General features: G+C 67.6%; 225 protein-coding genes (2 of these 225 running past the window's edge). 95 read left to right on the top strand and 130 right to left on the bottom strand.

The genetic code is table 11. The annotated features are described in order from the left end of the window. The 3 genes in view from RIB98_15305 to RIB98_15295 are tightly spaced (at most 44 nt apart) and all read right to left on the bottom strand, a layout consistent with a single transcriptional unit that may run on beyond the window. Positions 1-100: the beginning of a VOC family protein gene (locus RIB98_15305; GenBank protein MEQ8842351.1), read on the bottom strand. 452 nt of this gene lie to the left of the window's left edge; the window shows 100 of its 552 coding nt (coding positions 1-100); the start codon lies at positions 98-100; its stop codon lies off the left edge, out of view. A gap of 44 nt (positions 101-144) precedes the next feature. Beyond that, entirely contained in the window at positions 145-462 is a 318-nt protein-coding gene (locus RIB98_15300; protein MEQ8842350.1) for a hypothetical protein, read from the bottom strand. Beyond that, positions 459-1,100, bottom strand: a complete 642-nt coding sequence (locus RIB98_15295; GenBank protein ID MEQ8842349.1) for a hypothetical protein — start codon at positions 1,098-1,100, stop codon at positions 459-461. The genes RIB98_15300 and RIB98_15295 overlap by 4 nt, the downstream gene beginning before the upstream one ends. 204 nt (positions 1,101-1,304) lie before the next feature. Here RIB98_15295 and RIB98_15290 point away from each other — a divergent pair, with 204 nt between their 5' ends. The 9 genes from RIB98_15290 to RIB98_15250 are packed head-to-tail and all read left to right on the top strand — an operon-like array spanning position 1,305 to position 10,045. Further along, positions 1,305-2,852 (top strand): AMP-binding protein, encoded by a 1,548-nt coding sequence (locus RIB98_15290; protein ID MEQ8842348.1) that lies wholly within the window; start codon positions 1,305-1,307, stop codon positions 2,850-2,852. Next, the gene (locus RIB98_15285) at positions 2,849-3,382 is read left to right on the top strand and encodes a VOC family protein (GenBank protein ID MEQ8842347.1); all 534 of its coding nucleotides are present in this window, start codon (positions 2,849-2,851) and stop codon (positions 3,380-3,382) included. The genes RIB98_15290 and RIB98_15285 overlap by 4 nt, the downstream gene beginning before the upstream one ends. Further along, positions 3,375-4,322, top strand: a complete 948-nt coding sequence (locus RIB98_15280) for a cyclase family protein (protein ID MEQ8842346.1) — start codon at positions 3,375-3,377, stop codon at positions 4,320-4,322. Before RIB98_15285 ends, RIB98_15280 begins: the two co-directional genes overlap by 8 nt. A gap of 1 nt (position 4,323) precedes the next feature. Beyond that, positions 4,324-5,523 (top strand): LLM class flavin-dependent oxidoreductase, encoded by a 1,200-nt coding sequence (locus RIB98_15275; protein ID MEQ8842345.1) that lies wholly within the window; start codon positions 4,324-4,326, stop codon positions 5,521-5,523. Beyond that, positions 5,520-6,308, top strand: a complete 789-nt coding sequence (locus tag RIB98_15270) for an SDR family oxidoreductase (protein ID MEQ8842344.1) — start codon at positions 5,520-5,522, stop codon at positions 6,306-6,308. The genes RIB98_15275 and RIB98_15270 overlap by 4 nt, the downstream gene beginning before the upstream one ends. Further along, positions 6,305-7,264, top strand: coding sequence for an LLM class flavin-dependent oxidoreductase (locus tag RIB98_15265; GenBank protein ID MEQ8842343.1), 960 nt, complete (start codon positions 6,305-6,307; stop codon positions 7,262-7,264). The genes RIB98_15270 and RIB98_15265 overlap by 4 nt, the downstream gene beginning before the upstream one ends. 52 nt (positions 7,265-7,316) lie before the next feature. Then, positions 7,317-7,736 (top strand): nuclear transport factor 2 family protein, encoded by a 420-nt coding sequence (locus RIB98_15260; GenBank protein ID MEQ8842342.1) that lies wholly within the window; start codon positions 7,317-7,319, stop codon positions 7,734-7,736. Then, on the top strand, positions 7,733-8,899 hold the full coding sequence (locus RIB98_15255; GenBank protein MEQ8842341.1) for a serine hydrolase domain-containing protein: 1,167 nt from the start codon (positions 7,733-7,735) through the stop codon (positions 8,897-8,899). Before RIB98_15260 ends, RIB98_15255 begins: the two co-directional genes overlap by 4 nt. 60 nt (positions 8,900-8,959) lie before the next feature. Continuing rightward, the gene (locus RIB98_15250; protein MEQ8842340.1) at positions 8,960-10,045 is read left to right on the top strand and encodes a hypothetical protein; all 1,086 of its coding nucleotides are present in this window, start codon (positions 8,960-8,962) and stop codon (positions 10,043-10,045) included. A 10-nt stretch (positions 10,046-10,055) separates the two neighbouring features. Here RIB98_15250 and RIB98_15245 read toward each other — a convergent pair whose 3' ends face one another. The 8 genes from RIB98_15245 to RIB98_15210 form a co-directional block, all read right to left on the bottom strand. Next, on the bottom strand, positions 10,056-11,438 hold the full coding sequence (locus tag RIB98_15245) for an S-layer homology domain-containing protein (GenBank protein ID MEQ8842339.1): 1,383 nt from the start codon (positions 11,436-11,438) through the stop codon (positions 10,056-10,058). 105 nt (positions 11,439-11,543) lie between these two features. After that, positions 11,544-12,332 carry an SDR family NAD(P)-dependent oxidoreductase gene (locus RIB98_15240; GenBank protein ID MEQ8842338.1) on the bottom strand — a complete coding sequence of 263 codons (789 nt, stop codon included), beginning with the start codon at positions 12,330-12,332 and terminating at the stop codon, positions 11,544-11,546. A 25-nt stretch (positions 12,333-12,357) separates the two neighbouring features. Next, positions 12,358-12,897, bottom strand: a complete 540-nt coding sequence (locus tag RIB98_15235) for a cupin domain-containing protein (GenBank protein MEQ8842337.1) — start codon at positions 12,895-12,897, stop codon at positions 12,358-12,360. Positions 12,898-12,969: 72 nt separating this feature from the next. Beyond that, entirely contained in the window at positions 12,970-13,260 is a 291-nt protein-coding gene (locus RIB98_15230) for a hypothetical protein (protein ID MEQ8842336.1), read from the bottom strand. Between the two features lie 132 nt (positions 13,261-13,392). Beyond that, on the bottom strand, positions 13,393-14,394 hold the full coding sequence (locus RIB98_15225; protein ID MEQ8842335.1) for a glycine betaine ABC transporter substrate-binding protein: 1,002 nt from the start codon (positions 14,392-14,394) through the stop codon (positions 13,393-13,395). 24 nt (positions 14,395-14,418) lie between these two features. After that, entirely contained in the window at positions 14,419-15,171 is a 753-nt protein-coding gene (locus RIB98_15220; protein MEQ8842334.1) for an ABC transporter permease subunit, read from the bottom strand. Next, a complete protein-coding gene (locus RIB98_15215) occupies positions 15,144-15,818 on the bottom strand; it encodes an ABC transporter permease (protein MEQ8842333.1) in 675 nt (224 codons plus the stop codon). Before RIB98_15215 ends, RIB98_15220 begins: the two co-directional genes overlap by 28 nt. Then, positions 15,815-16,930, bottom strand: coding sequence for a betaine/proline/choline family ABC transporter ATP-binding protein (locus tag RIB98_15210; GenBank protein MEQ8842332.1), 1,116 nt, complete (start codon positions 16,928-16,930; stop codon positions 15,815-15,817). Before RIB98_15210 ends, RIB98_15215 begins: the two co-directional genes overlap by 4 nt. Positions 16,931-17,130: 200 nt before the next feature. Between RIB98_15210 and RIB98_15205 the strand changes: the two genes are divergently transcribed. The 3 genes from RIB98_15205 (at position 17,131) to RIB98_15195 (ending at position 19,412) form a co-directional block, all read left to right on the top strand. Beyond that, entirely contained in the window at positions 17,131-17,847 is a 717-nt protein-coding gene (locus RIB98_15205) for a hypothetical protein (protein MEQ8842331.1), read from the top strand. Between the two features lie 186 nt (positions 17,848-18,033). Continuing rightward, positions 18,034-18,657, top strand: a complete 624-nt coding sequence (locus RIB98_15200; GenBank protein ID MEQ8842330.1) for a TetR/AcrR family transcriptional regulator — start codon at positions 18,034-18,036, stop codon at positions 18,655-18,657. Next, positions 18,654-19,412, top strand: a complete 759-nt coding sequence (locus tag RIB98_15195; protein ID MEQ8842329.1) for a maleylpyruvate isomerase family mycothiol-dependent enzyme — start codon at positions 18,654-18,656, stop codon at positions 19,410-19,412. Before RIB98_15200 ends, RIB98_15195 begins: the two co-directional genes overlap by 4 nt. A gap of 243 nt (positions 19,413-19,655) precedes the next feature. Here RIB98_15195 and RIB98_15190 read toward each other — a convergent pair whose 3' ends face one another. Both RIB98_15190 and RIB98_15185 read right to left on the bottom strand, forming a co-directional pair. Next, positions 19,656-20,552 (bottom strand): alpha/beta fold hydrolase, encoded by an 897-nt coding sequence (locus tag RIB98_15190; protein MEQ8842328.1) that lies wholly within the window; start codon positions 20,550-20,552, stop codon positions 19,656-19,658. Continuing rightward, the gene (locus RIB98_15185; protein MEQ8842327.1) at positions 20,549-21,070 is read right to left on the bottom strand and encodes a hypothetical protein; all 522 of its coding nucleotides are present in this window, start codon (positions 21,068-21,070) and stop codon (positions 20,549-20,551) included. The genes RIB98_15190 and RIB98_15185 overlap by 4 nt, the downstream gene beginning before the upstream one ends. Before the next feature lie 248 nt (positions 21,071-21,318). Here RIB98_15185 and RIB98_15180 point away from each other — a divergent pair, with 248 nt between their 5' ends. Both RIB98_15180 and RIB98_15175 read left to right on the top strand, forming a co-directional pair. Then, positions 21,319-22,077: a PASTA domain-containing protein gene (locus RIB98_15180; GenBank protein MEQ8842326.1), complete on the top strand. Its 759-nt coding sequence runs from the start codon at positions 21,319-21,321 to the stop codon at positions 22,075-22,077. A gap of 46 nt (positions 22,078-22,123) precedes the next feature. Beyond that, the gene (locus tag RIB98_15175) at positions 22,124-23,047 is read left to right on the top strand and encodes a hypothetical protein (GenBank protein ID MEQ8842325.1); all 924 of its coding nucleotides are present in this window, start codon (positions 22,124-22,126) and stop codon (positions 23,045-23,047) included. Positions 23,048-23,122: 75 nt separating this feature from the next. Here the strand turns inward: RIB98_15175 and RIB98_15170 are convergent, their stop codons facing one another. From RIB98_15170 to RIB98_15150, 5 genes are all read right to left on the bottom strand, one after another. Next, the gene (locus tag RIB98_15170; protein ID MEQ8842324.1) at positions 23,123-23,575 is read right to left on the bottom strand and encodes a hypothetical protein; all 453 of its coding nucleotides are present in this window, start codon (positions 23,573-23,575) and stop codon (positions 23,123-23,125) included. 1 nt (position 23,576) lies between these two features. Next, on the bottom strand, positions 23,577-23,945 hold the full coding sequence (locus tag RIB98_15165) for a LapA family protein (GenBank protein ID MEQ8842323.1): 369 nt from the start codon (positions 23,943-23,945) through the stop codon (positions 23,577-23,579). After that, positions 23,930-24,376 carry a PGPGW domain-containing protein gene (locus tag RIB98_15160; GenBank protein MEQ8842322.1) on the bottom strand — a complete coding sequence of 149 codons (447 nt, stop codon included), beginning with the start codon at positions 24,374-24,376 and terminating at the stop codon, positions 23,930-23,932. The genes RIB98_15165 and RIB98_15160 overlap by 16 nt, the downstream gene beginning before the upstream one ends. Before the next feature lie 351 nt (positions 24,377-24,727). Continuing rightward, positions 24,728-25,072 (bottom strand): hypothetical protein, encoded by a 345-nt coding sequence (locus RIB98_15155; protein MEQ8842321.1) that lies wholly within the window; start codon positions 25,070-25,072, stop codon positions 24,728-24,730. A gap of 22 nt (positions 25,073-25,094) precedes the next feature. Next, complete coding sequence (locus RIB98_15150) at positions 25,095-26,183, bottom strand: hypothetical protein (protein MEQ8842320.1); 1,089 nt, start codon at positions 26,181-26,183, stop codon at positions 25,095-25,097. 195 nt (positions 26,184-26,378) lie between these two features. Here RIB98_15150 and RIB98_15145 point away from each other — a divergent pair, with 195 nt between their 5' ends. The 3 genes from RIB98_15145 (at position 26,379) to RIB98_15135 (ending at position 29,020) form a co-directional block, all read left to right on the top strand. After that, positions 26,379-27,515 (top strand): SRPBCC family protein, encoded by a 1,137-nt coding sequence (locus tag RIB98_15145; protein ID MEQ8842319.1) that lies wholly within the window; start codon positions 26,379-26,381, stop codon positions 27,513-27,515. A gap of 79 nt (positions 27,516-27,594) precedes the next feature. After that, entirely contained in the window at positions 27,595-28,479 is an 885-nt protein-coding gene (locus tag RIB98_15140; protein MEQ8842318.1) for a discoidin domain-containing protein, read from the top strand. 202 nt (positions 28,480-28,681) lie between these two features. Beyond that, positions 28,682-29,020 carry a DoxX family protein gene (locus tag RIB98_15135; protein ID MEQ8842317.1) on the top strand — a complete coding sequence of 113 codons (339 nt, stop codon included), beginning with the start codon at positions 28,682-28,684 and terminating at the stop codon, positions 29,018-29,020. On the opposite strand, the gene RIB98_15130 is transcribed toward RIB98_15135, so the two are convergent. Continuing rightward, complete coding sequence (locus tag RIB98_15130) at positions 29,010-29,408, bottom strand: DoxX family protein (protein MEQ8842316.1); 399 nt, start codon at positions 29,406-29,408, stop codon at positions 29,010-29,012. The two genes, RIB98_15135 and RIB98_15130, sit on opposite strands and share 11 nt — an antisense overlap. Beyond that, positions 29,405-29,728, bottom strand: a complete 324-nt coding sequence (locus tag RIB98_15125) for a hypothetical protein (GenBank protein ID MEQ8842315.1) — start codon at positions 29,726-29,728, stop codon at positions 29,405-29,407. The genes RIB98_15130 and RIB98_15125 overlap by 4 nt, the downstream gene beginning before the upstream one ends. Before the next feature lie 136 nt (positions 29,729-29,864). Here RIB98_15125 and RIB98_15120 point away from each other — a divergent pair, with 136 nt between their 5' ends. Continuing rightward, positions 29,865-30,599 (top strand): hypothetical protein, encoded by a 735-nt coding sequence (locus tag RIB98_15120; protein MEQ8842314.1) that lies wholly within the window; start codon positions 29,865-29,867, stop codon positions 30,597-30,599. A gap of 39 nt (positions 30,600-30,638) precedes the next feature. Here RIB98_15120 and RIB98_15115 read toward each other — a convergent pair whose 3' ends face one another. Both RIB98_15115 and RIB98_15110 read right to left on the bottom strand, forming a co-directional pair. Then, entirely contained in the window at positions 30,639-31,196 is a 558-nt protein-coding gene (locus tag RIB98_15115; GenBank protein ID MEQ8842313.1) for a hypothetical protein, read from the bottom strand. Positions 31,197-31,264: 68 nt separating this feature from the next. Next, complete coding sequence (locus RIB98_15110) at positions 31,265-32,392, bottom strand: hypothetical protein (GenBank protein ID MEQ8842312.1); 1,128 nt, start codon at positions 32,390-32,392, stop codon at positions 31,265-31,267. 95 nt (positions 32,393-32,487) lie between these two features. Between RIB98_15110 and RIB98_15105 the strand changes: the two genes are divergently transcribed. Then, positions 32,488-33,402, top strand: a complete 915-nt coding sequence (locus RIB98_15105; protein ID MEQ8842311.1) for a TIGR03564 family F420-dependent LLM class oxidoreductase — start codon at positions 32,488-32,490, stop codon at positions 33,400-33,402. Positions 33,403-33,423: 21 nt separating this feature from the next. Here the strand turns inward: RIB98_15105 and RIB98_15100 are convergent, their stop codons facing one another. After that, positions 33,424-33,810, bottom strand: a complete 387-nt coding sequence (locus RIB98_15100; protein ID MEQ8842310.1) for a VOC family protein — start codon at positions 33,808-33,810, stop codon at positions 33,424-33,426. 189 nt (positions 33,811-33,999) lie between these two features. Between RIB98_15100 and RIB98_15095 the strand changes: the two genes are divergently transcribed. The 6 genes from RIB98_15095 (at position 34,000) to RIB98_15070 (ending at position 38,309) form a co-directional block, all read left to right on the top strand. Next, complete coding sequence (locus RIB98_15095) at positions 34,000-34,794, top strand: DUF4397 domain-containing protein (protein ID MEQ8842309.1); 795 nt, start codon at positions 34,000-34,002, stop codon at positions 34,792-34,794. 7 nt (positions 34,795-34,801) lie between these two features. Further along, a complete protein-coding gene (locus RIB98_15090; protein ID MEQ8842308.1) occupies positions 34,802-35,503 on the top strand; it encodes a class F sortase in 702 nt (233 codons plus the stop codon). 76 nt (positions 35,504-35,579) lie between these two features. Further along, positions 35,580-35,792, top strand: coding sequence for a hypothetical protein (locus RIB98_15085; protein ID MEQ8842307.1), 213 nt, complete (start codon positions 35,580-35,582; stop codon positions 35,790-35,792). A gap of 265 nt (positions 35,793-36,057) precedes the next feature. Then, on the top strand, positions 36,058-36,312 hold the full coding sequence (locus tag RIB98_15080; GenBank protein MEQ8842306.1) for a type II toxin-antitoxin system prevent-host-death family antitoxin: 255 nt from the start codon (positions 36,058-36,060) through the stop codon (positions 36,310-36,312). Further along, on the top strand, positions 36,309-36,695 hold the full coding sequence (locus RIB98_15075) for a type II toxin-antitoxin system VapC family toxin (GenBank protein MEQ8842305.1): 387 nt from the start codon (positions 36,309-36,311) through the stop codon (positions 36,693-36,695). Before RIB98_15080 ends, RIB98_15075 begins: the two co-directional genes overlap by 4 nt. A 279-nt stretch (positions 36,696-36,974) precedes the next feature. After that, positions 36,975-38,309, top strand: coding sequence for an MBL fold metallo-hydrolase (locus RIB98_15070; protein MEQ8842304.1), 1,335 nt, complete (start codon positions 36,975-36,977; stop codon positions 38,307-38,309). Here the strand turns inward: RIB98_15070 and RIB98_15065 are convergent. The 3 genes from RIB98_15065 to RIB98_15055 form a co-directional block, all read right to left on the bottom strand. Further along, positions 38,290-38,577: a hypothetical protein gene (locus RIB98_15065; protein MEQ8842303.1), complete on the bottom strand. Its 288-nt coding sequence runs from the start codon at positions 38,575-38,577 to the stop codon at positions 38,290-38,292. The genes RIB98_15070 and RIB98_15065 overlap by 20 nt on opposite strands. Before the next feature lie 98 nt (positions 38,578-38,675). Then, positions 38,676-39,122, bottom strand: a complete 447-nt coding sequence (locus tag RIB98_15060; protein ID MEQ8842302.1) for a PGPGW domain-containing protein — start codon at positions 39,120-39,122, stop codon at positions 38,676-38,678. After that, the gene (locus tag RIB98_15055; protein ID MEQ8842301.1) at positions 39,119-39,271 is read right to left on the bottom strand and encodes a hypothetical protein; all 153 of its coding nucleotides are present in this window, start codon (positions 39,269-39,271) and stop codon (positions 39,119-39,121) included. Before RIB98_15055 ends, RIB98_15060 begins: the two co-directional genes overlap by 4 nt. A 126-nt stretch (positions 39,272-39,397) precedes the next feature. Between RIB98_15055 and RIB98_15050 the strand changes: the two genes are divergently transcribed. The 3 genes from RIB98_15050 (at position 39,398) to RIB98_15040 (ending at position 42,521) form a co-directional block, all read left to right on the top strand. After that, positions 39,398-40,711, top strand: coding sequence for a hypothetical protein (locus RIB98_15050; GenBank protein ID MEQ8842300.1), 1,314 nt, complete (start codon positions 39,398-39,400; stop codon positions 40,709-40,711). Between the two features lie 77 nt (positions 40,712-40,788). Beyond that, positions 40,789-41,442 carry a hypothetical protein gene (locus tag RIB98_15045; protein MEQ8842299.1) on the top strand — a complete coding sequence of 218 codons (654 nt, stop codon included), beginning with the start codon at positions 40,789-40,791 and terminating at the stop codon, positions 41,440-41,442. A gap of 179 nt (positions 41,443-41,621) precedes the next feature. Beyond that, on the top strand, positions 41,622-42,521 hold the full coding sequence (locus RIB98_15040) for an amidohydrolase family protein (protein ID MEQ8842298.1): 900 nt from the start codon (positions 41,622-41,624) through the stop codon (positions 42,519-42,521). 45 nt (positions 42,522-42,566) lie between these two features. Here the strand turns inward: RIB98_15040 and RIB98_15035 are convergent, their stop codons facing one another. From RIB98_15035 to RIB98_14995, 9 genes are all read right to left on the bottom strand, one after another. Next, positions 42,567-43,697 carry a hypothetical protein gene (locus RIB98_15035; protein MEQ8842297.1) on the bottom strand — a complete coding sequence of 377 codons (1,131 nt, stop codon included), beginning with the start codon at positions 43,695-43,697 and terminating at the stop codon, positions 42,567-42,569. A 58-nt stretch (positions 43,698-43,755) separates the two neighbouring features. Continuing rightward, the gene (locus RIB98_15030; GenBank protein MEQ8842296.1) at positions 43,756-44,082 is read right to left on the bottom strand and encodes a type II toxin-antitoxin system PemK/MazF family toxin; all 327 of its coding nucleotides are present in this window, start codon (positions 44,080-44,082) and stop codon (positions 43,756-43,758) included. Then, positions 44,079-44,318, bottom strand: coding sequence for an antitoxin MazE5 (locus RIB98_15025; GenBank protein MEQ8842295.1), 240 nt, complete (start codon positions 44,316-44,318; stop codon positions 44,079-44,081). The genes RIB98_15030 and RIB98_15025 overlap by 4 nt, the downstream gene beginning before the upstream one ends. A gap of 521 nt (positions 44,319-44,839) precedes the next feature. Next, positions 44,840-45,385: a hypothetical protein gene (locus RIB98_15020; GenBank protein ID MEQ8842294.1), complete on the bottom strand. Its 546-nt coding sequence runs from the start codon at positions 45,383-45,385 to the stop codon at positions 44,840-44,842. Beyond that, positions 45,367-45,612: a hypothetical protein gene (locus RIB98_15015; protein ID MEQ8842293.1), complete on the bottom strand. Its 246-nt coding sequence runs from the start codon at positions 45,610-45,612 to the stop codon at positions 45,367-45,369. Before RIB98_15015 ends, RIB98_15020 begins: the two co-directional genes overlap by 19 nt. Before the next feature lie 115 nt (positions 45,613-45,727). Next, a complete protein-coding gene (locus tag RIB98_15010; GenBank protein MEQ8842292.1) occupies positions 45,728-46,687 on the bottom strand; it encodes a metallophosphoesterase in 960 nt (319 codons plus the stop codon). Positions 46,688-46,701: 14 nt separating this feature from the next. Further along, complete coding sequence (locus RIB98_15005) at positions 46,702-47,187, bottom strand: hypothetical protein (protein MEQ8842291.1); 486 nt, start codon at positions 47,185-47,187, stop codon at positions 46,702-46,704. Continuing rightward, entirely contained in the window at positions 47,184-47,969 is a 786-nt protein-coding gene (locus RIB98_15000; protein ID MEQ8842290.1) for a hypothetical protein, read from the bottom strand. The genes RIB98_15005 and RIB98_15000 overlap by 4 nt, the downstream gene beginning before the upstream one ends. 134 nt (positions 47,970-48,103) lie before the next feature. Continuing rightward, on the bottom strand, positions 48,104-49,867 hold the full coding sequence (locus RIB98_14995) for an ADP-ribosylglycohydrolase family protein (protein ID MEQ8842289.1): 1,764 nt from the start codon (positions 49,865-49,867) through the stop codon (positions 48,104-48,106). A gap of 174 nt (positions 49,868-50,041) precedes the next feature. On the opposite strand from RIB98_14995, the gene RIB98_14990 reads away from it, so the two are divergent. Then, positions 50,042-50,764: an NUDIX domain-containing protein gene (locus tag RIB98_14990; protein MEQ8842288.1), complete on the top strand. Its 723-nt coding sequence runs from the start codon at positions 50,042-50,044 to the stop codon at positions 50,762-50,764. Positions 50,765-50,777: 13 nt separating this feature from the next. Here RIB98_14990 and RIB98_14985 read toward each other — a convergent pair whose 3' ends face one another. Then, on the bottom strand, positions 50,778-51,110 hold the full coding sequence (locus tag RIB98_14985; GenBank protein ID MEQ8842287.1) for a hypothetical protein: 333 nt from the start codon (positions 51,108-51,110) through the stop codon (positions 50,778-50,780). Between the two features lie 244 nt (positions 51,111-51,354). Between RIB98_14985 and RIB98_14980 the strand changes: the two genes are divergently transcribed. Together RIB98_14980 and RIB98_14975 are read left to right on the top strand one after the other, a co-directional pair. Further along, the gene (locus tag RIB98_14980) at positions 51,355-52,578 is read left to right on the top strand and encodes a PcfJ domain-containing protein (protein ID MEQ8842286.1); all 1,224 of its coding nucleotides are present in this window, start codon (positions 51,355-51,357) and stop codon (positions 52,576-52,578) included. Between the two features lie 165 nt (positions 52,579-52,743). Continuing rightward, positions 52,744-53,379: a GNAT family N-acetyltransferase gene (locus tag RIB98_14975; GenBank protein ID MEQ8842285.1), complete on the top strand. Its 636-nt coding sequence runs from the start codon at positions 52,744-52,746 to the stop codon at positions 53,377-53,379. Between the two features lie 169 nt (positions 53,380-53,548). Here the strand turns inward: RIB98_14975 and RIB98_14970 are convergent, their stop codons facing one another. The 6 genes from RIB98_14970 to RIB98_14945 all read right to left on the bottom strand — a co-directional run bounded on the left by RIB98_14970 (position 53,549) and on the right by RIB98_14945 (position 56,663). After that, entirely contained in the window at positions 53,549-54,097 is a 549-nt protein-coding gene (locus RIB98_14970; protein MEQ8842284.1) for a hypothetical protein, read from the bottom strand. Continuing rightward, a complete protein-coding gene (locus RIB98_14965) occupies positions 54,079-54,324 on the bottom strand; it encodes a hypothetical protein (GenBank protein MEQ8842283.1) in 246 nt (81 codons plus the stop codon). Before RIB98_14965 ends, RIB98_14970 begins: the two co-directional genes overlap by 19 nt. Before the next feature lie 235 nt (positions 54,325-54,559). Next, entirely contained in the window at positions 54,560-54,889 is a 330-nt protein-coding gene (locus tag RIB98_14960) for a hypothetical protein (GenBank protein ID MEQ8842282.1), read from the bottom strand. 39 nt (positions 54,890-54,928) lie between these two features. Further along, complete coding sequence (locus RIB98_14955; GenBank protein MEQ8842281.1) at positions 54,929-55,135, bottom strand: hypothetical protein; 207 nt, start codon at positions 55,133-55,135, stop codon at positions 54,929-54,931. A gap of 166 nt (positions 55,136-55,301) precedes the next feature. Continuing rightward, complete coding sequence (locus RIB98_14950) at positions 55,302-56,009, bottom strand: endonuclease/exonuclease/phosphatase family protein (protein MEQ8842280.1); 708 nt, start codon at positions 56,007-56,009, stop codon at positions 55,302-55,304. Between the two features lie 318 nt (positions 56,010-56,327). Then, positions 56,328-56,663, bottom strand: coding sequence for a hypothetical protein (locus RIB98_14945; protein ID MEQ8842279.1), 336 nt, complete (start codon positions 56,661-56,663; stop codon positions 56,328-56,330). A gap of 103 nt (positions 56,664-56,766) precedes the next feature. On the opposite strand from RIB98_14945, the gene RIB98_14940 reads away from it, so the two are divergent. Then, positions 56,767-57,252, top strand: a complete 486-nt coding sequence (locus RIB98_14940; protein MEQ8842278.1) for a hypothetical protein — start codon at positions 56,767-56,769, stop codon at positions 57,250-57,252. 28 nt (positions 57,253-57,280) lie between these two features. Here RIB98_14940 and RIB98_14935 read toward each other — a convergent pair whose 3' ends face one another. Further along, positions 57,281-57,877, bottom strand: a complete 597-nt coding sequence (locus RIB98_14935; protein ID MEQ8842277.1) for a hypothetical protein — start codon at positions 57,875-57,877, stop codon at positions 57,281-57,283. 330 nt (positions 57,878-58,207) lie between these two features. Between RIB98_14935 and RIB98_14930 the strand changes: the two genes are divergently transcribed. The 3 genes from RIB98_14930 to RIB98_14920 all read left to right on the top strand — a co-directional run bounded on the left by RIB98_14930 (position 58,208) and on the right by RIB98_14920 (position 63,031). Then, positions 58,208-58,873, top strand: coding sequence for a hypothetical protein (locus tag RIB98_14930; GenBank protein MEQ8842276.1), 666 nt, complete (start codon positions 58,208-58,210; stop codon positions 58,871-58,873). A gap of 135 nt (positions 58,874-59,008) precedes the next feature. Then, positions 59,009-60,154 carry a hypothetical protein gene (locus RIB98_14925; GenBank protein ID MEQ8842275.1) on the top strand — a complete coding sequence of 382 codons (1,146 nt, stop codon included), beginning with the start codon at positions 59,009-59,011 and terminating at the stop codon, positions 60,152-60,154. A gap of 267 nt (positions 60,155-60,421) precedes the next feature. Then, positions 60,422-63,031 (top strand): hypothetical protein, encoded by a 2,610-nt coding sequence (locus RIB98_14920; GenBank protein ID MEQ8842274.1) that lies wholly within the window; start codon positions 60,422-60,424, stop codon positions 63,029-63,031. A 14-nt stretch (positions 63,032-63,045) separates the two neighbouring features. Here the strand turns inward: RIB98_14920 and RIB98_14915 are convergent, their stop codons facing one another. The 4 genes from RIB98_14915 to RIB98_14900 form a co-directional block, all read right to left on the bottom strand. Further along, positions 63,046-64,533 (bottom strand): PD-(D/E)XK motif protein, encoded by a 1,488-nt coding sequence (locus tag RIB98_14915; protein MEQ8842273.1) that lies wholly within the window; start codon positions 64,531-64,533, stop codon positions 63,046-63,048. After that, positions 64,517-67,258, bottom strand: a complete 2,742-nt coding sequence (locus RIB98_14910; GenBank protein MEQ8842272.1) for a Z1 domain-containing protein — start codon at positions 67,256-67,258, stop codon at positions 64,517-64,519. The genes RIB98_14915 and RIB98_14910 overlap by 17 nt, the downstream gene beginning before the upstream one ends. A gap of 78 nt (positions 67,259-67,336) precedes the next feature. Further along, positions 67,337-68,800 carry an ATP-binding protein gene (locus RIB98_14905; GenBank protein ID MEQ8842271.1) on the bottom strand — a complete coding sequence of 488 codons (1,464 nt, stop codon included), beginning with the start codon at positions 68,798-68,800 and terminating at the stop codon, positions 67,337-67,339. Continuing rightward, complete coding sequence (locus RIB98_14900) at positions 68,797-70,791, bottom strand: AIPR family protein (GenBank protein MEQ8842270.1); 1,995 nt, start codon at positions 70,789-70,791, stop codon at positions 68,797-68,799. The genes RIB98_14905 and RIB98_14900 overlap by 4 nt, the downstream gene beginning before the upstream one ends. Positions 70,792-70,963: 172 nt before the next feature. On the opposite strand from RIB98_14900, the gene vsr reads away from it, so the two are divergent. Both vsr and RIB98_14890 read left to right on the top strand, forming a co-directional pair. Next, entirely contained in the window at positions 70,964-71,377 is a 414-nt protein-coding gene (gene vsr, locus RIB98_14895; GenBank protein ID MEQ8842269.1) for a DNA mismatch endonuclease Vsr, read from the top strand. A 110-nt stretch (positions 71,378-71,487) separates the two neighbouring features. Further along, positions 71,488-72,762 carry an ATP-binding protein gene (locus tag RIB98_14890; GenBank protein ID MEQ8842268.1) on the top strand — a complete coding sequence of 425 codons (1,275 nt, stop codon included), beginning with the start codon at positions 71,488-71,490 and terminating at the stop codon, positions 72,760-72,762. On the opposite strand, the gene dcm is transcribed toward RIB98_14890, so the two are convergent. Beyond that, positions 72,743-74,605: a DNA (cytosine-5-)-methyltransferase gene (gene dcm / locus RIB98_14885; GenBank protein ID MEQ8842267.1), complete on the bottom strand. Its 1,863-nt coding sequence runs from the start codon at positions 74,603-74,605 to the stop codon at positions 72,743-72,745. The two genes, RIB98_14890 and dcm, sit on opposite strands and share 20 nt — an antisense overlap. Positions 74,606-75,031: 426 nt before the next feature. On the opposite strand from dcm, the gene RIB98_14880 reads away from it, so the two are divergent. Beyond that, positions 75,032-75,316 carry a transposase gene (locus RIB98_14880; protein ID MEQ8842266.1) on the top strand — a complete coding sequence of 95 codons (285 nt, stop codon included), beginning with the start codon at positions 75,032-75,034 and terminating at the stop codon, positions 75,314-75,316. Then, positions 75,313-76,188: an IS3 family transposase gene (locus tag RIB98_14875; protein ID MEQ8842265.1), complete on the top strand. Its 876-nt coding sequence runs from the start codon at positions 75,313-75,315 to the stop codon at positions 76,186-76,188. Before RIB98_14880 ends, RIB98_14875 begins: the two co-directional genes overlap by 4 nt. A gap of 209 nt (positions 76,189-76,397) precedes the next feature. On the opposite strand, the gene RIB98_14870 is transcribed toward RIB98_14875, so the two are convergent. Further along, complete coding sequence (locus RIB98_14870) at positions 76,398-77,633, bottom strand: IS256 family transposase (protein ID MEQ8842264.1); 1,236 nt, start codon at positions 77,631-77,633, stop codon at positions 76,398-76,400. A 48-nt stretch (positions 77,634-77,681) separates the two neighbouring features. Here RIB98_14870 and RIB98_14865 point away from each other — a divergent pair, with 48 nt between their 5' ends. After that, the gene (locus RIB98_14865) at positions 77,682-77,924 is read left to right on the top strand and encodes a pentapeptide repeat-containing protein (protein ID MEQ8842263.1); all 243 of its coding nucleotides are present in this window, start codon (positions 77,682-77,684) and stop codon (positions 77,922-77,924) included. Positions 77,925-78,328: 404 nt separating this feature from the next. Here the strand turns inward: RIB98_14865 and RIB98_14860 are convergent, their stop codons facing one another. From RIB98_14860 to RIB98_14850, 3 genes are all read right to left on the bottom strand, one after another. Continuing rightward, a complete protein-coding gene (locus RIB98_14860) occupies positions 78,329-79,465 on the bottom strand; it encodes a hypothetical protein (protein MEQ8842262.1) in 1,137 nt (378 codons plus the stop codon). A 247-nt stretch (positions 79,466-79,712) separates the two neighbouring features. Beyond that, the gene (locus RIB98_14855; protein ID MEQ8842261.1) at positions 79,713-81,920 is read right to left on the bottom strand and encodes a hypothetical protein; all 2,208 of its coding nucleotides are present in this window, start codon (positions 81,918-81,920) and stop codon (positions 79,713-79,715) included. Beyond that, the gene (locus RIB98_14850; protein MEQ8842260.1) at positions 81,917-82,156 is read right to left on the bottom strand and encodes a hypothetical protein; all 240 of its coding nucleotides are present in this window, start codon (positions 82,154-82,156) and stop codon (positions 81,917-81,919) included. The genes RIB98_14855 and RIB98_14850 overlap by 4 nt, the downstream gene beginning before the upstream one ends. Positions 82,157-82,962: 806 nt before the next feature. Here RIB98_14850 and RIB98_14845 point away from each other — a divergent pair. Further along, positions 82,963-85,545, top strand: a complete 2,583-nt coding sequence (locus RIB98_14845) for a S8/S53 family peptidase (GenBank protein MEQ8842259.1) — start codon at positions 82,963-82,965, stop codon at positions 85,543-85,545. A gap of 391 nt (positions 85,546-85,936) precedes the next feature. After that, the gene (locus RIB98_14840) at positions 85,937-86,800 is read left to right on the top strand and encodes a hypothetical protein (protein MEQ8842258.1); all 864 of its coding nucleotides are present in this window, start codon (positions 85,937-85,939) and stop codon (positions 86,798-86,800) included. Positions 86,801-87,118: 318 nt separating this feature from the next. Here the strand turns inward: RIB98_14840 and RIB98_14835 are convergent, their stop codons facing one another. Continuing rightward, positions 87,119-87,658, bottom strand: a complete 540-nt coding sequence (locus RIB98_14835) for a hypothetical protein (protein ID MEQ8842257.1) — start codon at positions 87,656-87,658, stop codon at positions 87,119-87,121. A gap of 281 nt (positions 87,659-87,939) precedes the next feature. On the opposite strand from RIB98_14835, the gene RIB98_14830 reads away from it, so the two are divergent. After that, complete coding sequence (locus RIB98_14830) at positions 87,940-88,431, top strand: hypothetical protein (protein ID MEQ8842256.1); 492 nt, start codon at positions 87,940-87,942, stop codon at positions 88,429-88,431. Between the two features lie 127 nt (positions 88,432-88,558). Here the strand turns inward: RIB98_14830 and RIB98_14825 are convergent, their stop codons facing one another. The 11 genes from RIB98_14825 to RIB98_14775 form a co-directional block, all read right to left on the bottom strand. Next, complete coding sequence (locus RIB98_14825; GenBank protein ID MEQ8842255.1) at positions 88,559-90,163, bottom strand: Mov34/MPN/PAD-1 family protein; 1,605 nt, start codon at positions 90,161-90,163, stop codon at positions 88,559-88,561. Continuing rightward, positions 90,160-91,320 (bottom strand): ThiF family adenylyltransferase, encoded by a 1,161-nt coding sequence (locus tag RIB98_14820; protein ID MEQ8842254.1) that lies wholly within the window; start codon positions 91,318-91,320, stop codon positions 90,160-90,162. Before RIB98_14820 ends, RIB98_14825 begins: the two co-directional genes overlap by 4 nt. Further along, positions 91,317-91,586 carry an EsaB/YukD family protein gene (locus RIB98_14815; GenBank protein ID MEQ8842253.1) on the bottom strand — a complete coding sequence of 90 codons (270 nt, stop codon included), beginning with the start codon at positions 91,584-91,586 and terminating at the stop codon, positions 91,317-91,319. Before RIB98_14815 ends, RIB98_14820 begins: the two co-directional genes overlap by 4 nt. Positions 91,587-91,647: 61 nt before the next feature. Next, a complete protein-coding gene (locus RIB98_14810) occupies positions 91,648-92,748 on the bottom strand; it encodes an FHA domain-containing protein (protein MEQ8842252.1) in 1,101 nt (366 codons plus the stop codon). A gap of 97 nt (positions 92,749-92,845) precedes the next feature. Further along, positions 92,846-93,445, bottom strand: a complete 600-nt coding sequence (locus RIB98_14805) for a hypothetical protein (GenBank protein MEQ8842251.1) — start codon at positions 93,443-93,445, stop codon at positions 92,846-92,848. Positions 93,446-93,712: 267 nt separating this feature from the next. Next, positions 93,713-93,895 (bottom strand): hypothetical protein, encoded by a 183-nt coding sequence (locus tag RIB98_14800; protein MEQ8842250.1) that lies wholly within the window; start codon positions 93,893-93,895, stop codon positions 93,713-93,715. A 200-nt stretch (positions 93,896-94,095) separates the two neighbouring features. Beyond that, the gene (locus RIB98_14795; protein MEQ8842249.1) at positions 94,096-94,218 is read right to left on the bottom strand and encodes a hypothetical protein; all 123 of its coding nucleotides are present in this window, start codon (positions 94,216-94,218) and stop codon (positions 94,096-94,098) included. Positions 94,219-94,238: 20 nt separating this feature from the next. Further along, positions 94,239-94,628 (bottom strand): Calx-beta domain-containing protein, encoded by a 390-nt coding sequence (locus RIB98_14790; GenBank protein MEQ8842248.1) that lies wholly within the window; start codon positions 94,626-94,628, stop codon positions 94,239-94,241. 992 nt (positions 94,629-95,620) lie between these two features. Continuing rightward, entirely contained in the window at positions 95,621-97,216 is a 1,596-nt protein-coding gene (locus RIB98_14785) for a hypothetical protein (protein MEQ8842247.1), read from the bottom strand. A gap of 244 nt (positions 97,217-97,460) precedes the next feature. Further along, positions 97,461-98,390, bottom strand: a complete 930-nt coding sequence (locus tag RIB98_14780) for a peptidoglycan DD-metalloendopeptidase family protein (GenBank protein ID MEQ8842246.1) — start codon at positions 98,388-98,390, stop codon at positions 97,461-97,463. Next, on the bottom strand, positions 98,345-99,037 hold the full coding sequence (locus tag RIB98_14775) for an SH3 domain-containing protein (GenBank protein MEQ8842245.1): 693 nt from the start codon (positions 99,035-99,037) through the stop codon (positions 98,345-98,347). Before RIB98_14775 ends, RIB98_14780 begins: the two co-directional genes overlap by 46 nt. 656 nt (positions 99,038-99,693) lie before the next feature. On the opposite strand from RIB98_14775, the gene RIB98_14770 reads away from it, so the two are divergent. Beyond that, positions 99,694-101,769, top strand: coding sequence for a hypothetical protein (locus RIB98_14770; GenBank protein ID MEQ8842244.1), 2,076 nt, complete (start codon positions 99,694-99,696; stop codon positions 101,767-101,769). Here RIB98_14770 and RIB98_14765 read toward each other — a convergent pair. Together RIB98_14765 and RIB98_14760 are read right to left on the bottom strand one after the other, a co-directional pair. After that, on the bottom strand, positions 101,707-102,171 hold the full coding sequence (locus tag RIB98_14765; GenBank protein MEQ8842243.1) for a hypothetical protein: 465 nt from the start codon (positions 102,169-102,171) through the stop codon (positions 101,707-101,709). The genes RIB98_14770 and RIB98_14765 overlap by 63 nt on opposite strands. Positions 102,172-102,224: 53 nt before the next feature. After that, entirely contained in the window at positions 102,225-102,362 is a 138-nt protein-coding gene (locus RIB98_14760; protein MEQ8842242.1) for a hypothetical protein, read from the bottom strand. 568 nt (positions 102,363-102,930) lie between these two features. Between RIB98_14760 and RIB98_14755 the strand changes: the two genes are divergently transcribed. The 3 genes from RIB98_14755 to RIB98_14745 all read left to right on the top strand — a co-directional run bounded on the left by RIB98_14755 (position 102,931) and on the right by RIB98_14745 (position 104,211). Continuing rightward, the gene (locus RIB98_14755; protein MEQ8842241.1) at positions 102,931-103,167 is read left to right on the top strand and encodes a hypothetical protein; all 237 of its coding nucleotides are present in this window, start codon (positions 102,931-102,933) and stop codon (positions 103,165-103,167) included. Then, positions 103,164-103,733: a hypothetical protein gene (locus RIB98_14750; GenBank protein MEQ8842240.1), complete on the top strand. Its 570-nt coding sequence runs from the start codon at positions 103,164-103,166 to the stop codon at positions 103,731-103,733. The genes RIB98_14755 and RIB98_14750 overlap by 4 nt, the downstream gene beginning before the upstream one ends. Positions 103,734-103,806: 73 nt before the next feature. After that, positions 103,807-104,211 carry a hypothetical protein gene (locus RIB98_14745; protein ID MEQ8842239.1) on the top strand — a complete coding sequence of 135 codons (405 nt, stop codon included), beginning with the start codon at positions 103,807-103,809 and terminating at the stop codon, positions 104,209-104,211. Positions 104,212-104,295: 84 nt separating this feature from the next. Here RIB98_14745 and RIB98_14740 read toward each other — a convergent pair whose 3' ends face one another. Then, a complete protein-coding gene (locus RIB98_14740) occupies positions 104,296-104,634 on the bottom strand; it encodes a nucleotidyl transferase AbiEii/AbiGii toxin family protein (GenBank protein ID MEQ8842238.1) in 339 nt (112 codons plus the stop codon). A 923-nt stretch (positions 104,635-105,557) separates the two neighbouring features. Here RIB98_14740 and RIB98_14735 point away from each other — a divergent pair. Then, positions 105,558-106,775, top strand: a complete 1,218-nt coding sequence (locus RIB98_14735) for a Fic family protein (GenBank protein ID MEQ8842237.1) — start codon at positions 105,558-105,560, stop codon at positions 106,773-106,775. Positions 106,776-106,865: 90 nt separating this feature from the next. On the opposite strand, the gene RIB98_14730 is transcribed toward RIB98_14735, so the two are convergent. From RIB98_14730 to RIB98_14715, 4 genes are all read right to left on the bottom strand, one after another. Then, positions 106,866-107,153, bottom strand: coding sequence for a hypothetical protein (locus RIB98_14730; protein ID MEQ8842236.1), 288 nt, complete (start codon positions 107,151-107,153; stop codon positions 106,866-106,868). Beyond that, positions 107,150-107,338: a hypothetical protein gene (locus tag RIB98_14725; GenBank protein MEQ8842235.1), complete on the bottom strand. Its 189-nt coding sequence runs from the start codon at positions 107,336-107,338 to the stop codon at positions 107,150-107,152. Before RIB98_14725 ends, RIB98_14730 begins: the two co-directional genes overlap by 4 nt. 278 nt (positions 107,339-107,616) lie before the next feature. Continuing rightward, positions 107,617-108,012, bottom strand: a complete 396-nt coding sequence (locus RIB98_14720) for a PIN domain nuclease (GenBank protein MEQ8842234.1) — start codon at positions 108,010-108,012, stop codon at positions 107,617-107,619. After that, positions 108,009-108,203 (bottom strand): type II toxin-antitoxin system VapB family antitoxin, encoded by a 195-nt coding sequence (locus tag RIB98_14715; GenBank protein ID MEQ8842233.1) that lies wholly within the window; start codon positions 108,201-108,203, stop codon positions 108,009-108,011. Before RIB98_14715 ends, RIB98_14720 begins: the two co-directional genes overlap by 4 nt. A 139-nt stretch (positions 108,204-108,342) precedes the next feature. Between RIB98_14715 and RIB98_14710 the strand changes: the two genes are divergently transcribed. Continuing rightward, positions 108,343-108,873, top strand: a complete 531-nt coding sequence (locus RIB98_14710) for a hypothetical protein (GenBank protein ID MEQ8842232.1) — start codon at positions 108,343-108,345, stop codon at positions 108,871-108,873. 632 nt (positions 108,874-109,505) lie between these two features. Here the strand turns inward: RIB98_14710 and RIB98_14705 are convergent. Further along, complete coding sequence (locus RIB98_14705; protein MEQ8842231.1) at positions 109,506-110,534, bottom strand: potassium channel family protein; 1,029 nt, start codon at positions 110,532-110,534, stop codon at positions 109,506-109,508. A gap of 119 nt (positions 110,535-110,653) precedes the next feature. On the opposite strand from RIB98_14705, the gene RIB98_14700 reads away from it, so the two are divergent. The 4 genes from RIB98_14700 (at position 110,654) to RIB98_14685 (ending at position 113,667) form a co-directional block, all read left to right on the top strand. After that, on the top strand, positions 110,654-111,067 hold the full coding sequence (locus RIB98_14700) for a hypothetical protein (GenBank protein ID MEQ8842230.1): 414 nt from the start codon (positions 110,654-110,656) through the stop codon (positions 111,065-111,067). A 98-nt stretch (positions 111,068-111,165) separates the two neighbouring features. After that, entirely contained in the window at positions 111,166-112,362 is a 1,197-nt protein-coding gene (locus tag RIB98_14695) for an FAD-binding domain-containing protein (GenBank protein ID MEQ8842229.1), read from the top strand. Then, entirely contained in the window at positions 112,359-112,754 is a 396-nt protein-coding gene (locus RIB98_14690; protein MEQ8842228.1) for a DUF2256 and DUF3253 domain-containing protein, read from the top strand. The genes RIB98_14695 and RIB98_14690 overlap by 4 nt, the downstream gene beginning before the upstream one ends. A gap of 478 nt (positions 112,755-113,232) precedes the next feature. Then, positions 113,233-113,667: a hypothetical protein gene (locus RIB98_14685; GenBank protein ID MEQ8842227.1), complete on the top strand. Its 435-nt coding sequence runs from the start codon at positions 113,233-113,235 to the stop codon at positions 113,665-113,667. 147 nt (positions 113,668-113,814) lie between these two features. Here the strand turns inward: RIB98_14685 and RIB98_14680 are convergent, their stop codons facing one another. Beyond that, positions 113,815-113,949, bottom strand: a complete 135-nt coding sequence (locus tag RIB98_14680; GenBank protein MEQ8842226.1) for a hypothetical protein — start codon at positions 113,947-113,949, stop codon at positions 113,815-113,817. Further along, positions 113,950-114,225 (bottom strand): GlsB/YeaQ/YmgE family stress response membrane protein, encoded by a 276-nt coding sequence (locus tag RIB98_14675; GenBank protein MEQ8842225.1) that lies wholly within the window; start codon positions 114,223-114,225, stop codon positions 113,950-113,952. 149 nt (positions 114,226-114,374) lie between these two features. Here RIB98_14675 and RIB98_14670 point away from each other — a divergent pair, with 149 nt between their 5' ends. The 4 genes from RIB98_14670 (at position 114,375) to RIB98_14655 (ending at position 121,120) form a co-directional block, all read left to right on the top strand. Further along, positions 114,375-115,613: a saccharopine dehydrogenase NADP-binding domain-containing protein gene (locus RIB98_14670; protein MEQ8842224.1), complete on the top strand. Its 1,239-nt coding sequence runs from the start codon at positions 114,375-114,377 to the stop codon at positions 115,611-115,613. Positions 115,614-115,680: 67 nt separating this feature from the next. Beyond that, on the top strand, positions 115,681-116,325 hold the full coding sequence (locus RIB98_14665) for a TetR/AcrR family transcriptional regulator (GenBank protein ID MEQ8842223.1): 645 nt from the start codon (positions 115,681-115,683) through the stop codon (positions 116,323-116,325). Beyond that, positions 116,322-118,781 (top strand): PEP/pyruvate-binding domain-containing protein, encoded by a 2,460-nt coding sequence (locus tag RIB98_14660; protein ID MEQ8842222.1) that lies wholly within the window; start codon positions 116,322-116,324, stop codon positions 118,779-118,781. Before RIB98_14665 ends, RIB98_14660 begins: the two co-directional genes overlap by 4 nt. A 161-nt stretch (positions 118,782-118,942) precedes the next feature. Continuing rightward, positions 118,943-121,120, top strand: a complete 2,178-nt coding sequence (locus RIB98_14655; protein ID MEQ8842221.1) for a S8 family serine peptidase — start codon at positions 118,943-118,945, stop codon at positions 121,118-121,120. A gap of 38 nt (positions 121,121-121,158) precedes the next feature. Here the strand turns inward: RIB98_14655 and heR are convergent, their stop codons facing one another. The 5 genes from heR to RIB98_14630 form a co-directional block, all read right to left on the bottom strand. Next, positions 121,159-121,953 carry a heliorhodopsin HeR gene (gene heR, locus RIB98_14650; GenBank protein MEQ8842220.1) on the bottom strand — a complete coding sequence of 265 codons (795 nt, stop codon included), beginning with the start codon at positions 121,951-121,953 and terminating at the stop codon, positions 121,159-121,161. Positions 121,954-122,036: 83 nt separating this feature from the next. Further along, on the bottom strand, positions 122,037-122,966 hold the full coding sequence (locus tag RIB98_14645) for an aldo/keto reductase (GenBank protein MEQ8842219.1): 930 nt from the start codon (positions 122,964-122,966) through the stop codon (positions 122,037-122,039). 60 nt (positions 122,967-123,026) lie between these two features. Next, on the bottom strand, positions 123,027-124,403 hold the full coding sequence (locus RIB98_14640) for an oxygenase MpaB family protein (GenBank protein MEQ8842218.1): 1,377 nt from the start codon (positions 124,401-124,403) through the stop codon (positions 123,027-123,029). A 27-nt stretch (positions 124,404-124,430) separates the two neighbouring features. Beyond that, complete coding sequence (locus tag RIB98_14635; GenBank protein ID MEQ8842217.1) at positions 124,431-129,296, bottom strand: NAD-glutamate dehydrogenase; 4,866 nt, start codon at positions 129,294-129,296, stop codon at positions 124,431-124,433. A 90-nt stretch (positions 129,297-129,386) separates the two neighbouring features. After that, the gene (locus RIB98_14630; GenBank protein MEQ8842216.1) at positions 129,387-130,784 is read right to left on the bottom strand and encodes a M20/M25/M40 family metallo-hydrolase; all 1,398 of its coding nucleotides are present in this window, start codon (positions 130,782-130,784) and stop codon (positions 129,387-129,389) included. A gap of 77 nt (positions 130,785-130,861) precedes the next feature. Here RIB98_14630 and RIB98_14625 point away from each other — a divergent pair, with 77 nt between their 5' ends. Both RIB98_14625 and RIB98_14620 read left to right on the top strand, forming a co-directional pair. Beyond that, positions 130,862-131,023: a hypothetical protein gene (locus RIB98_14625; protein MEQ8842215.1), complete on the top strand. Its 162-nt coding sequence runs from the start codon at positions 130,862-130,864 to the stop codon at positions 131,021-131,023. A 90-nt stretch (positions 131,024-131,113) separates the two neighbouring features. Further along, complete coding sequence (locus tag RIB98_14620) at positions 131,114-131,386, top strand: DUF4404 family protein (GenBank protein MEQ8842214.1); 273 nt, start codon at positions 131,114-131,116, stop codon at positions 131,384-131,386. Positions 131,387-131,484: 98 nt separating this feature from the next. Here the strand turns inward: RIB98_14620 and RIB98_14615 are convergent, their stop codons facing one another. Further along, the gene (locus tag RIB98_14615; protein MEQ8842213.1) at positions 131,485-131,934 is read right to left on the bottom strand and encodes a nitroreductase family deazaflavin-dependent oxidoreductase; all 450 of its coding nucleotides are present in this window, start codon (positions 131,932-131,934) and stop codon (positions 131,485-131,487) included. Beyond that, positions 131,931-133,028, bottom strand: a complete 1,098-nt coding sequence (locus RIB98_14610) for an adenylate/guanylate cyclase domain-containing protein (protein MEQ8842212.1) — start codon at positions 133,026-133,028, stop codon at positions 131,931-131,933. The genes RIB98_14615 and RIB98_14610 overlap by 4 nt, the downstream gene beginning before the upstream one ends. 58 nt (positions 133,029-133,086) lie before the next feature. Here RIB98_14610 and RIB98_14605 point away from each other — a divergent pair, with 58 nt between their 5' ends. Continuing rightward, positions 133,087-135,258 carry a hypothetical protein gene (locus RIB98_14605; protein MEQ8842211.1) on the top strand — a complete coding sequence of 724 codons (2,172 nt, stop codon included), beginning with the start codon at positions 133,087-133,089 and terminating at the stop codon, positions 135,256-135,258. Between the two features lie 27 nt (positions 135,259-135,285). Next, positions 135,286-136,146 (top strand): hypothetical protein, encoded by an 861-nt coding sequence (locus RIB98_14600; protein MEQ8842210.1) that lies wholly within the window; start codon positions 135,286-135,288, stop codon positions 136,144-136,146. Here the strand turns inward: RIB98_14600 and RIB98_14595 are convergent. Genes RIB98_14595 through RIB98_14575 form a run of 5 tightly spaced genes read right to left on the bottom strand, consistent with a single transcriptional unit; the run spans position 136,136 to position 143,681 of the window. Beyond that, a complete protein-coding gene (locus RIB98_14595; protein MEQ8842209.1) occupies positions 136,136-137,437 on the bottom strand; it encodes an FGGY family carbohydrate kinase in 1,302 nt (433 codons plus the stop codon). The genes RIB98_14600 and RIB98_14595 overlap by 11 nt on opposite strands. Next, positions 137,434-138,828 carry an FAD-binding oxidoreductase gene (locus RIB98_14590; GenBank protein MEQ8842208.1) on the bottom strand — a complete coding sequence of 465 codons (1,395 nt, stop codon included), beginning with the start codon at positions 138,826-138,828 and terminating at the stop codon, positions 137,434-137,436. The genes RIB98_14595 and RIB98_14590 overlap by 4 nt, the downstream gene beginning before the upstream one ends. Further along, positions 138,825-140,420 (bottom strand): glycerol-3-phosphate dehydrogenase/oxidase, encoded by a 1,596-nt coding sequence (locus RIB98_14585; protein ID MEQ8842207.1) that lies wholly within the window; start codon positions 140,418-140,420, stop codon positions 138,825-138,827. Before RIB98_14585 ends, RIB98_14590 begins: the two co-directional genes overlap by 4 nt. Before the next feature lie 3 nt (positions 140,421-140,423). Continuing rightward, the gene (locus RIB98_14580) at positions 140,424-141,410 is read right to left on the bottom strand and encodes a TerC family protein (protein ID MEQ8842206.1); all 987 of its coding nucleotides are present in this window, start codon (positions 141,408-141,410) and stop codon (positions 140,424-140,426) included. A gap of 27 nt (positions 141,411-141,437) precedes the next feature. Continuing rightward, positions 141,438-143,681: an SGNH/GDSL hydrolase family protein gene (locus RIB98_14575; GenBank protein ID MEQ8842205.1), complete on the bottom strand. Its 2,244-nt coding sequence runs from the start codon at positions 143,679-143,681 to the stop codon at positions 141,438-141,440. A gap of 77 nt (positions 143,682-143,758) precedes the next feature. Between RIB98_14575 and RIB98_14570 the strand changes: the two genes are divergently transcribed. Then, the gene (locus RIB98_14570; protein ID MEQ8842204.1) at positions 143,759-144,958 is read left to right on the top strand and encodes an MFS transporter; all 1,200 of its coding nucleotides are present in this window, start codon (positions 143,759-143,761) and stop codon (positions 144,956-144,958) included. Here the strand turns inward: RIB98_14570 and RIB98_14565 are convergent. After that, positions 144,934-145,368 (bottom strand): nitroreductase/quinone reductase family protein, encoded by a 435-nt coding sequence (locus RIB98_14565; GenBank protein ID MEQ8842203.1) that lies wholly within the window; start codon positions 145,366-145,368, stop codon positions 144,934-144,936. The genes RIB98_14570 and RIB98_14565 overlap by 25 nt on opposite strands. Before the next feature lie 31 nt (positions 145,369-145,399). Here RIB98_14565 and RIB98_14560 point away from each other — a divergent pair, with 31 nt between their 5' ends. Further along, positions 145,400-146,497 carry a hypothetical protein gene (locus tag RIB98_14560; GenBank protein MEQ8842202.1) on the top strand — a complete coding sequence of 366 codons (1,098 nt, stop codon included), beginning with the start codon at positions 145,400-145,402 and terminating at the stop codon, positions 146,495-146,497. 7 nt (positions 146,498-146,504) lie between these two features. Here the strand turns inward: RIB98_14560 and RIB98_14555 are convergent, their stop codons facing one another. Further along, a complete protein-coding gene (locus tag RIB98_14555) occupies positions 146,505-147,527 on the bottom strand; it encodes an alpha/beta hydrolase fold domain-containing protein (protein ID MEQ8842201.1) in 1,023 nt (340 codons plus the stop codon). A 79-nt stretch (positions 147,528-147,606) separates the two neighbouring features. Here RIB98_14555 and RIB98_14550 point away from each other — a divergent pair, with 79 nt between their 5' ends. Further along, positions 147,607-149,187: an ATP-binding cassette domain-containing protein gene (locus tag RIB98_14550; GenBank protein MEQ8842200.1), complete on the top strand. Its 1,581-nt coding sequence runs from the start codon at positions 147,607-147,609 to the stop codon at positions 149,185-149,187. A 7-nt stretch (positions 149,188-149,194) separates the two neighbouring features. Here the strand turns inward: RIB98_14550 and RIB98_14545 are convergent, their stop codons facing one another. Beyond that, a complete protein-coding gene (locus RIB98_14545; GenBank protein MEQ8842199.1) occupies positions 149,195-149,593 on the bottom strand; it encodes a hypothetical protein in 399 nt (132 codons plus the stop codon). Continuing rightward, a complete protein-coding gene (locus RIB98_14540; GenBank protein MEQ8842198.1) occupies positions 149,593-151,635 on the bottom strand; it encodes a hypothetical protein in 2,043 nt (680 codons plus the stop codon). Before RIB98_14540 ends, RIB98_14545 begins: the two co-directional genes overlap by 1 nt. 62 nt (positions 151,636-151,697) lie before the next feature. On the opposite strand from RIB98_14540, the gene RIB98_14535 reads away from it, so the two are divergent. Beyond that, on the top strand, positions 151,698-152,705 hold the full coding sequence (locus RIB98_14535; protein MEQ8842197.1) for an IS1595 family transposase: 1,008 nt from the start codon (positions 151,698-151,700) through the stop codon (positions 152,703-152,705). An 89-nt stretch (positions 152,706-152,794) separates the two neighbouring features. Here the strand turns inward: RIB98_14535 and RIB98_14530 are convergent, their stop codons facing one another. Continuing rightward, a complete protein-coding gene (locus RIB98_14530) occupies positions 152,795-153,832 on the bottom strand; it encodes an XRE family transcriptional regulator (GenBank protein MEQ8842196.1) in 1,038 nt (345 codons plus the stop codon). Further along, a complete protein-coding gene (locus tag RIB98_14525; GenBank protein MEQ8842195.1) occupies positions 153,829-154,446 on the bottom strand; it encodes a hypothetical protein in 618 nt (205 codons plus the stop codon). The genes RIB98_14530 and RIB98_14525 overlap by 4 nt, the downstream gene beginning before the upstream one ends. A gap of 47 nt (positions 154,447-154,493) precedes the next feature. Between RIB98_14525 and RIB98_14520 the strand changes: the two genes are divergently transcribed. Further along, positions 154,494-154,637: a hypothetical protein gene (locus tag RIB98_14520; protein ID MEQ8842194.1), complete on the top strand. Its 144-nt coding sequence runs from the start codon at positions 154,494-154,496 to the stop codon at positions 154,635-154,637. Between the two features lie 86 nt (positions 154,638-154,723). Here the strand turns inward: RIB98_14520 and RIB98_14515 are convergent, their stop codons facing one another. Both RIB98_14515 and RIB98_14510 read right to left on the bottom strand, forming a co-directional pair. Then, positions 154,724-155,443, bottom strand: a complete 720-nt coding sequence (locus RIB98_14515; protein ID MEQ8842193.1) for an NYN domain-containing protein — start codon at positions 155,441-155,443, stop codon at positions 154,724-154,726. Between the two features lie 99 nt (positions 155,444-155,542). Then, the gene (locus RIB98_14510; protein MEQ8842192.1) at positions 155,543-158,251 is read right to left on the bottom strand and encodes an adenylate/guanylate cyclase domain-containing protein; all 2,709 of its coding nucleotides are present in this window, start codon (positions 158,249-158,251) and stop codon (positions 155,543-155,545) included. A 125-nt stretch (positions 158,252-158,376) separates the two neighbouring features. Here RIB98_14510 and RIB98_14505 point away from each other — a divergent pair, with 125 nt between their 5' ends. From RIB98_14505 to RIB98_14485, 5 genes are all read left to right on the top strand, one after another. Then, complete coding sequence (locus RIB98_14505) at positions 158,377-159,861, top strand: sigma-70 family RNA polymerase sigma factor (GenBank protein MEQ8842191.1); 1,485 nt, start codon at positions 158,377-158,379, stop codon at positions 159,859-159,861. A 48-nt stretch (positions 159,862-159,909) separates the two neighbouring features. Beyond that, positions 159,910-161,922 (top strand): ATP-dependent helicase, encoded by a 2,013-nt coding sequence (locus RIB98_14500; GenBank protein ID MEQ8842190.1) that lies wholly within the window; start codon positions 159,910-159,912, stop codon positions 161,920-161,922. A gap of 20 nt (positions 161,923-161,942) precedes the next feature. Further along, a complete protein-coding gene (locus tag RIB98_14495; protein ID MEQ8842189.1) occupies positions 161,943-162,908 on the top strand; it encodes an alpha/beta hydrolase in 966 nt (321 codons plus the stop codon). A gap of 9 nt (positions 162,909-162,917) precedes the next feature. After that, positions 162,918-163,604, top strand: coding sequence for a YceH family protein (locus RIB98_14490; GenBank protein MEQ8842188.1), 687 nt, complete (start codon positions 162,918-162,920; stop codon positions 163,602-163,604). 156 nt (positions 163,605-163,760) lie between these two features. Continuing rightward, positions 163,761-164,228, top strand: coding sequence for a VOC family protein (locus tag RIB98_14485; protein MEQ8842187.1), 468 nt, complete (start codon positions 163,761-163,763; stop codon positions 164,226-164,228). 31 nt (positions 164,229-164,259) lie between these two features. On the opposite strand, the gene RIB98_14480 is transcribed toward RIB98_14485, so the two are convergent. Next, positions 164,260-165,528 carry an aminotransferase class V-fold PLP-dependent enzyme gene (locus tag RIB98_14480; GenBank protein ID MEQ8842186.1) on the bottom strand — a complete coding sequence of 423 codons (1,269 nt, stop codon included), beginning with the start codon at positions 165,526-165,528 and terminating at the stop codon, positions 164,260-164,262. Positions 165,529-165,562: 34 nt separating this feature from the next. Between RIB98_14480 and RIB98_14475 the strand changes: the two genes are divergently transcribed. From RIB98_14475 to RIB98_14460, 4 genes are read left to right on the top strand one after another with little or no spacing between them, the layout of a single operon-like run. Beyond that, the gene (locus RIB98_14475; GenBank protein MEQ8842185.1) at positions 165,563-166,516 is read left to right on the top strand and encodes a haloalkane dehalogenase; all 954 of its coding nucleotides are present in this window, start codon (positions 165,563-165,565) and stop codon (positions 166,514-166,516) included. A 14-nt stretch (positions 166,517-166,530) separates the two neighbouring features. Next, on the top strand, positions 166,531-168,183 hold the full coding sequence (locus tag RIB98_14470; protein ID MEQ8842184.1) for an alpha/beta hydrolase domain-containing protein: 1,653 nt from the start codon (positions 166,531-166,533) through the stop codon (positions 168,181-168,183). Positions 168,184-168,211: 28 nt separating this feature from the next. Next, positions 168,212-168,808 (top strand): ribosome biogenesis GTP-binding protein YihA/YsxC, encoded by a 597-nt coding sequence (gene yihA / locus RIB98_14465; protein MEQ8842183.1) that lies wholly within the window; start codon positions 168,212-168,214, stop codon positions 168,806-168,808. 24 nt (positions 168,809-168,832) lie between these two features. Next, the gene (locus RIB98_14460) at positions 168,833-169,717 is read left to right on the top strand and encodes an aldo/keto reductase (protein MEQ8842182.1); all 885 of its coding nucleotides are present in this window, start codon (positions 168,833-168,835) and stop codon (positions 169,715-169,717) included. 11 nt (positions 169,718-169,728) lie between these two features. Here the strand turns inward: RIB98_14460 and RIB98_14455 are convergent, their stop codons facing one another. Beyond that, entirely contained in the window at positions 169,729-170,001 is a 273-nt protein-coding gene (locus RIB98_14455; protein ID MEQ8842181.1) for a hypothetical protein, read from the bottom strand. A gap of 109 nt (positions 170,002-170,110) precedes the next feature. Here RIB98_14455 and RIB98_14450 point away from each other — a divergent pair, with 109 nt between their 5' ends. Genes RIB98_14450 through RIB98_14435 form a run of 4 tightly spaced genes read left to right on the top strand, consistent with a single transcriptional unit; the run spans position 170,111 to position 172,934 of the window. Beyond that, the gene (locus RIB98_14450; GenBank protein MEQ8842180.1) at positions 170,111-170,488 is read left to right on the top strand and encodes an FKBP-type peptidyl-prolyl cis-trans isomerase; all 378 of its coding nucleotides are present in this window, start codon (positions 170,111-170,113) and stop codon (positions 170,486-170,488) included. 6 nt (positions 170,489-170,494) lie between these two features. Then, a complete protein-coding gene (locus RIB98_14445) occupies positions 170,495-171,688 on the top strand; it encodes a cytochrome P450 (GenBank protein MEQ8842179.1) in 1,194 nt (397 codons plus the stop codon). Next, positions 171,688-172,293 (top strand): RDD family protein, encoded by a 606-nt coding sequence (locus RIB98_14440; GenBank protein ID MEQ8842178.1) that lies wholly within the window; start codon positions 171,688-171,690, stop codon positions 172,291-172,293. The genes RIB98_14445 and RIB98_14440 overlap by 1 nt, the downstream gene beginning before the upstream one ends. Positions 172,294-172,325: 32 nt before the next feature. After that, the gene (locus tag RIB98_14435; protein ID MEQ8842177.1) at positions 172,326-172,934 is read left to right on the top strand and encodes an RDD family protein; all 609 of its coding nucleotides are present in this window, start codon (positions 172,326-172,328) and stop codon (positions 172,932-172,934) included. A gap of 62 nt (positions 172,935-172,996) precedes the next feature. On the opposite strand, the gene typA is transcribed toward RIB98_14435, so the two are convergent. After that, positions 172,997-174,859 carry a translational GTPase TypA gene (gene typA / locus RIB98_14430; GenBank protein MEQ8842176.1) on the bottom strand — a complete coding sequence of 621 codons (1,863 nt, stop codon included), beginning with the start codon at positions 174,857-174,859 and terminating at the stop codon, positions 172,997-172,999. A 91-nt stretch (positions 174,860-174,950) separates the two neighbouring features. On the opposite strand from typA, the gene RIB98_14425 reads away from it, so the two are divergent. Continuing rightward, positions 174,951-175,412, top strand: a complete 462-nt coding sequence (locus RIB98_14425) for a DUF2587 domain-containing protein (GenBank protein ID MEQ8842175.1) — start codon at positions 174,951-174,953, stop codon at positions 175,410-175,412. A gap of 42 nt (positions 175,413-175,454) precedes the next feature. On the opposite strand, the gene RIB98_14420 is transcribed toward RIB98_14425, so the two are convergent. Continuing rightward, positions 175,455-176,249 (bottom strand): SDR family oxidoreductase, encoded by a 795-nt coding sequence (locus RIB98_14420; GenBank protein ID MEQ8842174.1) that lies wholly within the window; start codon positions 176,247-176,249, stop codon positions 175,455-175,457. Between the two features lie 61 nt (positions 176,250-176,310). Between RIB98_14420 and RIB98_14415 the strand changes: the two genes are divergently transcribed. Continuing rightward, complete coding sequence (locus tag RIB98_14415) at positions 176,311-177,018, top strand: dienelactone hydrolase family protein (protein MEQ8842173.1); 708 nt, start codon at positions 176,311-176,313, stop codon at positions 177,016-177,018. Positions 177,019-177,040: 22 nt separating this feature from the next. Here the strand turns inward: RIB98_14415 and RIB98_14410 are convergent, their stop codons facing one another. Then, a complete protein-coding gene (locus tag RIB98_14410; GenBank protein ID MEQ8842172.1) occupies positions 177,041-177,871 on the bottom strand; it encodes a class I SAM-dependent methyltransferase in 831 nt (276 codons plus the stop codon). A 33-nt stretch (positions 177,872-177,904) separates the two neighbouring features. Between RIB98_14410 and RIB98_14405 the strand changes: the two genes are divergently transcribed. The 3 genes from RIB98_14405 to RIB98_14395 are packed head-to-tail and all read left to right on the top strand — an operon-like array spanning position 177,905 to position 181,037. Beyond that, positions 177,905-178,699 carry an exodeoxyribonuclease III gene (locus RIB98_14405; GenBank protein MEQ8842171.1) on the top strand — a complete coding sequence of 265 codons (795 nt, stop codon included), beginning with the start codon at positions 177,905-177,907 and terminating at the stop codon, positions 178,697-178,699. Positions 178,700-178,715: 16 nt separating this feature from the next. Beyond that, positions 178,716-179,858, top strand: a complete 1,143-nt coding sequence (locus tag RIB98_14400) for a glycerophosphodiester phosphodiesterase family protein (GenBank protein MEQ8842170.1) — start codon at positions 178,716-178,718, stop codon at positions 179,856-179,858. A gap of 45 nt (positions 179,859-179,903) precedes the next feature. Further along, positions 179,904-181,037 carry a hypothetical protein gene (locus RIB98_14395; protein MEQ8842169.1) on the top strand — a complete coding sequence of 378 codons (1,134 nt, stop codon included), beginning with the start codon at positions 179,904-179,906 and terminating at the stop codon, positions 181,035-181,037. On the opposite strand, the gene RIB98_14390 is transcribed toward RIB98_14395, so the two are convergent. Then, positions 181,030-181,998 carry a hypothetical protein gene (locus RIB98_14390; GenBank protein ID MEQ8842168.1) on the bottom strand — a complete coding sequence of 323 codons (969 nt, stop codon included), beginning with the start codon at positions 181,996-181,998 and terminating at the stop codon, positions 181,030-181,032. The genes RIB98_14395 and RIB98_14390 overlap by 8 nt on opposite strands. Positions 181,999-182,003: 5 nt before the next feature. After that, on the bottom strand, positions 182,004-182,486 hold the full coding sequence (locus RIB98_14385) for a nucleoside deaminase (GenBank protein MEQ8842167.1): 483 nt from the start codon (positions 182,484-182,486) through the stop codon (positions 182,004-182,006). Between the two features lie 131 nt (positions 182,487-182,617). Here RIB98_14385 and RIB98_14380 point away from each other — a divergent pair, with 131 nt between their 5' ends. Beyond that, positions 182,618-184,258: an S-layer homology domain-containing protein gene (locus RIB98_14380; GenBank protein MEQ8842166.1), complete on the top strand. Its 1,641-nt coding sequence runs from the start codon at positions 182,618-182,620 to the stop codon at positions 184,256-184,258. Positions 184,259-184,293: 35 nt separating this feature from the next. Here the strand turns inward: RIB98_14380 and RIB98_14375 are convergent, their stop codons facing one another. Continuing rightward, positions 184,294-185,481, bottom strand: coding sequence for an MFS transporter (locus tag RIB98_14375; GenBank protein MEQ8842165.1), 1,188 nt, complete (start codon positions 185,479-185,481; stop codon positions 184,294-184,296). Then, positions 185,478-186,143 (bottom strand): hypothetical protein, encoded by a 666-nt coding sequence (locus tag RIB98_14370; protein ID MEQ8842164.1) that lies wholly within the window; start codon positions 186,141-186,143, stop codon positions 185,478-185,480. Before RIB98_14370 ends, RIB98_14375 begins: the two co-directional genes overlap by 4 nt. A gap of 55 nt (positions 186,144-186,198) precedes the next feature. Here RIB98_14370 and RIB98_14365 point away from each other — a divergent pair, with 55 nt between their 5' ends. Continuing rightward, complete coding sequence (locus RIB98_14365) at positions 186,199-187,239, top strand: TIGR03857 family LLM class F420-dependent oxidoreductase (protein ID MEQ8842163.1); 1,041 nt, start codon at positions 186,199-186,201, stop codon at positions 187,237-187,239. A 28-nt stretch (positions 187,240-187,267) separates the two neighbouring features. Here the strand turns inward: RIB98_14365 and RIB98_14360 are convergent, their stop codons facing one another. Together RIB98_14360 and RIB98_14355 are read right to left on the bottom strand one after the other, a co-directional pair. After that, positions 187,268-187,771, bottom strand: a complete 504-nt coding sequence (locus tag RIB98_14360) for an N-acetyltransferase family protein (protein MEQ8842162.1) — start codon at positions 187,769-187,771, stop codon at positions 187,268-187,270. After that, positions 187,768-188,544, bottom strand: a complete 777-nt coding sequence (locus tag RIB98_14355) for an SDR family oxidoreductase (protein MEQ8842161.1) — start codon at positions 188,542-188,544, stop codon at positions 187,768-187,770. Before RIB98_14355 ends, RIB98_14360 begins: the two co-directional genes overlap by 4 nt. A gap of 133 nt (positions 188,545-188,677) precedes the next feature. On the opposite strand from RIB98_14355, the gene RIB98_14350 reads away from it, so the two are divergent. Then, complete coding sequence (locus RIB98_14350; GenBank protein ID MEQ8842160.1) at positions 188,678-189,553, top strand: PQQ-binding-like beta-propeller repeat protein; 876 nt, start codon at positions 188,678-188,680, stop codon at positions 189,551-189,553. 29 nt (positions 189,554-189,582) lie between these two features. Here the strand turns inward: RIB98_14350 and RIB98_14345 are convergent, their stop codons facing one another. Continuing rightward, on the bottom strand, positions 189,583-190,707 hold the full coding sequence (locus RIB98_14345) for a hypothetical protein (protein ID MEQ8842159.1): 1,125 nt from the start codon (positions 190,705-190,707) through the stop codon (positions 189,583-189,585). 73 nt (positions 190,708-190,780) lie between these two features. Between RIB98_14345 and RIB98_14340 the strand changes: the two genes are divergently transcribed. Genes RIB98_14340 through RIB98_14330 form a run of 3 tightly spaced genes read left to right on the top strand, consistent with a single transcriptional unit; the run spans position 190,781 to position 196,135 of the window. Then, on the top strand, positions 190,781-193,075 hold the full coding sequence (locus tag RIB98_14340) for an arylsulfatase (GenBank protein ID MEQ8842158.1): 2,295 nt from the start codon (positions 190,781-190,783) through the stop codon (positions 193,073-193,075). A gap of 55 nt (positions 193,076-193,130) precedes the next feature. After that, positions 193,131-195,287 (top strand): malate synthase G, encoded by a 2,157-nt coding sequence (locus tag RIB98_14335; protein MEQ8842157.1) that lies wholly within the window; start codon positions 193,131-193,133, stop codon positions 195,285-195,287. Positions 195,288-195,328: 41 nt separating this feature from the next. Then, positions 195,329-196,135, top strand: a complete 807-nt coding sequence (locus RIB98_14330) for a VOC family protein (protein ID MEQ8842156.1) — start codon at positions 195,329-195,331, stop codon at positions 196,133-196,135. Between the two features lie 37 nt (positions 196,136-196,172). On the opposite strand, the gene RIB98_14325 is transcribed toward RIB98_14330, so the two are convergent. From RIB98_14325 to RIB98_14305, 5 genes are read right to left on the bottom strand one after another with little or no spacing between them, the layout of a single operon-like run. Beyond that, positions 196,173-196,619 carry a hypothetical protein gene (locus tag RIB98_14325; GenBank protein MEQ8842155.1) on the bottom strand — a complete coding sequence of 149 codons (447 nt, stop codon included), beginning with the start codon at positions 196,617-196,619 and terminating at the stop codon, positions 196,173-196,175. Further along, positions 196,616-197,392, bottom strand: coding sequence for a class II aldolase/adducin family protein (locus RIB98_14320; GenBank protein MEQ8842154.1), 777 nt, complete (start codon positions 197,390-197,392; stop codon positions 196,616-196,618). The genes RIB98_14325 and RIB98_14320 overlap by 4 nt, the downstream gene beginning before the upstream one ends. Positions 197,393-197,413: 21 nt before the next feature. Further along, the gene (locus RIB98_14315; protein ID MEQ8842153.1) at positions 197,414-197,911 is read right to left on the bottom strand and encodes a methylated-DNA--[protein]-cysteine S-methyltransferase; all 498 of its coding nucleotides are present in this window, start codon (positions 197,909-197,911) and stop codon (positions 197,414-197,416) included. After that, on the bottom strand, positions 197,911-199,338 hold the full coding sequence (locus RIB98_14310) for an AlkA N-terminal domain-containing protein (GenBank protein ID MEQ8842152.1): 1,428 nt from the start codon (positions 199,336-199,338) through the stop codon (positions 197,911-197,913). The genes RIB98_14315 and RIB98_14310 overlap by 1 nt, the downstream gene beginning before the upstream one ends. A gap of 42 nt (positions 199,339-199,380) precedes the next feature. Beyond that, positions 199,381-200,211, bottom strand: a complete 831-nt coding sequence (locus RIB98_14305) for an arylamine N-acetyltransferase (GenBank protein ID MEQ8842151.1) — start codon at positions 200,209-200,211, stop codon at positions 199,381-199,383. Positions 200,212-200,266: 55 nt separating this feature from the next. Between RIB98_14305 and RIB98_14300 the strand changes: the two genes are divergently transcribed. Continuing rightward, positions 200,267-201,298 (top strand): LLM class flavin-dependent oxidoreductase, encoded by a 1,032-nt coding sequence (locus RIB98_14300; protein MEQ8842150.1) that lies wholly within the window; start codon positions 200,267-200,269, stop codon positions 201,296-201,298. A gap of 6 nt (positions 201,299-201,304) precedes the next feature. Here RIB98_14300 and RIB98_14295 read toward each other — a convergent pair whose 3' ends face one another. Then, a complete protein-coding gene (locus RIB98_14295) occupies positions 201,305-202,729 on the bottom strand; it encodes a carotenoid oxygenase family protein (protein ID MEQ8842149.1) in 1,425 nt (474 codons plus the stop codon). Positions 202,730-202,831: 102 nt separating this feature from the next. Continuing rightward, positions 202,832-203,446: a TetR/AcrR family transcriptional regulator gene (locus tag RIB98_14290; GenBank protein MEQ8842148.1), complete on the bottom strand. Its 615-nt coding sequence runs from the start codon at positions 203,444-203,446 to the stop codon at positions 202,832-202,834. Positions 203,447-203,526: 80 nt separating this feature from the next. Between RIB98_14290 and RIB98_14285 the strand changes: the two genes are divergently transcribed. Further along, positions 203,527-204,957: an ABC transporter substrate-binding protein gene (locus RIB98_14285; GenBank protein MEQ8842147.1), complete on the top strand. Its 1,431-nt coding sequence runs from the start codon at positions 203,527-203,529 to the stop codon at positions 204,955-204,957. 137 nt (positions 204,958-205,094) lie between these two features. Here RIB98_14285 and RIB98_14280 read toward each other — a convergent pair whose 3' ends face one another. From RIB98_14280 to RIB98_14225, 12 genes are read right to left on the bottom strand one after another with little or no spacing between them, the layout of a single operon-like run. After that, positions 205,095-205,466 (bottom strand): DUF6027 family protein, encoded by a 372-nt coding sequence (locus RIB98_14280; GenBank protein ID MEQ8842146.1) that lies wholly within the window; start codon positions 205,464-205,466, stop codon positions 205,095-205,097. Further along, complete coding sequence (zwf, locus tag RIB98_14275) at positions 205,459-206,838, bottom strand: glucose-6-phosphate dehydrogenase (GenBank protein MEQ8842145.1); 1,380 nt, start codon at positions 206,836-206,838, stop codon at positions 205,459-205,461. The genes RIB98_14280 and zwf overlap by 8 nt, the downstream gene beginning before the upstream one ends. Further along, on the bottom strand, positions 206,835-207,857 hold the full coding sequence (gene gnd, locus RIB98_14270) for a decarboxylating 6-phosphogluconate dehydrogenase (GenBank protein MEQ8842144.1): 1,023 nt from the start codon (positions 207,855-207,857) through the stop codon (positions 206,835-206,837). The genes zwf and gnd overlap by 4 nt, the downstream gene beginning before the upstream one ends. A gap of 51 nt (positions 207,858-207,908) precedes the next feature. Next, positions 207,909-210,158: a xanthine dehydrogenase family protein molybdopterin-binding subunit gene (locus RIB98_14265; GenBank protein MEQ8842143.1), complete on the bottom strand. Its 2,250-nt coding sequence runs from the start codon at positions 210,156-210,158 to the stop codon at positions 207,909-207,911. Beyond that, positions 210,155-211,624, bottom strand: coding sequence for an FAD binding domain-containing protein (locus RIB98_14260; protein ID MEQ8842142.1), 1,470 nt, complete (start codon positions 211,622-211,624; stop codon positions 210,155-210,157). The genes RIB98_14265 and RIB98_14260 overlap by 4 nt, the downstream gene beginning before the upstream one ends. Before the next feature lie 5 nt (positions 211,625-211,629). Beyond that, positions 211,630-212,733 (bottom strand): PLP-dependent lyase/thiolase, encoded by a 1,104-nt coding sequence (locus RIB98_14255; protein MEQ8842141.1) that lies wholly within the window; start codon positions 212,731-212,733, stop codon positions 211,630-211,632. After that, positions 212,734-214,248, bottom strand: coding sequence for a pyridoxal-phosphate dependent enzyme (locus RIB98_14250; GenBank protein MEQ8842140.1), 1,515 nt, complete (start codon positions 214,246-214,248; stop codon positions 212,734-212,736). After that, the gene (locus RIB98_14245; protein ID MEQ8842139.1) at positions 214,245-215,312 is read right to left on the bottom strand and encodes an amidohydrolase family protein; all 1,068 of its coding nucleotides are present in this window, start codon (positions 215,310-215,312) and stop codon (positions 214,245-214,247) included. The genes RIB98_14250 and RIB98_14245 overlap by 4 nt, the downstream gene beginning before the upstream one ends. Beyond that, on the bottom strand, positions 215,303-217,936 hold the full coding sequence (locus RIB98_14240; GenBank protein MEQ8842138.1) for a molybdopterin-dependent oxidoreductase: 2,634 nt from the start codon (positions 217,934-217,936) through the stop codon (positions 215,303-215,305). Before RIB98_14240 ends, RIB98_14245 begins: the two co-directional genes overlap by 10 nt. Beyond that, positions 217,933-218,946, bottom strand: a complete 1,014-nt coding sequence (locus RIB98_14235; GenBank protein ID MEQ8842137.1) for an N-carbamoyl-D-amino-acid hydrolase — start codon at positions 218,944-218,946, stop codon at positions 217,933-217,935. The genes RIB98_14240 and RIB98_14235 overlap by 4 nt, the downstream gene beginning before the upstream one ends. Continuing rightward, positions 218,943-220,697, bottom strand: a complete 1,755-nt coding sequence (locus RIB98_14230; GenBank protein MEQ8842136.1) for a hypothetical protein — start codon at positions 220,695-220,697, stop codon at positions 218,943-218,945. Before RIB98_14230 ends, RIB98_14235 begins: the two co-directional genes overlap by 4 nt. After that, positions 220,690-222,003, bottom strand: coding sequence for a Zn-dependent hydrolase (locus RIB98_14225; GenBank protein MEQ8842135.1), 1,314 nt, complete (start codon positions 222,001-222,003; stop codon positions 220,690-220,692). Before RIB98_14225 ends, RIB98_14230 begins: the two co-directional genes overlap by 8 nt. Before the next feature lie 70 nt (positions 222,004-222,073). Between RIB98_14225 and RIB98_14220 the strand changes: the two genes are divergently transcribed. From RIB98_14220 to RIB98_14210, 3 genes are all read left to right on the top strand, one after another. Then, the gene (locus RIB98_14220; protein ID MEQ8842134.1) at positions 222,074-222,565 is read left to right on the top strand and encodes a helix-turn-helix domain-containing protein; all 492 of its coding nucleotides are present in this window, start codon (positions 222,074-222,076) and stop codon (positions 222,563-222,565) included. Further along, positions 222,558-223,943: an 8-oxoguanine deaminase gene (locus RIB98_14215; protein MEQ8842133.1), complete on the top strand. Its 1,386-nt coding sequence runs from the start codon at positions 222,558-222,560 to the stop codon at positions 223,941-223,943. The genes RIB98_14220 and RIB98_14215 overlap by 8 nt, the downstream gene beginning before the upstream one ends. 102 nt (positions 223,944-224,045) lie before the next feature. Continuing rightward, on the top strand, positions 224,046-224,852 hold the full coding sequence (locus RIB98_14210; GenBank protein ID MEQ8842132.1) for a methyltransferase domain-containing protein: 807 nt from the start codon (positions 224,046-224,048) through the stop codon (positions 224,850-224,852). A 108-nt stretch (positions 224,853-224,960) separates the two neighbouring features. Here the strand turns inward: RIB98_14210 and RIB98_14205 are convergent, their stop codons facing one another. The 5 genes in view from RIB98_14205 to RIB98_14185 are tightly spaced (at most 4 nt apart) and all read right to left on the bottom strand, a layout consistent with a single transcriptional unit that may run on beyond the window. Beyond that, complete coding sequence (locus RIB98_14205) at positions 224,961-225,416, bottom strand: PaaI family thioesterase (GenBank protein MEQ8842131.1); 456 nt, start codon at positions 225,414-225,416, stop codon at positions 224,961-224,963. A 4-nt stretch (positions 225,417-225,420) separates the two neighbouring features. Further along, positions 225,421-226,635 (bottom strand): TIGR03862 family flavoprotein, encoded by a 1,215-nt coding sequence (locus tag RIB98_14200; GenBank protein MEQ8842130.1) that lies wholly within the window; start codon positions 226,633-226,635, stop codon positions 225,421-225,423. Next, on the bottom strand, positions 226,625-227,779 hold the full coding sequence (locus RIB98_14195) for a heterodisulfide reductase-related iron-sulfur binding cluster (protein ID MEQ8842129.1): 1,155 nt from the start codon (positions 227,777-227,779) through the stop codon (positions 226,625-226,627). The genes RIB98_14200 and RIB98_14195 overlap by 11 nt, the downstream gene beginning before the upstream one ends. Then, on the bottom strand, positions 227,779-228,717 hold the full coding sequence (locus RIB98_14190; protein MEQ8842128.1) for an FAD-binding protein: 939 nt from the start codon (positions 228,715-228,717) through the stop codon (positions 227,779-227,781). Before RIB98_14190 ends, RIB98_14195 begins: the two co-directional genes overlap by 1 nt. A gap of 4 nt (positions 228,718-228,721) precedes the next feature. Beyond that, positions 228,722-228,883 carry the 3' end of an FAD-linked oxidase C-terminal domain-containing protein gene (locus tag RIB98_14185; GenBank protein MEQ8842127.1) on the bottom strand. Its footprint extends 1,308 nt past the window's final position, so the window shows 162 of its 1,470 coding nt (coding positions 1,309-1,470); the start codon falls outside the window, past its right edge; the stop codon is at positions 228,722-228,724.

The raw sequence follows: 228,883 nt of genomic DNA, 5'->3' as shown, positions 1-228,883 counted from the left end.
CGCCTGCGAAGAAACGGGTGGTTTCGTCCATGTCGGGCGTGACCAGCGCGAGATGGTTGATGCCCCGCCACGACGGGGCCGGTGGGAGATCGGTGGGCATGGATTCCAGTATGGCGGACCCGGCCGGGCGTGGTGCCGGCCGTGTCATCGACCGGCCGCTCGAACCGGTGGGTCGTTTCGCCAGGTTGCCTCGAGATCGGCGAGCGCGAGCAGGTCGGCGCCCGTCGCGCCCGCCCGACCACCGATCGCCGGTGGCAACTCGCCGAACGCCACGGCGCCGAGCTCGGCCGACCTCACCGTCTCGACCGGCAACCCGATCGACTCGGCGAAGTCGTGCAGCGACAGACAGGCATGGCCCCGCGCCGCCACCGACACCGCCGCCGCGACCGGATTCATCGTGCCGCCGGCTCTGAATCGCCCGGCCATTCGCTCGATGACGACGGTCGGGTCGATCGGCCTCATGCGGCGAACCAACCGTGGTCACGGAGCTCGATGAACTCGGCGTCGGTCTCGATCAGCGTCCACACCTTCTTGCCGTGGCGGCGGCAGAGCTGGCGCACATTGTCGGGTTTGAGGCCGAACCGTTCGCCGACCGTGTGGGCCGGTGACGGGTCGCCCATGCCCTGCTGGATGCGGTACTCCCAGTACACGGCCTGGTCGCGAGCGGACCCGACCGAACGGATCGCCCGGTCGAGCACGCCCACCCGGGGGTGACGGCTGATCAGCAACGCCAGATCGTCGACGGCGGAGTCGAACACCACGTCGCCGTGGGGTGCCACTTCGCCGTCGCGATCCTGGTCGGCGCCCAGCTCGACCACACGATGGCCGATCGCCCGTGCCACCTCGGCCCGTATGGCCTTGAACGCCCAGTTCCACGGCGCTGCGCCGCCCGGCTGCCAACCGGCCGAGCGTCGGAAGACGACATCGCACGCGTCGAGGGTGAGCCCGTCGAGCTCGTCGGCGTTGCGGGCGATGTCGTGGCGGCCCATCTCCTCGAGGATCGATCGCACCACCCAGCGCACCTTGGATCCGAAGGTCTCGACGAAGGCGAACAGGAATGCGGCATCGCCAGCGGCCATGCCGGCCATGATCCGGTTCATGGGGTCATCCGATTCGTTCGAGTCGCTCGCGTCCATTTCATCTCCTCTGTCGGGGAAGTCCGTGACATCCATCACGATGTCGACGAGGACCATCATGGCGAGGGGGTGTGACACTGACGGAGGCCCCGGGGCGTCGCGGCGCTGGCGGACCTGCCCTGCCGGGGGTACGGTCCGGTTCGAACCGGGGACCGGGGGGGCGATTCGGTGCTGCTTCACGACGTCTTCGAGTTCCACGCCCGGTCCCGGCCGGACCTCCTGTTCGCCGTCGACGGCGATTGCACAGAGACCTATGGCGGGGCACTCGAGACAACCCGACGGGTGGCCGGCGCGCTCGCGCGTTCGGGTGTGGGCCCGGGCGACCGGTTCGGCTTCGTGGGGTCAAACTCGCTCGAACACGTGGTCGTCTACTACGCGGCGTCGATGGTGGGGGCGGTGCCCGTTCCGCTCAACCCCCGGCTCGCCCCGGCCGAGATCGCCCTCGCGCTGGCCGACAGTGGCGCGCGGGGGCTGGTGGCGGACGCCGAGGCGGCGGCCGCGGTCCACGAGACCGTCGATCTCCCCCTGCGGGTGGCGGTGAGCGCACCTCCCGAGGGGTGGCTGGCGTGGGACCAGTGGATCGACGGCGATCCACTTCCCGCCGATCACCCGCGTACGAGCGCCGACGCCACGCTCTACCAGATGTACACCAGCGGCACGACCGGCTCGCCCAAGGGCGTGATCCTGTCGCACCGCGCCGTACTGGCCAACTGTGCGCAGGTCACTGCGGGGGTCGCCAGGGGTGTCGACGTGGGCGACCGATGGCTCATCGTGGCCCCGCTGTTCCATGCCGCCGCTGTGATCACCGCCTTCAACTGTGTGATCGGTGGCGGCTGCCTGGTGGTCCACCGTGCCTTCGATCCCGCCGGCGTGGTGCAGGCCCTGCAGCGTGAGCGCATCGCCCTGACCACACTCGTGCCGGTGATGATCCAGGCGTGCCTCGCCGTCCCCGGCGTCGACAGTCACGACTACCCCGACCTGCAATCGATCGCCTACGGCGGATCGGCCATCGCCGAGCCCGTGCTACGCCAGGCCATCGAGGTGTTCAGCTGCGACTTCTATCAGGGGTTCGGGCAGACCGAGTCCTCAGCCGGGCTCACATACCTCACCGACGCCGACCACCGCCGTGCCCTCGACGGCCGGCCCGAACTGTTGGCGTCGTGTGGGCGTCCGCTCCCCGGCACCGAGATACGCATCGTCGACGACACGGGTGCCCCGGTGCCGGTCGGAACGGTGGGCGAGATCGTGGCCCGCGGACCCCAGCTGATGGATGGCTACTGGAACCGACCCGACGAGACCGCGCGCACGCTGGCCGGCGGCTGGCTCCATACGGGCGATCTCGGGTTCGTCGACGACGACGACCATCTCACCGTGTGCGACCGCCGGACCGACATGATCGTGAGCGGCGGGGAGAACGTCGCCTCCCGCGAGGTCGAATCGGTGCTCCTCGCCCACCCCGCAGTGGCCGACGTTGCCGTCATCGCCGTGCCCGACGAACGCTGGGGTGAGGCAGTCCACGCCGTCGTCGTTCCTGCGCCCGGGTACGTCGTCGAACTCGAGGCGCTGGTGGCGCACTGCGCCGAGTTCCTCGCCCGGTTCAAGGCACCTCGCAGCGTCGAGACAACGGACGCGATCCCCCGCAACGCGGGCGGCAAGATCCTGAAGGCCGCCCTGCGAGAACCGCACTGGGCCGGCCGCGAACGGAGAGTGGGATGACGAATGATCAGACGGACGAGCGCGACTGGGAGGTCCAGTCGCTCTTCCACTTCACGGTGGAGGTCACCGACTTCGAGCGTTCGCTCGAGTTCTACACGACGCTCGGGTTCCGGGTCCTGCGCGACAACCGCGACGTGATCTGGCCCCGCATGGTGGCCCGCAACTTCGGGATGCCGGTGGCTCAGGGCCGCGGCGCCCTCCTCGGGATCGGCGACGGTCCCGACCACACCCGACTCGACCTGATCCAGTGGCTCGAACCAGAGCCGTCGCCTCCGCCCGCCGGACCGCGTGAGGACCGCGTCCCCCGCATCATCGCGCTGCGGGTTCGCAACGTGGCCGCTGCCTACGAGGACCTGTCGGAGCGGGGCATCGAGTTCGTGTCGCAGCCCCAGTCGGCGGAGCTGGCCGGGATCGTCAACGTGTGCTCATGCCGCGATCCCGACGGCTACATCGTCGAGCTCATCGAATACGTCGACGGTCTGCTCGGCAGCCGGATCGATCACCTGGAAGAGCGGGCCACCGATGACTGACGCGCCGATCGAACGGATCACTTGCGAGCGAGGCGACGAGCTCTTCGCCCTGGCCCGCCGGTGGGGCCGCTTCGGCGATGCCGACGAACGCGGCGCGCTCAACCTGCTCACGCCCGAACGCGCCCTGCGGGCCAGCGCCCTGGTGATCGACGGCAGCGTGGTGTCGTGCGGGCGCGACCTGGCGGTGCGGCCCGCCGTCGACAATCCGACCCCCGCCATGCACCACATGGTCGTCGGCGGCGACGTGTGCGGGGCGTTCGGACCCGACGCCCTCCAGGCGTCGCTCGACTTCGTCGGCGTCGCGTTCCACGGGATGGCGGTGTCGCACATCGACGCCCTGTGCCACGTGTTCGTCGACGGGCAGATGTACAACGGGCATCCTGCCTCGTCCGTCACCACCCTCGGCGCCCGCCACGGCGCCATCGATGCCGGCTTCGGCGGTTTGGTCGGCCGGGGCGTGCTGATCGACCTGGCCCGGCACCGAGAGGTCGACTGGCTCGAGCCGGGCGACACGGCGGGCCCCGACGAGCTCGATGCCGCGCTGGAGGAACAGGGCGTGGCCACCGAACCCGGCGACATCCTCCTCGTCCACACCGGGCGCGACCGGCGACGGGCCGCCCTCGGACCGTGGGAACCGAATCATGACGGCCTGGCCGGGCTCCATCCCGAGTGCGTGCCGTGGCTCATCGAGGCCGACCCGGCCGTGCTCGGCGCCGACGGCGTGAGCGATCCGTTGCCCGCCAACGCCCACCGGTGGTCGATGCCCCTGCACCAGTGCCTGCTGGTCGGCATGGGCGTGCACCTGCTCGACAACCTCCGCCTCGACGATCTGGCCGACGCCTGTGCGGCGGCCGGGCGGTACGAGTTCCAGTTCGTCGTGTCACCGCTGCGCATCGCCGGCGGCACCGGCTCGCCGATCAACCCGATCGCGGTGCTCTGAGATGATCGTCGACCTGTTCAACGAGCTCCAGCGACCGGGGCCGACCGACACCGCTACCCAGAGCCGCGTGTTCGCCGACGCACTGGAGCAGGCCGAGTTGGCCGACCGGCTCGGCTACGGCTGCTGGTGGTCCGTTGAGCACCACTGCACCCCGGAGTTCTCGCACTCCGGCGCTCCCGAGCTGATGAACGTGGCCATCGCCATGCGGACCTCCCGACTGCGCGTGGGCCAGGCCGGTGTGCTCACCCCCTTCCGCATCAACCATCCTCTCCGAGCGGCCGAGCGGGTTGCGGTGCTCGACCATCTCTCCGGCGGCCGAGCCGAGGTGGGGCTGGCCCGCTCGGGTGGCGCCGAGTGGGCCACGTTCGGGATCGACGGCGACCACACCCTGGCCGAGCTCGAGGAAGCGGCTCGGCTGATGGTCACCGCCTGGACCGAACCCGAGTTCACCTGGTCGTCGGAACGGCTCGACATCCCGCCCCGCACGCTCGTGCCCCAACCGGTGCAGCGTCCCCATCCACGGCTGTGGCAGACCGTCTCGTCGCCGGGCAGCTTCCGGCTGGCCGGGCAGCTGGGGCTGGGGGTGCTGAGCACCACGCTCCTGTCGCCCGTGTCGGTGCTGGAGGAGATGCTCGCGGAGTACGACGCGGGCCGGGCCGAGGCCACCGACATCGTGGGCGTCGAGCCCAACGACCAACGGGCCGTGTTCACGTTCGTGCACTGCACCGAGACGCTCGACGAGGCCATCGAGAGCCGGGCCGCCGAGGCCGCCATGTGGTACGTCAACGCCGCGCCGAAGGTGTTCTCGGTGCCCCGCAAGATCTGGACCAACATGATCCGAGGAAACGTGAACGCGGGCGACGAGGGTCGGGGGCGAGCGGCGCTCGACGACCCGACGAAGATCATGGTCGACCTCGACCCCGACGATCCCAACCCGATCATCCGGCTCATGAACCGCCAGGTGCTCGGCCACCCGATCGACCCGCTCGAGGCCTACGAGGCGCTCGCCGACCAGGACTCGGTCATCATCGGCGACGTCGCCACCTGCCGGCGCAAGATCGAGAAGTACCGAGACGTCGGCTTCGACCGGCTCATGTGCCTCATGCAGTTCGGCCATCTCGACCACGACCGGGTCATGGCCAGCATCCGCCGCGTCGGTGAAGAGCTGATCCCGGTCTTCGACACAGGAGAATCCCGATGACCGACATGTCCGACCGGCTGGCAGGGCAGGTGGTGATCGTCTCGGGTTCCGCCGGCGGCCAGGGCGCGGCCGAGGTCCGCCTCCTCGCCGCCCAGGGGGCCAAGGTGCTCGTCGCCGACGTCGACGACGCAGCCGGGCAGGCCGTGGCCGACGACATCGGAGAGTCGGCCCGCTACCACCATCTCGACGTGCGGTCCGAGGCCGACTGGCGGGCCGCACTGGCCGAGGCCGAGTCCACCTTCGGCGCCGTCACCGGTCTGGTCAACAACGCCGGGGTCAGCGGCCAGCCCAAGCCGATCGTGAAGACGTCGGTCGACGCCTACCGCAACCTGATCGAGATCAACCAGATCGGGGCCTTCACGGGCGTCCACGTGGTGGCACCGGCGATCGTGGCCGCCGGCGGCGGCAGCATCGTCAACGTCTCGTCGGTGAACGGGTTCGTGGGGGCATGGGGGATCGCCGGCTACGTGTCGTCGAAGTTCGCCCTGCGGGGGCTCACCAAGGTGGCGGCACTGGAGCTCGCCCGCAAGGGCGTGCGCGTCAATTCGGTCCATCCCGGGCCGATCGACACCCCGATGCTGGCCGGGGGCATGCCGCCCGGCACCGACCCGATCGCCGCCTTGGGCGGGGTCGTGCCCCTCGGTCGGGTCGGTGAGCCCGACGAGGTTGCCCACCTGGTCGCCTTCCTTCTCTCGGCCGAGGCGTCGTACTGCACCGGCGGCGAGTTCGTGGTCGATGGTGGGTACCTGGCCGGTCCCATCGGATCCCCCAACGTCGCGCCATGAAGCTCTCACTGGTGTTCCCCGAGACCCGCAGCCTCGATGCCGTGCGCGATCTCGCCGTCACGACCGAGGCGCAGGGCTTCCACGGGATGTGGCTGGGCTCTGCGTTCGGATTCGACCCGATCATGGCGCTGGCCCTGGCCGGCTCTGCCACCAGCCGGCTCTCGCTCGGCGTCGCCGTGATCCCCAGCTGGCCTCGCCATCCGGTGGTCGCAGCCCAGCAGGCGGCAACGGCCAACGCCGCCTGCGCCGGGCGGTTCCGGCTCGGCGTCGGCCCCAGCCACGGACCGGTCATGCAGATGTACGGCATCGAGATGGACCGGCCGGTGTCGCACAGCCGCGAGTATCTCGACGTCGTCCGCACGCTTCTGCACACCGGTGCGGTCGACCACGAGGGCGAGCGCTTCCGGGTGCAGGGGTTCCTCGACATAGAGGGGGCCGGGATCGGGTCGCCGACCACCGCACCACCGGTGCTGCTCGCCGTGTTGCGCACCCAGATGGCCCGTGTGGCGGGGGGACACGCAGACGGCGCGCTGTGCTGGCTCACACCGGCGCCCTACCTGGCCGAGGTGGTGGCACCGGCGATACGTCAGGGCGCAGACGACACCGGCCGCGACGCGCCACCCCCGCTCGTGGCCGAGCTGCCGTGCGCGCTCGCCACCGACCGTGAAGCGGTGCACGCAATGGCGGCCGCCGACCTGGGCATCTATCCGCAGATGCCCTATTACCGGAACATGTTCGAGGCCGCCGGCGTCGAGCTCGACGGTCGCCGCTGGAGCGACGACATGATCGACGCGGCCGTGGTGTGGGGCGACGCCGACCGCATCGGCGAGAAGGTTGCGGCGTTGTTCGCGGCCGGGGCCGACGAGGTGGTGCTGTCGCCGTTCGGCGTGGGTGCCGCCGCCGACGCGTCGCAGGCCGAGTGCATCGCCGTGCTGAGCGAGTTGGCCCGCACATGACCGTCCGACGATCACCGACCTGCACGGGATCACCGACCAGGAGCGAATCACGATGACCGACACCGCAGACGACCCGCGCCGCGAGGCAAACCGGGCGACCTTCATGGCGATCATGGAGGCCATCACCCGGGGCGACTACGGCGAGCTGGAGTCGCTGGTGGCCGAGGACCTGGTCTTCGAGTTGCCCTACGGGCCGTCGTTCATGCCCAACCCGGTGGAGGGACGCGACGCGTGGATGGCAATGTCCACGCAGACGTTCGCCATGTTCTCGTCGTTCGTCCAGCACGTCGACGAGGTGTACGACCTCGTCGATCCGGACATGCTGATCGCCGAGTACCACAGCGACGCCGTCGTGACGCACAACGGCAACGCGTATCGCAATCGCTACCTCGGGGTGCTCCGGTTCCGCAACGGACTGGTGTGCGGTTGGAAGGAGTTCCACAACCCCGAGGCCACCAAGGCGCTGACGTGAGCGCCGGGGGTGCCGCTGCGCCGATCGACGGGACCGTCGACCCGGCGTTCGCCGCCGTACGCGATGCCTTCGCGGCCAACTTCGACGCGGGGCTCGAACTCGGCTCGTCCCTGGCGATCAGTGTGGGCGGCCGCAATGTCGTGGACCTCTGGGGCGGTCATCTCGACGCGGAGCGCACGCGGCCGTGGCAGCGCGACTCGCTGGTGTGCGTGTTCTCCTGCACGAAGGGCGTCGTGGCGGTCGCGACGATGTGGGCGGTCGACCGGGGCCTCATCGACCTCGACCGCCCGGTCGCCGACTACTGGCCCGAGTTCGCCGCCGAAGGCAAGGCCGACCTGCCGGTGCGATGGCTGCTCACCCATGAGGCCGGCCTGTCCGCCATCGGGACGCGGATGCCGTTCGGCTCTCTCAGCGACTGGGATGCCATGACCACGGCCCTGGCCGTGCAGGCGCCCTGGTGGCAGCCGGGATCCGGGCACGGCTACCACGGCGTGACCTTCGGTCATCTGATCGGCGAAGTGCTGCGCCGAGCTACGGGGCGCACCGTGGGGCAGATCGTTCGCGACGAGCTCGGCGGACCGCTCGACGTGGATCTGCTGATGCCACTTCCCCCCGAGGACGACGCCCGCACGTCGGATCTGATCGTGGAGATGTCGCCGGACGGCACGTTCTTCGACCGTTGGGATGCGAAAACGTCCCTGGGACCCAGGTCGTTCGGCAATCCGCCCGACAGCAACGACCCCAACCACTGCATGACCCCCATGTTCCGCCGGGCGGAGGTCCCGGCCGCCAACATGCACGCCAACGCCCGGGCCCTCGACCGCCTCTACGCGGTGCTGGCCGTCGGCGGTTCGGTGCCCGGGCTGACGGTGGCATCGCCCGAGCTCGTCGAGGAGTTCGGTCGATGCCACGTGCGCGGCGACGATCTGGTGATGGAGCTGCCGACGGCGTTCGGTCTCGGCTTCGAGCACACGATTCCGGAGTGGCCGTTCGGGCCCGGCGAACGGACTTACGGCCACAACGGTTCGGGCGGATCGCTCGGGATCGTCGACCCCGAAACCGGGGTGTCGCTGGGCTACGCCATGAACCGCCTGTGGTGGGGAGCGACGAGGTCGGACCCCCGCTGGGACGGCATCTTCGAGGCGCTCTACGCCGCGCTCTGACGGACGGGCCGCCGCCGGTAGGCGACCTCCGACCCGCCGTGCAACACTGCGGCTCGGCCGGTGCCGGTGCCGCTGCCGTCGCTGAGCCGGGGGGACGACATGACCTATCGAGTGATCCAGTGGGCCACGGGCACCGTGGGCGTCCACGCCGTCCCCGCGATCCACCGCCACCCCGACCTGGAGCTGGCCGGTCTGTGGGTGCACTCCGACGCCAAGGCCGGTCGCGACGCCGGCGAGATCTGCGGCATCGACCCGATCGGGGTCACCGCCACGCAGGACGCCGACGCCCTGCTGGCTCTCGACGCCGACTGCATCAGCTACATGGCCCATTCCGACGTGCGGCCGGCCGAGGTGGTCGACGACCTCTGCCGGATGCTGGCCGGCGGCAAGAACGTCGTGAACACCTCGTTCGTCGCCCTGCTCAACCCCCGCCAGGCCGGTTTCCACGACCAGCTCCAGGCGGCCTGCGAGGAGGGTGGCACGTCGTTCTACACGTCGGGCATCGACCCCGGGTACGGCAACGTCGGCCTGGCGGTGCACACGATGTCGCTGTGCAAGGAGGTGGAGCGGGTCCGCATGATGGAGATCATCAACTACGCCACCTGGGACAACGCTCCGACCCTGTTCGACATCATGGGGTTCGGCAAGGAGGAGCCCCACCAGTCCCTGCTGCTCTCCCCCGGATCCACGACCATGGCCTGGGGCCCGGTGGTCGCCACCGTGGCCGACGCCCTCGGCGTCGAACTCGATGACATCACCGAGACTCACGAGGTCATCCGGGCCGAGGAGGACATCGAGATCGCCGGCGGCACGATCCGCGCCGGCACCATCTCGGGGATGCGGTTCGAGATCCGCGGGATGATCGGCGGCGAACCCCGCATCGTCGTCGAGCACGTCACGAGGATGCGCGACGAGGATGCCCCGGACTGGCCTCAGGGCGACGGCTACCGCATCCTGATCGACGGCGAGCCCGACCTGAAGGTCGAACTCCACATGTCATCCCGGCAGGGCGACCACAATCACGCCGGCTGCCTCGCCACGGCCATGCACGTGATCAACGCGATCCCCCACGTGGTCGACGCCGCACCCGGTGTGCTCACCCAACTCGACCTGCCCGTCTACTCGGCCCGCCACCTGATGCTCTGACCGCAGACGGTCAACTCGTCTGCGCCCGGTACAGCCGCCCGAGGAACGCGGCCATCTGTTCGCGGGTCACGTTCTGCGACGGTCCGTAGGTCGTGGGGCTCGTGCCGGTGGTGATCCCGAGGAGATAGATGCACTCGACGTCGGCCGCCGCGAACGACGATGCCGGGACATCCGTGAAGCCGGTCGACCCGGACTCGCAGTCGTTGCCGAGCGCTCGCCACATCCTCGCCAGGAACGCCGCCATCTGCTCGCGGGTCACGTTGCCTCCCGGGTCGTATTGCGTCGCGGAGACGCCGGTCGTGATGCCCAGCTGGAAGATGCATGCCGCCGCGTCGTAGGCGTAGGAACTCGTCGCGATGTCACCGAACGGATTGGCGCCGTCGGGGCAGTCGTTGCCCAGCGCTTCCCACATCCGGGCCAGGAACGCCGCCATCTGCTCACGCGTCACCTCGCCGGCCGGGCCGTACTCGGTGGGGCTCACGCCGGTCGTGATGCCGAGTTCATAGAGAAGGGCGATGTCGTCGTAGGCGAAGGAGGATGTCGCCACGTCGGTGAAGGGCATCGTGGGATCCGGGTCGGGGTCGGGGTCGGGATCCGGGTCAGGATCCGGGCCGACCTCGGCGAACGGGCTGAGCGTGCCGTTGACCCCAACGTACGTCTCGACCTGCTCGGGCTCGAGAACAGACCCGGTCGGGCCGGGTCGAGCGACCGTCAGCACGCCGCTGATGACCGCCCAACTGGCACCCATGAGGTTGTCGGGTGTGCGCTCCATCGACATCTCGCACTCGCCCGTCAGCGCCGCCAGCTCCGGCCATGTCTGACCACTGCCGGAGGGGCCACCCTCGAAGTACTGCGAGAAGTTGGAGACCGAGGCGCAGCCGTTGGGCGGGAGCCCGTGGGCGTATCGCCAGTCGCCCGACACCGACATCGCATTGCCCCACCCACCGAAGGTCTCCTGATAGGGACGCGGGCACGGCTCGAGGAGTCCGGTGGCGTCGTCGAGGTACTCACAGCGGGGAGCGCCGAAGAGCGCGTTCGCGAGGTTGACGACCTGGATCGTCGTGTAGCACGTCGGCGGCGAGTACGAGGCGGTTCCCCGGTCGTAGGTCGCACACGGGGGTATCGAGGGGTCGATGCTCACCGCCACCGCACCCGAGCCGTCGAAGGATCCGCTCGACGACATCGTGAAGTACTCGCTCTCCATCGGGCAGGCACCGGTCGGCGGGTCCTGGAGTCGCTCACAGATCGGCAACATCCGGATCGGCGCAGGCGTTCCCGGCGCGGCTGTTGCCTCCAGCCCATCGCCGGTTTCGCCGGGTTGGTCGACCGGGTCCGCCGCGGCAGCCGGTCCGGCGAGCATCGCGGCCAGAACTGCGAGGACAGAGAGGACCAAGCCCACGGGGTGGGTTCTGAATCGTCGTGAGGACACCTGTAGCTACTCCTTGCGGTCGACTTCGCGGCGCACTGTGTCCGATGTCCACCAACAAAACAGCAACGATCAGAGCCGATAGCCGCCGTCGACGCCGAAGGTCTGTCCCGTGATCGAATTCCCGGCCGGAGAGGCGAGGAGCACCGCGATCGCGACGAGTTCCTCTGGCTCCAGGATCCGCTGCTGCGCGTTCTGCGACTCGGCGTAGCGACGGGCCTCCGCTGCGGTTCGCCCCGTCCTCGCTCCCATCGCCTCGAAGTCGATCAGGCTGGTGTTGGTCCACCCCGGGCAGAGGCAGTTGGCGGTGATGCCGTGCACGCCGCCGTCCTGCGCGAGCTGGCGGGTGAAGCCCACGAGCCCGTGCTTGGCGGTCGTGTAGGGCCAGGACGCGGCCGCGTGCCGACTCGCCCCGGACCCGATCGAGATGACGCGCCCATACCCCTGCTCGCGCATGACAGGCAGCGCCGGACGCGTAGCCCAGAAGGCCGACAGCAGGTTCAGCGCGATGGTCTCCTCGATCGCGTCGAGATCGCCCTCGAAGGGATCCACCGGACCCTTCGCCGTGCCCCCGACGTTGTTCACGAGCACATCGATGCGACCGAACTCGGCCATGGCGGCCGCCACCGGCAACCCGGCGCTCTCGCGGCGACCGGCGTCGGCGACCACCGCGGCGGCCCGGCCGCCGAGCCCCTCGACCTCGACCACGACCTCGTCGAGGTCCGCGTGGCTACGGGAGCTGACGACCACCGCGGCGCCCGCTTCGGCCAGGCCGAGGGCCAGCGCCCTTCCGATGCCGCGGCCGCCGCCGGTGACCACCGCCACCCGACCGGCGAGCGGCCCTTCCTGGTCAGTCACCATCGGTGCAGCGCCTCGCGGGATCGGGTCAGCCCGCGCTGTCGTGGTGGGCCCCGACGAGCACGACCACGAGCACACAGGTCTCGTCGAACGGGTTGCGCCACGCGTGACGGGTGCCGTTCTGCACCACGGTGTCGCCGGGCCCCAGCTCACGGGTCGCCCCGTCGTCGAGCTCGAGCACGACCCGACCCGAGACGACGAACTCGTAGTCGACCGTCGCCGTCGTGTGCATGCCGGGATTGTCGGGTTCCATGTGCGCCATCAACCCCGGCAGGTTCGCCTCGACCTCGCCGAACGCAGCGCCGAGATCGAGGTCCTCGAGCATCGCGGTCGAGTCGGGCGGCACGGTGAACAGACCGAACCGGTATCCGCCGATCGGTGGGAAGTACTGGACGGCCGACGGCGCCGAACCGTCGTCGGGGAAGCGGCTGGTTTCGTCGTTGCCCCAGAGCCGGAAGAACTCCATGCCGGGAACGAGATCGGTGGTGAGGGCTTCGACCACTTCGTCGCTCGCGAACACCGCCTTGCCGTCGTCGTCGTGACCGGTCACGACCCGTCGTATGCCCATGGTTGCCCCCTCCTCGACGCGCGTCACGCTAGCCAGCGCCCGCTGCTCGCGCCGGGCGAGGACTCGCCGCCTCTACGCGGCGCCCCCGGGGCACAGGGTTTCCGAGGCCAGGGCTTCCGCGATGACCGTGCGCAGCGCCCGAAGTTCGTCGTGCCACCACACGCCCGGCGTCATCGTCGCCCCGGGGAGGTCCCCAAGCCGCCGGTCGATGGCGACGGCCAACGTCGGGTGCCCGTCGACCAGGTTGCGAAGGTCCAGCAGCCGGTCGACGGCCATTGCCTTGGGCACGACCGTGGAGATCCGCTCGGCGGTCAGTTCGTCGATGAGTCGGATCGCGGGATGAGGTGTGGTCGTCGAGTCCATCACCCCTCCTACGGACCGGAGGACCCGAAAGGATGCGCTCGGAACCGGATATCCGCGCCGGCCGACCGGGGTCCCTCGCGACGAATCGAGCGCGAGGGACCCGGGGGGCACGACGTGATCAGTGGCCGCCGATCAGATCAGGCCCTTTGCCTCGAGCCACTCGGCGGCGACGTCGTCGGACTCGCGGAACTCGATGTCGGTCTCGATGTTCCACGCCACCAGATCGTCGGTGGTGATGGCCGCGCTCAGGGCGTTGAGATCGGCCGCCAGACCGTCGCCGTAGGCGTCGAGCACCGAGGTGACGATGATCGGCGCGATGTTCTGCGCCGGGTGCAGGCCCATGTCGTCCTCGAGGACCTTGAAGCCCTGCTCGCCGATCTGCGGCGCAGTGGTGTTCCAGACGACCGCGTCGACCTCTTCGGCGGCAAGCGCCTCGCCGAGCAGCGGACCGAACTCGATGGTCGTCGTCTCGCCGAACTCGATGCCGTAGACGTCGGGGTCGGTGTAGCCGAGGAAGCACTGCGGACGCTCGTAGCAGGCTGCCGACGCACCGAAGTCGGCACCGAGGCCGCTCAGGTCGGAGATCGTGGTTGCGTCGTAGTCGCCACGAACGACGAGGGCATCACCATCGACGGCCGGCGAGTAGTCGAGCAGGGTCGCGCCGATCTCTTCGTACTTCTCGCTGATGATCGCCACGATCTCGTCGGGGTCGCTGGACGAACCCTCGTCGGGAGCCAGCGCGGTGAGCGCACCGCCGATGTAGTCGATGATCAGGTCGAGGTCGCCGTTGCTGATGCCGTCGATCGCCTCGGTGCGGAAGCCCGCCGGGGTCAGGATCTCGACGTCGTAGCCCTTGGCCGACAGGTACTGGCCGTAGACCTCGGCGATCGTCACCGATTCGGAGAAGTCCTGCCCGCGCACGCGAATGGTCGGCCCCTCGGGCGTCTCGGCATCCGCATCCGCGTCCGCATCGGCGTCCGCGTCCGCGTCCGCGTCGGCATCCGCATCGGTGTCGGTGTCGGCGTCAGCGTCGGCGTCCGGTTCGGTCGCGTCGTCATCGTCGCCACACGAGGCGGCAAGGAGGCCGAAGAGCGCAAGGAGCGCAATCAGTATCAGTCGGGTTTTCTTGCTCATGGTGATGCTTTCTGTTTGCGATCTTCAGTTCGTCTGGGCACGGACGACGCGGCGCACACCACGAGGGAGTGCGACCCGTTCGATGACGCCGAACAGTGCGCCGGTGAGAGCTGCGAGTAGGGCGACCAGTATCGCGCCGCCGAGCAGCAGGTTGTCGTTGTTCTGGCCGAGTCCGTCCCGCACGTAGCGACCCAGGCCGTCGCCACCGAGGAACGCGCGGATCGGCTCGGTGGCCACCACCTGCACGGCGGCCACCCGGATACCGGCGAAAACGACGGCGGCGGCGAGGGCCAGATCGACTCGGAAGATGACCTGTGGCTCGCTGAAACCCATGCCCCGGGCCGCGTCGACAACCCCGTCGTCGACGTCCTTCACGGCCGTGTAGGTGTTGAGATAGATGGGCGGCACGGCGAGCAGGAGGAGGGCGATGAAGATGGGCCAGGGCTCGAAGCCCCACCCCCGGCGCAACGAGATCGGGACGAGCAGGCCGGCGATGGCGAAGGTGGGGATGGCCCGGCTGAACGTGACCATCCATGTGGTCAACAGCTCGCCTCGGCCCGCGTGGGCCAGCAGCGTCGCGATGGGTACGGCGACGAGGGTCGCGACGAACACGACGACGGCGCACAGCACCACCGTGTCGAGGAGCGAGGTGAGGATGCCGCCGTCACCGGTCCAGTACTCCGCACCGAAGAGGAACTCGCCCAGCCCGATGTCACGGGGGACGGCCGCCTGACCGAGCAGGGTCGCCATCATGATGCCCGCACCCGCCTCGACCACGGGGCCACCAGGCGCCCGAAGAGGTAGATGCCGCCGTCGAGCACGAGCGCCAGCGCGACGGAGAGCGATGCGCCGACGGTCATCGGCGTCCAGAAGGTGCGGCGCAGCCCGTCGAGGATCAGCCGGCCGAGGCCACCCTGACCGATGATGGCGGCGACGGTGACGAGACCGACGGTCGACACGACAGCGATGCGCAGCCCGGCGATGATGTAGGGCAGCGCCAGCGGCAGTTCGACCTCGAGGACCCGACGAAACGGTGTGAGTCCCATCCCGTCGGCTGCGTCACGCACCGAGGCCGGCACCGAGTCGAAGCCGGCGATCGTGTTGGTGACGAGGATCAGCAGTGTGAAGGCGGCCAGCGGCAGAACTGCGGTCGTGCGGCTGAGGCCGAAGTAGGGCACGAGGAGACCGAACAGCGCCACGCTGGGGATCGTGTAGAGGAACCCGGCGAACCCGGTGATGGGCGTGGCCGTGAACCGGAACCGCAGCGCAACCGCCGACATCACGGCCGCCACCGCACAGCCGAGAGCCACCGACAGCACCGTCAATTCGAGGTGCTGCACGAGCGCCTCGCGGATCTGGTCCCACTCCTCGACGGTCCACTCCCAGCGGATGATCGGGTTGGCGGCCTGGCCGAGCATGGTCATCGATCGAGGTCCTCCTCGAGACTCCTGCGGATCGACTCGATCGTGACGACGCCACCGAAACGGCCATCGTCGTTCACCACCGCCACCGACGTCTTCGAGGTGATGATCAGCTCCATCGCACTCTTGAGCGTGCTGTCGGGCGTCACCTGTGCGGCCGGTTGCCGCATCGATGCATCGGCGAGCGCCGTGCCGTCGGCGACGTCAGCTCGCCGGACCCAACCGGCGAACACGCCGTCGCGCACCACGCCGACCCAGTCGACGCCCTCGGCATCGGCCGCCGCGAGCGCGTCGGTCGTGCCCGCGCCGATGTCGACGACAGGACCCTGGACGAACGGGAGGTCGGCCACGGTTCGCAGGGCCAGGCGCTTCATGCCCCGGTCCTCGCCCACGAACTGCTCGACGAACTCGTTGGCCGGGGCCCGGAGGAGTTCGTCGGCCGTCGCGTACTGCTCGAGGACGCCGCCGACGTTCAGCAGGACGATGCGATCGCCGAGCCGCAACGCCTCCTCGATGTCGTGGGTCACGAACACGATCGTCTTGCGGACCTTCTCCTGCAGCGTGAGCAGCTCGTCCTGTAGCCGGCCCCGCACGATCGGGTCGACCGCGCCGAACGGCTCGTCCATCAGCAGCACCGGTGGGTCGGCGGCCAGCGCCCGGGCCACACCAACGCGTTGCTGCTGACCACCGGACAACTCGTCGGGGTACCGGTCGATCATCTCGGGCTCGAGACCCACCAGCTCCGCCAGCTCGGCCACCCGTTCGGCGGTACGGCCCTTCTCCCAGCCGAGCGTGCGGGGCACGGTGCCGATGTTCTGCCCGATCGTGCGATGGGGGAACAGGCCGACCTGCTGGATCACGTAGCCGATGCCGCGCCGTAGTTCGGTGATCGGCTGGTCGAGCACATCGCGGCCGTTGATCTCGAGACGGCCCGAAGTCGGCTCGGTGAGACGGTTGATCATGCGCAGGGTCGTCGTCTTGCCACACCCGGAAGGACCGATGAGCGCAATGATGGACCCTGCCGGGATGTCGAGGCTCAGCCCCGACACCGCGTCGGTGTCGCTGCCGTCGAACCGTTTCGTGACCTGGTCCAGTCGGATGGCGGAGGCCGTCACGACGAATCAGCTCCGCGGGGCTCCCGACCAGGAGACGAAGTCCTGACGGAGCCAGAGGATGCAGAGGGACGTCGTGCAGGCGATCATTCAGGGTAGCCGACACGAGCTGGGCGACCTCCCGAACTCGCGTCCGGTCGCTCTCCGCGTTGTCGGCCTCCATCATCGGCCGATGCCACGGCCGTGCGAACTACCTTTCTCCGATGGCAGACAAGCAGACGAAGTACCCGTTCACCTGGCTCGTCGCGATGATCGTCCTCGGCGGCTTCGCACTCGGTGCGTGCGGCGGCGACGATGACACCGGCGACGCCGCGTCAACCGGCGACGGGGTCGAGCCGGCGGGCGATGGCGAGACCAGCGACGGCGCGGGTGCGGCGTGGACCGACGCCGACCTCGAACGACTGGTGACTCTCGAGGTCGACGGCTACACGTTGCAGAACGGCAGCGTCTCCGAGTTCGGCAACGCCACCGTGCAGTATCTCGAGGACGCGCCCGCCGGGCCGGTGGCGTTGTCCGCGTTCGTCACCTTCCAGGCGTGCGACCCGTTCAGCTGCAGCGACCTGTCCGCCGAGATCGACGAGCAGCGCCGGGAGAACGCCCGCAGCCTCCTGCCCAGAATCCACATCGACAATCCCGACCTCGTCGAGGAGATCGGCCCGGTCGAGCTGGCCGGACGGACCGTCCTGGCCATCTACTTCCGCAGCTTCGTCGATCAGGACGACGGACAGGCCACCGCCAACTCCTACCGGGCCATCACCCACGACGGCACCAACCTGATCACCGTGCAGGTCTCCCCTGACTTCATGTCTGCCGGTGGCCTGGCCGACAGCGCGGCGGAGCTCGAGGAGCAAATGGATGCCGACGCCGGCGCCGCTGCCGCGGCCGACATCCTCGCCGGGCTTTCCGTCGAGCTCGACTGACCAGGGGCGCTGCGGCATCGGCGAGCATGCCGGTCAACCGAACGACCTCCTTGCCCAGTGGTCGGCACACCCGAGGAGCGCACCCGCACCCGTGAGTTCCTGGCGACGCTGAGCTGAGCTCGACGTCGCTCGGTCCCTCCGTGCCGTGGCTTGACAATCAGGGGATCACGCGTCATTCTCCGAACTATGTCAGGCAGGTCGAACAATGACAGGCAGTCCTTACGCCGTCAGGAGACGAAGGCCGAGATCATCGCCGCCGCGTGGGAGCTGGCCCGCGAAGAAGGACTGACCGGGCTGGCGATGCGCGATCTCGGCGCCAAGGTCGGGATGCGGGCCCAGTCGCTCTACTCGTACTTCTCCTCGAAGCACGAGATCTACGACGCCATGTTCCTGGAGGGCTACGTCGCCTTCGCCGACCTGGTCGAGACGACCAGTGCCGAAGCGGCCGGCAACCGAGATCCCGACGCGCTCATGAAGCACGTCGCCCGGGAGTTCGTGGCGTTCTGCACCGGCGACCCGGCCCGCTACCAGCTGCTGTTCCAGCGAACCGTGCCCGGATTCGAACCATCGCCGGAGAGCTGGGCGATTGCGCTCGACGCCTACGAGCGGAGCCGGGAGAGCCTGTCGACGGCGGGGATCACCGACCAGGCGACGTTCGATCTCTGGACGGCGCTGGTCACGGGACTCGCCGGCCAGCAGATCGCCAACGACCCTGGCGGCGACCGCTGGGAACAGCTCGTCGACCGCGCCGTCGACATGTTCAGGGCCCACGTCAGCGCGGTTGCGACCGCAGAAAGCGAGCAATCATGACCACCACCCAGATCACCGATGTCGACGACATTCCGACGATCGACCACGCCGAGGCGATGCAACTCCAGGAGGTCGAGCTCGCTCGAGCGCTCCAGCTGTTGCGGGGACTCGACCCCGAACAGTGGCGCAAGCAGACCGTCTGCCCCGACTGGGACGTTCGCCGGATGTGGCTCCACGTGCTCGGTGCATGTGAGGCCGGGGCCTCGATGCGGGAGAACATGCACCAGATGCGTCGAGGACGGAAGCGGCGCAAGGACAACGGTGTGCCGCTCGAGGAGGGCCTGTCGGCCACCCAGGTCAGCGAACGTGAACACCTCACGCCGCTCGAGCTGGTCGAGAGGCTCGATCAGATCGCGCCGAGAACCGTGAAGGGTCGCGCCCGCACGCCTCGGCCGATGCGAGCCATGAAGATCGCCGTCGACGCGCCGGTGGTCGAGAAGTGGTCGCTCGGCTATCTGATCGATCTCATCTACCTGCGCGACCTCTGGATGCACCGGGTCGACACCGCTCGGGCCACGGGTGCGGAGCTCGTCCTCACGGCCGACCACGACGGGCGGATCGTGGCCGATGTGGTGGCCGAATGGCACCGCCGCCATCGTGGGCCGTTCGACCTCGAACTCACCGGCCCCGCCGGCGGCACGTTCCGCTCAGGCACGGGTGGCGAACAGATCACCCTCGATGCCGTGGATTTCTGCTCTCTGCTCGCTGGTCGGGGCGAAGCCACCGGGCTGCTCGCCACGATCGTCCCCTTCTGACCGCGGATCATCCGCAGCGGGTCGGTCCCGGCACCTACGCGTCGGCGTGCGCCACCGCGAGCACCGTGTCGGCGATCTCTCGGTGGCCTCTGCCGTCGGGAGGCACCCAGTCGACGTAGTTGACCCATGGCCGGCGAAGGGCGTGGCGATGTCGACCAGCACCACCCGCTCGGCGCGAAACCGCCTCGAGGTCGGGTTGTGGTGGATACCGGGCGTGGTCGGCGCCGGGGAAACGATGTCTCGTCAGAACGGGGATCTCCGGTCGAGCACCTCGCGGATCGCGGTCACGCAGGCGCCAGGGGCGTCCTCCTGGATGTAGTGGCCGGCGTCGGGCAGTTCGACACACGTCGCGTTGGGGAACGTGTCGCGCCAGCGCCGTATCGTCGCATCACTCGCCAGGGCCGGATCCTTCTTCCCGAAGACGAGCGCGGCAGGGGTGTCGCGAAGGTTCGTCACCCGTTGGGCGAGCGCGCCGAGCCACTCCCCCGCATCGAGGATCTGTCGAGGGAACACGGCGATGCCTTCGCGTGATTCGGGGGTGGGGACGACGTCGGTGTAGTGGGCGAACTCTGCGTCGCTCAGTCGGACCTGCAGCGAGCGCTTCATCACCACCGTCACGAAGATGTTGCGCGTGCGGATGAGCCACTGAACCGGCGCGAGGCCCATCATGCGACTGAAGATCCTCGGGATGCGCTCGTCGGCGGGCCAGAACCAGGTGTTGCCCATCACCAGTCCCCGCACCCGATGGGGGTCTCGGGAGGCCAGATCCATTCCGATCGGGCCACCCCAGTCCTGGCCCATGATCACCATGTCGCTCAGGTCGAGGTGGGATACGAGTTCCGCGATCACGTCGGCGTGCTCGGCCGCGGTGTAGCCGTAGTCCTCGGGGTGGACCGAGAGCCCGAAGCCCGGATAGTCAGGCGCGACGCAGCGAACATCGGGGCCGAGTTCGGCGATGATCTTGCGATACAGAAAGCTCCAGTCGGGGTTGCCGTGCAGGAGCAGCACGGTGGGCCCGTGACCCTCGTCGACATAGTGGACGGGCCCGACCGAACTCTCGAACCACCGAGACGTGAAGGGATAGAGGTCCGGATCGGGGACGAAATCGACGACGGCGGCCGGCCGGTTCTCGGAGATCACGAGCAGTCGATCTCGAACACCACCTCGACGAGTTGACCGTCATCGTCCTCCATGGTGAGCGTCGAGGAGATCGGATCGGCGACCTCGAAGGGCCACGGCTCGTTCGACGACGTCGTCCACTCGACCGGGCTGGACGCGACGAAGAGGCCTCCGTAGTACTCATCCTCTCCGGACGGCGTGGTCTCGCCGATCTGATACCGGAGCGAGAGTTCGACCCGCGTCCCCGAGTCGGCGTCGAAGCCACCGGCCGAGACCTGCGAGCCGGTCGCCGTCGCGTCGTCGATCTCGCAATAGCCGCCGACATCGGCGTCGACCACGTACTCCGTGCCGGCCACAGCGACGATCAACTCCGCGTCGTCGGTATCCGCCCCCGAGACGGCATTCGCGCCAGGGTCTGACCCCTGGTCGCCGGTCGCCGTGGCGTCGTCGTTCGAGGCATTCTCGGGCTCCGTCGGGAGGTCGCCCAGCGCGGGGGACGCGTCGTCGCCGCATCCCGTGAGCCCCGCCAGAACAGCCACGGCCGTCACCACGAGCCGGAACACCGGTCTCCGTACCATGCTGCCCATCGCAACCCCTCTCGACGGTGGCCTCACGACTCCGTCGGAGTCGTGCAGTCAATTGTGTCCGATCCGCAGGCCCGCCGCCCGTGAGTCGTGGAACGTGCCCAACTGAGCGTCGTCGAGTCACGGGATCAGCGTCGTCTTCGCCGACTACCCCGTCGACCGACGCGCCCCACCGACCTCGGCTCGGGCAGTACGATCGATTCATGAGCAATCTGCCCCCATCGGACGGGCCCCGCCCCACCGATCCGACCACGGCGATGCCCGTCACCGGCCCCGCGCCGACACCACCCACGCCGGACACGACGCTTCCGTCCGGCGCGCCCACGCCGCAGGGTCAACCCGGCGCTCGACCGCCCGGACAACCACCCCGTCCGTCGCGATCGGGTCTGTCGACGGGCATCGTCGTGACCGTCGCCGTGCTCGTCGCCATCATCGGCTTCCTCGCTGGCGCGCTCATCTTCGGTGGCGATGATGACGAGGGAGGCACCGACGATGCCGTGCCCACCGAGACCGACGACACCAGCCCGGTCGACGACTCCGGGGAACTCGCGGCCCAGGTCGATGCCCTCACCGCGGAGCGCGACCAGCTCGCCGCCCAGGTCGACGAACTCACCACCCAGCTCGCGTCGACCGACGGCGACAGCACCGAACTGAGCGAAGAGATCGAGCAACTCCAGACCGACCTCGCGAGCGTCACCGCCGAGCGAGACGACCTCCAGGCCCAACTCGACACCGTCGTCGACGACGTCGTGCCGGCACCCGATCTCGTGGACGGCACCGTCGAGGACGCTCGCGACGCCGCCGACGACGCCGGTTGGGAGCTGATCGAACGGGAGGCCACCGACGTGCCCGAGGACACTGAGCCCGGCACCGTCATGAGTCAGACACCGGAACCCGAGACAGCCATGGTCGAGGGCTCGGTGCTCGCGGTCGACGTCGCCCCCGAACCCACCGAAGGGTAGACGAATCAGAGTCGCGCGCCGTCTGATCCGGAGGAATCGAACGACCATGCCACACATCTCGCCGCCGCCGATCCTGCTGACCGACGTCATCGCCGACACCGAAGCGGTCGTCGATCTCCTCGCCCGGGAGGCGCCCTACACACCCTTGGGCGGCTGGTACAACCCGGGTGCGGATCCCACGGCCAGGACTCGACCGATGTGGTTCCAGAACGACTGGGTCCATGACACCTACGCGGCGCCCGGCGCCGAGCTCTTTCTCCACCATCCGACCTACCTCGAGGCGACGAGGACGTTCTTCGACGCCGAGCTCGTCGAACCCCACAGTGTGTACGTCAACCACATGATGGCGATCGACAAGGCGGGGCCGTGTCATACCGACAATCCCCGCTTCGCCGGCCGCAGCCGGGCCAACACACCGATGTGGGTGCTGCGCACGATGTTCTGGTCGGGGCTCTTCGACGACGAGGCAGTCCCCCAGGTGACGGCGATCTGGTGGCTCAACGACGTCGCCGGTGGTGCCTTGCGCTATTGGCCCGACGGTCCGGATCATCCTGCGATCGAGCACGGCGGTGAGATGACCAACACCGCGTTGCTGGGCGACAACCACGGCATGTTCCACCAGGTCTGCGCAGTCGATGACGGATCGGGGACACCGCTGGTCTCACCCGGTGCCCAACTCGCGCCGATCGGCGACGCCGGAGCCGACTGGGCGGTCACCGACCTCGGCGAGGAAGTCTTCCGGGCACCCCTCGCCGAGATCAGGGTGAGCGTGCTGTGGAAAGCGGACGTGTACGACAACGACGCACACCGGCGTCGCCTTCATGACCGGCCACTCTCCCTCGACGACGTCTGCGAGCGTCTCGGGGCCGATGCATCCCACTTCGACGACCCGGACCATCGGGCCGAGGTGGTCGCCCGCTTTCCCGAGCCCCGACCGGCCGACGCCCTGCCGTCGGTCTACGACCGCTGACGCGGCCCTGATCGGTCCTCCGCCGTGGTCAATGACTTGCGCGGCTCGGCGCCGCGCCGGTTGGATCGGCCCGCTTCAGTCGCCGAGCCGATCCGTCTGGAACACCTCGGCGCCATCGACCGTCCCGACGAAGTCTCCTTCGACTTCGGTCAACGAGATGCCCGGCAGTTCCGACGTCGTGCCCGTGAGGTCGGCACTCGCCCCGTCGACGGTCGTCCCCGTGCACGAGACGTCCACCGTGGTCAGGCCGCTGGTGACATCGGCAGTGCAGGAGAGTTCACCATCGATCTCGTGCCCGGCTTCGTCGAACTCGTCTTCGGCCTGTTCGGTCACGAAGTTCCGGGTCGCCACCTCCACCGCGTCTTCACTCGCCTCGTCGACGGCGTCGGCCGCTTCGGTCACGACGGATCGAACGTCGTCCTCGACGGAATCGGCGGTGTCGTCGCTACAGCCGAAGACGAGTAGCACGGAGACGGCGGTTGCGAGCCAGCCGATCGTGCGGGTTGATCGTGTTCTCGATGAGTCCATCTCAATCACGCCTCCAGCGGGCCACGTAGCCGATGACCGAACCGGCGAGTGCAGAGAGAGCGATCACGACCCAGAGGGGCATGTCCGCCTGGCCGACCACCCAGTCGACGTCCACCTCTTGTGTGTTGATCGCCGCAGCGATCACCAGCACCCCTACGAACAGCAGCCAGACGACGATACGAATCGTCTGTCGCGCTCGAATCGAGCGTTCGTTTGTCGTTTCGTCAGCCATACGAGACTCCTTGCGCCGCAACGGCGTTGCCGTGTGTCGAAGTGCTCCTACCCACTTCGGCGACAGATCAATCACGAATGACGAGTGCGTCCGGCTGGTCGGTTCCACGTCGCCGCGGCGACTCAGGTCAGGATCCACCTGCGCACCCGGGGGACGAGCACGGCCATGGCGCAGGTGCCGGCAACGATCGCCGACAATCCGAGCCCGTCGCTCTCGCTGAAGAGCGCAGCAACGAGCCCGCCACCGACCAACGCCACGGCCGAGAGCAGGAGCAGCCCACGCGCTGACCGGCTGTCGTCGATCTGGTCGGTGACCTTCTTGGTGCGTTCCTTCGCTCGATCGAGAGTGCGCTCGGCCCACGCGAACTCGGTGGCCAGGATCGCCAGACCGAGGATGGCGACGATCAGGCCGGGGCCGGGCAGCACCAACATCGCCAATCCGGCACCGAGCACCGTGATCCCGAAGAGAAAGATCACGAGCCGCCGGAGATTCGACGCGATCAACTCGAGCCAGGTCAGTGGATGGTGCAGTCCTCGGCCGGAATCAGCCTTGTCGTCGGTCGTGCTCATCGGTCAAGCATTGCCGACAACGACGCGCCGTCGGTGTCGGTCCTGCTGCCGGGGGCCTCGGGCCGCAATGCGCTCACGCCGCACGCGGGGCAGATCGGCGAGTCATTGCGATCGTCAGTCTCGTCCCAGGAGTCACTCGTGTCGGCAGTCTTGCCGCATCGGCAGCCATTTGTGGTTCCGCCGGTTGTCGACAGTCCTCGGCGACCGGCCGCGTCTGTGATGATGACCGGATGTCGTCCAAGCACCGGCATCGTGAGCATCATCGAGACCTACGCAGGGATCGTCGACGCACCAGTCCGCGTGTTGCACCGTCGTCGAGTCGGCAGGCACCGCGAAGAGGCCCAACCGGCATCACCCAGTGCGCAGGTCGCCCGTGAGGCCGGTCCGGTAGAGCTCGTCGTAGTGGACCCACTCGGGCTCTCCCTCAACGAGTTGGCGGAGCCTGCGGGCCCACGCCTCGGTCTGTTCGCGCCGATTGTTCATCTCGGCTTCCTCCGCAGCGGTGAGGTCGCCGTCGACCTCTGCGAACTCCGCGAGGATCATGTAGCTGCCAGGATTGTCGCGGTCGGCAAGTAGCCGCGTGCCGATATAGCCCATGACCTCGTCCGCCGCCTGTCCACGATCCCAATCGGCCAGCAACTCGACCAGCTCATCGGCGTCGGCGGCTCGAACCCGTATTGCCTGGCTGAACTTCATCGGGATCTCCGTTGGTATGCGGTCATTCGCTCGAGCCGAGCGAGGCGGCGTACGCCTGTTGGATCACGGACATGCCCGTGAGGTCGAACGCGCCCACACTGCCGCTCGAAACCGCTCGGTCCGATTTCGGAGGGAACGACAACACCTCGCGAACCTCGTCCACCGGCCGCTCCGCCAACTCATGGAAGTCCACATCGAGAAGGTCGGTACCGAGCGCCTCGCGAATGGCGTTGCCTCGCGAGAGGGCGTCGGACAGACGGACGTGCATCTCCTTGCTGTCGAGCCGCTTCTCCTTGAGGTCACCGGAGAAGAACCCGGCGTCGGCCACATACCCGGTCTCGAAGAGGCCGATGAGCGTGGTGAGCCAAGCGAACCCTTTCGGATCGGGGTCGGCGAATCCGATCAGCGAGAAAACCTCGATCTCGCCGTTGAGATTGGTGCCGTAGTCGGCGAGCACGTGGACGAAGTCGTGCTGGGCGAGGTACGCCGACGCGCCCCCCGGCGACCCGGGAATCGAGAAGCCGCGACCGTGGTACATGTCCCAGACGCTGCGCCCGAGTGTGCCGACGTCGAGGTGTTCCAAGACCGCCCAGGCTTCGGCCAGAGCCGGGTCCTCGACTCCGGGCGAGATCTGGTCCGGCAGGCGGATGTCGGTCTTGAGCTGGTCACGGCGAGCCGACTCCCAGTGCTCGGCAAACCCGCTCTGATGCAGATCGAGCCACGCCAGGCCGAACGCACCCTGGGCGTAGCGACGGGCCACCCGCACGAACTTGTCGTCGACCCCGAGCGCGTCGGCGTAGTCCGAGACACGACGGGCGACGACCGGCGGAATCGGACGCAGGATCAGTTCGCCCAGCACCATGAGATGCACGATCCGATGCCGGAGCGCGGCGGGGCGAGGCGCGAGGACTGTGGCGAGCCGTTCTGGGTCGAGGCGTTCAACCGACGTCAGATCCACCTCGCACCCGAACAGGGAGACGACCAATTCCTCCAGAAGGCTCACCTGCACCGAGTCGAGTGTGTCACTGGGCGTCACCGCCGCAGCGATACCCCCGGCGATCGCGCGGACATCGTCGCCCGTCAGCTCATCGACCGTCGCGACACGAACCATGCGGCACCCCAAAGCAGGGTTTCGGTGCCACACCAGCACAACCGGCCCACAGCTGCATGGACACCGAGTCGGCCGTCGGGCGCGATATGGAGTCGGAGTGCTTCCGGCCAGACCGGTGCACCGCGCGTGTGACAGTCCCGTTCTCTTGGCGCGTCTCCGGAGATCTGAAACAGTGAGTCGGTGGCAGAGAGTTTCATGGATGACCGAGATGTCGTTGAACGCATCCTGTCGCATGTGCGCGACGGGACCACCGACGAGGGCGATGAGGTGTGGCGCGAACCGGTGGAGAACTACCGCAGCGAGGAACGCTTCCGCCGAGAGCTCGCTGTCCTCCGCCGGCTGCCCGTGCCCTTCTGTCCCTCGGCCGCACTCCGTGAGCCCGGCGACTACGTGGCGCGCCAGGCAGCCGGAGTCCCGATCGTCGCAGTGCGAGGGAGGGACGGGGTCGTCCGCGCGTTCCGCAACGCCTGCCGTCACCGAGGCGCCGAACTCGCCACGGGCATGGGTTGCGCAAAGGGGTTCGTCTGCCCTTTTCACGGGTGGACCTACGCGCTCGACGGGCAGCTGCGACTTGTCCAGCACGAGCGTGGCTTCCCGGACCTCGACAAGGAGGCCCATGGGCTCCTCCCGGTGATTGCCCAGGAACGATCCGGGATCGTCTTCGTCACGCAGGAGGGGGACCACGTCCAACGCGACCCGGGTGACGGCGTACCCGATCTGAGCTCGGCCGACCTCGACCTCCTCAAGTCGAACGACACGGAAGTGGACGTCAACTGGAAGATTCAGGTCGAGGGGGCGATCGAGGGTTACCACATCCGCTTCGGCCATCCCGAGACCTTCTTTCCGTACGGGTACGACAACCTGAACGTGGTGGAGCATTGCGGGCCGAACAGCCGCGTGACCTTTCCTTTCCGCCGCATCGAGAAGTTGGCCGAGATCCCGACGGCGGACCGCGACATCGGCGGTCGCGTCACCTACGTGTACCACCTGTTCCCCAACGCGCTGGTCACCGTCTTGTCACGTCACACGATCCTGGTGGTGTTCGAGCCGATCGCTCCGGGGCGGACTCGCAACATCTCCTACTCCCTTGCGCAAACCGGCGGCGCGGAGGCCGCGACCGAGACGGCCAAGCGCGATGCCAATTTCGTGACCCAGACCGGCGCACCGGAGGACCGCGCGCTGGCCGAGGGCGTGCAGCGCTCGATGACGAGCGGAGCGAACGAGCACTTCACGTTCGGTCACTTCGAGAACGCCATCATCCACTTCCACCGCAACCTCGACGCAGCGCTGGAGGGATCGCCGGCCCGGCGGGGGGAACAAGCGCCCGGGTAGCCGGGTTCCCGTTTCCATGGGTGATCAAAAGGCAGACGTGGTTGTCATTGGGCCCGGGTGGCGCATGCGGGTGGCGCTGGTGACGATCATCGCCGTGCTGGCGGCCGCGTGTTCCGGCAGCGACGGGGACGGCTCGACCGACACCGCGGTGCGCCCGTTCACCGACGTGCAGAGTTCCGAGATGGTCTTCGAAGTCGACCCCGACGATCCGTCCCGAGCCCTCTTCCACGTGACCACCACGATCCCCATGATCTGTTCGATCACCTGGGGGTCCACGGAGTCGCTGGGCAATCAGAACAACTCGCTGACGATGGACGGCACCGGGATCGAGCAACACGATGTGGTGCTCCCCGGCGCGCAGGCCGGCGAGGAGTACTTCTTCACCGTTCAGGGCGCCGACGCCGAGGGGACGTTGTACCGATCGGAGCTGCTCTCGGTCACGATCCCCGAGACCGGCTCGGCGGTGTTCGACGTCGGCTCCGACACCTTCTCGCTGTCCGAGGAAGGAGGTCCTCCGACCGATGTCGCGCCGACGACGACCGACCCGCGAACCGAGGGCCGCAACCTCTCGCTCGACGCCACCGTCGTCGATGTCAGCTCCGAGTTCGGCGAGTCCTTCGCCGCCGAGGCCGCGATCGACGGAGACCTGTCGACCGAGTGGTCCACCGAGGGCGACGGCGATGAGGCGTTCATCGAGTTCGACCTGGGCGATACCCACGAGATCGCCGGCGTGGAGTTCGTCACCCGCACGATGGCCGACGACAGTGCCACCACCTCGATGTTCACGGTGATGGTGGACGACGAGACGTTCGGACCGTTCGACGCCGCCACCGTCCGCACGAGCCGCTTCGTGCCACTGTCCGACGGGACCGTCACCGGTCAGATGGTGCGCTTCGAGGTGGATTCGTCGTCGGGGGGCAACACGGGTGCGGTCGAGATCCGAATCTTCGCGCCCGTCGGCTGACGGTCCTGCCACGTCCACGGACTCGGCTGCACGACGGGTGGTCGGGGCCCTCGCCCGTTCCGGTGTGGGGCCGGGCGACCGGTTCGGGTTCGCCGGGCCCAGCGCCGGTGGCCTCCTGGAACCGACTCGGGGTCCGCAGTCGTGACGGCCTGGATGAATGCGCTTGCCCGGCCTGTCATCTCCGTCGGTAGGGTGCGCCCGAATGATTCTCACGGTCCTGGCACTCGTCTCGGGGCTCTCGTTCCTGAAGTACGGGACCGACATCCTCTTCCGGGTCCGACTGCGCGACGAGTTCGAGCGCTACGGCATGCGGAGGCTTCGGGTCTTCGTCGGCACCATGGAAGTGCTCGGCGGCCTGGCAGTCCTGCTCGGTCTCGTCGTTGCACCCCTTGGTGCGATGGGGGCGGCCGGTCTCATGGCGCTCATGGTGCTGGGACTGCGTGTGCGCCTGCGGCTTCACGACAGGGTCCGACTCATGATTCCCGCCGCAATCCTCGCGGGGGTCAATGCCGTCCTCGTCGGTCTCTTCCTCAGTTCGTAGCCGACTCCGGCTGCGACGGCGCCCCGTTGAGGATTGCCGACGTCGTCGCGAGCGTGAAGACCGTCAATGCCGGGAGATAGCGCTTGACCGGGTCGCCGACCTTGAGGTGCATGCCGATCGCGCCGGCCATGAACGCAGCGAGCCCGATGGATGCCGGTCGGGTGAGTTTCGGCTCGGCGTGACCGGCGAGCATCAGTCCGGCCAGGCCGACCTTCGCTGCGCCGACGGCGTACATCGTGGTCTCCGACATTCCGTAGGCGGCGAACTCCTCCTTCATGTTCTTGGCGTCGCCGCCGCGGTAGCCGGTGTCCTTGTTGAACCGGTTGAACCAGACGTTGAGGATCCAGAGGGGGGCGACGGTCTGGGCCAGCTTGCCGATGGTGTTCATGATGTGGGGGCTCCTTCGAGCGGTCGGTCGTATGGGGTGATCGAGTCGGTGATCTGCGCTGCGGATTCGGGGATGAAGGCTGCATCCAGGAGCATCCGCAACGATCGCAGCTCTTCGTGCCACCACGCGCCGGGCACCAGTGTGGCCCCGGGGACGGCGCGGAGGCGGTCGTCGACGATCGCGGTGATCGACGGGAGCTCGGTGACCAAGTTGCGGAGGTCGAGCAGTCGGTCGTACACCTCCGTCTTCGACACGAGCGGGTCGATGCGTTCGGCGACGAGTTCTTCGAGCAGCCGGACCGCAGCGTGGGGGGTCGACATCGGTTCCATGTTTCCCTCTACGGACCGAGCAAGGTGAAAGGATTCACTTCCGACGAGAAATCTCGTGTGGTGTGACGAACGGCCGTTCTCGACCAGCCACGCCGTGCGGGTCGCCCACCCGCGCGAGGATGGCGCCATGACGATCGTCGCCGCTGCCACCACCTACCTCGATGCGCTGATCAGCCACGACGCCGACTCCGTGCCCCTCGCCGACCACGTCCGGCGGATCAACAACGGCAAGGTGATGGCGCAGAACGCCGACGAACTGCGCGCCGTCATCCGCCGCGAGCCGAAGGTGACCACACACGGGTTTCGCTGGCTCGTCGACGGCGACCACGCGGTCACCTTCTACGACCTCGACGCGGACATGGACGGCGACGCGCTCATCCCCGCCTACATCGGCGAGCGCTTCACCGTGCGCGACGGGATGATCGAGGAGATCGAGGTCGTCTACACGGCGCGGCTGGGCGAACCACGACCGCCGAGACCCGAACGTCACCCAGCAGCACCCGGTGACGGCGACGAGACCCTCGCCGCCGCTCAGCGCTACGTCGCCGCCCTCGTCAGCCACGACGCCACCGACGTGCCGGCCGCGTCCGACCTCTGGCGGGTGGAGAACGGACAGGTCACCGCCGACGATGGCGACGAACTCCGCCGCTCGCTCGAGTCCGAGATCATGCACACGGTGCAGGCCATCACCGACGAGCGCTGGTTCGTCGATGGCCCCGATGCCGCCGTGTTCTACGATCTGCGGGCCCGCATCGGCGACGGTCCCGACGACGAGATGACGGTCCGGATCGCCGAGCGGTTCCGGGTGGTCGGCGGCCAGATCGTCGAGATCGAGGCCGTCTTCGCCCCCGTGCCCCTCTGAGACGCGTCGATCAACCGGGTCCCGACGACGGGTCCGGCTTCAGCAGGAGAACGACCAGCTCGCAGTGGCGTCGACCGCGCCCTCGACGACATCGAGGTTGGTGACCTCGGCGGTTCCCTGCGCGCCGGTGTCGGTCAGAGTGGCCGCCACCGACCCGCCCATCCCTGCGGTCCACCCCTGGTCCGGATTCCCCTCGTCGAGCGTCCGGGCGTTCTGCAGACCGACGTCGAGGTCGAACGACGTCATCCAGTCGTCGGGAGCGGCGGCGTGCGTGATGTTGACATGGTTCCGTCCGCCTTCGTCGAAGGCGATGAAGCTGCGCCACTCGGGTCCCCAGGTCTCGCCACCCACCTCGCATTCGGTGACGTCGGTGAACTCATAGGTCACGCCGTCGACGGTGACCGAGCCGCTCGCCGCAGAGGACGACGGGGCATCACCCGAGTCGGCTTCAGCCGAGTCCGCCTCGCCCGAGTCCGGTTCTTCGGCGCCGCCGGCGGGGCCTGCGGGGCTGTCGTCATCGTCTCCACAGGAGGTGACGATCATCAGGGCGCAGACGACGGCAGCCCAACGGACGCGGTGAAGGAAGAAACGACCCATACACATTGCATCGTCGCGCCCGGCTGATCGCTTGACCACCGATCGAGACCGGGCGCGAGCTGACGGGGCTACCCCTCGATCACGGAGGCGACGAGGCGGAGCTCGACCGAGCGGCGGACGACGGCGTCGAGCGCGTCGACGGTGCCGGTGCGCCACTCGTTCCACGCCTCGTCGGATCCGGCACCGGTGATCAGCGCGTTCGCCCGGTCGACCTGCTCGGCCAGTCGCGTCCATCCCCGGCGGATCGCGTCGGGCGCGTCGTCGGGGGGCTCGATCGTCGACACGTTGACGGGCGCCGGGACCCCATCGCCGGACCCGACTGCGCTCACGGCCCCGGACAACGCGCGGAAGAGCGGAACGAGCGCTTCCTCACCGGCGAGACACGCGGCGCCGTGCCCGGAGCCGAGGGTGTTGAACAGGTAACCCTGACGCGAATCCATGTCGGTCCGCACGAACCACTGCTGGTCCTCGTGATACAGGAAGCGCCAGATGTCGTTGATCGCGGCGTCGTCGTCGCGCTCGAGGAACCCGTCGACGGGTAGCCCGAAACGCAGCTGGTGGCGCTCGGCGTCGAGGGTGCGCCCGTCCATGAGGGTGAGGGGTTGCACCGGCGCGTGGAGCGGAATCCAGAGGTTGAGCAGGAAGGTGGCGGCGTCGTCGTTACGGCCGTCCGGGGTGACGTGGCGGAACGTGTCCGGCGCGGTGTCGTGCATCAGCTGACGCAGCGGCGTGCCGTAGACGTCCTGGTCGCCGTGGACGTACTTCGCGCCGCCGTGCCCGTTGGCGCCGACGATCCCACCCGGGTTGACGTCGATCCAGCCGGGGCCGGCTCGACGGTAGAACAAGCCGTCGTCGACGACCAGGTCGATGCGAAGCCGTGTGCCGTTCGCCAGCTCCACCTCGGTGCCGGTGAGACTCTGTCGGATCGCCGCCTCGGCGTCGCTCGTCAGCCGGTCACGCCGACGAACATCGGCGAGCGCCCGTTGGAGTGCCGTGTTGGCCTCGAGGCCGATCGTCTCGAACCCCGCGGCCTCCAGGCCCGGTTCGATCGCGCCGGGCGCCGAGAGGTCGGTGACGTCGCACACGTGCTCGTCGCCGGTGCCGTCCTCGGATGCGAAGTCGGCCCGGAGAAGTCCGGGACGCTCGGCGTCGGGCGTGACATGGCTCGGCTCGGAGAACGTGAGGGTTGCTCGCACACCACGACGCTACCCAGGTCAGCCTCCACGGGCGAGCGGTCGAGCGACCCGGTGACCGAAGCTCGACACGGCGCGGCGGGGCTACCCTGCCGCCCATGAGGGGACGTTTCACCGTTGGTCTGTTCGCCGGCAGCGACGCGACGTCGGTGGCCCAGGCCGTGGAGCGGGTCCGCTCGGCGGCCGACGGCGGCTTCGAGATGGTGTGGCTGCCCCAGACGAACGGGCTCGACGCGTTCACGGTGCTGGCGGTTGCCGGCCGCGAGGTACCCGGCATCGGCCTCGGGACGGCCGTCGTGCCGATCCAGGGACGACACCCGATTCCACTTGCGCTGCAGACGCTGACCACCGCCGACGCCATCGGTGCGGGTCGACTCACCGCGGGATTGGGCGTCACCCACCCCGCGGTGTCCGAAGGATGGTTCGGCGTGCCCTACCGCGGCATCGTCGACGTGTGTGCCGAGGTGATCGAGGCCGTCGACGGGTTGCTGTCGGACGAGCGACGCTGCGACGTCGAGGGCGATCACGTCACGGCCCGACTGACGACGCCGATCGAAGCGGCGGCGCCGAGCGTCGTGCTGGCCGCGCTCGGGCCCCGCATGCTCGAGCTCGCCGGCCGCGCCACCGACGGCACGGTCACCTGGATGACCGGCCCCGTGGCGCTCGAGCGTGACATCGTGCCGACCCTGCGTCGGGCCGCCGACGACGCGTCTCGGCCCGCACCGCGGGTGATCGTCGGCATCCCGGTCTGCGTCAGCGACGACGGCTCCGCCGCGCGGGACCGTCTGGCCCCGATGATGGATCGCGTCGCCACCATGCCGTCCTACGCCCGCAAGGTCGCCGCCGAAGGGGTGACCGACCCGGTCGACCTCGTCGTGCTCGGCGACGAGGTCGAGGTGACGGCGCAGCTCTCGCGCTATGTCGACGCCGGGATGACCGAGCTGTGCGCCAACGTGGTCGGCACACCCGAAGAGCAGGCCCGCACCCGCGAGTTCCTGGCCTGGCTGACCTGAGCCCGAGGCGCCGATGGCGCGTCAGTCGGCGTGTCGTTGCAGCAGCTCGATCAGGTAGCCGTCGGGGTCACGCACGAAGGCAACGGTGACCGGCCAACGGTCGAGCTGCTTCGGCGCGCTCTCGCTCTCGTAGCCCGCCTCGACCACGCGGCGGTGGGTTTCCTCTGCGTCCTCGACGTTGAAGTAGATCTTCCAGAGCGCGTTGCCGTGGTCGATCGGCCCGTCCTGGTCGCGGTGATACGCGAGCTGGAGGCGTCCGCCGCCGTCGTGGGCGGCGAGGACGATCTCGGAGAAGTCGTCGGTCTCGATGCGGGTCTGCACCGGCAGACCGATGAGGTCCTCGTAGAACCGGACCGACCGCTCGAGATCGGTGACGTTGATGCAGTACTGGGCGACCGTGGTGGGCATGGGCCACGATCGCAGCCGCCGGCTCGGTCGGCAAGACCAACGCGAGCCCGGCGAGGGGGACGGCGTCGCCCACCGCCTCCTGGACCCAGACCGTGCTTTCGCCCGGGTGTGCATCTGCGGCGCAATCGCGTTCCGTAGGACCCACAACCCACACCAACACCGTTGTGGGTCCGACCAACGGAGCTCACCATGAAGAAGTCCGTCGCAGTGCTGGTTGCACTGTTCACCATGATGCTTGCGTCGCCGGCCGGCGCGCAGGACGATGCCACGATCATGCTGGCCCACGGAATCCCCGACACCGACGTCGATGTCGTCGTCGACGGCAGCGCCGTCATCGAGGGATTGTCGTTCGGTGACATGGAGGACCTCTCCTCGTTCGCCGGTCAGACCCTCGCCGGCCTGACCGTCAACCTCGCCGGCACCGACACGGTCGCCATCGACCTCGGCGACTTCGACGTCCCCGCGAGCGGCAACTTCACTGTCATCGCCCACCTCGATGCCGACGCCAACCCGACGGCAGCGGTCTTCGAGAACGACACTTCGGCGATCGCCGCCGGTGAAGGTCGCCTCGTCGTCCGGCACACCGCAGCCGCTCCGGCCGTGGACATCCTCGCCAACGGCGACGCCGCGTTCACCAACGTGACCAACGGCCAGGAGGCGCAGGCCGATCTCCCCGCCGGCACCATCTCGGCTGAGGTCGTGCCCACCGGTGCCACCGAACCCGTCGTGATCGGCCCGGCCGACCTGCCCATCACCGAAGGCGAGTCGCTCATCGTCTACGCCGTCGGTTCGCTCGATGCCGACAGCCTCTCGGTCCTGACCCAGAGCATCGCCGGCCTCGGCTCCAGCCCCACCGTCGTCAACACCGGCAACAGCCCGGTCGACGACAGCGGCGTCAACACGCTGGCCATCACCGCGGTTGCGGTCATCGCGTTGCTCGGCCTCGGCATCGGCACCCGCCGCCTCGCCACGGTCAAGGCCTGACCCACAGGTGAACACCCTGCGCACCGCCGCCGGCATGCTCGCCCTGGCCATTCTGGTCGGGTCCTGCGCCGGCGGCGGTGCCGCGTCGGGCGGGCCCGCGCCGACGACGTCGGTCGCCGAGGATGCGGATGCCGTAGCCCCCGGGTCGGCGTCGGCTCCACCGACCACGACCACCTCGGAGCCGACGCCGGGTCCCGAGGTCTCGCCACTGGCCGACCTGGTGCAGCCGGCCGGGAGCCTGCTGTTCGATCCGTTGGCCACCACGCCGGTTCCGCAGCCGATCTCGGTCGACATCCGAAGCATCGGCGTCACGGGTGCCGAGGTGCGTGACGTCGGGGTCGAGCCCAACGGCGAGATGGAGATCCCCGGCGCCAGGGAAGTCGGCTGGTACCGATGGAGTTCGAGCCCCGGCCGGGCGGGATCGGCGGTTCTGGCCGCCCACATCGCCTACAACGACGCCGACGGGGTGTTCCGCAACCTCGACGACGTGAACGTCGGCGCGGGGGTCACGATCGGCTACGACGATGGCTCCGTGCAGGATTTCGTGATCATCGATGTCGGCCAGTACCCCAAGAACGAGTTGCCGGTCGACCGGATATTCGCCAAGGACGGCGACCCGATCGTGGCCCTGGTCACCTGCGGCGGGACCTTCAACCCGACGCTTCGCAGCTACGACGACAACGTCGTTGCCTACGCCATTCCCGCGTGACCACCGGTGACGGAGGCGGGCGGCGATCGCTGGGAAACGAAATGATCGCGCCTCGTCACGATCCCAGGAGATCCTGTTGTCCGCCGTCTCCACGTCCCCGGTCGACTACGACCCCTACGACATCGCCATCAACCACGACCCGTACCCGGTCTTCCAGCGGCTGCGACAAGAGACGCCGCTCGACTACAACGAAGAGTTCGACTTCTTCGCAGTGAGTCGTTTCGACGACGTCGAACGCGGGTTGCGCGACAACGTCAACCTGATCTCCGGACGCGGTGCGGCATCGTGAGTGACCGGTCGCTGATCCCCGCGACGATCGAGGAGACCCTCCGCTTCGAACCGCCGGCCCCTCAGGTCGGGCGCCATGTCGCCCACGACATCGAGTTCCAGGGCCGAACCGTCCCCGAGGGGAGTGCCATGCTCCTGTTGCCCGGCGCCGCGAACCGCGACGAGTCCCGATGGCCCGACGCGGAGCGCCTCGACATCCATGACCCGGATGCACCCAGACGGAGCGGGCGCGGTGCCAGGCGTCGCACATCTGCTACAGTTGTCGCATGGCCGACGTCGCATCGCGGGAGCTCCGCAACTCGACACGATCGCTGCTGGACCGTGTCGAGTCCGGCGAAACGATCACGATCACTGTGGACGGACGGCCCAAGGCGGTGTTGGCCCCCGTCGGCCACCGGCCGCGCTGGCTCGCACGAGCCGAGTTCGCCGCATCCATCCTGGAGCACCAGGCCGATCCCGGCCTCACCGATGACCTTGCCGATCTCGCCGGCGAGATGACCGATGAACTCCCGCTCCCGTGAGCCGCGGCCTGGCCGACACTTCGGTGTTCATCGCTCGAGAGACCGGCCGGCCCCTGAGGGTCGAGGCTCTGCCCGATGAACTGGCCGTGTCGATCATCACCATCGGTGAACTGCGGGCGGGCGTGCTGGCCGCCGAGTCCGTGGAGACTCGCGACCGGCGGCTGACCACGCTCACCGCTGCGCTGCGACTCGACCCTGTTCCCGTCGACGATGCCGTCGCCCGCGAGTGGGCGCGCCTACGGGTCCAACTGCGTGACAGCGGACAACGCATGCCGGTCAACGACTCGTGGATCGCGGCGACCGCCCTCGCGCTCGACGTCGCCGTCGTCACACAGGACGACGACTTCCCCCAGGTGCCGGACCTCAGGATCACCAGAGTCTGAGGGGCGTGGCACGCAGCGGTACGTGACCCAGATGCGCTCGGGGGCAAGGCGCACACAAGACGTTTCGTGAGGAACCGCGCCGCACGAGTCGAAGTCTCAGTCTTCATGGCCATGAGGACGCTCGGCAGGGTTTTCCGTCATGACCGACCCGCAAACGCGACGGGAGAACGAGACCGGCGATGTTTCGCTCGTGGACCAACGGGTAACGCTTCGATGAGCCGAGAGCCGGTCAGCCCGACCGCCCATGCCCACTCCGGCGAAAGGCCCCCGATGCCCGTGATGGTTCACACGATCGACACGCCGGGACTGGGTGATCGAAGCTATCTCGTTCACGACGGTACGACCGCGTTCGTCGTAGACCCACCCCGCGACATCGACCGCGTGCTCTCGGCCGCCGCCGGTCACGCGGTCACGATCTCGAAGGTCTTCGAGACCCACGTGCACAACGACTACGTGAGCGGGGGCCTCGCGCTCAGCCGACGCACCGGCGCCGCCATCGTTGCCAACATCGACGACGACCTCAGTTTCGGCGTGCAGGGCGTCACCCACGGCGACATGATCCGCGTTGGGACGATGACCGTGGAGGCCCGGCACAGCCCCGGCCACACCCACACCCACCTGTGCTATCTCGTCCACCTCGACGGCTTCGTTCGTGCCGTGTTCACGGGCGGATCGTTGCTGTACGGCACGGTTGGACGCACCGACCTGGTGGGCGAGGACGCAACCGATCAACTCACTCGAGACCAGTGGGCGACCGTACGATCACTGGTCGAGGACGTCGACGACGATGTCCCCGTGTACCCGACGCACGGATTCGGCAGCTTCTGTTCCGCCCAGGCCGGGGCCGATCGCCAGAGCGGCACCATCGGCGACGAACGCACCAACCCGGCACTCGCCAACGACGACGTCGACGCCTTCGTCGAAGAACTGCTCGCCGGATTGACCGACTACCCCGCCTACTACGCCCACATGGGCCCTCTCAATCGAGCCGGCATCGCCGAGCCCGACCTGTCGGCACCCGTCGGTGTCGATGTCGACGAACTGGCCGCGCGCCTCGACGCAGGCGAATGGGTCGTCGACCTTCGCGACCGGTGTGCCTACGCCGGCCGCCATCTCGTCGGCACCTTCAACTTCGAGGCCGAAGGTCTCCCCACCCACCTCGGCTGGCTCATGCCGTGGGCGTCGAGGCTCACACTGCTGGCCGAGAACCCCGACGACATCACCCTTGCCCAACGTGCCCTGTGCCGGATCGGCATCGATCGTCCCTCGGCCGGGGACCTCGCCGCGTCCGTTGATCGACTGGCCACCAGCGAGTACCCGGTGGTCGACTATGACGATCTCGCCGCGGTCGCCATCACCGACCGAGACTTCGACGTCATCGATGTGCGACGAAGCGACGAATACGAGGCCGGCCACCTGGACGGAGCCATCAACATCCCGCTCCACGAACTGCTCGACCACCTCCACCACGTGCCCGACAACCAGCTCTGGGTCCACTGCGCCTCCGGGGCCCGGGCATCCATCGCCGCCAGCGTGTTGCACCGGGCCCGCTTCGATGTCGTCCTCGTCGACGGAGGGCCCGACGACCGTTCGGTCAGGCGCGAACGCCGGTGACCGGCTGATCCCCCATCGGCGTCGTGACGCTTCCCGTGAACTCGTCACCCGAGACCGTGCCGGTGAAGACCAGGGTCGCCTCGCCCCGGGGGCTCTTCATGTGGCTCGCGAAGCTCACGGTGTCGCCATCGATGACGACGTCGTGCAGCACGGCCTCGCCCATCGGGCTCGTCATCGTCCCGGTACCGTCCTCACCCAGGACGACCTCGGGCTTCTGCTCCCCCATCGGGGTCTGCATGGTCATGATCCACTTGCCGGCTGCGCTCATCGGTGCTCCTCGAAAGTGTCGGTTGCCGCCGAACCTAGTGGGCGCCGGTGCCGCGACGATCACCGGGGCCGAGGCCGGTGGAACCCTCGGGCTATCGCTCAGCCCAGGATCCACCGCCGCACCCGGGGAACGAGCACGGCCATGGCGCACGTGCCGGCCACGATCGCCGACAGGCCGAGACCGGCGCTCTCGCTGAGGAGCACCGCGACGAGTCCACCTCCGACCAACGCAACCGCCGAGAGCAGGAGCAGCCCGCGCGCCGAGCGACTGTCGTCGATCTGGTCGGTGACCTTCTTTGTGCGCTCCTTCGCCCGGTCGAGGGTGCGCTCGGCCCACGCGAACTCGGTGGCGAGGATCGCCAGACCGAGGATGGCGACGATCAGGCCGGGGCCGGGCAGCACGAGCATGGCCACGCCGGCGCCGAGCACCGTGACCCCGAGGAGGAAGATCACGAGCCGTCGAAGGTTCGACGCGATCAACTCGAGCCAGGTCAGTGGATGGTGCAGCCCTCGGCTGGAATCTCTCTTGCCGTCGGTCGCACTCATCGGTTCATCAGTTCGCCGAAGGCCGAGCAGTCGGGGTTCTCACACATCGAGGGTTCGCCCGCGGCCTCGGGTGGCAGTGCGCTCACACCGCACGACGCGCAGATCGGCGAAACATCATCATCATCGGTCTCGTCCCACAGGTCGCTCATGAGGACAGTGTCGCTGCCAGCGCGGGTTTCGACACCTCACCCTCGGCGACGTTTGCGTGCAGCTCGGGCGGCCGCCTACCGTCGACGGCCGACTGACAGGGACGACCAGTAAGGGGCGCGGGACAGATGGGGCGACGTAGTGCGGTGGTGCTGGCCGCGATCGGACTCGTGGCGCTGGGAACGTCGTGCGGCGACGACTCGGGCGTGCAACCGCTGTCGATGCCGGACAGTGCGGCGCCCGAGTCCACCTCGACCATCCCCGAGGGACGCGACCCCGAAGGTCAGCCCGATCTCGGCGAGGGACCGGCCGACACCGAGGCCGAACTCGACAAGATCGCCATGCCCGAGGTCATCGCCACCACCAACCTCGGCGAAGGCATCTTCCACCTTCTGATCACCGACGACGGGCTCTACGCGGCGCGAACGGCCGGCGACACGATCCTGCGTCTCGACCCCGACACCCTCGAGATCGAAACCGAGAGCGACGAGGCCTACGGTCTCGCCGACGACGCCGACGACATCTGCAACTCCATCACCTCACAGCTCGAGAGCGGACAGCATCCGTGCGCCATCGACCCCGAAGCCGATCTGAAGAACAGCGGGCTCAAGATCACCGCGTACGACGTGAGCGACGACAGCGTGTGGATCGTCGACCCGACCAGCCAGCGGCTGGTGCAAATGGACAACCAGTCGCTCGAGTTCCAGCGGTATCTCCACCTGGGCGGCGAGCCCACCGCGGTGCTGGCCCACGACGGGGCGATCTGGGTCACCCTCACCGACTACCGCAAGTTCGCTGACGACGCCGCTGCGGCAGCGCTGCTGCGGATCGACCCGTCGACCATGATCGTCACCGACACCTACCCGTACGAAGAGGGGACCACGGTGGAGGAGACGCTGGACCGGGACCAGGGCGTCCCGCTGGCCATCTCGAACGGACAGCTTCTCGTGGGGTTGACCGCCACCTCCGAGTCGGAGGGGACGGTCACCGTCTCCTGGCACGATGTCGAGGGCCGGCAGGAGAAGCGGGAACTCACCACCGAGGACGGGATCTGCGAGGGCCCGGCCGGGGGGCCGGACCGCTGCTCTGCGCTCGTCAGCGGCGACGATCTCTGGATCGTCGAGAACCCGAACTTCCGGATGGCAGGAACGGGCCGCAACGCCGTCGGTCGGGCGGCCGGCGCCGCGGACGAACTGGCCACGGCCGTCGTCATCGAGGAGTCCGGCGCGACGGGCGACCTCCTGCTCGGCGACGCGGCATGGCTGGTGACGGGACAGAGCGGCAGCGCGACGCTCATCGATCCGGCGACCATGCAGGTGTCCGAGATACTGCAGTTCGAATCGGCTGCCAACGTGAGCACGGGCACGGCGGCCGGCGACCGGTTGTGGGTCGCGGACATCTCCACCGGTGACGTCACCCTCGTCGGACCGGCGGGTTCGTAGACACCGACGGCGGCCCGGCCGGTCGGCCGGGTCAGGCGCGCCCGGGAGTTGTCACGGCGAGGAACGACCATCGGGGTGTGACCGCCGACGAGCAGTCTGGATCACCGGGCCGCTACGACGGGCCGAGTCCCTACGACAACCGAACCGACATCGAACGACTCCTCGCCCGCCTCGGTTCGCGCTCCCCGGGTCGTCGGCCCGCGTTACCCGACGCCGACGACCCGTCCCGGCCCGAGCCCGGCCCGTTCACCTGGACGCGCTCGATGCGCCGCCGCATCGAGCATGTGGCCCGCAACGCGATCGCGGTGGCTGACAGCGACGAGCTCTGTTCCGCCGACGTCGACGTCTTCCGGCTGCGGGGCGGACGATTCGTTCCCCGATCGGCCGTCGATCATCGAGGAGCAACCGGCTTCGTCGTGTTGGTCGAGCGGGGCACGCCCGCGATCGTGTTTCTGTGCCCGGACGAGTTCCCGGTCCGGGCCACGCTCTGGGGTGTCGCCGTCCTGCTCGCCAACCGTGTCCGTGCCGCGCTGGGCGACGTCGCCCGCCCCACGACGGGTCCGCCGATCGACGATCCCCGCTGGCGCGGTATCGGCGTCGCCGCCATCGACGGAACGGTCCATGTTCGCCTCCACACCAACGAGTTCGATCGAACCGTGGCCCTCGAACCCGACGACGCCCGGCGCTTTGCCGTGATCCTCGACGTGGTGAGCGGCGTCGCCACACGGTGATCGAGCGGTGATCGCCGCCCGGTGCGGTGGGGCATTGGTCCGGGCCACCCGCAGCGGCAATACTCGTCGTGCACCGCGCTGCGGCTGGTGCTGAAGTTGCTCGGGGACCGGGTGAGTAGTGGACGACCGGTCACGATCGTGTCGCCGACGACATCCGCCGCCCGACATGAGGAGAAATCATGGGCTTTCCGGACAACATCGGCATAATCGACCCGGGGGTCGGATTCCCCTACACCAGCGTCGAGGAGAAGAAGGCTGCCTACCAGTTCATGCGGCCGCTCTACAAGGACACCGACACGATCGAGTCGATGGAGTTCCCCGCGGAGTACATGTTCAAGAACGCGCCCGATGTGGTGGCCGAAGGGACAGATCCGATCGAGTGGACCATCGCCGAGATGGACAAGTGGAACGTGCAGGTCGGCGTCATCGGTACCGACGAACAGAGCGTGGAGGCCGTACGTCGACATCCTGGCCGGTTCGTGCAATCGCACGGGCTGGAGAACACGAACCATGTGATGGAGACCGTCGACGGTATCCGGCGGGCAAAGGACGAACACGACATCGTCAGCGTGGGTTGCTTCCCTTGCGGGATGTTCCCGCAGGTCGCCATCGACGATCCGAAGATGTATCCGGTCTACGCGACATGTGTGGAGCTGGACCTCCCCATCTTCATCAACGCCGGCATCGTCGGGCCCCGGATGCCGAGTTCGCCACAGGAGGTCTGGCGCCTCGATCAGGTCTGCTACGACTTCCCCGAGCTCACCATCGTCACCCGCCACGGCTGTGAGCCGTGGGAGAAGCTGGCGATGAAGCTGATGCTCAAGTGGCCGGGCCTGCACTACTGCACGAGCGCGTTCGCCCCGAAGCACTATCCGGATGAGATCGTCAAGTTCGCCAACACTCGCGGCGCGGACAAGGTGATGTTCACCGGCTACTTCCCGGCCGGCCTGTCGATGGAGCGACAGTTCACCGAGATGGCCGAGTACAACCCGTTCAAGGACGAGGTGTGGCCGAAGTTCCTCCGAGGCAACGCGATTCGCATCCTCAAGCTCGACGAGAAGCTCGGCCTCGAGGCCTGATCAGGCCGGCGGGTCTCGGGACGCGGGCAACGCGGGCGAGAAGTGTCAGCCGAGGGCGCCGAACGCGTCGTACGCCTGGCCGCGGGACTCGGCCATCCGCCGGCCGGCGTCGAGCTGCGAATCGCTGATCCCGCCGGGCTCGAACGGCCCCCGGGAACCGACGGCAACGGCGACGTCGGACTTCGGGGTGATGTTGTACGCGCGACGGATGTCGTCGAGCGTCCGGTCCGCCATCGAGAAGTAATCGAGCGCGAGGAAGTCGACGCTGCCGGCGACCAGGGCGCCACGCCGGAACGCGTCGGCCAGCCGCTCCGGCATGCCGTCGAGATCGAGCACCCCGTGGTCCGCCTCGAAGAGGCCTGCCGCCGCGGGCAACAAGCCGGTGTGAAAGAGCGTGATCGCCATCCCGAGCAGCGCGAACGCCTCGGGGTTGTCGCTCGCCCGCGCCATGAAGGCGAACACCTCGATCTCGGCCTCCAGCCGACTCCCGTAGTCGGCGAGCACGTGGACCCAATCGTGTTGGGACAACAGCGGCGGAACCGAGTCGGGTTCGCCCGGGAAGTGGAAGCCGCGGGCCACGTAGAAGTCGTGCACGGCGCGCCCGAGCGTTCCCTCGTCGAGGTCGCCGAGCGCCCGCCAGCGGGCCGCCAATTCCGGGGCGACGGCGGTGGCGGACCACGCCTGCACGTGGTCCTCGGAAGTCCGTAGCGGTGTGAACTCACTGAGGTCGAGCGTGCTGATGTACGAGCCGCGGTCGATGTCGGCCGCGACGAGCTGGGCCGACCCGGTGGCGAGGGCCTTCGCCTTGTGCAGCGAGTCGGTCGGCACCGAGAGCTCGGTCGCGAACGCGATGACACGGTCGGCGACCCCCGCATCGGGGAACGGGAGCAACATGTGACCGAGGTCCATGAGGTGAACCATCTCGGCTCGGAATCGGCGGTCTCGGCCCGCCAGCCCCTCGGCGAACTCGACCGGCCCGATCGGCTCGAGCTCATCCAGGTCGAGCTCGTGCCCCGTCATCGACGCGGTGATCGCCGTGAGCACCTTCGCCTGGAGTGGCGAGAGCCCGTCGTCGGGCTGCATGGCTGTCTTCAGGCCACGGGTGAGGTGGACCACCTCGCCGCGGTCCGGTGGACCCATGAGCGGCGCATCGACATCGGGAAACGGAACGGGCACGGTGGAGACGATAGGCGGCCGGCACGACCGACGACAGGGCCTACGGAGCCGCCCTCGGTCAGCTGCAGTCGGTCGCAACTGCGAGAGCGGCACACACTTCATCCAGCCGGCGGACGGTGAGTGAACCGAGCCGGTCGGTCAGCACCGCGACGGAGACGGACTCGACCGAGTCGAGATTGACGGCGCACGGTCGCGGGACCGGGTCGTCGCCCGGCTCCAGCAGGACCTCGCTGGGCAACCCGCGGATCGTGGTCGTGCAGGGCGCAACGAGCGCTCGACGAAGGCGCGGGATCGCCACGTCACGGCTGAGCACGACGACGGGACGGCGCCCGACGGACGGTGGCTCACACCACCACACTTCGCCTCGGCGTGGCGTTCCGGTCATGTCGCCGAGGCCGCGTCTCGAAACGTCGAGAGGTCACCCCACTCGTCGGGTTCCTCGGGTGGATGCGCTCGGTAGGCAGCCGTGTAGCGCTCGTCGGTGTCGACCCTGCGGTAGTGCGAAAGGAGGGCGGCGAGGGCCGCGTCGATGAGTTCGGCGTCGTTCGAGCCTGCACCCGTCTCGCGCGCGTGTTGCAGAAGCTCCTGATCGACGGTCGTACTGATCCTCGTCCGTGGCATGCCACAAACATAGCATGGGTATGCTATTCCCATGCTATGAGTGGTCCCCGTCCTCGTCGAAGCGACACCCGCACGACAGCATCTGACCGCCGCAGACCGGGCAACGCTGAACGTCACAGCCCGGGTGATGGAAGCCACCGCGGGGCGCACCACAGTCGCCACATCTCGCGCCCCGCCACTTCGGCCGCTCCTGACCGAACCTCACCATCGGAACCGACAATCCTCCACGATGCAGCTCGGCAGTCGAGCACGACACGCCGTCCGTCATCTCCAACTCACACCAGTGACACAAGGCCATCTGCGGCCTCCTCTCCGGAGGCGCCGTGCGGCTGGCCCCCTCCATGACGCGCAGTGCGTCGTGTGGCGGGAGCGTGAGCTCCGAGAGCGCGTCGGCGTCGAACCGACCCGGTGCATACAACCTATTCACCGGCTGTGACAGCGCGCACCGGATCATCGGCCGCGACCTTCTCTGACACCGAACGAGTCGGTATGGCAGAACGAGTCCGCGGTGACCGCAAGTGTCAGCGCCCAGCCGACGCCAGCGCCTCGTCGAGAGCCTCGCCGATCCCGAGTTCGGTCGCCCACCGTCGGAGGTAGTCGGTGTCGAGGTCCCGCCCGGCCAAGATGGCGACAACGTCACGAAGCTGCTGCTCGGAACCCGACCGCGATCGCCACTCGAGCTTGGCCAGGACCGTGTCCTCGGCCGTGGCGACGAACAACTCCACGTCGCCGATGACCGCCTGCTGACGGCGCCGGAACTCCTCCCGGCTGAACGGTCGATCCTTGCGGATGATCAGATCGGCCTTCCAGCCGGTCTCGGTGTCGATGACATTGCACATGTCTCGGGTGCGGACCGCTCCGACAACGTCATCGACGTAGTAGCGGGAGCGGTCGAGGTCATCGGCAAAGCGCCGGATCGCGTCGGGCGTGGGGTCGATCACGAGGTCGATGTCCCGGGTCATTCGCGGCTCACCGTGGAACGTGCTCGCCATGGAGCCGGCCAGCATGTGAGGGATCTCCGCGTCGTCGAGCGACGCGACGATGAAGCTCAGGAACTCGAGCTGCATCGAGCTGCGTAGCCAGCGATCTCGTCGCCGTGCAAAAGGCGGACCCACTCGAGGGCGACCTCTGCGTCGGTGAGCCCAGGGTGGCGGGACCGGATTCCGGCCAGCGCGATCGTCTTGCTCTCCTCGGCCATCTCCGCGGCATGGGCAACCCGCTGGGCGCCGCTCATCGACGCGAAGACGGCCGTGACACGCCGCCGGATCTCTGGCGAGGTGTCAGTGGTGGCCATGCGCCAACTGTAGACGTCGGCTGCGACACCGGGGCCAGGTCTTCGGCGGTTGCGACGGGCGACCTCTTCTTTGACGCAGAACGAGTCACGCCTCGGACTGGCGTTCGTGACAGGTTCAGGCAGCAGTTGCGACGAAACGCTCGTCGATTAGGACGGATCCGCGCTGCCACTGGTAGGCGACGAGCGGCCCGCCTTTGGCGACGCTGTAGTCGACGCAGGCAGTGCGGTCGCTGGTGATGGCCGGCGTACCGCCCTCCCAGTAGTGGCCGTAGAACACTGGGACGTCGTCGGCGTACGGTTCGACCGGGGGCGGCGGGTCGATCGGGGTCTCAGGCAACGGCGGGTAGTCGCGGCCGTCGAGGGTCTTCGAGTGTTCGGGGATGACCGCCGCACGGCGCAGGCTCGTTGCCGCGTCGGCGAGCCACCACCTGAGTCTGGCCTCGTTGCGTTCGTGACCGTCCTTGTCGACGAACGGCTCTGGGATCGCGATCTCCGGACCCTTGAGCAGGTGTTCGATCGCGTGATGCGCAGCGCTGCCCTCGCGGGATGCCTCGAGGACGAGTTCATCGGTGAGGGAGTTGGCGGGGCCGACGATTCCGGCGATGTCGGCCATCGCCTTCGGGTCCCAGCAGGCGTGGACGACCCGAAGCTCGCCGAGGTCGAGCCACAGCGGAAGCTCCCTGAACCAGCGCAGATGCTCGTGGTGGAGGTCGCTCCACTCACCGACTTGACGGAGATAGCTCTGGTGCTGTCTGTAGTTCTTCTTGTTGTGGCGACGCAGATACGCGGTGGGCTCCTCTGGGTCACGAGTCGCCCAAGCGATGGCATTGAACTCGTGGTTGCCGAGGACGATCTGCGCCGTGCCGGCGTCGACCATCGATCGCGCGATGGCGACGGTCTCGACCTGTTTCGGACCTCGGTCAATGAGGTCGCCGACGAAGATCGCCTGGCGGTCCGGATGCGTCCACACGCCGGCGCGTGCCTCGTAGCCCATCCTCTCGAGGAGGGCGACGAGCTTGTCGGCATGGCCGTGTACGTCGCCGATCACGTCGTAGCCCTCGATCGTCTCGGTCATCGTGTCTCCCTGTGTCACTCCGGCTTCAGCCCCAGTCCGGGCAGGAGGATCTCCTGCCCTTCGGAGTGGAAGGCACGGTAGGTGAGCCAGCCGGGATGGGCGACGTCGTGGATCTCGAGGAGGGTCCGCACGGCGAGCTCGGCGATCTCGGCGTGGTCGAGAGGCGGCGCCCATTCCAGGTAGTGATTGGGCGATCCGTCGGGGTCGGCCTGCGGGACGACGCCCGGGCCCGAGGTCGGGTCGTTCCAGCCGAGCGCACGCAGTATCGCGATGTCCTCGATGCTCAGCCGCTCGGGGCCTTCGAGGTAGGCGTTGCCGACCGTTTCGGCCCGCATGCCGAAGTAGCCCTGGGCAGCGAACTGCACGAAACGGTTCCTGCACTTCACGTTGAGGTTGAGGAACTGGTCCTCCTCGAGCGCTCGCAGGGCCTCGGTGAGGCGTTCGTGGAATCCCGGCCATGCGTCCGACACCGGTCGGCGTCCGGTCACTGCTTCGGTCATGTGGTTGCCTTTCGGTGGTTGGTGGCTGCTGCGTCGATGGTCTGCCAGTGGACGTCGACGAGCTGCTCCATGGTGATGCCGGCCGTGTAGCCGCCGGCCAGGACCCAGGCGATCGGTGTCTGCTCGGCGGCGGCGCGTTCGAACACCATCCGTTCGCGCACGGTCACGGTGAGGCGACTGAAGCCGGGGTGGATGTCGACGCCGGCGTTGTAGAGGACGATGTCGGTGCCCGCCCAGTCGATTTCGTCGAGCATCCCGGCGACGGCGACGATGTAGTCGTCGTCGCCTCGTCGGACCACGACGAGGCGGTCGTGGGGGCCGACGTGGTCGTAGCCGTCGAAGATGTTGGTCGACAGGTCGAACTGGCGAACCGAGTCGGTCAGGTCGTGGTGGGCAATCATGGCTGCGGTTCCTCCGCCGCAGTGGGCGTCGAGATCGAGTACGACCACTTGCAGGTCGTCGGCGACGAGGCGAGCCGCGGCCACTGCGAGTCCGTTGACAGTGCAGAATCCGGCGCCCTGTTCGGGTCGCGCATGGTGCAGCCCCGACGAGAGCGATCCGGCGACACCGTCGTCGAGGGCCGCGTCGGTCGCCGCAATCACACCGGCGGTGGTGTGGACGGCCATGGTCCAGATGCCGGAACACCAGTCGAAGCCCTGGGATTCGGCCAGGTACTGGTCGACTCCGGTTCGCAGGGCTTCGACATAGTCGGCGTCGTGGAGGTGGTAGATGCCCGCGGCGGCTGCGGCGACGGCGTCGGTGGGTGGCTCGAGCAGTTCCACGCCGGCGGGTTCGCGGGTGCGGATGGTCTCGGCGATTCGGAGGGCCTTGCGAGTGGTGTCGAAGGCGTACTCGGCCGCGATGTAGTGGTCGTCGTAGAAGATTTTGATGGTGGTGTTCCTTTTCTGCGGGCCGCTCAGCGGGAGCGGCTCTTGCGCTTGCGTTCGGCCCGGACGTCGTCGAGAAGACGGTCCTTCATGGCGTGCCTCACCGCTCGACCGGCGCCGCGCACGGCGATGCTGGATTCGGCGAGCATGGCGAAGCCGTCGCGCACGCCGTCGCCGGTGTGGTCCCAGTCGGCGGCCTGGCCGTGGCGCATGCCCATGGTGCGGGCTTCGCCGAAGCTGTCGATGTTGGCCCCGAGGAAGACGAACGCCCAGCCGGCGTCGCTGCGGGCCTTGACCATGTCGGCGATGCGGTCCCGGGTGAAGCGGCTGCTGGCGTTCTCCTGGCCGTCGGTGATGACGGCGACGAGCTGGAACTCGTCGGGGTCGGCGGTCGTACGCCGGTCGATCGTCTCGATGAGCGTGCCGAGGGCGTCGAGCAGCGGTGTGCTGCCGCGGGGCTGGTAGGTGCGCTCGTCGAGGTCGGCGATCTTGGCAACGGGGACCGCGTCGGCCACCACGGCCTGGGGGTCGAGGCCGTCGAACTGCACGAGCGTGATCCGGCACTCGCCGGGAAGCTCGCGCTGTTGGGCGACGAAGGTGTTGAAGCCGCCGATGGTGTCGTCGGCGATCGAGCTCATCGAGCCGCTGCGGTCGAGCAGGACGGCGACATGGACGCGGTCGGCGTCGGCGGCCGAGGCGACGTCGGTGGCCGTGGTCGGTGTGCCGGACACGAACTCGCGGTGGAGTCGGTCGGCCATGGCCCGGATGTCGCCGGCGGCCTCGAGGTCGTCGAGCCAGCGGTCGGGCAGGCCGGTCTCGCCGTGGTAGGCGCCGGCCATAGCGCCGGTCATGGCGGCGACGGTGTCGGCGTCGTAGCCGCCATTGACCGCCACGACAATCGCCTCCTCGGGATCATCGGCATTGGCCAGGAAGGACCAGATCGCAGCCGGGAGCGATTCGAGAACGAACGCGCCGTTGTGGGTCCGGGCGAAGGCCTCCGACGGCGTGAGGGCGAGCATGTCGGCGAGCTCGGCGATGCGATCGACGAGACGGACCGGGTCGGGCCCGGCGTCGGGGCGGCGCTCGGTGGCGCCGGCATCGTCGAAGCCCTCGAGCACGTCGACCAGCTCGGCTAGGAATGCCTTCGGGTCGAGCGTGCCGGAGGCGGTGCGGGTGAGGCGGGCGACGGCGTAGGCCTGGACGATGCCGGAGGCCACGGCGAGGCGGTCGGCGTGGGTGACCACGGCGTTGCGGGCCGTCTCGCGGCGCAGGGCGGTGAGGTCATCGCCGAATGCGAGCCCGAGCGGGGCCACCCGCATGGCCACGCCGTTGCCGGCCGAGGGCACGCCGGCCTGCCACCAGTCCTTGCCGTCGCGTTGACGGATGATCGACTGGCGGGTGGCCCGGCCGATCCCGCGGATGGCATCGAGGCGGTCGACGAGGGTCCGGCCGAAGTCGGCGGGGTGTTCGTCGCCGGCGTCGAGGATCGCCCGGGCGGTCCACAGGGTGAGCTGGGTGTCGTCGGTGAAGGTGCCGACCGGTCCCCCGTTCCAGCCGCGCCACGGCATGAACTCACGGATCTGTCCGTGGCGGGCCTTGATGCGGGACGGTGAGCTGCCTTCGGCCGGGCGGCCGAGGGCGTCGCCGCAGGCCGAGCCGAGCAGGGCGCCACGGAACCGGTCCGCAGTGGGGGCGTCGGCGGCGGCGATGAAGGCGGTCGAGCGGGGTCCGGCCGATCCGGTGGGGAGAAGGCCCCGGTTGGTGAGTTGGGTGTCGATGTCGGTGGTGTTCACAGTCTTGCTCCAGGGGTTCTGAGGTCGGGTTCGGGTGCGTCCATGAGAGATGTACGGCTTGGTCGTGACTCGGGCGCACTGGCCACGAGGGCATCCGCCGCCCTTTGTGTCGATACGACAATATCAAGAGATGGATGTTCTTGTCAAACTGATACGAAATGGTAGGGTGTCGGGATGGCCGACGGCGAGGACTACGACCCCGCAGCGTTCCCACCGTTCGCCGTCACGGTTGACCTGGTGGTCTTCACCATCCGTGACGACCGTCTGCAGCTCGTGCTCGTGCAGCGGGGCGCTCCCCCGTTCGAGCGGTCGTGGGCGCTTCCGGGCGGCTTCGTCCACGTCGACGAAGACCTCGAGGACGCGGCCCGCCGCGAGCTCGTCGAGGAGACCGGTGTCGACACCGGACCGAGCCATCTCGCCCAGCTCGGTGCCTACGGCGCCCCCGACCGCGACCCCCGCATGCGGGTGGTGACGGTGGCCTGGTGGGCGATCATGGCCGCGGTCCCCGACCCTCGGGCCGGCACCGACGCAGCGCACGCCGATCTGATCGGGGTCGACGACGTGATCGAGGGCCGGGTCGAGCTCGCCTTCGACCACCGTCGCATCGTCATCGACGCGCTGGAGGCGCTGCGTGACCGACTCGAGGACACCACCATCGCCACCACGTTCTGGACCGACGAGTTCCGCATCAGCGACCTCCGACGCGTGTACGAGATCGTGTGGGACACCGAACTCGAGCCGGGCAACTTCCAACGAAAGGTCCGCAAGGTCCCCGGTTGGCTCCGGCCCACCGGCTCGTTCGACGAGCGCGGCACGGGCCGACCGGCCGAGCTGTTCTCCAGCCAACCCTCGCTCAGGCGACTCGAGTCGCCGATCCGGCGCGAACGCAGGGATTGATCTCTCGGCCTGCTCAGGTCTCGCCCGGCCGGGCCTCCAGGATGTCCTCGACCGTCAGCTCCACGCCGGTGAGATCCGGGATCTCGATGGCCGCAGCGAGGCCGTGCGCCTCGATGGCGGCATGGAAGCCGTGTTGTCGTGCCGTGAGAAGGATCTTCAGTGCCGACATCGTCGCCTCGAGCGTGGCGGCCAGGGCTGCCGGATCATCGAAGCGAATCTCTGCCAAGGGTTCCATTGCGTCCGGATCGAGGAAGCAGAGCTGCATCCCGCAGCCGTCGTGTTCGGTGTCGAAGAGCGAGAAGCTCATGGTGGGGTTGATGTCGGGTGGGTGTTCGTCGTCGTCCATGGCAGCGCCTCCGGTTCGGGATCGAGACGGAATGTGTAGTCGACCCCTGTGACAACGGTCCGCCGAAGCCGTACGCGCTTGACGGCAGGTCGGGCGAACACTTGTATGGGTCGAACCGGATGCGGGACCGGCCCTCCTCATGCCTGTGATCACTCCTTCTCTTTCAGCGACCCCATCGGACGATCGACTGGAAATCGCCATCGTCGGCCGCCCGGTCGCGCGCGTCGACCGGCGCGACGGCGGCGTGCACGTCGGGGTCCTGATGCTCGGCGGCGATCGCTGCATCGATGTCAGCACCCAGCCCGGAACGGTGCCGACCATGCTGCGCCGCGAGGCGCGGACTCGGCGAGAGGACCCGAATCGGTGGTGCAACGGCGTGGCCGGCGCGCTGTTCGAGGTGGCGACCCGGTGGGGGTTCGGCGACCTCCCGGCCAACGATCGAGGCGACCTCGACGCGATGCTCGTGTCGCTGTCGTTCCCGCTCGCCTTGCTGGCCCGGCGGGGCGGCGCCGGACCTCTTCCCCACGTTCCCCGTTGGGCCGCGCCGACCCTGCGCGCGGAGTCGGCCACCGCAGCAGCCCGGGTCGCGCTCGGCCCGACGGCCAACCGCAGCGCAGCCCGCGCGCTGCCCCGGGGGATGATGCCCGGCGACGGTGCCCCGGCGGAGGCGGCGCCGGACCTGCGCCCGCTCGGGCTCGCCATCTCGTTGGCCGACCACCTCCCTGCGGAGCGCCTGGCCACGGTGCTGGCCGGGGGCGGGCGATGGTTGCCGCCGCAGCACTGGCCGACCGACGACGACGTGAAACAGTTGCGCCGACTGTGGCGAACGGTCGACGAGGCGACCGCGACCGCCCTCGCCGTCGATGCCCTGAGCATCGAGCGCGGTTGCACCCGCCTGCGCCGGTCGTTGACCATCATCGAACCGTTTGTGGTGGTCGCCGAGCTGACCCTGGCCCGTCGCGTCGTCGATCTCGAGCGCCAGACCGCGGTGGCCGTACCGCTCGAGCACCCCGAACCGGTGCCGCGACGAGAACTGCGAGTTCGCCGGGCCCCCGTCATCGCCGCGGCGCCCGCTCCCGCTCCCGCGCCGGACCCCCTCCCCGCCGTTCCCCTCATCGCACCGAATGACGGCCCGGGCGGCACCGACGGGTTCGTCTATCCGCCGACCATCGAGATCGCCCACGGCTATCGACTCGGCGAACACCGGCTGGTCCTGCCCGGTGACCCGGTGGAGCTGACGCGGTGGGGTCGGCGGTTGTCGAACTGCCTCGCCGACTACGCGGGAGCGGTGCGCAGTGGCCACTCGGTCGTGGTCGGCCTCGAGGAACGCGACACTCTCGTGGCCGCGCTGGAGCTTCGCAACGGCACCGTTCGCCAGTTCGTCGGCATTGCGAACTCCCGCCCGACCCGGGCCCGCCGCGACGTCGCCGAACGCATGCTGCACGACCTCGCCCTCGGCGGCCGCTGACCGGCCACTCTGCACCGGAGCAGCGGCCGCCGACGCAGGTTCTTCCACAGCGAATGCGTCAGAGACGTTCTCGAGCCAAGACGAGTCTCGCCACATCGGGCACGAGGGGTTCCGACGGATCTCAGTTCGCGGCCCAGTCCCAGATCGTCTCGGGCGTTCCTCGTGATGACGCTTCTGCCCGCCGAACATCGAATGATCGCGCTACAACGGCAGATTCACGCGAAGATTGCCTTCCGGAGATTCAGTGCTCGACAAGAAATGCCGGGGCGTCGTATGGCAATCACATTCGAACCGGCTGACGCCCGCCGAGATCACGCCGTGCTGACGGAACTCAACGTCGAGTACCTCGACTGGCTCGATGCGAACATCCGACGCGATTTCGGGATGACCCTGCCATCGCTACTGGGACAGCCGATCCACGATTACGTGGCCGAAACGCTCGACAAACTGTGTGCAGCCGAGCCACCGGAGGGGGTGTTCTACATCGTTCGCAACGACGGGCGGGCCGTCGGCATGGGAGGGGTGCGTCGTACGAGCTCGGGAGCATCCGAGATGAAGCGGGTGTTCGTGCGGCCGGATCAACGTGGCGGCGGGTTGGGAATAACCATCGTGAAGCGGCTGATCTCCGATGCGGAGTCGTTCGGCTACACGAGCATGCAACTCGATTCCGGGCCGTTCATGACGTCGGCACATCGGCTCTACGAGTCCGAGGGATTCCGGGACCGGCCCATCTATGACGATGCGGAGGTGCCCAGTGAGCTTCATCACAACTGGCGATTCATGGAGCGCAGCCTGGGATGACGAACGGGACGTAGCCAGTCGCTGTTCGTAGCCGAACGCGAGATGCCACCGAGGACGCAGACGACACCTACAACTCTTGCGACGCCGATCTTCTCGTCCGAAGAACGGGTCACGGACGTCGGCATTCGGCCACAATCTGACTCGGCTTCTTGGCCTGGCGCGGCGGGACCTAGGCTTTGCCCGCTGCAGCCAACGCTTCGTTGAGCGAGTCGGCGACTCCCAGCTCTGCGGCCCAGCGCTGCAAGTAGACCGTGTCGAGGTCCTGCGCAGCCAGGACGGCGACCACGTCGCGGAACTGACGCTCGGAATCCGAACGGGCCCGCCACTCCAACTTCGCGAGAACGGTGTCCTCCGCGGTGGCAATGAACAGCTCCACCCCACCGACGACCGCCGGCTGGCGTCGATCGAACTCCTCGCGGCTGAACGGGCGGTCCTTGCGCACAATCAGATCGACCTTCCAACCCGTCTCGGTGTCGATCACGTTGCACATGTCGCGGCTACGAACCGCCTCAACAGCATCGTCCACGTAGTACCGAGACCGATCGAGGGCGGCCACGAACCGCTCGATCGACTCGACGGTTGGATCGATGACCATGTCGACATCACGGGTCATCCTCGGCTCCCCATGAAACGTGCTCGCCATCGAACCCGCCAGCATGTGAGGAATCTCGGCGTCGTCGAGAAGGGCGACGACCGCGCTCAGGAACTCGAACTGCATCGAGCCACGCGCTCGGCGACCTCGTCGCCGTGCAGGAGCCGCAACCACTCGAGAGCGACCTCGGCCTCAGACCATTCGGGGCGCCGCGCCCGGATGCCCGCCACCGCGATCGCCTTTGCTTCCTCGGCCATCTCGACGGCAATGGCCACCCGCTCCGCGCCGGTCATCGACGCGAAGATGCCCGACAGGCGCCGGCGCACATGGGGTGGGGTGTCCGTCACGCTCATGGCGCAACTGTAGACGCCCCCGCCGACACTGCTCAGCCCGCAACGCCCCACAACGCCCCGAAGCGAACAATTCCACGAGGACCGCTCGGTCGATTCTGGGCGGGAGAACGGGTCACAGCGCATGACTTCGTCGTCATCGATCCGCCGAGATCCCGCTGATCCGGGCGCGCTTTTCGGCCCTCGGAGAACCCGCGCCGGCCGTTGCGCGCGACTCGCGTCGTTCTGGAGCGTTGTCCTACTCGGAGCAGACGGAAGCGACGGTGAGTGTGATGGACAAAGAGATGAGGAAGGCGCTGCGTTCCAGGGCCGGGTACGACTGGGAAGTGCACGAAGCGACGCGGCAACGCAACGCGGCGCAGATCGCGTCGACGCCGAAACCGGAGTATCCGGCGACGGGCACGGCATTGATCGGCGCGAGGATCTCGGTGGCTCGGGCACGTCGGGACGAGGCACTCAGGCGGTTGGCAGGAGACGGAGCCGGTGGTCTGAGGACCGGACGGCCACTCGACACGATGATCACCTCGACGCGGCGTGCAGAGGTGTCGGACCCGTCGTCGGCCGCCATGCCAGGCCCCGACAGCGCGTTGAGCCAGGCGCTGCCGTCTCAGCCGGCGTCGCGCATGAGTTGATCGAAGCGCTCCCAGGTGAGTGAGATCGCCGACTTGTGCCCGCGCGGGACCCAGTCGATGGTGCCCCGCGACACCTGCAGTTGGCCGAACTTCTCGTCGTCGGCGGTGACCTCGATGATCAGGTCGGCGTTGACGACCTCGAGGGGTCGGGAGGGATGAACCGTGATCGCATGCGTAGCCATGACAAAGCGTCGCGCAATCGACCGCGTCCGAACCGTTCTTGCGGGAAGAACGAGTCGTGATGGCGGTTCTCGGACGAAGAACGAATCGCCGGTCAGCTGGTGAGCTCTCGTCCGAGTACCGAATCGATTGCGGTCGGTGAGTTGCTCGCCTTCGCGTCGATCGCAACTAGCGAAGCGTCGACTGCGGAAAGAAGTCACCAACGACACCGGCATGGTCGCTCATCCGCACGCCATCGACGACCTTCGGCCAGCCGTGCACGCTCTCTGAGCGGAGAAACGCGGTAGCGATGTGGTCGTTCTCCTCGCGGTCCCAACCCGGGACGATGCCGGCGGTCGGAAGCGCGAGGCCATCAAGACAGTTCGCAATCGCGTCGCGGTGCCGCGCGCCCCGTTGGGGAGGAGATCGAAGCCTCTGATTGAAGTCGCCGGCCACGACCAGCGGAGTGGATGTCCGTCGATCGTCGATGAGCTTTCGCAGGCAAGCGCAGTAGGCGATGTGGTCCTCCCACGGCTTCCTGTTCCTGTCTCCGTGCACCACGTTGGCCATGTGCCAGGAGATGCAAACACCGATCACGTGGACGGGTCCTGATTCAGTGTCCGTGGTCGCCGCAACGAAACGATGGGGCGGCAACTCCAATGAGCCGACGTCGTCGACGTTGCGCCACGGTTTCCGGGACCACATCACGACCTTCCGCTCATCATCGCTGCCCCACGACCGGCTCGATACGAGGAAGCCATCGCCGGCCGGGAAAGAAAGGCGCGCTTCAGTGAGCACAAGGATGTCAGCGCCAAGAGAACCGAGATGTGTAACCGCCGCTGCGCCCGTGGGCGATGTCGTCGTCTTCCGTTCGAGATTCCAGGTCGCTATCCGCATCGCAACTCCATCACCGAGCGATCCTGCCCGAGGTTGTCGCGTGACTCAAGCACGCTGCGACACCCGGCAGCGGCGAGCGCCCGCCACGTTTGACCCCAATCCCGGATAGAGCGTTCCTCATGAGGGCCGAGAACGAATCGAGTGGTGAGTCCCAGGCACCGAGCGGGCAGGGATCGCACTCGGCCTCGTTCAAGTCGGCCACGAAGGGCATGCCGCTTCAACGATTCAGCGGCGCAGCCCTCCAACGCTGAACGAGTCGACGAAGAGTCCTCAACCAAGAAACGAGTCGCAGGTGTTGCCTCTTGTGCGCCAAAGAACTCAGTCCCAGAGGTAGTACTTGAGGGGATCACGGGCCAGGAGCTGCTCACCGCAGGCCGGGCACGGCCAACGCAAAGCGGTTGGTTCGCTGTCGTCGCCGAGTACGACGACCGGACTCGCACAGGTCGGGCAACCGTCGCGGTCCTGCCACAACTCGACCCGTCGCGAGTCATCAGTCTCGGTCGGGTCGGCCCACGACTCGACGGGTACGACACCGACCGCCCTGCACGCACCGCACGCGTAGGCCGCGTAGCGGATACCGGCCATGCCCCAACCAACGCCGGCGCTGGCCTCGAAGCCGCACCCCTCACATCTATAGCCGATGCCTCGTCCCATGTTCGTCCCCCTTCTTGAGCACTGTCGGGCGACGGCGTGACACGCAGTTGTACGTCACAGCCGACCGGTACACAGAGGGTAGAGACAGAGCGAAAGTGTGGGGATGGCAATCACGTTCGACATCACACCAATCGGGCCAGGCGAAAGCCCCGAAGCCGCGATGGCGCGCATCTACGGCGGTGGATTGCAGATCAGCTGGACGGAAACCGACGACGGCTGGGAAACAGTCGATGAACACATCGAGGACTCGGTGTCCGAATGGGAGCCGCCGTCGGGCTGGGCCAAGCCGGTGATCGAGCGACTCCTCGAGCTCTACCCGTACCAACGCGAGGACGACGAAGGCGGCGGAATCTGTCTCTGGGACACCCCGGTGACCTGGCAGGTCGAGTTCTTTCGCGGAGGCGTCACATTGCGGCGGCGTCCCCGCGCGAGCAACGAACCGCCTGCCCCGACCGACGCCGAGTTACTCGGCGCGTTCGCCGGCATCCATGCCGTTGTCCACTTCAATGGCGACGAATGGTGGGCCATCGTGGAAGAAGCCGCAAACGACGACTCACTGTGCCTGCTCGACCTGCCGCCCGGTTCGTAGCGTCTGTTCCCTTGACGAACTACCGTTCTCAGGGCAGGATCTCGCCGAAGAGCCCCGACGTGCAGTCTGGGCAGAGGTAGCGACGGAGGAATGTGCCATCCCGCTTGTCGTCCAGATCCTCAGCCGCACGATCCAGCCACCACATGTAGCCCTTCTCGGCTTGAACCGCCTTCTGAAGCTTCTGGCGGGTGACGTTCTCGCCCCAGCTTCCCTGCCGGTGATCGCCTCGTTTGAATGGGCTCTCGCAGATCGCACACTGGCCGAACCCGAGTTGATCCAGGTATTGAAGTCTCAACCTCCGAATCGGCTCACGCTTCGGTGCAGATAGGCGCTCCCGCACCACACGCGCACCCCGGCCGGCCCGTCGTAGTTCGAATAGGCCGACGCCGAGGCTGTCGGCGATCGCGATCTCGTCCGTGGTGAATCCTTCGGAGGTCTTCACCACGGCCAGGTAGCAGCGATCGGCATACACGGAGTAGCCCGCGGCTTGGCCGGCAGACGTTCCGAATGCCCGTCCTTCGGGCTTGACCTCTACCGCTACGAAGTCGGTGTCACCAGAGAGATCCCCGCCGACATGCCTCAGCCCGCAGACGTCGATCCGTCCGTAGCGGAACCCGCGATCCACGAATACATGCTGGTCCTTACATCCGTAGTCCGCCACCAACCAACGCCGTACCGCCGGGTACAACTCTTTCTCCGGCATGAACCCGCACCCCCCGCCTCAAGGTCATCAGCAAGATCGTAGACCGGCCGATGGGCGGGGACCCTGAATCGGCAGGTGGGCCGCGGTCGCGAAGCGATCCGTCCTGAGCGTTGGACCGCAGCGTGGCAGTTGGCCGGCATCGATTTCGCATCCCCTCCACGTCGCTGATCGAATGCGGGCATGGCTGATCGACCAGCGCCAATCAACGCAAAGCACCTCATCTCCCCTGCTGAGGCCCGTCGGGCCATCTACGTGGACTTCGAGGGCCGCAAGGCCGAGCCGGAGATGTTGCTCGGAGCCTCCTGGCAAAGGAAGAAGTCAGGCCCGCCATCGCTTCGCCACTATGTAATCGACAAGCGGTTGTCGCCGATCGCCGACCGGATCGTCATGGACGGCGACGACGTTGCGGAGCACGAGTGGGCGGTGACCACGACCCGCGCGGCAATTACCGAACTGCTCGGGCTGGCGAAGAAGCAGGACCGCTTGATCGTCGCCTGGTCGCAGCACGATTTCAAGGTTGTCGCCGAGGGACGAGGGTTGTCGCCGTATCAGCAACGCCACCTGGTCCCCCGCTATCGAGACGCAAAGGAGACGGCCAAGAAGTGGGTCAACCGCGGGATTGCGGGAACGGCGCTTCCGCCGGGGAAGGGCCACACGCTGGATCGCTATCAGCAGCTGATCGGTTACGAGGTCCCTGCGGCCTACGGAATCGGCCGCACGGGAACGAATCTGGGCGAACTGATCAAGGCGCTCGAGAAGCGAGGCGGATGGGACGACCTCACCGACAGGCAGCACCAGCGAGCTCTCGAAGTCATCGGCCACAACTACTTCGATCTCGACAGCATGCGGGAGATCGTCATCCGCGCGGCCGATGAAACCGCCACATGGGAGAGCGAGCGGAGCAGGGTGATCACCTAACCAGAGCTCCGAATCCAGATCCGGACCGAACGCCGCAAGCTGACTCCTTGAGACCGGCGCCCTAACCTCGGGCGCATGGCCTTCCGGAAGAAGTCTCGCCCGATATGCGTGGTTCCGATCTCTGAGTCGGAGGTCGTGGCGTTCGGGCACGCAGCCGACCTCGCGACCATCGGCGAGGAGCAGTCGGCCGTCCCAGCGGGGTTCACGCGAGCGATCTCGGCGGCGATGGCCACGACCGCCGACTTCGCCAGAATCGCGGACGAGGCATCCGGCAAGGTCATGAAGCTCACGCCCGAGTCTGCAGAGCTGCTCAAGCGCTACGACGTCATGCGGTCTGACGGAGCCGTGATCGGGATGGCGGTCGAGAAGAAGGGGCGCATCGTCGCACCCCTTCGATTCGAAGAGCCCGGTGTGCAGTTGGCCACACTGTCCAGTCTCGCAACCACCGTCGCGACGCAGCAGCAGTTGGTCGCCATCGAGAAGAAGCTCGATGACATCAAGACCGACCTCGAGTACCTCATCGACTCCCAGCATGCGGAGGTGGAAGCGAGGATGACGTCGGCGCTTCACGTGCTCGACGACGTATACGCCGAGATGACAGAGCGTGGTCGGTTCGACGACGACCAGTGGCAGCGGATCGTCCCCCTGGAGCAGGTGATTCGTGAGCTTCATGCTCGATGTCTTGTCCACCTGCGGGGCATTGATCATGCGATGGAACAGCCGTCGGGCAACGTCGGTGAACGGGTCAGGGTCCTGAACAAGGCGGTCCGCGATGCCCACCTCGAGGTCTGGCTACCGATGTACTTCCACGCCGAGCGGGCGCTGACGCAGTGGGAGATCCTTTGGGTGCTGCGTCAGATCGAGACCCAACCCGAGCGGGCCTCGGCGTTGAGCAGCGAAGTCGCGGCGGCTGTGGCGAAGCGGCACTGGGACATGGCGGAGTTCGCAGATGGAATCGCGGCGTTCCTCGAGACTAATGCGGGCGGCGGATCGAGATTCGACGCGGTACGCCTGATCAGCCGGAATCGATTGCGGAAGCTGATCCTGGATCTCGACTCTGTCCAGCGCGAGTTCCGAGATTCGCTCACATCGCTGGGCCTGAAGGCCGCGGAGCCGGCCGAACTCCAACCCGATGCATGGGATGAGCTGGCCACCCGCATGCGGACCCTGCCAGCCGCAGCATTCAGCACCACCGGTGGTGCCCTCACCCGAGGGGTGGATGCCTCACGTTCGAGGCTTCAGTCTGTGTTGTCACGTGGGAGTGACGCGCCCGACCCGTAGCTGGCAGCATGGTCGGCTAAGGATCGGCCCTGGCTCGTCGATAGGTCAGAGGGTCGTGGCTGCCAAGACGACTGCTGAGGCTGACCTGGCGAACTTGCCTCGTTCCCGAGTCGAGAACCGGAAAGACTGCTGCGGGTGCTACGCCATTGGACATGAATGCATGGCTTAGCGAAGGCCGCGGCGCCTCCTGTCGCTCTCCCAATCGGCGACAGGGCGCAAACCCCGATGGAAGCCTACTCTTGCTGATGTCGGCGTAGCGGAGTGACGATGGAGATCACGGCAGAGATGGCGCTTCGGGAGCTTCGCCGTAGAGGGAAACTCGGGAACCCAAAGGACTCCTCGAGAGCGTCGCAGCAGAGGGCGCGCAACGACGGAACCATGGAGCTCTCGAGCAGTCTGCTCCGCTCAATCGCAGGGGCTCAGGCCACGGCGCCCAAGGATTCGAAGCCCGCGGCAGGAACCCACCACGAGCCGGGTTCACGAGCCCGTCAAGGAGTTGTCTCGAGCCGCTCAGCTCCAATCAGCGACGGCAATGACCAAGCCACTAGCGAGGTCGAATCGCTCGTACACGAGTTCCGGAATGCTCACCAGCTGGTTTCGAAAGCGGAGATACGCGAACTCCAACGGAAGCTGCCGGGCTGGTTGGCGAACCACCCCTACGAGACAGTCGAGACCGCCGTCCGACGAGGCGAGACAGTGGGCAAGGTCGGATACCTCGTCAAGCAGATCGGTAAGAGACGCTCGCAGCTGCAGGGCAACGCCGCCAAGGGCAAGCCGCGGGCCGCGGGCCCAACCAGATCACCGGCAGCCGAGCGGGCGCCAACCGGAAGCGAGCCAGTCTCCTTTCGCCCTGAGGCCGAAGCGGGGAAAGCAACGGGACACGTTCGCCATGAGCCGGGGCAGGACACAGCCGCCGCGTTCAGCCAGAGAGTCGATTCTGCGGATACCGATACGGGCGCTCCGCTCGCGGAGCGGAGCTCGATCCTGGACAGCGACGCAGAGCGGGCCGTCTACGTCCGCTTCGAGATGCACGCGGACAACAGGTCGGGCGTCCTCGGGATCATGTATCTCAGCAGGCCTGGCGGCCCATTGTCGCTCCAGCACTACGACCTCGGCGGCTGCGATTTGGAGTCATCCGTTCGACTGGATCTGGTTGGCGTCGACCATCTGCAGTGGAAGTCGCTGGCGCCGAAGCTCGCACTTGGAGAGCTGGCTGACTTCGCGCGCGAAGAGGACCGGCTCATCGTCGCCTGGTCAGCCGACACCCTCAGCGCCATCCTTGAACTTGATCTCTCCGAGGCCAACAAGAATCAGCTCCGCCTTCGGTTCCGTTCCGGTCTGGAGATCGCAACTGCATGGCGCGCGCTCCAACCGAAGAAGCGGGATGTTCCGGGCGACTCGATTGCCGCCTTCATGGAAGCCGCTGGAATTCCGGTTCCGAGTGGGCCGGCAGCAGAGGGCCGCCAGCCAGGCTCCGACCCCGCTGCCAGGGCCGTCAGCACCATCACGAGAAACCACCGTCGTCTCAACGAGCTACGCGACCTGATCGCCCGAGTCGCCTCTCCGAAGCCGGCCTCCAACCTCGCAGACCCGGTTGTCATCGGCGGTCTGGAGCATGTTGAGGGCCTTCCGTGGGCCGACGGTTTCCACTCCAATTTCATCTCGCTTGGCGCACCCGTCGACTTCGCCAGTCTTCGCGACGAGTGTGCGGCGCTACGCCGGAAAATCGAAGCGAGCTCGACACCCGCCCGGCTGAGCCGTGCCGAGAAACTCCTTTCCCTCGCGGCCGAGGTTGAGGAGTTCAACTCGCTGCCTCTTCAGGAGGCTGCGAGTCGGGTCATTGGCCACACGTCACCTACAGGCGATGAGGAGGCCGCCCTCCACGCCTACATAGGAATGCGTGGACATCAGCCCGGAAACTCAACCGAATCAGCGGCGGCAGGCTCGCTGTCAAGACAGCGGTTCCTGAGACTTCGGACTGCTACCAGAAAGAAGGCAGAGGGCCGGGTCTGGCTGCCGCAGCTGGAGCAGACAATCATCTCGCTTGAGCGCGCCGATCGCGCCGTCGGGCCGAATCAAGACGCAGCAGTCGTTCTGGTCCCCTCAGCAATCGCCGATCTACTCGGGACTGACGGACAACGCCTGCGGCTTTCTCGTTTCGGTCCTTCAACTGGAGGCACCGGGACCACGGCGGCGGATCCCGGCGTCGACATCGAGAGCGAGCTGCGGAGGATTTCTGAACCATACGGGTTCCTCCGAGTGAGCGACGCGATCGACAGGCTGGTGGATGCCGGATTCACAACATCGTTGCCGGATCTTCAGCGAATCCTCGCCGAAACGCGTGGCGGAGTGAAGATCGGCGATGGTTGGTGGTGGTTCACCACGTCCGATGACGACCCGTCAAACGCGGTCCGGGTAGCAGAGAAGATTGCGTATGTCGCGAGCCGATCATTCACGGGATCGGACCTGCAAAGAGCGCTGCTGCGACAGGCCATGGGGGGATCAACTCCTCATGAGGGGACCGATTTCGTCCCGCCGGGAGAGGTACTTACCCGGTGGGCGGAACTGGTGGACGGGCTCACCGTCGATGACCAGCAGTTGGTGTACACAAGCGAGCAACCCTCGGACGAGATGCTCAGCGAACTCGAGCTGACCGTTGCGGAAGCCATAGCTTTCTCGCGCGGCGGCGTCTGCTCCACCGAGGAATTGGCGAACCAGCTCTGGGAGTACGACACGCGGAGCCGTCCGGCTGCGAGCACTCTCGCTTCAATGGCCATTGTGGACGAGGTGGTGGACGGCGTGTGGTGTCTGTGCGGAGCGGAGCACGACCCTCAGATCGCTGAGATCCTGGGGAAACGAAGCCGCTCGGAACGTTGAGCCCTGCTGTTCGGTCATCCCCAGTGGGTGCGGATGTATGTGACAAGTTCCTCGGCGCTGAGTTCGCGGGTGCTGTTGTTGATCCTCGCCCAGAAGATCCCCTTGCGGTCCTTCCTGGCAGGCGAATCGCAGAAGACGGGCGACGCAGATGGCCTCACCGCCACAAGGCAGACGGTGGCTCCCTCGCGGTCTTCGAACGAAACCCTGACGTTGGCAGCGGCCGCCGCCCCTGCAGCCTCAATAACGAGGGTGGTGAGCCGGTTCTCGTAGTCATCAACGTCGGTATCGAGGTAGTCGAGATCGGTCTGGATTCCGAGGATGCCTCGTGTCCTGTCCTCGACACCGACAACGAGAAGGCCGCCCTCGGCGTTGAGGAAACCGGCGATTGCCTTCACAGTGCTTTCGTTGATGACCTTCGAGGGCACGTTCGGGTCCTGAGCCGCCCATGCTGATGCCTTGAACTCGAGATGCTGACTCTCGTCGGACGTAATCGGATCGTCGGGCACCGGCGCCTCACGGACCCAGGCGGCGACCTGTCCGGAGTCAATCTCGAAGGGGGAACACGCGGAGGCGTCGATCATATAGCGAACGGCTCCCAGTCCCGGTCGGAGATCATCTTCCACGATTCTCGGGAAACCGATACCAACGCGGTAGTACGCGTCACCGCGCGCGGCGTAGCCGTGTTGCGCGTAGAGGTGGGCGTGTGCATCGAGGTATCCGACCTCGAAGAGCTGGTCATCTAAGTGCTCGCGGGCGACCTCGTCGCCCGCGAGTCCATCGCGGATGTACTCAACGAGGTCGGGAAGACTTCTCCCAGCGTCGCGGCGGCGGTCGACCTTGTGATGGGCGACCACCAAGGCGTCGAGACCCCGGTCGTCGAGTTGCCGCTCGGTCTCGATACGTAGCTGTTGGGGCTGGGTTGCAGCGAGCGTCTTCACCTCGATCGCGAGGCGTCCGAGCTGGAAGTCCTGATAGGCGCCGTTGGGTCCGGTCCAAGCCCAAACCGCAGCGGAGAAGCCGATGGAATCGGCGAGGAGGTCGGCGAGGGTCGCCAGCTCGCCGTACAGGCCGGTTTGTCGTTCGACGGTGAGCACGTCGGCCTTGCGCCGCTTCAGAAACCGGAGCCAGCGTCCCAGATTGTGAACAAGCGCTCGGGCCCCATCAGCTGGGGTGCTGGTGGCAAGGACGCGCTCGGCGAGATCGGCACTCAGGGTGAGGAACGTGTCGCGGAACCGGGGATCGATGAGGGTGAGCTGAATAGATCTCACGCCGGCCGCGTCGCCGGATGTCGCTACCTCTATGGCATCGCTCTTGGCGAGTTGATCGGGATCGATGGGAATGCCGACAGGCACCTCCAATAGCAATGCCGGCGCGTTGTCGGGCTTGACCATGGCGGCCGAGAGCTCACCCGGCCAGTTGGGATCCAGCAGGCGCCGAACGACTCCTGCTGGCGAGTCGTTGGCCTCCATCTCAGTCCAGAGCGTTTCAAGCCTCGTCCGCAAAGTCGATCTCCTGCTGTGCGTAGACGTTGTTCACGATGTACTCGATCTGGGGAGCAGTCGTACTCGGGGGCAGGGACACGCCATACCCGACAAAAGGAAGAAGGTCTGGCTCCTCTTGACCAACCGGAACCAGTGGATAGAGGAGGAGTAGGCCACGATCCTTTGATCTCGCGCGCCGAGCGCACGTTCCAGATGGGTCAACTGGTCTAGTTCCCTTGCCTGCGGTCCTTTCTATCCATGCTTCGACGGTTCGCTGAAGTGCATAGCTTCGTTCTTGTTCACTGAGGTCAAGACACTCGTGGGTCGGGTCGAGCAGTCGGCGAATGCGGAATACTCCGTCCTCTCCTCCATCCTGCCTACTTCGGGTCGTGTACCCAACGTCGCAGTTGGCCAGCCGCCGCGGCTCTCGGCCCTTGCTGTTCACCAAGACCACTGTCCAGTCTGATAGTTCGCCCATTGATGCTGCACGCCTGATGTAATTTGCAATGAGCGATGGGTTAGCCCGCGGGGTACTCGAATGGATCGGCTTGTTGTAGAGATTCTCAAGAAAGTCCGCAACATCTTCTGGGCTGACTCGAGTCCAAGAGTAGTGGTGAGCTGCAGTTCCGGCTGGCGCATGGCCACCACCGTGGAGTGAATCCACAAATTCGCTGAGGGTCTTATAGTCCTTCTCAACCCGTTCTTTCTTTGCGTCGAATATCACAGACTCCGTGAGCGAGGCAGCGTAGGAGAGGGAGCGCTTCTCCCCATCGCGCATCTTGTTGGCGGCTGTGACGAGAAGGCCGTCAGGGTGGCTACGCACACGAAGCCCGAAGGTCTCGGGGTTCTCGTGGGCTGCAGCCATTGCCTCAAAGTCGGACCAGAGCTCCTCTGACGCTGCTGCGATGTCCCGGTACCAGCCGATCAGTTCGTGGGTGGTGTGAAGTCTGCACAGGTCGAGGTAGCCGGGGCGGTAGCCGAACCACCGGCCCATCTGCATGAGAGTGTCGTACATCTTGGAGGCGCGGAGGTAGTAGCTAACGGTCAGGCCCTCCAGCGTGAGACCTCTCGACAATTTGTCCCCACCGACGGCAATGACGTTTAGCGGGTTTGGAGCGCTCGTGTAGTCCAGCGCGTCCTTCGCGGTCCCGTTGATCCGGCGAACCTCGATCCGGTTGATGGCTTCTTCGAGCTCTGCGGTGATGTCGCCCCAGGTCATTGCGAGGTTGGTGGGATCGATTCGATCGGGATGCAGCTCGGCGATCGCCGCCGTTGTGGGGGCGAAGTCGGCCTCCCAAAGGGCTTTGAGCTGGTCTCGTAGCTCCGTTTGCTCTCCCCCGTAACGGATTTCGTTCCTGGCCCGTGAGAGCCAGTCGTCAATCTGCTCGAACACGAGTCCCTGCACGGCGGTGAACCGAGTCACGTGCACAAGCATCGAGTTGTGGGTGTCCTGACCTCGGACCCTACGGATCGTTGATGCCAGAACAAATGATCGAAGTGCTGCGGTAAGGGAGGCGGGAAGCGGGCCGGGTACGAGTTCCTTCTTGTGGCGGTCGGGGATCCACCCCTCGTAGTCGGCGATGGACCGGACGATGGGCAGACCCTCGGTGGCGGATCTATCGAGTTCAGGTATCGAGCTTGCGCCGAAAACATCCCCGGGCCCTGTGTAGTTGGACGGAGGGCGCAATGCGACGATGAAGCTTCGTGGGAAGAGGTCGCGCCCGTACTCGGGATGGTCACGCTCTTCGTTGATATAGAGATTCGCGAACGGGGTGGCCGTGTAACCCACGTAGGCGACCTTTTCGAAACCCTTGAGAACCATGCGGATCAGTTGGTTCACCTTTGTCGGGTCGGCCTCCTTGTCCTTGGTGTTGATTGAGGCGCTGTCCGCCTCGTCGTCAATGAGCAGCATCGGGATGCCCTCGACAATTGAGCGGCCGTCCTCACCCTCGATCGCGTTGAGCGACGTCACCCATTCGAGAAAGTTTTGCAGGATCGTCGCATTCTTCTTGATCACTACGACGATCGGGTCGGACCCGAGCCTCACCGTGGCCGCGTTGGCGGTGGCCAGCTTGAAGTCGCCGTTGTCAGCGCTCGAGGTAAGGGAGTGGATCATGGGTCGGTTTTGTGATGGCAGGGCCCCGACCCCGATCCTCTCCCTGGTCTGGCTGTCGATGCCGAGGAGTCCCTCGTCGAGCCTGGCCTGGGTCTGAGATCTGAGGCTGTTGTGGATTCCTGCGAGGACCACGATCAGCTTGTAGCCGGCGTCGGCTGCCTTGCAGGCCAAGCCGAGGTAGTTGGACGTCTTGCCTGACTGGACCTGTCCGGCCACGAGCCCCCTGCGATCCCAAGCGCCTTCTCGGTGTGGATCCTCCAGCCGGCCGAGAATGTTGTCGGTGACGTCGTCAGTCTTTCTGACGACGTCTGTCGGAAATCCTTTCCTCGATTCAAGCCACAGCCGGTAGCGGTCCCAGAACGTCCATTCGATCTCGGCGCGTCTCAGGGCCAGCCAGTCGATGTGGTCGGTGTTGTCCTCGAGGACGGAGGCGGCTGGAACCCACACGTTGATTGTCGCCTTGACCAAACGAACAATTCGCTCATGATCGAGTCCGGCAGCACCGAACTGCGGCAGCGTCAGAGCCGCGTCCACGAACTGCTGCACCAACTCGGTGGTGACTCGTTGTTCCTGCGCGTTGAGCATCGAAGCGACCATCCGGGCCGCTTCATCGTGAAGGTCAGCAGCCACGGAAGCCGCCTCGGGTTCGGCTAGGACCCGTGACCGCTGTTCTTGGTGATAGTTCAGTCATTGCGGACTCCCTGGACATCAGCCCATCGCTTCGACAACATCGGGGTAGGAGCTGAAGGGCTCAACGGCAAGCAGTGCCGCCTTTGCGTCCGCGAGCGACGTTCCAGCGCTGACAAGCTTGTCTATGAATGCTCGCGCTGCATCGAGCAGATCACCCGAGGGCGTCGCCGACTCCGGATTGCCTATCGACTCGCCATCGCGGTAGGCGTCGAATGCGATCCGCTCAACGGGGAGCGTCCCCTCGAGCAGATCGATCAGAGCACGGACCGAGGTTCTGCGATCCACATCGTCGCTCTCCGCCTGAACCACAAGGGGGTGCTTGCGGTTGATCGTGTAGTGGTACGCCCCGCCCTGCTTTCTGGCCTTCCATGTGGGCTCGATGACCTTGGGACCACCGAGTCTGGTCAGCTTGGTTCCGCGGTGGCGGTAGACCTCGGAGGCCCGTGAGCGTGTCGTCCGCGCGATACGGATGAGGTCGTCGATAAGCCCGGCGGGGGGTCTGGCCCGCGACTTGCGCACATCGAGTGCCCAGTCGGCATCCATTGTCTGATCGATGTCGATTGAGATCCTGGCCAGCTTGTGGTGCTCTTCGGGTTTGAAACCGCCGATGATCCAGCCGCCCGAGAGGATGAGTCGATCGCCGCGGTAGAGGTAGAAGCCCTGCTGCGCGTTCCAGCCCTTGATGCCGCCGGCGTCCTGGTGGGCGCGCTTGTCCTCGAATAGGGAGTGATGGGGAAGAACGAACGGCCTAACGAGAACGGAGCCGCTGCGAAACGGGAGGCGCTCCTCCGGTAGCGGCTGCGTTGCGTCATGAGTGGTGCAGAAGGGATCCCAAGGCTGAATCGAGTTTCCGTTCAGACGGATCTGCAGTTTCTTGCCAAGAAACCGCTGAAACACGGCGGCGAGATGCTGCTCGACCTTCGCAGCCGACTCATAGAAGTGGCGCGCGTCCGAGTCGGTTGCATCGCCATCGACGACGCGGTCCAGGTTCTCCCAGAGGACGAGCGTGCCCGTGGGCATGTCGTCCAGTGCCCCAAGCCGGTCTTCGCTCTCCGGTCGCGGCTCCATGAGTAGTTGCCACTGGCGGGTGCGGCCAACATGGTCGAGGTCCCATCGTCGGCATGCGGGGGGACCGGGGTCCTTGCGGGTGAGGACGGTGAGTGACCGTGCCTGCGAAAAGCTTGCGGTCTTCAGACCAAGGCCGAACCGCCCAAGGTCTCCCGGGTCTCGGTCGTCGAGTGGGTTCGTCGAGCCAGGGCGCATGACGTCATTGAGCCGCTCCGGCTCGATCCCGGAGCCGTCGTCGAGAACGGTGATCCAGGAGTCCGGCCCCGTCCAGTTGAAAGCGATCTCGATGTTGCTCGCGCCGGCCGTGACGCTGTTGTCCACCAGGTCTGCGATCGCTGTCTCCAGCGAGTAACCGAACGATCTCAGGGACTCGATGAGAGCCGCTGGATCCGGCTCAACGATCTCGAACTTCATGCGGTTGGCACCTCGCCGAACTCGAATCCGTGCTCAGCGCAGAGCCGGACCAGTTCTGCGGCGCCGTTCCGCTGCGCAGGAGAGATACCTCTGCCTCTCCGAATCGAGTTCTCAATGAGTCTCGCCTGGCTGAGGTGATGCCCTGAGAGGTTGCGCTCCTCTTCGATCCACTCCGTCAGGCGCCGCCAATCGTCGGCGCTGACACTCTCCGGGGCCCGACCGGCGCCGCTTCCGTCGGCTGGGCTGGTGTCTTCGGAGATGAGTTCCGGCCCGAGGTGGTCGAGGTTGACCTCCACCTCCATCATCCGCTCCCAACAGTCGGACTTCTTGCACCACTCCGTGACGTTCTGGCCACCGGGAGGACGCGTGATCACCCCGAATGCATCGTAGGAGACCGCTTCGATCGCGCTCTCAAGCTCGGGCCCTATCTTCTGGTGCATCCAGATGGCATGCAGGTCCAAGCGGTTCTCGGTGGCCAGATTGATGCGACTCAGAGTGTAGGTAACGATGTTCGCCCGGTACCCGCCAAAGTTCTGGCTACCCACAATCTTCTCGGCGCTCTTGTACATCAGCGCCTTCGCGCAGAGCTGCTGGAAGAACGGGACTCCCGGAAGCGGGGGCTCCTTACCGTCCGCTGTCAGGCCGTCCATGAACTCAAAGAAACTCTTCTGGGCTCCTCGGCTCACGATGTGCGGCTTCTGCGACCATGTGTTTTCGAACTTGGCGACGTCGGTCTTGGTGAACTTCTGCGCGGAGGGATGCACGCGCCGGAAGTTCTTCTTGCGCGCCGGCGTTCGTTCGCGGGCCAGTGCGTCCGCGTACTGGCCGCGGGCGCGTTCGTAGAACCATCGTGTCTCGGAGTTGCCGGCTTCGTCGACGGCCGGCGCCCAGACGGTGCGCGAGAGCTTCTCCAACTGCACGTGAAAGGCGTCATTCGCCGTGAGGTCAGCTTCGCTGACGGCGTTCTGGCTATTTGCAAACCGTGAGATCTTCGGCACCAGATCGGCGACCTTGTTCTCCGGCACCACTGTGAGCTTGGCCTGGACGAACACGTCCTCGACCGGCTGCTTGTCCCGATTGTGAACCGTCGCGATCGAGGCCGTGGTCTGGCCACCGTTGACGATCTGAAGATCCTCGATCGAAACAATTCTGCGGCCGCCGTGCTCGTCGGTGCCGAAACGAACGCCGGAGGCCGTGGCTGAGATCCCATTGTTGTAGGCGAAGATTCGCTCGGGGGCGTCGATGATTGTCTGTCTGATCCCGCGGTTCACCTTTCCGCGGGCCTGGAGAAAGGATCGGACGTTCAGCTCGAGCAGCTGGGGGCCGTACTTGACGTACAGATCAGCGAGAAGCTGACCGGGCATGACGAGCAGAAACGACTTGAGATCGGGATCGCCGGAGGGCGCCTCGAGGTATCGCAGGCCTTCACCGTGGAAGCCGGCAATATCGATATCGATGCGTTCGCGGGTTCGCCCCGATGAGTGGAGCCGATGCAGGCGGGCCAGGTCCCAAACATGGAGACTTGTGGAGATCTCTCCAACCGGGTCAGCCTTCTCGCCCTCGAGGTTGGTGACCATGTCTGTGAGAAGAAACAGCCGGGCGTTGGCGATCGCGTCGGCGGACTCATGGATTCGGTAGGCGAGGTCAAAGGCCGGGGAGGATTCCTCCAGCTGATCATGGAAGCCCGACAGGCTCCGCTCAAGAAAGCCGCGTAGTCGTCGAAGCGAGGCCGCCGCATCCGATTTCGAGAGGCGTTCAACGGTTCCCAGTCCGGCGAAGCGGGTCACGGCGAGGTTGATGGTCCCCGACTCGGGGTCCCATCCCCATCCCGAGATCTCGGACCCGCGCTGGCGGTGGTAGCAGAGCTGGCTCTCAGGCCAGTCGCCTGTGTCCGTCATGGCGTCCATCGCGTATTCGGTGAAGGCCTCGGCCAGCATCGTCCCGTCCTCAGCCTGGTTCGCCATTGACACGACCTCGTGGCGGAGCTCCACCGCATACTCCTCTAGAGATTCGTGGAGTGGTGTAGCCAACTCAATGCCCCTGTCGCGCCGTGCTTTCAACCGCCTCGAACTCGGCGGCACCACATGAAGTACACCACAGCCGTGACAACCCCGTGAGGAACCCCGCTTGCCCTGTCGGGATCCGGACGCCAACACTCTCCGGATGGGTCCCCGACCGAAATCAGTCGCAGTCAGCCGCCAGATGAGCCGAATGCCGGTTCGCAACTCCGGACCGGAGCTCCTGCTCAGGAGAGAACTGCACCGTCGAGGACTTCGGTTTCGGGTGAACCTGGTTGGCCTGCCGGGGACCCCGGACGTCGCCCTTACCCGAGCCAGGATCGCGGTCTTCGTGGACGGCTGTTTCTGGCACGCCTGCGACGAGCACGGCTCAGTTCCAAAGAACAACCGGGCGTGGTGGGAGGAGAAGTTCCAACGAACGCGCGAACGGGACGCTCGAAAGGATGCAGCCCTGCGGGAACTGGGCTGGGAGGTCATTCACATGTGGGAACACGAGAACCACGTGGACGTTGCCGACCACATTGAGGGTCGCTGGAGGGAGCGCAGCGCACAGCTGTGACTGCCCCGTGTTGGCTGCGTCGATGAATCCGCTGGTCGACGTCCAAACCGAGAGGATCGTTCGCGCTGTCACAACTCGTCACTAGTGTCAGGTCACAAACCGGAGGGGTGATGAGGGGCAAACGAATCGAACTGACGCCATCCGCCGGTCGGCTCACAAACTCCCTGCGCGATATCGGCTACGAGTTCGTGACGGCGATCGCGGACTTGGTGGACAACAGCGTCTCAGCCGGTGCCTCAACAGTCGACGTACTGATCGACTTTCGGGGCTCCGGCTCACGAGTACTCATCGCCGACGACGGCGAAGGAATGACCGCCACAGGGCTCGACGAAGCCATGCGTTTTGGATCCCGAAGGAGCTACAGCCTCAACGAGCTCGGCCGCTACGGACTGGGACTCAAGACGGCGTCGATCTCCCAGTGTCGGCGACTCACTGTGATCTCACGCCGTGCGGCGACGCGCCGCCGCCTCACCACGAGAGTCCTCGATATCGATCATGTCGAGGAGAGCGACAGTTGGGAGGTCCTCGACACCGCGACGCCGGCCATCCGGGAATTTGCCGCCGAGACGCTGGCTGACGCTCCCGGCACCGTGGTGGCCTGGGAGCGACTCGATCGCGTGCTGCCTGAGCGGAACCCGGAGGGTGGCTGGGCCCGTCGCAGGCTCGAGACGCTGGCCGAGCGAACCGCTGAGTACCTCGGGATGGTGTTCCACCAGTACCTCGCCGACTCCGCCAGCTCGGACCACCTCGTCCTGACGGTCAACGGCGAGAAGGTCGATCCGTGGGACCCGTTCGCTCCCACCGAGCCGGGCACGATCTCCCTGCCGGCCACGGTGCTCGAGATCGAGTTCGACGGTGTTGCCGGATTCGTTACGTTCAATCCGTTCGTACTCCCACCGCGCAATCGTTTCTCCTCACAGGAGGCGTTCGAGCACTACAGCGGTCCCCAGAAGTGGAACCGGCAACAGGGGCTCTACGTCTACCGGGCCGGTCGCCTGATCCAGGGCGGAGGATGGAGCGGCATCCGGGCGATCGATGAGCACACCAAGTTGGCGCGCGCATCGTTGGAGTTCGACACCAACCTCGACGACCTGCTGCAGACGAACGTGGCGAAGATGCGGGTCAACATTCCTGCCACGATCAGGTCGCAGCTGGAGCGCCCGGTCAAGGAACTCTGCCAAGCGGCAGAGGAGGTCTACCGTCAGGCATCCGTGCTGAAGGCGCGCACCGCTCCTTCGGACCGACCCGCGAACCACCAGCTGGGCACCGCCGGGGCGTCTCTGCTGGCCGCCGCGATGGTAAGTGGGGACTACGCCGCTCTCGAGCGGATCATGACCGAGCTGCGATCAACCGACGAGGATCTCGCTACGGCTCTGGGCTGGTAAGCACCACCATCGACTGCTGGATCGGTAGGTCCGCTGCCACCACGCAGTCGGCCTCGAGCGGGCAGTGCGCGCAGTCCGTTTTGGACGGGCCGCAGACCGTCTGGCCGATCTCGAGAAGGGCGAGGTGCGCTTCGTGCGAGAGGTCATCGCCACCGATCATGGCGGCAACCGCCAACCGGCCGTCGCTGAGCTTGTTGCGTTGATCGACGGACGTCCCGTGGTATCGGGCGGCAACCCGAAGCACCGCTTGGTTCACGATCACAGGGTCCTCGGAGGCTCCAGGGACAATGCGGGCAGCGAACGCCGCCAGTGTCGCACTGACGTTCGGCGCCTTGGCCAACTCCTCCGACGGGGTGTTCGGCTCGAGCCCGTTCGGGTTGTCAACGAAGTACTCCGCAGTCGCGATCAGGTCATCCACACGGGGCCCGCGGCCGAGCACGGTGGCTATTCGCCGCAGCGGTCCCTCGTTCTCAAGTGTCTGCTGCGGCGTCGCGCACGCCAGTGTCGCCTTGTACGCCGCGCCGAGCTGGTCAGTGCTGAGCCGCGGCCAGAGAATCTCGCACTGCAGCACCACCCATCTGTTCGGTGCATCAAGCCATGGGACTCCTCCGCGTGGTGACTTCATGTACCAGCGGGCAAGTTTCAGCCCCACCTCGGAACGGGTATGCGGAACCTCGTCGGCCCGCTCCAGGCTGGCCGTGATTGCGGTTCCCAGCTCGAATCCAAGGCGAGGAGGGACCGCGTTGCCGATCTGTCGGAACGCGGCGGTCGGCGGGCCGGAGAATCGAACATGATCGGGGAACGTCTGGATTCGTGCTGCTTCCCGCACGCTAATCGTGCGGTGCTGCTCGGGATGGATGTACCAGTATCCGTCCTTGGCGATGTGGGCGGTGATCGTTCGACTCAGGTCGTCGTAGTCGAGGCGCTTGTACTTGTCATCGAAGATGTCGTGTCGATAGCGCCGCAACTCGGGATCGATGTCGGAGTACTTGGTCTTCGAGTCCATGTTCTCGAAAATCTGCAGATCGTCCTCACGGACAGGACGGGTGATGTGGTCGAACAGCTTTCCCCAATCATCAATCCGCACCTGCTCCCGCATCTTCTCCTGGTACGAGGTTCGGGGTCCGTCGTAGTCGGCCCATCCCTCCGCTCCGCCATCCGGCCGCCAACCACCCTCGACAGGCGGGAGATCGGAAATGGCGTTTCCGAGCGTCACAACCTGCGCGTGCTCGGCGGGCCAGACGAAACGGGTTCGATCAGCCAGCGCGACGAGTATCAGACGCTGACGATGCTGCGGAACTCCGTACCGCCAGGTGTCGACAACTCTGGTTTCGACCGAGTAACCCAGATGCTCAAGCTCATCGGCCATCGTGCGCAGAATCAGCATGTCCCGATCGAGGGCCATGTCCGGCACGTTCTCCATCAGGACCGCTCGAGGTCGTGCGATCGACACAATCCGGAGGAAGCTCTGCCAGAGCTCGCTGCGCTTGTCGTGGGCATCGCGCCTGCCCGTGCGAACCAGGTCGCGCAGGCCGGATCGGCCCGCCTTCGAGAACGGCTGACAGGGCGGCCCACCCGCAACAATCTCGATGCCGAGATCACGAATCAGCTCGCCCGTGCTCTCGACGATTTCCTCGTCGCCAAGATCCCAGTTGACGCTGAGGCCGGGGTGGTATGCGCGATGTGTGGCGAGCGCATCGTCATCGTTGTCGACTCCGAGGACCACGGAATAGCCGGCTTCGGCCAGGCCAAGGCTGAGGCCCCCCGCCCCGCAGAACAGGTCGGCGGCCAACGGCCCGTCCAGCCTGGTGGCGAGCCCACGGAGCTCGTCGACGTCGTCCACGGCCTTCGGATGATGCGGGAGTTCCACGAACGGACCCCGCACAAGCTTGACCCCGTACGAGCCCTTCTCAACTGTCGTCTTCCCCACTCGATCCTCCTTCGTTGACCATAGCCAGCCGATACGACAGCGGCGGGGCTATCCGAGACAGGGGGCTGCGCCCTGAATCGCGGAGTGCGGCCCGTTTGGCACGCGCTCAGGCAACACTCGGCCTTGTGCTCGACACGCTCTCTGCGGCACAGTGCGCCCGAGGCCGAAAGGGCGAGTCGTGGGGCAATCAGATGAGGGCCGGGAGGATGGCATTCGGGTTCCCGTCTACCCCTACCAACAGACGCTGCTTGACGCCGGGGGCGAACTGACGGTGTCTGGAGTTGACCCGGTTTGGTGGACACCCGATCCTGGATGCACGTCCAGGGGAAGGAGGCCCGGATGGGTCGTCCATCGAAGTATCCCGAGGAGTTCCGGCGTGAGGCGGTCGAGTTGTATCGATCGTCGGATCGGCCTCGGTGCAAGATCGCGGAATCGCTCGGCATCTCGGATGGTTCGCTCGCCGCCTGGGTGAAGGAAGCCGACGAGGCGAGCCAACCGGGGGCTTTGGATCCGGGTGAGCGTGCGGAGCTGGCTCGGTTGCGTAAGGAGAATCAGGATCTGCGGATGGACCGCGAGATCCTGCGCAAGGCAGCCGCGTATTTCGCCCGGGAGACGATCCGGTGACCCGCTTCCGGTTCGTCCAAGACCACAGCGCCGACTATCCGGTGAAGCGGTTGTGTGAGCTCGTTGAGTGCTCGAGGTCGGGTTTCTACGCGTGGCGTGATCGGCCGTTGTCGGCGCACTATCTGGCCGATGTCGATCTCGCAGCGGAGATCTTCGAGATCCACGAAACCTCCCAGCGCACCTACGGCACCCCTCGGGTGCTCGGCCAGCTCCAACACCGCGACCGGCGGGTGGGCCGCAAACGCGTGGCGCGGATCATGGCCGAGTGCGGCCTGGTTGGCGTGCACGGCCGCCGCAAATGGCGCCGCGGTCGCAAGCCGGGCACGGCCCCGGGGCCGGATCTGATCGGCCGAGACTTCACCGCCGACGCATCGAACCAACGCTGGCTGGCCGACATCACCGAGTTCAAATGCCGCGACGGCAAACTCTTCTTGGCCGGCATCTTGGATCTCCACGATCGAGGTCTGGCCGGCTGGTCGATGTCGAACCGAGCGACCGCCGACATCGTCGTCAACGCGTTGGTGATGGCGCTGGCTCGGCGTCACCCCGACGGCAAAGTGATCCACCACGCCGATCGCGGCGGCCAATACATCTCGAGCGACCTGGCGCTCACCATGACCGACCACAACGTCGCGGCGTCGTTCGGCCGCACCGGCGTGTGCTGGGACAACGCCGCCATGGAATCCACCTGGGCCACCATCAAGAAGGAGATCCGACATATCCACGGCGACTGGGAACACATGACCCGAAGCCAGCTCCGCACCGTGCTCTTCGACTACATCGAGACCTTCTACAACCGGCGACGACACCAAGCCCGCCTCGGCCACCGAACCCCCGCCGAGACCTACACCGCCTCCACCGAGGCAGCCTGATCACACAGAAACCCGTGTCCACGAAACCGGGTCAACTCCAGTCAGATCAAGCTCCATTCCTAGAATGAGTGTGCGCCTGGGCAGACCTTCGCTCCACAGATCTGTTCGGCGCGAACCTCAACAGCGCGAACCTGACCGGCTCGGACCTGGGTGACGCGAAGATTGAGTCCCGTGGGGTGGTGTAGGTGGGTTGTGCGATTCCCGGTTGTTCAGGTTCGGGGTGCTGCGGGGAGCGATGTTAGTTGGTTCTCCTCTTGGTCGGTGAGGGCGGCGACGGATGCGGCGGCGATGTAGCGGCGCTCGGAGGAGATCATTTCGTCGTTGACCTCGACGAGGAGAGCGCCGACGAGGCGGATGACGGACTCGGTGTTGTGGAAGATCTGAACGACATCGGTGCGTCGTTTCAGTTCTCGGTTGAGTCGTTCGATGGGGTTGTTCGACCAGATCTTGGTCCAGTGCGCGGGCGGGTAGGTCGTGTAGGCGAGGAGGTCGTCTTCGGCGGCTTCGAGTTTGACGGCGACTTCGGGCGCGACCGACTCGAGCTGAGTGACCACGGCGCGGAGCTGGGTTCGGGCGGCGTCGGCGTCGGGTTGGGCGAAGATCGTGCGGATCAACGCGGCGATCATGAGCCGGTGTTGATGCTTGGCGACGGCGAGGAAGTTGCGCATGGCGTGGACTCGGCATCGTTGCCAGCCGGCTCCTTGGAACACGCGTCGGATCGCGGCTTTCAGTCCGGCGTGGGCGTCGGAGATCACGAGGCGCACGCCGTGCAGGTTCCGTTCGACGAGGCCGCGCAGGAAGTCGGTCCAGAACGTCTCGTTCTCGGAGTCGCCGACATCGACACCAAGCACTTCGCGGTAACCATCAGCACGCAGCCCGGTCGCGATCACCACGGCTTTGGAGACGACCTGGCCGCCCTCGCGGACGTGGACGTAGGTGGCGTCGAGCCACAGATACACGAACGCCTGATGGCCAAGATCGCGGTTGCGGAGCACCGCGACATCGGCGTCGAGGTGTTTGCAGATCCGCGACACGGTGCTCTTGGAGATGCCGGTGTCACAGCCCAACGCCTTCACCAGATCATCGACCTTTCTCGTGGAGGTGCCGGTGATGTAGGCGGTCATGATCACCGCCCACAGGGCCTTGTCGATGCGGCGCCGCGGCTCGAGCAGCTCCGGGAAGAACGACCCCTTGCGCAGCTTCGGGATCCCGAGGGTGAGATCCCCGGCCGGGGTCGATAACAGCTTGTCGCGGTGTCCGTTGCGCAGGTTCGATCGGCTCAGGGTTCGTTCGCCGTGCTCGGCGCCGATCCGGGCCGTGAGTTCGGCCTCGATCAGGTCCTGGATCGCGTCCGTGAGGATCTCGGCCAGCGACGCCGCCAACGGCGAATCGGCGGCGGTCAGCGACGCGGAGAGCGCGTTCAAGGCAGAATCAGATGTGGTCATCGTGCGGTGTCCTTCTCAGTTCGTTTTGTCACTTCTGAGAATCGCACGATGGCCACCACCATCACGGCGATGACCCCGACCTACACCACTACGAGGGACTCACCCGACGCGAACGTTGCCCACGCGAACCTGACCAGCGCAAACCTCACCGGAGCGGACCTGGGTGACGCGAACTTGATCGACGCCAATCTGACCTACGCGAACCTGACCGGCGCGAACCTCACCCGTGCAACCCTGGATGGCGCAAACCTGACCGGCGCGAACCTGACCAGCGCAATCGGCTACCGATAGACCGGCCTAGGATCCGCATTGGAGCTGACCCGACTGCAGGAAGTGGACCTCATCGGGGCCTTCCTGAACTCCGTGGACCTCCGCGACGCTGACCTGTCTGGTGCGCTGCTTGACGGCGCTCGACTGGACGGAGCCAACTTGCTTGGTGCTGAACTCAGTGGTGTCGACTTGGACGCGGTTGATCGGGCGTTCTCAGATGAACAACGAGTCGAGAAGCGCTGCGTACTCGGCTACCGCTTCACGGTGCGCATGGAAGCTTGCGGCCCAGCTTCGTCCCTGCCGGAAGGATCAACGGCGGGGCACAAGAGGCGGCAAACACTGCCAACGTCGCGCGGCAGCCCCGCAGATTCACTCGTGGAGCAACTACGCCCATGGGCGCCGGGGAGGCGAGCCAACGGCTCAAGTCACGCTGCCTTCGGCACACCGAGCCGTTCGAGCCAGGCCGAGATCGCGTTAGCGTCGATACCTGCCACACCTGCGACTACCGCGAACTTGGGCAGTACCGAGAATTGGATCACGAGATCCTGCCCAGAAATCCGGAACCCCTCGGCCCCCTCAACGGGGTGGAGCTCACTCGAGCCGTTGCGCGGGTCGACGAGCTCAATGAACTCGTGCTCGCTGAAGAGCACGAGTTCGACCGGCTCCGGCTCGCCGAACAGAAACGTCTTTCGTGCTCGAGCAGTCGACGGCGCTGGGAGCCGAGCCGACGGATCGAGCATGATGGCTGCGCGGCTCGGGCGCCCCCCGCTTCCACCTGCGGCCCCCTCAGCTACGCGGCCGCCACCTGACCGTTCAGCTTCGGACCTGGTCTGAACAGGGACGCCGTAGTGGCTCATCCACGATTCAATCTCGGCCTCGGAGCTACCCGCCATGTCGATCACCGAAGTTTGAAGACGCAGTTGAGCGAGTTCCGCGTGGTTGAAGTCGACCACCAGGCCGCCCCGCCATTCGTGTGAACTCGCTCCTTCGTACCGACAGCGAATGACATCGCTTGCATCAATCGCAAGCCCAGGGCGGTCCTGAAGCGGCACAAGCGCGCTGGAGGCAGCCGTGAGGATGATGCTGCCGTCGTGCACGAACGACGCGTTCACGAGCAGAGATTGCCCGTCCGGATGGTGTGCCTCGCCGACCGGCGCGCTCCGCGGAGAGGTCCCGATCGTGTGCGGGTTGCCGTCCGGTCTGGGCTTTGTCTGGGCTTCGCTCCGCTTCTTGGGATCTACGAGAGTGCCCCTCTTCTTGATCAGTTCAGTGAGCGTGTTTCCGCCCCAGTCGAAGATGCACGAGACCGTCGGCTGTTCGTCGTTGATTGCGTCGGAGTAGAGCGCCATGTACGGATGAATTGAAGAAACACGCTGGAGGGCCCCCAGCTCGTGCAACTCCGTGCTCAGATCCGGCCGGCGCACCAGCAGATGGCCCCCATCCGACGCGAGGTAGATCGTCTCATCTCTAAGACGGCAGTGAGCCTGAGCCGGGCCGTGCGTGACCGCACCGCCGGGAAGTAACGCTGCGAGTTCCTTCTTCAACCGCCGTCGACCAAACATGGGTCGATACTGATCTAGGGGCCCGGGCTACGCAATACTCACCCTTGGAGCGCTAGGACTCTTTGAATCTCCCCGCGTTCCACTGGACTCCACCTTTGTCTCGGGCCCGCAGAGGATGACCAGCTCGCGGAGTTCTTCAATCGAGGACGAGTCAGGTTCCACAGGCGGTAGGGGCGACAACCCAGTCGCGAGTGGCTCGGCTCTCTACCGAACAGAAGCCATTCGCCAACGCAGGCGAACGCGAATGCTACGGCCTTGGGCGCGTGGCGATGGCGTCGTCCACTCGGTTGCGGATATCGCTGAGCGCGTCTACCGGGTCAGGATTGTGTTCGAAGATCGAGCGGACCGTCGCTGTCCTGAGCACTCCCCCGAGTGCATGGGCCGCCTCGTCGGGAGCACCGTCCCAGAGCTCGCCCCGGTCCTGTTCATCGATCCAGAGGGATGCGAACTGCGCCTGATGGGTGGGGACCTGATCGCAGCAGCAGACCGCTGCGAGGAAGATCGGGACCTGCTCCGCTGGGTCCAGGAGGCCAAAGCCTTCAGCGTCGTCGACGTCGTGAATCTCGGCCGTGCAAAGTCTCAGCGCGGGGACGTTCGGCTCGCTGAAGTCTTCCGCCACCCTCACCGCCACCGAATGCAGTGAGTCCCAATCACGACGTTCCACACTTAGTGCGAGGAGTTCCCAGCCGGCCAGAGTGCATGAGTAGTCATCCCAGCGATGATGCCGCTCCCACCACTGGTGTAGGTAGTTCTGAGCTTGATCGAGGTATCCGTTCTCTCCCATCCCGCGGGAAATGCTGATGGCCGCTTCGGCGTCACCGGCTTCAGCCGCTTCTTCAAGGAGTTCGAGCCTCTCTGCCCCGTCGGCTGACTCTGCGAGAAGCCTCGACGCAGCGCCGACCTTCCGAAACCTCGCCTCCTCAAGGAACGGGGTCCCGGCGTGGCTCTGGCCGACCGGAACCGACTCGGGCAGCCGGAGTTTGGCCATCTCAAGGACATAGTCGGCGCCGAGTGTCATCGCTGAGCTTGGCTCGACCACGGCGGTTGATGAGGGGGGCGTGGCGAGGATCTCATTCAGCCTGAGGCGTAGCGGTTCGTCTCCTCTCTCAAAGAATGCTGATGCGGGCCGCCCAATTGCGATCGACCACTGATTGCCTGTCTGGGTGGCGTCCCCGATCGGACGAGTCAGCCACTCGATGACGCCAGGAATACGAGCGGGGTCGGAGTACTGGCCGGGACGGGCCTTGCGCCGACACGCCTCCAGGAGGACTCCGAATTCGTCGATGGTGGGGCCCCGATGGGTTGGAAGGTAGATCTCTCGGAGGGCTTCGACGGCGAGCCAACGGAGGTCGGCGTCGTGGTCGAGACTCGCCGCTGACCGGGCATCGGCGATTCGAGCCCGAAGGGCGGACAACCCGCGTAGCGCTCGAGGCAACGTCTCGATGTCGTCGGCAGAGCACAGCGTGGCGAACAACGGTTGGGCCCGTGCCTGTTCGCGCTCATCGAACCTCGGTTCCACCGCAATGGATGTCAGGCTCGCCAGCCACCTTGCGTCCTCGGGGCTGGCGTGCATCCCGACAAGGGGTCGGCCGGCGAACATCTCGCTTGGTCCAAGTACGACGACGATTGCGCCGCAACGAGAGATCTCCCGCATCGACGCACGAATCGATCCTGCATCTCGCAGGACGTGCGCAGCGTCGTCGATGAACGTCACGACCGGCCGGCCGGCTCTCCCTGCGGCGGCAACCAGGGACCGCGCATAGTCCTCGAGAACATCCCTGCCCGGAGTGTCCTCAAGGACATGAAGAGGGGATGCTCGAAGTACGGGATGGGCCCTCAGCGCCTCAAGAACCGACCGTGATCGGCCCGATGCTGCGGGACCGTGCACCGCCACGATCCTCCTGTCATGCCCCGTCGGCACATCAACGGCGTCTCGAAGAAGCTGACGAAGAAAGGCGTCGAACTCCCGCTCGACGTAGGTGGGCAGTCCGTGGCTGTCTACACACGGGGCGCCGGGAGCAAGTCCATCGAGCAGCGCCGAGCCGAGACCGAACCAGGCTGCGCCATCAACCTCGCGTACGAGGGGGGCTTCCTCGGCGCTGTCGGTCCGGATCACCCGCCTTAGCGCCGACAGCCAAGTCTCAGCAGGTCCGGCGAGGTCGAGATCACGTTGCCCTGCCGCACGACGACGACGGGTGATCGTCGCTGCTGAACGATTCACCTGGCAGGCGTTGGCCAACCGGGTGGCCTGCTCGGGACCGAGAACGTCCGAGACGACATCAGCGACGATCGCAACCTTCTTCGGCGGAACCGAGCCTCGGCTACGCCAGCTCCGCACGGCTGACGGCTTTGCCTCGACCCGTCTGGCGAACTCCCCGTTGGTGATCACCCCGTCAGCGCCGAACGTGGCGTTCAGGACATCGCGAACCTCGACGACCGGGTCGGTGCCGCTCATCGCTTGCCCCAGACCGAACCGCGAGAGGTCCCGGACTTGAGTTCAGTCAGCTTCCAGAAGCCCATCCGCCGCTTGATCTGCTTGCCCACCAGCGCCCGAAACATCGGCTCACCGCCAAATCGCCGACCGGCGTCGGCCATTGCAGGGTGCTCCACCACATCGAGCGTCGTGAACTGAGCAGGAAGATCCACAATTGCCTCCTTCATGCGGCCGAGGGGAAGATCCGTCATCTTCATCAGCTCAGCTCCTTCCAATGGATGACAACACCGTGGCGCCGCTACGCCGATGCCAGTTCCTTGTTGGCCCGAGTACACGACGGACTGGCCCCGGTCGTGACGTAGGAACCATCGGGGCAGAACAAGCGAAGGTGGCCGCTCTTTCGCACCTCGACCTCAACCCCCGCTCGCCGGAGACGCTTCGTGCGCCGCTGCAACCCTTGTGATCCGTTCATGACACCTCGTCCTTTCGTTGTCGTGAGGCACCGCCAATGAACCAGCGCGCAGGGGGTGCGCACATAGTAGGACCAAGTGCGCATCCTACAACTCGTTGCGCATGCAAGCAGAAAATAGGGCATTCGTGGACCCCCGTTTGTCGGTTTCAGGTCGCTGAATTGTTGAGCCAAGGGCGAGCTGGCCCGGGCGACCCGCCGAGAGAACGTCAACCACCCGCCGGGGTCCGCGTCATCCAGCCTCCGCGATGATCGATTGAAACCGCCGGCGGAAACCCGTTCGCGGGCAACCGAGTGGCAGAGTGGCGCATGACTTCCGGAGAAGGTCCCGCTCCAGGTTGGCACCCTGACCCTCTCGAGGAGGGTCGCCTCCGGTGGTGGGACGGCAGGACGTGGACAGACCAGACTCACCATCCCGAGGCCAAGACAACGGCGTCCGCAGCGCCAAGTCGGGGTCCGGAAGAAGAGCCGAGCGAGCAACCGTCACCGCGCGGTCGTAGCCGACGGACCCCCGTTGTCACCGCAGCTGTCGGCGTCGCTCTCCTGGTCGCCGTCGCTGTGGTTGTGTGGCCCCGGGACGCGTCCAACCCCAGCGTGGGCGGAAACGACGACGAGCCGAGCTCTGCTCCGACTGCCCCGGCATCGCTGCCTGACGCCCAGCTGGACGCCACGATCCAGGCGAAGCGCGGGTCTTCTGCGGTTCTTCTCCTCCCGCCGGCCGAAGGACTCACCAGTGAGATCGAGTTCGACGGTCCGGGCTACACGGCTTCGGTGACAGCGTCGAGTGAGCACCTCGCGCTGTCCGTGGCGGTCGATGCGGACGCACCTAGGGCCGCGGAGCCGGTGGCGGTGGAACTCTGTCCGCCGGAATCAGGCGAATGTTCCAGCACGGTCCTGCTCGTCACCGTCGATGTCATCTCCGCGGAGGCCGACGGCGAGTCTGCTTCGGTTCTTCGGCCGTCGCCGCAGCGGGTGGAGATCACCTCGCCAGAGGAACCCGCTGTCGTCATCGACGAGTTGATCGTCTACGGCGTGGCGGGTGCCGATGCCGAGACGGTGCGCGAGGCGATCCGGAACGTGGGCGGAACCGTCGTCGGCCAGCTCCCCACCGTTGGGATCTTCCAGGCCCGCTTCGACGACCCGTCGCAGCTCTCTGCGGTGGCCGTCTCGCTGCGGAACGACTCAGCGGTGGCGGCCACGACTCCTCACGTCCTCGCGCCCCGGAACGTGACCGTCGCGGAGCCGACGGGGTCGCCCAACGACTGGGATGACGATGAGGACGACGCCACCTGGCACCATCGTCTCACCGGCGCCACCGAGGCATGGGCCACTGGACACCACGCCGGGTCCGTCGATGTCGGAATCGTGGACGAAGCCCTGTTCCCCAACCACGAGGACCTCGTCAACGTCGTCGCTACGAAGTTCCCTGAACACCACATCAGCCCCGGTTCGGTCGGCGTGCGAGACGACTACGCACACGGCACCCATGTCGCCGCACTCGCCTGCGGGGAAGGCGGCAACGACCTCGGTCTTCTCGGAACCGCGTGGCGGTGCCGACTCCACACATTCGACAAGTGGGCGGAATTCCGCGGGATCGATGCCCCCGACGTGTCGTCGCGGGTGTACCTCCCGACGCACACCTCCACCCTCTATACCTACATGGGAATCCTCGACGTGATCGATCGAGGTGCGTCCGTGGTCAACATCTCGCTGGCCACGAGTGCCCCGGAACACCTCTCGACGCGGTGCACCGACCCCCTCACGGACACCAACAGAACGAAGGCGGCCGAGGCCGCTGCCGCCCAGCAGATCGGCTACGACCTCATCTTCGGAAGCCACCCCGAAGTGCTCTTCGTGATCGCCGCCGGGAACAATTGCACGACGATCGATCTCGTTGCGCCGGCTGGTGCCGCGTTGAACGAGTCGCTGTCCAACGTGATCACAGTCGGTTCCGTCGACGCCGACCGTCGCGTCTCGGCCTTCTCCAGTTTCGGCGAAGGCGTCACCCTGCTCGCCCCCGGTGGCTTCTCCAGCACCACCGGCAACGCCGTCTGGAGCGCAGGAGCGTTCCCGTGCAGCACACTCGGCGGTTGCGATTCGCGCTACAACTCGAGCGCCGGAACCTCGCAGGCAGCCCCGCAGGTCACGGGGGCCGCCGCCATGATCCTCGAACAACAGCCGGATGCCGCGCCGAGCGAGATCATTGCCTGTCTCACGACTTCACCGAACCGGGCGACCGGGGTGAGCGACAACCTCGTCAGTGCGACCCCTGCTCGCGTCGCCGACGCCGAGTGGGCCAAGGCGACGCCGATCCTCCACGTACCCACGGCAATCGACTGTCTTGCCGAGCCGGAACCGGAGCTAATCACCGTCCAAGGCGTGACCTACGCCGAGCCGTTGGCCGGCAATTGGACCCCCAGCGACCGGGCTCGATCGATCGTGGCGATGGGCATGGGAAACTCGGGCTATGGCATCACCATTTATCCCGGCCTGCTGATCGACGACCTCGTCGCCTCGACCGAGCCGTACTGGCAGGAACTCGTGGACGAGGGGTTCTATGACCCGTCACCGCACTGGTACGAGCAAGTGGAGGTCCAGGGGGCCGACCGAGCGATTCGCTTCACCGACCCGAGTTCCTCTGGCGACGGGGCCAGCGACAACCTGATGATCGAGGTCGGCAACGTGACGATCGAGGCCTACGCCTACGTCTACATCGAGGACCTGGACGTCTTGGGTTCGGCGGATCTCGCCCACTTCCTTGACTCGATCCGGGTCGCTCGCGACGAACTCCCAACGCTGCCGACATCGAGCGGTTCGGCCCGTTGCGAGAATCGGGAGGTCGCCACATTCGGCGGATCCACGGAGGCGGGGTTCGACGTGGTCGTGTGCATCGACACCAACGGCAACCTGCAGTACCACGGCGTCGAGGTCGCGACCGGACTCGAGATCCGCCTCTCCGCCTGCCAGGTGGCCGATGGCCTCTTCGCCGCGCTCGACGGCAACACGCTCTACCTGGTGGACGGCCGCATCCCCGAGGCGTTCAGCTCCGACGTGTCCATTTACGATGAATCCGGATCGCGGTACTTCAACGACCTGTTCGTCGGGGTGGTCGGCACCGGCGACAAGGGCCAACTGTGTGGCAGCGGCGTTCTCGACCACCCGGCACTCGACAGCTGACTCTCCGCGCTGAAACGGGCCACAGGGGCTCTCGGCCCGGCGCAACGGTGAGCAGCGGTTCTCCGACGAAAAACGAGTCAGCACCCGCCGTCACGTGGATGACGCACCTTGCTCTCCATGGGGCAAGGTTGGTGCACCGAGACGGAATCACTGGGGCACCGCGGGGTGTGTGGTGGTGCGATGACACGCCTCGGTGCCACAACTACGAGAGCAACTCCACCGCAGAGGCCACCGGTTGGGCAGAGCTAGCATCAGGGCGTTGGGAGGACGTCGTCGACTCGGTGAGCGCCGAGGCGACGTGGCCTAGGGTGTGCCGATGCGGATGCTCTGTGCGGTGGTAGCGGTCGTGGTTCTCGCGGTGTCGTGCGGAGACGACTCCTCGGAGTTGGGCGTGGAGGGCGAATCAACTACAACGGCCTTGCCGGCCACGACCACACCGGCTGAGCCGACCGGCGATGCCTTTGCCTTCACCTTTCGTCTTTCTGAAGAGAGTTCGCCAGAGTCGGCCGCCAGATACATCGACGCCCAGCTGAGCCAGTATCCGGGCGCGTCCCCTGCCGAGATCAACGGTCGTGACGTCACTGTGGTGGTCACCGGAATAAACGAAAGCGACACCGATGCCGTGCTGGATGCCGTGACGTCCGGAGATTTACCTACCGTCTCGTTCAGACCCGTTCTTGACGTCGGCGCTTCCGGCACTGACCTCACGGCCGCTGCGGCGCTGTGCGACTACCCCGAAGGTCAGGGCGCTCCCGCCGAGTTCGCCGCCGGTATCCCGACGCCCGATGCCGACGCCGATCAGTGCATGGTCGCAGAGCAGATCGACAACATCGACGGCGTCGACGTGGCGTCCGTGCTGCTGCTCGGTCCTGCACCGGCCCTCATCAGCACCTCCGGGGTGGGAGCTCGCCTGACCGGTCTCGCAGTCGAGGACGCCAACGCGCAGCTGACCGCCGGCTGGAGTGTCGACCTCGTGCTTCGCTCGGGCTCCCCGGGCATCGACGACTTCAATGCGCTCGCCGCGCAGTGCGTCGCCGGCTCCGCCGTCTGCCCCAGCGGTCGCGTGGCGATCGAGATCAACGGCGGTGTGGTGAGCGCGCCGACCATCCAGGCGGCGAGCTTCGACCGGACTCAAATCCAGATCACCGGCAACTTCAGCGAAGGCGAGGCGAAGGACCTCGCCCTCGTCCTCCGCGACAGCTCCTCGCTTGAACTGTTGATGATCGAAGGGACACGGACCACGCCGTTGAACTAGCGGCGGGGTGCGAGCGTCTACCAAGGTGGACGACGATGTCCCGGAGACACCAGCATTCGACTGGAGAACGCTGGATGTAGCGAGAGCAGCGACAGCGCGTATGTGTGCCCCTGGCCTCGATCGGATTCCGTCCAATCAGAGTTCACACTCATCAGTGTCGAGAGCGCACGAATCGAGCCCGTCGAAGGAGAGGTACGCAGAGTTTACCCAACCCTGCTGAACAAAGACGGGGTCGAAATAGACAACGCGGAACGAAACCGACGTCACCACATATGCGGACTCTGGGTTTGGAGTTTACTCCTTGGCCTCAAGTGAGGCTCAGAGGGAAGAAATGATCGCTGCTCGCTGAGAGGAATACTCAACGTCCGAGATGAGGCCGAGAGCCTTCAGCTCGTCCAGGCTTGCGAGACGTTCGGCGATGGTGGCCCCAGAAGAATCTGAAGACGGTCGAGTCTCTGCTGGGTGTGAACCGCCATCGGGAACATATGACAACAGCTGGCTGAGCCCCGCCCTGAGTTCAATCGCCGATAGCGACGGGACTTCGAGCAGCCACTCTCCCTTGTCATCCACAACGGCCAAATAGGACAGAACTCGTTCCTTCTTTGCTATCAGGGCGAAAGCTCCAAGCAAGAGGAGGCGTGGACCGGTGACGCGCTTCTCCACAGACTCACGATCGTCTGCCGACAGCTCAACCACGGTCCTCCATGGAATCTCGATCAAACTCTTTCTTGCCCGGAGCCGTACGCCATCGGAGGTGAACTCGATATCGAGGTTCTCTACCTGACCTGGGGCATTCGGATGGCTACCCAGGTACTTTGCTCCTCTCAGGCGCGTGAGGACATCGCTCGGCTTAGCCATCACGTCAATCTACTCCTCCTACTCCTCGCTCCCATAGACGATGAAATGGCTAAGAGGCGAAGCACGCTACCCGCGAGTGGGATTGCCAGTAGTGCTGGGCCCTCGGCCGGGCAACCGAAACCGCACAACCAAGGGACTCATGCGAGCGAAAAGAAGGATTCCATGGCGGCGCTTTCGCCGGCGGAGCCGACCTGGCCCATCGATCTGACCACCGCGCACAGGCACAGGATCTATCTCTGCATGTCACCATCGGCATTATTCCTGTGCCGTGGGTCGATCTCATGATATCGCCGATCCGACAGGTCGCGAATCGTCGACCCGAACTCCGCCGAAGCCTGCCGGCAACGTGGGGAGACGAACCGCTCGTTCGCTCTAAGATCGCTGCCGAACTCAAGGAACTGTGGGTGCTCATCGAGGAAGACGCCGACGTCGAACTGCAGCTCGAGTTCGAGCTTGCCGATCTGGTGGCCACTCGGCAGCCGATTGTGCCCGGGCAGCGTCGCCAACTTGCCGCAGCGCAAAACATTGCTGCCACGACGACACTTCGTATTCGCGATACCGCGATCGCGGTGATCGAGGAACGCGATGACGACGCGGTCGTCCACTGCTATGGAGCGGAGGTGACTTTCCCGATTCGTTCCGTAGCCACACTTCGACGTGCGTTGTCGGGCGAAGCGGTCACTGTCGCCGATTTGAGCGGAGACCTCGATACCGATGGTTGTATCGTGCTGGCTCGCCGGCTCGTTCGCGAAGGCATCCTCGCGATCGAGTGAGCACCGCATCCACCGTTCTCGGGATCGACTCCCCAGGGAAATCGGCGGCCGCCTTGCGAATGATCCCACGGTCCGTCCGTAGGTCCTGATTTACTTGGCAGCGCCGGGCGGCTGCGGCAGGCAGTGCCTATCCATCTTCGGTCCCGACGGAATCGACGGGCGCAATCGTGGAGGTCGTTGCGTCGTCCTCGGGAAGAACCCACGTCGAGGGAGGAACCGTGCTCGAGGGCACCGTGGTCGACGGCAACGACGAGAACACGCTGATGATCTGCGGGACTCCAGTACACGTGGGTACGACGACGAGCGCCCGCTCTCCGACCGCATTGACGTATGCAGCGAGTGGTCCGGGGCAAGCCACCGACCCCGACTCGGGAACTGCGCTCTCATCGTCGAGAGACACGCTGACGACTTTGCCCTCGCCGTTTCCCGCGAGCACGGCCACAGACGCAACGTCGTCGAGAACATCGAGGTGGAGTCCGCCCATCAGCGCCGGATCACTCGCCGCCTCAGCCCAAGCACCGTCGCGCCAAGTGCGGATCGTCTGCTCGCCGTCGACGATCGCATAGAGGCCGCTGTCATCAGCAGCGATTGCCACGAGAGGCAACGATTCGGCCGGCATCAGCAGGCTCGGTACCGCGTCCGACTCCTCTGCGTTGACGTCGTACTCGTAGACGGCACCGTTCGCATCGAGCACCCAGAGAAGGTCGTCGTAGATCGCAATCCCGGTGGGATCGACCCACGGGACCTCCACATCGTCCAGCAGCGCCACTACTCCGGTCGGACCGCCGACTTCGGCGAGACTCCCGTCACCTGGATCGACGTAGAAGACCCGGCCAGCGCTACTCACTGTCACTGGCGGCACTGAATTGCTTCCTGTCTCACCCATCATGGCGACGATGGCCGTCAGCCCAGCCGCCGATCTGGGGCCGGCGCGGAGCAATCCCGGCTCACCGACAAAAAGGGTTCCATCACGACCGAGCGCAACAGAACCTGCATCGACGAACGTCTGCTGTGCAGTCAACTGGGGTGATACCCGCCGCACCGCGTCGTCGCTGTCCCCAGAGCGGAAGAAGATTGCGAACGCCATCGCTCCGAGGATCATCCCGGCAAGCACACCGATGATCGGCGAAATGGAGGGTTTCGAACCGGCATCAATGAGCGCAGGACGCCCAGAATCTGCGGCGCGAACAGGCTCATGAAGCGGCCGATCCGGGTGGGGGGCATCCGTTCGGGTGCAAACATCCCAGTCGACGATCCGCTGGAGTTCGCCGTCGATGGGGGCAAAGAATCCGTCGTCGCCGGAGATCGGATCGATGACGTATGCGATCTGCCATGGTTCGTTGAAGAAGTTGGCGCAGATGAATTGATCGAACTCCGAGAGGAAAATCCCGAAGCCGGGATGGCTGTGGTACCAACCGACGATCCGTTGGTCGGGCCAGCTCTCGCTGAGTTGTTCGTTGATGTAGTCCCATGCCTCGTGCGTGAAGGTCAGCGACGACTTCGTGGCCTCGGCTCCCTTCGCCGGGATGGCGCCGGAGATCATCAGAGTCGAGGTCGTCGTGTCGATCTCGCCGACCATTACTCCACCCTGCTCGACACTGGTGTCGGACGATGCGTGAGCGCGCATCGCATCGCCTGCGTCTCGCTGCATGTGGATACGCAGCACCGAGTTCGTCGGGCCACTTTGCGCTGACCCGAGCCCGACCGCATCCGTGTTGTCACCGGGAGTCATGACCAGCTCGCCGGGAGGTCGGAGAGGGCGTGTTTCGGCCACGCATACCGGTATGCGGACCCGCTACGGATGGCCAGCAGATCGTCGGCGCAGACGCCTGCCGACTCGATGCTCTGGGTCCAGAGCGGGCTCGCGGGCGTGATCGTGGTCGTGGTCGCCGGTTGCCGGTAGCGGTCGCACTCAGGACAACGGGCATCACCGGCTCCCGCAGTGCGTACCTGGGAACGAGCGGGGCTCGTTGTTTCACAACTCGGGCAGGACCACTCGATGATGAGGTCGTCGAACAGTTCAACAGTTCCTGAGGGCAGACCAACGGACTCGGCCACCCTCTCGAAGGTGAGGGCATCGTCTCGTTCCAGAACCATTGGATCAACATACGGATGGTGCGCCAGGCAATCGTCATCAACCGGATATCGCAAGGGGTATGCATCGTTGTTGACTCCATCGAAGACCATGGCGCCACACAACGGGTTCACGCCGGGCCGCCCGGCATGCAGGAGCTTCACCACCTCCTGCGCCTGAACGCCGGCGACGATCGACGCAGTGGGCACGCAGGTTGGCACCTTCCCCTCGACGAGATCCTCGGGCGAGAGCAGCCGACACGACTGCCGATGGGCCAGAGCACCAAAGTCTTCTTCCGTCAGCGTGCACTCGTAGCAGGAGTCGGGTGGCGAGAAGACGCGCCCCACCCCGTGAAGACCCTCGATCGCACCATCCACCCAGGGCCGAGAAGCCTGCCAGGCAAGCCTGTTCAGGTGCAGGCGCGCTTCTCGATTGTCCAGCGCGCCGACCATGACATCGGCCCGACGCCCCAGCCCAGTGCCGAGAGCTCGCAAGTCCGCCTGGATGCCCACCACTTCCACGGCGCCATTCAGCTCACCAGCTCGTTCGGCAACGGCGACCGCCTTCGAGCGACCGTTGTCGCTCTCGCGAAGCAGCACACAGCGAGCGAGGTTCGACATCTCGACAGTGTCGAAATCGATCACGACAATCGACCCGACACCCATGAGCACGAGGTTCTTGACGACCTCGTTGCCGAGCGCTCCGGCACCGACAACGAGGATCTTGGCCTCCGCGAGAACTTGCTGATCCCACCAGGAAATCCGCTCCTGGCGGTCGTAGCGAGACTCCTCGGATATCTCGATCGGAAGACTCATCCAGCGATGATCTCGGGCTGCAGGCGCAAGGTGTGTCCCTCGAGCACGCCGGCGTTGGAAAGGGTCTCAGCTCCGCTGAGTTGACGGCCCGAATCTCGGTGATGAAACCGATAGGAGATGGGTCCGCCGTCGGGCCCCAGGGTGGGCAGCCCCATTCGCTCCACCAGCGCGGCAAGGACACGGACAACGGGAACGTCGGCCGGAAGAGTCGCCTCCTGGCGGCGGCTTCCGGTGACATCCATGACAGTTACGTTCACCGACGACATTCGGCTCTGCCTTCCCTGCTCCATGGCATCTCCGAGCGCGGGCCGCTTGCGATATTCGTGCTCATGCCGTGGCCGCCCTCTCGAGATAGTTGATGACTGATGACCCAACCGAGATCTGGTCACCGGGTCTGAGACGATGGTTGGTGACTGGTGTTCCGTTCACGCTGACAGCGGCGCCCGGGGTGACTGCGAGGACGGTGCCGCTGCCGTCGCGCCGGAGCACGAAGTGGCGGGGAGTCACCGCCCGGTCCTTGACGAGAACGACGTCGACTTGGAAGTCAGACCCGACCACGGTTTCGGGCTTGTAGAGGATGAATTCTTTGCCAGCCATCGGCCCTGCAGTCAGCATCAGCCATGCGTCGCGCCGAAGACGGTCGACCAATCCGATACCCAGCCCGACCGCCAAGCCCGTGAGTGTGAAAGCAAGAATCAGCTCGAGGGTCGGGTCTGACGGCGCTTCGCTCCCCCGGAGAATCTCGCTGAGGGGATCCCAGAGTGCGTAGAAGATCAGACCGGCGATGGCGCCGCCGATCGAGCCGCCGATGACGCCATTCACGGCCTTCTTCGAGGACTGCCGCAATCCGATACCACCGCCGACGAACACCCCGAGAAGGCCGAAGAGCATGGCGAAGACCAGCCGCATCGTGTTGTTGAACTTGGAGATCGCTTCGCCTTCGGTCATGAACGGGTTGTTCTCGAACTCTCGGCCAAGGTCCTCGAGCTGCTGGATCAGGAAGTGCCAGCCCAGCCAACCCGCCATGAATCCCGCGCCGGCACCGATGGCCAATCCGACCACCCCATTGCGCCACGCTCGCTGCGAGGAGCCGGCCTGAAAACCCTCCCAGGCTGTGAGGAAGAACCCGATACATGCCCCTACGAACCCGATCCACAGACCGGCAAGCACCTTTGTGCCACCCTCGGTCTCCGCATTCCAGTCGGTGAACCCGATCACTTCGGCGAGAATTCCACCGGCGAGTCCGCCGATCGCTCCGGCGACAAGTCCCGAAGTGATCGAAGTGTTGCCCATCCACGAATTGGTGCCGGAGGCCGCTCCGCCGGCACTGGGGACGGGCGAGGCGGATACCGGAGGCAAGGCGCCAGGCTGCCGGATCTGTTGCTGGGCAACAGGAATGGTGTGGTCGACCTCGTCGGTACCGATCACCAAACGCTCGGGTGGAGATCCGTCCAGTCCGGGCGACCTCAGCCCGTCCGGCGGCTGATCGCGCCCGGTTGATTCCGTCATGGCTGTTCTCGATTCGTCACGATAGGTCGGTCAGGTCAAGGGTCGAGCCCTGTGGGGTCGGCGGCGGCGATTCGACTCGCGACGGTGCCGGTTGGGGCAAGGTCGGCGCAGGGCCGATCGGGTCCGACTTGGGACCCCCGACGGTATGGGTCCAGAGCTCCACATCACCGACGGGCACGACCGAGGGATTCTCATCCACCCACCTCGCGGCCACCGCATTCAACGGCGAGCGCACGTTGAAAGACTTGTATTGAATCATTTCGCCGATTTTCACGATGATGTCAACCAGTGTCTGGCCCGATGACCAGAAGTCTGCGATGCAGATCTCGTCGCCGGCTCGCGCACCGAAGTTCGGGTGAAAAACAATCGTGTCGGATATGCAGTACGGCTTTTCGCGCGGATAGCCCGACACCAACCTCACCGTCGCCCGGTGGTCGTTGGTGATCTGAGGCTGGCTCGAGCCCGGGGCGAGCGTCACTCCCGGTACCGAATAGCCGACGGAATACGCGGTTGGCGGATCGTCCTGGCTCGGTGTCACCCGGATCGATGGGTGGGATCCGAATGCTTCGCGCAGCATCACTGCATCGGCGGACAGCCTGCGGAGCCGGGGGTTCACTGATCAATCCAATCGATTGTCGCCCAGCAGGCCGGGCATCGACTGCTGTCCAAGCCGATCGGAGACCCACACGATGGGCAGACCGCGGACTGGACCGCGCGCAGCTGTTGGCCCGGAGACTGGCTTGCGGCACCATTCTCCTGCGGTCTATGTGTTGGGCCCGTCAGCGGCGAAAGTACCGACTGCCGCGTCTCTGCTTGCCAGATCCAATCCGTCCACGCTGCCCCGTCCCAGTACCGCAATACGCGGTCGGCTGCAGACGCCGAATCAGAGCCCGGGACCGGGTACCACCCGGCACCAGGCATCGGGGCAGCCTCCGGCTTCGGCGTCGGCGTCGGCGTCGGCGTCGGCGTCGGCGTCGGCGTCGGCGAGATTGGGACCGATGCGGCAGTCGACCAACCATGCTGCACGACTCTCGTCGCTGCTCCGACCATCTGTCGAGCCGTCCACTCGGAACAGCCGAAGGTGCCGCATCCCCCCGCCTCGTCCCAACAGTCGTGGTGGTACACGGTAGAGCAGGCGTCGCATCTGACACCGGACTCGTTCTCAAACGCGGAGAGACAATAGGGACACATCGGATCCTCGCCCACCAAAGTCTCTCTCCTACCCGCCCGTGAATTCGCTCTCCCATGGTGTCATCAATACCGATCTCAAGCCAGCACTTCGACGACGATCAATCCCACGAGATGACTCTTTTCGGCGTTGACGGCGATCGATTCGCTGGGCTCATCGACCGGCCTTGTCGACGAGGTGACGGAGATCTTCCCGCTCATGGCCCTTCGCCTCCGTCAGGTCAGTCGTCGTCGATGATGATTCCGATGCCGAGTCCGAAGAAGCGCAGGTCGAGCGTTGCATTCGTCGAAGGGTTGGCGAATGAGATGAGCACCCATTCGCCAAGGTAGGCGGGCGGTTCGTCGAGGGTGTCGCCGATGACCTCGATCGTCACGGTCTTCCCAGTCTCTCCGGGCAGGAACGTCACCGTCCCGACTGCTGCGGAGTAGTCGACGCCTTGCGTGGCGATGCCCGGAGCACCGGTGTCGATTGTTGCCCAGTCGACAGTGACTGTTGTTGCTGACGGGTTCGAAAGCGAGACAGGGACCTCGACGACCCGGCTGCCGCTGTCGCCTTCGGCCATGACGGCGAGGCCCGGAGTTATCGTTGGTGCGGGGTCATCATCGATCACGATGAAGCTCCGAAGAGTCCACCGGTGATCTTGGCAAAGGCCGGGTTCGCGAGCTGAACGAGCCCCCATTCGCCGTACAGCAACGGGGGTTCGTCGGTGGTGTCGCCGAGGATCTCGATGGGGATGTTCCGGGTGGTCTCTCCGGGTGCGAACGTGACCGTGCGCTGCTCCCAGTTCGCTCAGCCTCCGTTCTCACACTCTCGTTCGCTTGTTGAACGACGCCAGCAACCGTGCTGATGGTCGGTGCGGGACTCTCGGGAAGACTGCCACACGTGTCAACCGTGATCTGGCTGGCGACGTCGCCCGCCGCATGCCCACCCATACCATCGGCGACCACCCACATCCCCGAGCCGGCGAGGAAACGGTCCTCGTTGGATCGGCGACGCTTTTCCCCTGTCGCTTGCGCCCGCCCACGAAATCAACAGATCAGGTCGCGTGTGCTCGCCGCTGTCAATGCCCTGCATCTCAACTCCGATCCGTAGGGTCATCCGGTTGCGCATGGTAGGTCCAGCCTGCCTCCTGGCTGCCAACCGTTCCATGGGGAAAACTCCCCTTGGCCTGCAGGGACCGGCTTGCCTGAGACTTCGTCGGTCAAAACGCGGTGGCACCCACGCACGTCTATGTTTCAGAGAAGGTTGATCCGCCCGCCCCATCATTGGCCCTTGTTCTATCTCGTGGCGCAGCAGCGCTCAACTGATTCGCTGAGCGAACCAGCCGATGAACAAGACGAACCCACCAGGGTCACCTTGTTGGCCGGGAGAGCCGGTCGGCGACCCTGCGGCAATCGCTGGAGCCGCGTCCTGCGGGTAACACTTGCCGTCTTCGGGATCAGTTCCAACGTGCCGGCGCCGTAGTCTCGACGACTCGTTTCTGTTCAAACAATGCGTTGATCCCCAGCACTACGAGACGTTCGCTGGCCGGTACTCGGGCTCGCCCACTGGGCATCGCTCGCGGCCGTTGCCGCACCGACGAGGCGGCTCTCCCAGACGTGCTCAATCACCCGTCAGCCAGGCAACCTCGGCCCGCTCGCCACCACCCCTGATTCCGACCAGAGAAGCGTCCTCGAACAGGACCACCGGACGTGAATCACCCACCATCTCGACGGAACGAACCTCGGAGTCCCCCCGGTCAGTTGCGGAATAGTAGAGCGTCGAGCCCGAGGCAACGATCGACCCCAGCGAATCGGCGAAGTCCAGCTCTCGCACTCGCTCACCCGAGTCGTACAAGAGAAGTCTGCTTCCGTCGTCATACTCCGTGAACACGAGTCGATCGCCACTTGGGTCAGCCCAGACGAGGTAAGCCGAGCGGTCGGAGACTTCTTCGGTCTCGCCGTTGCGGCTCAACGCAAGAATTCCCTCGCCGTCCCATCCATACAACGAGTAGACCACCACCCCGTCGTTTCCGAACCAGACCCATTCGGGGACGGGGTTGTCGAGCCGGTGAGACGCGACCTCTCGAGGTGCGTTCGCTCCTCTGCCTACGAAGACTTCGATGTCATTGTCATCCCATGCGAAGGCAGCCCACGCTGAAGAGTCTTGCGGGTCGCTGACCACCTGGACGAGATCCCCGTCGACACGGTGGAACTCCTCGCCGGTACTCGTGTTGAAGAGGTACGCCGCGCCGTCGGTCTGGAACACCGCAACATCGCCCGCCCCGATGATCTCGGCCCAGCCGAAACTCTCGTCGGAGACCAGCGAGGTCGACTCACCGGTGGGATCGACGACGAACAGTTCGGTTTCCAGTCCGGCGCGGGTCATCACCCACAGGTCCTCGCCCACAAAGCCGACGGGCGAGATCCACTCGGCCGAGACATCGGTCATGACCTCCGTGCCGTCGTCGACCCGGTGGAGCACGAGCTCGGTGTCGCGACCGTCCTCGACCGTGGCAAGCCGCTTTCCGTCCGGCGAAACAGCCCACGCTGCGTCGCTCGACGCTCGGAACAGCTCCTCACCCTCGAGGGAGAACACCCCCACCGAGTTCTCGCCGTCCGCATCCCAATCCACTCCGATGACTCGCGACTTGTCGTCGGTGAAGTGGCAAGTGTCGGCCCTGACAACTCGTTCGAGCGCGGCTGCGTCGGACCCGATGAAACACTCAGAGTCACCATTGTCTGCGTATGTGGCAGCAACCCCGAACACTCGGTCATCGTGCTCCTCGAGGCTGAGTGACTGCTCACCCGAGAGTCGGATCACTTCCCTTGCCGATGGGTCATCGGGGTCGTAGATCTCGTTACGCTCGGAAGACCACGCGGAGATCAGCTCCAGGTCAGCACGCCCGTCGATCACGACCGGCGAGGCCGAACCGACGCGCTCGACAACGGGCTCCAGGTCCCGCAACTCCGCACCGGGGGACGCCACGTAGAGATCGCCCTCGTCCTGCGGGTCTTCGTGAATAACCAACTGCAGGCCGCCGCTATCGGACCCACCGTTGAGCAAGAACCAACCGGCCGCGCCGAGAACGAGCAGCGCGAAGACCGCGAGGCCGACACGAGCGGAGCGACCGGCGTCGGCTTCAGGCGACGCCGGCTCCACCGATGCCGGAGGTGCCGTCGACGCGGAAGGAACCGAGGGGGCCGCCGGGACCGTCATCTCTGCAGAAGCGAGTTCCGCGGACTTGGTGTCCTGGGTCCAACTGTTGCCGTCCCAGTATCGCTGCTGTGAAGAGTCGAGCGGATCCTCGTACCAACCTGGGTTTGCCGCCATTTGGGATTTTCCTTCCGTCAATGCGCTCTGCGCGATTCCGCCAGCGCGGACCGAGGCCAGGGTGGCTGACCAAGGCCCGCTGGCCAATGGGGACGACTCCCCACGCGCAGCGAACCAATCTAGTGCCCACTCATCGGGCGAAGAGCGCCCGATACACCTCGGCCGTCTGGCCGGAATCCAACCCGGCGGCCAGATAGAGGCCGTCGACGTGGAGCTCCCAGTGCAGATGGATCGACTGTGGTCGCTCGGTGTCACGCGCCGCGCTGTCGGTCCCGCGGTTCCCGATCTCGCCAAGGCGCTGACCGGCCGTGACCTCGACGCCGGGGAGCATCGCCGGATCAAGCTCCTCGAGATGGGCATAGATGCTGGCGACATGGCCGACATCGGGCACGATGCCGTGATCAACGACGACATAGTTGCCGTAGAGCATGGTCAACGTATGTGCAGGGGTGACCCCGGCAAGCCCAGCGATGCCCAGCACCGCCTCGCGGTCGGCCGGCTCGGGATCGACATAGTCGCCGACGGCCATGACCACGCGACCAGGGAGCGCGGACACGGCGTCGCGCCCCCGCTCCAGGCAGATGAAATCGATCCCTTGATGGATGCCCGAGCGATAGTCGCGCGCGCTGTTCGGCAGCGACTCGGCAACGTCGTAGGGCACGCCGCAATCGCTCGGAAGCACCGCTTCGCCAGCGAGCGAGTTCGCCATTGCAAGTGCGGCATCGGCGGTTGGGGGTTCGACCGGCAGGATCAGCACCAAAGGCTCGGTCGCCGGCACGGGGACCGTTGTTGTGGTTGTTGTGGTCGTGGCGATCGGCTCGGTGACCGTCGAGACTGCCGAGGAGTTCGAGGTCGCGTCCGCAAGGGAGGACGTCACGGTGGTCGTCGAGCCCGCATCGACCTCGCTCGCTTGCTCATCACCCGATCCGCCGCCCCAGAAGAGGGAACCGGCCCCTCCCGCGAAGAACGCGCCGCAGAGAACGAAAATGCTGGTTCGACTTCGCCACGCAGGCGTCATGAGAGAATGTTCATTTCGGAACCTTGGACATAGGCGGTCCAACCTTCCGGAAGTACGACCGGCCAGAGGTTCCCACTTGTCGAGGTCGCCAGTGCGTAGCTGCCCGAGGCGTTGACCAAGTCCATCTCGACGCCGGCAGAGTCACGAAGGATCACCGGATCGGTCGACCGCGTCTGCAGGACGATCAGGCCGTCGGCGGGAGGGAGAATGAAGGCGCCGAACATCCAGCCTTCCTGGAACCCGATTCGGACCCGGTACCACCCATTGCTCGGCTCGCCGACGACCACGATCGAGGCACCGGCGAGATCAGTGATGCTGTCGATTTCGGCTGCGTCCAACCGCGGTTCGGCGCGTAGCTTTGCGACGTCGACCAACAACGTCACCACCCGCTCCGGCGGACCAGAGTTGGTGGTCGTGACCGGCGGCAAGGTGGTCGTCGACGCACGGACCGTCGTTGTCGTGGCCGGCGCCAACGGGTTCGTCGCGACAGGAGACGACTCCACGTCACTCGCTGCGTCGCTGTCGCTGTCGCCTGTATCCCCGACCTCGTCGCCGCCGGTATCGCCGTCTTCATCGGCGCCGTCGCGGTCGGTGTCCGAGCGAGAATCGTCTGCGACATCGGCTTCGCCGTCGTTTCCGGCCGTAGCGACGACGAATCCGACCACACCGACGGCGACGAGCAGCGCCACGACGGCCGCGACTTTCCATGGGACTCCCCCGAGGGGCCGACGCCTCGCGCCCTGCGGTTCGGCGGAGGACGCCGAGAGGTCAAGTGGCTCGTCCGGCGGGGGCGGCAGCGCAGACAACCCGCCGCTGGGGGCCGGCGATGGCCTTGGCGAAGTGAACTCGGCGGGTTCAGGTGGAGGAGGAGGAAGCCTGAGGTCAGCCGGCTCATCCGGAGGAGGCGGAAGCGCAGTGAGGTCAGGTGGTTCAACCTGAGGAGGCGGAAGGAGACCGAGGTCGATCGGCGCCGCCTGGGTTTGCGCACCGGCCCACTCGCTCGCTGGGTCGGCGCGCCGGTGATCGGTCCACGCAACGCCGTCCCAATACCGAAGTTGGTCTGGATCGTCAGGATCTGGGTACCAGCCGGCGGGTACGGACATCAGCGTTTCCCCGAATTCACGTCCGCACCCTAGACGACGGCCGCCTAGGAGGGCAGTCCGACCGGTGGGGACTCGTCCCCATTCCCTCAGGCCCGCCCGGGTGATGCAGTGCGACCGAGAAGGAGACCGATAACGCCCGAGTCCGAAGACCAGCAACGATCAGTCCGTCGGCTACCATCCGACGACCGGCGGCGAAGCTGCAACGACGGGCGGACAGCGGCCAACAACCGAAGAGGGGTTCGATGAGCGACTCATCGCAGGGCGATGGCTGGTGGCAGGCCAGCAACGGCAAGTGGTACTCACCCGAGCAACAACCGGGGTACCGGTCCCCAGATGCGATCTCGGAACCCGCCCTCGCCGAACCGGCTGAGCCCCAGGCGACAGCGAGCAACGGCCAACCGAGTGGTCGAGGCAAGGGCATCACACTTGCCGTTGTTGCGGTGGTGCTTCTGGTCGCCGGCTACCTCGCGGTCTCCGCCTTCAAGGGAACCTCGGGAGTCGCGGGTGGGGCCGGCTCGCCCGAAGCGGCCGTCGAACAACTCGTCGTCTCCATCGACAACGCCGATGTCATCGGCTTGCTGGCCTCCGTGGACCCCTCCGAATCCGGCCCGTTGATCGAACTCCACGAGGCAGTCGTCGACATCGCGGGCAATGACCTCGGCGTCGCGTTCGGGAACGGTGGCTTTCTCGACGGCGTCGACATCGACCTCGGGCCCGTCGACGGGCGAGCGCTGGTCAGCGATGTGGCGATCGATTCCCGCGATGAGACCTTCGCCACCGTCGAACTCGACTCGCTGCGCCTGGCCGTCCGCCGGCCCCAGAGTCCCTCCCCCACCGTCGCCGTCGTGAGCGCATATTCCGACTCCGACTACAACTCCGTCGACCTCTGGACTGCCGCAGGATTCAGGGACGTGGATATCGAGATCGAGGCCGTCCGCGCCGGGCGAGGATTCGAGCTGACCGTGCGAGTCGAGGGAACGGAGCGGGAATACGACGTCGATGACGTCGCGCTCGACATCGTCACCGTCAACCGTGACGGTCGTTGGTACGCCGCCCCGGGATACTCGATCGCCGATCAGGTGCTGGACGCCGCGGGCTGGAGTCCGCCACAACCGGGCGAATGGCAAGCGGTGCTCGACGACACCCGAGCGGGAGAACAGGACCCGATCGATGCGGTCGAGGCGCTGGCTGAGGCCGTTGCCGACTTCGACATCGAAGGCGCTCTCCAGCTGATCGACCCGATCGACGCCCGCCTCCCGCACGATCTCTGGCCGAGCATCGAACGCGAGATCGATCTCACCGCAGTCGACCGTGAACGAGCCCAGCGCGACCCACAACTCGGGTTCATCGATCTCGAACTCGTCGAGGTCGACGGACAGACCCGGGTGGAGATCGCCGGCCTCGAGGTCACCCTCTACGACGACTACGGCACACCCGGCCAGGTGGAGCTCGATGGTTGGTGCGTCACCGTCGCATTCTCGGGCGACCGCGACACCGGCTGCCTCGACGACGCAGGAGATCGATACGACCGGGGCTACGGCGTGGGGCTCGATTCTCTCCTCTCGGTCATGCCGGACATCGAGGATCTTCTCCCGCGCGATCCATATCTCGTCGTAGAGGAACGAGACGGCCGCTGGTTCGTGGCTCCCTTTGCCACCATCCGAGCATGGGTGAACGACGTCGCTGACGGACTACGGGAGCGCCGACTCGAGTCGGACTCGGGTGAGACCTCCGTCGTTGCTGCCACCACAGTGGTGGCGGGCACCTCGGCGACCCTCGAACCCGACGACGACGACGTCGTCGCCGTCGGAGTCGTCACCCCCGAGCCCGACCCCTACGACATCAGCGGGGAAGGTGATCACGGCGCCCAAGCCGAGATGACCGAGTTCGTCTACATCAGAGTCGATGCCGACGCACCCGTTGCTTGGGGGTCCCGGGCCGGAGAGCAAGACTCCGTGGAGGTGGTCGCGATCCATGCAGATTCACTCGACCGCACCGTCGGGTTCGCAGTGACCGACGCACGAGAATCGGTCTCGGTCTCCTCCCAGCCGGTCGCGCCGACAACCATTTCCGGTGATGGCGACCATGACATCGCGCTCGACGCCAATGGAATCGCCGTCGTCATCGTCGAAGCCAACGGAGAGAGCGTTCTCACGACCACCGGTCGCATCGAAGGCAACGGGTGGTTCTCGGGGAAGCAAGTGATCTTGCTCGACCAGCCGGCGCAGAGCTCGAATTTTCTCGAGCTCTGGGACTCAACCAGGTGGGTCGTGATCACCGGGCCCGCCGATTCCACGATCCAGGTGACCCTGGAGTAGGTCTCCGCGAACGGAGCGCCGCCGGGGACCTCGACACCACACCAGGACCGAGGTGGCGACCAGCAACGAGAGACCGATGAAGGCCAGCAGCGGGCCGAACCGGCGTTGGTGAAGCGGCGTCTCGGCGTCGACGGTGACCACGAATCCGACGAGCAATGTCGTGGCCGCCAGGGCGGGCACCACCCGCACGAGAGGGATCCTCGGCCAAGCCAATGCGAGCATGGCCCATCCGACCAGCGCGGTCGCGACCGCCGCGTACCAGAGCCATCCGAGCCACCCGAGCCCGTCACTCACACCGTCGGCAGACAGCGTGAGCAACAGGTTGGCCGTCTCGAAACCGTTGCGGTCGACTCCCCCGACGACCGCCCAGGGCATGAAGGCGCCAGCCAGGACCGCAACCATTCCACCATGAGTGAGAACCGCAGAGGTGACGTCTGCGTTCCGACGAAGCCGACTCACTCGACAACCGGGTCTGGCGCGCTTTCCAGCCGGTAGAGCGCCACGACGGCCTCCAGACGGATCACCACGACACTTCTTCCGAAGTGTGTCGCACTGACGCCGCCGGTCAGCTCGGTCTCGACGGCCCAACTCATGGCCTCTCCGCAAAGCGCACCCGGAACCACGAAGCTGACGGTTGTCGAAGTAGGCGGCTCGCAGAAGTACCGATACAGAAGGGTGACGAGCGCAGCGCGCCAGAGCGGGTCGTGTATCGACTTCGATTCCGGCTGCCGGGGCTTGCGACACGACCAAACCCAGGTCTTGCTTCCGCCGAATCGACCTCGCGGGTGTACACCGCTAGTCCATCTCGATCGACATCGCCCACCTCTGTTGGCCTACCACGCCGTGAGAATCAACGCCAAACATCGAGGTTCGAGCGAAAGGGGTAACAGTCCGACTCGTTCTGAGGAAGAGCACGCGTCGAATCTGGCGGACCGACGCAGCGGAAGCTTGCCGGATCAATGTGGGAAGCCGATTCGGACCAGATGGCCGCTGCGTAGACAAGCCGTCGACCGCCGGGCGGTGCAACTGACCAAGTCACCTGCGGAGTGTGTGCCGGCACCGTTGCTCGAGGATCCGCCCAGGTAGGTTCGTGAACCGTGGTATCGCCGGAGGACCCAGAAACCGTGGAGGAGTTCGACGCCCTGCTCGATCAGCTCAGCGATGGCGAGACGCGCGATCTACTCCGGGGACCTCGCGACCCGGCACGACGGCGCGGCCCAGGCCATCCGGCGGGCGGCGGCATCACCAGCAGGCCGGGTGCCGGCGCTGCGCGCCGAACTCGATGAGCTCCGCACCCGCCGGTTCCTGGGCTACCACGAATCCATGGCGTGGGCACGAGATGCCGGTCGGGTGATCGACGAGATCTGGGCGAGCGGGCTCCATCGCGGGAACTCTTGAAGCTGGTCGAGTTGGCGCTCGATCGGGTAGTCAAGACCCTCCTGCGAGCCAACGACTCGTCGGGCACGATCGGCGATCTCGCCCAGCAGCTCCTGGAAGCGCACGAAGCGATTTGCGCAGCCGACGTGGCCGATCCGGAGGCCCTGGCGAGGTGGATGGTGCGGTTCGGATTCGACCTCCAGGACTTCTTCGTCGTCGACCCGGTCCGCTACGCGACGGCGTTGGGGGAGAAGGGCGTCGCCGCTCTTCGCCAAGCGGTCGAAGAGCGATCGCAGGCAGCTGATCCGCCGTTCGCCGCGCGGTACACCGAGGAACGGTTGGCTGTCCTCGATGGCGATGTGGACCGAATCGTGTCGCTGCTCGGCGGGGATCTCTCCGCGCCGGACCAGTTCACTCGTGTCGCCGAGGCGATGCTCGAGCTGGGCCGTCGCGACGATGCGCTCGAGTGGGCATCTCGGGGCATTGAGTCGACCACCGGCTGGCAGGTCGGCAAGCTCTACGACCTCGCGACCGAGATACTGCTGGGGCAAGGCGCCGAGTCCAAGGCGCTCAACCTTCGCCGCTAGCAACACCAGCGGATGCCGACGTCGGCCACCTACGCCACGCTGCGCAAGGCCGCCTCGGACCTCGGCGTGTGGGATGTCGAGCAAGCCGATGCTCGCGTCGTGCTCGCCGCCCGTGACGTGGGCGGACTCGTCGATGCCTTGCTGGCCGACCGCGACGTCGACGCCCGCCTGGGAGGCGGCCACCGCCGCTTCGGACGACCTCGGCGACAGCCGGTGGGCCCTACTCGCCGAGGCCCACGAACCGAGCGACCCCGGAGCGGCGTTTGAGGTCTACCTCCGCCTCGCCGAATCGACGCTGCTCAGCGCCAATCGACAGGCGTACCAGAAAGCCGCGAAGCGGTTGAAGGCCGCTCGACGCGCGGCCGCCACGGCCGAGCGGTCAGGCGAGTTCGATGACCGACTGTCCACCCTTCGAGAGCAGTACCACCGCCGCCCGACGCTCATCACAATTCTCGACAAGGCCGGGCTGGTGCCGTAGCGGAGGGTCACGGCTTCCAGGAGTTCTCCTGGGCTCCCCTCAGCGGGGTGCCGCCGGTGCAGCTTCGAACGCGGCCAACCGGTTTCAGCCTCCTTCCAGCTCGGCTCGCCACTGGTCGTAGATCGAACGCGTGCTCGCCGGCGTCGCGGTCGGGAGCTCGCTGTCGTAAAGGTGGTTGAGGTGGGCAAAGGCACTGGCGATGGCCTCGTTGGTCACGCCGGCATCGAGCTCCTTGGCCCATCGGATGCACTGCTCGCGTCCAAGGGAGGCTTGGAGAGCCTCGAGGTCGGTGAAATCGCGCCCTTCGGAGCGGTCGAGGATGGCGAGCACTTTCCGGGCGGCGAGATCGGGTTCGGCCAGCATGGGGATGTCGTCGATGACCTCAGTGGGGAAGAGCCGAGGAGAATCGACCGCGAGATCGATCTCGACCTCCTCGCCGTCCTTGGCGTCCGAAGAGGCAGCGGGCGACTTCGAGCTGAGGCGGAGCGAGCTTCGTCACGCTGCTGGCCGCTCCGTGACTGCCGTTCGACCGAGCGGCAGTTGCCAGGCGGCGCGGAGCGGGCGGGGGACGACCAGCTCGTCGAACGAATCGGCGAGGAGCAGCCCATCAACGATGGACTCGATGTCGTCGGGTCCGCCTTCTCGAAGCACGATCTCGTACGCCCTCGGACGTTGGCTCCGATCAGACAGGTCGAATGTCCGGGGAGGTCCGCTCCACCAGAGATGGGTCGACGTCGTGATGGTACGGAACGCTCGGTGGATCGGCAGCCGCCACAGGGCGGATGGCACCGGGTAGGGGCGGAGGGTGTTCGTCCAGGTCCACTCGACGAGTGGCTCGACGCTGAGCCTGTATCCGACTGCCTGCAGAAGACGCTCGATTGTCGAGGCCTTGGGCTCGCGCCGTCCAGCTTCGTAGGCCGCGATGTTCGGGCGCGCGATACCTGTTCTCTCCGCCACCTCGGCTTGGGTGAGGCTCGCCCGTTCTCGAGCTTCCTGGAAGACGTGGGCGAAATTCATCGAACGTATCGTAAGCGATACATTGGCCGATGACAACGGTCTAGTGCTGGGCGCAGGATCGTCGTTGCCGGTTTCCCGCGCTGTTGGATACCGCTCTCCCACACCCATAGCGGCGCGTTCTGGATCTCGTTGCCGGTCAAGGCGACCCGTCCTCACGAAGAGAAGACCTCGACCGCCCTGGAGGCAGTGGAGGCGCCATTCTTTGAGAGCAGACTCCGCACCACCCGCGCTCGTTCAGCGAAACCCGCCGCACGAGATGTTATACGTAGACTTAATGGGCTAAATCTACGTATAGTACACCTATGCGTAGAGATCGTGACGCTCCCAGATTGGACTCCACCGCCACGGACTCGGCCGAATCCGGCTGGCCCGTCGTAAGTACAGAGACCCGCGACTGGGTCTCCAGCATGGGCGGCCTCTCCGGAAGGCAACGCTCTCGGATCAAGCCCACCTACGAAGCCGCCGTCCTCCCAGCCATTGCCGACATCGCACGCATCGACCTCCCCGGCGAGCTCATCGCAGACCTGGCCGAAGCCGAAGCCACCATCGAACGATTCGACGCCACCATCGGCTCGTCGCTCTCGGGGTTCGCCGTCATCGCACTGCGCACTGAAGCGGTCGCCTCGTCACGGATCGAGAACCTGTCCGCCACCGCCACCTCGATCGCGCTCGCCGAACACCTCCCCAAGACCGCCCGCACCCGATCCAACGCCGAAGCCATCTCCGCCAACGTCGAAACCCTGCGCGAAGCCATGCACCGGGACGGCGACATCACCACCGGTGAGATCGAAGAGATCCAACGGATCCTTCTGGAAGAACACACGCCGAAACTCGTCGGACTCCGAGCCGAACAGGTCTGGATCGGCGGCACCGTCCACTCACCCCACGACGCCGATTACGTCGCTCCCCACCACGACCGAGTTCCGGCCGCGCTCGACGACTGGGCCATCTTCACGAATCGCCGGGACCTGGGCCGGCTCGCCCACATCGCTGTCGCTCACGCCCACTTCGAGAACATCCATCCGTTCGCAGACGGCAACGGCCGCACCGGGCGCGTGATCGTGCAACGTCAGCTGCGAACCAGCGGGCTCACACGCGAGACCGTTCTGCCTGTCTCCGCCGGGCTGCTCACCGACACCGACCGCTACTTCGACGCGCTGACCGCATACCGAGACGGCGACGTCGCTCCGGTAGTGGCAGCGTTCACCGACGCAGCCTTCGCCACCGCAGCGAACGCCAACAGCCTCGCCGAGGAGCTCACCGAGATCCGCGACCGGTGGAGCGAAAGGTTCACTGCGCGCTCTGACTCGGCGGTCTGGCCGCTTTTGGACTACGCCCTACAATCGCCGGCGATCAGCGCGTCGGTTGCGGCCGAGGCCCTGGGCATGACCCCACACCGGGTACGTGCCGGGCTCGAACAGCTCGAAGAAGCCGGCGTCGTGCACACCGACTCGGCATCACGCCGCAACCGAGTCTGGCTCGTGAGCGACGTGATCGAGGCCGTCGAGAGGTTCATGGATCGCACCCAGCGGCCCCGAACCGGCTGAACAGCGAGTTGGCGGCGCCGCTGACGGGGCGAGTTCCGGCCAGACCCGCGCCTTGTTCTGGGGAGAAGAACCGGTCGCAACTCGGATTCGTCAACCGACGAGAAGGTTGGGTGATCTCCACCACCCGGCTTCCATGTCGATGCGGACGCTGATGGGATTCACCGCGCCGTCGGCTTCGACGACACCGGTTACCAGGACCCGTGGAACAAGGGTGCCGACACTCAGGACTGACCGGTAGTCGGGGCGATCGGCAATTGGCGTCATCAGTTCATGGAACGCGGTGGCAAACCGCTCCTTCGGGTCGCGTTCACCGCCGAGTTGGGTGTCGAGAAGTTCGAGGAAGCGCTCGTCGACCTTGACCGGCTGCCGCTCGTTCACGTCTCGGTGGTAGGCGCTGCCTCGTCGTCGGCGATGTGGGCCCGTATATCGGAGCGCGCACGCTCGAGAAGGTCTGGCGGGACCGCGCGCACGTCTGTCACGATGCCAGCGTTGACAACGTCGTGGCGTTCGTTCGGCGTCATGGCCAGGAGTTCATCGGTGGTCCAGATCTTGCCTTCAGGCACGGCGGTCACGATAGCTCCCTGGTCGAGTGGCTGACTGAGTCCATCTTGTCCAAGCGGTGTGACAGCAATGATGAACATGCCGGGTCCGGACGGGCGGAGCGACTCCCAGGGGTGGTCCCGTGGTTCGAGGTCTGCACCGTCGGGGTGGGCTGACGCGTCGACAACCCGCCACGGGCGAGCAACTCGACCCCGCGCTCACTCGTCTTGCGGAACGAGAAACCGGTCGGCACTCGTCGGCCAACACCGGTGGCCCGCGACGCTTGCCATTCCCGCCTGCGCTAGACGAGCCGCAGAGGAACGACCTGGGCGATCGCGGCGAAGTCGCCGTCGACCGCCAGGAGTTCTGCTCCGGATCGCAGCGAGATCGTGGCGATCATGCAGTCGATGAGGCCTCGCGGGGTGACGCCGGCAGATCGACACTGTCGATAGAGCAGTGCCGCACCTTCGAAGTCGGCGACGGGGTCGGCCGCGATCCATTGAAACGATGTCAGCAGCCGCCGGAGGTCGCTGCTTCGTTTGTCGCTCCGTGCGCCGGCAAGAACCTCCATCATGACGGGTTCGGTGACGGCCAGGTCGTCGCCGCCTGCTTCGATCAATTCGGCGAGGCGCTCATCGGCGGTAGAGCCCGTGGCACGGTCGAACTCGACCCAGGCCGACGTATCGGCGAGGATCATGGACCGGTATCAGCCGGCACGTCGCCGATCGCGCGGGCACCGCGCATCTCCAACGCCTGGGCGATCGTCATGGGTTCACCGGCGAGCCGACGCAACGCAAGATCGACGGCCTCGGTTTTGGTGTGGATGCCGTAGCGCCGCATCACGACGTCGAGCGTTTCGTCGTCGATCTCGATGTTGGTTCGGGCCATGACCCAGAGAGTACACGTAGTCTACACTCTATGCACGTAGTAGGTGTGTCGCTCAGTTCACATACGACGCTCGATGTCACACCCACGGCGTAGGTTCGCGGTCACTTCCCCCTCGTTGCACTCCGATCCGAGGGAACACATGCCTATCGACGAACCCGTACGCCTGCGTCTGCACCGACGCCTCTCCGAGCTTCTTGACGCGGAGCTCGCCGATGCCATGATGGAGTCCATGCCGCCCATGCGTTGGGACCAACTCGCCACGAAGGACGACATCGATCGTCTCGACGCGAGAACGGAACGCATCGAACGAACACTCGTCGACCACGGCGAGCGGTTCGAGCAGCTCACCAAACACGGCGACCATCTCGAGAACCGGATCGATGCACTCGGTGAGCGCGTCGAGAACCGGACCAGCGCGCTCGGCGAACGCCTCGAGAGCCAGATCGACGCGCTCGGCGAACGCATCGAGAACCGGACCAACGCCTTCGGCGAACGCATCGACGCGCTCGGCGAACGTCTCGACGCCCAGCTCCACGGCTTCTCGGGTGAGCTGGCGCTGCTCGAGGGGCGACTGTCGGTGCGGTATGCCGAGACGACACGCATGATCGTCTTCGCCATGATGACGCTGTTCGTCGGCGTCGTTGCGGTGATGGCCACCACCCTCGCCTGACACGACGCCGGCATCGTGGACGCGCCATCGCGCGGCCTCCCCGCGGAACAAGTGCCGTCGTTTCGCGACTGGTGGGCCGAATTCATCTCGACCAGGGTCGGTGTTCGACCGGCGACCCGCCTGCGTGACGAGTCGATCTTTCGGTGTCAACCCGATACGGGGACTCTCGCTGCCCCAGGTGCCCCACAAGGAGCCCAGGTTCCTCGAACCCGGCGAGCTCGCGGCCCTCCGAGCCAAGAGGGTCCACGCCACGACCGCCACGATCGTCGTCACCGAAACGCGGACCCTCAGCCGCGACGGCACACCGAGCTTCGGCCCAGCGAAGCCGCCGGACTCCGCGGCCTGCGGATCCACGATCTTCGCCACACCTGCGTCGCGATGTGGAGCCGCTCGCTGGCGTCACCTCGAGCCGCCGCCAAGTGGGCAGGACATTCGAACCCGGCGCTGGTCCTCGGAGTGTACGGCGGCGTCTTCGACGACGAGAGCGATGCCGTCATGCAACGGCTCAGCGAGTACGCGACACCCCCAGATCACCAATGAGTCGGTGGCGACCCACGAGCCCGCAATGGCGTCACTCTGATACCGGACGGGCGGGGGAGCTTCAGCGAAGCGGTTGTCCCGACCCATCGATGTCAGACGGACTGCTGACCGACGTCGTACGACGGGCGCAACACGATCAGCCGGTCACCGTCGCGGACGCCGTTGGGATCCAACCCGAGATGCGCGGGAAGGCGAACGCCGTTCCTGACGACCGCCAGCAGCGTCGTCGCTTCGGGCACCGCCGGGGCCGGACCTGACGTGTCGGGATCGACCTCCGCCAACTCGAGGCCGGTGCCTGCGTCGATGATGTCATCGAGCACGCCGACCGCGCTGGGAGCCACGGTGGCCAGCGCCAGCATGCGACCGACGGAGGCCGTCGAGTCGATCACCTCGTCGGCACCACCCTGGCGCAGCAGGTGAAGGTTCTGCTTCTCACGACCGCCGGTGACGATGTGCGCGCCTTCGTTCAGTTCCCGCACGGTCAACGTGATGAGGACGGCAGTGTCGTCGCGATTGGGGGTCACCACGACCGCTCTCGCCCGATCGATGGCCGCCTGCTGAAGGATGTCGTTCTCGGTGGCGTCTCCTTCGATCGCGACGATGCCGAGCTTGGCCGCCGCGGCCAGCGCGGCGGCGTCGCGGTCGACGGCAACGATCTCCTCGGCCGCCACCCCCCGGCTGAGCAACTCGGCGGCGGCGCTGTGACCGGTCGAGCCGAATCCGCAGATGACCACATGATCGTTCACTTGCTGCCTCCAACGTCGGGCCTTGATGAGTCGTCGTGATTGATCGGTCAGCACCTCGACCGTCGTGCCCACGACCAGGATCAGAAACAGGATGCGGGCCGGGGTGATCAGCAGGATCGTGGCCAGCCGGGCACCGTCGCTGAGGGCGGTGATGTCGCCGTAGCCGGTGGTGGTGACCGTGACCGACGCGTAGTAGAGCGCATCGAGGAACCCGATCGTTTCGCCGGTCACATCCACGTAGCCGTCGCCACCCAGCACCACGACGAGCGCGACGAACACCACCAGTCCGAGTGCGAACCCGACGCGGCGGGCGATGGCGTGCAGCGGCGCCAACTGGCGGCGCGGGACCCTGACGCGATCGATCGTCGATCTCATGGACACGCGGCCAGTCTGGCGGGTGGCCCGCCGTCGATCGGGGACCGATCACCTCCGGCCGGGCCCGCCAGTAGCGTGTGCACCATGCGGATCGGACTCACCGGGGGAGCGTCGAGCCCGTGAACGGCGACCTCACCGACGAACAGCGGCGCCTCGCGGCGGCGGGCGACCTGAACGTGCTCGCCCTGCTGATGCTGGTCGGCAGCACGCTCTTCGCGCTCGCCAACCAGTGGATCGGCACGATGAGCTGGCTCGCCGTCGCTCTGTCGATCTCGTCGACGCTGGCGTGGTCGCTCGGCCTCTGGCGCCGTTCGCCGATCACCACCTCATTCGTCAAGATCGGATTCGGCGTGAGCGGCCTCGTCGCCCCGGTCGTCGGTCTCGCCGGCGTCGTGGCCGGTGTCGCCGGTTTCGGTTGGGGATGGGCGCTGCTCGGTGCGGCGATCGTCTACCTCGTGTTCTCGGTGCTCGGGCTGGAAATCATCGAACGAGCCCACGCCACGGGGGTCGTCGATTCCTACTCGCCGGACTGAACGCTCACCGGATTCACCAACCTGCGGTTCGGGACGATTCGTGTTCATCAGTCGTGGCCGCGTGGCTCGGAATCGCCACAATGATCAACAATGACCAGGTGACCAGACTCGAGCTTCCGTCCCCTACCCGCAGCTCGGTCGAGACGTTCGTGACGGAGAACCTTGGCCACCTCGTCGACCGACCGGTCATCGGGTCCCCGTCGATTCGAGGCGGCCAGGGGCAGGCCGACGCCGCGCTCACCGGCTTCGACGTGACCCGATACGCGGCTCGGCGCAACGAGGTCGACCCACCCGAACGACGCGGCGCCTCCCGGCTGTCGCCCTACATCCGCCATGGCCTGTTGAGCCTCGGGGAGGTCTGGGACGCCGTCGGCGGCGGCCCCACGCGAGATGTGCGGAAGTTCCGGGACGAGCTGCTCTGGCAGGAGTACGCGCGGCACTGGTACGCACGGCTGGGTCACGCCACCGCACAACCGCTGCGGCAACAGCCGGTCGCGACCGAGCCGGGCGACGGGTGGGACCGGATGCTGCCGTGCCTCGATCTCGTCGTCGCCGAACTCGAGCAGGACGGGTGGCTCGTGAACCAGTCGCGCATGTGGCTCGCGAGCGATTGGACGGTCCGTAACGGGCAGGACTGGCGCCGCGGCGAGGATCGGTTCTTCGCTCACCTGCTCGACGGGTCGCGCGCGGCCAACCGTCTCGGCTGGCAGTGGACCACCGGGTTCGGATCGTCGAAGGCCTACGGCTTCAGCCGCCGGCAGGTCGAGAAGCGCGCCCCGCAGTGCTGTCGACAGTGCCCTCACCGCGCTGCGTGCCCCATCGAGGACTGGCCGCCTGACAGACCGACCGAGCCGGTCGAGTGGCCTGCGGAAACCGATCTCACCGGTCCGAATCAGGTCGTCACGATCGCGGAGCCGGAAGCCGTCTGGCTCACCGCGGAATCACTGGGGCACGCCGACCCGGCACTGGCCGCACACCCCGATCTGCCCGTTGTGTTCGTCTTCGACGAGCCGTTGCTGGCGCGCCTGCACCTCGACGGCAAGCGACTCGTCTTCCTGACCGAGACACTCGCCGAGCTCGCGGAGATGCGAGCGGTCGAGCTCCACCTGGGTCACCCGGCCGTCGAGCTGGCGGGTCGGGCGCTCGCGGTGACCCACGCGCCGGTCCCCGGGTTCCGGACGAGGGCCGCCGCACTGCAACCGGTCGAGACCCACCCGTGGCCCTGGCTGCGAACGCCAGGCCCGGGGTCGGTGCGGTCGTTCAGCGCGTGGCGCAAGCGGACCGCGCCGTCGTGAGTCGAGACGCGGGTCGTTCCGCGCCGGTCAAGGTGTGCGCGTCGTGCGGCCGGGAAATGGTGTGGCGCAAGGCGTGGGCGAAGAACTGGGACGAGGTGAAGTACTGCTCGGAGGCGTGCCGACGTCGCAAGATCGGTCCCGCGGACACTGCACTCGAGAACGCCATCGTCGAACTGCTCGACCAACGCGCCAACGGTGCAACGATCTGTCCGAGCGAGGCGGCCAGGTTGGTCGATCCCGTGGGCTGGCGAGAACTGATGACGCCGGTCCGCTCTGCGGCGAACCGACTCGTTGCGAACGGGCAGATCGAGATCGTGCAGCGGGGTCGGGTGGTCGATCCGTCGAGCGCGAAAGGTCCGATTCGGCTCCGCCGTGCCAGAGCTCGGCCCTGAGCCGATGCGTTCCGGCGCGACCACGGGCCCCCACGGCTCCCGGCACCTCCACCGGGTGTCACACTCGCCGCCGAGGTTCGCGGTCACTTCCCCCTCGTCGCACTTCGAACCACGAAGGAACACATGCCCTGTCGACGAACCCGCACGCCTGCGGCTCCACCGGCGCCTGTCCGACGGATCGACGCACTCGGCGAACGCTTCGACGCCCAGCTCCACAGCTTCTCCGGTGAGATGGCGCTGATCGAAGGGCGCCTTCGGTGCGCTTCGCCGAGACGGCACGCATGATCGTCTTCGCCATGATGACGCTGTTCGTCGGCGTCGTCGCGGTGATGGCCACCATCCTCGCCTGACACGGCACCGCCGTCGTGGCTGCGCCATCGCGCGGCCGGCCAGAACCCTCGAGCCACCCGCGGTCACACTCCCGCCCTACGGTGACCACACGGACTTCCCCTCCACATGCCGAACCGGGAGGAGCCCGATGCCCGTCGACGAGAACACCCGCCTTCGTATCCGCCAGTACCTGCTCGAACTGATGGACGAGGACGCTGCGAATGCCATGATGGAGTCCATGCCGCCGATCCCGTGGACGCAGCTCGCCACCAAGGACGACATGGCGCGCCTCGACGGCCGGCTCGTGGGCATCGACCGCCGTCTCGACAGCACCAACGAACGCATCGACAACGTCGCCGACCGACTCGACAGCACCAACGAACGCATCGACAGCACCAACGAGCGAATCGACAACGTCGCCGACCGACTCGACAGCACCAACGAACGCATCGACACGATGAGCGATCGGATCGGCGATCTCTCCAGAACCGTCACCGTCGGGTTCTTCTCGATGGCGCTCACACTCGCGGTGTTCATGATCGGGACGCTCGCCTCGCTCCTCGCCGCCGGCGCCTTCAGCTGATCCGCCCCATTCCGCAACGGGCGTCAGCCGAGCGACCGCGGCCGCAGATGGGCACCCACGCCGGCGTCGCTGCGGCCGACCGAGCGGATCTGGCCACTCGTCGACCGCTCGTCATGATGAGAGTCGACGAGAGAACATACGACCGGCTCAGGTGGGCGGCTTGGGCACCTCGGGCATGGGGGGCTTGGTCGGATCAGGGGTGATGGGGCGGTCGGGACCGGGACCGGGCGGTGTCCCGGGCCCGCCGCCACCGTCGCCGGCGGGATGGTCCGGCGAGGTCATTCAGCTCACCGTTCGACGGTCGCTGATGGCGTTGTAGGCGAGAAGCACGATCACCGCACCGATGATCGAGCCGATCACACCGGCGGCCTGGATCGGGCCGTCATCGAGATCGGTGCCGAAGAGCAGGTAGCCGAGGAAGCCGCCCACCAACGAACCGACGACGCCGAGCAGCCACGTGCCACCGATGCCGAGGGGATCGGGACCGGGGACGAGCAGTCGGGCAATCGCCCCGAAGACGAGGCCGAGAACGAAGAGGACCAACAAGAACCACAGCATGAACGATTCCTTCCGTGTGAGAGAGGTAACGGTTACCTACCCAGTCCGGGCGGGTCGAAACCCCGAGATCGCCGGCGCCGGCACCTCCGACAGGGTGGGCCGGGCGGGCGGAGGCCGGGCGCCGGGTGAGAGCACCTAGTGTCTCGACCATGTCCACTCCTCCTGCTGATCGCCCCTACGACATCGTGGTCTTCGGCGCCACGAGCTTCGTCGGTCAGATCCTCTGCCGGTACCTGGTCGACCGGCATGGGATCGACGGCGACCTCCGCTGGGCGATCGCGGGTCGCAACGGGGCCAAGCTCGGCTCGGTCGCGGCCGAAACCGGCGCCGACGTGCCCCGCATCGTGGCCGACGCCGCCGATGCCGACGACGTGGCTTCGCTGGCGACGTCGGCCCGACTCGTGATCTCCACGGTCGGCCCCTACGCGCTCTACGGATCAGCACTCGTGGCTGCATGCGCCACGGCCGGCACCGACTATTGCGACCTCACCGGCGAACCGCAGTGGATGCAGAAGATGATCGACGCCCACGGCCCGGCGGCCGAACAGAGCGGCGCCCGCATCGTGCACTCGTGTGGGTTCGACTCAATCCCGTCGGACCTCGGCGTGTGGTTCACCCAACAGGCGGCGATCGGGCGGTTCGGTCTGCCGTGCTCTCGCATCGCCATGCGGGTCAAGGCCATGAAGGGAGGGGCCAGCGGCGGCACCATCGCCAGCATGATGAACGTCATGGAGGAAACGGCCGGCGACCCGGGCCTGCGCAAGCTGCTCGCCAACCCCTACGCACTCGCCCCCGACGGCATGCGCACCGGCGTGGATCAGCCCAACATCGTCGTCCCGAAGAAGGACGACGCGTCGGGCGAGTGGGTCGCACCGTTCGTGATGGCGGCGATCAACACCCGGGTCGTACACCGCACCCACGCGTTGCTGGACCGGCCCTGGGGCGACGACTTCCTCTACGACGAGGCGATGATGATGGGGGCCGGCCCGCTCGGCGCGGCCAAGGCTGCAGGGCTCGCCGGTGGTCTCGGCGGGTTCATGGGCGTCGCCGCCTTCGGCCCCGCCCGCAAGCTCCTGGGCCGGGTACTCCCCGAGCCCGGCGACGGCCCCAGTCCCGAGGCGCAGGAAGCCGGCTTCTTCGACATCCGGTTGTACGGCACCACCGCCGACGGCGGCACCATCGACACCAAGGTCACCGGCGATCGCGACCCGGGCTACGGATCCACCGCGAAGATGCTGGGCGAGTGCGCATCGGTGCTCCTTGCCCGCCCCCGCACCGGCACTGATTCGGTGCCCGGCGGGTTCTGGACCCCGACCACCGCCCTCGGCGATCACCTGATCGAGGCTCTCCGGACCCACGCCGGCCTGACGTTCGAGATCCTCTCGTAGGGCTCGACGAGGCGAGACTCGACGAGCGCTCATTGCACACTTTGTGCACGTTGCGTATCATCCGTGCATGAAGGATCTGCGCACACGACAGCGAGCGCTCGGGCGACAGGCGATCGTCGACGCTTGCGCCGCCCTCGTGACCGAGCGTCACCACCTCGATTTCACGATGAAGGAGGTGGCCGAACGGGCCGGCGTGTCGCTGCGCACCTTGTACAACCACTTTGCCACCCGTGAGGACATGCTCGACGCGCTGGGCGAGGTGGTCAACGAACGGACAAGGGCGCTCGGCCAACGCCAGGCCGCCGACCTCGAGACCCTTGCCGACTTCACCGACGCCGTCGCCATCAACTCCACGATTTTCGAGCAGCTCGGCGGCATCAGTGAGGCTTTCGCTCAGATGCCGCTGGGCAACGTCGGCGGCGACCGGGACCGGGCCGCACGCACCGCGCAGCTCACCGAGTTCCTCGCCGCACAGATGCCGTCGGCGCCGACCGCCGATGCCAACGCGATCGCCATCATGCTGCGCCATCTCGCCAGCCACCGCAGCTGGTTCTGGTTGACCAAGGAATACGGCCTCACCTCCGACGACGTTGCTCGACTCGTCAACTGGGCGACCGAGACGCTGATCGACGCGGCCGAACACGGCCGACTACCCGACCCCGGGTCCGCCACGAACAAGCCTGAGAACACCCGCACCAAGGGGGCCACATGACCACACCCATCGCATCCACTGCCGGCTCGGCGCTTCCCCCGTTCGCCATGGTCGACCTCGACGACCCCCGCGCCGCGGACGCCGACGTGGCCGGCACGAAGGGGGCCGGATTGGCTCGATTGCGGTCCGCCGGATTCGCCGTGCCCGACGGTGTGGTCCTCCCCGTCGGTATCGCCGCCGCCTGGCCCGACGGCGAGGCACCGGCGACGATCGCGGCTGCGGTGGCCGACGCGTGCAGCCGTCTGGACGGACCGCTCGCCGTACGCACGTCGACCACGTGGGAGGACGGCACGACCCGGGCCCACGCCGGGGCGACCGCCACGGTGCTCGACGTCACCGGGACCGAGGACACGCTCGCCGCCATACGCCACTGCCTCGACGAATCAGCGCAGGCCGGCCGTGAACACGGCGCCGCCGGAGAGATCGCGGTCGTGCTCCAGCACCTCGTGCCCGCGGAGTGGGCCGGCGTCGCCTTCAGCGCCGACCCGATCACCGGTGCGCGCGACGTCGTGCGCGTGGCCGCCACCTCCGGCCTCGGCGAGGCGCTCGTGCAGGGCGAGGTGATCGGCGCCGACCTGACCGTTCGCGGCACCCGGGTCGACGTGGCCGGCGGCACCGCGAGAACCGGCCAGGCGCAGGCGCTACCCACCGAGATCGCCCTGCGGGTGGCCGACGCCGCTCGTGCCGTCGAGGCCTCGTTCGGTCGCCCGCACGACATCGAGTGGGCCATGGCCGACGACACCCTCTGGCTCGTCCAGGCCCGGCCCATCACGACGCTCCCGATCCAACCGGCTCTACCCGAGGGCAACAACTGGCAGAAGGACACCGCCCACTATCCCGAGCCGATGACGCCGTTCGGCTGGTCGCTGCTCTGGGCCTGCGACGAGGACGTCCGCGCGGTGTTCGACGAGGTGGGCATGCTCATCCGAGGTCTTGAACAGGTCTTCGTCGGCGGCGAGATCTACGGCCGCGTGATGCCCGCGTTCGGCGATGCCGACGGCGCCGGCAAGCCCCCACCCGCATTCGTGCTCGGCATCGCCTCCCGGCTCGTTCCCGAACTCCGTCGCCGCACCGCCATCGCCCGTCGACTCATCGCGGACAACCAGGTGCAGCGCTGGGTCGACGAGTGGCACGACCACGACCGGGCGCACATGGCCGGCCGCGCCGCCGACCTCGCAGCCATCGATCCGGACACGCTCGACGACGCGGCCCTCGCCGCCCACATGCGCGCGGCGGTCACGCTGGTCAAGGACGGTCAACGGATCCACTTCCGTCTGGTGATGCCCTGGGCCCAACGCCTGCACGCGCTCAACACGCTGGTGGCGGAGGAACTCGGCTGGGATGATGCGGCAATCGCCACGATGTTGGGCGGCCACTCGGCCGCCACCCGGGCCGCCGACGATGCGCTCGACGACATCCGAACGCGTATCCGCCGCACCGACGGCGCGCTCGCCGCCCTCGAAGCCCGCCCCGGCGAACCGGTCGACGCGCTCGCATCCGTGCATGCCGATCTCGCCACCCAGGTCGACGACTGGGTGGCCGAACACGGTTGGGCATCGGTCAACTACGACGCCGGCATGCCAGTTCTGGCCGAGCGTCCCCGCATGGTGACACAGCTGCTGTTGGCCGAACCCGAGGCGGTCGACCATGCTGCGGCGATCGACGCGGCCGAGCGCGCCCGGGCCGCGTTCTCCCCGGCCCGGCGGGACGAGTTCGATCGGGTACTGGCCGCCGCCCGCGCCGTCTATCCCCTGCGCGACGACAACACGATCATCGTCGGCGACCGGCCCCTTGCCGTGCTGCGGCTCGCCATGCTCGAGTCCGGGCGACGGCTCGCTGGGTGCGGCACCATCTCCACACCGGCCGATGCCGCGTACCTCACCGTCGACGAGCTCTGCGACGCGCTGACCGCTCCGGCCGCCAGCCCGGACCCGGCAGACCTCGCCGCCCTGGTCGTGCAGCGGCGAGGCGAAGAGGCATGGGTCCGCGCCAATCCCGGTCCAGCCACCATTGGCGCCCAGGGCGAACCGCCCGATACGAGTCGACTCCCTCGAGCACTGCGCCAGGTGAACGAACCAGTGCTGTGGGTCGTCGCCCACGAATACCCCGTCGTCGGACCGCCGCCGGCCGATGACGACGTCATCCTGGCCGGGGTGGCCGCATCCGCCGGTGTCGCCGAGGGCACGGTACGGGTGATCCGGAGTCACGCGGACATGCATCGACTCGTCGACGGTGACGTGCTCGTCTGCCAGGTGACGAGCCCGTCGTGGGCACCCCTGTTCCCCTTGGCCCGGGCCATCGTCGCCGACGGCGGCGGCGTGCTGAGCCACGCGGCGATCGCCGCCCGCGAGCACGGCATCCCTGCCGTGCTCGGCACCGGCACCGCCACAAGCACGCTGCGCGATGGGCAACGAGTCCGAATCGACGGCACCCGAGGTCTCGTCCTGGCGGAGTGACGGCGGGCCGCGGCACCGACGCTGGAGTAGCCCGTACCGATCTGAAATGATGGGCGGACACTGGCAGCTGACCACCGAAAGTGGTACCACTGTCACTCGGCGGTGCAGGGCGTGCCGATACAAGGCGAGGCGATCACCCACGGGTGATACGGGAGATCACTATGAACGGGCGACCCATTCTCCGACGGACCGGGGCGATCATCGCCGCCGCGGCACTGGTCGCCGCCACGATGGCGGCAACCGCCTCGGCGTCCGACCCGACCACCGGCGCACCAGCCACCCTGCCACCGACGCCGGCCAAGGACGGCTCGACGCTGTCCAGTTCTGACCTGCGAACCGCGGTCGAACTCCTCGACGATGGCCTTTCGCTCAGCGGCGCGTCACCGACGCAGGAGGTTCTGGTCGAGGTGCACTACGTCGACACCACAACCGCGGGCGAGGCTCGTTCACTCGTCACGGCGGCGGGTGGCACCATCACCGGCGAGGTCGACGGCTGGCTGATCGAAGCCTTCGTCCCGGTCGACCGCCTCGAAGCACTCGAAGCACAACCGGCGATCAAGTACCTCACCGTGCCCCGCGAGTCCGCCATCGAAGACGGCGCCGGCGCAACCAACGCGGCCGGTCCCGGCCAAGCGGGCGGCACGACCGGCGATCACGTCGTCGAGTCGAATGCCGACGACTGGCATGCAGCCGGCTGGGACGGCTCCGGCGTCACAATCGGCATCATCGACGTGTTCCACGAAGCCAACTGGAACGCCGCCGTCGCGTCGGGCGATCTGCCGCCGGCGTCGGGCACGTTCTGCCGAGTCAACGGCGGATCGTGCAGTGTGTTCGACGCCAGCAACAACCACGGCAACAACGTCGCGGAACTCATCCACGACATGGCACCGGGTGCCGAGATCTACATTGCCCTCGCCATCTCCACTGCCGACACCCAAGCCGCGGTCGACTACTTCGACGCCAACGGCGTCGACATCATCTCCCGTTCCCTCACGGCGCAATATGACGGACCCGGCAACGGCACGGGCCCGCTCGCCGCGGTGATGGACAACGCCGTCGCCGATGGCATGCTCTGGCTCAACTCCGCCGGAAACAACGCCAGCGCGTCCGGCGCCTCCGGCGGGTCGTACTGGCGCGGCCAGTGGGTCGACCAAGACGGTGACGGCTACATCGAGTTCGCCCCGGGGGACGAGACCCTCGGCTTCTTCTGCGGATTCAGCAATGGTGTGCGCTGGAGCGACTGGGGCGACCCGAACGCCACGGATTACGACATCCAGATCCTGGACTCGTCCTTCAACGTCATTGGCGGAAGCTACGACGCGCAGCCCACCTCCGATCCCGTCGAGCAGTTCGACACCTGCGGCCAGACCGGCAGCATTGCCTACCTCACGATCCGACTCTTCTCCCCCAACGGTGGTACCAACGGTGACGTGCTCGAGTTCATGCTGAACTCGAATGGATTCGAGCACTCCTCGAACCCGTTCAGCGCCTCCGGCCCGGCGTCGGACTCCGCCAACCCCGGCGCGATGTCGATCGGCGCGATCGACCCCGCCACCGGCAACGCCATTGCGACCTACAGCTCGCAGGGTCCGACCAACGACCTGCGGGTCAAGCCCGACATGAGTGGGCAGTCCTGCGTCGCCACCAGCCTCACCGACTGCTTCAACGGCACGAGTGCCGCCACCCCCGTCGTCGCCGGCGCCGCTGCGCTCGTGCTGCAGTCCCGATCGGCGACCACTCCGCCGACCCTTCGATCGTTCCTCCTCGACCGCGCCTCCGCTGACCGCGGCGCCGCCGGGTCGGACAACGTGTTCGGCACCGGTGAGCTTCTGCTCCCCACTCCCCCGACAGAGCTCGTGGCCACGGCCCCGGGCGCGCCCACCGCGGTCACCGCGGACCGCACGACCACGTCGGCGACGGTGTCGTGGACCGCGCCGGCCGACGACGGTGGCGACCCTGACCTCACCTACACCGTGACCGGTTCTCCCGGCGGATCGTGCACGGCCACGGCCCCGGCAACCTCGTGCGTCGTCAACGGCCTGATCAATTGGGTCACCTACTCGTTCACCGTCACGGCCCGCAACAGTGCGGGCGTCAGCGCGAGCTCGGGACCGTCGACCGCCGTGCTGTCGGCCCTGCTCGTCGACTGCAGTTCGCCCCTGCCCCACCCGTTCCGCGACGTCCCGGCCGGCTCCTTCGCCGGTGGCGACATCGGCTGCATCGCCGGACTCGGTGTCACCACCGGTACCTCGCCGACCACCTATGCGCCGGCGGACAACGTGACCCGCGAACAGATGGCCGCCTTCATCGCCCGCCTCTACCGCACCATCACCACCTGACCAGCCCTCTTGGGGTCAGACCCCCGTTGCAGTTGGAGTCAGATCAGGGTGTTGACGAAGATCTGCCAGGCGAGCGCGCTCTTGGCCACGAGGCTGAGCACGATGTAGACGGTCTCGCCGTAGACGTAGTCGGCCCAACGCCCGACCCGGCGGTACTGCAACCACTGGTTGATGGCAAACACGTTGAACAGTACGAAGATCGTCACGATGATGCCGTAGACGAACGTCGGCGGACCCTCGGCGCCCTCCCGGTTGACGTTGATCACGAGATACGTCGCGATCGCCAACCACGGGGCGATGCCGGCGATCGACCCGAACCAGAACGGCGTCCACCAGGTGGGCCGCTCGGCGTCGTTGACCATCTCCATGATCCAGCCGAACAGGATCATCGCCGCGTTGACGAACGCGATCGCGATGAGCGCGGCAAGATCGGTGATGCCTGTGACCAGCGCGATGAGAACGATCATCAGCGTCGACGACAGCGCGTACTCGACCCAGCGGAACCGGTTGCGTCCATGACGGAGTTCCGAGGCATAGGCGCCGAAGCCGACCGTGCCGATCAGGAAGTGGAAGAAGGCCGACAGGAAGAGGAACGCTGCGGTTCCCCAGGCGAGCGGCACGCCGGTGACGACGTCGATGGTGCCGTCGGCGATCGGCGTGCCGGGCGGACCGCCGAGGCTGAACGAGCTGACCTCGAGCTCGAAGTCGTTGCCGAGCACGACCATCAGTGCACCGGACACGAGATGGAGCGCGCCCATCAACAGGTTGAATCGGCGTAGTCGACTGAGCCGAGTGTCACCGATGTCGACGGTCTCTCGTTCGAAGTTCAACATAGGCAGGATCCTTCCCCCTGCCCTACGGCACCAAACCCGTCCCCGGATGCAACGGGGGTCTGACCCCGGATGCAACGCTGCTGCTACGGGAGGAGGGACTCAAGGGTCGTACGGTCGTCAGGGGTCATGGGCCAGGAGCCGGCGGCGACGTTGCCGGTGACCTGTTCGACCTTGGTGGCGCCGGAGATGACAGTGGCAACCTGCGGGTTGGACGTGAGCCAGCTCATGGCTGCATCGAGCACGGTGTGGCCCCGCTCGGCGGCCCAGGTCGAGAGCGCGTCGACGGTGGCCAGGCGCTCGTCGGTGATGAACGCGCCGGCCCGGTCGCCCCATGCCGCGAGACGGCTGTCCTCGGGCAGATCCTCGCCGGCCTTGTACTTGCCGGTCAGCAGACCCGATTCGAGAGGGAAGTACGGGACGAACCCGATCGAGTGACGGGCACAAGCATCGAGCACGCCGTTGGTCTCGGGGTCACGGGTGAGCAGGCTGTAGTGGTTCTGCACCGTGACGAATCGGGCCGACCCGGCAGCCTCGGACACGGCCGCGGCCTCGTCGAGCTGTTCGGCCGAGAAGTTCGAACAGCCGATCTCGCGGACCTTGCCCTCGCGCACCAGCTCGTCGAGCGCTGCGAGCGTCTCGGCGATGGGCGTCGCCGGGTCGGGATTGTGGAACTGATAGTGGTCGATGTGGTCGGTGCCGAGCCGACGCAGGCTGCCCTCGATCGCCGAGCGCACGGCCTCGCGGGTGCCGTTGGCCGGGCCGTTCTCCACCGGCAGCATCCCCCACTTGGTGGCGATGCACACCTGGTCTCGCCGACCGGCCAGCGCGGCCCCGAGGAACTCCTCGGACTTTCCACCGCCGTAGCCCTCGGCCGTGTCGAAGTAGTTGATCCCCGCCTCGATGGCCGCGTCGACCACCTTGCGGGTCTGGTCGGCGTCGATACGCATGCCGAAGTTGTTGCACCCGAGGCCCACCGCCGAAACCTCGAGCCCACCGATCTGTCGTGTGTCCATCCGCCGATCATGGCCCACACGAACCCGCGCGGGAAACGCCCGGGAAGGAGCGCCGGGAAACTACACGGGCACCTCGACCTGATAGTTCCCGGGTTCGGTCACGAAGTCGGCGTGGCCGTACATCTCGAGAAGCCGGGCGAGGCGTCGGTTGAGGCGGTCGTCGACCATGGGTCCGACCACCGGCAGACGCAGGCCGACGTTGTAGCCCAGCGTCTTCACGCCGATGACACCCATTGCGGCGCCGGCTGCCACCTTGTCCATCAGCCCGAACTCGATCCCCATCGACCCGGCCCGCGACGCGTCGCCGCTGAGGAAGCTGTTGATCAGCACGAACCGCGAGAACCCGTTCTCGAGCCAACCGTGCGCTCGTCCTCGCCACGTCGACCGATCGAACAGATCAGCGTCCATGGTGCCCCGCACCAGCACGCCGCATGTCTCGTCGTCGTACGCCTCGCGCAGCGAGATGTGGCGGGCGACGAGCAGGTCGACGATCTCCTGGGGCGTGTCCCCCAGCAGATCCTCGGGCAGGCCGAGCAGGAAGCAGCGGTAGCGAGCGAGCTCGACCGTGGCCTTCTGGGCGGGCGTGAACTCGGTCTTTCCCTTGGCCAACAAGCGAGCCGACATCAAGAACGTGCCGATCGTGCCGGCCGGCATCTGGTCGACCTGCGGAATCGGGATGCCATAGGTGGCGACGTCCCAGCGTCCCGACGACATCAGGTGGAAGCGCACCATCGAGTGCATCAGCCGCACCTTTGCAGCGGCTTGGAAGCCCTTGCCGTCTCGCTCGAGCGCGCCGGGCATCGTGGTGGCGGAGAAAAAGCTGGCCGTCTCGAACACGCGCTTCGCGGCTGCGGCATCCGACCCCGCATTCGACGAGAGCGCGCCCGTCATCGTCATCGGCAGGGCCGCGTACTTGTTCAGGAACGTGGCGAGGAAGGCGCCCCGGATGGCGAAGGGTGTGGCCGTGGCCATGGGCACCCGCTCGGCTCGAGCGCCTTGTGCGACGAGGTCCATGTCGACCCAGTCCGGGGTGGCCTCCATCGCCTCGATGAACGCGTACAGCTCGGGCGGCGCGCCGTCGACGTTCTCGACGCCGTGCTCGCAGGCCCGGTCGAGCAGGTCCACCAGCGCCCGGAAGCCGTGCTCGGGGATGAGCGCGGCGTAGGCGTCGACCACTCGGTCGCCGGTCATCGTGTAGTCGTGGATCGTCTGCAGGAGCTCGGGTCGGTCGAACACCCGCACCGCCGCGTCGCGCAGCTTTGCGAACCGCGGGTCGTCGACGGTCGCGGTGGCGTCGAGCCGTTCCGGCACGATGGAGAAGTCGACGTCGCCATAGATCCCGGGCACGTCGTCGCGCTGCCGCAGCACACGCTCGCCGTAGATGTGACCGTCGCGGGCCGGTGTCGGCTGGGCTTGCTGGGTGACTCGGGTGCTCACTCGACGGACTCCTGCTCGCCTGACTGGTCAGGACGTGCGATTGATGAGGCTGCGCAGTTCGCGACCGGCAACCAGCAGGGTGGTGAGGTCACTGGGCCCCGCCCCCCGGATGTCACCGAGCGTACGACGGAAGTAGTCGACGGGCGAGGTGTTGCGGGCCACCCACTGATCCAGCAGCACCTCGGCATCGGTGGCGTCCTCGGCCCTCGCGACCACCTGGGCGGTCAGATCGCGGTGGTCGGTGTACAGATCGCCGCGCAGGGTGAGTCGGGCCAGCGACGTCCATTGGGTGTCGCGGGGCAGAGCGAGGATGTGATCGCGCAGCCAGTTCAGGTCGAGCCGGTCGGCGACACCGAAGTGCACTGCCGCGACCGTGGAGGCGTCCACGCCGGTGCGGACGGCGATCTCGACGATGTCGAGCGCGGCCAACGACGGCGTCAGCGCGGCCACTCGCCGGGCCAGCGGCGGCGACATTCCATCGGCCGCGAGCCGGCGACTCAGGTTCTCGAACGCGTCGAGTTCGGCTCCCACCAACGAGTCGGGGATGTGGTCAAGGATATCACCGACCGGCACCGCGAGATCGGCGACCGCATCAGCGGCCGAGAAGGGGTGAGGCCGGCTGCGCAGCATCAGGCGCGTGGCCCGCTCGGCGAGCTGGCGGGCCGACAGGTGGGTCGCGAGCTGACGGGTGGCCGGCAGCTCGGCGTCGAGCATGTTGACGGCCCGGCCGAGCTCGCCCAGTCGGAAGATCTCCCACGCCGCCATGTGGGCCGCGGCGACATCGGCAAGCGGCGCGGAGGTCTCCTGCCCGAGCCGATAGAGCATCGTCGTGCCGGCCCGCTCCACCACGAGGTTCGCGATGCGGTTGGCCAGGATCTCGCGCCGCAGCCGGTGACCGTCGATCTGGTCGGCGAACCGCTCCCGCATCGCCGACGGGAAGTAGGCGTGCAGGATCGGCTCGAAGATCGGATCGTCGGGGACGTCCGAGGCGAGGAGGGCGTCGGACAGCACGTTCTTCGTGTAGGCGAGGATCACGGCGAGTTCCGGTGTGGTCAGGCCCTCGCCCGAGACCATCCGTTCGCCCATCGTCTCGGCGTCGGGCAGCCCCTCGAGGGCCCGGTCGATCAGCCCCTGCCCCTCGAGCCACGAGAGGTAGCGGGCGTGCACGTCGACCATGCCGGCCGCCTGCGATCGGGCGGTGCTGAGGGCCTGGGTCTGGCTGTAGTTGTCGGCGAGCACGAGCATCGTGACCTCACCGGTCATCTCCTCGAGCAGCTCGTTGCGCTGCTTCTCGGTGAGGTCGCCGGCTGCGGTGACCCGGTCGAGCGCGATCTTGATGTTCACCTCGTGGTCGGAGCAGTCGACCCCACCGGCGTTGTCGATGGCGTCGGTGTAGATGCGGCCGCCCGCCGACGCGAACTCGATCCGTCCGAGCTGTGTCACCCCGAGGTTGCCCCCCTCCCCCACCACCTTGGCTCGCAACTCGCGTCCATCGATGCGGATCGCGTCGTTGGCCTTGTCGCCGACGTCGGCATGGGTTTCGTGGGCGGCCTTGACATAGGTGCCGATGCCGCCGTTCCACAACAGCTCGACCGGGGCTCGCAGCACCGCTGCGATCAGCTCGTCCGGTGGGAGCGACGAGACGTCATCGCCTAGCCCGAGCGCCTCGCGCATCTCGGGCGACACCTCGATCGCCTTGGCCGAGCGGGGGAAGACCCCGCCGCCCTCGGAGATCAGTTCGGCGTCGTAGTCGGCCCAGTTCGATCGCGGCGTCTCGAACAGGCGCCGGCGTTCGTCGAACGAGCGGACCGGGTCGGGGTCGGGGTCGACGAACACATGGCGATGATCGAACGCGGCGACCAAACGGATCTGCGGCGACAGCAGCATCGCGTTGCCGAACACGTCGCCCGACATGTCACCGATGCCGACGACGGTGAACGGTTCCTCCTGGATGTTCTTGCCGAGCTCGCGGAAGTGGCGCTTCACCGACTCCCACCCGCCACGAGCGGTGATGCCCATCGCCTTGTGGTCATAGCCGTTCGATCCACCGGAGGCGAAGGCATCGCCGAGCCAGAGTCCGCGCTGCATGGCCAGCTCGTTGGCGATGTCGGAGAAGGTGGCGGTGCCCTTGTCGGCCGCGACCACCAGGTACGTGTCGTCACTGTCGTAGCGGACGGTGTCGGCCGGGGGCACGACCTCACCATCGACGAGATTGTCGGTGAGGTCGAGCAGCGCCGAGACGAACAGGCGATAGCAGGCGACCACCTCGTCGCGCAGGGCATCGGGCTCCGACGGCGGACGCTTGAGGACGAATCCGCCCTTCGCGCCCGACGGCACGATCACCGCGTTCTTCACCATCTGGGCCTTCACCAGGCCGAGCACCTCGGTGCGATAGTCCTCCAGCCGGTCCGACCAGCGCAGCCCACCACGAGCGACCGAGCCGGCCCGTAGATGCACACCTTCGAAGCGCGCCGAGTAGACGTAGATCTCGTAGCGAGGCCGAGGTTCGGGCAGATCGGTGATGTTCCGGGGGTCGAACTTGAACGCCAGATACGGCGGTGCGGCGTCGTCGACCCGCTGGTGGGCATTGGTGCGCAGCGTGCTCTCGATCAGGTTGTGGAACCGGCGGAGCACCCGGTCCTGGTCGAGGCTGCTGATGTCGTCGACCAGCGCGAAGAACGAAGCGTTGAGGGCGTCGACCCGCTCGGCCCGGGCGGTCGGGTCGGCCGCTCCGGCCGGGTCGAATCGCGTGGCAAAAAGGTCGACGAGGAGGCGGGCGGCACGGGGGTGGTCGACCAGGGTCTGCTCGACGAAGGCCGGGCTGTGGGTGATCCGAGTCTGCTGGAGGTAGCGCGAGTAGGCCCGCAGGATCCACACCTCGCGGGGTCCCATCGCGGCACCGAGGACGAGCCGGTTGAAGCCGTCGTTGGCCACGTCGCCTCGCCATACGGCATCGAAGGTCTCGGCCAGCAGCGCCGACACCTGCCCGAATTCGAGCGAGTCGGCCGGCGATTCGAGCGCGAAGTCGTAGATCCAGATCGGCTCACCGTCGGCCGGACGCACCTCATAGGGCCGCTCGTCGAGCACGGTCACGCCCAGGTTGTCGAGCGCGGGCATGACCGAGGTCAGCGAGACCCGCTCGCCCCGACGGTAGAGCTTGATCTTGAACGCGTTCTTCGGCTGCCCCGGATCGCGATAGACGCTGAGTCGCAGGGCACCGTCGTCGCCGATGGACTCGAGCTGGTGGATGTCGGCCACCGCGGCACGGGCGCTGAAGGCCTCGCGGTACTCGATCGCGAACGCATCGCCGTAGCGGCGGGCGATCACCGGGCCGTCGTCCTCGCCGAACGCGCGCTGCACCTCGGCGTCGAGATCGTCGTGCCAGTCGCGCAACAACTCTTCGATGCGCGACTCGAGCGCCGCCGTGTCGACGTCGTCCGCGATGCCGTCGCTGACCACGTCGGCATCGATCCGGATGTGGAAGAGCGTCCGCGAGAGCACGCTCTCGGTGATGTCGGTGCTCCAGTCGGCATTGACGCCGCCGTAGGCGTCCATCAGCAGCTTCTGGATGCCCGACCGGGTCGCCGTGTTGTAGCGATCGCGCGGCATGTAGACCATGCAGGTCACGAACCGGCCGAAGAGCTCCGGACGAGCGAACACCCGCACCCGCCGGCGCTCCTGGAGCTGAGCGATCGCCATCGAGGTCTCGAACAGCTCGTCGACATCGATCTGGAACAGCTCGTCGCGCGGGTAGTCCTCGAGGATCGTGAGCAGCCGCTTCTCGTCATGGCCGCCAGTGGGGAAGCCCGAGCGATCCACGACTTCGCGCACGAGGCGTCGCAACATCGGGATCTGTTCGGTCGCCCGCGTGTAGGCCTCGGCGGTGAACAGCCCGAGGAAGCGTCGCTCGCCGGTGACCGTGCCATCGTCGCCGAAGGTCTTGATGCCGACATAGTCGAGGTGCGCCGCTCGATGCACGGTCGACTTCGCCGCCGTCTTCGTGATGTTGAGCAGCTCGGGCGCGGCGGCCCGTTCTCGCGCCCGCGGTGCCATGTCGCGCAGCAGGCGGGCGGGGGCGGCGGCTGCGCCGCGTTGTCGAAGGATGCCGAGTCCGGTGGACGGGTCGGCGGTGAGTGCATCGTCGTCGAGGCGATACTCCCGATAGCCGATGAACACGAAGTGATCGTTGGACAGCCAGTCCAGGAGTTCCTGCGTCTCGGCCACCTCGGCGGGCGCCAGCGGAATGGGTTCGGATGCCAGTCCGTCGCTGATCTCGCGCATGCGGTCCTTCATGACCGACCAATCGTCGACCGCGGCGCCCACGTCGCCGAGCACCCGTCGCAGGTGCTGTTCGATTGCGACGATGGCCTCGGGCTCGGTGCGCCGATCGACCTCGATCGCAATGAACGACGATTTGCGGTTCAACACCTCGGGGTGATCCCGCGGGTTCACGAAGCCCGGACCGGCGTCGCCTCGACCCCCGTCGGCGGCATCGCGGACGTCGGTGAGGATCGGATGGATCACCAGATGGATGCCGAGCTCGAGTCGACTGAGTTCCATGGTGACGGAGTCGACGAGAAACGGCAGGTCGTCGGTCACGATCATCACGACGGTGTGGGCGTTCTCCCAACCGTCGACGTCGATCCGCGGGTTGACCACCGCGATGGCCGTGGTGCCTCGCTCCCAGTCGGCGGCCAGCGCCGCGTGGTCCGCGGCGAGACCGAAGAGATCCTGAGGGGTGCGCTCGGCCAGGTCCGTCCGGTCGACATGGGCGAAGTAGCAGCGCAGGAAACCCTCGCTCACGTCGCTCCGGCCGGCCGAATCTCGCCCCCGAGCGACCACGCGATCGATCGTCGACATCGCCGTCTGCCCGTCGAGCGTGTCGTCCCCCATCGCCGTCGACGCTACCCCCTCCGTTGCAATGGGGTCAGACCCCCGTTGCGGTTTCGAACTGCAACGGGGGTCTGACCCCGAATGCAACGGTCAGGTGAGGAGGTCGGTGGCGACGTCGAGGAAGAGGTCGGTGCTGAGACGGAGGGATTCGACGTCGATGCGTTCGTCATTGCCGTGAAAGCGCCGGCCGAACGAGCCGACGTCGAGTTCGGGGCTGAACAAGCCGGCGCCGTAGGCCACCGACCCCATCTCGCGATAGATGCGGGAGTCGGTGAAGCCGACGATGAACTGGGGCGCGAGCCGAGCGCCGGGGAACGGTTTCGCCACGGCCCGTTGCAGGCTGTGCCACAGCGGTGTGTCGGTCGGACTGATGCTGGCGGGATCGTTCATCAACACCTGCACCTCGACGTCGATCTTCTCGGAGAGATCCCCGAGCGCCGCATCGAGATGGGCCTGCACCTCGGCGGCGTTGTCGCCCGGCATGGTGCGGATGTCGACATCGATGTCCACCGTGTCGGGGATGACGTTGGTCTTCATCCGTGGTCTGTCGCCCTCGGCATCGTCGCCACCACCCACGAGGACATTGGGCGACAACGTCGTGTGGCTGCACGAATAGAGGTGTGACGCGTGGCCGGCATCGGGCAGCTCGTCGAGCGTCCGATCGAGGCGGCTCGGGTCGAGCATGGCGGCCTTCGTCTCCTCGTCGGCGTGGAGGTTGGCGACGTACTGCGGCCACAGTTCGTGGAAGCGGGGAGCCGGGCGATAGTCGGCCAGGCGCTGCACCACTGCGGCTGCCTTGACGAGCGCGTTGTCGGCGCGAAACGGACGAGAGCCGTGGCCCGGCGTGCCCTTCACCCGTAGCCGACGCCAGGCGACGCCCTTCTCGGCCACGTTGATACCCACCCTCGGCGCATCGGGTGGACCGGAATGCAGACCGCCGTTCTCGGTCAGCACGAAATCGGCGTAGATCGCGTCGCGTTCGTGCTCGGCCATCCACCGTGCTCCGTGGGCGCTGCCCGACTCCTCGTCGGCCACGGCGAAGAAGATGAGATCACCACGCGGGCGGAAGTTCCCCCGGGCAAGTTCTCGGAACGCCACGGCCATCGCGGAGGTGAGGTTCAGCATGTCGACCGCGCCGCGACCCCAGACCTCGTCGATGCCGTCGGGCGACACCACGCGCTCACCACCGAACGGATCGCGGCTCCAGCCGCTGCGGTTCACGGGCACGACATCGGTATGTCCCATCAGGCACAGGCTCGGCGCCGACGGGTCGCTCCCTTCGATGCGAGACACGAGCGAAACTCGCCCCGGCGTCGGTTCGTAGCGCTCGACATCGAGGCCCGACCCTTCGAGCCAGTTCTGGAGCACATCGGCGTTGCGGACTTCCTGCCCCGATCCGGCCGTGCCGTCGTTGACGCACTCGTTGCGGATCAGCGCCTGGAGCAGATCGATGGTCTGGTTCATTCGGACGGTCGAGACCTCGGGCACCGCGCCAGTCTCGTACCTGCCGTCGCGGAGAGTGATCGGCGGCTTCGGGTGTCACGGCGTGACCGTACTGTGAGGTCGTGGTGGGCGGAGATGAAGGCGGAGTCGACGACGGCGACAGGGACGAGTGGCGTCGACGAGCGCGGCGACGAACCGGTTGCATCGTGGGTTGCCTCGTCCTCAGCTGGGCGATCGCCGCCATGCTGCTGTTCGCGGTGCGTCGCCTGCTCGCGCTTGTCTGAACCGGGCGCCGGGGTGTCACCCCCGAACCGCCGAGCGAGTAGAACGAGTACGCATCCGCAACGACGACCTGAGAGAAGACGAGGACTTCAGTGAGCAGCGAGCACTTCCCCGACGAGGACATGGACGAGCTGCTGAGTCAGCTGCGGGCCGCAATCGCGGAGACCGGTCTCGGCGACGACGACCGCGGCCGACTCGACGATCTCGTTCGCCGCATCGAGTCCCAGGCCGACGAGGACGAGGACGACGATCCGAACATCTTCGAGCACCTCGATGATGCGCTGTCGCGCTTCGAGGCAGAACACACGGGCCTAGTCCACACCATCAACCGCATCGCCAACGCCCTCTCCGCCGGCGGCATCTGACCCGTTGCAATGGGGTCAGACCCCCGTTGCGCTTATTGAACTGCAACAGGGCGAACTGCAACGGGGGTCTGACCCCGAATGCAACGGCTGGGGCTTGTTCAGCTGACGGGTGTTGCGACGAAGACGGGGATCACCCGGTCGTGCTCGGCGGCCGAGACGGCGTAGTCGGCGTAGTCGGGGTAGACGGCCACACCGCGGGCGTACCACTCGTCGCGCTCGTCGCCGGTCACCTCTCGCACGGTGAATTCCGCCGGCGTCGCACCGTCCTGAATGGTGACGTGGGTGGCGTCGACGAGGTTGTGGTACCAGCCCGGATGCGTGGGCATGCCCGCCTTGGAGGCGATCAGCGCGTACTCGCCCTCGTGCTCGACCCGCATCAACGGCACCTTGCGGATCTTGCCGCTCTTGTGGCCCGTCATCGTGGTGACGATGATCGGGATGCCGGTGTCCATCAGGGTGTTGGCCCGTTCGCCGCCCGACGCCTCGTATTCGGCCACCTGATCGGCAACCCATCCCCAACTGCTCGGTTCGTACTCTGCGTCGCTCATGGCGCGATCGTGGCACGATCGGCGTGTGTCGACCAGTCGGGGCCCGGACGCAGGCGGTACACGCGGGTGTCGCCGATGTGGCGCAGCGGCCGGGTACCGAGGCTCCGAAGGGCGAATCGGGGGTCAGGGCCGAGCGCGTCGCGCAGCTCCTGGCTGACGTTGACGGCGCCCGCCCGGCCGATGCCGACCATGCGACTCGCCATGTTCACGACGGGGCCGTAGACGTCGCCGTCGCGCGACAGCACCGGTCCGTAGGCCATGCCCACGCGAACACCGCCCAGCGCCTTGTCGGCAGCAACCGCCTCGACGAGCTCGAGCGCGATGCGGCCTCCATGCGACGGGTCGACGGTGGTGAACATCGCCGCGTCGCCGATCATCTTCACGACCCGCCCGTCGTGTTCGACCACGACGCGATGGACCATGGCGTCGAAGCGGCCGACGACCTCGGCCAGCGCGGCGTCGTCGAGCTGCAGGCTGAGTTCGGTGAACCGGACGAGGTCGGCGAAGCCGATCACCTGCGCGGAACCGTCGGCCAGCATCGCGAGATCGACGCGGCGCCGCGCCGCGGCCCGAAGATGGCGCCGGAACGTGTACTCCACCGCGTCGGACAGAAACGGGAGCAACTCGCCGGCGCTCAACGCGAGGCCGGCCCGTGACTCGGTGTCGGACTCGCGGGCCTCGGCCGCCTGGGCCTCGGTGGCGTCGACGACCGCAGTCGCGATCTGGGACATGGCCTGGCCGAGCACCCGGGCCAGCTGCAACGACACCAGTGGTTCGATGATCCCGGCCTCGGTGAGCGCCAGGAGGTTCTTGAGGATGCGAACGTCGGTCTTGCTGAAGAACGGGTCGTCCTCGACGGGCTCGACGAAACCCAGACCCCGCCAGATGAGGCGGATCTGCTCGGGTTCGGCGCCGACCTTGTCGGCCAGCTCCTCGAGGGTGAGCTTGCCTCGTTCGGGAAGCACGAGCGCATCGATGGCCAACAGCTCGGCGGTGCCGGCCTCCTCGGCCTCTTCGATGAGCTCGGGCTCGAGGCCGAGCCCGTCGAGGACCTCTCTGACCGAGCGGGCTCGGCGACGTCGTATGCGGGCCACCCGGGCAGCGTAGGCGTCCGGCCTCGCTCCGCCCGGGCACGGCCCCTAACCTCCCGCCATGGCGGATGGCACCCCTCAGTTGTTGCACCTGCTCAAGGCCGGACGGATTCTCCAGTACCGCCAGCAGAACGTCGCGCTCGTGTCCGCACCCGAGGGCACCGAGTTCGACATCACCTACGCCGAACGGTGGCTGGCCCCCGACCTCGAGGTGCAGGTGGGCGACGGTGCGATCGTGATCCTCTCGGATTCGCCCTACAGCCAGGTCGACCCGGCTCGCTATGCCTCGGTCACCGGCGCCGACCGGGGCCGCAACGGACTCCATCTGACGATCAAGGTCGGTCCCTGGCCCGTGGTGGAGGACGACGACGCACTCACCCCGCCGCTGCGCTCGCACCCCACCCAACCGCCGTACTTCGCCTGGCGAGCCCCGGCCGAGGGCATGCGGCCGCCCCGTTCCGACCACGAGTCGCGCGAGGCCTGGCGGCGGGTGGTGCATCGACTCCGGGGCAACTCGTTCTACGCCGAATCGAACTTCGGTCGCCTGGTCCGCGTGCTCGATCCCCACGGCCACGAGGTGCGCGAACGCAGCCTCGAGCTGGGCGAAGTCGCCACCGCGGTGATCGAGGTACATTCGCCGGGTGGTGGCGACCACGTCCACTCGGTGCTCGTCGACTCCGACCCACCCGGCGCCGTCGTCGGCGGCATCGAGAAGGAGCGAGCCGACCAGGACGACTATCTCCACGTCCCGGTGCGGCCTCTCGCCGCCGGCACCTACTCGGTCGATCTCTCGTTCGTGCCGGAGCCGTTGCTGTCGACCCGGCTGTCGTTCGCCATCGAGACCCACAAGGTCGCTCCCGCCCCTGCACCACAGCCGCCGGTGCCGAAGGTACCGGCGGCGGACCCAGCAGAGGGAGGGACCGCACCGGCGGCCCCGGGTGGCGGAACCGACCCGGCGCTGGTGCAGGCCCTGGCCGAACGGCTGCGTCGCATCGACGCGATCGAACCGACGCAGTGGTTGAACCTGCTCCAGGACCACATCCTGCCCCTGGCGCCCGACGACCCCGTCGTTCGTTCGATCACCGCCGAAGCCGCCTACGACATCGGCGACCACCAGACGGTCATCGATCTGCTCGACCAACCGAGCCGGTTCCGCGCCGGCGATGCGTTCCGCCGACTGAGCGCCGGTCTGCACTACAGCATTCCCACCGAGGTGGCCTCGCTGCTGCGCGAGATCGATCTGGGCGTCGAGTCCAACGTGGCCCGGCTCGCCGCCGAACTCCCGAAGCTGCCCGACGGTGCGGTCCGCGAGATCGCCGAGGTGATCCTCGACGAGCTCGCGGGCAAGGAAGTGCTCGATCGGCTCCTGCCGGCCGTGTTCCCCCGCCTACGCGACGACCTCGCCGTGCGGGTCGCTCGTGAGTGTGCACCGGCCGATCCCGAGGCCTGGCTCGAACGGGCGTTGCAGCGCTGGCCCGAGCCCCATCGCATGCCCGACGAGGCGCTGGCCGAACTCCTGACGTGGGACATCAACACGGCCGCTCTCGCGCCGTATCTCCGTGAGGCCATCGAGGACCATGTCGACGCCGGCGAGATCGACGAGGTCCTCGAACTCGGGGAACGGGCCCGGGCCATGCTGCCCCGCCGCGACCAGGTGCGTCTCCGGGCCGCCACCGCTCGCCTCTTTCTCGAACACGACGACACCGTCGACACCGGACGGTCGATCCTGCTCGCGGCCGCGATCGACGGTGCCGGACTCGGTGACCCCGACTTCGCCACCGAGATCGCGTTCACGCTGCGCGAGCGATGGCCGGCCGGCGAGGACGACGAGGTGGACGCCGCGGTCGAGCGGCTCCGCGCCGTACTCGACGACCTGGTCGACTTCCAGGAATGGCGAGAGAAGCGCGACAGCGACATCGCCTCCCGGCTCCGTCCCTCCTTGCAGGGCAAGGTCGTGCACATCGTGGGCGGTCGCCGCCAACCCTGGGCCGAGCCGCTGGAAGCCGATCTGGGACTACGTGACCTGCGCTGGCACGAGAGCGAGCGACGAAAGCCGCCCAGCCTCGACTGGGTCGGCGCCGTCGACCCGGCGCGAGACGTGGTCGTGCTGATCTGGACCCATTGCGGCCACGCAACCCGCCAGGGCCTTGACGTGGCAGGCTTGCAATACCAACATGCGACCTGGAGTCGCGCGAGTGTGCTGGAAGCTTTGGCAACCCACGCGGCGTCCTGAACCCGGCCACGACCCGAGAGGCACGCCATGCGCAGACACACACTTGCCATCGGCATCGTCTCGGCGATCGTGTCGCTGGTCACGATCGTCGGTGGGCCCGCCGCCGCCCAGACGGACGACGACGAACCCACCGGCACGATCTGGGACGACCACACGCTCGTCGTCACCGCCGCCACACCGGGCACGCTCTCGCTCACCGACACACCCGGCGCGCCCTACGACGGGCCGCGGATCTATTGCGCCTGGTTCTCGGTGGTGGTCACGTCGACGGGTGTCGACATCGTGGGCATCGCCGACCCCACCGTGGGCGACACGTATGTCTTCAACTGTTGGTACACCGACCCCTTCGCCGACATCTACCCGGGCTACCCGATCGTCGCCGTCTTCGACCCGGTCGTCGATCCGCCCGGCCCGCTCATCACGACACCCGAGGTCGCCCGGTTCGCGCTCGACAGCATCGTGTTCGAGTCCCCGGTGGCGGTCACCGCGCCGGCCGTGACCCATGTCGTCGGGGTCGAGTCGTGGTTCGCGGTGGACAGCGAACTCGACTACGACGCCGCGTCGGCCCAGGCCGGCCCGGTGTGGGCCACCGTGCGACCGGAGTTCCGCCACGTCACCTGGGACCTCGGCAACGGCGACCGGCTCGTGTGCACCGACGACGCCCGCACCCGATGGTCGACCGACGGGCCCGACGACCAGACCAGCGCGTGCACCTACGCCTACCGGTCGAGTGGCGAGGAGGCCATGGCGGCGTCGGCCACCGCCCACTGGACGATCTGGCAGCAGACCGATCGGACCGCCGGCGAGTGGACGGTCTGGGGCACGGTCAGCCTCACGACCCCGCTCAGCATCGACGTCGTCGAGCTCGAGGCCGTCATCAACTCGTAGCGGCGAAGAGGGCGGCGCCCCGCAGGCTCGCCTCGACGTCGTCGGGCCGGCGGACGGCCAGGCCACGCCCGGCGAGGCTCTCGAGCAACACGGCCGAGCGGCTCAGCCCACCGTCGACGGCCAGCGCCGTGACGCCCATGTGAGCGGCCAGTTCGTCGACGCGGTGGGCGATGCCCTCGACGACGGCCCGGACCATGTCCGGGCGGGTGGTGTCGAGGGCGAGACCGGACCATTCGCCGCGAGCGGCCGGGTCGTGGTGCGGGGTGCCGAGTCCGGCCAGCGCCGGCACGAAGGTCACCGCACCGGTCCGGCCCTCGCCCGCCACTGCGTCGAGGTCGGCGACCCGGTCGAGCAGCCCGATCCGTACCAGCCACTCGACGACGCTTCCGGCGGTGTTGATCGACCCCTCGTGGATGAAGGGCGCACCGCCCCGCGCACGGCGCCACAGTGGCAGCAGGTAGCAGCCGTCGGGCGCGGGTGTGGCGGTGTCGCCGACGTGGACGTCGAGCATCGCCGATGTGCCGAGGGTGAGCTTGGCTTCGCCGTCACGCAGCTCGTGGGCGGCGCAGGCCGCCATCTGGTCGCCGAGTCGGGCGTGGAGTACGACCTGGCCGCTGGGATCGAGCCAATGGGCCGGTCCCACGGCAGCGTCGGACGCAACGATGTCGGGCAATGGCTGCCGGGGCACGCCGAAGAATTCGAGTGCACCCTCGGACCAGTCACCTCGGCGGACATCGTAGAGCCCCGTCGCCGCCGCGTTGCCCGGCTCGGTCACGAACGCAGCGCCGTCGGACAGGGCCCAGGTCATCCACGCGTCGACCGTGCCCATCCGTAGCGTGCCGTCGGCCGCGGCTGCGACCACCGCCGGGTCGTGCTCGAGGAGCCAGGCCATCTTCGTGCACGACGCCGAGGTGTTGATCGGGATCCCCTCGGCCACGAGTTCGGCCACGGTCGCTGCGGTGCGGCTGTCCTGCCACCCCACGGCCGGTCGGATCGGTTGGCCGGTGGCCGCCGACCAGCACACGATGGTGGCTCGCTGGTTGGCGATGCCGAGCGTGTCGACGTCGCCCGCCGCCACGCCGGCCTGGCCGAGTGCCGCGCCCCACAATCGCTCGGTCGCCGCCACGAAGGCGGCGGCGTCCTGTTCCACCGCGCCGACGAAGGGCACCTCGAGCGCGACCTGCTCGTGGACGAAGGCGACACGTTCGCCGGAGGCCGGATCGAACAGGCCGAGCCGGATCGTGGTGGTGCCGACGTCGAGGCCCGCCACCAGCCCGCGCCCGCCGGTCACGGGATCAGCACGCCGGGATTCATCAGGCCGTCGGGGTCGAGCGACGACTTCACCGCCCGCAGCATCGAGACGCCGGACTCACCCACCTCGGCCGTCATCCAGTCACGGCGCACCCGACCGACGCCGTGGTGATGGGCCAGTCCGGCACCGAGGCCATCGGCGGCCGTCATCGCCGCCGCCCAACAGGCGTCGTAGGTGGCCGTGAACTCGGACGGATCGCTCGGGGTGGCGGCCAGTGTGAAGTAGAGGTTGGCGCCGGACCGGTAGGCGTGTGACGAATGGGCCGAGGCCGCGACCACCCCGGGCACCGCCTCGAGCGCGGCCCTCACCGCGGTGTAGAGCGCCGGTAACCGCGACCAGTCGGTGGCCACCTCGATCGTGTCGGCCACCACGCCGGTCCGGAGGAGCTCGTCCCAGCTGGGCACGGCGTTGCGATGTTCGAACCAGCCGTCGACGGCCTCGGACGGTGCGACGGAGCCGCCCCCTGCAGTGCAGATGCCGGCCACCGCGGCGGCTTCGAGCGGGGCCAGTCCGGGCGGTCCCTCGTGGAGGAAGATCAACATGGCGTGGCCCTTGGGCATCTGGTCGCGGAAGTGACGCCACGACTCGCGACCGTCGTAGAGCCGCACCACCGGCGGACGCCAACCCGCTCGCATGACCCGACGGATCGCGTCCAGACCGTCGTCGAAGTCGGCGAAGTGGAAGGCCTGCCGCATGCCCGGTTCGGGCCGTTCACGTAGTGAGAACGTCACCTCGGTCACGATCCCGAGCGTGCCTTCCGATCCCAGCAGCAGCTGCCGCAGGTCCGGCCCCGCGGCCGCTCGTGGTGTGTCTCGGCCCCGATAGATGGTGCCGTCGGCGAGCACGGCCTCGAGCGAGAGCACGACGTCCTCGATGTTGCCGTAGGCCGTCGAGTACTGGCCCGATGCCCGGGTGGCCACCCAGCCACCCACCGTCGAGATCTCGATCGACTGGGGCCAGTGACCGATCGTGAGTCCCTCCGCCTGCATCCGTTCCTCGGCCGCCAGACCGTTGGTGCCCGCGCCGAAGGTGGCGGTGAGATCGTCGGACGACAGCGCTCGCAGCCCGGTCATGCGCTCGGTCGAGAGCACGACCGAGCCGGCCGAGGACAGCACCCCGCCTACGACCCCGGACCCTCCGCCACGCGGGATCATCGGTGCACCGTGACGCCGACAGATGCGCACGACCTCGGCGAGCTGGTCGGCCGATACCGGCGCGCAGACGGCCACGGGAGCGACGACCGCCCGACCGGCCGAAATCGGGATCTGCGACCGCATCCACGTGTCGCGGGCCCGCTCGGATCGCTCGGTCTCGCCGAGGAGCAGCGACGCGGGGTCGAGGTTGTCGCGCAGATCATCGAGCAGCGTCATGAGTGGGCTCCCTGGTCGGCCGGTGGCGAGGAGTCGAAGGCGAGTTCGTCGGCGAAACGTGCGTGCACCGTGGCCTCCTGGGCGGCGCGCTCCTCGGCCGACCAGCCGAGGCGGTCGGCCATGCGCTCGGCGACGGCCGCCGCCAACTCCGCTCGGCGGGCCGGGAGGTACCAGGCGAGACGGGTGCGTCGATAGACGACGTCGACGAGGGTGGTGGCCGCCTCGACGTCGACGGCCCAGTCGACCTCGCCGGCCACGACCGGTTCGCCGTCGACGAGCGGCACCGGGCCGAGGGCGAGCACATCGGCCGCCTCGGACCCGTAGAGCCGGCGCAGTCGGGTGGCGAGCCGGTCCGGATCGGCGTCGACCGGGAGGCCACCGGGCAGTGGGGCCAGTCCTGGTCCGGGGCCGAGGCGCCGTCCCATCCGGTCGGCCACCACGTCCATCACGTCCTCGGCGAGACGTCGGAACCCGGTGAGCTTTCCGCCGGCGATCGAGATCATGCCGCCCGGGCCGACCGTCACCTCGTCCTTGCGCGACATCTCCTTGGCCTCCTTGCCCTCCTGGGCGATGAGCGGCCGGACCCCCGCCCACGCGGCCACGACGTCCGACGACGTCAGCGGCTCCATGTCGAAGTAGCGGGTCATCGGCGCGAGGAGGTAGTCGACGTCGGACCGCTCGATCTCGGGCCACAGCGGCCGGTCGCCGTGATAGCTCGTGTCGGTGGTGCCGATGTAGACGGTGTCACCGCGCGGGATCACGAAGATCGACCGCTTGTCCGCGGTGTTGCAGATCACCAGATGGTTGACCGGAAAGCGAGATCGGGGCACGACGATGTGGACACCCTTGGACAGATGCAGCCTGGTCGCGGGCGGGTCCTGTTCCATCCTCGCGATCCGTTCGACCCAGGGGCCGGCCGCGTTCACCACCACGTCGCCGCGCACGGTGACCTCACGCCCGGTCGTCGTACACCGGGCCACCACCCCGTCGATCCGTTGGCCCTCGTGTACGACACCCACCGCGGGCAGGCGACTGGCGGTGACCGCGCCCGTCGCGTCCGCCGCCCGCAGCGTGGCGAGCACGAGTCGGGCGTCGTCGGTCAGGTACTCGCGATAGGCGACGGCGTAGTTGTACGGGTCGGTACGCAGCAGCGGTTCGTGGGCGGCCACATCGTCGCCCTTCCACACCTGGTGACGGTCGGCGCCGTCGATGCCACCGAGCTTCTCGTAGGTGCCGATGCCGGCACGGAAGGTCGTCACCGCGGCCCGGTTCCGAGCGGGCACGACCATCCAGCACGGCTCGGCCAGGTGGGGCGCCATCGCGTGCACGGCGGTGCGCTCACGGGCGGTCTTGCGCACGAGATCGACCTCGCCACTGGCCAGATACCGCAGGCCACCGTGAATCAGCTTCGACGACCGGGACGAGGTGCCGGCCGCGAAGTCGTCGCCCTCGATCAGCGCGACCCGCAGACCGCGCCCCGACGCATCCCGGGCCACGCCGGCACCGGTGATGCCCCCACCCACGACGATCAGGTCGAAGCGATCGGCCTCGAGTTCGTCGAGCCGGGCGGATCGGGACGAGGGCGTCAGCACGAGTCAGACCACCACCGATTCTCGTCGGGTCTTGGCCTCGCTGAACACGATGGCGGCCGCCATCATGGTGAGAATCACGCCCAGCGAGATGTAGGTCTCGAGGTGATACCACTGGCTTGCCGCCATCTTCGCTCCGACGAAGATCAGGATTCCACCGAGGGCATGGGACAGATAGTGGAAGCGCTGGCGCGCATCGGCCAGCAAGAAATACATGGCCCGTAGCCCGAGAATGGCGAAGGCGTTCGAGGCGAACACGATGAACGGCTCGTTGGACACTGCGAGCACCGCCGGCACCGAGTCGAGGGCGAAGATCACATCGGTCAACTCGACCACGACGAGCGCGGCAAAGAGCGGCGTCGCCGCCCTCGCGCCGTTGACGACGGTGAAGAACTTGTGGCCGTCGAACTCGTCGGTCACTGGCATGATGCGTCGCAGGAGACCGAGACCGAGGGTCGATTCCTTCTCGCCCTCGTCGTCGCGGTGCCGGATGATCCGCAGACCCGTGAAGATCAGGAACACCCCGAACACCACAAGGATCCACACGAAGCGTTGGATGAGCGCCGCGCCCACGAGGATGAAGACCAGCCGCAGGGTCAGCGCGCCGAAGATGCCCCAGAACAGCACCCGGTGCTGGTAACGCAGCGGGATCGCCATCGACGAGAACAGGATCGACCAGACGAACACGTTGTCGATGCTGAGGGACTTCTCGATGAGATAGCCCGAGGTGTACTCGCCGAAGGCGTCGCCGCCGAACCCGACCAGGACCACGACCGAGAACGACAGCCCGAACGAGATCCAGATCAGCGTCTCGGTCAGCGCCTCGCGCGTGCTCGGCTCGTGGTCGTCGCGATGGCGGTAGAGGTCGACGCCGAGCAGGATCGCGATCGCCGCCGCGAGACCCACCCACCAGACCGCCGTGACATCGAGGTCGACGAAGTTGTCGCGGGCCGACTCCGAAGCTGCCAGCAGCGTCGGGGCGAGAGGGAACATCGCGCCAACGTAGCGCCACTTCGAGCGCTACAGCGGCGTGACGCGACTGACGAAGCCGGCGAACGGAAGCCGGCGAAGAAGGCGTCCGACGAGTCCCGCCTGGCCGGCGGCGCGGGTCAGCATGAGGCCCCCGAGGGCGATCGCCGCCAGCGACACGAGCACGAGCCGCAGGCTCTGCATGATGGTGCACTGATTGAACGAGTCCAGCTCGTTGCAGCCGCCCACGGGCGCGTCGACCACCACCTCGGCATCATCGGGGATCTCGCCGTCATCACCCTCGGCCGTGGGTTCGACCGGGCCGGACATCACCGGCCGCGCGGTCGCCGAGGCACAGTCGGTGGAGGTGGCGCCGACGTGGCAGTCGGCGTCGAGAAAGGCGACCAGTTCCGCCGCCATCAGCTCGTGACCGAGACGCGTCGGGTGAAAGGTGTTGTGGATGATCTTCACCGGGGAGAGCCGGTCCAGCAGGTCGTCACCCTCGGTCGGCTGGAACGCCAGCGCCCGAATCGCATCGGGGGCGACGAGCGTCCCGTCGGCGCCGAGTTCGCAGAAGCGCGCACCCTCGTAGGCTGCGGCCGCCGCGGTGAAGTGCACGACCTGGTCGCCGCCGACATCGGCCACCGCGAGACCGACGGCCCGGTTCAGCGCCTCGACGAACTTCCTCAGGGCGATGGTCTCCGTGCCGTTGAACGGCACCTGACCGCCACACGCATCGGCGTCGGGGCCGAACATCTGCGGGTAGGCGACGACGACGATCGGACTGGTCGGGAAGAGCTCACGGGCCCTACCTATCGCAGTGGCGGCCCGCGCGGTCACCCCTTCGAGTGCGGGGGTCGAGCTTGCATCGAGGGCGTTGTCGCAGGATCCGGGAAGGAAGCACGCCGCGCCGATCTTGGCGAAGCCGGCGTCGTTGCCGCCGAGCGACAGCAGCACGAGCTCGGGATCGTTGTCGTTGCCCCGCTCGACCTCCCAGCGAAGCAACTGTCCGTAGACCGAGTTGGACTCGAACTCGACGGCCTCGTCCTCGGCCGAGAGCACGCCGGTGGCGCCGGTCGTCGCGAGCGCGCCCGAACAGCCATAGAAGGCGAGTTCGAGACCACGATCGGCCGCCACCAGCGGGCTGTAGGCGAACTCGCTCCGACGGCACTCGTTGATTCCGCGGGCCGAGAGGTCCCGCCGGCCCGCGGTGTTGGTGTCCTCGTAGAACGAACCGATGCCATCCCCCGAGAGATACGAATCACCGAAGGCGGCCAGCACCGCCGGTGCATCGACCGCCGGATCGGGCGCCGGCCCACCGGTGTGGTCCTGGACCACCCACACCATCACCAGTCCCAGCAGCACGAGGACCACGAGACCCTCACCCCGGGTGACGAGTGAGGCGCCGAAGAGCATCGCCCCGGCGACCCCGGCGAAGACCGCGACCCGCGAGACATCGTCGCCGATTGCCAGCACCCACCAGAGCAGTCCGACCGCGAGGGCCACGAGGCCGATGAGGGCGGTGACCTTCCAGGCGTCGGGGGTTGGCGGGGCCACCGGCCCGACTCGACCGAGCAGACGAGGTCGCCGTCGCGCCGATACCAGGGCCAGACCGACGGGGAACAGGAAGAGGATCGGCCACCGCACCCGGTCGGCATCGGCGAAGAGCACGAACGCCGCCGGCAGCAACATGCAGAACGCACCCAACCCGACGAGCCAGGGGCTTTCGACGATGGCCCGCCGGGCGACCTCGAATGCCAACCACACGGCGAAGGCGACCAGACCGGCGACCACGCCGGAACGTTCCCAGCCGGTCAGCAGCGCGGCCGGGAGCAGCGTCGTACCCGCGATGAGCAGCGCGTTGAGTCCCCAGGCCACTGCGAACGGCACCGCATCGGTCGTGCCGGTGATCTCCCCCAACCTCGCCCGTACGACCTGCACCACCGGGACCGTGCCGGCGAGCCAGAACCCGAGTGCGTTGGCGATACCGATCTGGAGGTTCTCGGTGGACGACCACGCCATGATCAGCGCAGCAACGGCCACCACGGCGATGCCGAGGGCGGCGAGCGTCAGGTGGGTGGTGAGCCAACGGCGCACGTCCCAGCGGGTCGGATCGGTGATCCACGCGGCGTAGGCGACATTGATGTTCCAGAGTGACAACGCACCGAGGAGCGCCGACACGACGGTCACGATCCAGGGATCGTTCCAGCCCAGTCCGTCGACCACGGACGGCGCAGCGAGGGTGACCATGAGCACGCCGAGCCAGGAGAATCCGCTGCTGATCCCTGCCGCCATGACCGGATCCTAGAGGTCGCTCGCGGGGCCGACGGAAATAGCCACCGGGCCGGGGCCCGAGTCCGTAGCCTGCGCTGATGTCTGAACCCCGACTGTCGCGACGACGGCGCGTGCCGGCCGGCTGGGTGTTCTCCGCACTGTCGGCGTCGCTGGCCGCCGGCTACGGCGTTCTGTTCACGATCGTCGGCGACTATCGCGACGAGTACGGCATCGCCGAGAAGTGGCTGGGCCTGCTGATCGGGGCCGGGTTCATCTCCGCCTTCTTCGCCCAGATCATCATCGCGCCACTCGCCGACCGCGGCCACGCCCGTCGCCTCATCATCGCCGGCGTGCTCGGCAACGTGGGCGGTCTCCTGCTGATGGCCGTCGGCACGTCGCTGTGGCCGCTCATGATCGGCCGGATCATCTCGGGCATCGGCATCGGCACCTCGCTCCCGGCGATTCGGCGCATCGTGATCCTCGCCGACCCCGACAATCTCGGTCAGAACCTGGGCCGTCTTCTCAGCGCCGACGTGTTCGGCTTCGCCACCGGGCCGGCGATCAGCGCGGCACTCGTGGGCCCGTTCGGCCTGGCTTCCCCCTTCCTCGTCGTCAGCGCACTCACGCTCGCCCTCGTGCCGTTCGCCGTCGCGGTCGACGTGGTCGAGACACACGACGCCACCGCCCAGCGCCTCGCGTTCGACCTGCTGAGGGATCGCGTGGTCGCCGGCGCGGTCGTGCTCGGCGCGGCAGTGTTCTTGATGATCGGCGGGTTCGACGCGCTGTGGGACATCGTTCACGAGGATCTGCACACCACCGACTGGCTCGCCAACCTCGGCATCACCCTCTTCGCCCTGCCGCTGGTGGTCCTGGGCCCGACCTCGGGCCGACTCGCCCAGCGCATCGGTCCGTTCCGTATCGGCGCCGCCGGTCTGATCGGCGGCGCGTTCTTCATGTTCCTCTACGGACAGCTGCCCACGGGCGGCTGGATCTTCGCCTTCGCGATGTTGCACGCGTGCACCGACGGCATCTCGGTTGCATCCTCGGGAGTGGCGATCTCCATGGCCGTGCCCGAATCGCGCCAGGCCGGTGCCCAGGGGTTGATGGGCGCATCGCAGTCACTCGTCGCGGGCATCGCGGCGCCGGTGATCGCGGCAGTCTACGAAGGCCCCGGTCGGGCGGCGGCCTACGGCAGCGCGGCTGCGGGAATGCTGGTGCTCACCGCGATCGGCATCGCGCTGGCATGGCCCTTCATCCGCGCCAAGGGGCGTAGCTACGCGCCGGCAGGATCGAGATAGACGAACGGGATCTCCCGGTCGGTCTTCTTCTGGTAGCCGGCGTAGTTCGTGTAGCGCGTCGTGACGGTGTCCCACAGTGCCGCCCGTTCCTCCGAGGAGAGCACCCGAGCCACATAGTCCTCGGCCTCGTTTCCGCCCATTGCCACCTTCACGGCCGGCTCCTCTCGCAGATTGAGGAACCAGGCCGGGTGCACGTCGTCGCCGCCGCGGGATGCGACGATCAGCAGCGAGTCGCCGTCCTGGTGCGGCGACGTGAGCATCACGCTGCGGGGCTTCCCGGACTTGCGGCCGATGGTGGTGAGTTCGAGCACCGGCATCTTCCCGGCCGTCCACCCGACTCGGCCGCCGCTGAGCTTGAGCAGCCCCCGGTGGAGCGTGTTCATTCCCTTGAGCATCACGTCACTGGGCATCGCCGCAAACTACCTCCGCTACGGTGCGGCCGTGGCCGAGCCGCTGAAGAACCAGTTCGACCGAGCGCTCGTCACCCACCTCGGGACGCGCTTTCGATCGGTGCACCCGACGTTCGACCCGGTGGCCTTCGCCGACACTCTGGTCGCGGCCTTCCCGCTGCTCGAACTGAAGGATCGCATCAACCTCATCGCCGATGAGCTCCGTGCCGCGCTGCCCGACGACTACCCCACTGCGCTCGAGCTCGTCGTCGCCGTCGCCGAGACCGACGGCACCGAGGGGTTCACCGCGTGGCCGCTGTGCTCATTCGTCGAGCGCCATGGTCTGGTCGACCCGCCGGCATCACTTGTCGCGATGCCTCGCCTGACCCGCCGGTTCTCCTGCGAGTTCGCGGTGCGTCCGTTCCTCGAACATCATCTCGCGCTGACCCTCGCCGCGATGCGGGTCTGGGTGCGATCATCCGACGAGGCGGTGCGACGGTTGCCCTCGGAGGGCACCCGCCCGTATCTGCCGTGGGGACCGAAGGTGCAGGCCCTGCTCGACGACCCCGAGATCGGCATCGAGCTGCTGCACGCACTGCGTCACGACCCCAGCGAGACCGTCCGCCGCTCCGTGGCCAACCATCTCAACGACATCGCCCGCAATCACCCGGCCCGTGTGGTGGAGATCTGCGAGCACTGGCAGGCCGAGCCCGCCACCGACCCGACCATGATCCGCCACGCCCTGCGCAGTCTGGTGAAGAAGGGCAACGCCGGTGCGCTCGCAGTGCTCGGCTTCACCACCGATCCCGAGGTCGAGGTCGACGATTTCGCCGTGAGCCCCGAGCGACTCTCGCTGGGCGAATCCATCCAGCTCACCGCAAGTCTCACATCGCGCGCCGGCGCCCACCAGCGCCTCGTCGTCGACTTCGTGATCCATCACCCGGCGGCCAAGGGCACCACGTCGCCCAAGGTCTTCAAGTGGACCACCATCGAACTGGCGCCGGGACAGTCAGCCCAGCTCACCAAGTCCCGCAGGATCGCGACGGCCTCGACGCGGCGTTACCACGCCGGCCCGCACGTGGTGGAGCTCCAAGTGGCCGGCCGGGTCCTCGCGGCCACGTCGTTCGAACTCCTCGACAGCTCCGAATGACCCGGACTCAGCTCCGGGCGAAGGCCGCCAGGTCGCGGGCCGTGTCGCGGGAGATGTCGGTGCACACCATCGGGAAGATCTCGGTGCCGTGCATGGTGCCCATCACCTGCCGGCATCGCGCGTCCACCCCGGCCTCGAGGAGCAACCGATAGAACTCGATGCCTTCGTCACGCAGGGGATCGCACTCGTTGACGCTGATCATCGTGCGCGGAAAGCCGGCCACGTCATCGACCGTGGCGAACGACGGCCACGCCATCGGGTCCTCGGCGTCGAACGCCTCGATGCCGTAGCCCATGCGACCCCGGTTGTTGTGGAGACTGAGGAGGATCCCCTCGTTCTCGGTCGATGACGGATGTCGGGGCAACGGCCATTCGCCGGCGATGTAGGGGCAGAGCGCGTAGAGACCCTTGATGAGCCCGAGCTCGCCGGTGGATTTCAGGCGCATGGTGCTGGCGATCGACAGGTTCCCGCCACCACTCTCGCCAGCCAGGACGATCCGGTCGGGGTCGATGCCGAGGTCGCCTGCGTTCTCGATCACCCAGTGGAGTCCGGCCACACAGTCGTCGAGGCCGGCCGGGTACTTCGCCACTTCGGGGGCCGTCGAGGGCGAGATCGAGTTCCGGAAGTCGACCATCGTCACCGCGACCCCGTTGGCCGCGATGATCTTGCCCCACGCCCGGTAGTTGCCGTCGAACGCCGACAGCGACGCCATCCCGCCGCCATGGATGTAGTAGACGCCGGGTACGGTCTCGTCGCTGTCCGGGCGGATGACGTTGATCTTCACGGTGTTGCCGTCGGGCGACGAAGTGAACTCGTGGCTCGCCATCCGCAGACCGGCCGACGGGGCGATCTCCTCGGTGTCATTGGCGTCCATGAACGCAGCGATCAGCTGGGCCGTCTCGCGGTTGGCGGCGGCCTCCTCGACCAGTTCCTCCCAGCTCGCCGCGTCACCGCGGGTGAGGTCGGGGAACGCGGCCAGCATCGGCTTCAGCCGGGGGTCGAGTCGGCGGTCGTCGGCAATGTCGGGCATCGCAGGATCGTAGGGACACCGGCGCGGCGGCGTCATATTCCGGCCGGAGCCGGCGCTCGGCCCGGTACGGTCGTCGGCCGTGGGATCCATCCAGGTCAGTCATCTCGGATGGTCGCTTCCCGGCGGGCAGATGCTGCTCGACGATGTGTCGTTTCGTGTCGGCGAGAGTGAACACGTTGCGCTCGTCGGGGCCAACGGGGCCGGAAAGAGCACGGTGATGCGACTGATCGCCGGCACGGAGACACCCACCGACGGGACGATCTCGGTCGATGGATCGCTCGGCGTGATGACCCAGCTGGTCGGCTCGCTCGGCAGCACCACGACGGTGCGCGATCTCTACGTCTCGCTCTCCAGCCCGGAGCTGCAGGACGCAGCGGGCCGCCTCGCCCGGGCCGAGCGACAGATGGCCGAGGGCACCGATGACGGCATGAAGTACGCCAAGGCGCTCGACCTCTGGGGTGGGGTGGGCGGCTACGACGCCGAGGTGCTGTGGGAGGAATGCGCCCACCGGGTGACGGACCTCTCCTGGTCCGAGGTCAACGAGCGATCGATGGCGACGTTCTCCGGCGGCGAGCAGAAGCGCATGGCGCTCGAACTGCTGTTGCGCTCGGAGCACGACGTGTTGCTGCTCGACGAGCCCGACAACTTCCTCGACGTGCCCGGCAAGGAATGGCTGGCCGAACGGATCTGTTCGACTCCCAAGTCGGTGCTCTACGTGAGCCACGACCGCGAACTACTGGCCCAGTCGTCGCAGAAGGTCGTGACGATCGAGGCCAACGGCGCGTGGACCCACGGCGAGTCGTTCACCTCTTGGCGCGAGGCCCGCGAACACCGCCTTTCGCTCATCAGCGACGAGCAGCGACGCTGGGCCCAGGAACGCAAGCGGCTCGTGAACCACATGCGCGAACAGAAGCGCCGCGCCGCGATGAGCGATGCCAACGCCAGCCGTGCCCGCGCCGCGGAGACCCGCCTGCGCCACTTCGACGAGAAGGGCGCACCGCCGGAACTCGCCCGAGAGCAGAAGATCGACATGCGCCTGCAGGGTGGGCGCACCGGCAAACGGGTCGTGATCTGCGAGCAGCTCGAACTGACCGACCTCACGTTTCCCTTCGACCTCGAGATCTGGTTCGGCGAACGGGTGGCGGTGGTCGGCCGCAACGGCACGGGCAAGTCGCACTTCCTCCGACTCCTCGCCGGCCAGGACGTCGCCCACTCCGGTGAATGGAAGCACGGCGCCCGCGTGGTGCCCGGGCTGTTCAACCAGACCCACGATCACCCCGAGCTCAGGGGCAAGCAGCTGATCGACATCCTCGCGGCCCGCGATCTCAATCGCGGGCCGGCCATGGCCCGGCTGCGCCGCTACGAACTCAACCTCTCGGCCGAGCAGACCTGGGACACGCTGTCGGGTGGCCAGCAGGCCCGCTTCCAGATCCTGCTGCTCGAGATCGACGGCGCCAACCTGCTGCTGCTCGACGAGCCGACCGACAACCTCGACGTCGCCTCGGCCGAGGCGCTCGAGGCCGGCCTCGACGTGTTCGAGGGCACCGTCGTCTGTGTCACCCACGACCGCTGGTTCCTGCGCACCTTCGACCGCTTCATCGCCTTCACCGACGACGCCGACGTGGTCGAGGTCGACGACCCCGCCGTCGCCTGGAGCTGATCCGTCGTTAGTAACGCAGCTCGCTCTCGACGAAGTCGTCGGGCAGCACCCGCTCGGGATGCCGCTTGACGTAGATCCATTGCATGCGGTGGTCGAGCTTCCCGTACTCCTGTCGGGTCACCTTCAGCCAATGGAGGTTGAACTCGACACCGCCGCTGTAGTCGTCGAATTCGAATGCGAACTCCGCCATCTCGAAGCGATCCAGGTGGGTCGGCTCCGACTCGAACCACAGGTAGGCGTTCACGCACTCGGTCTCGAGGTCGGTCGTGATCGACAGACCCCACACGTTGTCGACGAAGTGGCCGAGCGCGGCGCGGGTGACCACGCTGCTCATGTGCCGCCAGAACTCTTCCTGGAGCGTGGTCTCCGGTCGCCGGAACGGGACGTACTCGTGGTCAGTCGACATCAGCGGGTCCTCCAGGGACGGGTCGGGACGACACTCGGAATCGAGGTGCCCTTGATCAGGAACATGTTGGTCTCGGCGATCTCGAGCCCCGACTCGGGCATGCTCCGGTGGATCCCCGTCACGCCGTCGTAGCGGACGAGCAGATCCTGGTTGCGGGTGATGCAGAGGACGTCGGCCGAGCGGTCGTGGACGGCGTCGAGCACCCGTTGTGCATCGGCGGCATCGTCGAAGTAGCCGCCGTCGATCTGGTTCGGCGAGCCCTGGACATGACGCGCCTGGCGCTGTCGACTCACCCGGTCGGTCAACGCGGCGAGTTGCTCTTCGACCGAGTCGAACCTGGCCATGTGGCGAGTGGCCCACTCGCCCATGCCCTCCGCTGCTTCGATGCCACCGGCCACCGTGCCGATCTGCTCGGCGAGATCGTGCACGGCCCCCTCGTCCTCTTCGGGGATGATCAGATCGAACCCGCCGGTGGCGATCACGTCGGCCGACCCTCCGGTGACACCGGCGATGGCGGCGACCCGCCCGAGACCCGTGGTCGCGGTGAGCGAGGCCGCGGCGCCGGCCGCCGCGGCATGGATCCCCGCGCCGATGAAGGCGCCCTTCGCCGTGTTGGCCAGCAGGTCGTCGAGCATCGGCTCGCCGGTGGCGAGGTTGATCGCGATTGTCGTGCCGCCGGCGGCCAGCATCCCCGACCCGACGACCAGTACGAACGAACCGGCCCCACCGGTGGCCACGATGACGGCGCCGGACGCCAGCAGCGCCGCCGCCATCGCCAGCTCGTCCTTGTGCTCCTGGAACCACGACTCGTCGAACCAACCGGCCTCGAGGGCGACCTCGGCCGCCGCCACGACCTCTTCGGGCAGGTCCGGGTTGTCGGCGACGAAGGCGCGGAAGTCGTTCTCGGATCGGTATCCGTCGACCACGCCGGAGGCGTCGGCGGCGATGTCGATCTCGTCGGCGTAGTCGCCGAGGATCGTGTGGAGTTGCGCCTTCAGCATGAAGGCCCGCAGGTCGACCTCGGCGATCATTCCGTCGCCGGGCTCGGTCGACCCGAACCCGCCGGCGGCGAACAGGTCGGTGTTGGCCTCGGCCGTGTCGAGGCGATGACGCAACCCGGGAAGATCGAGCAGCGCCTGCGCCGCAACCACCTGGCTCGGTGCGAACAGCCAGGGGTGCTCGACCACGAACTCGAGGTCACCGACCGAGACCCGCTCGTCACGGGCCCCGCCGGTGGCGTTGTCGAACACCGAGAAGTGCTCCTCGAGCCCGGCCAGCGCCTCGAACTCGGTGAGGGTGACGCCGAGTCCCCGTGCCGCGAGACCCTGCCCGACCGTGTCCAGCAGGCCGGTGTCGGTCTGTGCTGCATGGTGGAGGATCACGCCCAGGTCGAGCTCGAAGTTCTCCACGATGGTCAACGCGGCGAGCGATTCGTCGTCGCCGAATCCGCGGGCCCGGAGGTCGACGAGGTTCGCGTCGAACCGCTCGATCATTTCTCGCGCCGACGTCTCGTCGAGGCCGAAACCACTCATGACAGCCGCAACCCGTTGGTCGAACGCGAGCTCGGCGGCGACGAACTCGAACGCCGCGGCCGCGGTGAGCCCACCGCGGATCGCTCGCTCGACACGACGGGCGTGGTCCTCGTCGCCGTCGACGAGTCGAAGGATCACCTCCCGCATCTCGGCGAGCAGCGCCTCGCGACCCTCCGCTCGGGGACTGCCTTGCCAGGCGTCCAACTGCGTCGACAGGTGGTCGAGCACCCCGAAGCCGTGGTGGGTGCGATCGATCTGGTCGAGGCGCCCGCGCAGATCGCCGGCAAGGTCCTCGAACCCTCGCCGAGCCGACGCGAGCGGCACCAGCGCCCCCGTGCGGTCGGTGTGCAACAGCGCCGACGCCCGGTCGAGATGGTCCCGCAGGGCGATCTGGTCGGCGACGATCTCCTCCGCCGCGGCGGAGAGGAGGACCGCGAGCTCGCGGGCCGCGCCAAGATCGATCAGCAGGGTGTCAGCGGTAGCGGTGGCGGCGGTAGCGGTGTCGGACATTGAAAGCATTTCATGGTGATGTGTGACTTGACGTACCCACGTTGAACAGGCATAATGGGTGCATGAGCAGCGAACCCATCTCGATCATCCGCCTAGCGGAGCGCATCACTACCGAGGCAGAGGCGTACAAGCTGCTGGAGGACATGCGTTGGGGCGAGGACCGCTCCGGCCAGTCGTGCCCGAAGTGCGGCAGCGTTCGCAAGTTCTACTTCATCGCCCCCAAGGACGGCGGCGAGACACGCAAGACGAACCGTGGCACCGCAACCCAGCGTCGTCGCTGGAAGTGCGCCGACTGCCGCCACCAGTTCTCGGTACTCACCGGCACCATCTTCCACGGCACCAAGATCTCGGTGCGCAAGTGGCTGTTCGTGATCTTCGAGATGTGTGCATCGAAGAACGGCATCTCGGCCCGCGAGATCGAACGCAAGTATGAGTTGACTGCCAAGTCGGCGTGGTTCATGACGCATCGGATTCGTGAAGCGATGAAGCGTGAGCCAATGGCCGGACTCCTGGCCAACACCACCGTCGTTGCTGACGAGACGTTCATCGGCGGTCTGCCAAAGAACAAGCACCAGCAAGGCCGCAAGCGCCCCGGCACCTCCAAGGGCTACGCAGGCACCCCCCATCACAAGACCGCTGTACTGTCGCTGGTCGACAAGACCACGGGCGAGGTCCGATCACGAGTCGTCCCCAACGTCACCGGCGACACGCTGCGCGACGCGATCGCCGAGCAGGTCGATACGCCATCGAGCCACCTCCACACCGATGGACACGCCGGCTACCGCCAGATCGGCCACGAGTTCGTGTCACACGAGCATGTGGCGCATGACCGCCACGAATACGTCCGCGGCGACGTGTCCACGAACCAGGCCGAAAACTTCTTCAGCCAGCTGAAGCGCAGCATCGACGGCACCCACCACCACGTCTCACCTGAGCACCTGCCCCGGTACCTCGCCGAGTTCGACTACCGCTACTCCACCCGGGACATGACCGACACCGAGCGCATGCGCCGGGTCATCGATCAGACGCAGGGGCGCCGGTTGTCCTGGAAGCCACTCAGGCGTGACTGATCGGTAAGGTGGAGCATTCGGGGATCGGACCCGACGCAGCAGCTTCCAAGGCCCGCAGCGGTCAACCAGAACATGCCCCTAGCAGGAGGTCAAGCGACTAGATCGCGAGTCGGAATCGCCGGTATCCCCAGCTTCTTTCCGACCCGCATCGGGTCCGAAGACCCGTATGCCGCTTCCATAAGACGCCGCATCAGTGCCGGTTCCTCTACCGGAACCTCAACCGGTTCTGCGGTCCGCCACCCGCGGGACGCGATCTGCTTGTAGAGCGACGTCTGCCGGTCTTTGTCGATGACGTTCAGGTCGTAGCACCGCTTGACAAGCGCTTGCACTGACATCCCCCATCGCGCCTTGGCTTCGACCAAGACCTTCAAGGTGATCGGTGTGCGCAGCGAGTGGATTGCATCGGCCGGCACGATCAGGGACGAGCCAAAGCGGAACGCTTCTTCCTCGGCGGCCTGGACCGACGGGGGATGGCGATACTGATGCAAGACGAGATGCCCGAGTTCATGAGCAACGGTGAGTCGCGTCCGGTCGCCCGTGCGTCCACGTGTTGCGTAGATCACAGGTACCCCAACGGGAGGGTCGGGCCAGAACGCGGCACCGTCGTGGTCGAGTCGGTCCGTGCTGGTGACCTCCGCGTTGGCATAGACGACCACGACACCGGCGCGTTCGACTGCACGGACGATGTTGGCGATCGGGTCCATTCGTCCCACCCCAAGCCATTCTCGTGCCGACTCGGCCACGGTTTCGATCTCGTTCAGGGGAATGTCGTCGTGGAGAGACTGGATGCGGACCGGTGGCGGTGAGGCGACTGTGGATGCCAGCTGGACTGCCTCGATCGTGTGACGCACGACAGCGCGCACGCGGTCGTCGTCGCGCTGGGTCGCTCTTGCCTTCTTCCTGAATCGAAGGCTTCCTTCGGGGAGGTCCGGAAGCGGTCCCCGCGAGAAAAAATCTGGCGAAAATCCGGTGGCCGCCGCGAGCTCATCCAGCCGGCTTGGATCGAGCGAAATCGCCCCAAGCATCTGATTAACGCGGGGTTGCGTCACTCCAAGGTGAAGACCGAGGTCTTTCTGCGTCCAGCCGTAGTACTCGAGTACATGGCGGATTCGATCTCCGACCGTCACCCTGACTGACCCTTCCTCGATTCTTCGGCTGGGTGAACGTAGACGATGTCGGGTTCGCCGCCATCGTCGGACGGGTTGAACCTGAGCCCTGAGTAGCCGCCTTCTGCGCCTGGAAGGGGTACACGCCAGAACATCTTGATCTTCTTGCCCCATGACCATGGCTCGCGTGGAAGCCCGATGTGCACGACCGGTTCGTCGTCGAGGTCATACCAATCGATCACGAACGGCAGGGATGGAAGCCTCTGGCCGTTCACACCAATCGCGAGATTCAGAGTCTGCTGAACGTTGTACTCGCTGCGCCGTTCCGTGCTGTGTCCTGGGGGCGGGGTTTCCCGATTGACCGACCGAAGTACGCGAGCAGTGTGTAGATCTCCGAGAACGAGGTGGATACCCGAGTTGGCCACGTCGGGCCGAACCGGCGCGCCCGAGGCGATGAGTTCGCGACGAGCCTTGTACCGAGCGCTGTGGGACCAGTAGTGGTTGTCCTTGTCGGTATCATCGGAGAGAAGATCATTCGCGAAGTCGATACCGGCCGAGAGCGAGGGCACAAGGTGGGCGAGATCGTCAAGTACGACGGGGAGCACATCATCCGGCTCCGGGATTGGGTAGACCATGCTTATGAGATAAGCAGGATCGACACAAACTGTCAAGAGGTTCAAGAATGAGCGATCATGGGGTACCCGACCGTGACGAACGAGTCGCCATACCGCTCGACCCCGAGGAGGCGCTGAAGGCGCTACTCGCCGTCGACCCCGATCGCGACCCCGTTGAGGACGGAACTGAATCGGAAGACCTAGTTGACTAGAGCGTCGCTGTGGGTATGATGCAGTCATAACCCTCTCACCGCTTCGTCGGTGAGATTCGGAGCCCACCCGCAAGGGTGGGCTTCTGTCATTTCCAGGCCTTGGGGCGCTCCACGTGGCCCTTCTTGAGCGGGACGATGTCAGGCATCTGGCACTGGCCGGGCAGCTCTCGCCGCATGGGCCAACTCCACGATGCGACCTTCTCAAGATCCTTGGCCACGACGGCCATCGGGCTGACGACCCCCACGACGTTCCCCAGCGAGACCGCCATCTTGACGGCAGGCATCAAGTCCGAGTCGTTCGAAACCAGGATTGCTTGAGCGCAAGGCGGCGATGGAGAAAGAAGGTCCGCCAAGAGGTGTGACGCCAACGCCACGTCGGTGTGCTTCTCCTGCGGTAGCTGCACCCTGACCTTCCATCTTCTCTGTGCTCGCGACTTGGACTGTTTGCGGTCTAGGAGCTTCCCCAGGGCGGGCCAAGAGGCTGGCCGGGTCCGGTCCGCCCAACGTCGGTCGACAGCAATCGAACGCCACTCGTTGGGAGCAATGAACTTCCCCTTGTGCACTTCCACTAATGGGTTGGCGTCGATAGCCCGGAGTAGGTAGTTGTGGCGGCGGACTGAACCCGGATCTTCGGCTACCTGTGCCGACACTGGGGCCGTGAAGTACTTGACGCGAACCAAGGTGTCGCCGGCGGGAAGCAAACGCCGCGATAGCTCCTCGAAGTCGACCCATTTCGCTTCCGGAGTTCCCCGAACTGCTCCTGCATGAAAATTCAGCCCGTCGATGTACACGATCGTCCCCGCCATCGCCCGAACTTAGCCCAACGGCAGACCTCTCAGTGGGTACGTCAAGTCACACATCACCCATTTCATGTTGTTTCAGTGCTTTCTGTCAACCCCCTGCTCTCAGATGGCCGCCCGGCGAATGCGATCGAGTTCGGCGCGGAGGTGCTCCGACGCGTCGAGTTCGCTCAATGGCTTCTGCCGCCCCCGATGGATGGCCCGCAGTTCTTCTCCGTGGCCGAGTCGGTCCGCCAGCCCCTCGGCCAACCCGATGGTGAAGGGCGTCTTCGGCGACGCTGCCTGTTGGAGAAGGAGCCATGCGTGGTCGCGCTCCTCGCGGTGGATGGCCAGTGCGGCGAACCCCACCAGGGCGTCGTTGGCCATGCGACTGAGCCGACCCCGTAGCGCGGCCACGCCGAACTCCACGACGTGATTCGCGGCCTCGGCCGACCGATCCAGGTCGATGAGGGCGATCGCCCGCACGATCGGCGAACTGTCCCACACCGACGAGGACCACTCCCTCGAGTCGACGACCTCGAGGGCGCGCTCGGGCTCTCCCGCGAGGAAGTGGGCCGAGGCCAGCGCCAGCCCGGACATCACCACATGATTCGTGTGGCGACCCATCCCCTCGAGCAGGTCGTAGGCGCGGGCGAAGTGGGGCAACGAGTCGGCGACGCGATTCTCGTAGAGCGCGAGACACCCCTGCGCCCACACCCCGGGACTCAGGTACTCGTCGGGCAGCTGGTGTTGCGTGGCGATGTCGTGCGAGTGACTCGCCAGCTCGCGGGCACGGTCGGGGTACTGGCGACACGAGAGGAAGGCCATGAGCCCGGCTGCCTGGGCCCGCACTTCCGGCGTCGTGCCCTCGGCCGCCAGCAGCGCGTCGAGCTGGTCGTGCACGACCGGGAAATCGTCGAGCTGCATCGCGAGGACGGCGCGGATGTAGTGCATCCAATCGCGGTGAGGCCCCGGCTCGAGGCGGTCGGCGATCTGCTCCACCCAACGGCGACCCTCGATCGCCGGGATCTGTGATTCCCAGAGCCCCTGGCAACCGAAGGCGATGGCGGCGGCCGTGTCGGCACCGGCGTCCGTCTTCTCCCCATCGCGCGGTGTCCCGTCGCGCACTGCCCCGTCGCGCTCGCGAACGACCGCCCACTCCAGGGCGCTGGCGATGTTCGCCCAGTCGAGCCGCAGACCACCGGCACGGACGAGGTCGGTCGCTTCGCCGAAATCGGTGGTGACCGTCTGCGAGAGAAACCAGCGGAGGTGCGCGTCGCGAGCCGCCGTCACGTCCTCGGTTCGGGCCAGGTGGTCGCTCGCATAGATGCGGATGGTCTCGAGCAGGCGATAGCGGGCCGTGGGGTTGGCTGCCGCCTCGTCGACGGCCAGCAGCGACTTGGCCACGAGCGAGCCGAGGAGGTCCATCGCGTCGTAGTCATCGAAGCCCGAGACCGCGACCGCCGCGGGCAGGTCGAACGACCCGACGAACACCCCGCAGCGTCGGAAGAACTGCTGCTCGTCGTCGTCGAGCAGGTCGTAGGACCAGTCGAGCGTGGCCTGGAGGGTCCGCCGCTTCTGCCGACCCCGACCACCCGACAGCAAGCGGAACCGGTCGGCCATCCGATCGAGAATCTCGCTCGGCGACAGCACCGCGATGCGCGCCGCCGCCAACTCGATCGCCAGCGGCATCCCGTCGAGGTGTCGGCAGATGTCGACCACGGTCATCCGAACCGGGTCGCTCTCGTCGTCTCCGCAGCGGAAGTTGGGGTTGGCGGTCGTGGCCCGCTCGACGAACAACTCCACGGCGTGCGCCTCGCCGTCGAGACCCAGCGAACCCACCGCGATCACGCGCTCGCCGGGCACCTCGAGTCGTTGACGGGTCGTCGCGAGCAGCGCCGTCGCGCTCCCCCGGGCGAGCAGACGTTCGGCGAAGTCCGCACAGTCGTCGAGGATGTGCTCGCAGTTGTCGAGAACGAGCAGGGCGTCGCGACGGGCGAGGTGGTTGATGACCTGATCGAGTGCGCCCTCGCGCGAACCGCCGAACTCCAGCCGTACCGCGGCCGCCAGCGCGGCGGGCAACTCCGAGCCGTCGGAGACGCTCGACAGATCGGCGAAGTAGCAACCGTCCGCCCGACTCGGCAGCTCCTGGTAGGCCACTTCGACGGCCAGTCGGGTCTTGCCGCAACCGCCGGTGCCGGTGAGCGTGACGATGGGCGCCGACTCGAGAAGGTGTCGGGCCCGGGCGACCGAGTCGTTGCGTCCGATGATGCGGGTGCCCGGCAGCGGCAGTGTCGACAACGACGGATCGATCACCCGGAGCGGCCGGAACGATGCGACCCCCACCTGCGAGATGTCGACCGGATCGGGAACGTCGCGCAGGCGGTGCTGGCCGAGGGCGAGCATCTCGACGTCGACCACGCTCGCGACGGCATCGGACAGCAGGACCTGACCGCCCGATGCGAGCGCCTCGAGGCGCGCCGCCGTGTTCGGCACCGTGCCGAAGTAGTCACCGTCGCGCTGGGTGGCCCGGCCTCGATGCAGACCCATGCGCACACGCAGCGCGGGGCCGTTCTCCCAGTCCTCGGCCGCCAGCGCGGCCTGGGCGGCCATCGCCGCGCCCACCGCCGCCTTGGGATCCACGAACGCGCCACGGAAGTGATCGCCCGCCCAGCCGAAGACGTAGCCCCCACGGCTGACGATCGCGTCACGGATGATCCGATCGTGACGCTCGAGACTGCGGGCGGTGGCTGCCGCATCAGCCGCCCACAGACGCGTCGACCCCTCGACGTCGGTGAACAGGAACGTGACGATCCCCGCCGGGATCTCGCTCACAGTTCGTTCGACGGTCGAGACATCGGCGGCGGCATCGTCTCAGTCTCGCCGGTCGGCGCCACAAAGGAAATCCCAGGCCGTCGGTGGCCCTCCCAGCGCATGGCAACGCACCTAGGATGGTTCAGGTGCACGAGGAGCCCATGCCGCACATTCCCCCCGAGACCACGCTCGTTTCAGCCACCATCAGCGGCGACGCCGAGGCGTTCGCCGCGCTCTACGACCACTACGCGCCGCAGATCCACACGTACTGCCTCGGCCGCCTGCGCGACACGACCGAGGCCGCCGAGGCACTCCGGGCGACGTTCGTGCGAGCACACGGCGAGATCGACCGACTGGGCGATCCGACCACCCTCCGCCCCTGGCTCTTCGGCATCGCCCGTCGCGTGGTCGGCGACACTGCCCGACGTCGCGACCACAGTCCGCACCGACGGGAGTGGGGCGCCGTCGCCTCGCCCGACGACACCCCGGCCCAGCTGCTCGACGATGCCGTGGCCGACCTCCAACCCCAGGACCAGGACCTTTTCTGGCTCCACACCCGCCACGGACTCGACGGCGCCGACCTCGCGCTCGCCCTCGACGAAGCGCCCGAGCAGCTCGTCAGCCGGAAACAGCGCCTCGACGATCGCCTGACCGCGTCCGTCGGCTCGCTCCTCGTCGCCGCCGACGGGCGAGCGTCCTGCGTCGTGCTCGACCGGATCCTCGCCGATGCGGACGACAACGTCGGCGTTGCAATCCGCGCCCGCATCGCTCGCCACGTCGAATCCTGCGAGACGTGCACCGCCACACGACGTGGCCTGGAGCCGTGGTCCACGCTCGCGGGGACCATGCCGACGAAGCTGCCCCCCGCTCAGGTCCGCCGGCTCGTCTTGGCCGCGCTCGGTCCTGCCGTCGACGACCCTCCATCGACAACCGGCGACGACGTCTCCCCGCGTATCGACGCGGTCCTCCCGACCGACGCCGACATCCCGACCGAGCCCGACGAGGGCATCCCGACCGAACTCGACGCCGACAGCACGGCCGAGCCCGCCGGCGATCCCGTCGCTCATGGTGAGAGCCGAGGCCGCCTGCGGGCGCTGCTCACCGCCATCGCCGGGTTCCTCATCGCCGCTGCGGTGCTGACGGGGGCCATCCTGGCCTGGCCGGTGCTCACCGGCCCCGACGAACCACCCCCCGACACGATTCCTCCCGACGCGATCCCCGCCGACACCCCCGACAGCGGCACGTCCGGCGAGATCACCAGTGACACGTCCACCGACAGCCTGCCCGGTGACGCACCCACCACCAGCACCTCTCCCACCGTTCCCGATGCCGGCGGGTTCGGACCGGTCTTCTTCGGCAGCACCGACCCCATCATTCTGACCTCGGGCGCACCGGTGGAGTTCACGTTCGCCAACGTGGGCGACGAGGCCATGTCCTGGCAGACCGAGACCGTGGGGCCCTACACCGCCCGTCCATCCGACGGCACGCTCGCTCCTGGCGACTCCACCACGCTGACGCTTTCGGCGACGACCGCGGACGCGGGCGAGGCGATCCCGCTCGGCCTGCTTCGCCTGGTCACGGGGCAGAACACCGTCGAGATCATCCTGGCCGTCTCCGACGACGCTCCCTAGAACCGGACTCCCCGGAACCGGACGGGCCCGGCGGCTAGAGTCGAACGCATGTTCGATTCGCTCAATGCCGAGCAACAGGCCGCCGTCGACCACGTCGGCTCGCCCCTGCTCATCGTCGCCGGTGCCGGCACCGGCAAGACCAAGACCCTCGCCGCCCGCGTCTCCCGCATCATCGACGGCGGCGCCGACCCGAGCCGGATACTCCTGCTCACCTTCACCCGGCGAGCGGCCGGCGAGATGCTGGCCCGGGTGGCGGCCGTCTCCACCGATCGCGCCGCTGCTCGCGTGTGGGGCGGCACGTTCCATTCCACCGCCAATCGGCTGCTTCGCAACTTCGGCCAGAGCGCCGGACTCGCTCCCGGCTTCACGGTGCTCGACCAACCCGATGCCACCGACCTCATGGGCATGGCCCGCACCGACGAGGGGTTCGGCGAACGGGGCAAACGGTTCCCCCGAAAGGAAACGGTGGCCGGCATCTATTCGCGGATGGTCAGCAGCCAGGCAAAGCTCGATGCCGTCCTCGAAACCGACTACCCGTGGTGCGCGGAGCACGGCGACGATCTCCGCACCATCTTCACCGCCTACACCACCCGCAAGCGCACCCATCAGGTCCTCGACTACGACGACCTGCTGCTGTTCTGGCGGGGACTGCTCGCGGGCTCGGCCGGCGACTCGATGCGCAACCTGTTCGACCACATCCTCGTCGACGAGTACCAGGACACCAATCCGATCCAGGCCGACATCATCCGAGGCATGTGTCGACCCGACACCGATCTGTGTGCCGTCGGCGATGATGCGCAGGCCATCTACGGCTTCCGGGCCGCCACCGTGGCCAACATGTGGAACTTCGCCGAGAACTTTCCCGGCGCCACCCGTGTCACCCTCGAGCAGAACTATCGCTCGACGATGCCGATCCTCGCCGTCGCCAACGCGGTGCTCTCGCAGAGCGACGAGCACTTCGCCAAGGAGCTGTGGTCGAGTCGGGCCCACGGGCTCACCCCGAAATTGAAGACCCACCACGACGAAGGCGCCCAGAGCGCGTCGGTGGCCACCGCCGTGCTCGATGCCCGCGAGCGCGGCATCGATCTCCGCCAACAAGCCGTGTTGTTCCGGGCCGGCCACCACGCCGACGGGCTCGAACTCGAGCTGACCCGACGCGACATCCCCTACGTGAAGTACGGCGGCCTGAAGTACCTCGAGTCGGCCCATGTGAAAGACCTCCTCGCGCTGCTGCGCATCCTCGACAATCCGGCCGACCAGCTCGCCTGGCATCGGGTGCTCTCGTCCATGGAGGGGGTCGGTCCGGCCACCGTGCGCCGCCTCGTCGACGAGCTGGGCATCGAACGCGAGGACGACGACGCGCTGGCCCGATTCGTCGATGGCGCCGGCAGGGTCCCGGCGTCGGCCGCCGATCAGGCCGACGAGCTGCGCTCGGCGCTGGCCGCATGTCTCACCGACATCTCCCCGGCCCTCCAGGTCGACCGGCTCAAGACCTTCTGCGCGCTCGTCTTCCCCAACCGCTACGACGATGCGGCCGCCCGGGTCGCCGACATCGACCAGCTCGCGGCGACCGCCGCGGCCTACACCACCCGCAGTCGATTCCTCACCGAGCTCACTCTCGACCCGCCGAGCAAGACCAGCGACCAGGCCGGGCCTCCCCATCTCGACGACGACTGGCTCACACTTTCGACCATCCATTCGGCCAAGGGGCTCGAGTGGCGCAGCGTGCACCTGCTGCACGCGGCCGACGGCAACATGCCGTCGGAGATGGCGCTCGGCGACGAGCACGGTCTCGCCGAAGAGCTCCGGCTCATGTACGTGGCGCTCACCAGGGCAAAGGACGAACTCACCGTCAACTTCCCGCTGCGGTTCCACGTCAACCGCCATGCCACCGACGATCGCCACGTCTACGCCCAGCTCAGCCGCTTCATCGACCCCGTGCGCAAGCTGTTCGACGAGGGAACCACGGCGCGCGAGGTCGACCTCCGCGACGAGATGCCGTTGACGACCGTCGGCGTGGCCGACGAGGTCGACGCGTTGCTCGCTTCGCTCTGGGACTGACCGGCGGCAAGGATGGCCGCATGCACCCGCCCTACGACCACCGGCTTCGCCCCACCCAACCTCGCACACCGGCGGCCGATGCCTTCACGATCCATCGGGCCCCGGTCGATGGCGACCTCCACCTCGCCTACGTCCGCGAGGGAGCCGGCTACCCGCTGCTGCTGATCCACGGCTACCCGGAGACCAAACGCGTCTGGTGGCGCAACATCGAACCGCTGGCGGCGGCCGGCTACGAGGTGATCGCCCCCGACCTCCGTGGCTACGGGGATTCCGACCTCTCGGCCGACGACGTCTACGACATCGCCCGCTACAGCCGCGACCTCCATGCACTGATGACGGGCCTCGGCCACGAACGCTTCGGCGTGGTCGCCGGCGATGTCGGTGGGGCGGTCGCCGTCGACCTTCTGCATCGCTTCCCCGACGTCGTCGACAAGCTCGTCTACTTCAACACGGTGCCGCCGATCCTGCTCGAGGAGTTCATCGAGGCAGGCATCGACCTCACGAGCATCCGGGCGATGGGCGACGGGCCCACCACCGACTACCAGGTCGATCAGGGCGCCCACGGCGATGCGCTGATCGAGGAACTCGACACGCCCGACAAGCGTGAACGCTGGGTGCGCGGCTTCTACACCCACCGACTGCTGGCCTCCCCTGGGGCGTTCACCGCCGACGACCTGGCGTTCATGACCGAGCCGTTTCGCGACGGCGATCGACTCCGCTCGGCGTGGGCCCCCTACGAGGGCCGCTACGGCCGAGCCCAGAGCGAACCGGCCCTCATGTCGCAGTTCGTCGACGTGCCGACCCTGGTGCTCTACGGACCCGACGACGCCGTGGTCGGCACCGACTTCGTCCACTGCTGCGAGGTGGCGTTCCGCAACCGGATCGGCCCCGTTGCCATCCCCGGCGCCGGACATTTCCTGCAGTGGGAGCGGGCCGACATCGTCAACGGACTCGTGGAGCACTTCTTCGCCGAACACCGCTACTAGCGTGACGCCGTGGACCTCACCGCCGAGCAGGCCCGGGTGGTCGGCTGCCTCATCGAGAAGGCCCAGACCACGCCCGACAGCTACCCACTGAGCAGCAATGCGCTGACCAACGCGTGCAACCAGAGCACCAACCGGAACCCGGTGGTCGACTACAGCGAGCGTCAGGTCGATGCGCTCATGCTCGAGTTGCGCGAGATGAAGCTCGCCCGCACGGTCACCGGCAGCGGCCATCGGGTCGGCAAGCACAAGCACGTGGTCGACGAGGCGCTCGGTCTCGACGGCCACGAACTGGCCGTGCTCGCGGCCCTCGTGCTCCGGGGCCCGCAGACCCTCAACGAGATCGCCACCCGCACCGAGCGCTACACCGACGGTCCCCACGGCGACAAGGCCGCGGTCGACGCCGCCATCGACCGACTCGCCACCCGCCCCGAACCGCTGGCCGTGCGTTTACCCCGCCAGTCAGGCGAGCGCGAACCCCGCGTCGACCAGTGCTGGTCGGCCTCACACACCTCCGTCGCCCCGGCGCCTCCCGTCCAGGGGACCGATCCCGACGCTGTACCTCCGCCGATGTCCGCCGGGTCGGTCGAGCCGGCCGCGCACCGGACGGATCTCGAAGCGCGTGTGGCCGCGCTCGAATCCGCAATGGCCGAACAAACCCGCCGCATCGACCACCTCCTCGACGAACTCGGCGCCTGACCGTTGCATCGGGGTCAGACCCCCGTTGCGGTTCGGTCAGTTGCAGCGGGGGTCTGACCCCAGTGCTGCATCTGGGGTCGGGATGCGGCGCTTGCCGGTCGGCGGCAGGGATGGTGTGATCGTGGTGCCGACGAGCGGCCGACGAGGAGCACCAGCATGGTCCAGCCCATTCCCGAGGGACTCGAGGGGCGCATCGTCCCCTACCTGATGATCGACGGCGCGGCTGCGGCGATCGACTTCTACATCCGGGCGTTCGGGGCGACCGAGAACTACCGGATGGAGATGCCGGGCGGCGCCATCGGTCACGCCGAGATCGTCGTCAACGGCGCCACCGTCTTTCTCGCCGACGCACCCGACGACATGGAGGGCGACGCCGCGAACCCGGCCAAGCTCGGTGGCACCAGCGTGCTGTTGCACCAGTACGTCACCGACGTCGACGCTGCGACCGCGCGAGCGGTCGACGCGGGCGGCACGCTCCTACGACCGCCGGCCGACCAGTTCTACGGCGACCGCGCCGCGCTGGTGGTGGACCCGTTCGGACACCAGTGGTCGCTGCACACGCACGTTCGCGACGTCACTCCCGACGAGATGAACGCGGCGATGGAGTCGATGGCAACCGAGTGATCGGCTTCTACCGGCCTGGACCGAGCCCGCCTTACTCGAGGGTGGCGTAGTTGGTCGAACGGTCGTCGGTGGTCGTACCCCGCACCTCGGCCACGCTCTCGCGTAGCGCATCCAGGTAGTCACCGATCACGCCGGTGTTCGAGTTGGACACCGTCGAGTGCAGCGAGTCGGGCGGTCCTTGGCGGTCGTGGAACCATCCCCGTCGTTCGAGCGCGTCGCCCAACGCGAACACGTCGATCGGATCGTCGGCCTCGGTGTCGGACGCTATTGCCACGAGGTGGAACTGACCATCGCCGAGCGTGGTGATGCCGTCGATCTCGGCCACGCCGGCCCGCATCGCATCGGCGTTCTCGAGCGTCTGGCGGGTGAGCTCGACATAGCCGTCGACGCCGAGGTGCTGCATCACGGCCCACGCCGCCGCCATCGGCAGACCGCTCCGGGTGCCCTGGAGGTTGGGTGAGGCATAGAACCCGCCGAGCCAGTCGTCGAAGACGAAGGTCTGGTAGCGGCGCAGTTCCTTGGTGCGATGCAGGATCACCGACACGCCCTTGGGGGCGTAGCCCAGCTTGTGGATGTCGGCCGAGATCGAGCTGACGCCCTCGACCCGGAAGTCCCACTCGCCGACGTCACGGCCGAGGCGCTCGGCGAACGGCAGGACGAACCCGCCCATGCAGGCGTCGACGTGACAGTTGGCGTCGGCCGACGCGGCCAGGGCGGCAATGGCCGGGATGGGGTCCATCACCCCCTGCGGATACTGGGGCGCCGACCCGACGACGAGCACCGTGTTCTCGTTGACCTCGGCCGCCATCGCATCGACGTCGGCGGTCCAGTCGTCGAGCACCGGGGTCTTGTGCAGCTCCAGACCGAAGAGGTGAGCGGCCTTGTGGAAGGCGGCGTGGGCGCTCTCGGCCACGATCATCTCCGGAGCCTCGATACCGCGCTCGGCCTTGGCTCGCTCTCTCGCGGCCTTCACCGCGCACAAGATCGATTCGGTGCCACCGCTGGTGAGGAACCCGGCCGCGCCGTCGCCGTTGAGGAGGCCGGCCGTCCACGCGACGACCTCGGACTGGATGGAGCCGAGCGACGGGAACGCCTTGGTGTTGAGCGCGTTCTCGTGCAGATAGATCTTGGCCGCACGTTCCGCGACCTCGTGGACGGTCGGGCCGCCGTCGTAGACCATGCCGAAGGCCCGGCCGTCGGCCCACTTCACGTCATCGGCTCGCTTCGCCTCGAGATCCGCGATCACGTCGTCGACGGACCGTCCTACCTGGTTCAGTGCTGCCGTGTCGTTGGTGGCCATGGTGCGACCGTAGCCGAGCGAATACGGTCACCCCATGGGCACGCAGACGACCACCGATGGCATCGAATTCCTCCGCACCCCGGAGGAACGGTTCGCCCGGTTGCCCGACCACCCATGGACACCCGAGTACGTGACGGTCGACGGTCTCCGCATGGCCTACCTCGACGAGGGCCCACGATCGGGTGAGCGGGAGACGATCCTGTTGCTGCACGGCGAACCCACGTGGAGCTACCTCTACCGGCGGATGATCCCCACGCTGGTCGCCGCCGGTCATCGCGTGATCGCGCCGGACCTGATCGGGTTCGGTCGAAGCGACAAGCCCACGGATCGCGGGGCCTACACCTACAACGGCCACGTCGCCTGGATGCACGAGTTCCTCGATCGAGTGCTCGAAGAGGCCGCCGACGCGGGCACCCCCCTCGGACCGCTCGCGGCGTTCGTGCAGGACTGGGGCGGGCTCATCGGGCTACGTGTCGTGGCCGAGTCACCCGAACGATTCAGCCGTCTGGTCGTCGCCAACACGGCTCTGCCGGTGGGCGAGAGTCCCGGCGCCGGCTTCGACTTCTGGCTGGATCTCTCGCAGACGATGGACCCGTTCGACGCGGGCACCCTCGTGAACGGCACGATCGGCACCCGCGACCTCACCGACGACGAGAAGGACGCCTACCGTGCGCCCTTCCCCGACGAGAATTACCTGGCCGGTGCGCGCGAGTTCCCCTGTCTGGTGCCGATCACGCCCGACCACGGCGGCGTGACCGAGAACATCGCGGCCCGCGAGGCGCTGGCGGTCTGGCGCGCGCCGGTGTTGTCGCTGTGGGGCATGAGCGACCCGGTCCTGGGCGGGCTGCGCGACGAGGTGCTCGACCTGTTCCCCGGCGCCGTCGGTCAGCCCCACCAGACGTTCGCCGAGGCCAGCCATTTCATCCAGGACGACGTGGGCGCGCCGCTCGCCGAGGCGATGGTCAGCTGGCTCGACGATCTCCGCTGAGCCAGGCTGAGCGGATGCACCGTCGCCTCGTACTGTTCCTCGGCCTCCTCGCCGGTCTTGCTCTCCTGTCGGCCGGCTGCGCCGACGACGACGAGGACGCAGGCGGCACCGACGATGGCTCGACGACCGCGGTGGCGACATCGGCCCCAGCCGACGACGACGAGCCGGAGGCCGAGACCGCGCCGGAACCCGTGACCGACCCCGAGGCCGAGACCGACACCACCATCGGTGAGCCCCTCCCCACCCCCGATCCCGAGGTCAGCCTTCCGCCCGATCTCGGGTCGACCTTCTACCAGGGCGTCGGTTTCGACCTCGGCCTGCTCGGCTACGAACAGACCGAGTACTTCCTGTCGGGCACCGCCCGCTCGTTCACCAACGTCGGTGACCTCGCCAGCGACGGCCGGTGGACGGTCGAACCGTCCGACGAAGCCGACTACACCACCCGCATCGTCGTGGTGCGCCCGAGCGATCCCGCCGACTTCAACGGCACCGTCGTGATGGAGTGGTTCAACGTCAGCGGCGGACTCGACGCCGCACCGAACTTCACCATGTCCCACGTGGAGCAGATGCGCGAGGGCTATGCCTACGTCGGGGTGTCCGCGCAGTTCCGAGGGATCGAGCCGAGCCCGGGAACGATCGACATCGGCTACCCGATCTTCCTGAAGGGAATCCAGCCCGAGCGCTACGAGTCATTGCTCCATCCCGGCGACTCGTTCTCCTACGACATCTTCAACCAGGCGGCCCAGGCGGTCAGGGCGCCGACCGGCATCGATCCGCTCGACGGGTTGGAGATCGACCAGATGCTGGCCACCGGAGAATCGCAGTCCGCGTTCCGGCTGACGACCTACGTGAACGCGATCGATCCGATCGCGCAACTCTTCGACGGCTTCCTCATCCACAGCCGAGGCGGTGGGTCGGCTGCGTTGTCCCAGGACCCGGAGGCCGACATCCCCACGCCCGAACAGGTCCTCATCCGCGATGACGTGCGCGTTCCGGTGCTGACGTTCCAGACCGACAGCGACCTACTGCTGCTCGGCTGGGTGCCCGACCGCCAACCCGACGGCGACAACTTCGTCCTGTGGGAGGTGGCCGGCACCGCCCACGGCGACGTCTACTCGATCTCGCTCGACGTCGGCCCGATGGACCTCGGTGACGATCCGGCCATCGCCGAGGTCGTCGAGGTGGCGTCGCCCATTCCCGGCATCATGGACTGCGGCGGGCCGATCAACTCGGGCCCGCAGCACTACGTGATGAACGCGGCGATCCATGCGCTCAACCGCTGGGCGGCAGGGGGCGAACGGCCCGCCGCGGCCGAGCGCCTCGAGGTCGTCGAGGCCGAGGTCGACCCCGACGCCGAAGGGCGTCAGGCCACCCACGCCGCTGTCACCGATGCGAACGGGAACATCCTCGGCGGCGTCCGCACCGCGTGGGTCGACGTGCCGGTGGCCACGCTGACCGGCGATCCGACGGAGGGCGATTCGTTCTGCGGCCTGTTCGGATCGACGACCCTGTTCGACGCCGAGAAGTTGGCCGAGCTCTACCCGACGAAGGCGGCCTATCTCGACGCGATGACGGCGTCGATCGAGGCCTCGGTGCGCGACGGCTTCCTCCTGCGCCCCGACGCCGACCTCATTCTGGAGAACGCCGCGACCAACGCCATCCCCTGACGCAGGCGGACGCAGGTAGGGTCGGGCCGTGGCCGGCCCGCTCCCTCTGCGATTCCTGCGTTCCTACGCCGACCCCGACGAGCTCCCCCACGTCAACGCCGAAATCGCCCTGCTCGGCCGCTCCAACGTCGGCAAGTCGTCGTTGTTGAACGCGCTCGCGCAGCACAAGGGGCTGGCCAAGACGTCGAAGACCCCGGGGGCCACCCGGCTGCTCAACGCGTTCGAGGTCGGCAACGAGGACTCCGGGCGCTGGCTCATGGACCTTCCCGGCTACGGCTACGCGAAGGTCTCCAAGTCCGAGCAGGCGAAGTGGGCCGACATGCTCAACGCCTACGTCGAGGAGCGCGAGAACCTCGTGGCGGTGCTGTTGTTGGTCGACGGCGAGATCGGACCGACACCGCTCGATCTCCAGACCGTCGAGTGGCTCGAGTTCCTCGAACGGCCGATCCTCTACGTCGCCACCAAGGCCGACAAGGTCCGGCCGTCGAAGAGCCAGAAACGTCGGGCCGAACTGACCGACAAGCTCGGCGTGGAACGACGGGACGTGCGCTGGGTCAGCGCCGACAAGGGCCAGGGCATCCCCGAACTGCGGGCCCTGGTCCTGGAGACACTCGGTATCGGATAGTGGTTGTCGAGTAGGGAGCATCACATGATCGACACACAGCCATTCGGCAGCACCGGACACATGAGCACGAAGGTCGTCTTCGGCGCTGCGGCGCTGGGGGCGATGTCACCGGCTCGGGCCGAGGCCACACTCGAGACGGTCCGACGCTTCGGGGTGAACCACATCGACACCGCGGCCATGTACGGCGAGTCGGAGGTCCGCCTGCGCCCGTTTCTCGCCGACCATCGGGCCGAGGTTTTCCTGGCCACCAAGACCGGGGCGCGCGACGGCGACGGGGCTCGCCGCAGCCTGGAACGAAGCCTCGAGCGAATGGGCGTCGGCCAGGTCGACCTCGTGCAGCTCCACAATCTCGTCGAGGAGGACGAGTGGCGCACGGCCTTCTCCCCCGGCGGTGCCGTCGCCGCGTTGTTCGCGGCTCGTGACGCCGGGTTGTGCCGTCACGTCGGCGTGACCGGTCACGGTCTGCGCATCGCCCGCATGCACCTGCGCAGCCTGGGCGAGGCGCCGTTCGCTTCCGTGCTGTTCCCCTACAACCACTCGCTGATCAGTACCTTCCCGGACTACGCCGCCGACGTCGACCTCCTGCGTGACGTCTGCGCGCGGCAGGGAGTGGCGGCCCAGACGATCAAGTCCCTCGCCCGTCGGCGGTGGGACGATCCCGACCAGCCGCACTTCAGCTGGTACGAGCCGATCGACGACGAGGGCGCGCGGCGGCGAGCCATCGAATACGTGCTGGGCGAGCCCGACCTGTTCCTCAACACGTCGAGTGACGCCCGACTGCTCGAGGAGACGCTGGCGATCGCCGTCGACCGGCGGGCGCCCGCCGACGATGCGCAGCTGGCGCGCGACCGCGCTCAGGCAGGGATCACGCCGATCTTCGATGGTGCCGGCCTGGAGCTCATTCGCTGAGGGCCTGCGAATCAGTCGATGCTGATCTGGCCCATCAGGTTGGCGCGTTCCTCGTCGAACGAGTCGAGGTCCATCTGGCCATCGTCGTAGCGGCGGTGGAGGTCGGCGACCTTGTCCATGATCTGTTCGTTGGAGAGCTGCGGTCCGTCGTCGACCACGATGTCGTCGTCGTCCTCGTCGAGCTCGTCGTTGTTCTCGAGCTTCCTTTCGCGCTTTGCCGATGCCTTGGCCTTTTTGGCCATGTCACGCTGGCGTTTCGCGAAGCTGGATCGTCCTGTTGCCATGACGTCGTCCTCCTCGAGCGGTATGGCCACTGCTTGTGGCCGACTATCGAGGGTAGGGGGCACACCAGGCTTCCCCAACGTCGGGGTCCCGCGTGTAGGTTTCGTTCTCATGAGCACTGACCAGAAACCGGCCGTCACCGTCCCCGCGGGTGAGCCGCCGAGCGAGCTCGTCGTCGACGACCTCGTCGAGGGCGACGGGCCCCTTGCCGCCGCGGGAATGTCGGCCACCGTCGACTATGTCGGGGTGGCCTGGTCCACGGGCGAGGAGTTCGACGCATCGTGGAACCGCAACGACACGTTCTCCTTCAATCTGGGCGGCGGTGAGGTCATCTCGGGTTGGGACCAGGGCGTGCAGGGCATGAAGGTCGGCGGCCGCCGACAGCTCACGATTCCGCCCGATCTCGGCTACGGCCAGTTCGGTGCGGGTGGGGTCATCGGTCCCAACGAGACCCTGATCTTCGTCGTCGACCTGCGCCGGGTGGGCTGATCACCCATGGCCTACGACCTCCATCGTCCCGAGACCTATGTCGACGGGCCGCCCCACGAACTGTTCACCCGCCTGCGCCGCGAGGAACCGGTGGTGTTCCAGGAGATGGACGACGAACCGGGCTACTGGGCCGTCCTGCGCCATGCCGACGTCGTCCACGTGGCGAAGCATCCCGAGATCTTCTCGGCCAGTGAGGGTGGCGTGGTCCTCGAGAACCTCGCACCCGAACGCCTCGACGCGATGCGGGACATGCTGCTCGCCATGGACCCGCCTCGCCACACGGCGTATCGGCGTCCGGTCGCGCCGGAGTTCAAGGCCCGGGTCATCGCCGAGATGGAGGGCCGCATCCGGGACATCACCCGCGAGATCCTCGACCGGGCCGACACCCTCGGTGGCGAGATCGAGTTCGTCCACGATGTGTGCGCCCACCTCCCCAGCCAGGTCATCGGCGAACTGATGGGGTTGCCCCGCGACGACTGGCCGAAGATCCACTCGATGGCCGAACGCAACAGCGGCAGCCAGGACCCCGAGATCGCCGACGGCGAGGCCAGCGGGGATTCGAGTACCGAGATGGCCATCTACGGCATCACGTTCGCGGCGGCGCGCCGCGAACTGCCCGAACAGGGCGATCTCACCGACCTGCTGCTCGGCGGCGAGTTCGACGGCAAGCAGATGACCGACATCGACTTCGGCCGCTTCTTCGTGCAGCTGGTCACCGCGGGCAACGACACGACCCGCACCATGCTGTCGGGCGGCCTGCACGCGCTGCTCCAACACCCCGAGCAACTCGCGATGCTCCGGGCCGACCGATCGCTGATCCCCTCGGCGGTCGAGGAGATCCTGCGCTGGGCCAACCCGCTGCACTACTTCCGGCGCACCGCCGTCGTCGACACCGAGCTGGGCGGCGCCTCGATCGAGAGCGGCGACAAGGTGGCGATGATCTACACCTCGGCCAATCGCGACGAGGACGTGTTCGAGGATGCGCAGGCGTTCGACATCACCCGTTCGCCCAACCACCACCTGTCCTTCGGCATCGCCACACACTTCTGCCTGGGCGTGCACCTCGCCCGTCTCGAAGGGCGCGTCTTCTTCGAAGAGGTCCTCGATCGCTGGGCCGACATCGAACTCACCGGCGAACCTCGCCGCCAGCAGTCGAACCTCAACAACTCGTTGAAGTCGCTCCCGGTCCGGGTCGCCTGATGGAGGTCACCCCGCCGGGCTACTACCCCGCGCAGGGCGACCCCGCAGGCACGGTCCGCTATTGGGACGGCACCGAGTGGTCGCCGGAGCCGATGCCGCCGCCACCGGGCTACGACCCCAACCACCGACCCGGTGACGAGCGTTTCGCCACCGTCGGCGTACGCATCGGCGCCACCCTGCTCGACGGCGTGGTCGGGCTCGTCCTCTCGGTCCCGTTCCTGTTCTCCTATCTGGGCGACGTGATCGACGACATCGACGCCGGCGGCGACGGCACCGCGGTCGAGATCCCTCCATCGCTCTATCTCGCCGGCCTGCTGGTCTCGGCGGTTTCCATCGCCTGCGTGGCTCGATTCGGCGGCAGCCCGGGAAAGCTCATGGTCGGCCTCCGCATCACCACCGAGGACGGCGCCACCACGCCGCCCGGCATCGCGAAGGCGACCATGCGCCAGCTCCCGCAGATCGCCGGGGCCATCCCGGTGATCGGCACGTTCATCGCCATCGGCTTCTCGGTCACCAGCCTGGTCTTCGTGTCCACCGACCCGGAGCGGCGCAGCGCCTACGATCGTCTCGCCGGTACCCGAGTGATCCACAGGCGCCATCGCTGACGATCCGGCGACCGCAACGACGAAGAGGACCCATGACCTCCCCCACACCCGATCCCTCCGGCAACATCGCACCCGGCCTCTACCACGCCGAGGGCGACCCTCCCGGCACCGTTCGCCAGTGGGACGGCACACAATGGGTCGGGGCGCCGGTCCCCGCGCCACCAGGGGCGGGCGCACCCGCACCGTACTCATCCGACAAGTACGGCACCGTCGGCATCCGCATCGGCGCGATGCTGATCGACGGCATCATCTTCGTTGCGCTCCTCTTCGTCGCCGCCATCCCGTTCGTCGAGGACACCGACCCCGACGCGAACTCCTTCGAGTTCGAGGTCACCGGAATCAGCGCCTACGTCGGCCCGCTGATCATGATGGCGCTCGTCGTCGTCATGGTCGCGACGCTGGGCGGCACCCCCGGCAAGCTCATCCTGCGCCTTCGCGTCACGACCGCCGACGGCACCACACCACCGGGGTTCGGTCCTGCCACCATGCGGGCCCTCACATGGCTGCCCACCTTCATCCCGGTGGTCGGGATCGTGATCTGGTTCGCCCTCGGCATCACGTCGCTGGTGTTCATCAACAACGATCACGAACGCCGCAGCGTCTTCGACCGGGTCGCCGGCACCAGGGTCATCCGCAAGTAACCCACCCGTTGCAACGGGGGTCAGACCCCCGTTGCGGTTTCGAGGGGCTGGCCGACGCAGGGCTACTGCCCGTCGCGGGGGGCCTTCATGCGCTTCACGATGCGGGCCCGCTCGCCGGCGTCGAGCACCGTCTTGCGCATGCGCACGTTGGTCGGGGTCACCTCGACGCACTCGTCGTCGGCGATCGTCTCGAGCGCCTGCTCGAGAGAGAACAGTCGCGGCGGCGTGAGCCGGATGGTGTCGTCGCTCGACTGCGTGCGGATGTTGGTCTGCTTCTTCTCGCGGCAGATGTTGACGTCCATGTCCTCGGCCCGCGGGTTCTCGCCCACGATCATGCCCTCGTAGACCCGCACACCGGGGCCGACATAGAGCGCCGAACGCTCCTGCAGCGCGGCGATGGCGTAGCCGGTGGTCTCGCCCGTGCGGTCGGACACGACGCTGCCCTTGGTGCGACTGCGGAGCTCGCCCGCCCATGGGACATAGCCCTCGAAGATGTGGTGCAGCAGGCCGGTGCCCCGGGTCTCGGTGAGGAACTCGGTGCGGAAGCCGATCAGCGCTCGGGCCGGCACGACATAGTCGAGACGAACCCAGCCGGTGCCGTGGTTGGTCATGTCCTCCATGCGGGCCTTGCGTTCGCCGAGGAGTTGGGTGACGGACCCCACGTGTTCCTCGGGCACGTCGATCGTGAGCCGTTCGGTCGGCTCGTGGATCGTGCCGTCGATCTCCTTGGTGAGCACGGCGGGCTTGCCGACCGTCAGCTCGAAGCCTTCACGGCGCATGGTCTCCACGAGGATGGCCAGCTGCAGCTCGCCACGGCCCTGCACCTCCCACGTGTCGGAACGTTCGGTGGTGAAGACCCGGATCGAGACGTTGCCGATCAGTTCGGTGTCGAGCCGAGCCTTGATCTGACGGGCGGTGAGCTTGGAGCCGTCGTCGCCCGCCAGGGGCGAGGTGTTGACGCCGAGCGTCATCGACAGGGTGGGCTCGTCGACGGTGATCGCCGGGAACGGACGGGGATCCTCGGGATCGGCGAGCGTCTCGCCGATGGTGACGTTGTCGATGCCCGAGACGCCGATGAGTTCACCCGGTCCGGCCTCGTCGACCTCGACCCGGTCGAGAGCCTCGGTGACGGTCAGTACGCCGACGCGGGCGCTGGCGATCGTGCCGTCCTCCTTGCACCAGGCGACGGCCTGGCCCTTGCGGATGGTGCCGTGCTCGACCCGGCAGACGGCGATGCGACCCACGTAGGGCGACGAGTCGAGGTTGGTGACCCAGGCCCGCATCGGGAGGTCGGGGTCGTGCAAGGGCGCCGGAACGGTGTTGAGGAGCACGTCGAACAACGGCTGCATGTCGGTGCCCGGTACGTCGGGATCGAGCGTGGCCAGACCCTCGCGCGCCACGGTGTAGACGATCGGGAAGTCGATCTGCTCTTCGTCGGCGTCGAGATCGAGGAACAACTCGTAGACCTCGTCGACGACATCGGAGATGCGGGCGTCCGGACGATCGATCTTGTTGATGACCAGGACGACGGGGAGTCGCCGGGCCAACGCCTTGCGCAGCACGAAACGGGTCTGCGGCAACGGACCCTCGGAGGCGTCGACCAGCAGGACCACCGCGTCGACCATGGTGAGTGCGCGTTCGACCTCGCCACCGAAGTCGGCGTGGCCCGGGGTGTCGACGATGTTGATCTTCACGTCGCCGAAACGGATCGCCGTGTTCTTGGCGAGGATGGTGATGCCCTTCTCGCGCTCGAGGTCCATCGAGTCCATCACCCGATCGGTGAGTGCGGCGCCTTCGCGGAACGCGCCGGCCTGGCGCAGGAGCGCGTCGACGAGGGTGGTCTTGCCATGGTCGACGTGGGCGATCATGGCGACGTTGCGAAGCGATTCGACTCGCTGCAACGAGGACGTGGGGGAGGTGGTCACCGCCGGAAGGGTACCGACACATGGGGTTGGCGAGATGCGGCCGGGCCGGGCCGCGCCGTCGACGGTGGCCGGGCTGTGGCAGATTCTTCTCATGACGGAAACCGAGGACACTCCCACCGCGCCCGATGCCACGATCTCCGACCCGGCCAAGCTCATACGGCTGGGCACGATGCTCCAGACCCTGATGGTCGAAGTGCGAAATGCCGAGACCGACGAGGAGAGCCGGCGATTGCTGGCCCGCATCCACAACGAGACCATGGAGGAGCTCGGCACGGTCCTGTCCGCCGACCTCATGGAGGAACTCACCGAGTTCACCGACTGTTGCGACGACACCGGCGTGCCGACCGAGGCCGAGATCCGGGTTGCCCAGGCGCAGCTCGTCGGCTGGCTACAGGGACTGCTGCAGGGACTCCAGGCGTCGATGGCGGCCCAGCAGGCCGCAGCGACGGAACAGATGCGCCAGCTGGCGGCCGGCCGCCCCCAGGTGCCGGGCCCGGGCGGGCCGTCGGGTTCCACACAGCCGCTGCCCGACCAGAGCGGCACGTATCTCTGAGCGACATCTCCGAGTGACTGCGCCCGCCGGCGCGGCGACGCGCTACTTGTCGACGGTCGACAACCCGCCGCCGACCGGGATGATCGCGCCGGTCACGTAGGAGGCGGCGGCCGAGGCGAGGTAGATCGCCACGCCGGCCATGTCGTCGGGCACGCCGATTCGTCCCAGCGGCACGCCCTTGGCGAGCCCGGCCCGAATCGACGGATCGTCGAGCGCGAAGGCCATCATCGCCGAGTCGAACGGCCCCGGGGCGATGGCGTTCACCGTGATGTGTTCGCCCGCGAGCTGCTTGCCGAGATGCCTCGTCAACATGTGGACCGCCGCCTTCGACGACGAGTAGGAGAAGGTGTCCATCTCGGGCGGCGTGAGCCCGTTCACCGACCCCGTGTTGATCACCCGGGCGGGGTGATCCTCACTCGCCGCGGCCCGCAGGAGCGGCAGGAGCTTCTGGGTGAGGAAGAACACGCCCCGCACGTTGACGTTCATCACCTTGTCCCAGCCCTGGGGCGAGAAGTCGTCGATGGGCTCGCCCCACGATGCGCCGGCGTTGTTGACGAGGATGTCGAGGTGATCCCAACGGTCGTTCACCGCGCTCACGAGGTGGGCGATGCCGTCGTCGGTCGAGACGTCGGACGGCACGGCGATCACGGTGCCCTTCGCCGACATCTCGTCGGCGGCCGCCGCCACCTGCTCTGCCTTGCGGGCGGTGATGATCACGTCGCAACCGGCATCGAGCAGGCCCTCCGCGATCATCCGGCCGATGCCCCGGCTACCACCGGTGACGACGGCACGCCGACCTTCGAGACCGAACAGAGAGATGAGGCGGTTGACGTCCATGGGCGGGATTCTCCTGGGTGAGTCGAAGGACAATCATGGCGCGGTCGCGTAGCATCCGCGCATGAGCTCTTCCTCCGACATCAGCATCCCATCGGCGGCCGGCGACATTCCGGCGCTGCTCTTCCTGCCCGAGGCCGGCACGGGCCCGGCCGTGGTGCTCATCCAGGAGATCTTCGGGGTCAACCAGTACGTCCGCGATGTCGCCGAGCGTCTGGCCGGCGAGGGTTACGTCGTGCTCGCGCCGCACATGTACTGGCGCATCGAGGACGACTTCGCGGTCGAAGCGACGGGGCCCGACGATCTGCCCGTCGCCTTCGAGGTGGCCGGGCAGCACGACCCGGCCGACGGGGTGGCCGACATCGGCGCCGCGCTCGCTCACTTGGCCGACCGCCCCGAGGTCACCGGCCCCGTCGGGGTGATCGGCTTCTGCTTCGGCGGCTCGATGACCTACCTGGCTGCGGCCGCCCACGATCCCGCCTGCGCGGTCTCGTACTACGGCTCGATGATCGGCGAGAACATCGACAAGGCCGCGTCCATCACCTGCCCGATCCAATTCCACTTCGGCAGCGACGATGCGTTCCTGCCCAACGACGACGTCGACGCGCTCCGTGCGGCCACCGCCGACATGGCGAACGTCGAGATCCATGTCGCCGAAGGCGCCGGCCACGCGTTCGACAACCATCGCAACCCGATGTTCTCGAACCCCGAGGCCGCGGCGTCCGCCTGGGCGCTCACCTCCGCGTTTCTCGCCACCAACCTCGCGCCCTGAGCGAGCCCCGACGACGGCTGGGCTACTCCGGGCGGCGCAGTCGCAGCGAGTACATCATCGGGATCTGCGGCCGGTTCGCGGGCATGAACCACATGCGCTCCTCGCGTTCCTCGAGAAAGTCCCATCGCGGGTAGACGCAGAACGGAAACTCCCGGAACCTCTCCAGCACGAATCCCACCGTCAACAACGCCTGCACGACCTCGGCCAGCCCGTGCACGAAGTCGATGATGGAGTTGTTGGTCGTCACCGCGTCGGGGTCGGCGTAGCTCCCGATCTCGTCATCGAAGCGGTCGCCGGTGCCGTCGCCGAAGTAGGACCGCTCGAACCGCGTCGTCTCCACTTCGAGGATGTCCTGCACCGGGTGGAACTCCGACACGTAGAGCCGTCCACCCGGGCGACAGAGCCGCCACATGACGTCGGCCCAGCGGTCCATGTCGGGCAGCCAGCAGAGCGCACCCTGACCGGTGTAGACGAGATCGAAGGTGCGGCCGCCGACACTCTCGGGGGCGTCGTGGACGTCGCTCGTGATCCACTCGGCCCGATCGGCCAGTCCGGCGGCCTCGGCGAGGCGGCCGGCCGCCGCTGTCGCCCCGGCCGAGAAGTCCAGTCCGACCACCTCGGCCCCGGCGCGGGCCAGCGAGAGCGTGTCGGTACCGATGTGGCACTGGGGGTGGATCACCCGGAGCCCGTCGACCGATCCGAGGTCCTCCCATTCGAAGTCCCTGAGCCCCCCGAGGCCGTCCCGGTAGAACTGCGACGCTTCGTGGATGGGGGCCCGCTCCTCCCACCAGGCGCGGTTCACCTCCCGCCACTCGTGCCCTGGTCGCCCCTGCCTGTCGTCGACGCCGCTCATGGCCGACAACTCTGACACAGCTACCGTCGGCCCGTGCCTCCGATTTGTCGACGCGTGGCGTCCTGGAACATCAACTCGATCCGGGCCCGGGTCGACCAGGTGGTCGCCTGGACCGCGGAGCACGGCGTCGACGTGCTGCTGCTCCAGGAGACCAAGTGCGGCGACACCCAGTTTCCGTTCGGGGCGTTCGCCGAGGCCGGGTACGAGGTCGCCCACCACGGCACCGATCACTGGAACGGCGTGGCCATCGCCAGTCGTGTCGGTCTGACCCGGGTCCGTCGCGGATTCGACGGCCCGCAGGAGTCGCCCTTCGACGAGCCCCGACTCATCGCCGCGACGTGCGCCGGCGTGCGCTGCTGGTCGGTCTACGTGCCCAACGGTCGTGAGCTGTGGGACCCGCACTACGCCTTCAAGCTGGTCTGGCTCGAGCGACTCCGCCACGAACTGCTCCACGCCAAGGCCTCGGCCCGGCCGTCGATCGTGGCGGGCGACTTCAACGTCGCACCGACCGACGCCGACATCTACATGCCCTCGAGGTGGCGGCGTCGTACCCACGCCAGCCAGCCGGAGCGGGCGGGCCTGCGGGCGCTGTTCGACATCGGGCTTCGTGACGTCACCCGCGAGCACCTGCCGGATCCCGGGGTCTACACCTGGTGGAACTATCGCCCCGGCCAGTTCGAGAAGAACCACGGCCTGCGCATCGATCTCGCCCTGTGCTCCGACGCCGTCGCGGACGCGACCGAACGGGTGTGGATCGATCGGACCGCCCGTGGCGCCACGCGACCGTCGGACCACGCGCCGCTCGTCGTCGACCTCCGCCCCGCCTGACCGCTAGCGTCTCGGCATGCGCCGCACGCTCCGATTCCGTCTCGCCATCGTCCTCGCCACGCTGGCTCTTCTCGCCGCTGCATGTGGCGACGACACCGACGATTCGGCCGACACATCGGCCGACGACACGAGCACCACCACCACCGAGCCGGACTCGACGACGACCGAGGCGACCACCACGACCGAGGCCGCGACGACGACCTCGACCACCACGACGGCCGCGCCCACACCATCCGTGCCGACCCCCGAAGCGAACACCGTGGAGGACCTCTTCGCCCTCGGCCGCCCCGTCGTGCTCGGCCACGCGGGCGGCGACCAGTCGTGGCCGCACTCCACGATGTACGCCTTCCGGGAAGCCGCCCTCGCCGGCACCGAAGTGCTCGAGATGGACGTGCAGCTCACCGCCGACGGCGTGCTGGTGGTGCAGCACGACGACACCGTCGACCGCACCACCGAGACCACCGGCCGGGTGCGCGACCTCACCTACGACGAACTCCAGGCACTCGACAACGCCTACTGGTGGTCCGACGATTGGCACAACGACGAGCAGCCGGAAGAGGAGTACATCTGGCGCGGCGTTCGCACCGGCGAGGTCGAGCCGCCCGAGGGCTACACGGCCGACGACTTCCGAGTCGAGACCTTCCGCTCCGTCGCCGAGGCGTTTCCCGACCACGTGCTCGATGTCGAGATCAAGATCCCCAAGGGCGACGACGGCGAAGACGACCTCGAGTTCGCCAACGAGAGCGGCCGCGTACTCGCCGCCGAGATCGAGGAACTCGGCCGAGCCGACTCCGTCGTCGTGGTCTCCTTCAACGACGACGTGATCGCCGCTTTCCACGAGGTCGCCCCCGACATCCCGACCAGCCCCGGCACCGGCGCGCTGACCGACTGGTTCCTCGGCGGCATCCCGCTGCTCGAGAGCCATCGGGTGCTCCAGGTGCCGCCGCAGTTCGACGGTCTCGACGTACTGGCCCTGGACGGATTCCTCGAGAAGGCCCGGGAGGAGGGGCTCGGCATCTGGGTGTGGATGGACGACGCCTCGACGCAGGAGAACCCCGACTTCTACGAGTCGCTGCTCGACTTCGACATCGACGGCATCATCGCCGGTCACCCCGATCTCGCCGTCGAACGTTGGCGCGAGATCGGCGCCATCCCGTAGCGGCACGCATCTTCAGCAACACGCGGCTTCGGCCGATGGGGAGACATGCCCCTTCGCCGGATCTGCTTCACGCTGCTCGCTCTCGCCCTGGTGACGAGCTCGTGCGTCCGTCTCAGTTGGGGGCGCGACCTCGATGTCTTCACCACGGTGCCGGATGCGCTCGATGACAAGCTGTGGATCGATCTCGACGTCGGTGAACTCCATGGCTGCGGGATCCAACTCGACCGCAGCCTGTGGTGCTGGGGGCAGGACGGCGCCGGTCAGATCGGTGACGGCGACGACGACGTCAGGGGGCTCCATCCCGCCACGAGGATCGGTGAGGGCAGCTGGCTGGATGTCGCCGTCGGCGTCCTCCACACATGCGCCGTCGAGACCGACGGTTCGCTCTGGTGCTGGGGACTCAACGATGAAGAGCGCGGCGAACTCGGCATTCCGGAGTTCGGCTTCCATCCCTCGCCGGTGTTCGTCGACGCAGGTCCCTATGACGAGGTGACGGCAAACTCCTCCTACAGCTGTGCGATCCGTTCCGACGACGACAGCCTGTGGTGCTGGGGACGCCTCAGGACCAGCTTCCAAGGAGGCGAACCCGTGGTCCCCGAACCGACCCGGGTGGGCACCGCCGGGTGGGACAGTCTCTCGTCCGGTGAGTTCCACACCTGCGGCATCCAGACCGACCGGTCGGCATGGTGCTGGGGCCCAGGTCAGTTCGGTGAACTCGCCAACGGCAGCAACACGATTCCGCTCGAAGGGTTCGGAAGCGCAGTGCCGTCGGAGGTTGGTGGGACCTGGAAGGCGATCGGACTCGGCGGCTTCCACTCCTGTGGGATCAAGACCGACGGCACGCTGTGGTGCTGGGGACTCGACGCCGACGGCATCACCGACTATCGCGGCGTCTTCTGGTACCCGGACTCGGGTGAGAACGGCGTGGGCGAAGTCGTCGAACCGCACCCGATCGGCACACACGACGACTGGGTCCGCGTGACCGGCGGCGAGGGGTTCGTGTGCGGCATCCGCTCGACATCGCCCGCATCACTCTGGTGCTGGGGACGCAACGGCGACGGCCAGCTCGGGTTGGGCGACACGCTGCCGCACACCGAACCGACCCAGGTGGGCCCGGAACGACACTGGATGCTGGTCGCCGCCGGTGGGACCAAGGTCCTGGCGGTCGCCGTCAACTAGACAGCACCGACGACTCACCGAAGAGATGGCGGCGGAAGAACTCCGTCGCCGCGGGGGCCGACCAGTTGTCGTGGTCCTCGCCCCAGCACTCGAGCCCGTCGAGCTCCCAACGGGTCAGGCAGTTCCAGGTGAACAGGTTGGGGTTGAGATGGATCCCGATCTTGTTCAGACACTCGCCCTCGGCCACGAACGAGCGCTCGAGTTCGTCGGTGCCCTCGATGCGGACTCGGGTGGGCGCACCGGTCGCGGCATCGCGGGCCAGGACGTCGCGGCGGCCGCTGGTGACCTTGGCCCACTCGCCACCCCGGCTGAGGTAACCGTGGATGGCGATGCAGTCGCCCTCACCCACCGGCCCCGGTGTGAAGTCCATGCTGATCATGTGGAAGCCGTCGTCGGCCGACGCCGTGGCGTAGCTGTAGCCGCCCCGAGGGGCCGGCGAGCCGGCCAGACCGGGACCGAACTGCGACCGCACCGACCACGACCGATCCCGAAACCCGAAGGAGTCGACCTCGATGACGTCGTCGCCGAGTCGGACCGTCCCCGTGTAGCGACCGGGTTGATCGAGATGCGATTCGCCGAGATAGTTCGGGCGCGACACCGCATCGAATACCAGGTCGACGTCGATCAAGTCGCCGTCGGGGTCGGTGTAGCCGATCTCGTACTTCTGCTGCGGCTCGACGCATCGGTAGCGGATGCCGTTGGGCAGCGCGATGTCGGACAGCGGCTGGTCGGGCACCGGGAGATGCCAGAAGTTCTTGGCGTAGCGGCAGTTCCAGGGCTGATCGCCGCTCGCGTCCCAGAAGTACGCTCCGCCGGAGGTGATGCCCTGGTTCGGCCGGAAGAACGGATAGAGCTGGCCCGACAGTCCCCGCTCCGGCACGGTGAACGTGAACCACGAGGTCTCGGTCCAGTACGGGTCGTCGCTGGTCGGCGGGTGGAACTCGTCGTCGGGGTGCGGCATGGCGGTCAACCTTGCTCGCCGATGTCCTCGTTCCACAATTCCGGTTCGGCGGCGATGAAGTCGCGCATGATCGCCACGCACTCGGCGTCGTCGACGACCACGGTGGACACGCCCCGGCGGGCCAGGTGTTCCTCACCACCCATGAACGTGACGTTCTCACCGATGACCACCTTCGGGATGCCGTAGAGCAACGCCGCGCCGGTGCACATGTCACACGGCGACAGGGTGGTGTAGAGCGTCGCTCGCGCATAGGTCGAGGCGGGCAACCGGCCCGCGTTCTCGAGGCAGTCCATCTCCGCGTGGAGCACGACACTGCCGCGCTGCACGCGCCGGTTGTGGCCACGGCCGACGATCTCGCCGTCGACCATCAGCGCAGATCCGATCGGGATGCCGCCCTCTTCACGTCCGAGACGGGCCTCGGCGAGCGCGGCGTCGAGGCCGCGACGATCGTCGTCGGTCAGCTTCTCAGGGGCGGTTTCGGGGGGCATGGACAGATGCTATTCGTCGGCGGAGATATGGGCCGAACGGCCCATGTATCCGGGTCAAGTGCCCCCGGTGACATGCCGTTGCTTGTGCAATGCAAAAGGGGCGAGCACTCTCCGCGTTGTTGGCCGGTCTCATGATCGCCCCCCTCCTGGCGTTCGCTCAGATCACGCCGGCCGCGGCCGCCGAGAACTCGTGGATCGACACCCACGACCGCGCCGAGGTGCTCGCCGCCTACCGGGCGGAGTTCGATCGCACCGAGCCGGCCAGCGGCTGGAACGGCGACACCGGCACGTGCCACGCCGGCTCCACCAGCCAGGCATTCCGCGACAGCATCGTCCAGCGGGTCAACTGGTACCGCCGGATGGCCGGCCTCGACACGGTCACCGAGCGGGCGTCGTACTCCGCGGCCACCCAGCAGACCTCAGTGATGATGTCGGCGGAGAGAGCCTTGAACCACCAACCCGGCGGAGGATGGTCGTGTCACACTTCGGCCGGAGCCGAGGCGGCCGGGAAGAGCAACCTCGCGCTCGGCGTGAACGGCATCGACGCCATCGATGCCTACATCCGGGACCCCGGCGGCAACAACCACGCCGTCGGCCACCGCCGCACGATCCTCTACCCCCAGCTGCTCGAAGTGGGCTCCGGCGACGTCGACAGCCAGGGCCCCTACGCTGCCGCGAACACGCTCCACGTCTTCGACGACAACCTCTGGGGCACGCGTCCCGACGTCCGCGAAGACCGAGGCTTCGTCGCCTGGCCGCCCTCCGGCTACGTCCCGCCCGAGACGGTCTGGGGCCGCTGGTCCTTCTCCCTCGCCGGTGCGGACTTCAGCGCCGCCTCGGTGTCGGTCAGCGACTCGCTCGGGACCGTCGCCGTCGACGTCCTGCGCCGCATACAGCCGACGGTGCCCGGATCCACGATCGCCCCCGAACCGTCGATCGTGTGGGCGGTCGGCGGCGACACGGACTCGACCCAGCTTCCGGCCCCGACCGGCGGCGACGAGTGCTACACCGTCACGATCGGGGGTGTGAAGATCTCCGGCACCACGCAGGACGACTACTCGTACCGCACCTGCGTTCTCGACCCGAACTTCACGCCGTCCGGCGCGGCTCCGTCGCAGACCCCGGTGATGCCCGGCACCCCGGCGAATCCCGCAAACCCGGCGACCACCACGGTCGCCGGCGACTGTGACCCCATCGACTTCGGCGTGTGGACCGTGCCGTGCTGGGAAGGCCGGCCCACACTCGGCTCGATCGGCGACGTCGTGGCCGCCTGGCAGCGCGCACCGGTCGCCTGGCTCGTCGCCAACGACATCACGACCGGCGTGAGCCCGACGCGGTTCGACCCCGAGGCAGCGCTCACGCGGGCCCAGGCCGCGACCTTCGTCTGGCGCCTGGCCGGCTCGCCGGCCCCACCGTCCGATTCCCCGACGTTCAGCGATGTGCCGGCCGGGAGCTACTACGAGGACGCCGTGCGCTGGATGGCCCGGATGGGCATCACGACGGGCACCGGCGGCAACCGCTTCTCGCCCGAGGCCACCGCCACCCGGGCCGAGTTCGTGACGTTCCTCTGGCGCCTGGTCGACCAGCCGACCGTCAACGCCCCGATGCCCTTCACCGACCTGACGGCGCCTTGGCAGGTCACCGCCGTGCGTTGGGCGGCGATGGCCGAGATCACCACGGGCACGACGACGACGACCTTCGCGCCCAACGACTCGGTGACCCGTGGCCAGGCGGCCGCCCTCCTCTTCCGCTTCGCCGACGCCGTCGGCTGACTCGCCGCCATGGCGGTCGCGACGACACGACCGCGTCAGCGTGACGTCTCGCCGATGACCAGCGCCACCCAGGCGACCCCGACGAGGAGCATGCCGGCCAGCACCAGCGCGGCGGTCCCGAGGCCGGCCGCGTTGGCCACCCAGCCGACGGCGAACGGTCCGAGGAAGTTGCCCGTGCCCGACAGCGTGTGGAAGCCGGCGATGAACGGGCCCGGTTCGTCGGCCGGTGCGAGGTCCGTGCTGAGCGTCAACATGCTGCCGGCGCTCAGACCGTTGCCGAGACCGATGACCACGCCGCCCAGCACGGCCATCGCCACGGTGTCGGCCGCGGCGAGGACGACGAGCCCGGTGGCCATGAGTGAGAAGGCCGGAACCATCGACGACAGTCGTCCGAACCGGTCCATCAGCCAACCGGCCACCGGGAACAGCAGGAAGTCGGCCGCCGTGCCGACGGCCACGAGTAGACCGATGGCCGCCGGATCGAGCTCGAGTTCGTCGCCGATCAGCGGCACCACCACATAGCGGCCCTCACGGGCCGCGGCGATCAGGAGCGGCCCGAGCGAGGCGACGAGCAGCGCGCGTCGGTGACGCCACAGTGATGGTCCGATCCGCACCCGGTCGGCCGGCACCGCCACCGGGTGCTCGTCGCGTCCGCCGGTCAGCACGAGCGCGAGCAGTCCCACCGCGGTGATGCCCCCGGCCAGGAGAAACGTCGGATGCGGACCCCACCCGTCGTAGACCCAGCCGCCGAGCGCGGGGCCGAGCACATAGGCCAGCCGGTGCATTCCTCCGACGAAGGAGTTGATGCGACCCCGCAGCCCCACCTCGACGGCTCGGGCGACCACGAGTTGGCGCGACTGCGACAGCCCCGCGAACCCGAGGCCGTAGCCGACCCGCATCGCCACCAGCGCCACCGCGACGCCCGTGAAGCCGATCATGGCCGTGGTGAGCGCCATGAGCACCACGGTGTAGAGCATCAGGCGATCCGTGCCACGGCGCTCCGCGACCGCGCTCGCCGGCAATCCGCCGAGGGCCACGCCGATGCCGGTGGCGGCGAGAACGGTGCCGACCGAACCCAGGCTCAGTCCGGACTCCTCGAGGTAGAGGGGCAGGACGGGAAGAACCATGCCGGCACCCAGCGTCGCCATGCCCCACGGCAGATAGACGGGGACGAGGAGACGGCGGAGGGTGGGGCGAAGGGGCGGTGGTGTCGTCGCGGTCACGTCACCACGTGGGTGTCCGTCCCGAACGCCATCGGCACGAACCGTCCCGACCAGACGGCGTCGTCGGGAGCCGGTGTCGACGCCGCGCCGTCGTGGAACGACAGGACGACGCGCCGTGTGACCGGGTCGATGTCGCCGTCCCAGTCGGACGGCATGATCCGGGCGAGCGGGCGCAGACACAGCGAGGCGCCGTCCGACGACGGCAACACCGGATCCGGCGAGTCGTGGATGGTGACGTCGAGGGCGCTGTAGCGATGGTCGAGGGCGAGGGCCGGGGGCACACCGTCGGTGCCGGTCACGCCGCCGGGCTGCGCGTCGTCCGGGACATAGCTCCAGGTGTGGAGGTGCTCCCGCTCGGTGAACATCCGGTCCTCCTCCACCGCCAGTTCGACCTGCTGGGTGGCGAAGGCGACCCGGGCGTCGTCATGGCCGGGCAGGACGAAGTAGAGGGCCAGATGCCACCCGGTGCCGGGTTGCACGAACCGGCCGGCCGAGAACACCCCGGGCGCGGCGAGCCCGGTCGTGTAGTAGTGGTCGCGCTCGTACCAGTGGTTGAACGCCAGCTCGTGACCCGGGGTCGGCCGGATCAGGGCGAACACCACCGACCCGATGCGCACCACACCCTCTTCGTCGACCATCCCCGTGAGATCCCCTGCCCGCATGTCCCGAGCATGCCAAACGGGCGGCGGTCGTACCCCAGCGAATATGGTCTCGTCGATGACACGACCGGCCCCGACCCATCCCGAACTCGGCTTCTACACGCTGGCCGGCCAGGCCGCCTCGTCTCGCGATCTGGTCGACGAGGTGCGCGCCGCCGAGGACCTCGGCCTCGGCTGGGCGTTCATCTCCGAGCGCTACGACAAGAAGGAAGCGGCGACGCTGAGTGGTGCCGCCGGTGCCGTCTCCGAACGCATCGGCATCGCGACGGCCTCCACCAACCACAACACCCGCCACCTGATGGTGACGGCCGCCTACGCCCGCACCATGCAGTCGCTCACCGGCGGTCGCTTCGTGCTCGGCCTGGGGCGGGGCATCGCCCGCATGCAGGACGCCTACGGCATCGGTCGGATCACCACGGCCCAGATGGAGGATGCCGCAGGTCTCTTGCGGCGACTCTTCCGAGGCGAGGTGATCATGGGTCACGACGGCCCGGCCGGGAAGTACCCCGTCCTCCACCTGTCGAGCGAACTCGACGAACACCTGCCGATGGGGCTCACCGCGTTCGGACCCAACTCGCTCGCACTCGGCGGACGCTGCTTCGACCAGGTCGTGCTCCACACGTTCTTCACCGACGAGACGACCACGCGAGCGGTCGAGACGGTCAAGAACGCAGCCGTCGACGCGAGACGCGACCCCGACGACGTGAAGGTGTGGTCGTGCTTCGCCACCGTCAGCGACGCGATTCCCGAGGAGCGCCGGCTGATGAAGACCGTCGGCCGGCTCGCCACCTATCTCCAGGGCTACGGCGACCTGCTCGTGTCGACGAACAACTGGGATCCGGCGGTGCTCGAACGATTCCGGGCCGACGAGACCGTCAGCAATTTCCAGGGCGGACTCGACGTCGCCGGCACCCCCGAGGTGCTCGCCCACGTCGCCACCCTCCTGCCCGACGAGTGGCTGGCCCCGATGGCCACCGGTTCCGCCGCGGACTGTGCCGAGGCGGTGAAGGGACAACTCGCCCTCGGGTGCGACGGCGTGATCATGCACGGGGCCACGCCGTCCGAGCTGGCGCCGATCGTCGCCGCCTACGGCGCCTGACCCTGCCTGCTGGTCCCGCGCCGGTCGTTCAGCCGATTCGACGCACCATGAACACCAGGTCGAGCCATTGGTCGTGCTTCCAGCCGACCTCGCGCAGCCGCCCCTGTTCCTCGAAGCCGACCTGCTCGTGGAAGCGCAACGACCCCACGTTGGATGCGTCGATCGCGCCGACCATCGTGTGGACGTCGGCCGCCGTCGCCCGGGCGACCAGTTCGTCCATCAGCGCCCGGCCGACACCTCGGCCCGAGCCCGCGCCGTCGACATAGACCGAGTGCTCCACGGTGAAGCGGTAGCCTGGCAGCCGCTCGTTGTCACGGAACGGCCCGTAGCTGGCGAAGCCGACGACCACGCCGTCGTCGTTCGCCACGAGTACCGGCAGTCCTGCTGCCGTCTGCGACTCGAACCATGCAGCCCGGTTGGCGAGTGAATACGGCTCGGTCCGCCAGATCGTCGTGGTGTCGACGATCGACGCGTTGACGATTCCGGTGATGCCGGCGACGTCGTCGGCAACAGCGTCTCGGATCGAGATCAATCGAGGTCCGGCGCCCAGCTCGACCCGTTGATGTGGCCACCGCCGTCGACGAAGAGCGTGTTGCCGGTCATGTAGCGGCACGCCTCGCTGGCGAGGAAGACGGCCACCGGGGCGATGTCGGTCTCGATGTCGCCGATGCGGCCCATGGGGTTGCTGGCATCGGCCGCGGCCACGAGCTCGGGGTGCTCGCCCATCACGGCGTTGAACGACGCCGACTTGGCCGCCGGACAGATCACGTTGGCCACGATGCCGGTGTCGGCCCACTCGCGGGCGGCCGTGCGGGTGGCGGCCCGCAGTGCTTCCTTGCTGCTGTTGTACTCGACCGTGCCCATGTGGGCGTTGACGCCGTTGAGCGAACACATGTTGATGATGCGCCCGTAGCCGGCCGGCGCCATGTGGGCATGCGCCGCGATCATCGTCCAGAACGGCCCCAGGAAACCGACGTCGAGGCCGCCCGTCATCAGCTGCTCGGTCTTCTTCTCGACCCGCGAGATCATCCCGCCGCCCCAAGCGTTGTTGACGAGGATGTCGAGCTTTCCGAAGTGGTCGACCGCGTGCTGCACCATGGCTTCGCAGTCGCTGCGGTCACCGGCGTTGGTGCGGATGAACGAGGCTGCGTCGCCGATCTCCTCCGCCACCGCGGCGCCCGTGCGCTCGTTGATCTCCCCGATGACCACCTTGGCGCCTTCTCGGGCGAACACGCGAGCGATACCGGCGCCGATCCCGTCGCCACCACCGGTGACCACTGCCACTCGTCCGTTCAACTGACCCATCGTGTCTGCCCCTCGTACCGTCGACCGCTGATGCGTCGAGCCCTGTGCTGTCGGACCGTAGTTTCGGCGTCGGACCGGCGCACTTCGGCGCGGGCGCGCCAACCCGGGCGACCAACACCGCGAGACTGGCAGTATGGCCATCGACCTCCGCCGACCGCGTCGGATCACCGTGGCGGCATCGGCCGTCGCGGTGCTGGCGGCATCGCTGGTGTGGTGGGCGGTAGCGCAACCGTCGGACGACGTGTGCGACGGCGAGGTCGGGCCGGCTGCGCTCGTCGCAGTCGACGCCGCGACCGGCAACGAGGCATGGACCAGCCTGGTCGGGTCAGCCGTCATCGGCGACACGACGGTCGAGGACAATCGTCTGCACGTCCGCACCCCCGATCACGAGCTCGTCGTCGCGATGGACTCGGGCGAGCTCGTCAGCTGCGTCGACGTCGGCCAGGAGATCATCGCCCCCCAGGCGACGAGCGGGCCGATCCCACCCGCCGCGCCCGCTCCCGAGGTCCACGTCGCCGACGGCGTCCGGCTGGAAGTCCTGCCGGCCTCCGAAGGCTCGGTGAACCGACAACAGATCCGGCTGACCACGATCGACGACGAGTCCGGCGACGAACGGTGGACGGGCGTCGTGCCCGGGTTCGAGGCTCGACTGGCCGCCGGCGTCGTCGCGGTCATCGACCAGACCGGGGGAACGGGCAACTTCAACTGGGCCGATCAGGAGACCCGGCTGACCGCCTACTCACCCGATGGCGACCAGCTCTGGCATGTGGCACTCCCCGGGAGCCCGAACGACGCGATCGGTGTCGGCGACCTGGTGGTCGCCCCCGGCGAGACGTCGATCGTCGCGGTCGACGCCGCCACCGGTGGCGTGGTCTGGGACGTCGACCACGGCAGTCCGGGTGCGAACGGCCGCTATGACATCGCCGGCGAGTACGCCCGACTGTTCGCGACCGACGACGGCACCGTCGTCGTGGGCGTCATCGAGGCCCGCGAGCCCTATCGCGACTGAGCGCGAACACGCAGGTCTCGCATGTCGGCTCAGGTGTCGAGCAGGTCGTGGAAGCCGAACTGGGTGTGCGGTCCGAAGATGATCTGCTCGAAGAGGCCGACGCCGTGCTTGTCACCATCGGTCGTCCGCATCGTGGCGTTCACCGTGTGATGCACGTGCTGCACCGACGGGTCGGCGGGATCGAGATCGGACAGGTTCCATTCCTCGGCCCCCACTTCGAGCTCGCCGTGGTGGTAGCCGTGGCCCCACACGAAGTTCGTGTAGCCCAGCGCCTTCATCTGGAACCTGAGCTGCGGCTCCAACACGAGCGTGTAGGGGTCGCCCTCTTCGGGCTCGAGATCGAACTCGGCCCGCGATACCCAGCGGGTGCCCTCGCGGAACTCCAGTCGCTGGCCCACCGGTTCGAGTCGGAACACCCCTGGGGTCGATTCGTCGACCGAGGGCGGCACCGGTTCGAGCACGGGGACGCGGAACCCGTCAGCCCGCCAGAACTTGCCCCCCGGCTCCTGGAAGTAGCCGAACAGCCGGCACTCGTCGTCGAAGTGGATCGGTGCCCACAGCCAACAGTTGCCACCGGCGCGCATCTCCCGGCCGGCCGGCTTCTCGCCCACCGGCCGGATGCCCCACGACCGATCGCGGACGCCGACCATGTCGTCGTGCGTGAAGGTCGTCGTCTCGCCCCGGACGGTCACCTCGCCGGCCCAGGTCCCGAACTGGGTGAACCGGAACATGTCGAGCACCCGGACCGGACCGGCGTCCATGTACGTGTGGTCCTCGGCCAGCGCGCCGGTGCGGGCCTTCCACGTCAGGTTCGCGGTGAGATCGGTGTCGTTCTCCTCCACCGTGATCCGCAGCTCCTTCATCGGCTCGACGACCTCGAGCCGGAACGGTCCCATCGTCGTCACCATCGGGTCCTCGGGGGCGTGACCCGACGCGTGGAACGCGTACTGGTGGTCACCCTTGACGATCGACAGCGAGCAGTCGGCCACGCCCAGGTTGGTGTATCGCCCGAACGCCGCCTCGATCGAGAACTCGGCCTGGCGGTGAAAGGCGCCGAACCAGTAGCGGCCGTAGTGATTGCGGTCGCCCGTGGCAGGCACCGCGATCGGACGCGGGGCCTGGTGGATCGGATAGTCGTCGAGCGGAGAGAGCATGGCTCAGTCGTACTCGACGCGCGTCCCGCACACCACTCGACAATGGTGACCCGACGGTGACTAGCGTCCGGGGATGGAACCCGGACAGTTCGAGGGTCGCATCAGCCGCTGGTACCCCGACGCCGAGCCGTGGTGGCCCGAACCGGTGCGGCCCCACGGCGACGCCCCCAATGTCGTCGTCGTGCTGCTCGACGACGTCGGCTTCGCCCAGACCGGGCCGTACGGATCGGACATCGCGACACCCACGATCGATCGACTGGCCGGTGGCGGCCTGACGTTCACGAACTTCCACACGACTGCGCTGTGCTCACCGACCCGGGCCTGCCTGATGACGGGCCGGAACCACCACTCGGTCGGCATGGGCCGCATCACCGACCTGGCGATGGGGTTCCCCGGCTACGACGCGACGATCTCCAAGGCCAACGGCTTCCTGCCGGAGATGCTCGTGCCCGCGGGCTATCACGCGACCATGGTCGGCAAGTGGCACCTCACCCCCCGCGATCTCCAGCATCTCGGGTCTCCCCGCACCACCTGGCCGACCGGCCGGGGCTTCGAACGCTGGTACGGCTTCTTCGAGGGCGAGAACCACCAGTTCGGTCCCTCGCTGATGCACGACAACCATCAGGTGCCTCCCCCGGCCACCCACGAGCAGGGCTACCACCTGACCGAGGACCTGCTCGACCACGCGATCGACCACGTCACCGACCTCCGCAACGCCGACCCCGACAAGCCCTTCTTCCTCTATGTTGCCCCCGGGGCCTGCCACTCGCCGCACCAGGCCCCGCGCCGCTGGCTCGACCACTACCTCGGCGCCTTCGACGACGGCTGGGACATCTGGCGGGAGCGGACGTTCGCCCGGCAGAAGGGCCTGGGCGTGATTCCCACTCACACCGAGCTCTCGCCCCGGCCCGACTGGGTTCCGGCCTGGGCCGACCTGAGCGATGACGAACGCCGGGTTCACGCCCGGTTCATGGAGGCCTTCGCCGCCATGATGAGCCACACCGACGAGCAGATCGGTCGTCTCGTCGAGCATCTCGAGAACATCGGCGACCTCGACAACACGCTGTTCATGGTGCTGAGCGACAACGGCGCCAGCTCCGAGGGCGGCGTGGGTGGCTCGCTCAACGACATACGACAGTGGAACGGGCTGGGCACCTCGCTGCGGGAATCGCTCGAACGCATCGACGAGATCGGCGGACCGAAGATCCACAACAACTACCCGTGGGGCTGGACCGTGGCCGGCAACACGCCGTTCCGTCGGTGGAAGCGCGAGGTCCACGAGGGCGGCATCGCCGACCCGCTCGTCGTCCACTGGCCCACCGGCATCGAGGCGCGTGGCGAACTGCGACACCAGTACGTCCACGCGATCGACCTGGCACCGACGATCCTGCGGGCGTGCGGCGTCGAGCCTCCGCCCGTGATCGCCGGCATCGAGCAACGCCCGATCGAGGGCACCTCGATGCAGCCGGTACTCGCCGATCCAGGAGCCGACGAGATCCGTACGACGCAGCACTACGAGATGCTCGGTTGCCGGGCGCTCTACGACCACGGCTGGAAGGCCGTGACCTACGTGGAGATCCAGGACGAGGACGCGCCGCTCGACGACGAGCACTGGGAGCTGTACGACCTCCGGGCCGATCCGACGGAGCTCCACGACCTCAGTGGCCGCGAGCCCGAGCGGCTCGACGCGATGATCGCCTCGTGGTGGGAGCGAGCCGAGGAGCACCAGGTACTCCCGATCGACAATCGTGCGTTCAGCGACCGGGTCGTCGACCGTCCCAACGCCGTGCCGGCCCGCGAGCGCTACGTCTACCGGCCGAGCAGCGGCATGGTCCCCGAGGAGACGGCGGCCGACATCCGCAATCGCGACCATCGGGTCACGGCGACCGTAGTCGTGGGCGAGATGGTGGGTGGGGAGATCGGCGACGAGGCTCCCGACGGCGTGCTCGCCCAGCAGGGCAACGTGCTCGGCGGATGGTCCTTCCACCTCGACCACGGGGACCTGGTGTGGCACTGCAACGTCGCAACTCGGCGCATCCACGAGGTTCGCGCGGCGGTCGCGCTGCCGCCGGGTCGTCACGAGCTGGCCGTCCGCTACGACAAGTCGACCGAGATCGGCGGACGGGCGACACTTCTCGTCGATGGTGAGACCGTCGCCGCGGTCGACGTGTCGTGGCACTGCCTCACCCGCTGGTCCATGACCGGGTCAGGACTGCGGATCGGTCGTGCCGATGCGCTACCCCCGTGCGACGACGCCGGCGCCGCACAGCCGTTCTCGGGCCGTCTCGAGACCGTCGTCATCGACGTCACCGGTCCTGCCCACCACGACCCCGAGGGCGATACCGCCACCGCCATGGCCGCCCAGTGACCCGCCGCACCCCGGGGATGTCGGGGCTGGTGACCGACCGGTAGCCTGCTGGGTCATGGTGACCATCGGTGAACTCGAGATCGCACAGACCCTCCACGACTTCGTGGAGCAGGAACTGACTCCCGGCAGCGGGGTGTCCGCCGCCGATTTCTGGGCCGGCCTCGACGCGATCATCGCCGACCTCGGTCCCCGCAACGCCGCACTGTTGAGCCGCCGAGACGACCTCCAGGCCAGGATCGACGAGTGGCACACGAGCCATCCGGCGCCGCACGATCACTCGGCCTATGTCGAGTTCCTGCGCAGCATCGGCTATCTCGATGCCGGTCCGACCGATGTGGCGATCCGCACCGAGAACGTCGACACCGAGATCACCTCGGTGGCCGGGCCCCAGCTGGTGGTGCCGCTCGACAACGCCCGCTATGCGTTGAACGCGGCCAACGCCCGCTGGGGCAGCCTCTACGACGCGCTCTACGGCACCGACGTCATCAGTGACGACGGCGACGCCGCCGCCGGCAAGGGCTACAATCCGCGGCGGGGGGCGAAGGTCATCGCCCGGGGCCGGGCGTTCCTCGACACCCACTTCCCGCTCGCCGACGAGAGCCATGCCGACGCAACGGGCTACCGGGTCGACGACGGCACGCTCGTCGTCACCCTCGGCGAGGGCAGCACCACGCTCGTCGACTCGACCCAGTTCGTCGGCCATTCGGGCCCGGCGGCCGAGCCGACGTCCATCCTGCTCCGCAAACACGGCCTCCACGCCGACATCCGCATCGATCGCGCCGACGACATCGGCAAGGACGACCCGGCCGGCGTGGCCGACATCGACCTCGAGTCGGCCGTTTCCACGATCATGGACTGCGAGGACTCGGTGAGCGCGGTCGACGCCGACGACAAGGTCGTCGTCTACGGCCACTGGCTCGGCCTCATGAAGGGCGACCTGGTCACCACGTTCCAGAAGGGCGGCGAGACCCTCGAGCGCAAGCTCAACCCCGACCGGATCTACACGGCCCCCGACGGCAGTGAGCTCGTGCTCCAGGGTCGCTCCCTGATGCTGGTCCGCAACGTCGGCCATCACCTCACCACCGATGCCGTCACCCGCGGCGGCGAGCCGGTCTTCGAGACGATCCTCGACGCGATGGTCACCGCCCTCGCGGCCAAACACGACCTGCTCGGCACCGGCGCATTCCGCAACAGCCGCACCGGATCGATCTACATCGTCAAGCCGAAGATGCACGGTCCCGACGAGGTGGCCTGGGCGTGCGAGCTGTTCAGCCGGGTCGAGGACGTGCTCGGGCTCGAGCGCAACACGATGAAGATGGGGATCATGGACGAGGAGCGTCGCACCTCGCTCAACCTCGCCGCTGCGATCGACCAGGCGAAGGATCGCATCGTCTTCATCAACACCGGCTTCCTCGACCGCACCGGCGACGAGATCCACACCGACATGGAGGCCGGCCCGGTCCTGCCCAAGGGCGAGATGAAGGGCGCCACCTGGCTGCTGGCCTACGAGGACGCCAATGTCGACACCGGACTCGCCTGCGGTCTCCAGAACCGGGCCCAGATCGGCAAGGGAATGTGGGCCAAGCCCTCCGAGATGGCCGAGATGGTCGAGGCCAAGGTCGCTCACCCGTCGGCCGGCGCAACCTGCGCCTGGGTGCCGTCGCCCACCGCAGCCACGCTGCACGCGACGCACTACTTCGATGTGAACGTCGCCGCCCGCCAGGAGGAGCTGCTCTCGCGAGCGCGCCGGTCCGTCGACGACCTCACCGCGATCCCACTGCTCGATCGTCCGCTCTCACCCGAGCAGATCCAGACCGAACTCGAGAACAACAGCCAGTCGATCCTCGGCTACATCGTGCGCTGGGTGGGGATCGGCGTCGGCTGCTCGACCGTGCCCGACATCGAGGACGTCGGTCTCATGGAAGACCTCGCCACCCTGCGCATCTCCAGTCAGCACGTGGCCAACTGGCTCCACCACGGGGTGCTCACCGAGGAGCAGGTGCGCGACGCGATGGGTCGCATGGCCGCGAAGGTCGACGAGCAGAACGCCGACGACCCGGACTATCGGCCGATGGCCGCCGACCTCGACGCCAGCATCCCGTTCCAGGCCGCGCTCGAGCTGGTGCTCGGCGGGCGCAACGAACCCAACGGCTACACCGAGCGCATCCTGCGCAAGAACCGCCGGGCCATGAAGGCGACCCTGGCCGGCTGACCCCCTCCTGTCGTCGAGGGGCGGGGCGGTAGCGTCGGGCCATGACCGCGCCCGAAGGACCCCAGCCCGTCTCGATCGGCACCGCGATGGCGGCGCTCACCCCGCTCGTCGGTCGCACGCCCACGACGACCGACGAAGAGAAGGCCGAGGCGTTCGCCGAACTCGCACCGGTCCGCGACGGCGGCATCTACGTCGGCCACTGGGGCCAGGGTCGCAGCGAATGGGAACGCCACCCGGCCGACGAAGTGGTCGCCGTCGTCGCCGGCGAGACGTCGCTCACGCTGTTGATCGACGACGAGGAGGTCTCCCACACCCTCGGCCCCGCCCAAGTGATCGTGGTTCCTGCGCTCACCTGGCACCAGTTCACGACCGTCGACATGGTCCAGGTCATCACGGTGACACCACAGCCCGGAAACCACCAGGCCGAGCGACCGACGGCCGCCGACGCGATGACGACCTCTCCGTCCACACCACGGCTCGATGCCCTCGGCGTCATCGCCACCGACGTCGCGGCCTCGTTGGCGTTCTACCGCCGACTCGGGATGAGCTTCGAGCAGTTCGGCGAGGGACACCACGAGGCGACGATGCCGAGTGGGTTCCGGCTGATGATCGACGACGTGGCCACGATCGAGTCGTTCAGCACCTACGAGCCGGCCAGCGGCGGTCGCAATGTCGCGCTGGCGTTCGCCTGCGACACCCCGGCCGAGGTCGACGCCGCCTTTACGGCCACCACCGCGGGCGGCGCCCCGGTCAAGACCGCACCGTTCGATGCACCGTGGGGTCAGCGCTACGCCACCGTCGTCGATCCCGACGGCAACCCCGTCGACCTGTTTGCGCCGCAGGGGTAGTCGGTCCCGGCCGTCGCCGGCGCGCCGCCGCGGACAGCTACCGAGCAGACCGACGGAGCTGGACCGCGGCGAAAATCGCGAAGCCGAGCAGGGTCGGTACCAGCACGAACCCGGCCAGAATCATCAGGCCGCCCCCTATGTTGGCGCCCGTGACAGGCTCGGTCGCCACGGCGTAGGTGACGCCTGCGTAGGCGGCGACCCCGGCGAGGGGAACCACGACCCGAAGCCAACCAGGCTGGAATCGATCGGTTCGCAGTCCCTGGACCAGAACGGTCGCAGCAAGGACGACAACGAACAGTGACGCGATGCCGATGCCGTGGCGCTGGCCGGCGGAAAGAACCGGTGGAGCCCACAGGTAGTCGGCGTCCCGGACCTGGTCGGCAGTGAGATCGTCCGGAAGTGCCGATGCCATCCACCAGATCAGCGGAGCGACAGCGACGACACTCAGGGCGATGAGCCCCACTCGCAGCACACGCTTCGTCACAGGACGACGGAGGGGTCCGGGACCAGGTCGCGGGCGGCCCACTGGAAGAGTCGCCACCCGACCTCGGGTCCGCCGAGCGTCGACTCGACAGCCTTGGCAGCCTCCTCGCTGATCGGGCGCGCATCAGGCGCCTTCACATGGACCTCGGCGACCCGCTCGGCCTGCACGAACCAGCCCACGGCCTCGGCCGGCGACGCACCACCGGTGAGCAGTCCGTGGTTGCGCAGGATGCAGAGCTTGTTCGAGCCCATCGCCTCGGCGATGCGGTAGCCACCGTCGGTGGTGAGCACCTCGAGATCGTCGCCGAGATACATCGACTGGTCGAACACGAACGCGCACGACTCCTGGCTGATCGCCGAGAACGGTGTCACGTTGGCCGACCACGGCGTGCCGAAACCCGTGTGCGTGTGGGCCGCCGAGACCAGCGACGGGTGGGAGTCGAGGATCGGCCAGTGGATGCAGTACGCAGCATGGTTGATGCCACCGGCAGCCTCCTCCGCCCCTCGCCCGTCGGGACCGACCAGCACGAGATTGTCGATCGTGGCGTCGCGAAAGGGGATGCCGTAGCCGAGGACCCAGAAGTGGTCGGTGAGGATCGGATCACGTGCGGTGACGTGTCCGTCGCCGAGCTGGCCCCACCGCATCGCCGCGAAGATGCGGTAACCGATCGCCGCCTCCCACTTGCGCAGCAGCCGCAGTTCGTCGAGGTCGTCGACCACCGGCGGTGCGATGTCGTAGGTGATGTCGGGGTAGCGATCGAGTACCAGCGCCATCGCGCCAGGGTAGGTCCTCGCTCAGACCCCAGGAAGTCCCTGCTGGGCCTGCTCGAGATTCAACAGCCGACGCTTCGTGTCGAGCCCGCCGGCGAATCCGGTCAGCGAACCGTCGGCCCCGACGATGCGGTGACACGGCAGGATCACGGGAATCGGGTTGCGTCCGTTGGCCGCGCCCACCGCCCTGAATGCTCCGGGCCGACCGATGGCGTCGGCCTGCTCGCCGTAGGAACGCGTCTCGCCGTAGGGAACGGTGGCGAGTGCCCGCCAGGCGTCGACCTGGAACTCGGTGCCCTGCAGGTCGAGGGTCAGGTCGAACTCGCGGCGCTCGCCGGAGAAGTACTCGCGAAGCTGGGCCGCGGCCGACTCGAGCATCGGGTCGTCGTCGACCTCGGGCAGGTCGTTGGGCAGCCCGACCGAGTCCGGCTCCTGACCTTCGAAGAGCACATGGCTGAGCCCTTTGTCGGAGGCCACGAGCGTGAGTACTCCGATCGGGCTGTCGAGGTGGCGGATGTGCATCAGGACTTCTCCTCGGGTTCGAGACTACGGAGGCTCGCCCAGAGGTGCTGGGCGGCCAGTGAGCGGTGCGGACTCCAGACCGATGCCAGTTCGGCGACCGCCTCGGCGGTCGGCGGGTCGTCGCGGTCGAGCATGCGGCCCGCCGCCTCGCGGATGCCGAGATCGCCACTGGGGATCACATCGGGGTCGCGTGACACCCGCATGGCGATCACGTCGGCCGTCCACGGACCGATCCCCTTGACGTCGACGAGCTGCGCTCGGAGATCGGTGGGACGGGCGGCGAGGTCGACCGCACCGCTGACGACGCCGTGGGCCAGGGCCCGGATGGTCGCCACCCGCACACCGGGCATGCCGGGCCCCTCGGGCTCCAACCCGCAGAGCGCGTCGGCGGTGGGAAACAGATGGGTGAGACCGAGCACTTCGCCGGGCAGGGGACGCCCGTGGCGCTCCACGATCCGCCCGGTGAGCGTGGTGGCGCCGGCCACGGAGACCTGTTGACCGACGATCACCCTCACCGCCGTCTCGAATCGGTCCCATCCCCCGATCACCCGTAGCCCCCGCTGGCGGCCCACGATGGGCGCGAGGAGCGGGTCGGCGAGCAGATGGTCCTCGGCCGAACGGACGTCATCGTCGAGCCCGAACATCGTGCGGATACGGGCGACGTCGTCGATGATCGAATCGAACGTCGGCAGATGGGCGATCAGCTCCAGGTGGGGTGCCTCACCCCGCAGGTCCACCTCGACGACGCCGGGGTTGCCGCACACCTCGAGTGTCCGGCGGTAGACGCCGTCGTCCACCAATTCGACCCCGGGCGTCGCGCGCGGCCGAAGGTGACGCAACGCCGCCGCCCGGTCGAGGGGTTCCACGAAGGGGAGGCGAAGGCGCAGACCACCATCGGCCACCAGCACGTCGCCAGCCCGTCGCTTGCGGCGCAGCTCGCCGGGCGAGAAGCGGAAGATGCCCTCGATCACCCGGTTCATCTGACGAACGGACCCGAACCCGGCTGCGCCGGCGACCGCGGGCATCGCCAGGTTCGTCTCGTCGAGAAGGCGGCGGGCGAAGTGGGCACGCCGTGAGCGGCCGACGAACGCCGGCGTCGCACCCACGTGCTGTTCGAAGAGCCGACGCAGCTGTCGGGTCGAGTAGCCGACCCGGTCGGCCAGCGCCTCTTCGTCGAAGCGATCGAGGAACCCGTCGCTGATGAGCCCGAGGGCGGTGGCGACGGCATCGGGGACGCCCGCAACGGTCGCGGCGGGCAGGTGGCGGTCCGGGCGGCAGCGGAGACACGACCGGTAGCCGGCGGCCTCCGCGGCTACCGGCGACGGGAACGGCGAGACGTTCTTCGGGTCGGGCCTCGCACTGCACTGCGGCCGGCAGTAGATGCCGGTGGTCGCCACCGCGCTGACTCGGCTTCCGCTGGTTCCCATGTCCTGCAGTATGCCCAACCTGCTCGGACACATTCGGACACGTCAGACCAGGGGCTCGTCCGCCCCGTTGAGCGCCCGGTAGTCGAGGACCATGCGCACCTCGTCGACGAGCTGGCGGGAGAACCCGGCAGTACCGGCCAACCAGTCGTCGGTCTCGGCGTCGGAGAGCGACTGCATCGTGGACCCCGTGTCGTCGAGACGGGTCAGGCTGGTTCCCTTGAGGAGCCAGACGCCGGTGGCGTCGTTGATTCCCACCCGGATCTCCTGATTGAACGGGCTCGACGACCGACTCCTCTCATTGGCCTCGATCGTGAACTCGTGGTCCATCTCAGCCAGGATCCGACACGGAACCCGCACATCCGGGTCGGGCGTCGAACAGTCGAACATCCAGTGGTCGCCGTCGGGCCACGCACTGGTGACGAACGCACCATGTTCGACGGTGGTGGGTTCGTCCCGCAACGGCACGGGCACATCGCCGTGCACGGACGTGTCGACCATCCATCGTTCACCGTCGATCGTCACGATCGTCGTGCCGTGATTGACCTCGACGTCGAACATCGATGCGGAGTGGAGACGAGCGTCGAACCCGAGTCCGACGAGCAGCGCGTGCAACGCGTTGTTGCTTCCCCAGCACGTACCGCCGGCGCCGGTGAGCAACCATGCCGCGAAGAAGTCGTCGGGCCGGATGCCGGGCAGCTCGGGCAGCTCGAAGTGCAGGGCCACGAGCTTGCGCATGTTGTCGAAGGGCACCCGACGGCACCATGCCGAATAGATGTCGTGGAGACCTCGGAGGTCGGGGGCGGGCCGTTGCCCGAACCCGAGTCGCTCCACGACCTCCTCGACGGAGCGTGACGACAGTGGCGGGAACGGCATCGCCTCAATCTGCCACGCCAGGCGACTCGGTGCGTCGTCCGCGAGGCTGCAACGAATGCCCGACGGGAATTCTCGGGTCGACTCGACGGTTCTCTCCTGGTTGATGCACCTCTCGGTACTCGACCAGACCCCCATCCCCTCGGGAAGCACCGCCGGCGAGGCGTTGCGGAACTCGATCGACCTCGCCCGGCGGTGTGAGCAGTTCGGCTACCACCGGTACTGGGTGGCGGAACACCACAACACCGGGGGCCTGGCGGGCTCGTCGCCCGAGGTCCTCATCGGCCACATCGCCGAGGCGACCGAGCGGATCCGCGTCGGCTCGGGCGGCGTGATGATGCCGCACTACTCGCCCTACAAGATCGCCGAGAACTTCCGGGTGCTGTCGAGCCTGCATCCCGGCCGCATCGACGTCGGGGTGGGTCGTGCTCCCGGTTCGGACCAGGCGACGATGGTCGCCCTCGCGCCCGACCACCAGCCGATCTCCGTGCAGAAGTATCCGGCCATGGTCATGGAGCTCGACGGTTTCCTCCACGACGACCTGGCCGAGACGAGTCCCTTCCACGGTCGCGTCGCGGCCACCCCCGTACCCGAGGCGCCGCCGCAGCTCTGGCTGCTGGCGTCGAGCCCGGACAGCGCGTCCTACGCCGCGCACTTCGGCCTGCCCTTGGCGTTCGCCGACTTCATCTCACAGTCCGACGGCGCGGTGATCGCCGCCCAGTACCGCGAGCACTACCAGCCGAGCGAGCGTTGCCCCGAGCCGCAGGTGCTGGTCGCCGCCAGCGTCATCTGTGCCGAAACCCACGAGGAGGCCGACGCCCTCGCAGCCGGTGTGCAGCTCTGGCGCCGCCGAGGCCTCCAGGGACCGATCCCCTCACCGGCCGACGTGACCGCCGACGTTCCCGGCCCGCTGAGCGTGCCGCCCAGTCGCAAGCCGATGATCCAGGGCAATCCGAGCACGGTGGCCGCAAATGTCACCGCGATGGCCGATCGCTACGGCGCCGACGAGTTCATGGCCGTCACGATCACGTGGAGCCACGAGGCCCGCGTGCGTAGCTACGAACTGCTCGCCGAGCAGCTGCTCGACTGACGGTCGTCACCCGGCCGGAAACCAGTTGGCGTGGAAGCCGAACGGCATCCGCTGCGGGATCTGCACGCGAGCGATGGGCCCGTCCTCGACCCGTCGAGCGTCGAGCACCACGACCTCGCTCACCCCCGTATCGGTGTTCACCGTGGAGTTCACGAGCCAGCCGTCGTCCTCGGCCGTGCCGTCGGGGTCGGGCGCGAACACGCTCTCGCCGACGTGCCCGCCGTCGCCCGCGTACCAGCGTGTGCGCGTGTCGGTCGCCGTGTCGTACTTGACGATGGTGTCGAAGTCGCCGACGCCGGTGTGCTCACGGGTGAAACCCGACATGTAGAGACAGTGCGTCTCCCGCCCCGTCAGGTCGTCGTTGAACCGACAGAACTCCCCGTTGGCGTCATCGAAGAACTCGCTGCCCGCAGTGCCCGACTCGAGGTCGATCCAGTAGCGCGCCGGGCGACCCTCGTTCTGGTCGACACCGCTGGCCTTCTCCGACGCCTCGGATTCGATCCCGAACTCCATCCGTTCGAAGCGAACCCCCGACAGCTCGATGCGGTTACCGTTCTCCCACGCGTTCCAGAAGTGCTGGACGTGGGAGGTCGGCACCTCGAACCAGCGGACGTCGGCGGCCTCACCGTGGCGCGGAATGATCCCGAGGCGGGTGCCGTTCTCCTCGCGCCACTGGACCATCGGTTCGCCGCTGGCCAGGCCGGCCATGTCGAACACGATCGGGCTGTCGAGGAACACCGCGTAGTGCTCGGTGAGGAGCATGTCGTGCATCATCACGGGGGCCGGCATGTCGATCTCGACCTTCTTGACCAGCGCGCCGGCCGCGTCGGCCACGTAGTAGGTCAGGAACGGTGGGAAGAAGTTGTAGGCGAAGAAGAACATCTCGCCGGTGAACGGATCGATGCGGGGGTGCGCCGTCATCGCGCCCTTCAGTGCACCGTTGAAGTTCCACTCGCCGATGGTCGTGAGGTCGGGGGCGATCTCCGTCGGCAATCCCTGTTCCCAGAGTGCCAACAGCTTGCCGGCGTGGCGGACGATGTGAGTGTTGGCCGGGTTCTTCACCGGCCCGGCGTCGCCCACGATCGACTCGTCGGGAAAGTTCATCACATCACTGAGGCCGGGGTACACGGCCCGACCGAGACCGGCTTCGGCGACGAGGGCCCGACTGCGGATCCAGCGATTGCGATACGAGGCTCGGCCGTCGGCGAAGTCGACGCCGTGGAGCATCCCGTCGCCGTCGAACATGTGGTACTTCCCGATCGGCTCGAACATCGGGTTGGGGCCGTTGCGCACGAACGACCCGTGCAGGCCGGCGGGGATCTCGCCGATCACGTCGCACGCGGCCATCTCGACCTCGCGCTCGACCGGGAACATGGCTCCGGAGAGATCCGGTTGGTCGGCAGCGTTCGTGACATGACCGGTGAACGTCATCGGCATCCTTTCGACGGCGAGGTGAACAGTGTTCACCTCATTGTCGCGTATTGCGAATCCGGCCGCGTCCGGCGGGTCGAACCGACGAATCAGACCGGCGAATCAGACCGGGCGTTCGACCATTCCGTCGACGACGAGCCGGACACCGTGCTCGACCAGCTGCGCTCGCGACATCAACCCGAGTCGGGCGAGCTGCTGGAGCGCGCCCGACATTGTGTTCAGGACGATCTCCGGCTCGAGGTGGGCACTGATCTCGCCGCGTTCGTGGGCGGCACCGAGCACCTGGGTGAACGCCGCAACCGGCGGACGGATGTGACGCTCCACCGTGCTGGTCCACAGCTCGCGGTCGACCCGGAACACCTCCTGGAGGGCGGGAAGTCCACGGAGGAACTCGGGGCGAAGGGTCAGCTCCACGTGTTGCACCACGATGTCGCGCACGTCATCGACCAACGCGCCACGGTCCGGCACCCGGAAATCGGCGACGTCCTCGAACAGCGCATCGCGCACCAACTCGGCCTTCGACCCCCACGTGCGGGAGAGGTACCGACGATAGAGCCCGGCCTCGGCCGCCACGGCCTCGAGCGTCATCTGCTCGTAGCCCTGCTCGGCCAAGAGCCGCCGGGTCGCGTCGAGCACGGCCACACGGTGCTCGCCGATCGGCGGCCGTCCCCGGCGCGCCGAACCGGTGTCGGACTCCGGTTCTGCTGGTCCTCGCACGGTCATCGAGGCTACGATACGCCATTAATGTCCCACCCTGGGACAAAACCTGCACCATGTGCACCCTTGGAGGGACTTCCATGACGATCCAACGACTCGGGCTCCTGCGTCTGCTCGCTCTCTTGTTGAGCTTCGTGCTCCTCGCTGCCGCGTGCGGCGATGACACGAGCAGCAGCGAGACCGATGCCGACGTCGATGCGGACGCCGACACGGACGCTGACGCTGACGCCGATACCGACGCCGATCCGGACACGGATGCCGATGCCGACACCGATGCCGACACCGATGCCGACGTGCCGCTGACCGCGTCGTCCAAGGGCGTCACCGAGGACACCATCTCGGTCGGCGTGTCACTGCTCGACTTCCAAGCGCTCATCGACCTCGGCCTCAGCCCGGCGGGCTGGGGCGACCAGGTCGCGTTCTGGGACATCATGATCGACCACGTCAACGACAACGGAGGCGTGCTCGGCCGCTCCATCGAGCCGGTCTACGAGCTCTACTCGGCCATCGACCCCGAGGACGCCGATCGTGTCTGCACGGCCCTCACCCAGGACAACGACGTCTTCGCCGTACTCGGCGGCTTCGTCGGCCCGCTGGCCGGCACCGTCGACCCCTGCATCACCGGCCTCAACGAGACCATCCTCGTCGGCGGCGACCAGACCGACGACGAGCTGGCGCAGTCCGTCGCCCCGTGGTTCATGCCCGGTCAGGCCGCCAACGCCTCCACCACCATTCTTCTCAACCTGCTCGAGGAGAACGGCGATCTCGAGGGTGCCAAGGTCTTCGTGATGGCCGGACTCGCCGACGAGCCCAGCCACGATTCCACCATCCAGGAGATCGAGGACCGGGGCGTCGAGGTCGTCGGCGAGGGCATCGTGATCGCCCCCGATGGCGACACCGCCGCGCAGGACGACGAACTCGCCCTCATGACCGAGGTCATCAAGGAGTCCGGTGCCACTGCGGTGTTCATCCACGGCAACCCGTCATCGAGCATCCGCGGACTCGCCGACGCCGGTCTCAACACCACGCTCGACATCTGGACGAACAACCCGTCCGGACTCGGCAACCTCGGCGACACCATCACCGACAAGTCCGTGGCCGATGGCGTCGTCACCGCGACGGGCCCCAGCGACACCCTCATCTGGGAGGACGCTGCGTACCAGAGTGAGTGCAGCGAGGTCGTCGCCGCCGCCCAGCCCGACCTCGACATCCGTCCGCCGCTCGACTACGCCGAAGACGAGGAGAACATCTTCAACGGCATCCGCTACGGCTGCCGGTTGATCTATCTCTTCAAGATCATCGCCGAAGCAGCCGGCCCCGAACTGACCCCGGAGTCGTTCCGGGCCGGTGGCGAGAGCCTCACGGACTTCACGTTCCCGGGTTCGCCCAACGCATCGTTCTCGGCCGACAAGCTGTATGCCGACGACCTGTTCTCGTTGGCCATCTACGACTCCACCGCCGGCGACGGCCAGGCCGTACCCGTCGGCGAACCGGTGGACATCTTCCCCTAGCCAACCCCTCCCCCGGCCCACCTCGACCACGCCACCGTTGCAACGGGGGTCAGACCCCCGTTGCATTCGGGGTCAGACCCCCGTTGCAACCAGCGAGTTGGGACGGGGGTCTGACCCCAGCGTCCCGGTGTCCGACCTCAGGGGTAGACGTCCGGCTGGTCGAGGGGGATGTTGAGCCACTCGACGATCTGGCGGACGGTCTCGTAGGCCTCGAGCTTGGCCTCGACCGTACCGATCTCTTCGGCCGCGGCGAACGGCTCACGGAGCCGACGGGCCATCCGGGGGCCGAGTTCGAGTAGTCCGCTGCTCCCCTCGGTGGCCCACTTCGCCAGGACGTAGTGAACGAGCGCTCCCAGCGGCACATCGATCGCGTCGCTCAGGTTCGTGAGGGTCGACAGCGGGTCGAGGTGGGCGTAGGCCGCGATGTCGGCCTTGAAGTTCGCGTCGGCGTCGTCATCGGGCCACGGACCCGTCCAGCCTTCGACGGTGACGGTGCGCGGTTCAATCACAATCCTCCCACTTCATGCCTCCGGCCAGTAGCCGATCCGCTTCCTTGGGTCCCCACGAACCGCGTTCGTAGAGGGCGACGGGCGGCGCGTCGATGAGCACGTCTTCCACGATGCGCCACGACTCCTCGACGCTGTCCTGGCGGGCGAAGAGGCGGGCGTCGCCGGCCAGCGCATCACCGAGCAGTCGCTCGTAGGCATCGGTCGCGCCGCCACCGAGGGCTTCGTCGTAGTCGACCTCGAGATCGACGGGCCGGGCCATCATCCCCAGGCCCGGCACCTTCGCCTGCATCGTGAGGGTGATCATGTCGTCGGGCTTCATGCGGAAACGCAGCACGTTCGCCGCGGGTTCCCCGCCGTCGTCGAAAATGGCGCTCGGCGGTCGACGGAACTGCACGACCGCTTCGGTCGCAGTCGTCGCCAGGCCCTTCCCGGCCCGGATGATGAACGGCACCCCGGCCCAGCGCCACGAGTCGATCTCGAGCCGCACGGCCACGTAGGTCTCGGTGTCCGACGCCGGATCCACGCCGTCCTCGTCGCGATAGTCGCGGTACTGACCGCGGACGATGTCGGCCGCGGTGAGCGACTTCGTGGCCCGCATGATCTTCACCTTCTCGTCGCGCATGGCGTCGGGGTGCTTGGAGACCGGCGGCTCCATCGCCAGCAGCGCCACGATCTGGAGGAGGTGGTTCTGCACCACATCCCGCAGGGCGCCGACGTCGTCGTAGAAACTGCCGCGACCCTCGATGCCGAACGACTCGGCCATGGTGATCTGCACCGACGCGATGTGGTTGCGGTTCCACACCGGCTCCAGGATCGAGTTGGCGAACCGGAAGACCATCAGGTTCTGCACCGGCTCCTTGCCCAGGAAGTGGTCGATGCGGAACACGGCGGACTCGTCGAAGTGGCGATGCAGGATCTGGTTGAGCTCCACTGCCGAGGCGTGGTCTCGACCGAAGGGCTTCTCGACCACGATGCGGCCACCCTCGTTGAGACCGACGCGAGCGAGCCCGGCGGCGACATCGTCGAACAGCGCCGGCGGGATCGCCAGATAGGCGACGGGGTGAGTTGCGCCTTCGAGCGACTCGGCCAGCCGGTCGAACATCGCCTCGTCGCGATAGTCGCCCGACACGAACCGAAGGCGGGCGAGCAGGCGGTCGAGGACCGCGGGCTCGAGGTCGGGCCCGAACTCCTCGAGCGCGGCTCGTCCGTGTTCGCGGAATCCGTCGTCGTCCATCTCGGTACGCCCGACCCCGACCACGGGCACGTCGAGTCGATTGTTGCGTTCCAGCTCGTACAACGCAGGGAACAGCTTCCGGCGCGAGAGATCGCCGCTGGCCCCGAAGAGGACGAGCACGTCGCCGGCGGTGGTCACGTCTCGTCCTCGGTCTTCTCGTGGTGACCGCCGAAGGCGTGACGCATGGCCGACAGCACCTTCCCGGCGGTCTCGTCGTTGCCCCGACTGGCGAACCGCTGGTGCACGGCGGCCGTGAGCACCGGCGCCGGTACGCCCACGTCGATGGCCGCCTGGGCCGTCCACCGGCCCTCGCCCGAGTCGCTCACCCGACCCTCGAAGGCGCTGAGCTGCGGATCGCGGGCCAGCGCGCCGGCGGTGAGGTCGAGCAGCCAGGATTCGATCACCGAGCCCCGCCGCCACAGCTCGGTGATGCCGCTCAGGTCGAAGTCGTAGCGGTAAGCGGCCGGTTCTCGCAGTGGCGCGGTCTCGGCGTCGACGGGGCGGTCGACCGCACCGAGGTTCGCGTGATCGAGGAGGTTCAGTCCCTCGGCGATGGCGGCCATCATCCCGTATTCGATGCCGTTGTGGACCATCTTGACGAAGTGGCCGGCACCACTCGGGCCACAGTGCAACCAGCCCTTCTCGGCCGGGGCGGGGTCGCCCGCACGACCCGGGGTGCGCGGCGCGGCATCGACGCCCGGAGCAATCGTGTCGAGAATCGGGGCGATCGAGGCCACCACGTCGGTGGGTCCGCCGACCATCAGGCAGTAGCCGCGTTCGAGCCCGTGGACGCCGCCCGACGTACCGATGTCGACGAGCTCGATGCCCCGCTCGGCCAGTCCGGCGCTGCGGTGGAGGTCGTCGTTCCAGTTCGAGTTCCCACCGTCGATGATCACGTCGCCGGCCTCGAGCACGTCGGCCACGCCGGCGATCACCGCGCCCGTGGCGGCGGCGGGCACCATCACCCACACCACGCGAGGACTCTTCAACTCGATGCTGAGGTCGGTCAACGCCGCTGCGGGGATGGCGCCGTCGTCGGCCAGCGCGGCGATGGCCAACTTGTCGAGGTCGTTGACCACCACCTCGTGGCCACCGGCCATCAATCGCCGGCTGAGGTCACCACCCATCCGTCCGAGTCCGACCATGGCGATTCGCATCAACATCTCCTGAGGGGGGCGGGCGTACCGCCATCCTGCCACCCGAGAAGCTCAGCGCGACCGAGCCAAACCCTCGAGCACCCGCGACGGCGTGAGCGGGAACCGGTCGAACCACACACCGGTGGCGTCATGCACGGCGGCGATGACGGCGGGCGCATAGGTGATGTAGGGCATCTCGGCGACGCCGCGTGCCCCCCACGGACCGGTGGGGTCGGCCAGTTCGAGGATGACGCTCTCGACCTTGGTGGGGACGTCGCCGATCCCGGGGATCAGGTACTGCGACAAGCGGGGGTTGCGGATGCGGCCATCGGTGACGACCAGGTTCTCGCTGAGCACATAGCCATGGGCCTGCACCACGGCGCCCTCGATCTGACCCTTCACGAGCTCGGGGTTGATGGCCCGCCCGACGTCGTGCACCGAGATGACGCGATCGACGCGGATGTGGCCGGTGGCGGTGTCGACGGTGACATCGACGGATTGGGCCATGTAGCCGTAGGAGAAGTTCGGTTGCCCGGCCCCGGTCACCGGATCGATCGTCTCGGTCGGCGGGGGCGTGTAGCGGAACGTGCCGATGGCCGGCCGGGCACCGTCGCGCCAGGCCTTCTCGGCCTCCTCGGCCGCGCCGAGCACGGAATTGCCGGCCATGTAGGTGAGCCGTGAGGCCGAGGCCGAACCCGAGTCGCCGCTGGACGCGGTGTCGGAGAAGTGGCCCCGGACCCGGTCGAGGTCGACACCCGCGACGTCGGCCGTCATCTGGAGGATCACCGCGTGATTGCCCTGACCGACCTCGGCCCCCGCATGGAAGACCTCGACCGATGTGGGCCTTTCGTCGTCGGCCTCACCGTGGAAGCGGATCTCCGCCTCGCAGCGCTCGGGAAAGCCGAAGCTGAAACCGACGTTCTTCATGCCCGCCGCGAAGCCGCGACCGCGGACGATGCCGGGGTCGCCGGGGCGGGACGGCAACGACGCCACCGACCGGAACGACTCGACCGGCTCGAACGGACCGCCGGTCGGGGCTCGCTCGGCGCAGGCCTCGATCACCTGGGGCAACCCGACGCCCGCGGGCAGCGGCTCCTGCGTGATGCCGATGCTCCCCTCGTGGAGCATGTTGCGCCGACGCAGCTCGATCGGGTCCATGTCCAGCGCCACCGCCAGCTTGTTCATCTGGGTCTCGGCCACGAAGGAACCCTGCGGGCCACCGAACCCTCGGAACGCGCCGCCCGGCACCGAGTGGGTGTAGACGGCGCGACTGTCGATGCGGGCATTGGGCACCTCGTAGGCGCCGGCCACGCTCAGATGGGCGTTGCCCAGCACCTTGTTCGAGGTGTAGTTGTAGGCCCCGGCATCGAGCCACACGTCGGCATCGACCGCGGTGATCTTGCCGTCGCGGGTGGCCCCGAGCCGGGCGTCGATGACCGCCCGATGACGCTTGTGGTGCCCGACGATGGATTCCTCGCGCGACCAGCGGCAGTGCACCGCTCGGGTGATGCCCAGCTCGCCGAGTTTGCGGGCCGCGAGCGCCAGGACGATCTGAAGGCTCATGTCCTCCTTGCCACCGAACGCGCCGCCGATCGCCGCGTAGATCACCCGCACCGCGTCGGCGGGAACGTCGAGGGCGTGGGCGATCTGTTCACGGTCCTCGTGGGTCCACTGCCCCGAGGTCTCGACCGTGATGCGTCCTTCCTCGTCGGTCCACGCCGTGCCCGCCTCGACCTGGAGATAGGCGTGTTCCTGGTGGGGTAGCTCGTAGCGCCCTTCGATCACCACGTCGGCGGCCGCCCACCCCGCGTCCATGTCGCCCTTGCGGATCGCCATGTCGTAGTACGTGTTGGACGGCGCCGTTTCCGCGTGGACGAGCACCAGGTCGGTACGAGCCGACTCGAGCGTGTCGACGATCGGGAGCACCTCCCATTCCGCGACGATGGCGGCCGCGCCGGCCTCGGCATCGGCCCGCGTGTGGCCGATGACAACGGCCAGATGATCGGCTTCCCATCGGCTGATGTCGCAGCGGACCTCGGAGCGTCCGCTGTGCTCGACGCCGATCAGCACCGGCTGGTCGAACATCGTCAGGCCGTACTCGTTCACCGGCACGTCGGCCGCCGTGACCACGGCGACCGTGCCCTCGAGCGCCTCGGCCGCCGTGACGTCGAGCGACACGAGCCGAGCGTGTGGCTGGTCGGTGAACACCACCACTGCGTGGAGGGCGTCGACCGGCTGACGATCCGCGGGATACGTCGCCGTGCCCATCACCTTGCGCGCCGCGTCGCGACGAATCGGGGACTCGCCCACACCGCCGGTCATCGGACGGTTCCCGCCGAGCGGACAGCCTGGACGATCGGGTAGTAGCCGGTGCAGCGACAGAGGTTGCCGGCCAGACCGAGCTCGATCTGGGCATCGGTGGGTGACGGGCACTCGTCGAGCAACGCGACCCCGGCCACCAGGAACCCCGGGATGCAGAACCCGCACTGGACCGCGAACTCGTCGATGAACGACGACTGGAGCGGGTGCAACTCGCCGACGCCGTCGGACGGCGACAGGCCCTCGACCGTGGTGACCTCGCCACCGTCGGCCTGGGCGGCCGGGACGAGACAGCTCATGACCGCGCTGCCGTCGAGCAGGACCGTGCAGGCCCCGCATTCGCCTTCGGCACAACCTTCCTTCACGCCGGAGCACTCCACCGACGAGTGATCGCGCAGCCAATCGAGCAGCGTGGCCCCGGCCGCGTCGAAGCCGGCCGCCGGCCACCCGTTGAGCGTCATGGAGATGGTGTCCTCGTCGGTGACGACGGCGTTCGGCGGCGGGGTGGACGGCGTTCGCACACCGAGCAACGGCGGCTCGACCGGCCAGGCCGCACCGGTCGTGTCGTCGGCGATCGCGTGCAGCGCCCGGGCCAGCACCGACTGGGTGACCTGACGGCGATAGTCGGCGGTGGCCCGCACGTCGTCGATCGGCTCGATGGATGCCGCCACCGACCTCGCGGTCGAGGCGATGGTCGCGTCGTCGAGGACCTTGCCGAGCACGGCCGCGGGGAACACGTGACTCTCGATGACCGTGGGCGCCACGGAACCGATCGAGAGGCGGCCGGCAGTGACGATGCCGTCGCGCAGGGCGACCACCATCGCAGCGTGGACGACGGAGATCGCTTGCGCACGACGGAGTCCGACCTTCACCCAGATGCCACGCTCGTCGGCGGCGAGCTTCGGCACACGGATCGCCGTGATCAGCTCGTGGGCATCGCACACGGTCGAACGAAAGCCGGTGAAGAAGCGGGCGATGTCGACCTCACGCACACGCTCGGTGCCGTCGACGAGGCGGGTGAGTACCACCTTTGCGCCGAGGGCCATCAGCGCGCTGATCGAGTCGTTGGCCGGGCTCGCGGTGGCGAGATTGCCGGCCAGGGTCGCACGATTGCGCAGCTGTGGCGAACCGACCTCGAGACAGGCCTGGGCCAGTGGCAGGCAGTGGGCGCGGATGCGGGCATCGCCCACGATCTGGTTGTGAGTGACCCCGCCGCCGAGCACGAACGCGTCCCCGACGTCGTGGATCTCCCGTCCGCCGTCGACGGCAGACAGGTCGATCAGGGTGACCGGGTCGCCCGATGAGCGGGCGAGGTCGAGCAGCAGATCGGTGCCGCCCGCGATCGGCCGGGCGTGGGGGTGGTCGTCGAACGCGAGCAGTGCTTCGAGCCATGTTGCCGGTCGGATGACCGTTGCGATGCGGGTGGACGCTCGCTGCACCTCGTGCAACGAGCCGGGAACGGTGGACATGCGGCTTATTCTCTCTCCACTCCGGTGAACAACACGGCGATACGTTGGCCCGTCGACGGCCCCGAGGTGAGGACCCCCGCGAGACCGGCCGAGCCGGTGGCGGAGACGGCGATGCCGGTTGCTGCCGCGAGTTCGTGCGCTCGGCGAATCGTGGCCTCGTCGGCGACCACGGGCTCCCCGCCGGTCTCGAGTGTGCGCCGCACCAGCGGCAACCAGTCGTAGGTGATGTCGTCGAGGATCGCGGTGGCTGCGCTCGCGGGTTCGGGCTGCCACGGCCACATGAAGTCGCCGGGTATCAGTGCGGCTGCGTCGAGGTCGAACTCGGGGGCCAGCAGATCCCAGGCGCGACGCAACGGTGCGCACCCCTCGGCCTGAACCGGGAAAAGGGCGACGTCACCGAGCCCGATCGAGGCGGCGGTGGCGAGGGCGCCGCCGCCGACCTGCACGAACAGCGCATCGAGATCGGGCACCTGGTCGGCGAGCTCCCACCCGATCGTGCGACCGCCGTCGAAGGTCGACGGAGTGTCGATGCCCTGCACGCTGAACGGTCGCGCCCCGGCGACCACCGCCTCGCGGAAGCGGAGGTAGCAGGGATCGCCGGCCTCGCCCTCTCGGCGGGGGCACACCCGCAGGTCGGCGCCGAGCCCGGTGAGCTGCGCGACCACCGGTGGGTCGGCCCACGTCGGCACGAAGACCTGCAGCGGCCGATCGAGGGCACGAGCGATGACCGACGCTCCGAGCGCAGCGTTGCCACAGCTGGCGATGGCCAACGGGCCCGAGGGCGCGGCGCCGAGACGTTCGTCGACCAGCATCTGCAGGGCGACGCCGAACAGATGACGCCCCTTGTGTGAACCGCCCACGTTGTCGACCTCGATCTTGACGAACAGCTCGACGCCGTCGGCCAGGCCCGCCCGCCCCGCGAGGTCAGGCATCGCGGTGGTCGGGGTGATCCGAAAGCCGTGCCCGTCGATCGCGGCAACGGCGGCGTCGAGTCGCTCGACGACATCGACGAACTCGTCGTCACTCATCCCTCCGGCGAGTGCAACGGCGTGGCTGTCGAGTCGTTCCCGGTAGCGGACGAAAGGATTGTCGACGAGCGGCTCGGTCATCTAACCGTGGGACGCGCCGGTGGCGGTGTTGAACTCTTCGATCATCTCGTCCCACTGGCCGATCAAGGGGCGCAGCCCCGACCAGAAGCTCTGGTCGCGTCGCATCTCGAAGTCGTCGATGTCGAGCCCGAGCTGCTCGACCCAGGTGAAGTAACCGAGGTTGAACACGCGGTCACGTTCGACCGGGCCCATCTCGATGGCGTGGGTGGTGCCGACATCGCCGAGGTGCTCGTCGAACACCTGGGCGGCCTCACGATCGTCGAACCCTCCGGAGAAGTGGCTCGACATGACCTTCTCGCGTTCGGAGTCGTACAGCTCGGACCCGTCGGTGGCGACCGACACGATCACGTCGTCGCTTCCCAGGCCCCACTTCTTCGCCGCGGTGACAGCGGCCAACGTGTTGCAGATCGAGGAGTAACCCATGTGCGTGAGCGTCGCAGCGAGCGCGGGGTCGATCCCCCGCTCCTCGAGCACCCGGAGTCCGGCGGGCGTGTTGAACAACACGTCGAGCTCGTCGGTCGACTTGTCGGAGATGCCCACGATCATGTCGGTGTTGGTGACGTTGTGGATCAGCGGGATGTGTTTGTCGCCGATGCCCTGGATGTTGTGATCGCCGAAGCCGTTGTAGAGCATCGTCGGCACTTCGAGCGCCTCCACGGCGACGATCCGGGCGCCGTGTTCGTCCTTGAGATAGTCGCCCGCACCGAGCGTGCCGGCCGACCCCGAGGCGGAAACGAACGCGGCGAGGGTGCCGGGCCGGTCGGCCGTGACGTGTTGATAGACCCGTTCGAGCGCAGCACCGGTGACCGCATAGTGACCCATGTGGTTCGAGAACTCGCTGAACTGGTTGAGGATCACGTTGGTCGGATCCTGTTCGAGCCGCATGCACTCGTCGTAGATCTCCTTCACGTTGGCCTCGGTGCCGTGGGTTCGGATCACGTCGTCGGGGTGATCGATCCAGCGGTCGAGCCACTCGAAGCGCTCACGACTCATCCCCTCGGGCAGCACGGCAACACCACGACAACCCATGATCTTCGAGATCGCGATGCCGCCCCGGGCGTAGTTGCCGGTCGATGGCCAGATGGCGCGATGCACCGTGGGATCGAAGCGACCGGTCACCAGTCGGGCCGCCAGACAGGCGTAGGCCGCGAGCACCTTGTGGGCGGCGATCATCGGAAAACGGTTGCCGAATGCGAGCACGATTCGGGCGTCGACTCCGGTCAACTCCGGCGGGAGCTCGACGTGGTCGGGCACGTCGAGGGGACCGCTGCCGTCGAGGGCATTGAACCAATGGACCCGGAAGAGATTGCGCGGATCCGCTGCGTTCCTGTCGACCTCGGCCAGCGAGTCGATGATGGACCCCGGAATCGTCGAAGGGTCGCGCAGCTGACCGAACGTCGGCAGCACGATGTTGTTCTCGCGAAAACGGGTGACGGCGTTGTCGTAGGCCCCCTGCCCGTCGGGTGCGAAGTCACCGAACACGGCGAGGCCACTCTCGGAACCAGTACTGCTCATGTCATGTTCTCCAACCTGTCGAAGAGTCGATGTGCGGCCTCGGCGGCCTTGTGACGGATCTCGGCCGCGTCCACCAGCGTCGTCGTGCCATCGCGAAACACCGTCACACCGTCGATCTCGATGGTGCGCGGCGAGACCCCGGGGCTGTAGGCCAGCCGCCAGGGGTCCATCGGTTCGTAGCCCCAGGTGACGCGATCGGTGCGGGCCTCGGGGAACAGGCCGTAGCCCGGTTCGAGCCAGGCCCACACCTCGTCGGGCGTGAGGGTGACGTCGTGCTCGCGGCCCCTCACGAACGCCAGACGGAACTCGTCGAGCATGTCGGCGCCGATGCCGTCGGTGCCGAGCCCGACCGGGTTCGTGAAGCGGTGGGGACGGGCGTAGCCGACGGCGTTGTTCATGTTGGAGCGGGGGTTGTGGACGATCGTGCCGCGCAGGTCGTGATCGTCGGGCAGGTGCACGCCGTGCACCAGCCACCAGTCGTCGGCGGTGTGGCCGCGCAATCGGGACCAGGTGTCGACCTCGCCCTCGGCCACGTGGACATGCACGCCCACACCGTGGCGGGCCGCCATATCGGCGGCCGCGGCGATGGTGTCGTCGTCACACGTGAACGCAGCGTGCAGCCCGACCATTCCTCGTCCGCCCTCGGACAGGAAGCGGTCGTTCTCGGCCAGCCCGGCCGCCGCGCCCGCCGCCCCGTGCCGGTCGGTGATGCCATAGGCGCAGTTCACCCGCACGCCGACCTCGGCGCACGCATCGGCGATGACCGACAGCGATCCATCGATCGCGTTCGGTGATTCGTGATGGTCGACGATCGCGGTACAGCCCCGCTCGAGCGCCTCGAGGGCGCCGAGCTTGGCCGTCCACTCGATGATGTCGGCGTCGAGAGCCAGGTCGAGGCGCCACCAGACCAGCTCGAGGATCTCCGTGAACCCGGTGGGCGGGCGCGGCGGCGCCGGCATGCCCCGCGCGAGCGCCGAGTAGAGGTGGTGGTGTGCACAGACCAGACCGGGGGTCTGGTCGGCGCGCAGTGCGTGGTCCCCCACCGGCACGGGATCTAGGCCCACGAGGCGGCGTTCTCGCGGTTGGCCTCGTTGACGAGCGGCAGCTCCGTGCGCCACTCGCCGTCGCGGGCGTGCATCGCCGCAGCGACGGCGCCGGCGGTGGGCACGAGGCCGATCTCGCCGACGCCCTTGATGCCATAGGGCGCGTTGGGCTGGGCGGCCTCGACCAGGATCACGTCGACATCGGGCATGTCCTTGGGTCGGATGATGTCGAGGGATCGCAAGGTCGAGTTGGTCGGGCGTCCGTCGTCATCACAGGGGAACCCTTCGCTGAGCGCGTAGCCGAGCCCCATGTGGACGGCGCCCTCGATCTGCCCCTCACACAGGAGTGGATTGACGGCGCGACCCACGTCGTGGGCGGCCACCACCTTCTCGATGTCGCCCGACTCGGGGTCCATGATCACCATCTGCGCTGCGTAGCCGAAAGTGGAGTGGATGATCGGGTTCTCGAGTCCCTCGTTCATCGAGTTGGTCCAGTCGACGCGGTACTCGCCCTCGTAGTCGACGCCGACCTTGCAGCCGTCGAGCATCGCGGCCCGGCAGGCTTCGGCCACCGAGCCGGCGCCCATCAGCGTGCCTCGACTCCCCGTGGTCTGCCCGGCACCCAACTCGCGGGTGGAGTCGACGATCACCACCACGTCCTCGGCCCGCACGCCGAGCTCCTCCACCGCCACCTGCTGGGCAACGGTGTGGACACCCTGGCCCATCTCGGTCCAGCAGTGCCGCACCTCGATCTTGCCGTCGGGCCGGAAGTGCACGACGGCTCTGGCGATCTCCTTGAAGCCGTTGCCGAGCCCGGAGTTCTTCAGCCCGAGCCCGAGACCGACGGCCTTTCCCGCCGCCATCGCCTCGTCGTAGGGCGCCTTCACCGCGTCGAGACACGCCTGCGCGCCGAGGCAACCGTCGTCCATGATCTGACCGGGTCCCCAGACCACGCCGGGGCTGACCACGTTGCGATTGCGGATCTCCCAGCCGGTGATGCCCACGAGTTCGGCGAGACGGTCCATCACGCCCTCCATCGCGAACTGGGCCTGGTTGGCCCCGAAGCCGCGGAAGGCCCCACACACCGAGTTGTTGGTGCGCACCGCGATGGCCTCACAGTCGATGTTGGGCACGACATAGGGGCCCGACGCATGGCCGGCGGCCCGCTCGAGCACCTTCATGCCGACCGAGGCGTAGGGGCCGGAATCGCCCACCATCCGCATGCGCAGCGCCACGAGCCGACCGTCGTCGTCGCAGCCGGCCTCGTATTCCATGCGGATGGGATGCCGCTTCGTGTGGACGAGGAACGACTCCTCGCGTGAGAACGTGATCTTCACCGGTCGTTGCAGCAGCCATGCCGCCAGCGCCGTCTGGCCCTGGTTCGACATGTCCTCCTTGCCGCCGAACGCACCGCCGTTGCTCACGAGCTCGGTGACGACGCGATCGGTGTCGACGCCGAGCATGCGGGCGATGTCGTTGCGGTCGTCCCAGATTCCCTGGCCGCCGGAATAGACCATCAGGCGATCGAAATCGACGGCTTCGCCCCGGGTGCCTCCCGCGGTGAGCGGCAGCGGCGAACCGGCCGGCACCGGCACTGCCAGGGTCGACTCGGGCTCGAGGAACGCGTGGTCGATGCGCTGGGTCTGGAACGTCTCGCGTATGACATGGGCCGCCGAGGCCAGGCCGGCGTCGACATCGCCGCGGACGTAGGTGGAGGTGGAGAGAATGTTGCCGTCGAGTCCCCACACGGCGTCCTCGGCATCGGGGGCGAAGGCCGCTCGCGGGTTCACGATCGGCGGATGCACCGCGTAGTCGACCTCGATCAGCGTGGCCGCGTGACGGGCGGTGGGCCGGTCGGTGGCGACCACCACGGCGAGCACATCGCCGAGATAGCTCGTGCGACCGCCGACGGGAATGAAGCTCGGCCAGTCCTTGTGGATGAGGCCCGAACGGAGCTCGCCGGGCACATCGGCGCCGGTGAACACGGCCTCGACCCCGTCGACGGCCTCCGCCGCCGACGTGTCGATCGACAAGATGTCGGCCCGGGCATGATCGGCGAGCCGCACCGCGCCGTGGAGAAGACCCTCGGGCATCATGTCGTCGATGAACGGGCGATCGCCCAGCGAGAGCTCGGCGGCTTCGTACTTCACACCGCGTGAGCCGACACCCTTGGGCGCAATCGCCACGGAGACCTCTCCGGCGGCCAGCGCCTCCACGGCATCGAGGATCTTGGTGTAGCCGGTGCAGCGGCACAGGTGCGCACCCAGCAGGCGGGCCGCGCCGTCGCGGGTCAGTTCGCTGCCCTTCTTGTCGATCATCGCCTTGGTGCGGATGAGGATGCCGGGCGTGCAGAAGCCGCACTGGAGCGCGCCGTGGGCGGCGAACGACGCGGCCATCCGGTCGCGCTCCTCCGGGTCGATTCCCTCGAGCGTGACGATCTCGGCACCCTCGCTCTTCTCCATCGATGTCTGGCACGACACCCGCGCCTTGCCGTCGACCAGCACGGTGCAACAGCCGCACTGCCCGGTCGGCGAACACCCGTCCTTGGGCGAGGTCACCCCGAGTTCGTCGCGCAACGCGGCGAGCAGGTGCTCGTGCCCGGCGGAGGCCTCGACCTCGGCGCCGTTGAGAACGAAACGGGTCATGACGGCTCCTCGTCATCGAAGTCGGGCGGGAGTGGCGGCGGGATCGGTCCGGCCTGGGCGGTGATGGCGGTGTACGCCTCGGGGCGGCGGTAGCGCTCGAACTGGAAGAGCGTCTCCTTGTAGTTGCGACACAGGTCGAGGTCGATGTCGGCGATGGCGATCTCGTCGCCGGTGTGGGCCGTGAGGGCGATCACGCGACCGGTCGGGGCGATGATGCAACTGTCGGCCAGGGACTCGACGCCCTCCTCGTTGCCGCCCTTGGCGACCCCCACCACGAAGCAGCCGTTCTGGTACGCCCCCGCCTGCATGACGAGGTGGCTGTGGAACGCCTGGAGCGAATCCTGGCTGGGGTCGGGCGCGTAGTGGGTGGGCGTGTTGTAGCCGATCAGGATGAGCTCGGCGCCGCCCAAGGCGAGGCACCGATAGGTCTCGGGCCAGCGACGGTCATTGCAGATCGCCATGCCGACCACGCCACCGAAGGCGTGCCACGTGGGGAACTCGTCACCTGCTTCGAAGTAGCGACGCTCGAGGTGTTGGAACTCGCGCCAGGGCTCGTACTCGCGATGGCCGGGCAGATGGACCTTGCGGTACTTCCCCACGATCGACCCGTCGCGTTCCACGAGGATCTGCGTGTTGTAGCGGTGCCCGTCGGGGGTCAACTCGGCATAGCCGAGTGAGAACCCCACGCCATGGCGCTTCGCGGCGTCGAACAGCCGCTTGGTCTCGGGGCCCGGCATCTCGGTCTCGTAGAAGCTGTCGAGATCGAGATCGTCCTCGTCTTCGACGAACCAGCGGGGGAAGAACGTGGTGAGCGCGAGCTCGGGGTAGACGACGAGCTCCACGCCGGCGGACGCGGCCTGGAGGAGCAGCGCGATCAGGCGGTCGACCACCTCGGCCCGCTCGGCATGTCGACCGATGGGACCGACCTGCGCGGCGGCGATCCGCAGGTTGCGGCCCACGGTCTCCTCGAGAGGACCGGGCGCAGCGCCGTCGACATCAGTGGTTGTCACAGGGGGAGTCCTTGTTCGGTTCGGAGGAGTTGTTCGACCAGCGACACGGTCTCTTCGCGAGCATCCGCGTCGTCGACTCGGGAGGCGACGACGCGGTCGCCTTCGAGGAGGAAACCCTGGCCCTCGCGGGCCGCGAAGAGGTCCGGGTCGGTGTAGAGCTTGGGCTTGATCTGGGCCGGGTCCCCGGTCTCGGGGCAGAACACCATGCAGTTGCCACACTCGTTGCAGAGTTCGGCGAAGACCAGATACTGCTGACGGTCCGACATCCCCTCGAGGCTCTTGATGCTGAAGAAGGCGTCGTTGGGGCACACGGTGATGCAGAAGTTGCAGGCGACGCAGCCGAACATCTCGAGCTCGTGGTCGACGGCGCGGGGCAGCTTCTCGTTGGCCGCGAACCGGTAGGGCTCGGCGCCGTCGCCGCGCAGCGACGCGGCGTATTCCGCGCTCACCGATGGGTGACCGGCCGCGACGGCTGCCGCCTGGCGCTGGGCTCGATAGGTCGCGAGGTCGGCGGACCCGGCCTCGGTCATGTCCTTCACGAGGCTCCGCAGCATGGGCGCCAGTCGGCCGTAACCGCCCGGCTTCAACAGATCGGAGCAGACCGTGGCCGGGTTCACTCCCGCTGCCAGCGTGTCGGCGAGGTTGTCCTTGGTGACACCGGCGGAGAACGACACCATCACGTCGCCGTCGTGGCCGGGGATCATCAACGTGCCCGGCAGCGCCGTCGCCAGCTCGTCGAGCAATGTGGCGGCCAGCACGTGGAGCGGCGGGCCCGAGAGATACATCGTCTCGTCGGGCATGAAGCCCTTCTGGTTGTCGACCACCAGCGTGTTGGTGAGCTTGATGCCGAACCGGTGGCCCCGGGCCTTGGCGTAGTCGTTGAGTTCGCCGATGAGTTCGATGCCGCGGTCGAACTGGAGATCGTCGGCGAAGGCGGACTCCTTCACCGGCACCGTCGTGTAGCCGAGTTCGTCGTTCACGATGGCAGCGACGGTGTCGTAGCCGAGCAGTGTGGGGTTGAGCTTCACGATCACGTCGAGGTCGTGCTCGTCGATCAGGTGCTTGGTGATCGACTCGATCTCCTCGGGCGGGCAGCCGTGGAATGTCGAGAGCGTGAGCGTGTCGGCGATGACCGGGTCGAAGTCGAGATCGGCGAACTCGGCGAAGGGGCCGGTGAGTTCGGGACGCAGACGATCGATGGACTCGGTGGCATCGTGCATCCCGCGGAGGAACGCGGCGACCTTGTCGCTCCGGATACCGGCGAGGTCGTAGCCCACGGACATGTCGAACACGTGGGGCCCGGGGTCGCCGATGAACTCCTGCAACGGCTCCCAGCGGCGGAGCACGTCGAGCGCCATCCACGCCTTGACGTACTCGTCGAGGCTCTGCGGCACGGTCAGTTCCTGGCTCCACTCGATGTTGTAGCCGATCGTCTCCATGTCGATGCACGGACGCCCGATCTCGAGATCGTCGAGCACCTGCACGGTCTTGAGCTCGAAGAGCCGACCCCCGCCGAGCCAGGCGAGGATGATGTTCTGGGCCATCTGACTGTGGGGGCCGGCGGCGGGACCCACCGGCGATGCGCACGGCCGACCGAGGAACTCGAACGACAGGTCGATCTCGGCGTCGGGGCGCCAGATGCGGGCGTTGGGGAGGTCGAAGATCTTCTTACGGGACGCCCACTCGTGGTCGATGCGGCCCATCAGCGTCGCCAACGACATCGGCGTGAGCGGTGGTGTGGTCTCAGACACGAGGGTCGTCACCTCCGTCGTCGTCGGCGTCGGCGTCGTTGGCGAGGGTCCACATGACCCGGAGGAGCACGTCGGCGCCGGCCCGGAGGTCCTCGGGACTCGTGTACTCGGCCGGGTTGTGACTCAGCCCGTCCTTGCTGGGCGTGAAGATCATCGCCGTGGGGCAGACCCGGGCGAGCATCTGCGCATCGTGACCGGCACCCGACGGCATCCGGCGCACCGAGTGACCGAGATCGGCCGCCGTGCTCGCGACCAGGTCGACCATCATCGGGTCGAAGATCACCGGCTCGAACCGGGCGAGCGAGCGGGTCTCGACGGTGCACCCCTCGGCCTCGGCGGTGACGGTGACGAACTCGGCGAGGCGTCGCTCGGCCTCCTGCAGCACGGTGTCGTCGGTGTTGCGCAGGTCGACGGTGATGGTCGCCGACGCGGGAACGACGTTGACCAGGTTCGGCGCGAGGGCGACCATCCCCACCGTGCCGACCTGCGGCGCGCCGAGCTCGACGGCCAACTCGCGAACGAAGGTGGTGACCGCCGCCGCGACATAGCCCGGGTCGCGGCGCATGGTCATCGGGGTGGTGCCCGCGTGGTTGGACTGGCCGGTGATGGTCAGCTCCTGCCAGCTGATGCCCTGCACGCCGTCCACCGCGCCGATGGTGATGCCTTCGGCCTCGAGAACCGGGCCCTGCTCGACATGGAGTTCGACGAACGCATGGGGCACGAGGCCGGGCACCGGCGCGGCGCCGGCGTAGCCGATGCGGTCGAGCTCGGCGCCGAGGACCGCACCGTCGATTCCCTCGATCTCGAGCGCCTCCTCGAGCGCCATACCGCCGACGTAGACGAGGCTGCCGAGCATGTCGGGCGCGAAGCGGGCGCCCTCCTCGTCGGTGAAGAACCCGACGGCGATCGGGCGCCGGGGGGTCAGCCCCGCGCCCAGGATGGTCTCGATGACCTCGAGTCCGGCCAGCACTCCGAGGTTGCCGTCGTAGCGACCGCCGCTGCGCACGGTGTCGATGTGGGAGCCACACATCACCGGCGGGCCATCGGTCTCGCCGGCGAGGGTGGCGACGACGTTGCCGATGCGGTCGATGCGCACCTCGAGCCCGAGGTCGTGCATCCAGGCGACCACCAGGTCGCGGCCGGCCCGGTCCTCGTCGGTGAGCGCCAGTCGAGCACAGCCCTCGGTGCCCGTGATCGCGCCGATCTCGGCCAACGCGGCGAGTCGGCCGACCAGCCGATCGATGTCGACCCGCAGCCTCGCCCCGAGATCTGCGGCTTCCGATGACGCTGGGACGGTCCGTGGCATCACACGAACGTACCAGACGCACTTTACAAAATGTACAAAGTCAGTCAGTCCGTGAGATACTGTTCAGCCCATGGCCCGGGGCACCGAGATCGCTGCTGAGTTCCTCGTTGCTCCGCTGGTCGAGGGCCGACCGGGTCCCCACGTCACCGCCGCGATCGATGCGTTCGATGCCCACGGACTCTCGGTCGAGTTCGGTCCGTTCTCGTCATCGGTGGCCGGCGACGTCGACGACATGGCCGCGGCGATCGCCGACATGGTCCGCGCCGCCATGGCCAACGGGGCCACGTCGGTGCAGCTCCGGGTGGCGGCCACGGCCGAGGAGATCCCCATCCCGTCGATCCGCGACGCCCTCGACGACATCCTGCGCATGGCCGAACGGGAGATCGGGACACCGGCGGTCGACTGGGATCGCGCCCAGAAGCAGCAGGTCGTGCGCATGCTCGACGAGCGGGGTGCCTTCCTCCTGCGCGGTGCCGTCGACGACATCGCGCAGATCATGGGGGTCTCCCGCATCACGATCTACAACTATCTCAACGCCCTGGAGAACCACGCCGATGGCTGATCCGTTGACCCACGCCGACCTGTTGATCCACGACGCATGGGTGGTCGCCACGGTCGACGACGCCCGGCGCGAACTGCCCGGCGGCTGGGTCGCGATCACCGACGGTCTGATCTCCGGCGTGGGCGGCTCGGACGTCCTGCAGCCGTCGGCGACCGACCGCATCTCGGCCGACGGATGCCTGGTCACTCCTGGCCTCGTCAACACCCACCACCACCTGTTCCAGAATCTCACCCGGGCCTACACCCCGATGACCGACGTGCCGCTGTTCGGCTGGCTCCAGTCGCTCTATCCGCTCTGGACGGCGGCCATCGACGAGGAGTCCGAGTACCTCGCCGCGTGGGTGGGGCTCGCCGAACTCGCGCTGTCCGGGTGCACCACCTCGACCGATCACCACTATCTCCATCCGACGCGGGCCGGCGACCTGCTGGCGGCCGAGGTCACCGCCGCGTTGGATCTCGGCGTGCGATTCCACCCCACCTACGGGTCGATGAGCCTGTCGCAGAAGGACGGCGGTCTTCCCCCCGACGACGCCGTGCGCGACGAGGACGACATCCTCGCCGAGTCCGAACGCCACGTCGCCCGCTGGCACGACCCCGCGCACGGGGCGATGACCAGGATCGCGCTGGCGCCGTGCTCGCCGTTCAGCGTCACACCGGACCTGATGCGGCGCACCGCGGAGCTGGCCGAGCGGCTCGACGTCAGGCTCCACACCCATCTCGCCGAGAACTCCGAGGACGACGAGTTCGCACTGGCCACCTTCGGCATGCGTCCGGTCGATCTCTACGAGGACGTCGGCTGGATGTCCGACCGCAGTTGGGGTGCCCACGTCGTGCGTCCGAACCCCGAGGAGGTCGGGCGACTCGGGGCTGCCGGCGTCGGCATCGCCCACTGCCCCAGCTCGAACATGATCCTGTCCTCGGGCATCGCCCCGGTCGTCGACCTTCGCCACGCCGGCTGCCCCGTCGGTCTCGGCTGCGACGGGTCGTCCTCGGCCGACGCCGGGTCGTTGTGGCAGGAGGCGAGGCTCTCGATGCTCCAAGGGAAGCTGGTCTCCGGCGCCGCCGCCATGACCGCTCGCACCGCGCTCGAGATCGCCACCCGCGGCGGGGCCGGGTGTCTCGGCCGCGAAGGCGAACTCGGCGAACTGTCGGTCGGCGCGGTGGGCGACGTCGCCGTCTGGGAACTCAGCGGCCCCACCTTCGCCGGCGTGCTCGACGACCCCATCGAGGGCTGGCTGCGCTGCGGCCCCACCGCCGCCCGTGACACCGTCGTCCACGGCGTGCCCATCGTGCGCGACGGCCACCTGCAGTCCCCCGACCTCGGCGCCAACCTCGCCGCCCACCGCACCGCCTCCCGCCGCTTCCAACCCACCCCCTGACCTCCCCACCCCCCCCAACCCCGAAATTGAGGCGACTTAGCCACCCTCGCGGTGGTCAACTCGACTCAAGAAGATGAAGTGACCGGACGGAAGGGTCGGAAGATGAACGGGTCAGGGGATATCGAGGGGTATGTGCACGGGCACCACGAGTCGGTGCTGCGGAGCCACACCTGGCGCACGGCGGCGAACTCGGCCGCCTACCTGCTTCCACATCTGGCGCCCGACCGGCGGATCCTCGATGTCGGCTGCGGGCCCGGTTCGTTGACGGCCGACATCGCCGCGAACGCGCCCGGGTGCGAGATGCACGGCATCGACGCGTCGGCCGAGGTGATCGCCAAGGCAGCGGCCGACCATCCCGGGATCAGCTTCGCCACCGGCGACATCTACGCGATCGACGCGCCCGACGACCACTTCGACATCGTGCACGCGCACCAGGTACTCCAGCACCTGGACGACCCGGTGGCCGCGCTGCGGGAGATGCGGCGTGTCACCAAGCCCGGCGGGGTCGTCGCCATCCGCGACGCCGACTATGCCGGCATGACCTGGTCACCCGAATCAACCCCGATGAACCGCTGGATGGAGATCTACCAGGCGATGACGGCCCACCAGGGCCATGACGCCAATGCCGGTCGACGCCTGCTGGGCTGGGCCCGGTCGGTCGGCTTCGCCGACGACGACATCGAGGCGACTGCGTCGATCTGGTGCTTCGCCGATCAGGACACACGCAGCTGGTGGTCGGGGATCTGGGCCGACCGCGTCGTCGAGTCAGGCTACAAGGACCATGCGATCGACCGCGGCCTCGCCGACATCGCGGAACTCGAAGAGATCGCCGCGGCGTGGCGAACCTGGGCGGCTGCACCCGACGCCGTCTTCTTCGTCCCCCACGGAGAGGTGATCGCCCGCGCCTGACCCGGCCCGATACCCACCCCGCCACACCGCAACTCGAGGCGAGTTCACCACCGCATCGGTGGTCAAGTCGCATCAATTTCGGGGTGGGGTGGGGTGGGGGGTTTGGGGTCAGGTGAGGTCGAAGGCGCGCATCTGGTAGGTGTTCTGGCTGATGGCGACGACCTCACCGGATTCGTCCTCGAGCAGGCACTCCCACCCGTAGTCCGCCTTGCCGTTGACCTCCGCCTCGGCCGCGATGCGCGCAGCCTCGTCGTCGCTCATGCGTACCTCGACGGTGATGTCGGACATCGCCGGTCGGCGGAACCGGATCTGAAGGTCCTTCACGATCGGGAAGTACTTCTTCGTGTCGAAGGTGGTGAGGAAAAGCGTGCCGCCGGGCACCTCGGCCAGGGTGAAGAGCGCCCCGGCGTACATCATGCCCACATGATTGACGTTGGGCTCGAACGGCATCCGCAGCCGCACGTGGCCCCGTTCGGCATGTTCGACGACGATCTTCGTCCGCTCGAGAAACGGGATCGTCTTCCAGTTTCCCTGGGTGATCTTCTCGGCATCGAAGGTGCTCATGGGGTCAGTCTCGCAGGAACCTGGCGGCGGCGGAACCGGCGGCGTGGCCGGTCGACAGGCAGGCCTGCAGCAGATAGCCGCCCGTTGGCGCGTCCCAGTCGAGCATTTCGCCGGCCAGGAAGACCCCCGGTCGACCCCGCAGCATCAGATCGTCGTCGAGGTCGTCGAACACGACGCCACCCGCCGTGGAGATCGCCCGGTCCAGCGATGCCAACCCGGTGACCATGAGGGGCAACGCTTTCATCAGTGACGCGAGTGACGCCGCCTCGTCGGGGAGCCGGTTGCCCGTGGCCTCGCGCAGCAGCCCGACCGCCACGGGTTCGAGGCCCGCGCCCCTCAACCAGCGCGACTGCGACTCCTTCGGACGCCGGCCCGAGAGTCGCGTGACCAGGGCCGCCTCGTCGAGGTCGGGCGCGAGATCGAGCAGCACGGTTGCCGGCAACGTCGCTGCGCCACCGAGCGGGCCGGCGAGTGCGTAGACGGGCCCTCCCTCCAGCCCGCGTCGGGTGATCACGAGCTCGCCGCGCACCGATCGATTGCCCCAATGGGCCACCACGTTCTTGACCGGCTCGCCTTCGAACCGGTCGACGAACACCGGCGACCACTCGACGAAGAGTCCGCAGTTGGACGGGCGCAGCGACGCAACCCGTACGCCTTCGGCCTCGACTTCGCGTGTCCAGCTGCCGTCGGATCCGACCCGCGGCCAGCTCGCGCCGCCCAGCGCCAGCACGGTGGCGTCGGCCTCGACCACCGCGTCGCCCTCCGGCGTCTCGAACCGCAGCCGTTCTCCGTCCCAGCCCCACCACCGATGCCGTGGCCGGAGCTGCACGCCGAGATCGGTCAGCCGTGTCAGCCACGCCCGCAGCAACGGCGCGGCCCGATACGCGTCGGGGAACACCCGTCCGCTCGACCCGACGAAGGTGTCCTGACCCAATCCGTCGGCCCACGCCCGCACCGCTTCCGGCGGGAACGACTCGATCGCCGCACCCAGCGCCGGTGGGCACGGGTCATAGCGTTCGAGCACTCTCGCCAACGGCTCCGAGTGGGTCAGGTTGAGCCCGCTGCGCCCCGCCAGCAGAAGCTTACGACCGGGCGATCGGTGCATCTCGAAGACGGTGACCGCGGCCCCGGCCGAGGCCAACACCTCGGCCGCCATCAACCCGGCCGGTCCCCCACCGACGACGGCGACGCTCGGCTGCCCGTCTGCGCTAGTCGACACCGAGCGCCCGCGCCACGAGCACCATCGGATGGACGGCGTCGACGCCCGCCCCGGCGAGATGCATCGAGCATCCCGGGTTCGCGCTCGCCACGATGTCGGGCGCGGCGCGACCGATCGCGTCGACCTTGCGCTTGCGGACGTCCCCGGCCAGGCCCGGCTCCAGCACCGAGTAGGCCCCGCCCGCGCCACAGCACATCCCCTCGTCGTCGAGCTCGACCAGCTCGCGGACGTAGGGCGCGAGCACCGTCCGGGTTGCCCCGTGGACGCGCTGCACGTGGCGCAGATGACACGGGTCCTGCACCGCCACGCGGACCGGCAACGGCTCGGCCACCGGCAGCTGGTCGAGGTGGTCGGCCAGCCACTCCTGGATGTCGAAGACGCGAGCGGAGAACGCCGCGGCCTCCGGTGTGCCGAGGAGATGGCCGTAGTCCTTCATCGCCGCACCACAGCCGGCCGAGTCCACCAGGATCGGGCGGTCGTCCGCACCGAGGGTCTCCATCATTCGGGCGGCGAATGCCCGCGTCTGGTCGGTCAGCCCCGCGTGCGCGTGCAGCGCACCGCAGCACGGCACGGCATCGCCGGTCGGGGTGACACCGAAACCGGCGAGCTCGACCACTCGCTGACCGGCGTGGTGGACGTCGCGCTGCCACGCATCCATCACACAGCCGGTGAACAGGTAGACGTCGTCGCCTGAGGTCGTGTGGGGCCGGCGCCGGATCGGCATCGAGGCCGGCAACCCGAGCCGGGCCGGGACCAGTCGCAGTCGATTGGCCACTGCGAGCACGGAGCTCCCCGCCCGCAGGAGGCGGGGCCAACCGAGTGGGCGATAGAGCAGCCGCTGCCACCACGGCGTGATCCGACCCTCGGCCGCCAGCGTCTCCCTGGTCCGTTCCATGAGATGACCGAACGGCACGCCGCTGGGGCAGGCTGGTTCGCAGGCACGGCACTGCACACACGTCTCGAACGACTCGGTGATCTCGACCGTGACCGGCGCACCCTCGTCCTGCACCTCGCGCATCAGCTGGATGCGCCCGCGTGGGCTGCGGGTCTCGTCGCCGGTGACCCGATAGGTCGGGCAGTGCGGCAGACAGAGACCGCAGGACACACACGTGTTGAGGTCGTCGAGAGGCAGATGGAGATCCATCAGGCGAACACGCTTCGTCCGGGATTGAGTCGACCGGTCGGGTCGAAGTTCTCCTTCATCCGAGCAGACACCGCCGCCACCTCGGGCGTGACCGGCCGGGGGGGTTGCGGTTGCGACGCCCAGGCGAGCCCCACTCCCAGGGCGACGACGACGTCACCGTCGACGTGCGCGGGAAGGTCGAGCGCCTCCGCCGGGGTGAGGGACCAACGATGGTCGGGCATGGCCGGCGGACCCGCGACCTCGGTGAACGAGGAGAGACGACCCAGGGCCACCGCGTCGGCATCGATGTCGACACCGTGCCCCTCGAGCTGCACCCAGGTGGTCAGGCCGTCCCACAGCACGGCGGCAGGCCGATGCACCGCACCGAAGACCAGCGTCGGGTCGACGCCCTCGGCCGACAACCAGCGCGACGCCGGCGGCACCGGGTTCGTACGCAACACGAACTCGGCCAACACGCCGAGGGTGCCGAGCGAGCCGGTCATCAGCTTGGGCAGGTTGTAGCCGGTCACGTTCTTCACGACCGGCCCGCCCCCGGTGACGAGCTCCCCCTCGGCGCTGACATAGCGCACCTGGAGCACCGCATCTCGGAGGCGACCGCGGGCAAGGACGTCGACCGGGTTCTCGCCCACCGCGACCGCGCCGCCGACGGTGCCGCCCCGGTCGGGCAATGCCGTGCGTTGTCCGTGGGCCGCGAGCTCGGCGTCGAGTTCCGCGACGGTCGTGCCCGCTCGCACCTGGACCGTCATCTCCGAGGGTTGGTGGGCGACGACGCCCGACGGGGCCGAGAGCACTCGCGCCTCCGGATCGAGTGAACCGCCGACGTCCCAACGGGTTCGTCCTCCGGCCACGGCGACCGGTCCGCTGGCGCCGACCTCGTCGGCGAACGCGAGCAACACCGGGTCGACAATCGTGAGGGTGCTCTCCTCGACAGCGTCCATCACGTCAACCCCAGACGCCGGTGGGCACGGCCCGCAGGGCCTGGATGTCGGCGCACGAGTGACCGGTGGGCAACACCTTGCCCGGATTGGCGCGGCAGACCGGGTCGAAGGCCCGCCGCAGCCGGTTCTGGTGGTCGAGGTCGGCGTCGGTGAACAGCTCGCCCAT

This window comes from Acidimicrobiales bacterium (genome assembly GCA_040219515.1).
Taxonomy (GTDB): domain Bacteria; phylum Actinomycetota; class Acidimicrobiia; order Acidimicrobiales; family Aldehydirespiratoraceae; genus JAJRXC01.
Note: the sequence above shows the minus strand (reverse complement) of the source record. Positions and strands in the feature narration are given on the sequence as shown.

Excerpts from the sequence above, each read along its gene's own strand:
- RIB98_15300 (MEQ8842350.1), bottom strand. The coding sequence starts at position 462 with ATGAGGCCGATCGACCCGACCGTCGTCATCGAGCGAATGGCCGGGCGA.
- RIB98_15295 (MEQ8842349.1), bottom strand. The coding sequence starts at position 1,100 with ATGAACCGGATCATGGCCGGCATGGCCGCTGGCGATGCCGCATTCCTG.
- RIB98_15285 (MEQ8842347.1), top strand. The coding sequence starts at position 2,849 with ATGACGAATGATCAGACGGACGAGCGCGACTGGGAGGTCCAGTCGCTC.
- RIB98_15280 (MEQ8842346.1), top strand. The coding sequence starts at position 3,375 with ATGACTGACGCGCCGATCGAACGGATCACTTGCGAGCGAGGCGACGAG.
- RIB98_15275 (MEQ8842345.1), top strand. The coding sequence starts at position 4,324 with ATGATCGTCGACCTGTTCAACGAGCTCCAGCGACCGGGGCCGACCGAC.
- RIB98_15270 (MEQ8842344.1), top strand. The coding sequence starts at position 5,520 with ATGACCGACATGTCCGACCGGCTGGCAGGGCAGGTGGTGATCGTCTCG.
- RIB98_15265 (MEQ8842343.1), top strand. The coding sequence starts at position 6,305 with ATGAAGCTCTCACTGGTGTTCCCCGAGACCCGCAGCCTCGATGCCGTG.
- RIB98_15260 (MEQ8842342.1), top strand. The coding sequence starts at position 7,317 with ATGACCGACACCGCAGACGACCCGCGCCGCGAGGCAAACCGGGCGACC.
- RIB98_15240 (MEQ8842338.1), bottom strand. The coding sequence starts at position 12,332 with ATGGTGACTGACCAGGAAGGGCCGCTCGCCGGTCGGGTGGCGGTGGTC.
- RIB98_15235 (MEQ8842337.1), bottom strand. The coding sequence starts at position 12,897 with ATGGGCATACGACGGGTCGTGACCGGTCACGACGACGACGGCAAGGCG.
- RIB98_15230 (MEQ8842336.1), bottom strand. The coding sequence starts at position 13,260 with ATGGACTCGACGACCACACCTCATCCCGCGATCCGACTCATCGACGAA.
- RIB98_15225 (MEQ8842335.1), bottom strand. The coding sequence starts at position 14,394 with ATGAGCAAGAAAACCCGACTGATACTGATTGCGCTCCTTGCGCTCTTC.
- RIB98_15215 (MEQ8842333.1), bottom strand. The coding sequence starts at position 15,818 with ATGACCATGCTCGGCCAGGCCGCCAACCCGATCATCCGCTGGGAGTGG.
- RIB98_15205 (MEQ8842331.1), top strand. The coding sequence starts at position 17,131 with ATGGCAGACAAGCAGACGAAGTACCCGTTCACCTGGCTCGTCGCGATG.
- RIB98_15200 (MEQ8842330.1), top strand. The coding sequence starts at position 18,034 with ATGTCAGGCAGGTCGAACAATGACAGGCAGTCCTTACGCCGTCAGGAG.
- RIB98_15195 (MEQ8842329.1), top strand. The coding sequence starts at position 18,654 with ATGACCACCACCCAGATCACCGATGTCGACGACATTCCGACGATCGAC.
- RIB98_15180 (MEQ8842326.1), top strand. The coding sequence starts at position 21,319 with ATGAGCAATCTGCCCCCATCGGACGGGCCCCGCCCCACCGATCCGACC.
- RIB98_15175 (MEQ8842325.1), top strand. The coding sequence starts at position 22,124 with ATGCCACACATCTCGCCGCCGCCGATCCTGCTGACCGACGTCATCGCC.
- RIB98_15170 (MEQ8842324.1), bottom strand. The coding sequence starts at position 23,575 with ATGGACTCATCGAGAACACGATCAACCCGCACGATCGGCTGGCTCGCA.
- RIB98_15160 (MEQ8842322.1), bottom strand. The coding sequence starts at position 24,376 with ATGAGCACGACCGACGACAAGGCTGATTCCGGCCGAGGACTGCACCAT.
- RIB98_15155 (MEQ8842321.1), bottom strand. The coding sequence starts at position 25,072 with ATGAAGTTCAGCCAGGCAATACGGGTTCGAGCCGCCGACGCCGATGAG.
- RIB98_15150 (MEQ8842320.1), bottom strand. The coding sequence starts at position 26,183 with ATGGTTCGTGTCGCGACGGTCGATGAGCTGACGGGCGACGATGTCCGC.
- RIB98_15145 (MEQ8842319.1), top strand. The coding sequence starts at position 26,379 with ATGGATGACCGAGATGTCGTTGAACGCATCCTGTCGCATGTGCGCGAC.
- RIB98_15135 (MEQ8842317.1), top strand. The coding sequence starts at position 28,682 with ATGATTCTCACGGTCCTGGCACTCGTCTCGGGGCTCTCGTTCCTGAAG.
- RIB98_15130 (MEQ8842316.1), bottom strand. The coding sequence starts at position 29,408 with ATGAACACCATCGGCAAGCTGGCCCAGACCGTCGCCCCCCTCTGGATC.
- RIB98_15125 (MEQ8842315.1), bottom strand. The coding sequence starts at position 29,728 with ATGTCGACCCCCCACGCTGCGGTCCGGCTGCTCGAAGAACTCGTCGCC.
- RIB98_15120 (MEQ8842314.1), top strand. The coding sequence starts at position 29,865 with ATGACGATCGTCGCCGCTGCCACCACCTACCTCGATGCGCTGATCAGC.
- RIB98_15115 (MEQ8842313.1), bottom strand. The coding sequence starts at position 31,196 with ATGGGTCGTTTCTTCCTTCACCGCGTCCGTTGGGCTGCCGTCGTCTGC.
- RIB98_15105 (MEQ8842311.1), top strand. The coding sequence starts at position 32,488 with ATGAGGGGACGTTTCACCGTTGGTCTGTTCGCCGGCAGCGACGCGACG.
- RIB98_15100 (MEQ8842310.1), bottom strand. The coding sequence starts at position 33,810 with ATGCCCACCACGGTCGCCCAGTACTGCATCAACGTCACCGATCTCGAG.
- RIB98_15095 (MEQ8842309.1), top strand. The coding sequence starts at position 34,000 with ATGAAGAAGTCCGTCGCAGTGCTGGTTGCACTGTTCACCATGATGCTT.
- RIB98_15080 (MEQ8842306.1), top strand. The coding sequence starts at position 36,058 with ATGGCCGACGTCGCATCGCGGGAGCTCCGCAACTCGACACGATCGCTG.
- RIB98_15070 (MEQ8842304.1), top strand. The coding sequence starts at position 36,975 with ATGGTTCACACGATCGACACGCCGGGACTGGGTGATCGAAGCTATCTC.
- RIB98_15065 (MEQ8842303.1), bottom strand. The coding sequence starts at position 38,577 with ATGAGCGCAGCCGGCAAGTGGATCATGACCATGCAGACCCCGATGGGG.
- RIB98_15060 (MEQ8842302.1), bottom strand. The coding sequence starts at position 39,122 with ATGAGTGCGACCGACGGCAAGAGAGATTCCAGCCGAGGGCTGCACCAT.
- RIB98_15055 (MEQ8842301.1), bottom strand. The coding sequence starts at position 39,271 with ATGAGCGACCTGTGGGACGAGACCGATGATGATGATGTTTCGCCGATC.
- RIB98_15050 (MEQ8842300.1), top strand. The coding sequence starts at position 39,398 with ATGGGGCGACGTAGTGCGGTGGTGCTGGCCGCGATCGGACTCGTGGCG.
- RIB98_15040 (MEQ8842298.1), top strand. The coding sequence starts at position 41,622 with ATGGGCTTTCCGGACAACATCGGCATAATCGACCCGGGGGTCGGATTC.
- RIB98_15030 (MEQ8842296.1), bottom strand. The coding sequence starts at position 44,082 with ATGACCGGAACGCCACGCCGAGGCGAAGTGTGGTGGTGTGAGCCACCG.
- RIB98_15025 (MEQ8842295.1), bottom strand. The coding sequence starts at position 44,318 with ATGCCACGGACGAGGATCAGTACGACCGTCGATCAGGAGCTTCTGCAA.
- RIB98_15020 (MEQ8842294.1), bottom strand. The coding sequence starts at position 45,385 with ATGCAGCTCGAGTTCCTGAGCTTCATCGTCGCGTCGCTCGACGACGCG.
- RIB98_15015 (MEQ8842293.1), bottom strand. The coding sequence starts at position 45,612 with ATGGCCACCACTGACACCTCGCCAGAGATCCGGCGGCGTGTCACGGCC.
- RIB98_15010 (MEQ8842292.1), bottom strand. The coding sequence starts at position 46,687 with ATGACCGAGACGATCGAGGGCTACGACGTGATCGGCGACGTACACGGC.
- RIB98_15005 (MEQ8842291.1), bottom strand. The coding sequence starts at position 47,187 with ATGACCGAAGCAGTGACCGGACGCCGACCGGTGTCGGACGCATGGCCG.
- RIB98_14990 (MEQ8842288.1), top strand. The coding sequence starts at position 50,042 with ATGGCCGACGGCGAGGACTACGACCCCGCAGCGTTCCCACCGTTCGCC.
- RIB98_14985 (MEQ8842287.1), bottom strand. The coding sequence starts at position 51,110 with ATGGACGACGACGAACACCCACCCGACATCAACCCCACCATGAGCTTC.
- RIB98_14975 (MEQ8842285.1), top strand. The coding sequence starts at position 52,744 with ATGACGCTTCTGCCCGCCGAACATCGAATGATCGCGCTACAACGGCAG.
- RIB98_14970 (MEQ8842284.1), bottom strand. The coding sequence starts at position 54,097 with ATGCAGTTCGAGTTCCTGAGCGCGGTCGTCGCCCTTCTCGACGACGCC.
- RIB98_14965 (MEQ8842283.1), bottom strand. The coding sequence starts at position 54,324 with ATGAGCGTGACGGACACCCCACCCCATGTGCGCCGGCGCCTGTCGGGC.
- RIB98_14960 (MEQ8842282.1), bottom strand. The coding sequence starts at position 54,889 with ATGGCGGCCGACGACGGGTCCGACACCTCTGCACGCCGCGTCGAGGTG.
- RIB98_14955 (MEQ8842281.1), bottom strand. The coding sequence starts at position 55,135 with ATGGCTACGCATGCGATCACGGTTCATCCCTCCCGACCCCTCGAGGTC.
- RIB98_14950 (MEQ8842280.1), bottom strand. The coding sequence starts at position 56,009 with ATGCGGATAGCGACCTGGAATCTCGAACGGAAGACGACGACATCGCCC.
- RIB98_14945 (MEQ8842279.1), bottom strand. The coding sequence starts at position 56,663 with ATGGGACGAGGCATCGGCTATAGATGTGAGGGGTGCGGCTTCGAGGCC.
- RIB98_14940 (MEQ8842278.1), top strand. The coding sequence starts at position 56,767 with ATGGCAATCACGTTCGACATCACACCAATCGGGCCAGGCGAAAGCCCC.
- RIB98_14920 (MEQ8842274.1), top strand. The coding sequence starts at position 60,422 with ATGGAGATCACGGCAGAGATGGCGCTTCGGGAGCTTCGCCGTAGAGGG.
- RIB98_14905 (MEQ8842271.1), bottom strand. The coding sequence starts at position 68,800 with ATGAAGTTCGAGATCGTTGAGCCGGATCCAGCGGCTCTCATCGAGTCC.
- vsr (MEQ8842269.1), top strand. The coding sequence starts at position 70,964 with ATGGGTCCCCGACCGAAATCAGTCGCAGTCAGCCGCCAGATGAGCCGA.
- RIB98_14890 (MEQ8842268.1), top strand. The coding sequence starts at position 71,488 with ATGAGGGGCAAACGAATCGAACTGACGCCATCCGCCGGTCGGCTCACA.
- RIB98_14880 (MEQ8842266.1), top strand. The coding sequence starts at position 75,032 with ATGGGTCGTCCATCGAAGTATCCCGAGGAGTTCCGGCGTGAGGCGGTC.
- RIB98_14870 (MEQ8842264.1), bottom strand. The coding sequence starts at position 77,633 with ATGACCACATCTGATTCTGCCTTGAACGCGCTCTCCGCGTCGCTGACC.
- RIB98_14865 (MEQ8842263.1), top strand. The coding sequence starts at position 77,682 with ATGGCCACCACCATCACGGCGATGACCCCGACCTACACCACTACGAGG.
- RIB98_14860 (MEQ8842262.1), bottom strand. The coding sequence starts at position 79,465 with ATGTTTGGTCGACGGCGGTTGAAGAAGGAACTCGCAGCGTTACTTCCC.
- RIB98_14855 (MEQ8842261.1), bottom strand. The coding sequence starts at position 81,920 with ATGAGCGGCACCGACCCGGTCGTCGAGGTTCGCGATGTCCTGAACGCC.
- RIB98_14850 (MEQ8842260.1), bottom strand. The coding sequence starts at position 82,156 with ATGAAGATGACGGATCTTCCCCTCGGCCGCATGAAGGAGGCAATTGTG.
- RIB98_14835 (MEQ8842257.1), bottom strand. The coding sequence starts at position 87,658 with ATGGCTAAGCCGAGCGATGTCCTCACGCGCCTGAGAGGAGCAAAGTAC.
- RIB98_14830 (MEQ8842256.1), top strand. The coding sequence starts at position 87,940 with ATGATATCGCCGATCCGACAGGTCGCGAATCGTCGACCCGAACTCCGC.
- RIB98_14825 (MEQ8842255.1), bottom strand. The coding sequence starts at position 90,163 with ATGACTCCCGGTGACAACACGGATGCGGTCGGGCTCGGGTCAGCGCAA.
- RIB98_14820 (MEQ8842254.1), bottom strand. The coding sequence starts at position 91,320 with ATGAGTCTTCCGATCGAGATATCCGAGGAGTCTCGCTACGACCGCCAG.
- RIB98_14815 (MEQ8842253.1), bottom strand. The coding sequence starts at position 91,586 with ATGTCGTCGGTGAACGTAACTGTCATGGATGTCACCGGAAGCCGCCGC.
- RIB98_14795 (MEQ8842249.1), bottom strand. The coding sequence starts at position 94,218 with ATGAGCGGGAAGATCTCCGTCACCTCGTCGACAAGGCCGGTCGATGAG.
- RIB98_14785 (MEQ8842247.1), bottom strand. The coding sequence starts at position 97,216 with ATGACGGTCCCGGCGGCCCCCTCGGTTCCTTCCGCGTCGACGGCACCT.
- RIB98_14770 (MEQ8842244.1), top strand. The coding sequence starts at position 99,694 with ATGAGCGACTCATCGCAGGGCGATGGCTGGTGGCAGGCCAGCAACGGC.
- RIB98_14765 (MEQ8842243.1), bottom strand. The coding sequence starts at position 102,171 with ATGGTTGCGGTCCTGGCTGGCGCCTTCATGCCCTGGGCGGTCGTCGGG.
- RIB98_14760 (MEQ8842242.1), bottom strand. The coding sequence starts at position 102,362 with ATGAGTTGGGCCGTCGAGACCGAGCTGACCGGCGGCGTCAGTGCGACA.
- RIB98_14755 (MEQ8842241.1), top strand. The coding sequence starts at position 102,931 with ATGGCGAGACGCGCGATCTACTCCGGGGACCTCGCGACCCGGCACGAC.
- RIB98_14745 (MEQ8842239.1), top strand. The coding sequence starts at position 103,807 with ATGTCGAGCAAGCCGATGCTCGCGTCGTGCTCGCCGCCCGTGACGTGG.
- RIB98_14720 (MEQ8842234.1), bottom strand. The coding sequence starts at position 108,012 with ATGATCCTCGCCGATACGTCGGCCTGGGTCGAGTTCGACCGTGCCACG.
- RIB98_14715 (MEQ8842233.1), bottom strand. The coding sequence starts at position 108,203 with ATGGCCCGAACCAACATCGAGATCGACGACGAAACGCTCGACGTCGTG.
- RIB98_14710 (MEQ8842232.1), top strand. The coding sequence starts at position 108,343 with ATGCCTATCGACGAACCCGTACGCCTGCGTCTGCACCGACGCCTCTCC.
- RIB98_14705 (MEQ8842231.1), bottom strand. The coding sequence starts at position 110,534 with ATGAGATCGACGATCGATCGCGTCAGGGTCCCGCGCCGCCAGTTGGCG.
- RIB98_14685 (MEQ8842227.1), top strand. The coding sequence starts at position 113,233 with ATGCCCGTCGACGAGAACACCCGCCTTCGTATCCGCCAGTACCTGCTC.
- RIB98_14680 (MEQ8842226.1), bottom strand. The coding sequence starts at position 113,949 with ATGACCTCGCCGGACCATCCCGCCGGCGACGGTGGCGGCGGGCCCGGG.
- RIB98_14675 (MEQ8842225.1), bottom strand. The coding sequence starts at position 114,225 with ATGCTGTGGTTCTTGTTGGTCCTCTTCGTTCTCGGCCTCGTCTTCGGG.
- RIB98_14670 (MEQ8842224.1), top strand. The coding sequence starts at position 114,375 with ATGTCCACTCCTCCTGCTGATCGCCCCTACGACATCGTGGTCTTCGGC.
- RIB98_14665 (MEQ8842223.1), top strand. The coding sequence starts at position 115,681 with ATGAAGGATCTGCGCACACGACAGCGAGCGCTCGGGCGACAGGCGATC.
- RIB98_14660 (MEQ8842222.1), top strand. The coding sequence starts at position 116,322 with ATGACCACACCCATCGCATCCACTGCCGGCTCGGCGCTTCCCCCGTTC.
- RIB98_14655 (MEQ8842221.1), top strand. The coding sequence starts at position 118,943 with ATGAACGGGCGACCCATTCTCCGACGGACCGGGGCGATCATCGCCGCC.
- heR (MEQ8842220.1), bottom strand. The coding sequence starts at position 121,953 with ATGTTGAACTTCGAACGAGAGACCGTCGACATCGGTGACACTCGGCTC.
- RIB98_14645 (MEQ8842219.1), bottom strand. The coding sequence starts at position 122,966 with ATGGACACACGACAGATCGGTGGGCTCGAGGTTTCGGCGGTGGGCCTC.
- RIB98_14635 (MEQ8842217.1), bottom strand. The coding sequence starts at position 129,296 with ATGGGGGACGACACGCTCGACGGGCAGACGGCGATGTCGACGATCGAT.
- RIB98_14615 (MEQ8842213.1), bottom strand. The coding sequence starts at position 131,934 with ATGAGCGACGCAGAGTACGAACCGAGCAGTTGGGGATGGGTTGCCGAT.
- RIB98_14605 (MEQ8842211.1), top strand. The coding sequence starts at position 133,087 with ATGGCGGATGGCACCCCTCAGTTGTTGCACCTGCTCAAGGCCGGACGG.
- RIB98_14600 (MEQ8842210.1), top strand. The coding sequence starts at position 135,286 with ATGCGCAGACACACACTTGCCATCGGCATCGTCTCGGCGATCGTGTCG.
- RIB98_14590 (MEQ8842208.1), bottom strand. The coding sequence starts at position 138,828 with ATGACGCTGCTCGATGATCTGCGCGACAACCTCGACCCCGCGTCGCTG.
- RIB98_14580 (MEQ8842206.1), bottom strand. The coding sequence starts at position 141,410 with ATGTTCCCTCTCGCCCCGACGCTGCTGGCAGCTTCGGAGTCGGCCCGC.
- RIB98_14575 (MEQ8842205.1), bottom strand. The coding sequence starts at position 143,681 with ATGGCGGCAGGGATCAGCAGCGGATTCTCCTGGCTCGGCGTGCTCATG.
- RIB98_14570 (MEQ8842204.1), top strand. The coding sequence starts at position 143,759 with ATGTCTGAACCCCGACTGTCGCGACGACGGCGCGTGCCGGCCGGCTGG.
- RIB98_14565 (MEQ8842203.1), bottom strand. The coding sequence starts at position 145,368 with ATGCCCAGTGACGTGATGCTCAAGGGAATGAACACGCTCCACCGGGGG.
- RIB98_14555 (MEQ8842201.1), bottom strand. The coding sequence starts at position 147,527 with ATGCCCGACATTGCCGACGACCGCCGACTCGACCCCCGGCTGAAGCCG.
- RIB98_14545 (MEQ8842199.1), bottom strand. The coding sequence starts at position 149,593 with ATGTCGACTGACCACGAGTACGTCCCGTTCCGGCGACCGGAGACCACG.
- RIB98_14540 (MEQ8842198.1), bottom strand. The coding sequence starts at position 151,635 with ATGTCCGACACCGCTACCGCCGCCACCGCTACCGCTGACACCCTGCTG.
- RIB98_14535 (MEQ8842197.1), top strand. The coding sequence starts at position 151,698 with ATGAGCAGCGAACCCATCTCGATCATCCGCCTAGCGGAGCGCATCACT.
- RIB98_14525 (MEQ8842195.1), bottom strand. The coding sequence starts at position 154,446 with ATGGTCTACCCAATCCCGGAGCCGGATGATGTGCTCCCCGTCGTACTT.
- RIB98_14520 (MEQ8842194.1), top strand. The coding sequence starts at position 154,494 with ATGAGCGATCATGGGGTACCCGACCGTGACGAACGAGTCGCCATACCG.
- RIB98_14515 (MEQ8842193.1), bottom strand. The coding sequence starts at position 155,443 with ATGGCGGGGACGATCGTGTACATCGACGGGCTGAATTTTCATGCAGGA.
- RIB98_14500 (MEQ8842190.1), top strand. The coding sequence starts at position 159,910 with ATGTTCGATTCGCTCAATGCCGAGCAACAGGCCGCCGTCGACCACGTC.
- RIB98_14495 (MEQ8842189.1), top strand. The coding sequence starts at position 161,943 with ATGCACCCGCCCTACGACCACCGGCTTCGCCCCACCCAACCTCGCACA.
- RIB98_14485 (MEQ8842187.1), top strand. The coding sequence starts at position 163,761 with ATGGTCCAGCCCATTCCCGAGGGACTCGAGGGGCGCATCGTCCCCTAC.
- RIB98_14480 (MEQ8842186.1), bottom strand. The coding sequence starts at position 165,528 with ATGGCCACCAACGACACGGCAGCACTGAACCAGGTAGGACGGTCCGTC.
- RIB98_14475 (MEQ8842185.1), top strand. The coding sequence starts at position 165,563 with ATGGGCACGCAGACGACCACCGATGGCATCGAATTCCTCCGCACCCCG.
- RIB98_14470 (MEQ8842184.1), top strand. The coding sequence starts at position 166,531 with ATGCACCGTCGCCTCGTACTGTTCCTCGGCCTCCTCGCCGGTCTTGCT.
- RIB98_14460 (MEQ8842182.1), top strand. The coding sequence starts at position 168,833 with ATGATCGACACACAGCCATTCGGCAGCACCGGACACATGAGCACGAAG.
- RIB98_14455 (MEQ8842181.1), bottom strand. The coding sequence starts at position 170,001 with ATGGCAACAGGACGATCCAGCTTCGCGAAACGCCAGCGTGACATGGCC.
- RIB98_14450 (MEQ8842180.1), top strand. The coding sequence starts at position 170,111 with ATGAGCACTGACCAGAAACCGGCCGTCACCGTCCCCGCGGGTGAGCCG.
- RIB98_14445 (MEQ8842179.1), top strand. The coding sequence starts at position 170,495 with ATGGCCTACGACCTCCATCGTCCCGAGACCTATGTCGACGGGCCGCCC.
- RIB98_14440 (MEQ8842178.1), top strand. The coding sequence starts at position 171,688 with ATGGAGGTCACCCCGCCGGGCTACTACCCCGCGCAGGGCGACCCCGCA.
- RIB98_14435 (MEQ8842177.1), top strand. The coding sequence starts at position 172,326 with ATGACCTCCCCCACACCCGATCCCTCCGGCAACATCGCACCCGGCCTC.
- RIB98_14425 (MEQ8842175.1), top strand. The coding sequence starts at position 174,951 with ATGACGGAAACCGAGGACACTCCCACCGCGCCCGATGCCACGATCTCC.
- RIB98_14420 (MEQ8842174.1), bottom strand. The coding sequence starts at position 176,249 with ATGGACGTCAACCGCCTCATCTCTCTGTTCGGTCTCGAAGGTCGGCGT.
- RIB98_14415 (MEQ8842173.1), top strand. The coding sequence starts at position 176,311 with ATGAGCTCTTCCTCCGACATCAGCATCCCATCGGCGGCCGGCGACATT.
- RIB98_14410 (MEQ8842172.1), bottom strand. The coding sequence starts at position 177,871 with ATGAGCGGCGTCGACGACAGGCAGGGGCGACCAGGGCACGAGTGGCGG.
- RIB98_14400 (MEQ8842170.1), top strand. The coding sequence starts at position 178,716 with ATGCGCCGCACGCTCCGATTCCGTCTCGCCATCGTCCTCGCCACGCTG.
- RIB98_14395 (MEQ8842169.1), top strand. The coding sequence starts at position 179,904 with ATGCCCCTTCGCCGGATCTGCTTCACGCTGCTCGCTCTCGCCCTGGTG.
- RIB98_14390 (MEQ8842168.1), bottom strand. The coding sequence starts at position 181,998 with ATGCCGCACCCCGACGACGAGTTCCACCCGCCGACCAGCGACGACCCG.
- RIB98_14385 (MEQ8842167.1), bottom strand. The coding sequence starts at position 182,486 with ATGCCCCCCGAAACCGCCCCTGAGAAGCTGACCGACGACGATCGTCGC.
- RIB98_14380 (MEQ8842166.1), top strand. The coding sequence starts at position 182,618 with ATGATCGCCCCCCTCCTGGCGTTCGCTCAGATCACGCCGGCCGCGGCC.
- RIB98_14370 (MEQ8842164.1), bottom strand. The coding sequence starts at position 186,143 with ATGCGGGCAGGGGATCTCACGGGGATGGTCGACGAAGAGGGTGTGGTG.
- RIB98_14365 (MEQ8842163.1), top strand. The coding sequence starts at position 186,199 with ATGACACGACCGGCCCCGACCCATCCCGAACTCGGCTTCTACACGCTG.
- RIB98_14355 (MEQ8842161.1), bottom strand. The coding sequence starts at position 188,544 with ATGGGTCAGTTGAACGGACGAGTGGCAGTGGTCACCGGTGGTGGCGAC.
- RIB98_14350 (MEQ8842160.1), top strand. The coding sequence starts at position 188,678 with ATGGCCATCGACCTCCGCCGACCGCGTCGGATCACCGTGGCGGCATCG.
- RIB98_14345 (MEQ8842159.1), bottom strand. The coding sequence starts at position 190,707 with ATGCTCTCTCCGCTCGACGACTATCCGATCCACCAGGCCCCGCGTCCG.
- RIB98_14340 (MEQ8842158.1), top strand. The coding sequence starts at position 190,781 with ATGGAACCCGGACAGTTCGAGGGTCGCATCAGCCGCTGGTACCCCGAC.
- RIB98_14335 (MEQ8842157.1), top strand. The coding sequence starts at position 193,131 with ATGGTGACCATCGGTGAACTCGAGATCGCACAGACCCTCCACGACTTC.
- RIB98_14330 (MEQ8842156.1), top strand. The coding sequence starts at position 195,329 with ATGACCGCGCCCGAAGGACCCCAGCCCGTCTCGATCGGCACCGCGATG.
- RIB98_14320 (MEQ8842154.1), bottom strand. The coding sequence starts at position 197,392 with ATGGCGCTGGTACTCGATCGCTACCCCGACATCACCTACGACATCGCA.
- RIB98_14315 (MEQ8842153.1), bottom strand. The coding sequence starts at position 197,911 with ATGCACATCCGCCACCTCGACAGCCCGATCGGAGTACTCACGCTCGTG.
- RIB98_14310 (MEQ8842152.1), bottom strand. The coding sequence starts at position 199,338 with ATGGGAACCAGCGGAAGCCGAGTCAGCGCGGTGGCGACCACCGGCATC.
- RIB98_14305 (MEQ8842151.1), bottom strand. The coding sequence starts at position 200,211 with ATGCCGTTCCCGCCACTGTCGTCACGCTCCGTCGAGGAGGTCGTGGAG.
- RIB98_14300 (MEQ8842150.1), top strand. The coding sequence starts at position 200,267 with ATGCCCGACGGGAATTCTCGGGTCGACTCGACGGTTCTCTCCTGGTTG.
- RIB98_14295 (MEQ8842149.1), bottom strand. The coding sequence starts at position 202,729 with ATGACGTTCACCGGTCATGTCACGAACGCTGCCGACCAACCGGATCTC.
- RIB98_14285 (MEQ8842147.1), top strand. The coding sequence starts at position 203,527 with ATGACGATCCAACGACTCGGGCTCCTGCGTCTGCTCGCTCTCTTGTTG.
- gnd (MEQ8842144.1), bottom strand. The coding sequence starts at position 207,857 with ATGCGAATCGCCATGGTCGGACTCGGACGGATGGGTGGTGACCTCAGC.
- RIB98_14265 (MEQ8842143.1), bottom strand. The coding sequence starts at position 210,158 with ATGACCGGCGGTGTGGGCGAGTCCCCGATTCGTCGCGACGCGGCGCGC.
- RIB98_14260 (MEQ8842142.1), bottom strand. The coding sequence starts at position 211,624 with ATGTCCACCGTTCCCGGCTCGTTGCACGAGGTGCAGCGAGCGTCCACC.
- RIB98_14255 (MEQ8842141.1), bottom strand. The coding sequence starts at position 212,733 with ATGACCGAGCCGCTCGTCGACAATCCTTTCGTCCGCTACCGGGAACGA.
- RIB98_14250 (MEQ8842140.1), bottom strand. The coding sequence starts at position 214,248 with ATGAGCAGTACTGGTTCCGAGAGTGGCCTCGCCGTGTTCGGTGACTTC.
- RIB98_14240 (MEQ8842138.1), bottom strand. The coding sequence starts at position 217,936 with ATGACCCGTTTCGTTCTCAACGGCGCCGAGGTCGAGGCCTCCGCCGGG.
- RIB98_14225 (MEQ8842135.1), bottom strand. The coding sequence starts at position 222,003 with ATGCCACGGACCGTCCCAGCGTCATCGGAAGCCGCAGATCTCGGGGCG.
- RIB98_14220 (MEQ8842134.1), top strand. The coding sequence starts at position 222,074 with ATGGCCCGGGGCACCGAGATCGCTGCTGAGTTCCTCGTTGCTCCGCTG.
- RIB98_14215 (MEQ8842133.1), top strand. The coding sequence starts at position 222,558 with ATGGCTGATCCGTTGACCCACGCCGACCTGTTGATCCACGACGCATGG.
- RIB98_14210 (MEQ8842132.1), top strand. The coding sequence starts at position 224,046 with ATGAACGGGTCAGGGGATATCGAGGGGTATGTGCACGGGCACCACGAG.
- RIB98_14205 (MEQ8842131.1), bottom strand. The coding sequence starts at position 225,416 with ATGAGCACCTTCGATGCCGAGAAGATCACCCAGGGAAACTGGAAGACG.
- RIB98_14195 (MEQ8842129.1), bottom strand. The coding sequence starts at position 227,779 with ATGGATCTCCATCTGCCTCTCGACGACCTCAACACGTGTGTGTCCTGC.
- RIB98_14190 (MEQ8842128.1), bottom strand. The coding sequence starts at position 228,717 with ATGGACGCTGTCGAGGAGAGCACCCTCACGATTGTCGACCCGGTGTTG.